We start from the raw sequence: 230,686 nt of genomic DNA on the forward strand, positions 1-230,686 counted from the left end.
GCCGCACCCTGCCCTGAAGGCCGCGGTGCCGATGAGCCCCATGGTCGACGGCTGGCGCGGCGACGACTGGTTCCACAACGGCGCCTTCCGCAACACCAACCTCGACTACATCGCCGGCCAGAACGCGGCGCGCGGCGCGGGCGAACGCATCGTCACCGGCATCCACGACGACTACGACGCGTTCCTGCGCGCCGGCTCGACCGCCGACTTTGCCCACATCTACGGCGTCGACCAGCTGAACTTCACGAAGAAGATCTTCGAACATCCTGCCTACGACAGCTACTGGCAGGAGCAGGCGCTGGACCGCATCCTGGCGAACAAGCCCTTGACGGTACCGACCATGACCGTGGTCGGCCGCTGGGACCAGGAAGACATCTACGGCGCCTATGCGACCTATGCGGCGGTCGAGCCGAAGGACAAGGACAACCGCATGAACTCGCTGGTGGTCGGCCCCTGGCGCCACAGCGGCGTGAACTACGAGGGTTCCTCGCTGGGCGCGCTGAAGTTCACCGGCGACACCGCCCAGCAGTTCCGCCGCGAGGTCATGCTGCCCTTCTTTAACCAGTACCTGAAGGATGGCGCGCCGAAGTTCGACACGCCGCCCGTGTGGTCCTACCAGACCGGCGTGAACCGCTGGCGTAGGCTGGAGCAGTGGCCGCTGGCGCCGAGCGCCACCACGCTGTACCTGAAGCCCGGCCTCGCGCTCGGTTTCGCGCTCGGTTTCGACAAAGGCGACAGCAAGGGCGCGGCTTTCGACGAATATGTGTCCGACCCGGCGAAACCGGTGCCCTTCGTGCCGCGCCCCGTGCGCATGAGCGAGGGCACGGTCTGGAAGCCCTGGCTGGTGACCGACCAGCGCTCGTATTCGGACCGCCCGGACGTGCTGACCTATGTGAGCGAACCCTTGAGCAAGCCGCTCGAACTGGCCGGCGCGCCGATGGTCAACCTGTTCGCCTCCACCAGCGGCACCGACAGCGACTGGGTCGTGAAGCTGATCGACGTCTATCCGGACGAAGTCGCGGCCCAGCCGGAACTGGGCGGCTACCAGCTGCCGATCTCGATGGACATCCTGCGCGGCCGCTACCGCCAGGGCTTCGACAAGCCGGCGGCGATCCCGGCCAACAAGGCCGAGCGCTACCGCTTCGCCCTGCCGAACGTGGATCACGTGTTCCTGCCGGGCCACCGCATCATGGTGCAGATCCAGTCGAGCTGGTTCCCGCTGTACGACCGCAATCCGCAGACCTTCGTGCCCAACATTTTCTACGCCAAGCCGGGCGACTACCGCAAGGCGACCCAGCGTATTTACCACGCGCCGGGCATGGAAAGCACGATCGAGCTGCCGGTGGTGCGCTAGCCGCAGGCTGTGGCCGGTCGGCGACAAATGTTAAAAATGGGCAGGACTTTCGACACAGACAGGTGTAGGCTGAACCCAGCATTTCATTGACCGCGGGTTCGCCCGCATCCATGCGAGGTCCACCATGAAGCACCTGTTCACCGCCACCGCGCTGCTGCTCGGCAGTGCGCTCGCCCAAGCCCAAACCGCCCACTGGACCTTCACCTACACCGGCTTCTACGATCACGAAGCCGCGGTGTTCCTGCCCGACATGCAGATCGCCGGTTCCTTCACCGGCACCGACCTGAACGCCGACGGCGTCCTCGACCTCCAGGAACTGAGCTCGCTGACCATCGGCTCGATGGACTACATCGCCTGCGCCTCGGGCAGCAACGCCTGGTACCACTGCGGCGCCGACAGCTTCATGTTCTCGGCCGACAAAGGCCTGTCGTTCAGCCTCGGCGAATACGGCAGCGACCCGGAAGGCTGGCGCGGCGGCGGCCACCTGATCGAGTCCGGCAAGCTGAGCTATGAGTACCAGTTCGACCCGCGCGCCACCACCGAGCACCACCTGTACTGGACCGAGAACACGACCCTGACCATGCTGTCGGCCTCGCCGGTGTCGCCGGTGCCGGAAGCGCCGGGCTGGGCGATGCTGGCGGTGGGGCTGGGGACGGTCGGGTTGTGGCGCAGGCGGTCCGGGAAGGCCGTGCGCTTCGCCCGTCGGTAATGGTAGCGGCAGGCGGTCCCTTCACTGCCCACGGTTCGTCAACGCACCGAGCCCTGCCCGCGCCCGGCCTACCATCACAGGCATGGGCGCAATCCACATCGGCATCTCGGGCTGGCGGTACGAACCCTGGCGCGGGGTGTTCTATCCACCGGGGCTGGTGCAGGCGCGCGAGCTGGACTATGCCTCGCGCTACCTGCCCACCATCGAAATCAACGGTTCCTTCTATGCGCTGCAGCGGCCCGCGAGCTACGCGGCCTGGTATGCCGCCACGCCGCCCGGCTTCGTCTTCGCCGTGAAGGGCAACCGCTTCATCACCCACATGCTCAAGCTGCGCAACATCGAGACGCCGCTGGCGAATGTGCTGGCCTCGGGCGTGTTCGCGCTGCGCGAGAAGCTCGGACCCATCCTGTGGCAGTTCCCGCCCCAGCTGCGCTTCGACGCGGAAAAGGTGGAACGCTTCCTTTCCCTGCTGCCGCGCGACACCGGCCAGGCGCTGGCCATCGCCCGCGGCCACGACGAGAAGATGGCGGGCAGGAGCCTGCTGGAGATCGACGCCGTGCGCCCCTTGCGGCATGCGGTGGAGGTGCGCCACGAGAGCTTCCGCGACGAGGCCTTCATCGCGATGCTAAGGCGGCACAATGTGGCGCTGGTGGTGGCCGACACCGCCGGCAAGTGGCCGGACTGGGAAGACGTGACCGCGGATTTCATCTACATCCGCCTGCACGGCGAGCATGAGCTGTACGCCAGCGGCTACGAGGACGATTCGCTGGCGCGCTGGGCGTCGCGGATCCGTTTGTGGAGCGCGGGAAAGCAGCCGGAAGATGCGCGGCTGGTGTCTGCCGTTCCGCCCTTGAAGACGAACAGCCGGGATGTGTACTGCTACTTCGACAACGACATCAAGGTGCGCGCGCCCTTCGATGCGAAGCGCCTGATGGCGCTGGTGGGACCTAACGCTTCACGTGCACCTGGATGATCTTCCTGCCCTTCTCGTCCTTCTCCGGCATCGGCTCCGGCGCGCAGGTGCCGCAGGTATCGCAGCCGCTGCCGCAGCCGGCGTCCTTGTCGAGCCAGCGCGCCAGCAGGCCCTTGCCGGAGCCGTCCGAGAATTGGTAGACGATGCGGCGGCGCCAGGCCAGCGGCAGGTATTTGCCGGCGGCGTACAGCGCCGCCAGCAGCACGATCAGGCCCACCACCAGGTACTGGATCATCTCAGCTCCCCAGCACGTAGCGCGCGACGTGGTAGGTGATGAAGGAAGCGGTATACGCCAGCGCGAACATGTAGCCGGCCATCAGGAAGGCGTAGCGGATGCTGCCGGTCTCGCGGCGCACCACCGACAGGGTCGACAGGCACTGCGGCGCGAACACGTACCAGGCCAGCAGCGACAGCGCGGTGGCCATGCTCCAGGAATGCGAGATCAGCGGCGCCAGCGAACCTGCCACGTCGTCGCCCGCGGACGACAGTGCGTACACGGTGCCGAGCGCGCCGACCGCCACTTCGCGCGCGGCCATGCCGGGCACCAGGGCGATGCAGATCTGCCAGCCGAAGCCGATCGGCTCGAACACCACCGACAGGGCGCGGCCCAGCATGCCGGCCACGCTGTAGTAGATCGGCGGGTGGGTCGCACCTTCCGGCGCGCCCGGGAAGCTCGACAGGAACCAGACCAGCACCATCAGGGTCAGGATCACGGTACCGACCCGGGTCAGGAAGATCTTCGCGCGTTCCCACAGGCCCAGCGCCAGGTTCTGCAGGTGCGGCCAGTGGTAGGCCGGCAGTTCCAGCATCAGCGGGTGCTGGCCCTTGGCGCGCGCCGCGCGCTTGAAGAACCAGGCCACGCCCATCGCGCTGACGATGCCGGCCGCGTACAGCAGGAACAGCACCAGGCCCTGCAGATTGATGCCGGCGCCGAGCTGGCGGTTCGGAATGAAGGCCGCGATCACCAGCGCGTACACCGGCAGGCGCGCCGAGCAGGTCATCAGCGGCGCGATCATGATCGTCACCAGGCGGTCGCGCGGATTCTGGATCGTGCGCGCCGCCATCACGCCGGGAATCGCGCAGGCGAACGAGGACAGCAGCGGAATGAAGGCGCGTCCGGACAGGCCGACGCTGCCCATCATGCGGTCGAGCAGGAAGGCCGCGCGCGGCAGGTAGCCGCAGTCTTCCAGCACCAGGATGAAGAAGAACAGGATCAGGATCTGCGGCAGGAATACCAGCACGCTGCCGACGCCGCCGAAGATGCCGTCGACGATCAGGCCGCGCAGCGGACCTTCGGCCATGTTCGAACCGACCCAGGTGCCCAGCCCTTCGACGCCGCTCTTGATCAGGTCCATCGGCGCCGCGGCCCAGCTGAACACGGCCTGGAATACCAGGAACATCAGCGCGGCCAGGATCAGCGGGCCCAGCACCGGGTGCAGCACGACCTGGTCGATCTGCTCGGAGAAGTTGCCGGTGTCCTTGTCGAAGCTGACGCAGGCGTCGATGATGCGGCGCACTTCGCGCTGGGTCTCCTCGACCGGCACGGCGTCGATCGCGGCAAGTTGGCGCGGCTTGGCGGCCGTGTCGAAGGACATGGCGCCGAGCTGGGCCAGCAGGGCCTTTTCGCCGCCGGACTGCACGGCGACGGTCTCGACCACCGGCATGCCCAGCTCCTGCGACAGTTTCCGGGTATCGATCTCGATGCCGCGCTTGTTGGCGACGTCGACCATGTTGAGGGCAAGCACCATCGGCAGGCCGAGGCGCTGGATCTCGAGCACCAGGCGCAGGTTCAGGCGCAGGTTGGTGGCGTTGACGACGCAGACCACGGCGTCCGGCGCCTGTTCGCCCGCGCGCAGGCCGGCCACCACGTCGCGCGTGATGGCTTCGTCAGGGGTGTGGGCCGACAGGCTGTAGGCGCCGGGCAGGTCGAGCACGCGCATGGCGCGGCCGCCCGGCAGCGTGAAGCTGCCTTCCTTGCGTTCGATGGTGACGCCGGCATAGTTCGCGACCTTCTGGCGCGCGCCGGTGAGGCGGTTGAACAGCGCAGTCTTGCCGCAGTTCGGATTGCCCAGCAGGGCGATCAGCGGCGCCTTGTTGGCCGCGGCTGCCTGCACCTGCTGTTCTACTGCACCCATATTGAGCTTCCGTTATTCCGGCTGAATCGAGATCAACGCCGCTTCGAAACGGCGCAGGGCAAACGTGGACTGGCCGACCTTGACCGCAACCGGGCCGCCCGGCAGGCCGCGCTTGAGCATGCGGATCCGTTCGCCCGGCACGAAACCGAGCTCCATCAGGCGGCGCGAGACGTCGGCGCCGTCGTCGCCATGGCCATGGCTGGGCGCAAGGTGGATCACGGTGGCGCTCTGGCCGGCCTTCAGGGATTCGAGCGTGGTGAGGGTAGTTGCAAGAGTCATGGTGTCGCTTCCAATCGAGTTCGGATGCAGCGCTGATGAGACATGTGAGCATCATAAACCTAAATGCGAATTATTTCTATTTGCGCTTTGTCTACTTCTGCCCAGTTCAGTCAAAAGGCCACAACATTGCGCAACAAAAACGCTTGCATTCAGCTGCCGACTTCTGGAGAATACAAAACTTAATGAGAATGATTCGCATTATAGACTATTTGGAAACCACATGATCGTCTGCGTCTGCAATAACATCTCCGACCGTGAAATCCGCCAGGCCGTCGACCTCGGCCTGAGCTCGATGGCCGAGCTGCACAAGGAACTCGGCGTCGGTACCTGCTGCGGCAAATGCGTCAGCTATGCGCGCCAGGTCATGCACGAACACCTCGAATCGGCCACCACGGTCACGGAGCTGCGCCGCAGCCCGCACAGCCTGGCCACCTGAGCCTGCCCCGAATCGTCCCGGCCGTCGCCGCGCCTGCGGCGCCAGCGACGCCGGTCAGTTTTATGCGCAATAGCCCTTGCGCAAACCGTGGATTGCTGCGCACATATCGATGCGCGAACCGGCCGATGCGTGGCGCGTCCTGATAACATGGAGCTTCCAAAGTAGCCATCCCGTCCGTCCTATGCCCGTCATCCCGTTCCGCCCTCCGAGGACGCCGCCGCATCCCTTCACGGTCCAACCGCCTCCCACGCCATCCCGCCGCGCCGTCGCCGTCAAGTGGCTGCGCAAGATGCATGGCTGGATCGGCCTGTGGGGCGCGGTGCTCGGCCTCCTGTTCGGCAGCACCGGCATCCTGCTGAACCACCGCGCAGTGCTCAAGATCCCGGCCGTGCAGAGCCAGGAAAGCACGGTCCAGGTCCCCCTGCCCGATCCGGCCCCGGCCGATCCACAGGCGCTCGCCGCCTGGCTGAAGCGTTCGCTGAAGCTCGAGCCCGATCCGGCGCGCGTGAAGCTCGAACCCGCCCGGCCCGTCGCCTGGGGCGACCGCGCCCTGGTCCAGCCGGCGCGCTGGAGCGCCAGCTTCACGTCGCCCTCCGGCGGGGTGCAGGCCGAGTACTGGGTCGGCAACAACTACGTGACCCTCAAGCGTAACGAGAACAATGTCTTCGCCACCCTGACCAACCTGCACAAGGGCGTCGGCATGGGCGTGGGCTGGATCCTGCTGGTGGATACACTGGCCGGTTCGATCATCCTGCTGTCGCTGTCCGGGATCGTGCTGTGGACGCTTACCAACCGCAAGCGCACGGTCGGGATCGCGATTGCCTCGGTCTCGCTGCTGCTGGTCGGGGGTGTCGCACTGGCGTCGATCTGAGTGCGAACTACGCTATGATGTCGAAGAGTTAACAATAAACAAGGGCATTCCATGAAAGGCGATCCGAACATCATCCGCGCGCTCAACGCGCAGCTGACCAACGAGCTCACCGCGGTCAACCAGTACTTCCTGCATGCGCGCATGTACAGGCACTGGGGCTTCACCCGCCTCGGCAAGAAGGAGTACGACGAGTCGATCGGCGAGATGAAGCATGCGGACCGGCTGATCGACCGCATCCTGATGCTGGACGGCCTGCCCAACCTGCAGGCGCTGCACAAGCTGCTGATCGGCGAGTCGACGCAGGAAATGCTGGAATGCGACCTCAAGCTGGAGCGCGGCGCCCAGCAGACCGTCAAGGACGGCATCGCCGCCTGCGAGGCGGCGCGCGATTACGTGTCGCGCGACCTGCTGCTGGAGATCCTCGAAGACACCGAGGAACACATCGAATGGCTGGAAACCCAGCTCGACCTGATCGTCAAGGTGGGCATCCAGAATTACCTGCAGTCCCAGATGGGGGATGTCAGCGAGATGTGAACGCTGACGGCATCGCCGGCGCCCCTTCGCGCCAGCGATTGACCCACTTGTCGTAGAAATTCAGGTCGCGCGGCACCGCGCCGGCGACCGCGCAGATCGCGCCGGCGAACTCGTTGGCGCGCGCCAGGGTCAGCTCGAGCGGCCAGCCGCGCGCGCGGCCCAGCAGGAAGATCGCCGAAAAGGCGTCGCCCGCCCCCACCGTATCGATCACGAAAGGCGGCGCCGGGTTGTCGCGGTGCGCGACCAGGCTGCCGTCGGCGCAGAACACCACCGAACCGCGATGGCCCAGGGTCACGATCAGGGTTTCCAGCGAGAAGCGATCCATCAGCGCGCGGCAGGCCGCGTGCACTTCCTCGGTGGACAGGGCCGCATCGTCGGGGCCGATCTGGAAATACCACTGGAACAGCGCCTGCAATTCTTCTTCGTTGACCTTGACGATGTCGGCCGCCGTCAGCGCGCGCGTGACCGTGCCTTCCTCGTACTGGCCGGGACGCAGGTTCAGGTCGAGATAGCGCCTGGCGTCCGGCAAGGCGTCGAGCACGGCGCCGAGCGCCCGGCGCGAGCGTTGCTCCCGCTGCGCCAGGGTGCCGAAGTAGACGACGCCGGCATCCACCTTCGCCAGGCTGGCGGTGGCGGCGCCGGCGTCGATGAAGTCGTAGGCCTGGCGCGGCAGGATCCGGAAGCGGTGCTCCTGGCCGTTGCGCTCGACCACCACGCGGCCGGTTTCTTCCATCGGGTCGAACTGCAGGCCGGCCTCGCTCATCGCGAAGCGCTCGAACTCGCCGCGCACGGCCTGGCCGTTGCGGTCCTTGCCGATGCGGGTGATCATCAGGGCGGGCGCCATGAAGGCGGCCAGGTGGCGGGCGACGTTGAAGGGCGCGCCCCCGACCACCTGCTCGGTCGGAAATTCATCGACCAGTGCTTCGCCGAACACGATGGTGGTCGACGCGGGCCTGCTCACTGTCGTGCTCACACCGGGATCACCGGCACGGTGTCCTTGAACGAGGGGCGCTCGGACAGCTTGTCGAACAGGCGCGCCAGGTTCGGGTGTGCGCCGCGCCAGTCGACATCGGGGAAGCGCAAGGACAGCCAGCCCAGCACGCAGCCGACGGCGACATCGGCCAGGGTGTAGTGGATCCCCATGCAGAACGCCTGCTCGCCGAGGTTGTCGGACATGACCTGCAGGCCGTTGCGCACCTTGCCCATCTGGCGTTCGATCCAGGCCGGGCTCTGCAGTTCGGCGGGACGCTGGGTGCGTTCCAGGTAGGCCAGCACGGCAGCGTCGCCGACGCCGTCGGCCAGCGCCTCCCAGACCTTGACGTTGGCGCGGTCGCGGCTGTTGGCCGGCAGCAGCTTGCATACCGGCGTCAGCGTATCGAGGTACTCGACGATCACGCGCGAATCGTACATCGAGCTGCCGTCTTCCATGACCAGGCAGGGCACCTTGCCGAGCGGGTTCGACGCCGAAATTCTGGTATCCGGCGACCAGACGTTTTCCAGCTCGAATACATAGTCGAGCTTCTTCTCTGCCAACACGACGCGCACCTTGCGCACATAGGGACTGGTGACAGAACCGATGAGTTTCATAAATGCTCAGATTAGGGGAGTGGCTGACAGTATAGCATCGGGTCACGGCTGCAATCGCGGCCCGGTTCGCGGCCCGGGAAAGCATGCAACGCTGTCCAAATGTGGCTTGACAAACCAGGGACGGGCAGGCTCCAGGTGGTAAAATCGCGCTTTTGCACCCATCCCCGCCTGCCATGACCTCTACTGCATCCTCTCCTACCCTGTCGGCCCTGTCCCCGCTGGACGGCCGCTATGCTGCCAAGACCGACAAGCTGCGCCCGATCCTGTCGGAAGCCGGTTTCATGCACCACCGCGTGAAGGTGGAGATCGCCTGGCTGCAGGCGCTGTCGCAGGCAGGCTTCGCCGAGCTGAAGCCATTCTCGGCCGGCGCCGGCGCCCTGCTCGACAAGCTGGCCGCCGAGTTCTCCGAGCTTGATGCCGCCCGCATCAAGGAAATCGAAGCCGTCACCAACCACGACGTCAAGGCCGTCGAATACTGGCTGAAGGAGAAGGTCAAGGACGTGCCGGAACTGGTCGCGGCCAGCGAGTTCATCCACTTCGCCTGCACCTCGGAAGACATCAACAACACCTCGCACGGCATGATGCTGAAAGCGGCGCGCGACGGCGTGATGCTGCCGGCCCTGAACGCCATCATCGCGAAGCTGACCGAAATCGCGCACGTCAACGCCGAGCTGCCGATGCTGTCGCGCACCCACGGCCAGACCGCCAGCCCGACCACCCTCGGCAAGGAATTCGCCAACGTGGTCGCGCGCCTGCAGCGCGCCGTCAAGCGCATCGAAGGCGTCGAGATCCTCGGCAAGATGAACGGCGCGGTCGGCAACTACAATGCCCACCTGTCGGCCTATCCGGGCTTCGACTGGCAGGCGTTCTCGAAGAACGTGATCGAGCAGCGCCTCGGCCTGAGCTTCAACCCCTACACCATCCAGATCGAGCCGCACGACTACATGGCCGAGCTGTTCGATGCGATTTCGCGTACCAACACCATCCTGCTGGACCTGAACCGCGACATCTGGACCTATGTCTCCCTCGGCTACTTCAAGCAGAAGCTGAAGGCCGGCGAGATCGGCTCCTCGACCATGCCGCACAAGGTCAACCCGATCGACTTCGAGAACTCGGAAGGCAACCTGGGCCTGGCCAACGCCATGCTGCGCCACATGGCGGACAAGCTGCCGGTCTCGCGCATGCAGCGCGACCTGACCGACTCCACGGTCCTGCGCAATATCGGCGTCGGCTTCGGCTACGCCCTGCTGGCCTACGACAGCTGCCTGCGCGGCCTGAACAAGCTGGAAGTGAACCCGCTGCGCCTGGAGCAGGACCTGGACGCGAACTGGGAAGTGCTGGCCGAGCCGGTGCAGACCGTGATGCGCCGCTTCGGCATCGAGAACCCGTACGAGCAGCTGAAGGAACTCACCCGCGGCAAGGGCATCACCCGCGACGCGCTGCAGGAGTTCATCGGCAAGCTGGCGATCCCGCAGGACGCGAAAGACCTGCTGCTGGCGATGACGCCGGCGAACTACACGGGCCTGGCGGCCCAGCTGGCGAAGGCGATCTGAGTCGCAAACCTACGAACGTCGCCCCCGCGCAGGCGGGGGCCCTGAATTACCTCTGCCACACCAGCTTCAGCCCGAGCGTCCTCCCGACCTCGCTGCTGAACTGCTCCACGCCATACTCCCGGTGGCCGCCGTTCAGGTTGGTCCCGATCACCGACAATTCCATGCCCGGCGTAAAACGCCAGCCGAAACGCAGGTCGAGCGCCGAGTAGCCTGGCACCGCCGGGCGTCCGGTAGCGCCGACGCGGCGCACCGCCACTTCCAGTTCGCGCGTGCTGTCGAAGGCGTAGTTGGAGCGCAGCTGGGCGGTGTAGGCCGGATCGGCGCCGGTCGTCGCCACGCTGCCGGCGTCGCTGCTGCCCGGCTTCAGGTTGAAGCGTTCCCGCAGCGCCGTCAGGCCGGCGCTCACGCGCCAGGCGTCGCTCATCTGGTAGCTGCCCCAGGCTTCGATGCCCTTGGCCTGCCCTTCCATCAGGTTGCCGAACACGATGTTGCGGCCGTCGCTGCTGAGGTCCTGGGTGCGCAGGTGGTCATACAGGTTGCGGAAGGCCGTGACGGAATACGACATCCTCTGCCCGGCCTGGCCGCGATAGCCCAGCTCGAACACGCGCGCCACTTCCGAGCGCGTGCGCGGGCCGCCAGCCAGCAGGTAAGGCGGCGCGCCGGGGATGAAGGCGTCGACGTCCAGGCGCGACGGTGCGCGCACGGTGCGCGAGTAGCCGCCCCACAGCGAGTGTTCGGGCGACACGCGCCACGACAGGCGCAGGGTCGGCAGGAACTCGGTGCCGGTATACGGATTGCGCTCGTAGCGCGCGCCGGCCGTCAGGCGCAGGTTGTCGCGCAGTGTGATCTCGTCCTGGCCGAACAGGCTGGCCCAGGCCTGGCGGTCGCTGGCCGGCAGGAAAGCGACGAAAGGGCTGTTGCTGACGTGATCCCAGCTGTAGCGGTACTCGCCGCCCCACACGATGCTGTGCGCACCGAGGCGTGGGAGCGAGTGCTGGACCTGGATGTCGGCGAGATCGACCGCGTCCGTGAAGGTCGGCGGCACCTGGCGGTAGCGGTAGTCGTAATAGGCCTGGGCGCTGACGTTGCCGCCGCCGGCCAGGGCATGTTCCCAGCGCCCGGTCAGGTTGGCGCCGCGCGTGGTGATGTCGTCGATGCCGGCGCTGGCGCCCGGCGCGGAGATGAGTCCCGGCGCCGGCTGGCCCTGGGTGCCGCGCCAGGCATTGCCGTTCACGCTGAAGCGGTCGTCGCCGCGCTCCCAGTCGGAACGGAAGCCGATCTGGTCCTGCGTCCAGGCGTCGTCGATCGGCTTGCCGGAGGCGAGTTCGCTGCGCCCCAGGCCGAACACCTTGCCGTAGACGCGCCAGCTGTGCTCCGGGCCGCCCGCGCCATGGCGGAAGGCGGCCTGGGCGCCGTCCTGGTCGCCACGCACGACCAGCATGTCGCCGTGCGTGTCGGCGCTGTGGCGGGTAATGATGTTGATGACGCCGTTGACCGCGTTCACACCCCACAGCGTACCGCCCGGGCCGCTGATTACCTCGATGCGCTCGACGTCTTCCAGCATGACGTCGGGCTCGTCCCAGAACACCCCCGAGAACAGCGGCGAATACACGGAGCGGCCGTCGATCATCACCAGCAGCTTGTTGGCCGGGCTGTTGCTGGTGCCGTTCATGCCGCGTGCGGAGATGTAGTAGCCGGTGTTGGTGGCGCGCGCCACGTCCAGGTTGGGGGCCAGGCGCAGGGCTTCGGGCAGGCTGCGGCTGCCGGAACGGCGGATGTCGTCGGCCGTGATCACGAACACCGAGGCGGGTGCATCCTGCAGGCGCTCGGGCCGCTTGGACACCGAGGTGACTTCGATGTTCGCCAGTTCTTCGATCGACAGGTCGGCGAAATCCGTCTGGCGTTCGGCGCCCGTATGCTGGTCATCCGCGTGCGCGCAGGTGGCCAGAGCCATGCCCAGCAAAAGAACGGACAGGCGGGGCGCCGGGGGGACGCGGCAGGAAACGGGCACACTCATTGGTTATTAACGGAAATCATCATGTCGGACCATTATTATTGATAAATCGACTCGGGCAGCATTTTACCTTCGACCGGATGCTACAGGTTGCTCGAACGAAGCTTCGAGGACGAGTTCGCCCTTATTATCCCGCCAGCTGAACAATGTTATCCGTTTACCGGCCTTCCTTGCATAAGGTGGAACCGTTAAAGTAGCAGAATCAATACACCAGCTATTTGTTAAGATCTTGTTCCGACAAGAATGAATTCCGGAGAGACCATGCACGACCAGCAGCGGCAGCAGCAGGAACGCTACACCACGACCGCGATCGCGCTTCACTGGCTGATCGCGGTGCTGATCGTGGGCGCTTTCACGCTCGGGCTGGTGATGACGGACATCCCCGGCTTTTCGCCGACCAAGCTGCGCTACTACTCCTGGCACAAGTGGGCCGGCGTGACCGTCATGCTGCTGGCAGTCCTGCGCCTTCTGTGGCGCCTGAAGAACCGCCCACCGGCCCTGCCCGCCGCGATGCCGGCCTGGCAGAAAAGCGCCGCCCACGGCCTGCACCACCTGCTGTACCTGCTGATCTTCGCGGTGCCGATTTCGGGTTACCTGTACACCCTGGCGGCCGGCGTGCCGGTGGTGTATTTCGGCCTGTTCCAGCTGCCGGTGTTCTACGCCAAGAATCCGGCGCTGGCCGAGATTCTGAAGCCGGTGCACTACTGGCTGAACATGCTGCTCGCCGCACTGGTGGTCCTGCACGTGCTGGCCGCCCTCAAGCACCAGCTCATCGACCGTGACGGCACCATGCGCCGCATGCTGCCCGGCCGTTCCCTCTGAAGGAGAAAAAATGAAATTTACCCGTGCCAATGTCGGCCGTTCCCTGGCGGGCGTCCTTCTCGGCGTCGCGCTGATCGCGAACGCCGCCCCGCTCAAGACCGATGTCGCCCACAGCAGCGTCTCGGCCGTGTTCAAGCAGATGAACGTGCCGGTCGAGTCGAACTTCAAGCGCTTCAATGCGCAAATCGACTACGACCCCGCGCATCCCGAAAAAGCGACGGCGCGGGTCGACATCGATACCGCCAGCTTCGACATGGGCCAGGCCGACTACAACAAGGAAATCGCGAAGAAGGAATGGTTCAACTCGGCCCAGTTCCCGAAGGCGAGTTTCGTGTCGTCGTCGATCAAGCCGGCCGGCGCGGGCAAGCTGAACGTCACCGGCAAGCTGAGCATCAAGGGCAAGACTCTAGAGGTCAGCTTCCCGCTCAGCGTCAAGCCTGAAGGCGGCAAGCAGGTATTCGAAGGCCAGCTGCCGATCAAGCGCCTGGCGTTCAACGTCGGCGAAGGCGAGTGGCAGGACACCGGCATGGTCGCCGACGAAGTCGTCATCAAATTCCGCGTTGCAGCGGGACAGTAAGCAGCATCACCTCAACCAAGGAAAGCCGTCCACATGAAACTGAAGAACCTGAGCATCGCCCTGTTCGCAGCCGTCTGCGCAAGCAGCGCCTTCGCCGCCGACACCTACGCGATCGACCCGTCGCACACCTACCCGAGCTTCGAGGCCGATCACTTCGGCGGCCTGTCGGTCTGGCGCGGCAAGTTCAACAAGACCGAAGGCAATATCGTGGTGGACCGCGCGGCCAAGAGCGGCAGCGTCGACATCACCATCGACGCCACCACCATCGACTTCGGCAACGACAAGCTGAACGAGCACGCCAAGAAGGCGGAGATGTTCGACGTCGCCAAGTTCCCCACCGCGAGCTACAAGGGCAAGCTGGTGTTCAAGGGCGATGTGCCGACCAGCGTCGACGGCCAGCTGACCCTGCACGGCGTGACCAAGCCGGTCACCCTGAACATCGACAAGTTCAAGTGCATCCAGCACCCGATGCTCAAGCGTGAAGTGTGCGGCGCCGACGCCACCGCCACCTTCAACCGCAGCGACTTCGGCGTTGCCTACGGCACCCAGATGGGCTTCAATCCGGAAGTCAAGCTGGCGATCCAGGTGGAAGCGGTCAAGCAGTAAGAACGCAGGGTGGGGCAAATCAGTCCGGGCGACTGATTTGCGCGCCCACCATTGAAAAAGCCCCGGGGCCGCAAGGCGCCGGGGCTTTTTTTACGTCACGCGGGGCACGGGGTGCCCCCTACGTCGATTAACGGCCGTCGCGATCCAGGTCGCCCGGCATCGTGCGCTCGACCTTGTCCCAGGCCGCGCGGCTGGCCGACTTGGCCTGCTCCCACGACAGGCGCGAATGGCCCTTCACGCGATCCCATTCATCGGCCATGTGCGGCTCGGCCAGGTCGTAGTTCGGGTAGCGGCGGGCATTGTTGTAGCCCAGTGCATACGCCGGCGAGTAGTCGTCGTAGGTGTAGCCCGGCGAGTAGTACGGCTGGGTCTGGTAGTTGGTGCGCCAGTAGTTGTCTTCCTCGGTCGGGTTGACCAGGTGGCCGGCGCCCTTGCCGACCATGCCGCCGGCGATGCCGCCGATCGCGGCGCCGGCAGCCATGCCGATCGGACCGCCGACCGCGCCCAGCGCCGCACCGGTGGCTGCGCCGCCGCCCGCGCCGACGCCGCCGGCCAGGTTATGCTCGTGCAGCTGGTCGCCCGGTTTCGGGTTCACGACTTCGCCCGCGCCCTTGCCGGCCATGTCGCCGGCGATGCCGCCCGCCACCGCGCCAGCGACGGCGCCGATCGGGCCGCCGACTGCACCGAGGGCCGCACCAGCCATCGCGCCGCCGGCTGCGCCGGTGCCCTGGGCCAGGTTGTGCTCATGCAGGCGGTCGTCCGAGTGCGGATTCACGACTTCGCCCGCACCGCGGCCGGCAGCGCCGCCGGCCAGGCCGCCGATCGCAGCGCCGGCAGCCATGCCGAGCGGACCGGCCACGGCGCCTGCAGCAGCGCCCATCGCAGCGCCGGTGCCTGCACCGACGCCCTTGGCCATGTAGTGTTCACCCAGGTCGTCGCCCGCTTTCGGGTTCACGACTTCGCCGGCGCCCTTGCCGGCCATGCCGCCGGCGATGCCGCCGATCGCGGCGCCCGCCAGGGTGCCGACCGGACCGGCAGCGGAGCCGATCGCGGCGCCGGTGGCGGCGCCCGCGGCGGCGCCGATGCCGGTGCCGATCACGTGCGAACCGCCGTGCTTGGTGAAGGAGCTCTGCAGGTACTCGACGTCATCGTCGGAACGCGGGTTCACGCCCATCACGATGCCGCCCTGGTTGATGCCTTCTTCGTAGTGCTTGACGCGCTCTTCCGGAATGCCGGCGCCGATCAGTGCGCCGATCAGGCCGCCGGTGATGCCGCCCGCGCCGGCGCCCGCCAGCGCTGCGGCCAGCGGACCTGCGATCACCAGGCCCGCGCCCGGGATCACCAGGCTGGTGCCCAGTGCGGCCACGCCGGCCAGCACGGCGCCGATGGTGCCGCCGATACCGGCGCCGACGCCGGCGCCTTCAGCCGCTTTGCTGCCCAGTTCGGTCTCGGTGTCACTGAAGTGGGTCTTGCGGGTCGAGTCCGACATCATCAGGTTGACGTCGTCCTTGGTGTAGCCACGCGACGAGATGTCGCTGTAGGCGCGTTCTGCGCTGGCGCGGTCCGGGAACAGGCCGGTAACCATACGATTCTGGTTGGTCTTGGTGGTGTCGAAGCTGCTCATGGTGTGTCCTCTCAAGGTCGGTGTGCAGAAGCACGTGTTGCGTTGTATTTTGAAAATCAGGCAATGCAAGTAGGACAACGGTACGCCTGCCCAACAGTGCGCTTCTGTTCGCTGACGCACCGTACCCCGGACATTCCATCGATCAAAGAACGTCGCCGGTCTTTGCGCGTCTAACGTTCGTTGCCGCACCGACCCGGGGACGTACGCATCACTAGACTTTGCCCATGGCCTCGGCAATCAATCAATTGGCCTGGAGTATGTTTTTCCAACTTGAGGAGGAATCAACATGTTATTCATTATCTGGATCGTCGTCGGTGGTATTCTCGGCTGGCTTGCCAGCATGGTCATGAAAACGGACGCTGAACAAGGCATGATCCTGAATGTCGTGGTCGGTATCGTTGGCGCCTTCCTGGGTGGCTGGCTGCTGTCGCCGCTGTTTGGCTCCGGCACCATCAACTCCGATGACTTCAGTGTTTCGTCGCTGCTGGTTTCCTTCCTGGGCGCCGTCATCCTGCTGGCCATCGTCAATCTGCTGCGTCGCGGCCGCGCCCGCTAAGCAGTGCGGTACTTTCGCTAAAACCAACGCTTTCCGGCGTTGGTTTTTTTTTGCCTGATAAACGCCCATGCGCATAAAACGTCCTATGGTTGCATTCCTCGCCTGCATCGCTACCGTGATCGTGGGCCTGCTGGCATTGAATTTCATGCCCACCGAAAAGAAAATCGAAACCCAGCTCACGCGGCTGTACGACACGGATGATCCGCAATTCCGCCGTTCCCTCGGCGTGCTGCTCGGCCCGCCATTGGTCGAAGGCAACAAGGTCGAAGTCCTGCTCAACGGCGACCAGATCTTCCCCGCCATGCTGAAGGCGATCCGCGAAGCGAAGAAGACGATCACCTTCGAAACCTATATCTACTGGTCCGGCGCGATCGGCCGCGAATTCACGGAAGCCCTGTCGGAGCGCGCGCGCGCCGGCGTCAAGGTGCACGTACTGCTCGACTGGATCGGCAGCATGAAAATCAGCGACACGGAAATGGACCAGATGCGCCAGGCCGGCGTGCAGCTGCACCGCTACCACAAGCCGGTCTGGTGGAAGCTGGCCCGGCTGAACAATCGCACCCACCGCAAGCTCCTGATCGTCGATGGCCGCATCGGCTTCACGGGCGGGGTCGGCATCGCCGACAAATGGCGCGGCCATGCCCAGGACGAAGACCACTGGCGCGACAGTCATTTCCGCGTCGAGGGCCCGGTAGTCGGCCAGATGCAGGCGGTGTTCAACGACAACTGGACCAAGGCGACCGGCAAGGTGCTCGACGGCGAGGCATACTTCCCGGCCCTGACAGCCAAGGGCGACATGCCGGCGCAGATGTTCTCGAGCTCCATCACCGGCGGCGGCGAAAGCATGCACCTGATGTACCTGATGGCGATCACCGCCGCACGCCGCACGATCCACCTGTCGAACTCCTACTTCGTGCCGGACGAACTGGCGGTGAAGGCCCTGGTCGCGGCGGCGAAACGCGGGGTCGACGTACGCATCATTACGCCCGGCAAGATCATCGATTCGGACGTGGTGCGCGCCGCCTCGCGCGAGCGCTGGGGCGAGCTGCTGGCCGCCGGCGTCAAGATGGCCGAATTCCAGCCGACCATGTACCACGTGAAGGCGCTGGTGGTCGATTCGCTGCTGGTGTCGGTCGGCTCGACCAACTTCGACAACCGCTCCTTCAGCCTGAACGATGAAGCCAACCTGAACGTCCTCGACCCGGCCTTCGCCAAGGAGCAGGAAGCAGTCTTCGAACAGGACTGGCTGCGCGCCAAACCGATCTCGCTGCAGCAGTGGGAAAACCGCCCCCTGCATGACAAGGCGGCGGGCAAGCTGGCCGACCTGATCGGCGCGCAGCTGTAATTACAGGTGGCAAATATTGGTTGACGGTGATTTTTCACCTGAGCATACTGTGACGGCTCCCAGAGCCATGAGTCCACTCAACCAACGTATCAGGGGCCGCCAAAACCGGCACGCAACAGGTTTTCGCGGCCCCCACCACAAAATGAAAAAATCCTTGATCTCGCTCGCCGTCCTGGCCAGCTTCGCGGCACAAGCCGACGAAGGCATGTGGATGCCGCAGCAGCTGCCACAAGTAGCCAAGCAACTGAAAGCCGATGGCCTCAAGCTCGACCCGGCCACCCTGACCAAGCTGACCGAATTTCCGGCCGGCGCCATCGTGAGCCTGGGCGGTTGCTCGGCTTCCTTCGTCTCGCCGCAGGGCCTGGTGATCACCAACCACCACTGCGTCTACAACAGCGTGGCGATCAATTCGACCCCGCAGCGCGACCTGCTGAACGACGGCTTCCTGGCCAAGAGCATGGCCGAGGAACTGCCGGCCGCGCCGGGCAGCCGCGTGTTCGTGACCGAGGAAGTGGCCAACGTCAGCAATCGCGTGATCACCCCGGAAGTCGCCAAGCTGACCGGCAAGGCGCGCGTCGAAGCGATCGAGAAGAACCAGAAAGCCCTGGTGGCCGAGTGCGAAAAGGACGCCGGCTACCGCTGCACGGTGCCGAGCTTCTACGGCGGCCTCGAGTTCTACCGTATCAAGCAGCTGGAAATCCGCGACGTGCGCCTGGTGCACGCCCCGCCGTCGGGCGTGGGTAAATTCGGCGGCGACACCGACAACTGGATGTGGCCGCGCCACACCGGCGACTATGGTTTCTACCGCGCCTACGTCAGCAAGGACGGCAAGGCCGCCGACTTCTCGAAGGACAACGTGCCCTACCAGCCGAAGCACTTCCTCAAGATCGCCAAGGAAGGCGTGAAGGAAGGCGACTTCATCATGGCGCTGGGCTATCCGGGCCGCACCAACCGCCACCGCCTGCCGTCGGAAGTGGCCTTCACCTTCGACTGGAACTACCCGGCCTTCGTGAAGGCATCGGGCGAGACCCTGGCCGTCATTGAGCGCGAGACCAAGAACGATCCGGCCGCCAAGCTGAAATACGCGGGCCAGATCGCCGGCGTCAACAACTACTACAAGAACCGCAAGGGCATGATCGCCAGCTACGAAGGCAGCGACATCCTGGCGCGCAAGACCGCCGAGCACAATGCGCTGAAGGCCTGGGTCAACGCCAATCCGCAGCGCAAGGCCGAATTCGGCGCCGACATCGAGGCCGTCGAGAAGCTGATCGCCGAGCGCGACGCCAACGTCAAGCGTGAATTCTTCCTGAGCTACTCGACCCCGCGCTTCCTGAACTCGGCGCGTACCCTGTACCGCCTGGCCAACGAGCGCAGCAAGCCGGACGCCGACCGCAAGTCGGGCTACCAGGAACGCGACATGCCGCGCCTGAACGCCGTCATCGCCGGCCAGGACCGCACCTACGACGAGAAGGTCGACAAGGCGCTGGTGCTGAATTTCCTGAAACAATACAACGCGCAACCGGCCAACGAGCATAAGCTCGCCTTCGACAACGCCCTCGGCATCAAGCCGGGCATGAGCGAAGCCGAGCTGAAGACCGCGCTCGACAAGCTGTACGCCGGTTCGCAGCTGCAGAACAAGGACGTCCGCAGCGCGTGGCTGAGCAAGTCGCCGGCTGAGTTCCAGGCCAGCAACGACGCCTTCATCAAGGCCGCCGTTGCCCTGTACGACGCCGACCGCAAGGACGAAGCCGACGAAGAAGAACTGGGCGGCAACATCCAGAAGGCCTACGCCAGCTACATGAAGGCCAAGATCGCCTACATGAACAGCAAGGGCCAGGCGGTCTATCCGGACGCCAACTCGACCCTGCGCGTCACCTTCGGCAACATCAAGGGCCGCAACTACGGCGCCGACGGCACCGGTTCCTGGACCGCCTTCACCACCGTGAAGGGCGTGCTCGCCAAGCACACCGGCGAAGGCGAGTTCAATGCGCCGGAGCGCCAGCTGGCCGCGATCCGCGCCAAGGACTTCGGCAAGTATGCCGATCCGAAGCTGAAGACCGTGCCGGTCGACTACCTGGCGACGCTCGACATCACCGGCGGCAATTCCGGTTCGGCCGCGCTGAACGCCAGGGGCGAGCTGATCGGCCTGGCCTTCGACGGCACCCTGGATTCGATCATCTCGGACTGGGACTTCAACAAGGAAGCCACGCGCGACATCCAAGTCGACATCCGCTACATCCTGTGGAACATGGACAAGGTCGATCACGCCGACAACCTGCTGAAGGAGATGGGCGTCAAGTAATCGCCCGCACGGGCGCCGTCCGGCCCCCGTCCCAAAAAGCCACGCTGCCTTCGGGCGCGTGGCTTTTTTTATTACAAAGAGTATTTAGTTTGATATCATTTTGCGATTAATCAGCGATCCTTCTGCCGCCCTATGAAGCTGCTCGTCAAAATCAATCTGGGTCTGGTCGCCGTGTTCGGAGTCGGCTTTCTCGCCACTGGCTTCTTTACGCGCCAGGTGCTGCAGCAGCACGCGGAGCAGGAAGTGATCGGCCATGCGCGGCTGATGATGGAGGCGGCGATGGCGGCGCGCGGCTACACCACCAGCGAAATCAAGCCCCTCCTCACCCCGCAGCTGCTCAAGACCTTCCTGCCGCAGACCGTCCCCTCGTATGCGGCGACCCAGAGCTTCGCGGCCCTGCACAAATCGAATCCCGACTACTCGTACAAGGAAGCGACGCTGAACCCGACCAATCCGCGCGACCGCGTGGTCGACTGGGAAGCGGACGTGGTGCAGCGCCTGCGCGATCATCCGGACACCAGGGAATTCATCGGCCAGCGCAACAGCGAAACCGGTCCTTCGCTGTACCTGGCGCGCCCGATCCGCATCAACGACGAGCAGTGCCTGAGCTGCCACAGCACCCCGGCCGCGGCGCCGGCCAGCATGCTGGCCCTGTACGGATCGAACAACGGCTTCGGCTGGAAGCTGGGCGAGGTGGTCGGCAGCCAGATCGTCTCGGTGCCGCTGGACGTGGCCATGCGCCAGGCCGACCGCACCGTGAAAGGAATCATGACCGGCTTCGCCCTGTCCTTCGCCGCGCTGCTGGTGTTCGTGAACGCGGTAATGTACTGGCTGGTGCTGCGCCCGATGCAGCGCATCGCGCGCATCGCCGACGCGGTGAGCGAAGGCCGCGCCGGCGTCGAACCCTTCCCGAAAGGCGGCAGCGACGAACTGGCGGTGCTCAGTACCGCCTTCACGCGCATGCGCCGCAGTATGGAAAAAGCCCTCGCGCTGCTGGATTGAACCATGCCCTACGACGTTTTCCTCAGCCACTCCCATGTCGACAAAAGCCATGCCGACGCGATCTGCCACTGCCTCGAAAACGCCGGGGTGCGCTGCTGGGTCGCGCCGCGCGACATCCGCCCCAGCGAAGACTGGGCGGAGGCCATCATCAACGGCATGGACCAGTGCCGCATCCTGCTGCTGATCTTCTCGTCCAGCTCCAACAACTCGCCGCAGGTGCGGCGCGAAGTCGAGCGCGCGGTCAACAAGGGGCTGACGATCCTGCCGTTCCGGATCGAAGCGGTGGCGCCGTCCAAGAGCCTCGAATACTTCATCAGCACCCAGCACTGGCTCGACGCCTTCGACCGCGACCTCGATCTCAGCCTGGCCGAGCTCCGGCAAAGCGTGAGCGCCGTGCTGGGAACGCGCCGGCATGCGGAACCCGCGCCGGCCTTCATCCCTGCGCCCGCGCCGCCGATCATTCCCGCGCCTTCCCTGGCGCCCGCCGACCAGGAACCGCTCGCCCTCGAACTGGCGCGCGTCCTCGGTCCGATCGCGCGCCAGCTGGTCAAGCGCGCGGCACTGCCCGGCCGCAGCCGCCAGGACGTGATCGCGGCGGTGGCGCAGGAAATCGACGACGCCGCGGAACGCAAGCAGTTCCTGAGCCGCTGCGGCGCCCAGTCCACCTGAGCCAGGCCTCCCATGTCCCGTTTCGATATCCGCTGCCGCAGCGCCGGCCGTATCCGCAATTTCTTCCGCCGGCATTTCCTGCTGGCCGGCTGGGAGGCGCACGACCTGCCCGCCGCGCCCAGCCAGGACAGCAGCCAGGCCCTGCTCGAACGGCTGACCGGTCCGGTCCTGCTGCAGCGCGTGACCGGCGCCCTGCACGAGTCGGATGCGCAGGCCCAGCGGATCGGCGGCTGCGCACGCGACGCCTACACAGTGCTCTACGGCTGCTCGGCGCTGGCGGTGCTGCTGGCCGCATGGGGCGTGGCCTCGGAATCGGACGGCCTGCGTCTTGCGCTGGCGGTGGCGGAACTGGCGACGCTGCTGGTGCTGTTCCTTACCTTCCGCAGCGCGCACAAGGTCAACTGGCACGAGCACTGGCTCGGGCTGCGCTTTCATGCGGAATTCCTGCGCTGCCTGCCGCTCGTGGTGGCGCTGGACCGGGAACGCGCGCCGCTGTGGCTGCACGGCCGCGCGCAGCACGGGATCGATGCGGAAGACGCGCCCCTGCCGCCTCACCTGGCCGCGCTGTCCGGCCATCGCCACGCCAGCCAGGATGCGCGCGCCGCCGCCCACGAGCGCGAACGGCACGAGATGCGCGCCGGCCTGCTGGCGAAACTGGGCGCCCTCTGCAGCGCCGACCAGTGGACCTACACCCGGACCGCGCTGGCCTATGCGCTCCAGCTCGCGCGCCAGCAGCTGCGCTACCACTGCCGGCGCGCGCAGGAGGAGCAGATCATCGTCCACCGCGTCCATGCGATTTCGCTGGCCAGCTTTGCGGTCACCATCGCGGCGGTGATGGCGCACCTGGTCTGGCATGAGCCGGTCCTGACCATGATCTCGACCGGGGTCCCGGCCTTCGCCGCTTCCCTGCAGGGTTTCACCGCGCAGGAAGAGTCGGAGCGCCTGACGGCATCGTACGGGGCGATGGCGCACCGGCTGGATGCCTGGCTGAACACCGCGCTGGAAGACGGCGCGGGCGTTGGCGACGTGCAGGAGCATCTGTCGACGCTGGTGGAGTTGCTGATGTCCGAAGTCCACGACTGGCACCGCCTGTTCGGCGAAAAAGGCATGTACCACCTCGGCTGACGATGACTGCGCCCGACGCTTCCACCTTCGCGATCGCGGTCAGCGGTCACCGCGCGCTGGATGCGGACGACTGCGTGCGGGCGCGTGCGCAGCTGTCCGCGCTGCTGGCCGCGCTGGTGGCCGGGACTGCGCAGGCGGCCCCGCGGACGCGGCTGGATTGCCTGTCCGCGCTGGCGGCGGGCGCGGACCAGCTGTTCGCCGAGCAGGTGCTGGCCCTGCAGGCGCAGTGCGGCGCCGGGCGGGTACGGCTGCTGGTGCCGCTGCCGATGCCCGAAGCGGACTACATCGAGAGCCAGGAGGCGCCGGGGTCGCACGCATTCCGCGACAGCTATCTTGCCCTGCGCGCCCGCGCGCAGGACGTGTTCGAGGTGCCGGCGGACGGCGGCCCGCTCACCGGCAGCGCACCCTACGAAAGGCTGGGGGATTATCTCGCGCAGAAGGCGGACCTGCTGGTCGCGCTGTGGGACGGCGACACCAATGCGGCGCGCCAGCCCGGCGGCACTTTCGACGTGGTGATGCGTTATCTCGCCACGCCGGGGCGCGCGGTGCTGCACCTGCCGGCGCGCCGTGCGGGCGCCGCCGCCGCGGGGGCGCACACGCTGCCGGCCGTGCTGACGATGGACGGCGCCGGCGGATTGCGGCGCAACGAGGACCCGGCGGCGCTCGCATCCTGCTGCCCAGCCCGGAGGAATGGATGAACAAGAGATGGATCGCATGCTGGGCCCTGGCTGGCTTGCTGGGGATGGGGACGGCCGCGGCGCAGGACGCCGGTGCGCTGGCGCTGGCGAAGGACTGGCGCGACGCGCGCGCGGCGGTGGCGGACCTGGAAAGGATCGCCGCGCCGGAAGGCGTGCAGGAGTCGTACAGGAGCAGCATCGGCGGCATCGACCAGTGGATCAATGTGCGCGGCCAGGACCGCGCCAATCCGATGATCCTGTTCGTGCATGGCGGTCCGGCCTCGCCGATCACCCCGACCATGTGGCAGTTCCAGCGTCCGATCGAGGAATACTTCACGGTCGCCAACTACGACCAGCGAGGGGCGGGCAAGACCTACGGCGAGACCGATCCGGACACGGTGGCGGGCACGATCCGCATCGACCGCTACGTCGACGACGCGATCGAGGTGGCCGAGCACCTGCGCCGGCGCTACGGCAAGCGCAAGCTCATCCTGATGGGACACAGCTGGGGCACCATCGTCGGCATGAAGGCGGCGCTCAAGCGCCCCGACCTGTTCTATGCCTACGTCGGCATCGGCCAGGTGATCAATGTGCGGGAGAACGAACGCATCAGCTTCGACTACGCGCTGGCGCAGGCGAAGGCACACGCCAACCGGGAGGCGCTGAAGGAAATGGCCACGATCGCGCCCTACCCCGGCGACCAGCCGATCACGCGCGAGCGCATCGTCGTGGCGCGCAAGTGGCCGCAGTACTACGGCGGCCTGAGCGCCTTCCGCAGCAGCTCGGGCTATTTCTTCGACGGCCCGCTGCTTTCGCCCGAATACGACCGCAAGCAGGTGCGCGACATCGACCAGGGCAGCCTGCTGACGCTGGGACGGGTGCTGCCCGAATTCGTGCAGGTCGACTTCTCAAGCGTGAAGCGCTTCCCGATCCCGGTCGTGATGTTCCTCGGCCGGCACGACTACACCACGCCCACCGCGCCGCTCGAGGCCTGGCTGGCGCAGGTGAAGGCGCCGTCCAAGCAGGCCGTCTGGTTCGAGCACTCGGCGCACATGATCCCGTGGGAAGAGCCGGGCAAGACCCTGGTCAGCCTGCTGACCTATGTGCTTCCGCTGACCCGGCCGGCGCAGTAAGGCCAGCGCGCGTCAAGCCTGCACGATGGGCCACGCGGTCTCGGGCGCGCGCAGGCACTCGGCGAGGTAATCCACCATCGATCCGATCTTGGCCGATACCGCCGAATGCCGGTAGAACACGGCGTTGATCGGCCGCGTCGTCTCGACATTCAGGTGCGGCAAGACTTCCACCAGCCGGCCGCCGGCGATGTCCGCCGCTGTCATGAAATCCGAAATGCAGGCGATGCCCATGCCTTGCAGCGCAAGCTGGCGCAGCGTCTCTCCGCTCGACCCGGTGAGCGTCGGGACGATGTTCACCGGCCTGCCGTCGGCATGGCGCAGCGGCCACTGGTTCAGGCTCTCGGGTTCGCTAAAGCCCAGCAATTCGTGGCGGAGCAGCGCCGGGACGTCTTCCGGCACGCCGTTGCTGGCCAGGTAGGCGGGGCTCGCAACCAGGCGGATACGGGTGTGGCCGAGCAACCTGCCGTGCAAGGTGGAGTCCTTCAGCTCGCCGATCCGGATCGCCAGGTCGACGCGGCGCTCCAGCAGGTCGATGAAACCCTCATTGCTGCAGAGGCTCAATTCCACACCCGGGTGGCGTGCGCGGTAACCGGGCATCAGCGGCACCACCACGTGCAGCATGAAGGGCGTGGCGGCATCCACCCGCAGCTTCCCGGCGAGCCGTCCATGGCGTTCCACCAGCCGGTCCTGCGCGGCCTGCACGGACGCCAGGATGGCGCGCGCATCGGCGACGAAGTCGTTGCCGTCATCGGTCAGGTCGAGGCGCCGGGTCGTGCGGCGCATCAGGGTCGTGTTCAGCTTCGTTTCCAGCCGGGCCAGCAGGCGGCTGATTGCCGATACCGGCTGTCGCATGCGTTCGGCGGCAGCCGTCATGGACCCGGTGTCCACGATGGCGAGGAAGATCTCCAATTCATCGAGCGTCAGCTTCATTTTTTCATCTCAAGCAAAAGTATTTTGAATATTAGCCCCTTTATCTGAGAAAGTGCCGGAGACATACTTTCTCCCTTTTCTCCAGTCGAGTTGCCCGGTCCCAGCCCATGCAAGTTTCCACAAGCTCTACAAGCAAGGCGGCATTCCCCCTGCTGGCCCTGGCCATCGGCGCCTTCGGCATCGGTACGACGGAATTCGGTCCGATGGGCATGCTGTCGACCATTGCCAAAGGCGTCGATGTCTCGATTCCGTCGGCCGGGCTGCTGGTGTCCGCCTACGCGATCGGCGTGACCGTCGGGGCACCGGTCATGACCCTGCTGCTGGCGCGCTGGCCGCGCCGCAAGGCCCTGGTCGCCCTGATGGCGCTGTTTGCACTCGGCAATACGCTGTCGGCGATCGCCCCCGACTATGCCGGCCTGATGGCGGCGCGGATCGTCACCAGCCTGACCCATGGCGCCTTCTTCGGGATCGGCTCGGTCGTCGCCGCCAGCCTGGTGCCGCGCGCGCGCCAGGCAAGCGCCGTCGCCATGATGTTCATGGGGCTGACCGTCGCCAACATCGGCGGCGTACCGGCCGCTGCCTGGCTCAGCGATCACATCGGCTGGCGCCAGTCCTTCGGCGCGATCGGCGCCCTGGGCCTGCTGGCGATGGCATCCCTGCTGATGTTCCTGCCGCAGGGAAGCCGGGGGCAGGCGCCGGACGTGCGCAGCGAGCTGAAGGTCCTGATGCGTCCGGTCGTGCTGCAGGCACTCCTGACGACCGTGCTGGCATCGGGCGCCATGTTCGCGCTGTACACCTACATTAATCCAGCGCTGCAGTCCTTTACCAGCGCATCGCCCACCTTCATCACGCTGATGCTGGCCCTGGTGGGAATCGGCTTCACGATCGGCAATTCGCTCGGCGGGAAGATGGCGGACCGTTCGATCGACAGGACCCTGATCGTGTTCCTGCTGGTGGAATCGGCAATGATGCTTGCCTTTCCCTGGCTGGCCGCGACCCGGGCCGGCGCGGCCATCGGACTGCTGGTCTGGGGCATCGCCTCGTTCGCGCTGGTGCCGCCGGTGCAGATGCGCGTGATGCGCGCCGCGGCGCAGGCCCCGGGTCTGGCGTCCTCGGTCAACATCGGCGCTTTCAACCTGGGCAACGCGATCGGCGCGATGCTCGGCGCCGTCGTCCTGAACGCCGGCCTGGGCTACGCGGCGGTCATGGTCTGCGGCGCCGGCCTGACCGTGCTTGCCCTCGTGCTGGTCGTCCGTTCCGCCCGCCGCGGCGCGCGCCAGACGGCCAAGCAGGGCGCCAGCCACGAAGCGCATTGCAGCTGAGGCTGCCGCTCACCCGTCTCATTCACTCTACCTATCTTAGCTCTAACAACAGGAAGCACATGTCAGCCTTATTCTCCCCTTTCACACTCAAGGATCTCACCCTGCGTAACCGCATCGCGGTGCCGCCGATGTGCCAGTACCGCGCCAATGACGGCTTCGTCAACGAATGGCACCAGGTCCACTATGCCGGCATCGCACGCGGCGGCGCCGGCCTGGTGATCGTCGAAGCGACGGCGGTGTCGCCGGAAGGCCGCATCACCCCGGGTTGCACCGGCCTGTGGAACGACGCCCAGGTCGAGGGCATGGCCCATGTCGCGGCGCGTATCAAGGCCGCCGGCGCGGTCGCCGGCATCCAGATCGGCCATGCCGGCCGCAAGGCCAGCGCCAACCGCCCGTGGGAAGGCGACGACCACATCCCGTCCGACGCGCCCTACGGCTGGGACACCATCGCGCCGTCCGCGATCGCGTTCGGCGGCGGCCTGCCGAAGGTGCCGAAGGAAATGAGCATCGACGACATCGCGCGCGTCAAAGCCGATTTCGTGGCGGCGGCCAAGCGTGCACTCGCCGCCGGCTTCGAATGGCTGGAACTGCACTTCGCACACGGCTACCTCGGCCAGAGCTTCTTCTCGCCGCATTCGAACCAGCGCACCGACCAGTACGGCGGCGATTTCACCGGCCGCAGCCGCTTCCTGCTCGAGACCCTGGAAGCCGTGCGCGAAGTCTGGCCGCAGAACCTGCCGCTGACCGCGCGCTTCGGCGTCATCGAGTACGACGGCAAGGACGAGCAGACCCTGGACGAGTCGATCGAACTCGTGCGCATGATGCGCGCGCGCGGCCTGGACATGCTGAGCGTCAGCGTCGGCTTCACCATCGCCGACGTGAACATCCCCTGGGGTCCGGCCTTCCTGGGACCGGTGGCCGAACGCGTGCGCCGCGAAGCCGGCCTGCCGGTGGCCTCGGCCTGGGGCTTCGACGGCCCGCAGCTGGCCGAACGCGCGGTGGCGGACGGCCAGCTGGACCTGGTGATGGTCGGCCGCGCCCACCTGGCCAACCCGCACTACCCGTTGCAGGCCGCGCAGGAACTCGGCGTCGAGCGCCCGACCTGGGTGCTGCCGGCGCCGTATGCGCACTGGCTGGAGCGTTACAGGATGCAGAAATAACCCAGCACGTCGCCCCGCGAACGCGGGGCCCATGCCGAGGTTCAGAAATCCGAATACAAAAAAGCCGCGTACCTTTATAAGTACGCGGCTTTTTGCTTTTCGCCGACTTCACGCGCTTAAGCTAGCGCATCGTTCTATTAGTGCATCAGCTCCGCCTGCCCCGCATCCGCCTTGTTCAGGCGGCTGTTCCGCAAGCCGTAGCCGAAATAGGTCAGGACCGCCACCGTCATCCACACCGCGAACACGGTATAGGTGACCCGCGACAGGCCGAACACGAGATACAGGCAGGCCAGGATCGACAGGCCCGGCACCAGGTAGGGACCGAACGGCACGCGGAATCCCTTGCGCCCCGTCTCGCCCTGCTTGCGGCGGATGACCGGCACCGCGATCGACACCACGATGAAGGCGACCAGGGTACCCATGCTGACCATGTCCCACAGGAAGGTGGCGTCGACCGAGCCCGCCACTGCTCCCACCACCACCGAGACGATCATGGTGTTCGCCACCGGCGACTGGGTGCGTGGGTTGACGGTCTGGAAGGTCTTCGGAATCAGGCCGTCGCGCGAGATCGCGTACAGGATGCGCGTCTGGCCATAGATCGTCACCAGGGTCACCGAGAACACCGAGATCACGGCGCCGGCCGACAGCACCAGCGCCGGCCAGGCCTTGCCGGTGACGTTCTGCAGGATCACGGCCAGGCCGGCCTCCTGACCTTCGAACAGATGGGCCGGCTGGGCGCCCATGGCGGCGATCGCCACCAGCATGTAGAACACGGTCACGATGATCAGGGCCGCCAGGATCCCGAGCGGCACGTCGCGGGTCGGGTTGCGGGTCTCCTCGCCGGCGGTGGCGATGGTGTCGATGCCGATAAAGGAGAAGAACACGGTGCCGGCCGCCGCCGTCACGCCGGCGAGTCCGCCTGCGCTGTGGCCATCCTTGGCGGCGAAGAAGGGGTGGAAGTTGTTGATGTCGAAGCCGGTCAGGGCGATCGCCGCGAAGAACACCAGGATGGCCAGCTTGATGACCACCATGATGGCGTTGGTGGTCGCCGATTCCTTGGTGCCGCGGATCAGCAGGACACAGCACAGCACCACCAGCAGGATCGGCGGCAGGTTGATGTGGCCCGCGTGGAATTCGACCCCGTTCTTGCCCGAGACAATCATCGGCGAACGCAGGGCGTCCGGGATCTGCCAGCCGATCGCGTTCTGCAGGAAGTTGTTCAGGTAGTCGGACCAGCCGATCGCGGTGGCGCTGGCGGCCAGGCCGTATTCCAGCAGCAGGCAGGCGGCCACGATGAAGGCGCCGAACTCGCCGACGGTGGCATACGCAAAGGAATAGGACGAGCCGGACGCCGGCACGCGGTTCGCCAGCTCGGCATAGCACAGCGCGGTCAGGCCGGCGGTAATCGCCGCCAACAGGAACGACAGCACGACCGCCGGGCCGGCCTTCGGCACCGCTTCGACCATGGTGAAGAAAATACCGGTACCGATGGTGGCGCCGACGCCGATCATGGTCAGCGGGAACAGGCCGAGGGTACGGCCGAGGCCTCCACCGTGGGCGGAGCCGTCATCGAGCTTGCGCTCCGACGTCTTGGTTCTAAAGAGCTTTTGGCCCAATGTCTGGTTCACGGCGTTTCCTCTGGTCGCACTTCCAAAGCCTGCGATTATAGGGCAGTTGCGATGCACGGAAAAAATAGTTTCCTTAAATCTGCATTTTTTATGCAGGTTTAGGTAGAATACGCCTGTAACCACGAGATCGAAGCGATGCGCCTCACCCGTTTTTCCGATATTGGCCTGCGTGTGCTCATTTACCTGGAGCGGGCCGGCGAACGTCCGCAGCCGGTGACGGTGGCCGAGATCAGCGCGCAGTTCGATATTCCGCTGAACCACCTGGTGAAGGTGGTCGGGCAACTGGCCAAGCTGGGCTGGATCACGGCGACGCGCGGACGCAACGGCGGCCTGCGCCTGGCGGCCGATCCGGCGCTGCTCACCATCGGCCAGGTGCTGCGCAAGCTGGAAGGCGAAGAAGACGAACTGGTCGATTGCGAGGGCACGGACTGCGCCCTCAAGCTCGACTGCCAGTTGCGCGGCATGCTGCGCGCCGGGATGCGCGCCTTCTACGAGGCGATGGACCGCTACACCCTGTCCATGGCGACCTCGGGCGCGACCGGCGAACAGGTCGTGCGCATGCACCGAATGTTCTGGAGCGGCGCGCAGTCCAGTGTGGAACAGAAGTAAGTACTAGCTTTAGCAAGCCCATCCGGGCATTTTTTTGAACTTTAAATCTGCATATTAAATGCATCAATAAGGAACGAATCATGATTTCCGACGCTTCCCGCCCCTACATCGACGCCAGCGTACCGGTCCTGCGCCAACACGGCCTGGCCATTACCAAGCTGTTCTACGAGAACATGCTGGGCGCGCATCCTGAACTGACCCGCATCTTCAACATGGGCAACCAGGCGAGTGGGGCGCAGCAGCAGTCGCTGGCGTCGGCGGTGTTCGCCTACGCGGCGAACATCGGCAATCCGGGCGCGTTGGGACCGGTGGTCAAGCGCATCGTCCACAAGCACGTCTCGATCGGCATCCGCGCCGAACACTATCCGATCGTCGGCCAGCACCTGCTGGGCGCGATCGCCGCCACCCTCGGCGACGCCGCCACGGTGCCGCTGCTGGACGCCTGGAAGGAAGCGTATAACGCACTGGCCAGACTGCTGATCGAAGCCGAAGCCGAGATGTACAGCACCGCCGGCATCGAGCCGGGCGAGACCCGCCCGATGCGCGTGACCGAGGTGACCCGCGAAAGCGAGAACGTGATGTCCTTCCGTTTCGTGCCGGCGGACGGGAAGCCGCTGCCGGCCTTCCAGTCGGGCCAGTACGTCAGCGTCGCGGTCGACCTGCCGGACGGCCACCACCAGCTGCGCCAGTACAGCCTGTCCGACGCGCCGGGCCTGGACAGCTGGCGCATCTCGGTCAAGCGTGAAGACGGCGTCGCCGAGACCCCGGCCGGCATGGTCTCGAACTGGCTGCACCAGAACGTGCAGGTCGGCTCGACCCTGCAGGTCTCGCATCCGTTCGGCGAGTTCACTCCGGACACCGAAGGCGAGCAGCCGATCGTGCTGCTGTCGGCCGGCGTCGGCATCACCCCGATGATCTCGGCGCTCAAGCGCATCGCCGCGGTGAACCCGCAGCGCCGCGTGATCTTCGCCCATGCCGCGCGCGACGCGACCCACCACCCGCTGCGTGCCGAAGTGGGCGCCCTGAAGGACGCGATGCCGAACCTGTCGGTGGCGACCTTCTACGAAGACGCGCAAGGCCGGATGGAGGTGACCAGGCTGCCGGCCTGGCCGCGCGAGGAAGCGGAAGTCTGGATGTGCGGCCCGCACAAGTTCATGCAGACCCAGTGGCTGGCGCTGCTGCACCTGGGCGTGCCGCCGGCGCGCCTGCACCGCGAGGTGTTCGGGCCGGAGCTGCTGGACCACCTGCTGTAAACGACAAAGCGGCCCGCGGGCCGCTTTTTTTTAATTCAGCACCTGGATGTGGTTGCCGCTCACCGAACGCTGTCCCGGATTGCCGAGCACGCGGATGCCGCCCGAGCCGCCGTTCTGCGCGATCAGCGATTGCCGGACGTTGGCGGTGATACCGCCCGAGCCCGAGGACGAGAGGTCGGCCTGGTCGCTGGACAGCCCGCCCAGGTCGAGGTGGCCGGTGCCGTTCGCGCGCGCCGTCAGCGAACGCACCGCGCCGCCGACGCGCACATGGCCCGAGCCGTTCAGGTTGACGATCGCATAGTCGCCGGCTACCCGCCCGACTTCGAGGCGGCCGGAGCCGCTCATGGCCAGCTTGGCGCTGGCGCTCTGCAGCCGGCCGGCGTCGAGGGTGCCGGAACCGTTGTTGTCGGCTTCCAGGCTGGCCACCTGGCCGGCCACGGACACCGAACCCGAACCGTTGCGGCGCAGGCTCAACGGCGAACCGGCCAGCCCTTCCACCGTGACGCGGCCGGAGCCGTTCTGGCGCAGGTCGGTCAGGCGCGGCACCGTGTAGATCACGTGCACCGGATTGCGGCTGCGGTAGGAGCGCTCGGCATAGATGTTGAGGGTGTCGCCGCGGACGTCGGTGCGGATCAGCGGCAGCAGGTTGCCGTCGGCTTCCACCACCAGCGAGGTGGCCGGGCCGACGCGCACGTCGACCACGAAGGCACCGTCGACGTCCAGGCCGTTCACGGTGCCGACCATGCGCTGGTCGCGCCCGGCGATGCCGTCGCCCTCGACCGCATTGCCGTTGAAGGGAGTCCGGACCTGGTAGTCGCCGTCGGCGCCGGGAGCGACGACGATGGCGCAGCCGCCGAGGGCGGCAAGGCAGGCGATGGCAATCAGGGTACGCATGGGAGGCCTTTCTGTTTGAGATGATTCCACTCTAACAAGAGGGCGCCTGGCCGGCCCGGCCCATGCGACAAACTGCAAAAAACGCGGAACGAACGGTTTTTACAGCGGATCAGCGCTGCCCGAGCCGGGTATCGCCGAACAGGTTCTTGTACTCGTGCGGCTGCGAACGCCAGTACTGCGGCGGCGCGCTCACGCTGGCGCCCAGCTCGGCCGCTGCATGCCATGGCCAGCGCGGGTCGTACAGCATCGCGCGCGCCAGCGCCACCATGTCGGCCTGGCCGGTCTGGACGATGGTCTCGGCCTGCTTGGCCTCGGTAATCAGGCCGACGCCGATGACCGGCATGGCGGTCTGCTGCTTGATGCGGGCCGCGAATTCGATCTGGTAGCCCGGCCCCACCGGGATCTTCTGCAGCGGCGACAGACCGCCGCTGGAGACGTGGATGAACTGGCAGCCGCGCTTTTCCAGCTCGCCGGCCAGGACGATGCTCTGCTCCAGGTCCCAGCCGCCCTCGACCCAGTCGGTGGCCGAGATGCGCATGCCGACCACCATCTCCGGCGACACCGCCGCGCGGATCGCATCGAAGACTTCCAGCGGGAAGCGCATGCGGTTCTCGAGCGAGCCGCCATAGTCGTCGGTGCGCCGGTTGGACAGCGGCGACAGGAACTGGTGCAGCAGATAGCCGTGGGCGCCGTGGATCTCGATCGCATCCAGGCCCAGGGCATCGGCGCGGCGCGCGGCGGCCACAAAGCCGTCCTTCACGCGCTGCAGCCCGGCTGCATCCAGCGCCAGCGGCACCGTTTCTCCTTCCGCATGCGGGACCGCGGACGGCGCGACGGTCTGCCAGCCGCGCTGGTGGTCCGGCGGAATGTTCGCGCCGCCCTGCCACGGCACTTCGCTGGACGCCTTGCGGCCGGCATGGCCGAGCTGGATCGCGATCTTGATGGGGGAATGCCTGCGCATGGCGTTGACGATCGGCTCCAGCGCCGCCGCATGCTCGTCGGACCACAGGCCGAGGTCCTCGGGCGAGATGCGCCCTTCCGGCGTCACCGCGGTCGCTTCGATGATCAGGAGGCCGGCCCCGGACAGCGCCAGGTGGCCCAGGTGGATCATATGCCAGTCGGTCGGCAGGCCTTCCTCGGCCGAGTACTGGCACATCGGCGCAATGGCGATGCGGTTGGCCAGTTCGAGCGGACCCAGCTTGATCGGAGAAAACAACATGCTCATGGAAAAGACTCCCCTTTCGGTCGAAAGGGGTAGTCTAGCGCGCACGATTGGATCGTGCTGGCCGCCTCACGCCGCGCGCACCACCATGATCCCGGCGCGCAGGCCCACACGCACGTCCGGGTTCGGGAACACGACGAATTCCTCGTCATGCTGGACGGTGTAGACGGTGTCGCCGTCGGTGGCGATCGTCTCGCCCTTCTTGAGGGGCGTGAAGTTCTCGGTGTCGCGCCCGAAGCTCATGCTGAAAGCGTCGGACAGCTTGGTGATCGACTGCGCGGTGTCGAACACCAGCGGCATCGTTCCGTCAGGCGCCGGCAAGCCGCGCAGCAGGGCGTGCAGGGCCGCGCTCATCGCCGCAAACTGCGACAGGTCGTTCTGCCCCAGCGTGCCGATGCGGCCCAGTTCCACCGTGCTGGCGGCGGCGCCATGCTGCTCCGCCGTCCAGTACGAATAGGTGCCGGCCGACTTCGGGTTCATGATGACCGCCTCGATGCCGCCCTGCCCCAGCCATTCGATCAGGCGCCCACGCGGCTGCGCGGCGATCAGCTCCGGCACGATCGCGAACTTCGGATAGCGCGAAGCGCGGATCGCCGTGTGCAGGTCGAGGTGCCAGCGCTGCGGGCCGGCGCCGTCGAAGAACGCGCGCGTCGCGTCGATCAGGGCGTCCGCCCTGCCCGCCTCGAAGGCGCCGGCCAGGTCGCCGCGCTCCAGGCGGAACATGCGATTCAGGTCGGCGTCGATAAAGCGCTTGCCGCTTGCGATCGCATCGATGTTCCCGACGCACAACATCAGGTCCACCCTCAGCTCGCGCGGCGCGCGCGACAGCGCATCGACCGCGTGCGCGACCATCTCGATCGGCCCGGTCTCGTCGCCGTGCACGCCTACCGACAGCAGCACGGCCGGGCGTCTCCGCTCCTGATCGGCCTCCGACTGCCCAGCCTTCACGGTCAGCACGCCCCTGGCGGGCAGGCCGACCGTGAAGCCGGCGGCACGGAACAGCGCCGCCACCTGGCCGAAATCGGCCTGGGCCAGGGCCCGTACCGATTCCGGCAGCGCTTCGAAGGAAGCTTTGCCCATCACGTCAAGCCGCCAGGCGTTCCGGGCTCGAGCCTTCCGACAGCGACCAGACGTTCAGCATCGCCTGTTCGAGGTCGGTCGGCTGGGCGAAGCCCGTCAAGCCCATGGCGCTGGTGGTTTCCTGCACCGCGGCCTGCATGTCGCCGGTCTGCTTGGCGCGTTCGAGCACGGTCAACAGCATGCGCTGCTGGGTGCGGCGCAGGGCCTGCATCGCGTAATTGCGCAGCTGTTCCTGCGACTTGCTGGTGGCCGGCAGCTTCAGGCCGCGCTCCAGCGTATCGATGCCGGAGGCTGCACGCAGCACCATGCCGACCTGCAGGAACTCGGCCAGCGACATGCCGCTCGGCCGCTGCACCGACACCGCGGCGAACAGGAAAGCCGCCAGCGATTCGACCGTGTCGACCGCCTTCCAGGCCTGCGCGAAGGACGGCGGCAGGCCGGCGTGGGCATCGGCATCCGACTTGGACGTGTTCAGCTGGAGCAGCTGCTCCGGCTCCGAGAACAGCTGCGACAGCTCGGCCATGCCGCCGGCGCCGGCCTGTTCAAGCGGCAGCGACAGCACGCCTTCGGTCACGGTGCGCAGCATCGTGCGGGTACGGGCGTCGACCGTCTGCGAGACGTCGCGCGGCACCGTCAGGGCATCGGCGTCGAGCGCCTCGAACACCGGCGCCAGGTGCAGGGCCGACCAGGCCTGGCCCCAGGCCTTGACCACTTCGGCGTCGTCGATGCGGTGTTCCAGGGCGAGGTCGCGCAGCATCAGCGGACCGCAGCGGTTGACCGACTCGTTGGCCAGCATGGTCGCCAGGATGGTGTTGGCCAGCGGATGCGCCAGCGGATCGCGGGTGGCGACCAGTTGCTGCGGGAAGTAAGGACGCAGCACGGTCTCGGCCCACGGCAGTTCCGTCAGCGGCAGGGCCGCCAGGATGCGCTTGAAGCGGTTCTTGACGGCGGCGATGACGACAGCGAGCTCCGGCGTGGTCAGGCCCTGGCCGAGCGCCTTGCGGCGCGCCAGTTCGGAATCAAGCGGCAGCTGTTCGAGCTCGCGCGAGATGGCGCCCTCAAGCTCCAGGCTTGCGATCAGGGCGGCGTAGCCGTCCACCACCGCGCTGTTCGACTGGGCCTGGGCTTCGCGCACCAGCAGGTGGGTCTGCAGGGTGTTGTTGCGCAGGACCAGATGCTCGATGTCGCCGGTCATCGCGGTCAGCAGATGGTTACGGTCGGCTTCGGGCAGCTGGCCGGCGTTGACTTCGGTGTCCAGCCAGACCTTGACGTTGACTTCGTGGTCGGAGCAGTCGACGCCGGCCGAGTTGTCGATCGCATCGGTGAAGATGCGGCCGCCGGCCAGTGCGAACTCGATGCGGCCGGCCTGGGTCGCGCCCAGGTTGCCGCCTTCGGTCACGACCTTGCAGCGCAGTTCGCTGCCATTGACGCGGATATTGTCGTTGGCGCGGTCCTTCACCTGGGCGTGGGTCTCGGTCGAGGCCTTGATGTAGGTGCCGATGCCGCCGTTGTAGAACAGGTCGACCGGCGCCAGCAGGATGCGGTGCATCAGCTCTTCCGGCGTGAGCGAGGTCTCGGCGATGTCGAGCGCGGCGCGCACCTGCGGGGTGAGTTCGATGTGGCGGGCGCTCCTCGGGAACACGCCGCCGCCTTCCGAGATCAGCTTCTTGTCGTAGTCTTCCCACGAGGAGCGCGGCAGGGCGAACATGCGCTGGCGCTCCGTGAACGAGACCGCGACGTCCGGATTCGGATCGAGGAAGATGTGGCGGTGGTCGAAGGCGGCCAGCACCTTCAGCTGGCGCGACAGCAGCACGCCGTTGCCGAACACGTCGCCCGACATGTCGCCCACGCCGACCATGGTGATCGGGGTGGTGTTCATGTCATGGCCCATCTCGTAGAAGTGGCGCTTGACGGCTTCGAAGGCGCCCTTCGCGGTGATGCCCATCTTCTTGTGGTCGTAGCCGTTCGAGCCGCCCGAGGCGAAGGCGTCGCCCAGCCAGAAGCCGCGCGAGACGGCGATGCTGTTGGCGATGTCGGAGAAGGTCGCGGTGCCCTTGTCGGCGGCGACCACCAGGTAGGGGTCGTCCTGGTCGTAGCGGACCGTATCCGCCGGCGCGACGATCTCGCCGCGCACGCGGTTGTCGGTCAGTTCCAGCAGGCTGGCGATGAACAGGCGGTAGACTGCTTCGCCCTCGGCCGCCACGACTTCACGCGCCGCGTCCTTCGGCATCTGCTTGCAGACGAAGCCGCCCTTCGAGCCGGTCGGTACGATCACGGCGTTCTTGGCGATCTGCGCCTTCACCAGGCCCAGCACTTCGGTGCGGTAGTCTTCCATGCGGTCCGACCAGCGCAGGCCGCCGCGGGCGACCGGGCCGCCGCGCAGGTGCACGCCTTCGAAGCGGCGCGAGAACACGTAGATCTCGCGGAACGGACGCGGTTCCGGCACCAGCGCCAGGCTGCTGGTGTCGAACTTGAAGATGACTTTATCGCCGCGGTTTTGCTCATCCCCCTGGAAGTAGTTGGTGCGCACGGTCGCCATCACCAGGTCGACCAGGGCCGCCAGGATTTCCTCGGTGTCGGCGTGGTTGACCTGGGCCAGGCCGGTCTTCAGCGCGGCCAGCTTGGCGTTGCCGGAGGCGCGCTCGTCCTCGCCCAGCGCCGGATCGAAGCGCAGCTTGAAGCCTTCCACCAGTTCGCGCACCAGGGCGGCGCGGTCGCGCAGGGTCTCGGCCATGTAGCGGGTGGTGAACTTGCTGCCGGCCTGGCGCCAGTAGCTGATGTAGGCGCGCACCAGCTGCACTTCACGGGTGGACAGGCCGCCTTCGATGGTCAGGCCGTTCAGGCGGCCGTCTTCTGCTTCATCGTTGAACAGGGCGGCGAACAGTTCTTCCGCCACCTCGGAGATGCCCGGCCTGGCCAGCTTGGCCGCGGACTCCTGGTCGACGATCAGGCTGGTCACGAAGTGGCGCGCGCCGTCCTTGGTGGTGATCGCGAAGGCCTGCTCGCGGTCGATCGCCACGCCGGCGTTCTGCAGGGCCGGCAGGATGCGCGACAGCGAAGGCACGCTGCCGGTCGAGTACAGCCGGATCGAAGCGCCGGTTGCGGCATCGTTCTCGATGCGCACCGAGACGTGGTTCGGCTTGCCGTTGTTCAGCAGCGCGCACAGGTCGCGGAAGGCGACTTCCGGATCGGTCGCGGCGACGTAGTTGACCGGCAGGGTCGGCATGAGCTTACGCAGCGCGTTGCGGGTCGGGACGTCGGCGATGTCCTCGGTCAGCACGGTGTAGCGGTCATGCCAGCCGTCCAGCACGGACAGCAGCGGCTTCTGGATGTCGGTTTCCAGGTCGAGCGGATAGCGCGCGGCCTGGGCGATCAGGTAGACGCGGGCCAGCGGGCCATCGGCCACCAGGGTCTGGGTACGCACGTCGACCGCGCCCGAGCTGTCCTTCAGGGCCTGGGCCAGCGAGGCCACCACGGCGGCGCTGTAGCGCTCGCGCGGCAGGTAGACCAGTACGTTCAGGTGGCGGTTGTAGACGTCGCGGCGGGCGAAGACTTTCGCGCGCGGCTGCTTGTACAGCGAGACCACGGCGCTGCAGACCTGGGCCAGCCATTCCGGATCGGCTTCCAGCGCTTCGGTGCGCGGCAGCGACTCCAGGATTTCCAGGAATTTCTCGGCACGGAAGCCTTCCTGGCGCACGCCGGCGATGCCGAGCACCTTGGCCACGCGGCCGCGTGCGAACGGCAGGCGCGCCAGCGGGGTCGAGGTGGCGGCGCGGGTGAACAGGCCGATGAAGCAGTGCTCGCCGATGGTGTTGCCCTGGGCGTCGGTGGCGCGTACGCCGATGAAGTCGAGCGGCTGGTCGCGGTGCAGGGTGCCGGCCACGTCGGCCTTCACGATCGACAGGGTCTCTTCGCGCTTGGAGAGGATCTCGAAGTCGCCCGGGATGTTCTGGATGCTGGTCGCGTAGACCGGGTGCGAGGTGTCCTGCAGCACGCCGATGCGGCTCGGGATATCGCGTTCGAGTTCGCGCACGCCCGGCTTCACGAAGTAGTAGGCATAGCCGAAGGGCTCGAAGCCTTCGTTCTTCGCCCATTCGAGGAAGGCGGCGACTTCCTGGCCGCCCGGGGTGCCCTGGGCGGCGGCGTCGGCGGCGACCGCGCTCATGCGGTCACCCATGGCGACGGCGTCGCGGTGCACGACGGCGGCGTCGCGCGCCACCATCTGCAGGCGCTCGACCAGCGCGTTCAGTTCGTCCTGCGGCAGGTCCTCGCCGAGCAGGCACAACACATACGATTCCAGCGGCGCACCGGCTGCGCCCACGTCGACCACGGCGCCATTCTCGTCACGCTGTACCGGCAGCACGGCGTTCATCACGCCCGAGGCGACCACGCGCTGGCGGCGCAGCGCCATCACGAAGGAGTCGACCAGGTAGGACATGTCTTCGTTCAGGATCAGGAGAGCTGTCGACATGCCGCAGCGCCCGTCGGTGTAACGCATCTGGGCGATCTGGCAGCCCGGTCCGGTGCGTTGCGCGACCTGGGCGAAACCGTCCTGCAGGATCGCCGCCAGGCTGTCCGGCGACACCCCCGCCAGGTCCTCGTCGTCGAGGGAGGCGAGCCAGGCGCCGATCAGCGCGTTCACTTGGCCCTTGCCCTGCTCGGCAGGCTTGTTTTCGTTCACCAGGGCCAGCGTACGGGTACGCAGGTCTTGCGGCATGTCTTTATTCATTTGCTTCTCCAAAGCTGAGTGTTGTGCCAGGTCCGCAGCGGCTTGTGGCCACGCGCTCGCCGGCTTTTATACGGACGGGGTTGTCCCATCCAGATTCTTGCTTCCTTATCCCGAAAGCTGATTCGCTATTAGAACACGCCAGATTCTTGATACGACAGGTGTTCAGTATCCAAGCGGCAACAGTCGGAGCGTTTTCATATCAGGTCAGGTCATACAGTCCGGGCAGGCCGAGGATGCGCTCCAGCGCTTCCAGCGCGGCGGCGCATTCGAGCGCCAGCTGCGGGTCGGCCAGGTCCTTCGGCTCGACGCGGTCGCGGTAGTGGCGCTCGACCCAGGGCACCAGTTTCGCGTACAGCTCTTCGGTCATGATCACGCCCTGGTGCATGGCGGAAGCCTCGATGTCGGTCAGCGCCACGCGCAGGCGCAGGCATGCCGGGCCGCCGCCATTGCGCATGCTCTGGCGCAGGTCGAATTCGATCAGCTCGTCGATCGGGCCACCGGAGCCCACCAGCGCCTCCAGGTAGCGCGACACCGCGGCGTTCTCGCGGCATTCGTGCGGCACCACCAGCGCCATGCCGCCGTCCGGTTTCGACAGGAGCTGGCTGTTGAACAGGTAGCTGGCCACCGCATCGGCGACCGGCACCATGCCGGTATCGACGCGCACCGCCTGCAGACCCGCGCCGACGCCGGCCAGCGCACGCTGCAGCGCGTCCAGGGTGGCCGCCTCGTTGGCGAAGGCCTGCTCGTGGTAGAACAGCACGTTGCCGTTGCCGACCGCGATCACGTCGTTGTGGAACACGCCCTGGTCGATCACGTCCGGATTCTGCGAAGCGAACACGGTGCGCGCGCCGTCCAGGCCGTGCAGGCGCGCGATCGCCTGCGAGGCTTCGAGCGTCTGGCGCGCCGGGTATTTCTTCGGGCTTTGCGCGGACGGATCGAACTCGACGCGGCCGTAGACGAAGAATTCGATCCCTTGCGCGCCGTGGCTGCTGGCGAAGCGCGTGTGGTTGGCCGCGCCTTCGTCGCCGAAGGCCGGGGTCGAGGGCAGCGGATCGTGCACCACGAAATGGTCCGGGTTGGCGAACAGCGCGCGCAGGGTGCGGGTCGACTGGATGTGCTCCTCGGCGCGGTGCAGCTTGTTGTTCAGGTTGGCGGCGGTGAAGTGCACGCGGCCGTCCGCGGTGTCGGCCGAGGGGCTGACGGTGGCGGCGTTCGCGGTCCACATCGGCGACGCCGACCAGGCGCAGGCCAGGATCACCGGCGCTTCCCGATAGGCCTGGGCCAGCACGTCGCCGTCGGTGCCGGAAAAGCCGAGGCGGCGCAGCAGGCGGAAGTTCGGGCGCGCCTGCGGCGGCAGCACGGCCTGCGCGAAGCCGCGCGCTGCCAGCTCGCGCATCTTGGCCAGGCCCTGCAGGGCCGCCTGGCGCGGGTTCGACGCGCTCTTCACATTGTTGAAAGAGGCGACGTTGCCGAACGAGAGGCCGGCATAGTTGTGCGACGGGCCTACCAGGCCGTCGAAGTTGAATTCACGGGCGTTATGCATGGTGGTCGCTTAAAAACTCAGGCCGGGGGACAGTTTGGCCGGCATCTCCAGCTCGGCCGTTTCGATCGAGGCGACCGGGTAGGCGCAGTAGTCGGCCGCGTAGTAGGCGCTCGGGCGATGGTTGCCCGACTTGCCCACGCCGCCGAACGGCGCCGAGCTGGCCGCGCCGGTGGTCGGGCGGTTCCAGTTGACCACCCCGGCCCGGGCCTTGATCGCGAAGCGCTTCCACAGCTCTTCGGACGGCGACAGCAGGGCCGCCGCCAGGCCGAACTCGGTGGCGTTCGCGACCTTGATGGCGGTGTCGAAGTCGGGCACGCGGATGATCTGCAACAGGGGGCCGAACCACTCCTCGTCCGGGATGCCCTGGACGCCGGTGACGTCGACGATGCCGGCGGTGACGAAGCCGGCATTCGGGTCCGGCTGGCGCATGCGCAGCAGCACCTTGCCGCCCTTCTCTTCCATCATCTCCTGGGCCTGCACCAGGCGCCTGGCGACCGGCGCCGAGACGACCGGGCCCATGAAGGGTTGCGGCTCGGCGTTCGAAGGGCCGACCACCAGCTTGCCCGCCACGTCGACCAGGCGCTCGATGAAGGCCTGGCCTTCCGGGGTATCGTGCACGATCAGGCGGCGCGCGCAGGTGCAGCGCTGGCCGGCCGAGATGAAGGCCGACATCACGGCGTGGTGGACCGCCGGATCGATGTCCTTCACGTCCCACACCACCAGCGGGTTGTTGCCGCCCATTTCCAGCGCCAGCATCTTGCCCGGCATGCCGCCGAACTGCTTGTGCAGGGCGGCGCCAGTCTGGCTGCTGCCGGTGAACAGGATGCCGTCGACGTCCGGGTTGGCGCCCAGCGCCACGCCGGTTTCGCGGCCACCGTTGACCAGGTTCAGCACGCCCTTCGGCAGGCCGGCCTGCTCCCACAACTGGACCGTGCGCAGCGCCGTGCGCGGCGCGAACTCGCTGGGCTTGAAGACCAGGGTGTTCCCGGCGATCAGGGCCGGCACGATGTGGCCGTTCGGCAGGTGGCCGGGGAAGTTGTAAGGGCCGAACACGGCGAACACGCCATGCGGACGGTGGCGCAGCACGGCGTTGCCGTCGGCGACTTTCGCGCTGGTCTCGCCGGTGCGTGCGCCGTGCGACTGTACCGAGATGTCGACCTTGTTGGCCATGGTCGTGACTTCGGTGCGGGCTTCCCACAGGGGCTTGCCGACTTCCTCGGCGATGATCGCGGCCAGTTCCTCCGTATGTTCCTTCAACAGGTCGCGGAAGCGCTGGCAGATGGCGATGCGCTGCTCGAGCGGCGCCAGGGCCCAGTCTTCGAATGCATCGCGCGCCGCCTGCACCGCGTGCGCCACGTCGTCCGCCGTGGATTCCTTGCTGGCCCAGGTCTGGCGGCCGGTGGACGGGTCGATCGTGACCAGTTCCTGGCCGCTGCCGGCGAGCCATTCGCCGTTGATGTAGTTCGACAGATTAGACATGCGAATTTTTCCTTACATTGAGTGACAGCGTGCGCACCGGGTCGCCCGCCTGGCAATGCAGCAGTTGCAGTTCGCGGACCGACAGCGCCACCTTGGCGCCCCCGTTACAAGCCTGCGTGAGAATCATGCGGAAGTCGTCGAGCCGGGTGTTCGAGACCAGCGTGGTGTCGCACTCGCCTTCCGGCACGCCTTCCTCGGCCACGGTCAGCACGCTGTCGCGCACGGCGCGCAGTTCGGACACGCGGCCCTGCAGCACCGGGCCGGCGTCGAAGATGTCGACGTAGCCTTCGTAATGCATGCCTTCCTGCTCGAGCAGCTTGCGGGCCGGGAGCGTGGAGCGGTGCACTTGGCCGATCACGGCCTGGGCGTCTTCCGGCAGGTAAGCCACATACAGCGGCTGGCGCGGCATCAGCTCGGCGATGAAGGATTTCTTGCCGATCGCGGTCAGGCCGTCGACGTGGTCGAAATCCATCTTGAAGAAGTGGCGGCCCAGGCCCTCGTAGAACGGCGAGGTGCCGTCCTCGGCCTGGTAGCCGCGCATCTCGGCGATGATCTTTTCGGTGAACAGCTGCTGGAACTGGGCGATGAACAGGAAGCGGCTCTTCGACAGCCATTTGCCGTTGGGGCCGGTGCGGTATTCCGGCATCAGGAACAGCGAGCACAGTTCGCTCGAACCGGTCAGGTCGTTCGACAGGTACAGGGTGTCCATGCGCGTGAACACGCCCAGCTCGCGGCTGGAGTGGACCAGGGTGCCGATCCGGTAGTTGTAGAAGGGCTCGGTCAGGCCGACCGCCGCCTTGATGGCGCAGACGCCGGCCAGGCGGTGGTTCGCGGTGTCCTCCATCACGAACATGTAGTCGCGCTCTTCCGGCGGGATGGCCTGGGCGAAGGAGGCGACCGCGGTGTTCACGCGTTCGCCGAGCATGGCGCGGTCGGGCTTCAGCGTGGTCATGCCGCTGCCGACCTGGCGCGCCATCTCGATCAGCGGATCGATGTCGTCCAGGGTGATTGCGCGAATCAAGAGCATGGGTCGGTTTCCTTTAAATGCGCACGCAGATGACGTTGTCGCCCGGGGCGACGCCGAGCGCTCCCTGGGCCCAGGCGGGCAGGCACAGGGCCTCGCTGCTTTCGGCCGGGGCGCAGGACACGACGATCGCACGGAACTTGCGCTCGCTGCTGGCCACCGCGTAGCTGACCATGGCGTCCGGCGCGCCGGATGGCTGGTCCTGGGTCGCCACCTTGCGCACCATCGAGCCGCGGAAGCAGCGCAGCGCGTTCTTGTGCGCCTGCAGGATCGGGCCGCCGTCGAAGATGTCGATGTACTCGTCGGCCTCGAAGCCTTCCTCGGTCAACAGGTCGAACGCCAGCTGGCCGCTCGGGTGGATCTGGCCCATCGCGGCCTGCGCCGGTCCGGGCAGCAGCGGCACATACACCGGGTAGTGCGGCATCAGCTCGACGATCAGGGTGCGGTTGCGGGCGCCGCCGATGGTGCGTTCGGCGTCCAGGAAGTCCATCTTGAAGAACTTGCGGCCCAGCGCATCCCAGAACGGCGACTGGCCGTCGTCGTCGGTGACGCCGGCCAGCGGCACGAAGAAGCGGTCGCCGAAACGATGCGGCGCCAGCACCGAATACAGCAGGCGCGCACGCGACAGCAGGGCCGCTTCATGGCCGCCCCTGTCGTCGGCCTTGCTGCGGTGGCGGACGCTCTGGCTGATGAAGAAGCCGGACAGCTGCGAATACGCGGTCAGCTCCGAGCACAGGGTCAGCGCATGCACGCTGTGGCTGATGTTCAGGTCGCGCGAGACCTGCTGGATCACGTCGTTGCGGAACGCGAAATAGGTGCCGTTCGAGCCGGCCGAAGCGTGGATCGCCGCGGTGCCGACCAGTTCATGGTGCTCGATATCCTCCAGCACGAACAGGTAGGTTTCCTCGCTGGGGATGTCGACGTGGGCCGTGAACGAAGCGCATGAGCGCTCGACCAGGGCGGCGATCTTCTCGCGCGTGCGCGGCAGGGTATGCACTCCCGGCATGGAGGCGGCCAGCAGCGTCTCGAGGGCGCCGACATCCGCGGGCTCTACCGGACGGACAACATACATGGGAACTCCCGATCAAGAGTCAGCGTACAGGACAGGGCCGGCGGCCGGCGGAGGTGCATCCCGCCGGCCGCCGAAAGGCATCGATCAGCCGGCGACGAAGGCCTCGGCGGCGTCGCGCATGATGCGGTCGGCTTCGATCAGCTGGGCGTCGGTGACGACCAGCGCCGGCGCCAGGCGCACCACGTCGGGGCCGGCGATCAGCAGCATCAGGCCCAGCTTCTCGGCGGCCTTGGTGTAGTCCTTGGCGCGGCCCTTGAAGCCTTCGGCCATCGGCAGGCCGATCAGCAGGCCCTTGCCGCGCGGTTTGCCGAACAGCTGCGGGAAGTCGCCCGAGAGTTTTTCGAGCTGGGCGAACAGCATGGCGCTGGCTTCGTTCACGCGCGCCAGGAAGGACGGCTGGTTGATCTGATCGAGCACGTTCAGGGCGACGGTCGCGGCCAGCGGGTTGCCGCCGTAGGTGGTGCCGTGCGAGCCGACGTTGAAGTGCTGGGCGATCTCCTCGGTGGTCAGCATCGCGCCGATCGGGTAGCCGTTGCCCAGGGCCTTGGCCGAGGTCAGGATGTCCGGGGTCACGCCGACGTTCATGTAGTCGTACAGGGTGCCGGTGCGGCCCACGCCCGACTGCACTTCGTCGAACACCAGCAGGGCGCCGGTCTGGTCGCACAGTTCGCGCAGGGCTTTCAGGTACGCGATGTCGCCCGGGATCACGCCGCCCTCGCCCTGGATCGGTTCGACGATCACGGCGGCGACGTCATCGGTGATCGCGGCGCGCGCCGACTCGATGTCGTTGTAGACGATGTGGTTGATTTCCTGCGGCAGCGGCTCGAAGCCTTCGGTGTACTTCGGCTGGCCGCCGACCGAGACGGTGAACAGGGTGCGGCCGTGGAAGGACGACAGGCAGGACACGATGCGCGACTTGTGCGGGCCGAACTTGGTGTGCGCGTACTTGCGCGCCAGCTTCAGGGCCGCTTCGTTGGCTTCGGCGCCCGAGTTGCAGAAGAAGGCGCGGTCGGCGAAGGTCGCTTCGGTCAGGGCGCTGCCCAGGCGCAGGACCGGCTCGTTGGTGTAGCCGTTACCGAGGTGCCACAGGGTGTTGATCTGGCGCGTGACGGCGTCGACCAGCACCGGGTTGCAGTGACCGAGGCTCGAGACGGCGATGCCGGAGGTGAAGTCGAGGTAATGCTTGCCTTCCTGGTCCCACACGTCCAGGCCGGAAGCGCGCACCGGGACCATCGCGGCCGGGGCGTAGGTCGGGACGAGGACCTCGTCGAAAGTCTGGCGTGTGACAGGCCGCGTGGTGACCGATTCGAGCTTAGCATTCATGACGTTCTTCCTCATCCAAATAAAGGGTCGCGCGAACTCCAGCAGCCGCGCCGAGCGACCCATTATAGAAAGCCCACCCTTGCAGTTCTTTTCAAACTGCGACAGGCATTTTCATTTTTGGACGAGCAACATTTGCGCAACCCCAAACCGGGGTCAGACTCCGCATTTTGGCAATGTCATTTTGGCAATTTCCAAAAACGGGAGTCTGACCCCGGTTTGAGCGAAGTCATTACTCGGCGAGCTTGCGCTGGCGCTCTTCACGCGGGGTCTTGCCGAACAGGGCGCCGAAGGCGGTGGAGAAGTGGGAGCCGGACGAGAAACCGCACATCAGGCCGACCTGCACGATCGAGTGGTTGGTGTCGCGCAGCAGCTGGCGGGCGCGCTTCAGGCGCAGTTCGAGGTAGTAGCGCGACGGCAGGCTGCCCAGGTATTGCTTGAACAGGCGCTCCAGCTGGCGCCGCGAAACGCCGGCCAGCTGGGCGATCTCGTCGGTCGAGAGCGGTTCCTCGATGTTCGCTTCCATCAGGGTCACGGCCTCGGTCAGCTTGGGCTGCAGCACGCCGAAGCGGGCCTGCAGCGCGACCCGCTGGCGCTCTTCCTGGCCGCGCACGCGGTCCACGCACAGCACTTCCTTGACCTGGGCCTGCACGGTGGCGCCGAACAGCATGTCGACCAGGTTCAGGGCGAAGTCGATGCTCGCGCCGCCGCCGCAGCAGCTCAGGCGCGGGCCGTCGATCTCGAACAGGTGGGGGCTGAGCAGCGCCTGCTCGGCGATGGCGTCGGCATCCGGGTACAGCGACCAGGGCAGCGCGGTGCGCACGCCGTTGAAGGCGCCCGTCTCGGCCAGCCACAGCACGCCGGCGCCCACCCCGCCCCAGCAGGCGGCGGCGCGGCAGCGCTGGGCCAGCAGGCGCATGTTGGCCGGGCGCAGGCCGGCTTCGGCTTCGTCGGCGACCAGCAGCACCAGATGCCAGTGGCGCTGGCTGTCGCCGGCAAACTTGTCCGGGCTGCGCACGTCGACGATCAGGCGCTGCGGCCCTACCATCTTGGCCGCCAGGCGCAGCGGCTGCACGATCCCGGACCAGGTCAGCGAATCCGGCTCGCCGGCATTCACGAGCAGGACACGCAGCGGCGCTTCCCTGGCCAGGTGGGACAGGTCAGCGTGCGACATCAAAAAGGGGCGGGAGGTGGATCAGGGTCATCACTCGGGGGCGAGCGCGGCGGCCGGCCGGCTCTCGGCATTCCATTGGCTGACAATCATACCGGAGATCAACAGGGCCGCGCCCAGCCAGCCGCGGGCCGTCATCGCCTCTCCCAGCCAGAAATAGCCGAAGAAGGCCGCCGCGCCCGGCTCGAAGGCATAGATCACGGCCGCCTCGTTGGCGCTGGTGCGCGACTGGCCCCAGGTCTGCAGCGAGATGATGGCGGCGGTGCAGACCGCGCCCAGGTAGGCGAAATTCGGCCAGTAGGCAAGCAGGTTGCCGCCGATGTAGCGCCAGTAGTTGTTGGCGTCTTCCAGCACGCCGACGCCGCGCGGGACCTCGCGCAACAGCAGCCACAGCGCGGCGCATACAGCCACGGTGCCGATCTGGGCCGCCGTCACGCTGAGCAGGCGCCTGGCGGTGCGGGTGCGGATTTCCATGATCTTGACGTAGGCGCCAAAGCAGAAAGCGCCCAGCAGCGCCAGCGTGTCGCCGGTTCCCCAGGCGCCGCCGTCCCAGCACAGCGCCGCCAGGCCGGCCAGCGCCAGCACCAGGGCGAACACAATGCGGCGCTCCGGCAGGCGTCCGCCGAGGATGCCCAGCAGCGGCACCACCAGGACGTTCAGGCCGGTAATGAAGGCGTTGCGGTTCGAGCTGGTCAGGGCCAGGCCTTCGACCTGGAACAGGTAGCAGAAGAACAGGACCAGGCCCAGCAGCACGCCGGAAGCCAGGTCGTCGCGATGGGCGCGCCACAGGAAGGGAGACAGGATCAGCACCGCCAGTGCGAAACGCGTGAAAATGATCCACACCGGCGAGAAGGTCACGGTGAGGTCTTTCATGGCCGGGAAGGTCGTGCCCCACACGAGGACGACGAGGATGAGGGCGGCGATACCGCGCAGCTGCTGGGTCATGACGCTATGGTAACCGTCCCGGCCGTAAAATGCGAATGCCCGGGCGCCGCGCCGCAGGGCGCGCGGCCCGCTATAATCGCCCCACTGGAGGAACGCCATCCGACGCGTTTCCGCCAGCGCTCAAGGAAAGGAAACCCCACTCGTGAAAACCGCCCTGCTCGAAGGTAAGAAACCCGCCCATTTCGACAAGCACATCATCGGCAACATCCTGCTCGACGTCGCGCCGCCCGACGAAGTGCTCAAGGAAAAGATGCTGATCGGTGTGCGCAACGAGGCCGGCGAGATCTATCGCCTGATCGGCGCCACCAAGGTCAACAGCTTCATGAACGCGGTCGAGGAACTGATCGACCTCGGCCTGGCCGATGAGCTGCAGGACACGGAAGAGCCGAAAGACGGCTTCGACGCCATTTTCAGCGAGCCGTGACGCCCGCCTCCCGCCATGGATAGACTCGACGCCCTCAAGAGCATCGCCGCGCAGGCCGGGCGCGGTGAACTGGCCTTCCCGACCCACGTCAACGCCACGCTCAAGCTGCAGCGCGCGCTGGGCGATCCCGACTGCCATGTCGAGGAAGCCGCGCGCCTGGTGCAGGCCGAACCGCTGCTGGCCGCGCGCACCGTCGCCATCGCCAACTCGGCCGCCTACAACCGGGCCGGCAATGACGTCACCAACGTCCGCGCCGCGGTGCAGCGGGTCGGCTTCCGCACCCTGGGCGCATTGACCGCCGCCGTCATCGTGCGCCAGCTGGCGAGCGGCGTCACCGACCCGCTGCTGCGCGCCAAGGCCGACCAGCTGTGGCAGCACTCGGCCAACGTCGCCGCACTGGCGCTGGTGATCGCGCGCCGGGTGTCCTTCGTCGATCCGGACACGGCGATGTTCGCCGGCATCGTGCATGAAGTCGGCGGCTTCTATCTGCTGTCGAGAGCAAGCGAGTTCCCCGGCCTGCTGGACGGCGGCGCCGACGAATGGATCGAACATGGACAGGTCGAGATCGGCCGCGGCGTGCTGCACAAGCTGGGCGTGCCGGCGCCGGTCATGGATGCGATCGAGGCCCTGTGGAACGGCATGCGCGCCCTGCCGCCGGAAACCCTGGGCGACACCCTGATGCTGGCCAAGGACCTGGCGCCAGTCCCCTCTCCCCTGCTCGAGCGCCCGGGCTTCAGCCCGACACAGGCCAGCGCCACCATCGACTTCGCGGTCGGCGACGGCACGCTGGCGCTGGTGCTGCAGGAATCGGAAGAGGAAGTGCGCAGCCTCGTCACCGCGCTGGACTAACCGAGCGTTTCACAAAACCCTCAGGGCAAGGCACATCGTCGAAGACAGTACGCTCGTACGGCGAGACGATGCAACGCCGTCATGAGGGTTTTTGAAATGCTAAAAAAAAACCCGCTCGGTTGGGAGCGGGTAAAGTCCAAAACTAGGGATGTCCTGAAAGAGACGAGTCCATCTTAGTTCCCTGAACATTCACACTCTGTGCGCTGACTCACATTTTTTTACATTTAATTTGACAATTTCGTAAAAAAAAGCGCCACCCCAAGGTGGCGCAAACGGGCAAGGTCATACGCGCAGAGCGACATTGCCACGAGCAGAAGCCAAGTTCCAGGACGCTCAGGGCGCCGGCAGGATCACCTTGTCAATGACATGAATCACGCCGTTGGCGGTGAAAATGTCGGCGGCGCCGATATTCGCCTTGCGCCCACGCTGGTCCGTGATGACCAGGGCCGCGCTGATGGAGAAGGTTTCACCCTCGACGGTCTTGATGGGCGTATCGACCGGCACCTCCGCCTTCAATACCCGTGCGGGCAGTACATGGTAGGTCAGCACTTTGGTCAACAAGGCCTTGTCGGCCAACAGCTGTTCCTTTGTCACGCCCAATTCGGCCAGCAAGGCAGCAAAGGCCGCGTTGGTCGGCGCGAACACCGTGAATGGCCCCGGGGCGCTGAGCGTATCGGCCAGGCCGGCGGCGCCGACTGCTTCGACCAGGATGCTGAAGTCGGGATTCGCCGCAGCGGTCTGCACGATATTCTTATCGGCAGGCAAGAGCACCTTGTCGGCTGCGTGGATGATGCCATTCGATGCGGCAATATCTACCTGAACGATCTTGCTGCTGCGGTTGCGCCCATCGTGGATCACCAGATCGTTGCCGACCTTGTCCACCTTGAAGAATCCACCGTCCAGCGGCACGATCGCTTTGCCAAGCGGCACCTCGGCGCTCGGTACCCGGCCCTGGATCACGTGGTATTTCAATACCGTCGTGAGCAGTGGCTTGTTGCCGAGCAGTTGATCCTTCGTGAGTCCGAGCTCGGCCAGCAGCGCCGCGAACGCGTCGTTCGTTGGCGCCAGCACGGTGTACGGGCCCGGACCGGACAGAGTATCCGCCAGGCCTGCCGCCTGGACCGCTTCCGCCAGGATGCTGAACCGGCTGTCGTTCTGGGCGACCTGCACGATATTGTCATTGCGGTGCTCGTCGTTACCGCCACCGCCGCAGGCAGCGACCGATGCGAGCAGCAGGATGCCGACGGCGCTTTTCATCCAACGAAACATGAGGCACCTCCGTTCCAGTTGTTCACTTCGGCATCATGACGGTGTCGATGGCGTGGATAACGCCATTGTCCGCAGGAACATCGGCGCTGACCACGGTGGCTGTTTCGACATGGACTTTTCCGCCTTTCATGGTGAAATGCAAGGAACTGCCTTCGACTGACTTGACGGCGCCCGGCTTGACGTCGGCCGCCATGATCTTGCCCGGCACCACGTGGTAGGTCAGCACCTTGGTCAGCGCCGCCTTGTCCTTGAGAAGGGCATCCAGCTTTGCTTGCGGCAGCTTCGCAAAAGCGGCGTCGGTCGGTGCGAACACGGTGAACGGCCCCGGTCCTTTCAGGGTATCGACCAGGCCGGCTGCCTCCACTGCTTTCACCAGTGTCGTGAAGTTGCCCGCGGATTTAGCGGTGTCAACGATATCGGCTGCGTGTGCCAGTCCGCAGGACAAGCTGAACATCGTGAGGACCCAGAATTTTTTCATCATCGCTTCCTTCATTGAATATCGATCGAACGGGAAGCCGGCGGCGCCGGCAACAGGTGATCCCGCCGTCGAATATAAAATCGCACGATACGCATGTCCATAATTTGAACCTGTATAATCCAAGTATCACGGTTCAAATACGGTTCATCATGACAAACCAGTCGACACAGCTTTCGGACCTGCCCGCCGACGCAGCGGGCGCCATCACCTACCGCAGCGGCGTGGCGGCGCGCCTGGCGGGCTTGCCGGTGGAAACCCTGCGCGTATGGGAACGCCGCTACGACCTGTCCGAAACGCGCCGTTCGGCGCACGGGCAGCGTCTGTATACGGCCGCCCAGGTACAGCGCCTGGGCCTGCTGAAACAGCTGGTCGACCAGGGCCATCCGATCGGCCAGCTGGCCCATCTTTCGATCGAGGAGCTGCGCCTGCTCGGCGGCGGCAACCAGGCCGGCAATGCTGCGCCGCTGAGGCCGATCGGCGTGGTCGTGATCGGCCCCGGCCTGGCGCGCCGGATCGATGCCAGCCCGCGCGACACCGCGCCGCTGCAGGTCCTGGACAGCTGCGCGCGCCTCGACACGCCAGGCTTCCCGCGTCCCGGCCTGCATGCCGACCTGCTGCTGGTGGAACTGGCGGAACTCGACGAGCGGGCCGTCCCGGCCATCGCCGCGGCCAGCGCTGCCCTGCAGGCCGCGGCCACCGTCGTGCTCTATCGCTTCTGCGCGAATGCGACCATCCGCGCCTTGCGCTCGCAGGGCTGGCTGGTGGCGCGCGTGCCCTCCGAGATGGGCGAACTGGTGCCTCTTTGCCGCCAGGCCCTGGAAGGCCAGCACCTGCCGGCGAAGCCTGCCGAGCAGAGCTTGCCGGGACCGCGTTTCGACGAAGAGTCGCTGGCCAACCTCACGGCCGCGAGCACCAAGCTGGCCTGCGAATGCCCGCGCCATATGGCGGAGCTGTTGCTCATGATCGGCAGCTTCGAGCGCTACAGCCAGCAATGCGCCTCCCGCAACAGCCTGGACGCGCAATTGCACCAGGATCTCGGCCATGCCGCCGGCCAGGCACGGGTGATCCTGGAAGCGGCGCTGGAACGGCTGGCGCGCGCCGAGGGCCTGTCGCTGCCCCGGCAAGATCCTTAAGGTAACAATGAACCCGGTTTGACCCGCGATTCGGCGCCGGCATGAACCGACTATGCCGGGCGAACGCTATACTCGTCCCGGTTCGATATCTTGTACCGCTTTTCCGGAATCAAGCACCATATGCCAAACGATCTTCTCCCTCCCTTCGATGCCGGCAACCTGGCACAGGACACGCCGCCCGTATCCCAGCGCATTCGCGCGCGACTGAAAGCCGGCGGCGCCCGCTTCTTTGCGAACGACAATATTGCGGACTTCCTTGCGCCGGGAGAGCTCGACGAGCTGGTGGAGGAAGTCAGCCGCAAGATGCAGGAGGTGCTGGACAGCCTCGTCATCGATACCTCAGCCGACCACAATACGCGCGACACCGGCCGCCGCGTTGCCAGCATGTTCGTCCGCGAGGTCTTCGCCGGCCGCTATGAAGCCATGCCGGCGGCAACCGCTTTTCCAAACGTTACCCATTCCGACGAACTGATGGTGGTCGGCCCGATCACCGTCCGCAGCGCCTGCTCGCACCACCTGTGCCCGGTGATCGGCAAGATCTGGGTCGGGCTGTTGCCGAACCCGGATGCCGAATTGATCGGCCTGTCGAAATATGCACGCCTTAGCAACTGGATCATGAGCAGGCCGCAGATCCAGGAAGAAGCGGTGATCCAGCTGGCCGATGCGTTGGAGGCCCTGATGGCGCCGCGTGGATTGGCCCTCCTGATGGAAGCCGATCACTTCTGCATGCAATGGCGTGGCGTCATGGATATGGATGCCAGCATGGGCAGCACCGTCATGCGCGGCGCCTTCCGCCAGGATCCCGCCCTGCGCGCCGAATTCCACGCCCTCCTGCGGCGCTCCCGCGGCGCATGAACCGGCGCAGCTGTTCCCGCGCCATCTACCGGGCAGGCGACTGCCGTCGTATGCCGGGAATGCAGAACCGGCATTGTCTCGCCAACATCGGCGGCAAAAAAAAACCCGCTCGGTTGGGAGCGGGTGAAGTCCAAAACTAGGGATGTCCTGAAAGAGACGAGTCCATCTTAAGGCCGGCCTGAGGGGTACTCTGTGCGTTGTTTCACACAAACGAAGAAATTGTTCGCATCCAAAGAAAAAGCCGCCGCGGCTATGCCGGGCGGCTTTTATTTTCTTGAGGAAAATCAGACGACGGCGCCGTCGGTTTCGTCACGTTCCTTGATCGGCTTGATCAGGTCTTCGCGCTTCACGCCCAGCCACATGGCGATGGCCGCCGCCACGAACACCGACGAGTAGATACCGAACAGGATACCGATGGTCAGCGCCACGGCGAAGTAATGCAGGGCCTGGCCGCCGAAGAACAGCATCGACAGGACCATCATCTCGGTACAGCCGTGGGTGATGATGGTACGCGAGATGGTGCTGGTGATCGCGTGGTCGATGACCTCGGTCACGCTCATCTTGCGCTGTTTGCGGAAGGTTTCGCGGATCCGGTCGAAGATCACGACCGACTCGTTGACGGAGTAGCCCAGCACCGCCAGCACCGCCGCCAGCACGGTCAGCGAGAATTCCCACTGGAAGAAGGCGAAGAAGCCGAGGATGATCACGACGTCGTGCAGGTTGGCGATGATCGCCGCCACCGCGAACTTCCATTCGAAGCGCACGGCCAGGTAGATCACCACGCCGATCACCACCATGACCAGCGCGTTCAGGCCGTTCTGCGCCAGCTCTTCGCCGACCGAGGGGCCGACGAACTCGACGCGCTGCAGGTGCACCGCTTCGGCCCCGGCCGCATTCACGCAGCTGGTGCGGGTGACGCTTTCGCCCTTCTCGGTGGTCTGCTGGACCTGTTTCGGCGTGCCGTTATCGGCCGCGCACAGGGCGTTGAAGACCGTGGTCGACGCGCTCGCGCCCGGCAGGTCCTTGCGCAGCGGCAGGCGCATGATGACGTCCTGGGCGGTGCCGAAGCTGGTCACTTCCGGCTGCTCGTAGCCCAGCTTTTCCAGGTTACGGCGAATCTTCTCCAGCTCGGCCGCATGGGAGTAGCGCAGCTCCATGGTGGTGCCGCCGGTGAATTCCACCGAGTAGTGCAGGTTCTTGGTCACCAGGAAGAACACCGCGGCGACGAAAGTCAGCGCCGAAATCACGTTGAAGATCAACGCGTGGCGCATGAACGGGATGTCCCGTTTAATCTTGAAAAATTCCATGTCTTTCCTCGCTGCTTATTTCTTGGCCGCGGACTTGGCGCCCGCCGCCGTGATGCCCGGTTCCCAGACGGTACCGATGGCGATCTTGCCCAGCTTCTTCTTGCGGCCGTACCACAGGTTCACGACGCCGCGCGAGAGGAACACGGCCGAGAACATCGAAGTCAGGATGCCCAGGCAGTGCACGACCGCGAAGCCGCGCACCGCGCCCGAGCCGAACACCAGCAGGGCCAGGCCGACGATCAGGGTGGTCACGTTCGAGTCCAGGATGGTGGCCCAGGCGTGGCTGAAGCCCGCCGAGATCGCCGCCTGCGGCGTATTGCCGGCACGCAGTTCCTCACGGATGCGCTCGTTGATCAGCACGTTCGCGTCGATTGCCATACCCAGCGCCAGCGCGATTGCGGCGATGCCGGGCAGGGTCAGCGTGACTTGCAGCATCGACAGCAAGCTCAGCAGGAACAGCAGGTTGCAGGCCAGTGCCACCACGCTGAAAAAGCCGAACAGCTGGTAGTAGATGATCATGAAGATCGCGATCGCCACGAAGCCCCACAGGGTCGAGTGCAGGCCCTTGGCGATGTTCTCGGCGCCCAGCTGCGGGCCGACCACGCGTTCTTCGACGAAATCCGTCGGCGCCGCCATCGCGCCGGCGCGCAGCAGCAGGGCCAGCTCGGCGGCTTCCGCCGGGCTGCGCATGCCGGTGGTCTGGAAGTTCGAACCGAATTCGCCCTGGATGGTGGCGACCTGCAGCACGGTGTACTTGCCCTTTTCCATCAGCAGCGTGGCCATGCGCTTGCCGACCCGCTCGCGGGTCATGGCGCGCATCTTGCGGCCGCCTTCGGCGTTCAGCTCGATGTTCACGGCCGGACGCTGGTTCTGGTCGAAGCCCGGCACGGCGCTGATGATCGACCCACCGGTCACCACCGCGTCCTTCGAGACCACCACCGGCACGTCGCGGCCCTGGGTGAACAGTTCCGAGTTCAGCGGAATGGCGGCGGTCAGCTCGGTGCCCGGGGTGATGCTGTCGTCGGTGATGCGGTATTCGAGCGTTGCGGTACGGCCAATGATGTCCTTCGCATGGGCAACGTCCTGCACGCCCGGCAGCTGCACCACGATGCGGTCGCGGCCCTGCTGCTGGATCACCGGCTCGCTCACGCCCAGCTCGTTGATACGCTTGCTCAGGGTGGCGATGTTCTGCTTCACGCCGTCGTCCACCGCTTTCTGCAGCGCTTCCGGCTTCAGGCTCACGTTCAGCTTCAGGTCGGTGCCGTCGGCAGTCTCGGTGAAGGCCAGGTCGGGGTTCTGGCTGGCCAGCACGGAACGTGCCTTGGCGCGGGTTTCGGCGTCGCGGAAGCGGATCTCGACGTGGTTGCCGACGCGGTCGATGCCGGCATGGCGCACGTTCTGGTCACGCAGCAGGCCGCGCGCGGAAGACACGATGCTCTTGACGCGGGTGTCCTCGACCGCCTTGGTGTCGACCTGCAGCAGGAAGTGCACGCCGCCGCGCAGGTCCAGGCCCAGGTTCATCGCCTGCGCGCCCAGCTTCTGCATCCACATCGGGGTGTTCTTCGCCAGGTTGACGGTGACGATGTAGTCCGGGTCGGCCGGGTCGCGGTTCAGGTCGCGCTCGAGGGCCAGCTTGGCCTTGAACTGGGCGTCGGTGCTGGCGAAGCGCGCACGCACGGCGCTGGTATCGCCGGAACCTTCCAGGCTCACGGCCTCGGCAGGGACGCCGTCGCGCTTGAGCGCGTCGGTGACCGTGCGGACGGTGTCGCTGTTGACCTTGACCGTCGCTTTCGAGGTCGTGACCTGCAGCGCCGGCGAATCGACGAAGTAGTTCGGCGCCGTGTACAGGAGGCCAAGCAGCACCGCCACGAGGATCAGTATGTATTTCCAGAGGGGATAGCGATTCATGATGTGCGCCGTGCGGCTGGTTACGGTTTACAGGGCCTTCAGGGTGCCCTTCGGCAGCAGGGTGGTGACGGCATTCTTCTGCACCACGATTTCGGTGCCGGCCGCCACCTCGATGGTGACGTAGGCATCGGCAACTTTCGACACGCGGCCCAGCACGCCGCCGACGGTGATCACTTCATCGCCCTTGGCCAGCGCGTCCATCATCGTCTTCATTTCTTTCTGGCGCTTCTGCTGCGGACGGATCATGATGAAATACATGACCACGAACATGATGATGATCGGGGCGAACGTCGTCAGGCTGCCCATCAGACCAGGATCGGCGGCGCCGGCGGCGGTTTGGGCGTAAGCGTTGGAAATGAACACAAGAACTCCGATTTATAAGAATGTGAAAAAACAAGCGCTGTATTCTAGCACCCGCAAACTGTCAACAACCAATTTCAGCGCATGTGGGAGCGCGATGCCTGATTGCAAGACGTTGTTTGAAAATTAATACCAAGCAGCTTATAGAGCGCCTACAAGCCCGCAGGGCAAGACGCCCCGGCGAAGGCAGTCCGCTAGTACGGCGAGCCGGGGCAACGCCGCCATGCGGGTTTTAGGCGCTCTACACCCCGCGGGCGCGGTCGGCGTTGAACTGCAGGCGGAACTCATGGAAGCGGTCGGCATCGATCGCATCGCGGATTTCCTGCATCAGGTTCAGGTAGTAATGCAGGTTGTGGATGGTGTTCAGGCGGGCGCCCAGGATCTCTTTCGAGCGGTGCAGGTGGTGCAGGTAGGCGCGCGAGAAATTCTTGCAGCAGTAGCAAGTACAGGATTCGTCGAGCGGCGCCTGCTCGTCCTTGTAGCGCGCGTTCTTGATCTTCAGGTCGCCAAAGCGGGTGAACAGCCAGCCGTTGCGCGCGTTCCGGGTCGGCATCACGCAGTCGAACATGTCGACGCCGTTGGCCACGCCGGCCACCAGGTCTTCCGGGGTGCCGACGCCCATCAGGTAGTGCGGCTTGTTCTCGGGCAGGCGCGGGCCGACGTGCTCGAGGATGCGCATCATGTCTTCCTTCGGCTCGCCCACCGACAGGCCGCCGATGGCGAGGCCCGGGAAATCGATGTCTTCCAGGCCGGCCAGCGACTCGTCGCGCAGGCGCTCGTACATACCGCCCTGCACGATACCGAACAGCGCGTTCGGGTTCTCGCCGCGATTGAACTCGTTCATCGAACGCTGGGCCCAGCGCAGCGACATGCGCATCGACTTGGCCGCTTCCTCGGCGGTGGCCGGGCGGCCGTCGATCTCGTAGGGCGTGCATTCGTCGAACTGCATCACGATGTCCGAGTTCAGCGAGCGCTGGATCTGCATCGAGATTTCCGGCGACAGGAACTGGCGCGAACCGTCGATCGGCGAGGCGAACTTCACGCCCTCTTCCGTGATCTTGCGCATCGCGCCCAGCGAGAACACCTGGAAGCCGCCGGAGTCGGTCAGGATCGGCTTGTCCCAGCCCATGAAGCCGTGCAGGCCGCCAAACTTGTCCATGACTTCCGTGCCCGGGCGCAGCCACAGGTGGAAGGTGTTACCCAGGATGATCTGGGAGCCGACTTCCTTCAGTTCGAGCGGGTCCATCGCCTTCACGGAACCATAGGTCCCGACCGGCATGAAGATCGGGGTCTCGATGGTGCCGTGGTTGAGTTTCAGGCGGCCGCGGCGCGCGTGCGACAGGCCGCTGGTGTCTTTTTTAAGAAGGGTAAATTCCAGCATGGGTCTTAATCTTTACGGGTGAGCAGCATCGCGTCGCCATAGCTGAAGAAGCGGTATTCGCTGGCGATCGCGTGCGCGTAGGCCTTGCGGATCTCGTCGTAGCCGGCAAAGGCCGAGACCAGCATCATCAGGGTCGACTTGGGCAGGTGGAAGTTGGTGATCAGGCGGGTGACCGTCTTGAACCGGTAACCCGGGGTGATGAACAGCCTGGTATCGGCGCTGCCGGCCTCCAGCTGGCCGGATTGCGAGGCCGATTCCAGCGCGCGCAGCGAGGTCGTGCCGACCGCCACCACATCGCGGCCCGCGGCCTGGGCGGCGCGCACGGCATCCACCGTCTCTTGCGGGATCGTGTACCACTCGCTGTGCATATTGTGCTCGGCCAGGTTCTCGACGCGCACCGGCTGGAAGGTGCCGGCGCCCACGTGCAGGGTCACGTAGGCGATGCCGACGCCCTTCGCGGCCAGCCTGTCCAGCAGCGGCTGGTCGAAGTGCAGGCCGGCGGTCGGCGCGGCGACGGCGCCCGGCTCCTTCGAATAGACGGTCTGGTAACGCTGCTCGTCGAAATCGTCGGCGTCGTGCTCGATGTAGGGCGGCAGCGGCAGGCGGCCGTGGGCCTCGATCAGCTCGAACACGTCGCCGCCGTTTTCAGGGAAATGCAGGGTGAAGAACTCGCCGGCGCGCTCGCCCGCGGTGACGTCGAAGGCGTCGGCCAGGCGGATGCGGGTGCCCGGCTTGGGCGACTTCGACGCGCGGACCTGCGCCAGCACGGTACGGCTGTCGAGCACGCGCTCGACCAGCACCTCGACCTGGCCGCCGGAGTCCTTCTGGCCGAAGAAGCGCGCCTTCAGCACTCGCGTATTGTTCATCACCAGCACGTCGCCGGCCTGGAGCTGGTCGACGATGTCGGCAAAGTGGCGGTCGGTGATGCGGTCGCCGTCGAGCTGCAGCAGGCGCGAAGCGCTGCGGTCCGGCAGCGGCACCTGGGCGATGCGCCCGGGCGGCAGGTCGAAATCGAAATCGGAGAGGGAGTACATTCTGCTCATGATGGGAAAACAGGGCGAGGAGCCTTACAATATAAGCTCAAGCGTATGCGGCGAACCTTCTATTTTACACCTTTATGCCCGCAACCAATGCAAACACTGCGGCCAAAGCCGCCACCAAGCCTGACGCGAAGCCGGCCCAGAAAAGCATCGAAAGCAAGCTCGCCAAGCTCGGCCTGCGCACCGACATGGACCTGGTGCTGCACCTGCCGATGCGCTACGAGGACGAAACCGAGATCGTGCCGATTCGCGAGGCCTGCCTGCGCGGCGGCCACGTGTCGCAGGTCGAAGGCGTCGTGGTCAAGAATGAAATCACCTACAAGCCGCGCAAGCAGCTGCTGGTGTCGATCGCCGACGAGACCTCCGACATCCAGCTGCGCTTCATGAACTTCTACGGCAGCCAGGTCAAGCAGCTGGCCGAGGGCACGCGCGTGCGTGCGCGCGCCGAAGTCCGGCACGGCTTCTTCGGCGCCGAGATGGTCCATCCGGTCTATAAAGTCGTCAACGAGGGCGCGCCGCTGCCGGCCTCGCTGACCCCGGTCTATCCGGCCGGCGAAGGGCTGTCGCAGACCGTGCTGCGGCGCGCGATCGCCGACGCCATGAAGCGCGTCGACTGGACCGACACGGTGCCGCGCGCGGTGCGCGAAAAACTGTCGCTGGCCGAATTCCAGCCGGCCGTGCGCCTGCTGCACTACCCGCCGCCGGACGTCGACGAGAATGCGCTGATCGAAAAAACCCACCCGGCCTGGACCCGCGTGAAATTCGACGAGCTGCTGGCGCAGCAGCTCTCGCTGAAACGCGCCCAGCAGGCGCGCCGCGAAAAAGGCGCACCGCAGCTGACCAGTGTGGGGGCGCTGTCCTCGAGCTTCCTGGAAGCGCTGCCGTTCAAGCTGACCAATGCCCAGCAGCGCGTGGTGCAGGAGATCAGCAAGGACCTGCGCGAGGGCTATCCGATGCAGCGCCTGCTGCAGGGCGACGTCGGCAGCGGCAAGACCGTGGTCGCCGCGCTGGCGGCCGCCCAGGCCATCGACAGCGGCTACCAGGCGGCCCTGATGGCGCCGACCGAGATCCTGGCCGAGCAGCACTTCCGCAAGATCGCGGCCTGGATGGAGCCGCTGGGCGTGAAAGTCGCCTGGCTGACCGGCAGCCTGAAAAAGAAGGAGAAGCAGGCCGCCAGCGAGATGGCCGAATCGGGAGAAGCGAACCTGGTGATCGGCACCCACGCGCTCATTCAGGACACCGTGCAGTTCGCGAAGCTGGGCCTGGTGCTGGTCGACGAACAGCACCGCTTCGGCGTCGGCCAGCGCCTCCTGCTCCGCAACAAGGGCAGCGACGGCCTGGTGCCGCACCAGCTCATGATGTCCGCGACGCCAATCCCGCGCACGCTGGCGATGACGTATTACGCCGACCTGGAAGTGTCGGTCATCGACGAGCTGCCGCCGGGCCGCACGCCGATTGTCACGCGTGCGATCGACCAGAACCGGCGCGACGAAGTCATCGAGCGCGTGCACGCCGCCGCGCTGGAGGGCCGCCAGGTCTACTGGGTGTGCCCGCTGATCGAAGAGTCGGAAGCGCTGCAGCTGCAGACCGCCACCGACACCTACGAGACCCTAGCCGCGTCCCTGCCCGACCTGGTCGTCGGCCTGGTGCACGGCCGCATGAAGCCGGCCGAGAAGCAGGTGGTCATGGATGCCTTCTCGGCCGGCGAGGTGCACGTGCTGGTGGCGACCACCGTGATCGAGGTCGGGGTCGACGTGCCGAACGCCTCGCTGATGGTGATCGAGCATGCGGAGCGCTTCGGCCTGTCGCAGCTGCACCAGCTGCGCGGCCGCGTGGGGCGCGGCTCGGCGGCCAGTGTGTGCCTGCTGCTGTATCAGAGCCCGCTCGGCCAGGTCGCCAAGCAGCGTTTGATGACGATGCGCGAGACCACCGACGGCTTCGAGATCGCACGCCGCGACCTCGAGATCCGCGGCCCCGGCGAATTCCTCGGCGCGCGCCAGTCCGGCGAGGCCATGCTGCGCTTCGCCAACCTGGAAACCGACCAGTGGATCGTCGAACAGGCGCGCGACGTGGCAGCCTGGCTGCTCGGCTCCGATCGTCCGGAGGCGGAGGCGATCGTGGATGCGCACCTGCTGCGCTGGCTGGGTGGGCGGGAGGAATTCCTGAAGGTGTAAACGCGTCGTCCCCGCGAAGGCGGGGACCCAAGTCTGCTTGCGCTAGCTTGACGCTGGCAAAGCTTGGATCCCCGCCTTCGCGGGGACGACGTGTACGCGGGAATTACTTGGCCGGAGTCGCCGGGGTAGCCGCGCTTGCCGGAGCGGCCGGGGTGGCAGCCGTGGCCGGCGCAGCGGCGCTTGCCGGAGTGGCAGGGGTGGCCGGGGTAGCCGGAGTAGCCGCCGCGGTCATGTTTTCCTTGCTGGCAGCGCCGGCCTCGGTCTTCGACTTGTGCGAGGACTTCTTGGCGTGCTTGGCCTTGACCGTCTTCTTGGTGCTCTTCGCAGCCTGCTTCTCATGCGTGGCCGCGGCCTTGGCGACAGCCGGCGTGGTGCTCGAATCCGGCGTGGTGGTCGGGGCCGGGGTCTGGGCGAATGCAACGGTGGCGAACAGACCGGCGATCAGGGCAGCGATGGTGTTTTTCATGATGAAGGGTCCTCAGTAGTTGTTGGGTTCAGTGCACATTCGCATGTCACTTGTCTCCTTAACGAGGCCACGCACCTGGCTGTTGACCGGCCTTACAAATGCTTACTCTGCTGACAGCTGCTTACAAGCCTGCAGCACGACCGATCATTCCGCGATTTCTGCCGCCTGTCGCAAACGGATGGCCCGCCGCATCGATGCTCCCTATAGTGCGCTCGCCAATACAACAACAGCGAGACCAGCCATGCATACCGTCGACGACACCGAGTCCCCCATCCCCTTCGCCATCGCCTGCGCCGCCGGCCAGTTCCTGCTGACGATCCTGATCCTGAAATTCGGCTTCAGTTTCGCCCCGCCTGAAGCCTACGGCAAGGTCAAGCTGCTCGCCTTCGCCTCGACCATCGTGTATCCGCTGGTGCTGGCCCATGCCTTCGGGCTGTGGAAGCGGCTGGCGCTCGGCCTGGGCCGCATCCGTCCGCAGCCGGTCTTCCTCGCCGGCCTGGCGGCCGCCGCGCTGTTCCTGCCCTGGGGCCTGCGCAGCGCCGACGGCGGCAAGCTGGCCTCCGACTTCACGCTCCAGTTCTTCAATGCCTTTGGCGAGGAACTGCTGTTCCGCGGCGTGATCTTCGCGCTGCTGCTGTCGCTGCCGGCCTGGCGCGGCATCGTGCTGAACGGCCTGCTGTTCGGCGCCATGCACCTGATCCACGGTTTCATGGATACCGACTGGAAGACTGCCTGCTCGAAGATGCTGGTGACGTCCATCGCCGGCATGATGTTCACCGCCGTGCGCTACCGCAGCGGCAGCCTGTGGCTCTGCGTGATCCTGCACATGGCGCTGAACCTCTGCATGATCTACTCGAAGGTCCAGGATGCCGCCGAATCGACGGTATTCCTGGTGGAGCGCGCCGCCAACCTCATCGAGATCGCGGTGGCGGCCTGGGTGATCTTCGGCGCGCGCCGGACGTCCGCGGCGCCCGTCGCGGCCTGAGCGTCATTCGGTCCTGGTCAACTCGACGCCGCCGACGGTCATCTTCCATTTGCCGCCTTCCTTGTGGGGCGGCTTGCTGACCACGAAGGTGGAGCGCACCAGGCTGAAACCGATGTCAAACACATATCCATATGCATGCCTGCCCGCGCCAAAAAATAAAGCCCGCATCGCGCGGGCTTCATCGGGTGCTGCAGGACCGCTTACTTGGCCTGGGTTGCGACGGCAACCGTGGTGTCCTTGTGGGCTTCGGCTTTCACGGCCGCCTTGTGCCCGGCCTTGGCGTGCTTGGCGTTCGCCTTGGCGACCTTCACCTCGGTCTTGGCGGCTTCCTTGGTGTCCTTGGCGTCGGCCTTGGCTTCCTTGACCTCGGCCTTGGCGTCGAGCTTGGCTTCCTTCACGTCGGCGTTCGCGGTTTTCTTGGCTTCCTTGACCTCGGCCTTGGCCGCAGCTTTGGTCTCTTTCACTTCAGCCTTCGCAGCCTGCTTCTCTTGCTTGGCTTCTGCCTTCGCCACTGCCGGCGTAGCGGTCGCGGTCGGGGTGGTGGCAGGCGTTTGCGCTGCGAATGCTGCGGTAGCGAACAGGCCGGCGATCAGGGTAGCGATGGTCTTTTTCATGATGTGGTCCTTAGTGTTTGACTCGGGGTTCAGTGCACGTTTGCGTGTCACTTGTCCCTAAAACGAGGAGCCCCGCTACCCTGTTGACGGCCTTTACAAAGGCTTACCGCGCTGACAAATGCTTACAACTCGGCAGTATTCGCGCAGACCTCAGAAACCGTAGCCGTGCCACGCATCCTTGAAGTCCCTGGCGCGCGCATCGACCACTTCCGGACGGGCGCGCAGCCACTGCACCACCGCCTCGCGGTCTTCTTCGCTCGGCGAGCCGCGCTCGATGTTGGCGATCACGCCCTCGGTCTCGCTGAACGGCTCCTTGCCGCCGAAGCCGCCGCCCAGCAGGCCGCGCTGCTCGAGGAAGCCGAAGAAGTCGTTGATGAAGTCGTGGTAGGGCTCACCGCGCATCGGGCTGTTGAATACCAGTTCGATGTCGAAGCAGTGCTCCTTGAATTCGCCGACGCGCATCTTCTTGCGCTGGCGGGCGTTCAGGCGGCGCGTGCGGCCGGTCGAGCGGGGATCGCGTTTCATGTCTGTTCTCCTTGTTGATTATTCGTTCGGTGCAGCCGGTTCGGCCGCGAGGTCAGCTGTATAGCGCAGGCCGATCTGGCGCCGCACCTCGTCCATCACGCCCATCAGGGCCAGCGTGTCCTCGTGGGTCATGCCCGGGCTTTCGATCAGGCCCGCCCGCCAGCAGCGCTGCGCCTCGATCGCCTCGTGCACATAGCCGTTGCCGATGTAGGGCGTGGGCACGGTGCGCGCGATGCCGTCGGCGCGCGCTACCGTCACGGTCTGGGCGCGGTGGAACATGCTGTTCATGCGCACGTGGCCCTGCTCGCCGGCGATCGTCAGCTCGCTCGGCAGGCGCGCGCGCAGCGAGCAGCTGCACACCGACATGCCGCCGTCACGGTGGCGCAGCACGAAGCCGGTCTGCTCGTCGACGCCGGTCGGGCCGAGCTCGGCCTGCGCCGCCACCGAGGCCACGGGGCCCAGCAGCGCCACCGCGATCGACAGCGGATAGATGCCCAGGTCGAGCAGCGCGCCGCCGCCCAGCACCGGGTTGAACACACGGTGCTCGTGGCCGAAGTCCGCCTTGAAGCCGAGGTCGGCGATCACCTGGGTGACCTTGCCGATCTCGCCGGACTCCACCACGCGCCGCACTTCCGCCAGCGCCGGCATGAAGCGCGTCCACATCGCCTCCATCAGGAACAGCTTTCTGGAGCGCGCCAGCGCCACCAGCTCTTCGGCCTCGGCGCGGTTCATGGTGAAGGGCTTCTCGCACAGCACACCCTTGCCGGCGTTCAGGGCCAGGCGCACGTTGTCGACGTGGGCCGGGTGCGGCGTACCGACGTAGATCAGGTCGACGTCGCCGGCCTGGGCCAGTTCTTCGTACGAGCCATAGGCCTTGGTGGCAAATTCCGCGCCGAATTCATTCGCAAACGCCTGCGCGCTCTCGATCGTGCGCGAGCCGACGCCGGCCAGCCTTGCCCCCGGCGTGTCCTTCAATGCCCTGGCGAAGGCCTTGGCGATCTTGCCGGTGCCGAAGATGCCCCATCGAACCTCATCAGTCATGCGTCCTCCTATGTCTGGTCTTTGGCCGGCCGCTTGGGCCGGAATACGGTCTGGTCGAGATAAAACGCTTCATCCTGCCCGGGCCACCAGCCCGGCACGCCCAGCACCGGCAGCGGCGTGAAGCCGGAGGTGGCAAGGCCTTCGGTGCACAGCTGGCCGGCCACCTGCATGTCGATCCAGGCGCGCCGGTCCTCCCAATCGAGGCCGAACCAGGCGTCGGGCGCGAACAGCACCCGCGTATGCGCCGTGATCGCCTTGCGCGGCGCCACCAGCTTTTCCATCAGGGCGTGGCCGAACAGCCAGACTTGGGCGTCGGCGCCGAACATGGCGCGTCGTTCGACCAGCGCGCCGTGCCACTGGTGGGCGCGCAGGCCCTCGACCAGCGCGCGCCCGGCGGCGCTGTCGCGCACCAGCAGCAGGGCGGCGTTCTCGTCGAAGATGGTGGCGGCGTCGCGCGCCGGTCCGCGCGACTGCTTGATGCCGGCTTGCGCGATCTGGGCCGCCTGCAGCGCGTTCAGCTCGCGCTTGATGAGCGGGAAGGTTTGCCACACCAGGCCATTGAAGAAATCGTGCAGGTTCTCGCGCGTCGGCACGCAGCCGGTGGCGCCGATGAATTCTTCGTAGGCGGTGTTCACAGGCAGCGCGGCCTGGGGCACGAAGCGGATCGGCTGGCCGCGGTGGTTCTGCAGCGCGAGCCGGGCCGCGTTCGCATTGAATCGATCAATGAAGCCGCCTTCCGGCGCCAGGCTGTCGAAGGCGGGACGCACCGCGTCGTACCACGGATGCGTCCACTCGATCTCTTCGAACATTCCTTTTTTACAGCATCTTCCAGTGGAGCTGCTGGCCGGCGTCGAGCGGCACCAGCTGCTGCTCGCCCATCGGCACGCTGGCCGGGATGGTCCAGGATTCGCGCTTCAGGGTAACCGTGCCCTCGTTGACCGGCAGGCCGTAGAAGTTCGGGCCGTTCAGGCTGGCGAAGGCTTCCAGTTTATCCAGCGCGCCGGCCTGTTCGAAGGCGGTGGCGTACAGCTCGAGCGCGTGCAGGGCCGTGTAGCAGCCGGCGCAGCCGCAGGCGCTCTCCTTGGCGTGCACGGCGTGCGGCGCGGAGTCGGTGCCGAGGAAGAAGCGCTCGTCGCCGCTGGTCGCCGCGGTCACCAGCGCCAGGCGGTGTTCCTCGCGCTTGAGCACCGGCAGGCAGTAGTAGTGCGGGTTGATCCCGCCCTTGAAGATCTCGTTGCGGTTGTACAGCAGGTGGTGCGCCGTGATGGTGGCGGCGATCGGGCCTTCGGCCTCGGCCACGTACTGGGCGGCGTCGCGGGTGGTGATGTGCTCGAACACGATCTTCAGTTCCGGGAAGTCGCGGCGCAGCGGGCGCATCACGCGCTCGATGAACACGGCTTCGCGGTCGAACAGGTCGATGTCGTGATTCGTGACTTCGCCGTGCACCAGCAGCGGCATGTCGACTTCCTGCATCACTTCCAGCGTCTTGTAGCACTTGCGCAGGTCGGTCACGCCGGCCGCCGAATTGGTGGTGGCGCCGGCCGGGTACAGTTTTACCGCGTGGATGAAGCCGGTGTCCTGGGCGCGGCGAATCTCGTCCGGGTCCGTGTTGTCGGTCAGGTACAGCGTCATCAGCGGCTCGAATTGCATCCCCTGCGGCAGCGCGGCCAGGATGCGGTCGCGGTAGGCGGATGCATCGGCGGCGGTGGTCACCGGCGGTTTCAGGTTCGGCATGACGATCGCGCGGGCGAACTGGCGCGCGGTGTGCGGCAGCACGCTGGCCATGGACGCGCCGTCGCGCAGGTGCAGGTGCCAGTCGTCGGGGCGGATGAGGGTAATGGTGTCGGGGGATTCGATGGTGGACATGGCGGCTCTCGGATTACGGACCCCGACATTTTACCCGCAGGGATAGAAGCCGGCACGCACAGCCACATACACACGATTCATTTCCAAAAAGAATCAAAATTGCCACAAACGTTAGAATTGCATATCAGTTCATCAGAGCGCCTGACAAAGCCTTCAGAGCAAGGCGCAGCGCTGAAGACAGTACGCGCGTACGGCGAGGCGCTGCAACGCAGCTATGAAGGTTTTGTTAGGGGCTCAAACGCATATGGTTTTCGACGTAGATACCTTCGTACCGCTGGCCTTCATCATCGCCTTTGCCTATACGGTGTTCGGCCTGACCGGCTTCGGCTCGTCGATCACCGCGATGCCGCTGCTGGTGCAGCTGATCCCGCTGCGCACGGCGGTGCCGCTGATGCTGGTGTTCGACCTGAGCGCGGGCCTGCTGCTGGGGCTGAAGAACCTGCGCCTGATCGAACGCCGTGAAGTGCTGCGCATCCTGCCCTTCATGCTGGCCGGGATGGGCATCGGCGTGTTCGCCCTGATGAAGGCGCCGGAACGCAGCCTGCTGGTCGTACTGGGCCTGTTCATCCTCGGTTTTGCGGGCTGGAGCCTGCTGCGGCGCGGTGTTCCGAAGCCGCTGGGCGCCGGCTGGGTCCTGCCTTTCGGCCTGGTCGGCGGCATGTTCACCGCCATGTTCGGCACCGGCGGGCCGTTCTACACGATCTACCTGACCCGGCGCCTGGCCGACAAGCTGGCGCTGCGCGCCACCATCAGCGGCACGATCTTCTTCAGCGGCCTGGCGCGCCTGGCGCTGTTCTCGAGCGCCGGCCTGTACCACGACCACAAGCTGCTGGTGCTGGCCGCGATGCTGCTGCCATGCGCGCTGGGCGGCCTGTGGCTGGGCAGCCGGCTGCATGCGATCCTGCCGGCGGAACGCGTGGTGCAGGCCATCTGGGGTGTGCTGATCCTCGGCGGCATCAGCCTCATCCTGCGCAATATCTGACCGGGACGCTTGCAGCGGCAAGGCCGGCCCGGTACATCGCCGCAGCCGCCGCCAGGTACCAGGCCGCGTGCACGCCGACAATCAGGACCAGGCTGTGCGGCGTCAGCACCACATCGCCGGCCAGGATGCCCGCCGCCGGCAGCAATCCTGCCGCGGCTCCCAGCACGGCGCACCAGCGCCAGCCCGGCAACACCGGGCGGTGAACGACGGCCGCGTACGCCCAGGCCAGCATGGCGGCGCATTGGCACAGCAGGCCCGCCTTGCTGAATTCCTGGATCACGATGCCGACCGCGCGCATGATCAGTTGGACGAGCGCGGCCTCGGAGGGCGGCGCATGCAGGAATGCGGTGGCCATGGCCGGCAGGAAGAAACCGTCGAACAGCATCGCGACGCCGAGCAGCACGCAGCCGAGCCGGTACAGGCCGCCCGCGCCGCCCGAGAACGGACGCGGCAAGCCGAACGCGCTGTCGAATACCGCCAGGGCGCCCGCCATCAAGGCCAGGATGGCGGTCAGCGCCCCGTGGACCAGCCGGTCTTTCGCGCCGAGCCGGACCATCTCTGCGTGGATCTCCTGCGCTCCCGCCGCACCACTTACCGTGGGATGATGGGACAACAGCACCAGGATCGAGACGACGGTGCACGCAAGCGCCAGGGCGGCGATGCGCAGGGTGCGCGCGGGGATGGATGGCGACGGATTCATGGCACTCCTTTACTTGATTATTGAAGTGACATTAATATCAGCCCGTGCGCGGCGGTTGGCGGCCTCCGGCGCCGCTTGTTCCGCTAGCGGACAAACCACCTCGATCGTCCACCAGGAGAGCCATGAGCGAAGCGCCGGACCGAAGGCAGCAAAAGACCCGCGTGGCATTGCATGCGGCGTTTCGCGACCTCCTGCTCGAGCATGGCTACGAGGGGCTCAGGATCGGCGACGTGACGGCAAGGGCGAATGTCGGACGCTCCACCTTCTACGAGCATTACCGCAGCATGGACGACCTGCTGCGCGCCAGTCTCCAGCGGCCTTTCCTGGCCTTTGCACAGCTGGTGGACAGGCCCGCCACCCCGGAGACCATGGACGCCCTGGCCGCGCAGCTGCGCCACTTCCGCGAAAACCGGCAGGTGGGGCGCGTGCTGCTGACCTGGCCGACCAGGCCGGTGATGGCATCGTCCCTGGCCGGGCAGATCGCCGACCGCCTGCGCGGCAGGTGCCTGCCGCAGGCCCTGCTTCCGGCGGACCTGATCGCGCGCCAGGTCGCCGAGATGCAGCTTGCGCTGCTGGACAGCTGGATCGCCGGCCGGCCCGCCGTCGAGCTGGACGCTGCGGTCGCCGCGCTGGACCGCGGCACCCGCGCCCTGGTCAAGGCACTGTCGGCTAGTGAATGATCCGCGCCAGGAACTCGCGCGCCCGCTCCGATTTCGGCGCCTCGAAGAACGCCTCCTTGGCGCTCTCCTCGACGATGCGGCCCTGGTCCATGAACAGGATGCGGTCGGCCACCCTGCGCGCGAAGCCCATCTCGTGGGTCACCACCATCATGGTCATGCCGTCCGCGGCCAGGCCGGTCATCACGTCCAGCACCTCCCCTACCATCTCCGGGTCGAGCGCCGAGGTCGGCTCGTCGAACAGCATCGCCACCGGATCCATGGCCAGCGCGCGCGCGATCGCCACCCGCTGCTGCTGGCCGCCCGACAGCTGGCTCGGGAACTTGTCCTGGTGCGCCAGCAGGCCGACCCGCTCCAGGTAGGTCAGGCCGTTCGCGGTCGCCTCGTCGCGCGAGCGTTTCAGGACCTTCATCTGGGCCAGGTTCAGGTTGTCGCGCACCGACAGGTGGGGGAACAGCTCGAAGTTCTGGAACACCATGCCGATCCGGGCGCGCAGCGCCGGCAGGCGGGTGGCCGGATCGCCGACCGAGGTGCCGTCGACGTGGATGCTGCCCTGCTGGAAAGGTTCGAGGCCGTTGACGGTCTTGATGAGGGTCGACTTGCCGGAACCGGAGGGCCCGCAGACCACCACCACATCGCCGCGCGCCACCTGCGTACTGCATTCGCTGAGCACCTGGAAGCTGCCGTACCACTTGCTGACCTTGTCTATTTCAATCATGTGTCTGGTATGTGATTCGAGGCATTTGAGCGTGCTTGACAGCACCACCGGCCCCTAGGATACTGCGGATCTTGTCAATATCATCAGTATCAATCCGCACGTCGGGTAAAAGCCACCTTATTTTGCCTGATAATGTTGCCGGCCTTGCGCTGCCATCACCAGAGGAAGCCCTATGAACAATCGAAACCGCCTGACCACTTACATCATCGTGGGGCTGGTGCTCGGCATCGTCGCCGGCTATATCGCGCACACCTACCTGGCCAACGCCGCCGGCTTCGCCGACACGCTGTCGCTGGTGACCACGCTGTTCCTCCGCCTGATCAAGATGATCATCGCGCCGCTGGTGTTCTCGACCCTGGTGGTCGGCATCGCCAAGATGGGCGACGCCTCGGAAGTCGGCCGCATCGGCGTCAAGGCGCTGGGCTGGTTCATCATCGCCTCGATCCTGTCGCTGACCCTGGGCCTGGTCCTGGTCAACCTGTTCCGTCCGGGCGATGCAATGGCCGCCGCCGGCCACCTGCCGGCCGTGACGGAATCCTCGGGCATCGCCGTGACCGGCCTGACGCTCAAGGAATTCATCACCCACCTGGTGCCGACCTCGATCGCGGACGGCATGGCCAAGAACGAGATCCTGCAGATCGTGATCTTCTCGATCTTCTTCGGCACCGGCGCCGCCGCCGTCGGTGCGCGCGCCACCCCGCTGATCGACGCCATCGACGGCGCCGCCCACGTGATGCTGAAAGTGACCAGCTACGTCATGAACTTCGCCCCGGTGGCGGTGTTCGCGGCGGTCGCCAGCGTGATCGCCAAGAGCGGTGTCGGCGTGCTGTCGACCTACGGCGTGTTCATGGGCGAGTTCTACCTCGGCATCGCCCTGCTCTGGATCGTGCTGATCGGGATCGGCATCCTGTTCGTCGGCCCGCGCATCCTGCAGCTGCTGCGCGAACTGCGCGAGCCGACCATCCTGGCCTTCACCTGCGCCTCGTCGGAAGCGGCGTTCCCGAAGACCCTGGAAGGCCTGGAGCGCTTCGGCGTGAAGAACCGCCTGGCCGCCTTCGTGCTGCCGATCGGCTACTCGTTCAATCTCGATGGTTCGATGATGTACTGCACCTTCGCGACCCTGTTCATCGCCCAGGCCTACGGCATCGACGTGCCGCTGTCGACCCAGCTGACCATGATGCTGGTGCTGATGCTGACCTCGAAAGGCATGGCCGGCGTGCCGCGCGCTTCGCTGGTGGTGATCGCCGCGACCCTGAACCAGTTCCATATCCCGGAAGCCGGCCTGCTGCTCCTGCTGGGCATCGACCACTTCCTGGACATGGCGCGCTCGGCCACCAACGTGATCGGCAACGGCATCGCCACCGCGGTGGTCGCGAAATGGGAAGGCGAACTGACCGACCCGAAAGCGGCCGGCAAGGACATCGCGACCGCGCCGCTGCGCTGATATTTTTAGTACCCCGTCGTCCCCGTGAAAGCGAAAAAAGCGCCAGTGGCGCTTTTTTCGCTTTCGCGGGGGTGACGTATTTATGGAGATAGCATGACCTACCTGAAACCCGTGCGCGCCCTGTTCGCGCTGTTCCTCTGCCTGTTCGTCCTGGCCGCACAAGCCCAGACCGCGCCGGCCCGACTGCCGAACGTCGTGATCCTGGCCACCGGCGGCACCATCGCCGGCACCGGCGCGACCAGCACCACCACGGTCGGCTACACCGCCGCCACGGTCGGCGTCGACGCCCTGATCAAGGCCGTGCCGGAGCTGCAGAAGGTGGCCCACGTCAGCGGCGAGCAGGTGTTCCAGATCGCCAGCGAAAACATGGGCAACGAACAGTGGCTGGTGCTGGCCAAGCGCGTCAACGCCCTGCTGGCCCAGCCGAACGTGGACGGCATCGTGATCACCCACGGCACCGACACGATCGAGGAAACCGCCTACTTCCTGGACCTGGTGGTCAAGAGCCGCAAGCCGGTGGTGGTGGTCGGTGCGATGCGTCCGTCGACCGCGATCTCGGCCGACGGCCCGATCAACCTGTACAACGCGGTGCTGACCGCCGGCAGCCAGGAAGCCGTCGGCAAGGGCGTGCTGGTGGTGATGAACGACCAGATCAACGCCGCACGCGAGGTCACCAAGACCAACACCGTCACCACCGACACCTTCAAGTCGCCGGAACTGGGCATGCTCGGCTACGTGGTCGGCAACCAGCCGCACTTCTACCGCGCCTCGACCCGTAAGCACACGCTCGACACCGAGTTCGACGTCAGCAAACTGAATGAACTGCCGGCCGTGGACATCGCCTACACCTACGCCAACGTCGGCCCGACCGCGGTCAACGCCTTGGTTGCCGCCGGCGCCAAAGGCCTGGTCCATGCCGGCGTCGGCGACGGCAGCCTGCCGGTCAAGGTGCGTCCCGCCCTCTCCGCCGCGCGCGAGAAGGGCGTGATCATCGTGCGTTCGAGCCGCGTCGGCCAGGGCATCGTGGCGCGCAACGGCGAAGCCAACGACGACCAGCTCGACTTCGTGGTGTCGGACACGCTGAACCCGCAGAAGGCGCGCATCCTGCTGATGCTGGCGCTGACCAAAACCACGAACACCAAGGAGATCCAGCGGATGTTCTACACCTACTAAATGTCGATGGTTATGGAACGTTCTTGACACCATTGACAGGATCTGTGACCATACCTGCACCACTCCTCCCTTGCGGTGTCATTTAGTTGACTCTCGTTTGGGACGAAAAAGCCGCTCTCTCGGGCGGCTTTTTCACATCTGAAGAGCGCACGACGTGACGTCGAATTCCAATACCCCAAGAAGCACCGCCGTCTATGTCGACGGCTACAACCTCTACTATGGCCGCTTGCGCGGTACGCCATTCAAATGGCTGGATCTCGTCAAGCTCTTCACAGCACCGGCACTTGCCACGTTCGCCAGCCACGGCAGTGCATCGGTCGAGGCACAGTCTGCTTATCATCGGGCACTGCAGACGAAGTATGGCGACCGCTTCGAAACGGTTTACGGCACTCATTCATTCGACAAAAGCGGTACGTTATTACCCGTTTATGTAGCGGATCAGCCATTTGACCGGACGAACCGAACGCGGGTTTGGAAGCTGGAAGAGAAGAAGACCGACGTGAATCTTGCATTGCGCATGTATCGCGATGCATGCAGGGGGCTTTACGATCGCATTATTCTGGTGTCGAACGATAGTGACGCCGAGCCCGCTCTCGAAGCATTGCGCGCCGACTTTCCACATATCATGCTGGGCGTTGTCATGCCGATTCGTCCAGTAATCTCTGGAGCCCCAGCACATCGCCGACCTAGCGGTTCATTAGCCAAGCAGGCGGATTGGACGCTTACACATTTGAGTGATGAGGTGCTTGGCGCAGCACAGTTACCGGAGATTGTCCCTACCAAGAAGAAACCGATTCGCAAGCCGGGCCACTGGTAAAGTGCGCCTGGTGCTGACGAAGACGACCAGCACCAGGGCGACATAGAAGATGTTCTACACCTGCTGATTTATTTCGCAAACAGCTGCGCCGGATCCTCGAAGGCCTTGATCTCGATGGCGTTGCCCGACGGGTCGAGGAAGAACATGGTGGCCTGTTCCCCGACCTTGCCCTTGAAGCGCACCTGGGGCTCGATGATGAATTTCATGCCCAGCGTGCGCAGGCGTTCGGCCAGCGCTTCCCATTCCCGCATCGGCAGCACGGCGCCGAAGTGCCGGACCGGCACCTGGTGCCCGTCCACCTCGCTGGTGCTGCGCGATGCGCATTCCTCCGGCGCCAGGTGGGCGACGATCTGGTGTCCGTAGAAATTGAAGTCGATCCATTCGGGGGAACTCCGTCCCTCGCTGCAGCCGAGGATCGTTCCATAGAACTTCCGCGTTTCTTCCAGTTCGCGGACCGGGAAGGCCAGGTGGAATGGGTGGAAAGCCGCTGTCATGAAAAACCCTTTCAGAACATTTTCATCAGGCCCAGCTGTACACCGCGCTGGGAAGTCTGCTTCGTCGACGGAACCAGGGCTCCATCATAATGGTTGAAGTCGACTTCCGCATACAGGTTGGTCAGTTTTGAAAAGTGGTAGGCGGCGCCCACCAGGCTCAGGTCGCGCCGGCCGCCGCCGGTGCGGCTGTCGTAGTCCGAGCGATAGAAGGCCGCGGTGACTTCGAGGGGCTTGTTGACCTGGTAGTTGACGCCGCCGAAGCGCGTCTCGACCTGGTAGGTGCCCGCGCTGGCGGTCTCCTGGCGTTCGCGCGACAGGCCTGCCTTGGCGGTGAAGGCGCTGACCTTGACGCCGCCGCCCACCACGAAGGCATGGTTGTCGAAGCCGGTCGTGGTCTGCTTGTCGATGTAAGAGCCGGCGGCCAGCACCATCCCTTTGGCATAGCTGAAGGCCACGCCTTTCGCCGTGCCCTTGCTGCTGTCGCCCGCGACTTCGCCCGGCGCATATTCGGCGCGCAGGGTCAGGCCGTCGAAGGTGCCGGTGTACTGGATGTCGTTGTTGAAGCGCGTGCCCGAGTTCGACGAGGCGCTGAGTCCGGCCGTTTTCGCCGCTGCCGGCAGGCTGGTGCCGGCGCCCGAGGACAGCGGCACGATCGGGGTGTAGTGGTGGTCGAAGGGATCGAGGAATTTCTCGGTCCGGAAGCCAACCGTGTACTGGCGGCCCACGTCGACCGAGCCCCAGGCGCCACCCAGCCCGACCGCGGCGGTACGGTTGAACAGCACGTTGTTGGTGTTGTCCAGTTCTCCGGTATCGCTCTTGAAGCCAGTCTCGAGCTGGAAGTGGGCGTTCAGGCCATTGCCGAGCTGCTCCACGCCGCGAAAGCCGAGCCGGTTCGAATAGTAATTACCGGAGGACACGCTCATTTGGCCATGGCCTTCGGCGTCGACATTGGTCTGGTAACGCACGCCGGCATCGATGGAGCCATAGACGGTCACGCTGGACTGGGCGAATGCGGCGGCCGGGAACAGGGCCGCGAGGGCCAGCATCAGGGTAGCTTGGGTTTTCATTGTCTCGTTATTTGTGGATGTTGTGAGGACGGCCGGGACGTGACGGGTCCCCGGCCAAGACCCGGTGAAAATGAACAGGGAATGACTTGGCGGCGGCCTGTCACGGCCGCCGCGGGATGCTGCCGGGATCAGGCGGCCGCTTTGGTCGCCGCGTTGCGGGTCGCCTTGTGGGCGTCGTTGCTCAGGACGAGCAGGGTGACGATGCTGGCCAGCGCCAGGATGGCGATCGGCAGCAGCGCCAGGGAGTGGCTGCCGGCGCCTTCCTTGATCCAGCCGTAGACATTGACCATCAGGCCGCCGCCGATCAGGTTCGAGGCCGCGTTGATCGCCGCCAGGCCGGCCGCGGCCGAACCGGACGCGAGCCAGCTCGAGCTCAGGGCCCAGAACGGTCCCTTGAAGGAGTAGGCGCCGATCAGCACGCAGGACAGCAGGACCACGGTCGGCGCCAGCGAGGTGATGAACAGGGAGCTCAGCATGCCGCCGGAGATCAGGGCCAGCGGGATCGCGGTATGCCAGCGGCGCTCGCCCTTGCGGTCGGAATGGCGGCCCCACCAGACCATCAGGACCGCGGCGATCACGTAGGGAATCGAGTTGACCATACCGGTCTGCATGATGGTCAGGCCGAAGGACTTCAACAACTGCGGCTGCCACACGCCGAGCACCGAGCCGGCCGCCGAGGCGGTGGAGCACACCAGCGCCATGCCCAGCACTTCCTTGCTGCGCAACAGCTGCCAGATCGAAGGACGCGGTCCTGCTTCCTTCTTCTCGTTACGCTCCTTCTCGATGCGCGCAGACAGCCAGTTGCGCTGTTCCTCGCTCAGCCATTTCGCCTGTTCCGGACGGTCGGTCAGGAAGACCAGGCAGGCAAAGCCCATCAGCACGGTGGGGATCCCCTCGAGAATGAACAGCCAGTGCCAGCCGCGCAGGCCGAACAGGCCGTCGGCCTGGAGCAGCAGCGCCGACAGCGGCGAACCGACGAAACTGGCCATCGGCACGGCCACCATGAAGATGGCGACGATGCGGGCGCGATAGGCAGCCGGGAACCAGTAGGTGAGGTAGAGCACGACGCCGGGGAAGAAGCCGGCTTCGGCCGCGCCCAGCAGGAAGCGCATCACGTACAGCGAGTTCGCGCCCTGCACCAGCGCCATGCCGGCCGAGACCAGGCCCCAGGTGATCATGATGCGGGCAATCCACTTGCGCGCGCCGAACTTCTGCAGCGCCAGATTGCTGGGCACCTCGAACAGGAAATAGGAGATGAAGAACAGGCTGCCGGCGAAGCCGAACATCTTCTTGGTGAGGCCCAGGTCGTCGTTCATCTGCAGGGCCGCCATGCCGATGTTGCCGCGGTCGATGAAGGCCAGCAGGTAGCACAGCATCAGGAAGGGGATCAGGCGCCAGGTCACCTTGCGAATGGTGTCCGCCTCCAGGCGCGCGTTGTGGTTAATGTCGCTCATTGTCGTCCTCTAATAATAGTTCTTGGAAGCGCGTCTTGGGTGCGCGCTTGTGGTTTTTGTGTGACGTCAGGCTTGTTGTTCCAGCACCGCCAGCACATTGCTCGCCGCCGCCGTGCCCATGCCGACATAGGCGTCGCCGGTCACGCCGCCGATGTGCGGCGACAGGATGGCGTTGGGGATCGCCGTGAACGGGTGGCCGGGCGTGAACGGTTCGACCTGGAAGCTGTCCAGGCCGGCCGCCAGCAGGGCGCCGCTGCGCAGGGCCTCGGCCAGCGCGGCTTCGTCGATCAGGCCGCCGCGCGCCGTGTTGACGACGATCGCGCCCGGGCGCATGGTCGCCAGGGTCTGCGCGTTGAGCATGTTGGCGTTGTCCTTGGTGAGCGGGCAATGCAGCGACAGCACGTCCGACTGCGCGATGACGTCCGCCAGCGGCAGCAGCTCGACACCTTCCGGTGCCGCCTTGGCGAACGGGTCGTGCGCGATGACGCGCATGCCCAGCGCGCTGCCGACCGTGGCGACGCGCGCGCCGATCGCGCCCAGGCCGACCAGGCCGAGCGTGCGGTCCTTCAGTTCCAGGCTCTTGTGCGTGGCCTTGTCCCAGTGGCCCTCGTGCATGCGGCGGTCGAGCGCCGGGACGCTCTTGGCGCAGGCGAAGATCAGCGCCCACGCATGTTCGGCCACGGCCGCGGCATTCGCGCCAACCGCCGCCCTGACGGCGACGCCCTGCTTTGCGGCTGCGTCCTTGTCGATGGTGTCGGTGCCGGAACCGTGCTTCGAGATCACGCGCAGGCGGGTGCAGGCGCCGATCACGCGCTCGCTGATGCGGCCGTAGCGCACGATCATCGCGACCGGCTGGTGCTGGCGGCACAGGGCGACCAGGTCGTCCTCGCTCGGCGTCTTGCCGGCGTAGACCAGCTCGTAGGCCGACAGCAGCGCGACCGCCTTGTCGGCCAGGTCGGCGCCGGTCACCAGGACCACGTCGCGCTTCGGCGCTTCCTTCAGGATGGCGCTCACAGCGTTTCTCCTTCGGCCAGCACGCCGGCTTTGCGCAGGGCAGCGTCGAGCCAGGTCGGACGCAGCTGGCTGCCGTTGCGGATGCCTTCGATACGCGCGGTTTCATCCGCCAGCTTCTTCTTGGCCGCGTCCAGGACGGCAGGCACCTTGTTCGGCTCGACGATGACCACGCCATCGCCATCGCCTACCACCAGGTCGCCCGGCCGCACGCTCACGCCGCCCACCGACACCGGCCAGTTGATCCGGCCCGGCACCTGCTTGGTCGGGCCGTTCGGGTTGGCGCCGGTGGCGTACAGCGGGAAGCCCAGCGCGCGGATCGCTTCGGTGTCGCGCACGGCGCCGTAGACGACGATGCCGGCGATGCCGATCGCCATGCACTGGCTGACCATGATCTCGCCCAGCAGGGCGCTGGTTTCGTCGCCCTTGCCGTCGATGACCAGCACGTCGCCCGGTTTCGCGATCGCCATCGCGGCGTGGATCATCAGGTTGTCGCCGGGGCGCACTTCGACGGTCACGGCCGGTCCGGCCAGGCGCATGCTCGGCGCCAGCGGGGCAATGCGGCTGCTCAGGGCGCCGCGGCGGCCGGCGACGTCGGCCAGGATCGAAGACGGGTACTGGGCGGCGCGCGCCACCAGTTCAGGGTCGATGCGCTCGATGTCGCGAATCACGTCGGGTGGGGTGGTATGGCTCATGGAAGGTCCTCGTCGTTAGTGAGAAGCAGCCACGAAAAGAGACGTGCGCAGGACGGCGCGTGGAACGCGGGCGCCATCGATGTCTCCTCCGTTGCGGCTGCTTATTTGGTCAGCAGGTTCTTGTATGAGCCGAGTATAGGAAGGACAATCTATAATGTATATTCACTTATTTTTCGAATTTCCAAACTTTTAGGAATGTATCGATGGACTTCCGCGACCTGAAATACTTCGAAGTGATCGCCGAGGAAGGCAACCTGGGGCGGGCCGCCGAGCGCCTGCACCGCACCCAGCCTGCGCTGACCAAATGCATCGACCGCCTGGAAGACGACCTGGGGGCGAAACTGTTCGAAAAGGACGGGCGCGGCATGCGCTTGACCGCTGCCGGCGAAGTGCTCGTGCGGCGCACGCGGCAGATGGCGATCATGGTGGAAGAGACGGCGCGCGAGATGCAGGAATACGCCGGCGGCCTGCAGGGCAAGGTGCGCATCGGCTGCGTGCCGACGCTGGCCGAGCACCTGATGCCCAGCGTGTTCCAGCAATTGCTGCTCGAGGCGCCTGGCATCACCGTCAACCTGGCCGTGGGGATGAACGCCAACCTGATGGCCAGCCTGCGCGATGGCGAGCTGGACCTGGTGCTGGGCCCGATGCAGGAAACCGATCCGGAGATCGTCTGGGAGCAGATTGCCGAAGATACGGTGGTCGTGATGGCGAGCGAGGACCATCCCGTGTTCGACGCGCCTTGCACGCTCGCCAGCCTGCTGGACTATAAATGGATGCTGCCGGCGACGACGGTCGCCTCGCGTCAATGGCTGGACCAGACCTTCGAACGCCATGGTCTGCCGCGTCCGCAGGTACAGATCGAATCGAACGTGCTGAACGCGATCCTGCCTATCCTCGACAAGACGCCGTTACTGGGTTTCGTTACGCGCTTCAATCTCGTCTCGGCCAGGGCCCGGGTGCGCGAAGTGGTGCTGGCCGAGACCCAGATGCAGCGCCGCCTGAGCCTGGCCTACCGGAAGAGCGGCTACCTGTCGCCGGTAGCCACGCGCGTTGCGGACATCCTGCGCGCGCGTGGCAAGGACTTGCTGCTGATTTGATGGCATGCACGTGGGCACGGGGCGCCCACGCGGCGGTTCGATTACACGAGCGCGTGCCCGCGCAGCCGCGTGAGGATCGCCAGCGGGCTGGATTCCTTGTCGTACTGCTGCATCGGCGACAGCTGCAGCGTATGCTCCAGCATGTACTGGCCCGACATCACCGAGTGCGACGCCTGGTCCGAGAAGCACACCCAGGCGCAGCCGGGCGGGAAGCCGAAGGTGACCTGCGGCGCGTTCTTCTGGTAGTCGAGGTCGGCCTTCATGCTGTCGTGCAGCTGCAGCATCAGGTGGTCGTATTCGCTGCGCAGCGACTTGGTGACGTGCAGCGCGTTGAGCAGGCTGGCCTGCCAGGCCACATAGGGTTTCACGCGCGGCAGGAAGCGCCGGGCGACGTCTTCGAAGGGTTCGCCGACGCGCCACACGCGCGGCTGGCCTTCCAGGTTCACGTTGGTGAACACGCGCAGCAGGCGCTCGCCGCGGTTCGGCCGCGAAGGAAAGGCGTCGACGTGCAGGCGGCGGTCGTCGGCGCGCCAGGACTGCACCCGGGTCTCGACCTTCGACGGACGGAAGCTGACGGAACCGCGGCGCAGGTGCTCGCTGTAGCGCGGCACCAGGTTGCCCAGCAGTCCCTCGGCCTGGGCGCGGAAGCGGCCGATCATGCCGGCCGCCAGCGCCTGGGTGGCGTCGTCGCCGATCACGCCTTTCAGCTTGCCGGTCGGGTCGAGGCTGATGTTGCGGGTCTTGGGGTCGCGGATGTCTTCGCGGAACAGCGCCAGCTCTTCCTTCTGCGGCGCGAAGCCGTGCTCGGCGAAGTTCGGGAAGTACAGCACCTTCCCCGCTTCCAGCGCGGCGATCCAGGCCGGATTGCCGTGGCCGACCTCCTTCATGTCGATCTCGACGATCTGGTTTTCCATCTTGTTCTTCCTGATTCCTAGTCTTGTTCGAGGGCCAGGGGCGGCGAGGCCAGGTCTTCGTCCTGCCTTGCCAGCTGCCGGTCCCACATCTGTTTGTACAGCCCGTTCTGCGCGATCAGTTGTCCGTGCGTGCCGCGTTCGACGATGCGCCCATGGTCGAGCACCAGGATCTGGTGGGCGTCGGCGATGGTCGACAGGCGGTGCGCGATCACCAGCGTGGTGCGCTGCTTCGCGATCTCCTTCAGCTGCGCCTGGATCGCCTGCTCCGACTTCGAATCCAGCGCCGACGTCGCTTCGTCGAAGATCAGGATCGCCGGATTCTTCAGCAGCGTGCGCGCGATCGCCACCCGCTGCTTTTCGCCGCCGGACAGTTTCAGGCCGCGCTCACCCACCATTGTCGCATAGCCGTCGGGCAGGCTTTCGATGAAATCGTGGATCGAGGCCGCGCGCGCCGCCTTCACGATATCCTCGCGGCTGGCGCCGGGACGGCCGTAGGCGATGTTGTATTCGATGGTATCGTTGAACAGCACCGTATCCTGCGGCACGATGCCGATCGCGTGGCGCAGCGAGTCCTGGGTCACGTGGCGGATGTCCTGGCCGTCGATGCAGATCGAGCCCTGCTGTACATCGTAGAAGCGGAACAGCAGGCGCGACAGCGTCGATTTGCCGGAGCCGCTGTGGCCGACCACGGCGGTGGTGGTGCCGGCCGGGATCGCGAAGTCGACGTCGAACAGGATCTGGCGCTTGGGGTCGTAATTGAACTCGACGTGCGAGAACTCGACCCGGGCGCCGCGCGTGACCAGCGGCTTCGCATCGGGCGCATCGGCCACTTCGCGGTGCTGCTCCAGCAGGCCGAACAGGCGTTCCATGTCGGCCAGGCTCTGCTTGATCTCGCGGTAGATCACGCCCAGGAAGTTGAGCGGAATGTAGAGCTGCAGCATGAAGGAATTCACCAGCACCAGGTCGCCCAGGGTCATGGTCTTGTCGATCACGCCCTGGGTCGCGCGCCACAGGATGGCGGTGACGGCGGCGGCGATGATCAGGGACTGGCCGCTGTTCAGGAAGGACAGCGAGGTCTGCGAGCGCACGGCGGCGCGCTCGTAGCTCTGCAGGCCTTCGTCGTAGCGCCTGGCTTCGTAGTCTTCGTTGCCGAAGTACTTCACGGTCTCGAAATTGATCAGCGAGTCGATGGCCTTGGTATTGGCCTTCGAGTCGAGCTCGTTCATCGTGCGCCGGAAATGGGTGCGCCATTCGGTGACGACGATGGTGAAGGTGATGTAGGTGACCAGTGCCACACCGGTGATGATCGAGAACCACTTATCGTAGTGCAGCACCAGGTAGCCCAGCACCAGCGAGATCTCGACCAGGGTCGGCAGGATCGAGAACAGCGAATACGAGACCAGGGAATTCACGCCGCGCGTGCCGCGCTCGATATCGCGCGTCATGCCGCCGGTCTGGCGGTTCAGGTGGAAGCGCAGCGACAGCGCGTGCAGGTGGCGGAATACTTTCAGCGCGATGGTGCGCACCGCGCGCTGGGTCACGCGCGCGAACATGAACTCGCGCAGCTCGGTGAACAGCGTGGTCGAAAAGCGTAGCGCACCGTAGGCGACCAGGGCGCCGAGCGGCAGCACCAGCAGCGCGTAGGGATGCGATGGCGTGATGCTGAGACTGTCGACGATCTTCTTGAGCACCAGCGGCACGCCGATGTTCGCCACCTTCGCGCCGATCAAGCACAGCAGCGCGGCCATCACGCGCCATTTGTAGACCCACAGGTAGGGCAGCAGCGTGCCGATGGTGGCCCAGTCGTTGCGGCGGGCAGCCGGATCGCCGGGCGGCGGCAGGGATGAGCTTGGAGGAGAGCGTCGCATGACAGGGATTCTTTATTTATGGTTCAATTCGGGACGATTGTAGCTTTTACCGAGATTTCAAGATGACCCAGCCAGAAAACCAGATCCCGTCGACCACCCGCCTGCCTGAAGGAAAGATGCCAGTGCTGCGGATGATGCCGGCGCCGTCCGACGCGAATGTCTACGGGGACGTGTTCGGCGGCTGGATCATGGCCCAGGTCGACGTGGCCGGTTCGCTGCCGGCCGTGCGCCGCGCGAATGGCCGCGTAGCCACTATCGCCGTGAACTCCTTCCTGTTCAAGAACCCGGTGTTCGTCGGCGACCTGCTGTCCTTCTACGCCGACATCGTCAAGGTCGGCAACACCTCGATCACCGTCTACGTCGAGGTCTACGCCGAGCGTAACCGCCTGCAGACCAATGTGGTCAAGGTGACCGAAGCCACCCTTACCTACGTCGCAACGGGGCCGGACCGCAAGCCGCGCCAGTTGCCGCCGCTCGAGTCCCTGATCGAACACTGAGCGGATGGAAGCGCGCCGCCGCCTGTTCCTGCTGGATGCGGCGCAGATTGCCACTGCGGCCGCCGCCATCACCGCCGCCGGCCCGTCCGTACTGCGGGCGGCGCCATCGAACGCGGCCGGCTATCCCTTCAGCCTGGGCGTCGCTTCCGGCTCGCCGCTGCCGGATTCCGTGGTCCTGTGGACGCGCATCCTGCCGGATCCGCTCGACGCCGGCTCCGCGCCCAGGCTGGCCGTGCCGCTGCGCTGGGAAGTCGCGCAGGACGAGGCCTTCCGCAACATCGCCGCGCGCGGCAGCGCCATTGCCACGCCGGAGCTGGCGCACAGCGTGCGCGTGAACGTGACCGGCCTGCAGCCGGGGCGCTGGTACTTCTACCGCTTCATGCTGGGCGACGCCGTCAGCCCGGTCGGACGCACCCGCACCGCACCAGCCGCGAACGCCATGCCGGGCCTGCTCAAGCTGGCCGTGGCCTCCTGCCAGCACTGGGAATTCGGCAGCTATGCGGCGCACCGCTACATCGCCCAGGCCGCGCCCGATCTGATTGCCTTCATCGGCGACTACATCTACGAATGGGGCGCCTTCCGGCTCCAGCATCCGCAGCCGGGAGAGCGTATCGTGCGCCAGAACGAGTCGTTCGACTTGCAGAGTTATCGCCAGCGCTACGCCCAGTACAAGACCGATCCGGACCTGCAGGCCGCCCACCTGGCCGCGCCCTGGATCGTGACCTGGGACGACCACGAGGTCGCCAACGACTACGCCGACGAGCGCGACGAACGGCTGTCGCCCGATTTCGCGGCGCGCCGCGCGGCCGCCTACCAGGCCTTCTACGAGCACATGCCGCTGCGCCTGCCGCCGCCGCAGAATTTCGCGAATGTGCGCATGTTCCAGCGCTACGACTGGGGCCGGCTGGCGCGCTTCCACGTGCTGGACGACCGCCAGTACCGCGCGGTGCAGGCCTGCCCGCACCCAGGCCGGGGCGGCTCGAAATCGGTGGGGCCGCGCGCCTGCCCTGCCCTGCTGGATCCGGCGCGCAGCATGCTCGGACAGGAACAGGAAGCCTGGCTGGAGGACGGCCTCGCCTCCTCGAAAGCGCGCTGGAACATCCTCGCCCAGCAGACCTTGATGGCGCAGTCGACCCAGGTGCCGACCGTCGAGCCGGACGGCGGCCGCTTCTGGACCGATGGCTGGGACGGTTATCCGATGGCGCGCAAGCGCCTGCTCGACACCCTGCTCAAGACCGGCGCCGGCAATCCGCTGGTGCTGGGCGGCGACGTCCATACCTTCTATGCGACCGAGCTGCGGGCCGACTTCGGCCGGCCGGCATCGAAGGACAATCCGGTGATCGCCAGCGAATTCGTCGGCACCTCGGTCACCTCGAGCTCGCGCCCGCAGCAACGCACAGCGCAATACGTGGCGATGAACCCGCACATCAAATATGGCCGCAGCGACAGGCGCGGCTACATGCTGATGGAAGTGACGCCGAAGGAGACTCGGACCCGCTTCATGGGCCTGGACGATGTGCGCGACCCGAAGACCGTCCAGCGCGAGCTGGCGGCCTTCAGGGTGGCGGATGGGAAGGCGGGCGTGGAGATGACGACTAGTTGACCGTCCGTACCGCGAACAAACCTGGATCCCCGCCTGCGCGGGGACGACGGTGGCAGAGCTTTACGCTGTCTGCTTCTCGTCCCGCAGCTCGCGCCGCAGGATCTTGCCGACGTTGGTCTTCGGCAGCGCGTCGCGGAATTCGATGAACTTCGGCCGCTTGTAGCCGGTCAGCTGCTCCTTGCAGTACTCGAGCAGGTCCTCCTTGCTCAGCGCCTTGTCCTTCTTCACCACGTACAGCTTCACGGCCTCGCCCGAATGCTGGTCCGGCACGCCGACGCAGGCCACTTCCAGCACGCCCGGGTGGCTCGCCACGACTTCCTCGACCTCGTTCGGATACACGTTGAAGCCCGAGACCAGGATCATGTCCTTCTTGCGGTCGACGATCTTGATGTAGCCCTGCTCGTTCATGATGCCGATGTCGCCGGTCTTGAAGAAGCCGTCCGCGGTCATGACCTTGGCGGTTTCGTCCGGGCGCTGCCAGTAGCCGGCCATCACCTGCGGGCCGCGCACCGCGATTTCGCCGGCGGTGCCGAACGGGACCTCGTTGCCGCCTTCGTCGAGGATGCGGATCTCGGTGGACGGCAGCGGCAGGCCGATGGTGCCGGTGAAGTCGGTGATGTCGCAGCGGTTGGCGGACACCACCGGCGAGGTCTCGGACAGGCCGTAGCCTTCGACGATCGGAATGCCGGTGACCGCGAGCCACTTGTCGGCCACCGGCTTCTGCACCGCCATGCCGCCGCCCGGGCAGACCAGCAGGCCGGAGAAGTCGAGGTCCTTGAATTCCGGATGGTTCAGCAGGCCGTTGTACAGGGTGTTCACGGCCGGGAACACGTTGATGCGGTAGTTGCGCAGCTCCTTGATGAAGCCGCCAATGTCGCGCGGGTTCGGGATCAGGAGATTCATGCCGCCCGTGCGCATGCCCAGCAGGGCGCAGACGGTCAGCGCATAGATGTGGTACAGCGGCAGCGCGCACACGAACTGCAGGTTGGCGCCGGCCTTGGCCAGGGTCGGCGCGAACCAGGCTTCGTTCTGCAGCACGTTGGCGAGTACCTGCTTGTGCAGCAGGACCGCGCCCTTCGACACGCCGGTGGTGCCGCCGGTGTACTGCAGGAAGGCGACGTCGTCATGGCCGGCCTGGACCGGCTTGAGGCTGAGGCGCGCGCCTTCCGCCAGCACGCGCTTGAACGGCACCGCGTTCGGGATCGACCACGCCGGCACCATCTTCTTGACGGTGCGGACCACGAAGTTGACGATCATCCCCTTGGCGCCCAGCAGGTCGCCCATGCTGCCGACGATCACGTGCTTCAGCCTGGTCTGGCCGAGCACTTCGGCGACCGTGTGCGCGAAGTTCTCCAGCACCACGATGGCTTCGGCGCCCGAGTCGTTCAGCTGGTGCTGCAGTTCGCGCGCGGTGTACAGCGGATTCACGTTGACGATGGTGTAGCCGGCGCGCAGGATGGCCGCCATCGTCACCGGATACTGCAGCACGTTCGGCAGCATGATGGCCACCCGCGCGCCCGGCTGCAGGCCGCGGCTCTGCAGCCACGCGCCCATCTGGGCGGACAGGCGATCGAGTTCGGCGAAGCTCATGGACTTGCCCATGCAGGCATAGGCCGGGCGGTCCGCGTACTTGCGGAAGGCCTCTTCCAGCAGGTGCGTGAGGGAGCGGTATTGGGTCCAGTCGATCTCCGCCGGTACGCCCGCCTGGTACGACTGCAGCCAGAATTTGTCCATGTTATTGCCTCTTTCAGTATACAAACGTCGTCCCCGCGCAGGCGGGGACCCAAGACAGAACTTGGATCCCCGCCTGCGCGGGGACGACGGGTTCATGCTTTTACGCTGCCTGCTTTTCCTCGCGCAGCGCGCGACGCAGGATCTTGCCGACGTTGGTCTTCGGCAGCTCGCTGCGGAATTCGATGTACTTCGGTTTCTTGTAGCCGGTGAACTCGCGCTTGCAGTAGTCCATCAGCTGTTCGGCCGTCAGGCTCGGGTCCTTCTTGACCACGAATACCTTGACCGCTTCGCCGGAATGCTCGTCCGGCACGCCGATCACCGCGCACTCCAGCACGCCGGGGTGCGCCGCGATCACGCCTTCCAGTTCGTTCGGGTAGACGTTGAAGCCCGAGACCAGGATCATGTCCTTCTTGCGGTCGACGATCTTCACGTAGCCCTTCTCGTCCATGATGCCGATGTCGCCCGACTTGAAGAAGCCGTCGGGCGTCATGACCTTGGCCGTTTCGTCCGGACGGTTCCAGTAGCCGGCCATCACCTGCGGTCCGCGGATCGCGATCTCGCCGACGCTGCCGATCGGCAGTTCCTTGCCGTCGTCATCCAGGATCGCTACCTCGGTCGACGGGACCGGCAGGCCGATCGTGCCGGTGAAGGACGAGATGTCGCAGCGGTTCGCGGTGGCCACCGGCGAGGTCTCCGACAGGCCGTAGCCTTCGATGATGTGCGATCCGGTGATCGCCTTCCACTGGTCGTTGACGGCCTGCTGCACCGCCATCCCGCCGCCGTTCGACAGCTTCAGGCCCGAGAAGTCGAGGTGCCGGAAATCCGGATGGTTCACCAGCGCGTTGTACAGCGTGTTCACCGCCGGCAGCGCATTGAACTTGTACTTGCCTAGCTCCTTGATGAAGCCCGGGATGTCGCGCGGGTTCGGGATCAGGATGTTCAGCCCGCCCACCCGCATGCCCCACAGCGCGCAGACCGTCAGCGCGAAGATGTGGTACAGCGGCAGCGCGCACACGATGGTCGGGTGCTCGACCACCGGCGGCCGGTTCATCGCCACCGAGGACCAGGCCTCCGATTGCAGCAGGTTGGCGATCACGTTCCGGTGCGTCAGGGTCGCGCCCTTCGACACGCCGGTGGTGCCGCCGGTGTACTGCAGGAAGGCGACGTCGGTGTTCTTCAGCTCGGCCTTCTGGAACGGCATCTTCGCGCCCTGCGTCAGCGCATCCTTGAAGCGCACGCTGCTCGGCAGCGAAAACTCCGGCACCATCTTCTTGACGCTGCGGACCACGAAGTTCACCAGCATCCCTTTGGGGCCGCCCAGCATTTCGCCCATGCTCGCCACCACCACATGGCGCACCGGGGTCTTGCCCATCACCTGCTGCAGCGTGTGCGCGAAGTTCTCGAGCACGATGATGGCCTCGCTGCCCGAGTCCTTCAGCTGGTGCTCCAGCTCGCGCGGCGTGTACAGCGGGTTCACGTTCACGACCGTGTAGCCGGCGCGCAGGATGGCGGCCAGCGCCACCGGATACTGCAGCACGTTCGGCATCATCACCGCCACGCGCGCGCCCTTGGCCATGCCGCGGCTCTGCAGCCAGGCCGCCAAGCGCTTCGACATGCTGTCCAGTTCCGCATAGGTGAGGAACTTGTCCATGCAGACGAAGGCGTTGTTCGCTGCGTACTTCTGGAACGATTCCTCCAGCAGCTGCACCAGGGACCCGTACTGGTCGGGATCGATTTCCGCCGGAACGCCGGGTGGGTACGACTTGAGCCAAATCTTGTCCATCGGGTGCCTCTGTCTCCAGTGTCATTATTCTGTGGCGGCGGCCCGACCGAAAAAAAACGCACGGTCGTGCTTACTTATTTCATGATGCTATCGGGCAGTGAGCCCGATAGCAAGCATTTTTAAAGCAATTCGAACATGAATTCTAGTGTCCGCCAACCCTGGAGACGTCGCTGCGCTGCACCATCAGCGGCGCCGCGGGAACCGGCGGCGCCAGCGCCTTCAGGATGCGGTGGCGGTCCTTGCGGTCCAGCTCGGCCAGCTGCCTGACCGACTTGTAGAAGCGCGGGAAGCTGCCGTCGCGCCGGAGCATGGCCTGGAAGGCCGGCACGAAGTCTTCGTAGGTCGCGATCGAGGCCAGGTGGGCGTTCGACAGCGGCTGCTCGAAGAAGCGGTCGTAGCCGGCATAGCCGCCCCAGTTGCCCTTCAGGACCTGGTACTCGTCCTTCAGCTCCTGGAACAGGCGCGCCTTGACCGCGCGCTTCTCGCTGTCGCTGCGGTCGACCAGGGCATAGTTCTGCTCGAGGGCCTTGCGGTACTTGAGCAGCAGCACCAGGAAATCGTGCTTGCGGCTCTTGTAGCGGGCATAGCTGTCGCGCATGGCCTGGTTGCCGAAGCGGTCCATCCAGCGTTCCACCCCCACCTCTTCCACCGTGCTGGCGAAGGATTCGTTGAACTGCGAATCGCCTTGCGCGTACACGATCTGGTGCGCCAGTTCGTGGAAGATCATGCGCGCCAGTTCGGCATCCGGGTAGTTGATGAAGGTCGAGATCAAGGGATCGCTGAACCAGCCCAGGGTCGAGTAGGCCGGCACGCCGCCCACTTCGACGTCGTCACCCTCGTTCTTCAGCTCGCGGGCATAGGATTCGGCCGCCTCCTTGCTGTAGTAGCCGCGGTAATTCACGCAGCCGGCCACCGGGAAGCACCATTGCAGCGGCTTGAGCGAGAGTTCGGGCGTGGCGACCACGTTCCACAGCACGTATTTGCGCTTGAGGGAGGTGTAGTTCTTGTAGCTGTTGTTATCTGGTAATGCCATTTCGCTAACAGCGAAGCGGCGGATCTGGCGCGCCGTTTCCAGTCGGAGGCGCAGTTTGGTACTGGTGCCGGGGTCGGCGATCCAGTCGTCGATCGGACGGGCGTCCGACAGGAGTTCAAGCTGGCCCTGGGCGGCCTGCGTGTAGTAGTTCAGCGTGGAGCAGCTGGCCAGCAGCCCCGCCGCCGCGCCCGCCAGGAGCACGGCGCGGAGCCGCGCGTTGATTCGCAAAGGTTTCATAAATAAATTTCATGGCGCTGCTTCGCGGCGTCTTGAGAAACCGTAGCGAGCGGAAGGAGTTTCGTCCGAGAAGCGCAGCCGTACATCCGGTACGGTGAGCATCGCAGGGCGAAAATCCGACGCGCAGTAGGTTTATCAAGATGCCCTCTCCACCTGCACCAGGGTGTCATAGAAAGTCGGCGCCCGGCCCATATCGGTCAGGCGCTGGCTGGTTACTTCGTTGGCGTTCTTGCCGTCGCGGGCGAGCTTTTTCCACCAGATCGACAGGCCGACCACGAGGCCGGCCCGTGCCTTGGGGGTGACCCGGGCGCGCGCGACGAACGAGCCCCGGTCATTGAAGATGCGCACCATCTCGCCGTGCTCGATGCCGCGCGAAGCGGCGTCGACGGGATGGATGTCCAGGTGCGGTTCACCCTCGGTGGCGCGAAGGCTCTGAACATTGACAAAGCTTGAGTTGAGGAAGTTCCTGGCCGGCGGAGAAATCATCGCCAACGGATATTTCTGCGCCAGTTCGGGGTTGGATGCCACGGATTCGTAATTCGCAATGTAGGCCGGCAGCGGATCGAGACCGTCGGCCAGCATCGATGCGGAATAAAACTCGCACTTGCCGGACGGGGTCGGGAAGCCGCCTTCCGCGAAGGGCGCGGCCGGCATGTTCAGCTTGCTCCAGCCGCTGCGCTTCAGCGATTCCCAGTCGAAGTGCACGGCGCGCACATCCTGCTTGTTGAAGGCCTGCGAGGCGAGCTCGTCGTCGGTTTCAATGAACGCCGGGTCGTCGAAGCCCATGGCCTTGGCCAGCAGGCGGAAGATCTCGGTGTTCGGCTTCGATGCGCCCAGCGGCGCAATCGCCGCGTTATTCGCCATCATGTACAGGTGGCCGTAGGCCAGGTGGGCGTCGACGTGCTCGAGCTGGGTCGTGGCCGGCAGCAGGATGTCCGCGTAGTCGGCGGTGTCGGTCTGGAAGTGTTCCAGCACCACGGTAAACAAGTCTTCGCGCTCGAAGCCGCGCGCTACCCGCGACGAATCGGGGGCGATCGCCACCGGGTTCGCGTTGTAGACGATGACCGCCTCGATCTTCGGGCCGAATTCCGGCGACGCCTCCTTCAGCAGGTCGTCGCCGATGGTGTTCATGTTGATGGTGCGCGGCAGGCGGCCGCGCAGCAGGTCGGGGCGCTGCAGCGCCAGCTTGTTGGCCGGGAAGGAGCCCGAGGTCGAGAGCTGGACGCCGCCGGCCGGGTGGCGCCAGGCGCCCACCAGGGCCGGCAGGCAGGCGATGTTGCGCACCGCCATGCCGCCGCCGCGCACGCGCTGCAGGCCGTAGTTCATGCGGATCGCCACCGGCTCGCCGCGCATCGCGGCCTGGCCGTATTCGCGCGCCAGGTCGAGCACTTCCTCGGCCGTGATGCCGCAGGTTTCGGCGGTGCGCTCCGGCGTCCATTCGGCCACGCGGTCCTTCAGCTGGGCGAAGCCGAGCGTGTGGCGGGCGATGTAATCGTGGTCCAGCAGGTTTTCCTTGACCAGCACATGCATCATGCCCAGCGCCAGCGCGCTGTCCGTGCCCGGCATGACGGCAATGTGCTGATGGCACTTCTCGGCCGTCAGCGAGCGGTAGGGGTCGATCGCGATCAGCTTTGCGCCGCGGCGCTTGGCTTCCTGCACGCGCATCCAGAAATGCAGGTTCGAGGCGATCGGATTGCCGCCCCAGATCAGGATCAGCTTCGCGTCCTGGAACTGTTCGATGTCGGTGCCGATCGACGCGCCGATCGTGTATTTGTAGCCGGTGAAGCCGGCCGTCGCGCACACCGTGCGGTCGAGGAAGGAAGCGCCCAGCTTGTTGAAGAAGCGCATGGCCATCGCCTCGCCCTGCACCAGGCCCATGGTGCCGCAATAGCTGTAGGGCAGGATGGCCTGCGGATCGCGTTCGGCGATCGGGGTCAATCGCGCCGCGATCTCTTCGAGGGCCTGTTCCCAGCTGATGGGCTCGAACTTCCCTTCCCCCTTCCGGCCGACCCGGCGCATGGGCGTCAACAGGCGGTCCGGATGATAGGTGCGCTCGACGTAGCGAGAGACCTTGGTGCACAGCACCCCGGCCGTCGTCGGATGATCCGGATCGCCCTTGACCTCCGTCGCGACGCCGTCCTCCACGGTGACGAGGATGGCGCAGGTATCGGGGCAGTCATGCGGGCAGGTCGCCCTGACGAGGGTCTTGGTCATCGAATCAGATCCGGGAAAAACGTCGAGAAACCAATAGTTTAGACGATTCCAGCGGCCCTGGCGCCAGTACTGGCAATGGCTGCGGCGGAAGGGCTACAATAGTTGAAAACATATATAGGGAGAATGGTATGAGACTTGTCGAACCTATCCTCGCGCACCAGGCCGAACTCGAAACGATCCGCCGCGACATCCATGCGCACCCCGAACTCTGCTACGAAGAACAGCGCACCAGCGACGTGGTGGCCAAGCGCCTGAGCGACTGGGGCATCCCGGTCGTGCGTGGCCTCGGCATCACCGGCGTGGTCGGCATCATCAAGAACGGCACGTCCGAGCGCGCGATCGGCTTGCGCGCCGACATGGATGCGCTGCCGATGCAGGAACTCAACACATTTGAGCATGCGTCGCGCCACGCGGGCAAGATGCATGCTTGCGGCCATGACGGTCATACAACGATGCTGTTGGGCGCAGCCCACTATTTGTCGCAGAACCGCAACTTCGACGGCACCGTCTACCTGATTTTCCAGCCGGCCGAGGAAGGCGGCGCCGGCGCCCGCCGCATGATCGAAGATGGCCTGTTCGAACGCTTCCCGATGGATGCGGTGTACGGCCTGCATAACTGGCCGGGTATGGCGGCCGGCAAGTTCGGCGTGGTCGCCGGGCCGATGATGGCGTCCAGTAACGAGTTCCGCGTGGTCGTGAAGGGCAAGGGCGCCCACGCCGCGCAGCCGCACCGCGGCATCGACCCGGTGATGGTGGCGGTGCAGATCGCGCAAGCCTGGCAGACCATCGTCTCGCGCGAAAAGAATCCGCTGGAAACGGCGGTGCTGTCGATTACCCAGATCCACGCCGGCAGCGCCACCAATGTGATCCCCGACGAAGCGGTGCTGGTCGGCACCGTGCGCACCTTCACCACCGAGGTGCTGGACCTGGTCGAGCGCCGCATGCAGGAAATGGCGCAGGGCGTGGCCGGCGCCTTCAATGCGGGCGTCGACTTCGCGTTCAAGCGCAATTACCCGCCGCTGGTGAACCACGCCGCGCAGACCGCGTTTGCGGTCGAGGCGATGAAGGCGGTGGTCGGCGAAGACAATGTCGACGCCAATGTCGAGCCAACCATGGGCGCCGAGGACTTCGCCTTCATGCTGCAGGCCAAGCCGGGCTGCTATGTCTTCCTCGGCAATGGCGACGGCGAACACCGCCTCGGCGGCCACGGCCTCGGCCCTTGCCAGCTGCACAATGGCAGTTACGACTTCAACGACCAGCTGCTGCCGATCGGCGCCAGCTACTGGGTGCGGCTGGCCGAGATGAGCCTGCCGAAGACCTGAGCCTCACCGCAACGCAGGAACCTCGCCCCCGACCTGGCCGGCCGCCTTGGCGGGGGTCGAGGTTTACGTAGCGGGCAAGATATCGTCGCGTTCACCGACACGCTTGCCCGGATTCATCCTCTCCAGCGCAATCAGCGCCGCCGCATGGTCGGCCGTCGGCAAATCGGCCTCGATGGTTTCGTACTGGCGCGTCACCAGTTCCGTCACCGGCAGCGTGACGCCCGCCTCCCTGGCCGTCGACAGGATATTGCGCTGGTCCTTCAGCTGAATCCTGACGTGCGCACCCGGCACGAAATTCCGCTCCAGCATGCGCTGGCCATGCACTTCCAGCACGCGACTGCCGGCAAAGCCGCCGCGGATGGCCTCGCGCACGGCGGCCGGGTCGGCGCCCGCGGCCTGGGCCAGCAGCAGGGCCTCGGCCACGACATTGATCGTCGCGCCGACGATCAATTGATTGCACAACTTGGCGACCTGGCCGCTGCCGGCCGGGCCCACCAGGGTCGGCGATCCCATCTTTTCCAGCACGGGCCGGGCGTCCTCGACGTCGGCCGCCTCGCCGCCCGCCATGATGGCCAGCTTGCCCGCCTCCGCGCCCACCACGCCGCCGGACACCGGGGCATCGACGAAGCGGCAGCCCGCCTGCGCCAGCTGCGCATGGAAGGCCAGGGCTTCGTCCTGGCGGGTGGAACTCATGTCGATCCAGAGCGCGCCCTGCTTCAAGGCCGGCAGCGCGGCGGCAATGACCTCGCCGACGGCCCGTCCATCGCCCAGGATCGAGATGACGATGTCGGCGCCGCGCACCGCGTCCTGCAGGTCGTGCCGGGGAAGCGCGCCGGCGGCGCGCAGCGCCTCGGCCTTGTCCGGCGTGCGGTTCCAGGCGCGCAGCGGATAGCCGGCCTGCGCCAGCCGGGTTGCCATCGGCTTGCCCATCAAGCCGATGCCGAGAAATGCCAGGGTTGGAAGTGTCATGGTGGTCCCGTTATCGATATCGTTCGATTCTAACAATTGATGGACCGGCCACGCCAAATCACAGACCTCGTTAAAATATCGGGATTCGTCACTCGAAAGGAACAAGATGTTCTCTATCTCCAGCAAGAAAATTGCCGCCACGCTGGCGGCAGCCGCCTCCCTGTTTGCGGTGCAGGCGGCCCAGGCCCAGAACGGCCTGGTCGATTCCTACTCCGTCGAAGCCGGCGGCGGCGAACACGTCCAGGTGCTGCGCCTGGCGGCCCAGAAGGACTGGAACAAGAACTGGTTCCCCACCAGCGGTTACCACCTGTCGGGCTACTGGGACGCCAACATCGCCTACTGGCGCGCCAACCAGTGGCTGGACGTGCTGGGCAACCACCACAACCTGGCCGTGATCGGCATCACCCCGGTGTTCCGCTGGGAAGCCGATAACAAGCTGGGCTTCTATGCCGACGCCGGCATCGGCGCCGCGCTGTTCTCGGACGTCTACCGCAACACCCACCGCCAGCTGTCGACCGCCTATGAATTCGCCGACCATGTCGGCGTCGGCTATGTGTTCGACAACAAGTGGGAACTGGGCGCGCGCCTGCAGCACTATTCGAACGGCGGCATCAAGCATCCGAACGGCGGCGTGAACCTGTTCATGGTGAAGGCCAGTTATCATTATTGATTCGCGTTTCGGCTAACACCCGGGGTCAGAGTCCAAGCAAGCAACACCGGACTCTGACCCCTCCGCTGACCCCTCCGTTAGCAAAACTTCGGCCTTGGGCGATTTGTGTAAGAATCATCCAATGACCGATACCAGCACCGCCAAACGTTATCTCCCCTGGCTGGTGGCAACTGCCCTGTTCATGGAGCAGCTCGACGCCACCATCGTCAACACCGCCGTTCCCAGCATCGCGGCCAGCCTGCAGGTCACGCCGCTGAGCCTGAAATCCGTCGTCACCTGTTATATCCTGAGCCTCGCCGTCGGCATCCCGGTGAGCGGCTGGATGGCCGACCGTTTCGGCACCAGGCGCGTGTTCTTCATTGCGATCAGTATCTTCACGGTGGCCTCGGTGCTGTGCGGCCTGTCGGTGAATCTCCAGATGATGGTGGTGGCGCGCCTGCTGCAGGGACTCGGCGGGGCGATGATGATGCCGGTCGGGCGCCTGGCCATCATCCGCACCTTCCCCAAGAACGAACTGCTGGGCGCGATGAACTTCGTGATCCTGCCGGCCCTGATCGGGCCCCTGCTCGGCCCCACGGTCGGCGGCCTGATCGTGCACTGGACTTCATGGCGCGCGATCTTCTTCGTCAACGTGCCGGTCGGCCTGCTGGCGCTGTTCCTGGTGCACCGCTACATGCCGGATTACAAGGGCGCCGAACCGCGCCCGCTGGACGTCATCGGCCTGATCCTGTTCGGCTCGGGCACGGCGCTGCTGTCCTGGCTGCTGGAGATCTTCGGCGAACACACGCTGGACATGGTCACGATGGCGCTGATGCTGGGCCTGTCGGTGGCGCTGCTGGCCGCCTATGCCTGGCATGCGAGCGAGCGCGAACATCCGCTGCTGCGCCTGTCCCTGCTGCGGGTCCGTACCTTCCGCATCTCGGTGCTGGGCGGCTTCATCACGCGCCTGGGGATCGGCGGCCTGCCCTTCCTGCTGCCGCTGCTGTACCAGCTGGGCCTGAAGCTGCCGGCCTGGCAGTCGGGCCTCCTGATGATGCCGACCGCCGCCGCGGCGATGGGCATGAAGCTGATCGCCAAGAAGGTCCTGGCGCGCTTCGGCTACCGCCAAGTGCTGGTCGTGAACACGATCTGCATCGGCGTGACGATCGCGCTGTTCGCGCTGGTGGGACCGGGGACGCCCTGGTATGCGATCGCCGGCATCGGCCTGCTGCAGGGCTTCTTCAATTCGCTGCAATTCTCCAGCATGAATACCCTGGCCTATGCCGACGTCCCGCAGAAGGACTCGAGCATGGCCAGCACCATCGCCAGCTCCTTCCAGCAGCTGTCGATGAGTTTCGGCCTGGCCAGCGGCTCGCTGGTGACGGGCTGGTTTCTCGGCCGCGTACCGCAGACCGACCAGCTGATGGTGACCTCGGCCCTGCACCACGCCTTCCTGACCCTGGCCATTACCACCGCGCTGTCCTCCTTCGTGTTCTGGCGCCTGCGCCGCAGCGACGGCGAAAGCATCAGCCGCGGCAAGCCGGCGCCGCAGGAAGCCAGTGCGCAGGATTCGGCGCCGCTGTCCCAAGCCTGATACCGCAAGCCTGAACAAGGTCGAGTGACCAGTAGTAAAACTACGATCACACAATTGACTGTACATATCTCTGAGCGTAGATTTCTCCGCAGACCCGGCCGTATATGTAGTCGGGCTACATAAATCGATAACGACATCGGAGACAAGCATGCAGTTTCAGAAATGCCTGATCGCGGCAATGCTCGCGTTCGCCTTTACCGGGGCGCCGGCCTCGGCCGCCATCAATCCCAACAAGCTCGGCGCCAGTTACGACAGCACCAAATCGAATCTCACCTTCAAGGTCTATTCGGGCCGCGCCACCCGCATCGAGCTCTACCTGTACAGCGCCGCCACCGGCACCGCCGAGAAGGCGCGCTACGTCATGACCCTGGGCTCGGGCGGGATCTGGAGCGTGAGCATCCCGGCCACCACCCTGAGCAGCCTGGGCCTCACCGGCACCATCTACTACGGCTACCGCGCCTGGGGCCCGAACTGGCCCTACAGCAGCAGCTGGACCAAGGGCTCGGCAACCGGCTTCATCAGCGACGTCGACGCCAACGGCAACCGCTTCAATCCGAATAAGCTGCTGCTCGACCCCTACGCGCTCGAGATGAGCCACGACCCGACCACGCCGACCATGAGCAACGGCACCATCTACGCCAGCGGCGCCAGCTACCGCAATATCGACAGCGGTTCCTCGGCGCCGAAAGGCATCGTCCTGAACGGCGACACGCAATCGATCGGCACCAAGCCGACCCGCGCGCTGAAGGACGACGTGGTCTACGAGACCCATGTGCGCGGCCTGACCATGAACGATACCGGCATCACGGCGGCCTACCGCGGCACCTACAAGGGCGCCGGCCTGAAGGCGGCTGCCCTCGCCAGCCTGGGGGTGACGGCGGTGGAGTTCCTGCCGGTGCAGGAAACCCAGAACGACACCAACGACGTCGATCCGAACAGCGACAGCGGCGACAACTACTGGGGCTACAGCACCCTGAACTATTTCGCCCCCGACCGCCGCTATGCCTACGACCGGACGCCGGGCGGCCCGACGCGCGAATTCAAGGAAATGATCAAGGCCTTCCACGACCAGGGCATCAAGGTGTTGATCGACGTGGTCTACAACCACACCGGCGAAGGCTACGCCTGGTCCTCGACCGACAAGACCACCTACAACATCATGGGCATGCGCGGGCTGGACAATCCGACCTATTACAGCCTGACCTCGGACTTCCAGAACTCCTGGGACAACACCGGCGTCGGCGGCAACTACAACACGCACAACCCGGTGGCCCAGAACCTGATCGTCGATTCCCTGGCCTACTGGCGCGACACGCTGGGCGTGGACGGCTACCGCTTCGACCTGGCCTCGGTGCTCGGCAACACCTGCGAGCATGGCTGCTACAACTTCGACAAGATGGATTCGGCCAATGCGCTGAACCGCATCGTGGCCGAGCTGCCGCCGCGCCCGGCCGGGGGCGGCAGCGGGGTCGACCTGATCGCCGAACCCTGGGCCATCGGCGGCAATTCCTACCAGGTCGGCGGCTTCCCGAGCGGCTGGGCGGAATGGAACGGCGCCTACCGCGACGCGGTGCGCCAGGCGCAGAACAAGCTGGGCTCGGTGACGGTCACGACCGGCACCCTGGCGACGCGCTTCTCCGGATCGAGCGACCTGTACGGCGACGATGGCCGCAAGCCCTGGCACTCCGTCAATTTCATCACGGCGCACGACGGCTTCACGCTGAAGGACCTGTACAGCTGCAACAGCAAGAACAACAGCCAGGCCTGGCCCTACGGTCCGAGCGACGGCGGCGAGGACAATAACAACAGCTGGGACCAGGGTGGCATCGCGGCCGACCAGCGCAAGGCGGCGCGCAACGGCCTGGCGCTGATGATGGTGTCCGCCGGCGTGCCGATGATGGTCGGCGGCGACGAAGCGCTGCGCAGCCTGAACTGCAACAACAATCCCTACAACCTCGATTCCAGCGCCAACTGGCTGAGCTGGACCCGCAGCACGGACCAGAGCAATTTCGAGGCCTTCGCCAAGGGCATGATCGCCTTCCGCAAGGCCCATCCGGCGCTGCGTCCGGCGAATTTCTATTCGAGCGTCGACAACAACGGCAACGTGATGGAACAGCTGCGCTGGTTCAAGCCGGACGGCAGCGTGGCCGACTCGACCTATTTTAACGACGGCAACAACCACGCGATCGCCTGGCGCATCGACGGCAGCGAATTCGGCGATACGGCCTCGGCGATCTACGTCGCCCACAATGCCTGGAGTGCGCAGGTGAACTTCGTGCTACCGTGGCCGGGTAGCGGCAAGACCTGGTATCGGGTCACCGATACCTGCGGCTGGGCCGAGGGAACGACGCAGGTGCGCTCGCCCGGATCGGAAGACCTGGTCGGCGGCGAGAACACGAGCTACGGGGTGTGCGGGCGCGGCACCCTGGTGCTGATCGCCAAGTAAGCGCAGTGTGCAACCCGGCTCGCCGGGTGCTGTCGAAGTGCCGGGGGAAGGCGTCTTCCTCCGGTATTTTTTCTGGAGGAGCTCGCCATGAGCCTGTCCCTTGTCTCGGCCGACTTCGATGCCGGCGGCAATATCCCGGCGGTACATACCTGCGATGGATCCGACACCTCGCCCGCGCTGTCCTGGTCGGGCGCGCCGCCGGGCACGAAGAGTTTTGTGCTGATCGTCGACGATCCGGACGCACCGGATCCCGCCGCTCCCAAGATGACCTGGGTACATTGGGTGCTGTACAACATCCCGCTTTCCGCGGCCAAGCTGCCCGCCAGCGTGCGCGGCACCGACCTGCCGCCGGGCACGCGCACGGGCCTGAACGACTGGAAGAAAAGCGCCTACGGTGGGCCCTGTCCGCCGGTGGGACGGCACCGTTACGTCCACAAGCTGTATGCGCTGGACGTGGTGCTGCCGGACCTCGGCCATCCGACCAAGGCCGAGCTGGAAAAGGCGATGCGCAGCCACGTTCTCGCACAGGGTGAGCTGACGGGCACCTACCAGAAGGCGCACTGACAGGCTGCGCCGTCAGCGGATGGTGGGCCGGTGCGCCATCGCTGCCGGTTCGGCCGCCACGCCAGCCTGGCGGGCGCCGCGGTACAGCGTGCACGTGGCGACCAGGCCGCACACCGCTGCAAAGGTCAGCCAGTAACCCGGCGCGGCCTTGTCGCCGGTCAGCTGGATCAGGTAGGTCGAGATCGCGGGCGTAAAGCCGCCGAACACGGCCGTGGCCAGGCTGAAGGCGAGCGAGAATCCCGCGACCCGGATATTCGCGGGCATGACTTCGGTGAGCGCCGCGACCATTGCGCCGTTGTACATGCCGAAGAAGAAGGAGAACCAGAGCAGTACGATCAGCATGCGGCCGAAGCTGGGCGCCGCAGCCAGCCACGAAAGCGCCGGGTAGGCCGTGAAGATGGCGAGCACGGTAATGGCGATCATGATGGGACGGCGGCCGGTCCGGTCCGACAGGGCGCCGCCGATCGGCAGCCAGAAGAAATTCGACAGCCCGACGCACAGGGTCACCACCAGGCTGTCCGCCGTCGACAGGTGAAGGACGGATTTACCGAAGGTCGGGGTATACACCGTGATCAGGTAAAAGGTCGTGGTGGTCATGGCGACCAGCAGCATGCCGGCCAGGACAGTCTTCCAGTGGTCGAGCATGGTCCGCACCACCTCCCCGACGGAGGGATGATGGACGCGCGCCTTGAACTCGTCCGTCTCCTGCAGCGAACGGCGCAGCAGGAAGATGAACGGCACGATCAGGCAGCCGATGAAGAAAGGAATGCGCCAGCCCCAGGCGGCGATCTCCTTGACGCTCAGCCATTCGTTCAGCCAGAAGCCGAGCGTGGCCGCGACCACGATGGCGATTTGCTGGCTGGCGGACTGCCAGCTGGTGTAGAAGCCCTTGTTGCCGGGCGTAGCCATTTCGGCGAGATAGACGGACACGCCGCCAAGCTCGGCGCCGGCCGAAAAGCCCTGCAGCAGCCGTCCCGCGAGAACCAGCAGCGGGGCCAGCAGGCCGATGGTCTGGTAGCCGGGGATGCAGGCAATCAGGATAGTGCCGCTGGCCATGATGGAGAGCGTGACGATCAGCCCCTTGCGGCGCCCGACCCTGTCGATATACGCGCCGAGCACGATCGCACCAAGTGGACGCATCAGGAAACCGGCGCCGAACACGGCGAAGGTCAGCATCAACGACGCAAATTCGCTGCCGGCGGGGAAAAACACTTTCGAGATATAAGTCGCATAAAAACCGAACAGGAAAAAGTCGAACTGTTCGAGGAAGTTCCCGCTCGTGACGCGCAGGACAGCGCCTGCGTTCGCGCCACGGCCCGCCTTGCGGTGCGTGCTTGCTGCCGATGAATGCATGTTGATGTCTCCTTGATGTTTTTGTGGAAGCGCTTAATCCGAACCGAGATGCAGTCCCTTCGCCTGCCGCTTCTCGATGGCGGCTTTGAGCAGCGATGCCGAACGGTAAATGCCATGAGCGAATTTTCCATACGGGAGGGTTGCGAACAGCGCCATCACGGCGCCGAGGTGCAGGGCCAGCAGCATCGCCATGGCAGCGCTGTCGCGCCATGCCAGCAGCGCCAGTCCGCTGATGCTTATGAGCAGCAACAGGGCGATGAAGCCGCGATCCATCGGCCGCTGCGCCGGATCGCCGTGCTTCGGATCGCGGCGCAGGTTCAGCCAGAGCAGGCCGGCCGGGCCGACCAGGAGACCGATGCCGCCTGCGGTGCCGAGCAGTACCGGCAGGCTGAAAAACGGATACGGCGCTTCCAGGCCGAACACATAGTGGTAGAGCGTGGCCACCGAGGTAGCGGCAAAACACAGCATGAAGCCGTAGAACGTGAAGTGGTGGAAGCGGCGCCGCGCCAGGGTGAAGGCATCGTCGGATTCGTTGCAACCTTCGCCGTGCCCGCCGTCCAGGTAGGTCAGCGTCAGGACATGTTTCGCCGCCTCGGCAACTGCAGGCGCACTGGCGGTGCCCGCGGAGACATCCCGCCAGAACCGGACCACGCCGATGCCGAGCGCAAGCATCGCAAAGCCGAATACCGCGCCGAACATGGCGGCGAGTTGCTTGTGCGGGAAGATCGCGTAGAAATCAGCGCCCGGGGCAGCGCGGGAGAGCGCGCCGTTGGCGGCGATCGAGAGCACCAGGAACAGGGCCAGGCTTGCAGCCAGGGCCAGGGCCACCGTCAGGCCGTTGCGTTTGTACAGGGCGCCGGCGGCGGACGGCCAGGCATACGTCGAATAGGTCTCGAGACGCAGCTCGGCCATTGCCTTGGGAACGTTCACGGCAAACTCGTGCGGAGGCGCGTACTGGCAGGAGTGGTAGCACGCGCCGCAGTTGTGGCACAGGTTGGCCAGGTAGTGCACATCGGCCTGGCCGAATTCCAGCCGGCGCGTCATCGCGGGAAACACTGCACAAAAGCCTTCGCAGTAGCGGCAGGCATTACAGATCTGCATCTGCCGCGCGACCTCGGATTCCTTGTCGGTCATGCGGGCGATGGGAATGACGCGGGAAGGCCGGCGCGCGGCCGGCGCCGGGGCTGCGCTGTCGCGCGCGTCCCGCATGAGGACTTCAAGCTTCTGCATACTGGACTCCAGATTGACCTTGTGCCGCGTGTGCGGCGTGTGCCGCCTTGGCCGCCTCGGCGCCGGCGATCCGGCCGAAAGCCGTGCCGATCGACATGCCGACGCCTGCCGTGTATCCCTTGCCGAGCACGTTCCCGGCCATCATTTCACCGGCAACGAACAGGTTCCCGCTGGGACGTCCGTCGAAGTGGACTTGCGCCTTGTCGTTGACCTTCAGGCCGAGGTAGGTGAACGTCACGCCCGGCCGCAGGGCATAGCCGTAGAAAGGCGCGGTGTCGAGCGGACGCGCCCAATGGGTTTTGGGCGGGACCAGATTCGTGGTGTGGCAGTCGTCCAGCGTCGTATGATCGAAATTGCCGGCGCTGCAGGCGGCGTTGTACGCGCTGATCGTGTCGACGAATTCCGCTTCCGGCAATCCCAGCTTGCGGGCCAGTTCGGGCAGGGTGTCCGCCTTTTCGCCGGCAAACACCGGCGGCATGAAGCGGCCCACCGCCTTGGCGTCGATGATGGAATAGGCCACCTGCCCGGGCTGTTGCGCGACCAGGCGGCCCCAGATCGCATAGCGCTTCGGCCAGAAATCCTCGCCCTCGTCATAAAAGCGGTGGCCGTCACGGTTGACGACCACGCCCAACGATACGCAGTCGATGCGCGTGCAGATGCCGCCGTCATACAGCGGCGCGCGGGCATCGATGGCGACCATGTGCGCCTGCGTCGGGTCGCCGATCTTGTCGGCCCCGGCGTCGATCATGAATTTGAGCAGCGTGCCTTCGTTGAAGCGGGTACCCCGGATCAGGAAATTATCGGCGGGCCATTCACCGCGCTCGTTCTGCCCCCATGCTTCGCGCAACCAGTCCCGGTTCGATTCGAAGCCGCCGGCAGCCAGTACGCAGGCGCGCGCCGCGAAGCGACGGCTACCGCTGCGCGCTGCGATAAACCTGTCTCCGTCGAGTTCGATTGCGTCGACCGGGGTGTCGTAAAGCACCTGTACCCCGAGCGCCTCTGCGCTGCGGTAATAGGCGTTCACCAGCGCCTTGCCGCCGCCCATGAAAAAGGCATTGGTCCGCGCAACGTGCAAGGCGCCGGACAGCGGCGGCTGAAAGCGCACACCGTGCTTCTGCATCCATGGGCGGCAGGTGGCGGATGCGCGAATGGTCATGCGCGCCAGGTGTTCGTTCGTGAGGCCGCCTGTCACCTTGAGCAGGTCTTGCCAGTATTCTTCTTCGGGATACGCGTCCACCAGCACATCCTGCGGCGCGTCATGCATGCAACGGAGGTTGCGTGTGTGCTGGGAATTACCGCCGCGCCATTCGCGCGGCGCCGACTCGAGCAGTAGTACCGAGGCGCCTGCTTCGCGCGCCATGAGGGCGGCGCACAGTGCTGCGTTTCCCCCGCCAATGACAAGAACGTCGACCATCGCCGTCGCCTCCCTGATAGTGTCCAGGAGAGTGACTATAGGGATGGGCAAGGATTGCCGCTATCACATGCGCGGCAACAGGTCTTCAGTTTTTGTGAAGGCCGGGTTCACGCAGGGTCGCGCCCGGCCAGCGGCCGTCTGCGACCAGGGTCCGGGCAACTTCTGCCAGCAGGACGCGTGCGGCGAGCCCGGCCGGCGACAATTCGTCGTCCGACACGCTGACGATCAGGTTGGGCCGCGTGGCTTCGCCGTCGGCGACCGGCACGCTGGCGAGCGCCGTATTCTCGGGCCTTGCCAGTGCCGCTCCCGGCTGGATCGTGGCGCCGATACCGCCGCGTACCGCATCCATCAGCATCGCGAGGCCATCCACTTCCACGGCAATATGCGGCGCATAGTTGGCATGCCTGAAGGCGGTATCGAGCAGCGAGCGCAAACCGTGCTTGCTGGTCGGCAGGATCAAGGGCAGCGTCCCCAACTGTCCCAACTTCGCTTCCGGCCCGGAGGGCATTCCGCTCAGGTCGGCGCGTCCGACCAGGAACAGCTTCTCGTCCAGCAGCGGCATGACGCTCCAGCGTTGGGCAGGCTCTTCATGAAACAGGATCGCCAGATCGATCTGGCGTGCGCCGAGCATCGATCCCAGATGGCCGGACAGGCTTTCCACCATTCTCAGCCGCACATGCGGATAGCGTTCGCGCATCGCCTTCATGAATGCCAGGCCCATGACACCGGCGGTGCTGGGCGCCATGCCGATGCTGACATGGCCGGAAAGACGGGCCTGGCGGGCGGCGAGCGCGGCATCGTCGATATGCCGCAATGCGAGCTGCGCCTGCCTCAGGAAGGCGATACCGGCATCGGTGGGAATGACGCCGGTGGAGGTTCGCTGCAGCAGGCGGGTCGATAATTCATTCTCCAGCCGCGTGATCTGCTGGCTCAGCGCCGAGGTGACCAGGCCAAGTTCGAGTGCGGCCTTGCCTATGCTGCCGTGTTCGACGATGCTCGCAAAATATCGTAACTGTCGTATCTCCATATGCCGCCGAGAGAGAGGTGTGAATGGAAGGCGGCCACGGTATTCCAGCGTGGCGGCGGTTTTGACTATAACAGTCGATCGCCCAAAAGCAAAAAGCCCCACCAGATCACTGGTGGGGCTTTGCTTAATAATTAGCCTGACGATAACCTACTTTCACACTGGTTGCAGCACTATCATCGGCGCAAAGTCGTTTCACGGTCCTGTTCGGGATGGGAAGGGGTGGTACCGACTTGCTATGGTCATCAGGCATGACTTGTGCGGGTTTCGTCGTCGTGTGGCGACGCTACCCTGAATCTGGAAGAAGTAGTTTTATCTGTTGTCTCAACAAGCAGCTGTCAAAACCCGGCAAAGACTGCCAAGGTTATAGGGACAAGCCGTACGGGCAATTAGTATCGGTTAGCTTAATGCATTACTGCACTTCCACACCCGACCTATCAACGTCCTGGTCTCGAACGACCCTTCAAGGAGCTCAAGGCTCCGGGAAATCTCATCTCAAGGCGAGTTTCCCGCTTAGATGCTTTCAGCGGTTATCTCTTCCGAACTTAGCTACCCGGCAATGCCACTGGCGTGACAACCGGTACACCAGAGGTTCGTCCACTCCGGTCCTCTCGTACTAGGAGCAGCCCCCTTCAAATTTCCAACGCCCACGGCAGATAGGGACCAAACTGTCTCACGACGTTTTAAACCCAGCTCACGTACCACTTTAAATGGCGAACAGCCATACCCTTGGGACCGGCTACAGCCCCAGGATGTGATGAGCCGACATCGAGGTGCCAAACTCCCCCGTCGATATGAACTCTTGGGAGGAATCAGCCTGTTATCCCCAGAGTACCTTTTATCCGTTGAGCGATGGCCCTTCCATACAGAACCACCGGATCACTATGTCCTACTTTCGTACCTGCTCGACTTGTCGGTCTCGCAGTTAAGCACGCTTATGCCATTGCACTATTAGCACGATGTCCGACCGTACCTAGCGTACCTTCGAACTCCTCCGTTACACTTTAGGAGGAGACCGCCCCAGTCAAACTGCCTACCATGCACTGTCCCCGACCCGGATAACGGGCCAAGGTTAGAACCTCAAACAAACCAGGGTGGTATTTCAAGGATGGCTCCACGAGAACTGGCGTCCCCGCTTCAAAGCCTCCCACCTATCCTACACAGATTGGTTCAAAGTCCAATGCAAAGCTACAGTAAAGGTTCATGGGGTCTTTCCGTCTAGCCGCGGGTAGATTGCATCATCACAAACATTTCAACTTCGCTGAGTCTCGGGAGGAGACAGTGTGGCCATCGTTACGCCATTCGTGCAGGTCGGAACTTACCCGACAAGGAATTTCGCTACCTTAGGACCGTTATAGTTACGGCCGCCGTTTACTGGGACTTCAATCAAGAGCTTGCACCCCATCATTTAATCTTCCAGCACCGGGCAGGCGTCACACCCTATACGTCCACTTTCGTGTTTGCAGAGTGCTGTGTTTTTATTAAACAGTCGCAGCCACCAGTTTATTGCAACCCTTTCACCCTCATGGAGTAAACCAATCAAGCTACCGGGGCGTACCTTATCCCGAAGTTACGGTACCAATTTGCCGAGTTCCTTCTCCCGAGTTCTCTCAAGCGCCTTAGAATACTCATCTCGCCCACCTGTGTCGGTTTGCGGTACGGTCTCGTATGACTGAAGCTTAGAGGCTTTTCTTGGAACCACTTCCGATTGCTTCGCAGCATAAAGCCGCTCGTCCCGATCCCTTGAATTCCGCGCCCGGATTTGCCTAAGCGCCTTCTATGAACCAGAAACTGCCTATTCCAACAGGCAGACAACCTTCCGCGATCCGTCCCCTCATCGCATCATACGACGGTGCAGGAATATTAACCTGCTTCCCATCAGCTACGCATCTCTGCCTCGCCTTAGGGGCCGACTCACCCTGCTCCGATGAACGTTGAACAGGAAACCTTGGGCTTTCGGCGAGAGGGCTTTTCACCCTCTTTATCGCTACTCATGTCAGCATTCGCACTTCTGATACCTCCAGCATCCTTTACAAGACACCTTCGCAGGCTTACAGAACGCTCTCCTACCATATGTCAAAGACATATCCGCAGCTTCGGTGACTGGCTTAGCCCCGTTACATCTTCCGCGCAGGACGACTCGATCAGTGAGCTATTACGCTTTCTTTAAATGATGGCTGCTTCTAAGCCAACATCCTGACTGTTTTAGCCTTCCCACTTCGTTTTCCACTTAGCCAATCTTTGGGACCTTAGCTGGCGGTCTGGGTTGTTTCCCTCTTGACGCCGGACGTTAGCACCCGACGTCTGTCTCCCAAGCTCGCACTCACCGGTATTCGGAGTTTGCAATGGTTTGGTAAGTCGCAATGACCCCCTAGCCATAACAGTGCTCTACCCCCGGTGGTGATACTTGAGGCACTACCTAAATAGTTTTCGGAGAGAACCAGCTATTTCCAGGTTTGTTTAGCCTTTCACCCCTACCCACAGCTCATCCCCTAATTTTTCAACATTAGTGGGTTCGGACCTCCAGGGCGTGTTACCGCACCTTCATCCTGGCCATGGGTAGATCACCTGGTTTCGGGTCTACACCCAGCGACTGTCGCCCTGTTCGGACTCGATTTCTCTACGGCTCCCCGATCTGGTTAACCTCGCCACTGAATGTAAGTCGCTGACCCATTATACAAAAGGTACGCCGTCACCCCACGAAGAGGCTCCGACTGTTTGTATGCACACGGTTTCAGGATCTATTTCACTCCCCTCCCGGGGTTCTTTTCGCCTTTCCCTCACGGTACTGGTTCACTATCGGTCGATTACGAGTATTTAGCCTTGGAGGATGGTCCCCCCATCTTCAGACAGGATTTCTCGTGTCCCGCCCTACTTGTCGTACGCTTAGTATCACCGTTCGGATTTCGTGTACGGGGCTATCACCCGCTATGGCCGCCATTTCCAGAGCGTTCCACTATCCGATCGACTATCACGTACAAGGCTCATCCCATTTCGCTCGCCACTACTTTGGGAATCTCGGTTGATTTCTTTTCCTGCAGCTACTTAGATGTTTCAGTTCGCCGCGTTCGCTTCACACACCTATGTATTCAGTGAGTGATGACCCAAAGGGCCGGGTTTCCCCATTCGGAAATCTGCGGATCAAAGTGTGTTTGCTCACTCCCCGCAGCTTATCGCAAGCTACTACGTCCTTCATCGCCTGTAATCGCCAAGGCATCCACCATGTGCACTTATTCACTTGTCCCTATAACGTTGGCCCCTGCATGAGTATCAGGGATCGTCATAGGCAAATGACAGCTTACTTTGTTTGTTGATACAACAGATTACTACCCTAAGTGTTCAATACATCTTTCGATGCGTTGAACGCTTAAAGAAAACTTTACTTCTTCCAGATTGTTAAAGAACGAGAACTACACTTATCGAAACTCAGTTTGCTCTGAACTTGGATAAATGCAGTGGTGAAGAGTGGTGGAGGATGACGGGATCGAACCGACGACCCCCTGCTTGCAAAGCAGGTGCTCTCCCAGCTGAGCTAATCCCCCGACATACATCTAACGTGGTAGGGCTGGTTGGACTCGAACCAACGACCCCCGCGTTATCAACACGGTGCTCTAACCAGCTGAGCTACAGCCCCGAAAACTCTTCTCGTTTAACTTTTGAACAGTCGATAAGCGTAGGCGCTTGATGCTGAGCTTTCGCTCCAGTGCCACTCTAGAAAGGAGGTGATCCAGCCGCACCTTCCGATACGGCTACCTTGTTACGACTTCACCCCAGTCACGAATCCTACCGTGGTAAGCGCCCTCCTTGCGGTTAAGCTACCTACTTCTGGTAAAACCCGCTCCCATGGTGTGACGGGCGGTGTGTACAAGACCCGGGAACGTATTCACCGCGACATGCTGATCCGCGATTACTAGCGATTCCAACTTCACGCAGTCGAGTTGCAGACTGCGATCCGGACTACGATACACTTTCTGGGATTAGCTCCCCCTCGCGGGTTGGCGGCCCTCTGTATGTACCATTGTATGACGTGTGAAGCCCTACCCATAAGGGCCATGAGGACTTGACGTCATCCCCACCTTCCTCCGGTTTGTCACCGGCAGTCTCATTAGAGTGCTCAACTGAATGTAGCAACTAATGACAAGGGTTGCGCTCGTTGCGGGACTTAACCCAACATCTCACGACACGAGCTGACGACAGCCATGCAGCACCTGTGTTCAGGCTCCCTTTCGGGCACTCCCCGATCTCTCGAGGATTCCTGACATGTCAAGGGTAGGTAAGGTTTTTCGCGTTGCATCGAATTAATCCACATCATCCACCGCTTGTGCGGGTCCCCGTCAATTCCTTTGAGTTTTAATCTTGCGACCGTACTCCCCAGGCGGTCTACTTCACGCGTTAGCTGCGTTACCAAGTCAATTAAGACCCGACAACTAGTAGACATCGTTTAGGGCGTGGACTACCAGGGTATCTAATCCTGTTTGCTCCCCACGCTTTCGTGCATGAGCGTCAGTCTTGACCCAGGGGGCTGCCTTCGCCATCGGTGTTCCTCCACATCTCTACGCATTTCACTGCTACACGTGGAATTCTACCCCCCTCTGCCAGACTCCAGCCTTGCAGTCTCCAACGCAATTCCCAGGTTGAGCCCGGGGATTTCACGTCAGACTTACAAAACCGCCTGCGCACGCTTTACGCCCAGTAATTCCGATTAACGCTTGCACCCTACGTATTACCGCGGCTGCTGGCACGTAGTTAGCCGGTGCTTATTCTTCAGGTACCGTCATTAGCCGAGGATATTAGCCTCAACCGTTTCTTCCCTGACAAAAGAGCTTTACAACCCGAAGGCCTTCTTCACTCACGCGGCATTGCTGGATCAGGCTTGCGCCCATTGTCCAAAATTCCCCACTGCTGCCTCCCGTAGGAGTCTGGGCCGTGTCTCAGTCCCAGTGTGGCTGGTCGTCCTCTCAGACCAGCTACTGATCGTCGCCTTGGTGAGCCTTTACCTCACCAACTAGCTAATCAGACATCGGCCGCTCCAAAAGCATGAGGCCCGAAGATCCCCCACTTTCTTCCGTAGAACGTATGCGGTATTAGCGTAACTTTCGCTACGTTATCCCCCACTTCTGGGTACGTTCCGATGTATTACTCACCCGTTCGCCACTCGCCGCCAGGTTGCCCCGCGCTGCCGTTCGACTTGCATGTGTAAAGCATGCCGCCAGCGTTCAATCTGAGCCAGGATCAAACTCTTCAGTTTAATCTCTGTTTTGTCATCCGCTTTCGCAGACAACGTGTCGCTCACTCAAAATACTGACCGTCACTCATTGCTGAGCAACGTATTTCTTTTGTGTGAACATTTGATAATTTAAGCATTCAGCAACCACTGACGCGGCTGCTGGCACTTCATCAAACGCCCACACTTATCGACTGTTGATTGTTAAAGAACTGTGTTCGGTACTGCCTTGCTGCGTTTGCGAATCGTTTTGTTCGTCAGCAGCAGAGAAGCGAGATTATGCAGTGTTTCGTTTAATCCGTCAACTCTCGTTTTCGCAGACACACAACAGATTTCAAATCTTGCCAAGATAACCATCTGATTCGCTTGGCTTTTTGTGTGCTGCAAAAGCAGGACGCGAACTATAGCAAACCTGTATGCGAACATGCAAGAGGGCCACGTCGCTTTTTCGCACACGAACGAGACAGCTATGTGTGCGGCCTAACGGAAGCAATTGCACTGGGGCAGATAATGAACTGCTAAGCCGTCTGCAATCCATCCTTGCCATCTCTTTCGAAAGCCTGCGATGCCAGACCAACCCAGCCATCCTGCCGCTGACGTGCATCTACCTGCGGACGTCGATACTTCACGCCGCGGCTTCATGCAGTCCACCCTGCTCGCGGTGGGCGCCAGCCAACTCCCCCTGGCGTCCGCGAACGCCGCGCCGGCAAGCAGCGCCACACCGCCCGTTCCCGTCGTTCCGCCACGTGCGGTCACGCTGCACATCAATGGCGCCGATCACCAGCTCTCGATCGAACCGCGTGTCACCCTGCTCGACGCCCTGCGTGAAGTCCTGCACCTGACCGGCACCAAGAAAGGCTGCGACCGCGGCCAGTGCGGCGCCTGCACCGTGCTGGTCGACGGTCGCCGCGTCAATTCCTGCCTGACGCTCGCGGTCATGCAGCAGGGAGCGAAGATCACGACCATCGAAGGCATCGCCCGCGGCCAGGAACTGGCGCCGATCCAGGCGGCCTTCATCGAGCACGATGCCTTCCAGTGCGGCTACTGCACCCCGGGCCAGATCTGCTCGGCCGTGGCCTGCATCGCCGAAATGAAAGCCGGCACGGCGAGCGCGGTCACGCCCGATGTGCGCCAGCAGACGGTCGCGTTCACCGATCCGGAGATCCGCGAGCGCATGAGCGGCAACCTGTGCCGCTGCGGCGCCTACAACAACATCGTCACCGCCATCCAGGCTGCTTCGACGCAGACCAGGGCCTAGGGGATCCGCATGCGCGCCATCGACTTCGACCAGGCCAGCGACCCTGCAAGCGCCATCCGCCTGATCCAGCAGCCGAACGCCAGGTTCATCGGCGGCGGCACCAACCTGCTCGACCTCATGAAAGGCGACGTCGAACAGCCGGCGCGGCTCATCGACATCAACCACATCGGCCTGGACCGGATCGCGGAACTGCCGGACGGCGGCCTGCGCATCGGCGCCCTGGCCCGCAACAGCGATACCGCCAACCATCCGCTGGTACGCACGCGCTACCCGCTACTGACCCAGGCCCTGCTGGCCGGCGCTTCGCCTCAGCTGCGGAACATGGCGACCATCGGCGGCAACCTGCTGCAGCGCACCCGCTGCCCCTACTTCATGGATACCGCCTTCGCGATGTGTAACAAGCGCGCGCCCGGCACCGGCTGCGGTGCGCGCGAAGGCGTGAACCGCATGCATGCGATCCTCGGCGCCAGCAGCGCCTGCATCGCAGTGAATCCGTCCGATATGAACGTCGCCCTCGCCGCTCTCGATGCGACGATCCGGGTCAGCGGTCCGAAGGGCGAACGCAGCATCCCGATCGCCGAGTTCCATCGCCTGCCGGGCACCATGCCGCAAGTCGATACGATCCTGCATGCGGATGAGCTGATCACCGCGGTCGACCTGCCGCCATCCGCCTTCGCGCGCCACGCCCACTACCTGAAGGTGCGGGAGCGGAACAGCTATGCCTTCGCGCTGGTCTCGGCCGCGGCGGCGCTGGAGATGGATGGCCAGGTGGTGCGCCAGGCCCGCATCGCCCTCGGCGGCGTCGCACACAAGCCGTGGCGGGTGCCGGCGGCGGAAGCGCTGCTGGCCGGCCAGCCGCTGGACGACACCCGCTCCCTGCAGGCGGCCAGGCTGCTGCTCGACGGCGCCCAGGCCTTGAGGGACAACGCGTACAAGATCAGGCTCGCCGAACGCGCGGTCGTACGCGCGCTGCGCGAGGCACGGGAAAACAGCGGAGAAGTGGCATGAGTGTGATCGGACAAGGCATCGACCGCCTCGACGGGCGGCTCAAGGTCACCGGCCAGGCCACCTACTCCGCCGAGCACCAGGTCCCGCGGCTGGCCCACGGGATGATGGTGCTGTCGACCGTGCCCAAGGGCCGCATTGCCGCGATCGACGTTGCCGCCGTCAGGCGCATGTCCGGCGTGCTGCTGGTGATGACGCACCAGAACGCGCCGCGCCTGCCGAAGCCGGGCAAGGCCGAAGGCAGCGCCGGCGGCAAGGAGCAATCGAAGCCCGACCAGAAAAAGCAGCCGCCGAATCCCAGGCTGTCATTGCTGCAGGACGACCGCGTCCAGTACAACGCCCAGCCGATTGCGGTGGTCGTGGCCGACACCTTCGAGCACGCGCGCGACGCCGCCCGCCGGCTGCAGGTGCGCTATGCGGCGGAGCCGGCCCAGCTCGACTTCCGGACGGCGAAGACGAAGCTGCGCCGTCCCGAGGCCCAGCCCGACCGTCCGCCCGACACGGGCCGCGGCAACGTCGCGCGCAGCATGGAGCGTGCGGCGCAGAAGCTGGACCTGGTGTACACCACGCCGATGGAGAACCACAACCCGCTCGAGCCGCATGCGACCATCGCGGCCTGGGAAGGCGACCGTCTGACCCTGTACGACGCGACCCAGAACATTTCCGGCGTGCGGCGCACGGCGGCCCAGACCTTCGGCATGGATCCGGAAAAAATCCGCGTGGTCTGCCCCTTCGTCGGCGGCGGCTTCGGCTGCAAGGGCTCGACCTGGTCGCACGTGATGCTGGCGGCGATGGCGGCGCGCCTGGCCGGCGTGCCGGTCAAGATCGTGCTCGAGCGCACCCAGATGTACGGCCCGGTCGGCGCGCGTCCGCTGACCGAGCAGCGCCTGCGGCTGGGCGCCACGAACGAGGGCAAGCTGCTGGCGGTAACGCACGACACGGTATCCAGCACCTCCTTCGTCGACGATTTCGTCGAGCCCTGCACGGCCGTGACCCGCAAGGCCTATGCGAGCGAGAGCCTGCAGACCTCGCAGCGCCTGGCGACCCTGAACGTCGGCGTGCCGACCTATATGCGGGCGCCGGGCGAGTCGAGCGGCAGCTTCGCGCTCGAGTCGGCGATGGACGAGCTGGCGTATGCCCTGAAGCTCGATCCGGTCGCGCTGCGCCTGCTGAACTATGCGGAGAAGGAGCCTGAGAAGGACATTCCCTGGTCCAGCAAATCGCTGCGCGAGTGCTACCGCATCGGCGCCGAACGCTTCGGCTGGTCGCGCCGCTCGCCCGAACCGGGATCGATGCGCATCGGCCGCACCCAGATCGGCTGGGGCATGGCGACCGCCTCCTATCCGGCCAACCGCAAGGGCTCCAAGGCCTCGGCAAGCATCGATGCGGACGGTTTTCTGCTGGTGCGCAGCGGCACCCACGATCTCGGCACCGGCACCTATACGGTCATGGCGCAGATCGCGGCGGATGCCCTGGGCGTGGAGGTGTCGCGCGTACGCGTCGAGCTCGGCGACACGCGCTTCCCGGAAGCCCCGGTGTCGGGCGGCTCGCAGACCGTCGCCAGCGTCGGCCCGGCCGTGCACCAGGCGGCGCGCGCGGCGCGCGACAAGCTGATCGCGACCGCACTGGGCGATGCCGCTTCAAGCCTGCACGGCCTGAACGCAAACGACGTCGACGCCGCCGGCGGCTGGCTGTTCGCAAAAGCGGACCGGACGCGGCGCGATGCGATGGCGGATGTGGTGAGGCGCAACGGCGGACAGCCGATCACGGCCGAAGCGAGCGCCGACCAGGGCGACGAGAAGAAGCGCTACGGCATGCAGGCCTTCGGCGCGGTTTTCGTCGAGGTGCACGTGGATCCGGACCTGGGTACGATCCGGGTGCCGCGCATCGTCGCCGCCTACGGTGTGGGGCGCGTGGTCAACCGCAAGACCACGCACAGCCAGCTGATGGGCGGGATCGTCTGGGGCCTCGGCATGGGCCTGATGGAGCAAACCGAGATGGACTGGCGCGTGGGACGGGCGGTGAACGCCAATCTGGCCGACTACCACGTTCCGGTGAATGCCGATATCGGCAGCATCGACATCAGCATGGTCGACGAACACGACGCCTACATCAACGAGCTGGGCACCAAGGGCGTCGGCGAGATCGGCATCACCGGGGTGGCGGCGGCGATCGCCAACGCGGTCTATCACGCGACCGGCAAGCGCATCCGCGACCTGCCGATCACGCCCGACAAGCTCATTTGATCAGCTGCCCGAGGATGGCGTGGGCGGCCTCGACCCGCGCCGCGTTCGGATAGTTTTTATTCGCCAGCATGACGATGCCAACCCGGCGGTCCGGCACGAACAGCACGTAGGCGCCGAAGCCCCGGGTGGCGCCGGTCTTGTTGAACAGCGTCCCGCGCGGCGAGGACTGCGGCGGTTCGAGCCGGGTCACCGGATTCGCGCCGCGACTCATCCTGTCGCCGTTCCCGGCCTGCAGGCGCGCCAGGCTCACCGGCAGGCGGTACTGCTCCCACCCGAGGCCCTGCACCGTGTCGCCGGTTTGAAAGTAACCGGTGTGGGTGCACGCCACGGCGTCCCGCATCGCTTCCGGCAGCTGGCCGGGGTCGATATTCTCCTGCACGAAGCGGATCATGTCGGCGGCGCTCGACTTGACGCCGTATGTCTCCGCATCGAAGACGCCGGGACTGACCCGCACCGGCTTGTTCGCGCTGTCGTAGCCCCAGGCGTAATCCGCCATCGCCGCCGCCGGGATCCGGATATGGCTGTGCCGCAGGCCGAGCGCGGGGAACAGGCGGCCCTCGACGGCGTCGGCAAAACCGGATTGCAGCGCCAGCGCGGTCGCATGCCCGAACAGGCCGATGCTCGGGTTCGAGTAGCGGCGCTGCGTGCCGGGCGGCGCATCCGGGATCCAGTCGCGGAAGTACGCCACCATCTGCGCCTCGTTCGTGACCTCGTCCGGCATCTGCTGGGGCAGGCCGCCGGCGGTATAGGTGCCGAGTTCGAGCAGGCTGGCGCGGTCGATCGCACTGCCCTTCAGCTGCGGCATGGCCTTGCCGGGATGGTCGTCGAAGGACAGCTTGCCGAGATTGCGGGCGTAGCAGCCCAGGGTCGCGGTGAAGGTCTTGCTGACCGAGCCCAGTTCGAACAGCGTGTGCTCGCTGACCGCGCGGCGCTGCTCTTTCGACGCCAGGCCGTAATTGAAAAACGTGGTCTGGCCGTCGACGGTCACGGCGACCGCCATCCCGGGTACGCCGTGCTGCGCCATCAGGGGCTTGATCGCACGATCGACAGCATCGCGCAGGGCTGCGGTGTCCGCGGCGGCGTGGCCCGCGAGCGGCAAAAGGCCGAGGCAGGCAAGGGCAAGGCGCGTGATGGGTTGCAGTCGGAAGCGCAAGCTGTTCTCCTTTCGTGGTGACGCATCAGTATAGGCAGGACGGCGCTGGCGGGAACAGCGCGGCCATCCCGGTGCGCCGGCGTTTCGTCACATCGCGTCACATCGCGGACCTGAGCGCGCCCAGGTAGCGTTCGCTGACCGCCACCGTGGCGCCGCAGCGCAGCGTCAGCCGGTAGCTGCTGTCGCCGGCGGTTTCAAGGCGCGCGATCTGGCTGCGCCGCACGATCGCACTGCGGTGCACGCGCAGGAAGTGGCCGGGCGCGAGCAGCGCTTCCAGGCGGTTCAAGGTGATGCGGTGCAGGACCGTGCGCCCGTCAAGGTGCAGCTCGACGTAATTGCCGGCCGATTCAACCCACAGGATGTCATCCACCCGCACCTGTTCGATGCGGCCAACCGAGCGCACATTGATGCGCTCCGGCCGCTCCGCAGACCGGCCGGCGTCGGCCTCCACGTAGTCGCGCAGCGCGGCGCCATAGGCCTCGCGCTGGCGCTGTCCCAGCATCGCGCCGATGCGCTCGACGGTCTGGGCCAGGCGCGCATCGTTCACGGGCTTGAGCAGGTAGTCGAGGGCATGCACCTCGAAGGCGTCGACCGCATGCTCGCTGTAGGCAGTCGCAAACACGATCAGTGGCGGCGCACGCAGGCGGCTGACTTCGCGCGCCAGCACGAGCCCGGACTCGATCGGCATCTGGATGTCGAGGAAGATCACGTCGACCTCGTGCGCCGCCAGCGCCGCGCGTGCGGCCGCGGCGCCGTCACATTCGGCGACCAGCAGCCAGTCGGGATGCGCGGCCAGGGCCAGGCGCAGGTTGGCGCGGCTCGGCGCCTCGTCGTCGACGATCAGGTAGCGCACGGCCATCGTTCAGTCCCGCTCCAGCGGCAGGCGCACCTCGGCCACGAAGCGGCCGTCCTGCAGGGACGTCGACAGCGACGCGCCCGGGTGCATCAGTTTCAGTCGCTCGCGCGTATTCGCCAGCCCGAGCCCGGCACCGGGATTGGGCGACGCCTGCGCGCTGGCGGGATTGGTGACACGGATGGACAGGACCTCGCTGTCCTGCACGAAGTCCAGGCGGATGTCGCTCGGTGTCGCGCCATGGCGGCAATCGAGGTCGTGGCGCAGGGCGTTCTCGATCAGCGGCTGCAGCAGCAGCGGCGGGCACTCCACTTCGTGCAGCAGATTGCCCTCCCCCTCGATGTGCACCTGCAGGCGCTCGCCGTAGCGCAGGCGCTGCAGGTCCAGGTAGTCGCGCACGAACTGCAGCTCGGCGGCGACGGTCGCCGTATTGCGCACGCTGGCCGACAACGCATAGCGCAGCAGGTCGCTCAGGCGGCCGATGCCGCCGAGAGCCATGGTGCGGTCGCCGTCGCGAACCAGGGCGCTGATCGCATTCAGGGCATTGAACAGGAAGTGCGGTTCGAACTGCGCGCGCAGGGCCAGCATGCGCTGCTCTTCCAGGGCCAGGCGCAGGTTGAGCATGTCGGTCTGGCTGCGCTGCCAGGCCAGCTCGCGCTCGCGAGCCTGGCGCCAGTAATGGATCGCGAGGATGGCGGCGAACGTGCCGGTGGTCGAGAACCAGCCGACCAGCAGCATCTTCATGAACAGCTGGCGGACGTCGTCCAGGCTGGCGATGTGCAGATAGCCGCGCAACCAGGCCATATACGTCCACTGGGCCGGCTGGAAGACCAGCACAAGGCCGACGAACAGGGCGAACACATTCGGCGGACGGGCGATCAGGGCGGGCCGGCGCGCCAGCAGCATGCTCAGCCCGGCGCTCAGGACGATCAGCGGGACCGCGTACTCGACGAACCAGGTCGCCAGCAGGGCCGGATAGTGGCTGTCGATGCCGACCCGCAGGTTGTCGCTGTAGGTCTGCAGCGCACCGAGGACGCTGATGGCCGCCCACAGCAGCACGGTCGACACGATGGTACGGAGCGCCGCGGGAGGCGCGGAAAAGAAGGCAGAGGTGTCGACGCGTTGGTTCATCGCAAAAAGTATAGCAGCGCCCATGGCGCCGGGCGCCAGCGGGCGGCGGCGGTCATCACGCCGAAGCGGCGTTTCGTCACCGGGCGGCTGCCCCGGCGCCGGCCGGGACGGAGAATGAAGCCGGCTTCATCCGACTGTAGATCACCACTTCCCATCCGACCATGAAAACACCGATCAGCCTCGCCGTCGCCATCGCGCTCGGCTTCTCTCTTGCCATCGCCAATGCGGCGGACTGGGACGCGCCCCAGGATCCCTTTCCCCTGTATGGCAACACTTATTATGTCGGCACCGGCGGCATCAGCGCCGTGCTGATCACCTCGCCGGCTGGCCACATCCTCATCGATGGCGGTCCGAGCGGGTCGTCGGAGCAGATCGCCGGACATGTCCGCCAGCTCGGCTTCCGGGTCGAGGACATCCGCTACATCCTGAACGGCCATGATCACTTCGACCATGGGGGCGGCATCGCCGAGTTGCAGAAGCTGAGCCGCGCGGTGGTGCTGGGCAGTCCGGCGTCCATCGAGGTGCTGCGCAGCGGCCAGCCGGACAAGCGCGACCCACAATATCCGAACCTGCAAGCGATGACGCCGATCCCCAGCACGCGCGCGGTGCGCGACGGTGAAGTCGTGCGCCTCGGGCCGCTGGCCGTCACCGCGCACTTCACGCCCGGGCATACCGTGGGAGCGACCAGCTGGACCTGGCGCTCGAGCGAAGGCGGCCGGATCGCGAATATGGTGTACGGGGACAGCCTGACCGCGGTGGCCGCCGAGGGCCGCAGCTTCAGCAGGAATCCGCTGTATCCGCAGGCGCAGGCAGATGTCGAGCACTCGATCGCCGCGGTCGAATCGCTCGACTGCGACGTGCTGGTCAGCGCGCATCCGGAATTCAGCGATTTGTGGGAACGGAAAGCGAAGCAGGCCGCGCTTGGGAATGCAGCCTTCATCGATCGCAACGGCTGCCGCAACTACGCAGCCAAGGCGCGAGCGTATTTGGCAAAGACGCTGGCGGCGGAGGCATCGGCAAACTAAGCCGGAAACGTAGTCCTTTGGTCCAATTGAAGAGTGGACATCTTCCGAGCATGATGAAAATCTCAAATTCTGTATCTCGGGAGGTGCCCCATGATGCTCGCTCATCGTTTTTCCCGCTCATCGCGTGTGTTGGCGGCGTGCTGCCTGCTCGGCCTGGCCGGGTGCGCCAGTGAGGCGCTCGACACCCAGCTTGCCAACAGCCGGGAGGCGGTCGATCAGGCGAGGATTGCAGGTGCTGCGGAAAAAGCTTCTGCGGACTTCGACACCGCGGTCGACAAGCTGAATCGCGCCAATATCGCTGCGAATAACCGGCACAAGGGCGACGCGATGCGCCTGGCCCAGGAAGCCCAGGTGGACGCCAACCTGGCGCGTGCGAGGACCGATTCAGCCCAGGCCAGGATTGCGGCTGCTGAAATGGCAAAGAGCAATCAGATATTGCGCGATGAGATCACTCGCGCAAATCAGAATCAATAGAGGTGAGAGATGAAACACATCATCCGAACAAGCACTGCCGTGCTGCTCGCCGGCCTGGCCGTAGCGGGATGTAAAACCTCGCCGCCGGCCTCTGAAGCGATGACAGCAGATACCGCACTCACGAATGCCGGACAAGCGATCGACCACGCAGCAGCCGATCCCCACGTCGCCAAATATGCATCGAGCGAACTGGATCGCGCCAACGATTCGCTGCAGAAGGCAAAAGAAGCATGGAGCAAAAAGCACGATCTGTCAGCCACGACGCATCTGGCTTATGTGGCCCAACAGCGCGCAGCGACAGCGCAAGAACTTGCGAATGGCCGCGCTGCGGACGACGCGGTGATGGTCGCCGCTGCAAATCGGGATCATGCGGTGCAGGTTGCGGCCGCGGAAAGGAATGCGAATCCGACTGCGCTCGTCACGACGACCCAGGTGCAGGAAGGCGCCCTTGCCGGATTCGCCTCCGGAGCGTCGAAACTGCCAACAAAGGCCCTGCCCATGATTGGCGAACTGGCTGCGGAATTGAAGCATAACCCGAACGCCAAGGTCGTGATCGAAGGGCATACGGACAATGTCGGCGATCCGAAGTTCAATCAGAATTTGGCTCTGGAACGCGCACAGGCGGTGCGTAGCGCCCTGGTACGGCAGGGGGTCGACATCAACCGCATCAGTATCCGTTCAGCCGGTGACGAGAATCCGATCGCCAACAACGATACCAGCACCGGCAGGCGGCAAAACCGGCGTGCACAGGTCATTATCGGCGATACGGAAACCCGCATGGTCGGCTCCTCGCAGGGTCAAACCTCAGCGACGTCCAGCGGTGAAGGTGAACAGAGCGGCCAGAACGTACACAGCGGACAAAATACAGAAAATGGGCAAACCGGGCAGAACGAACAAAACCAACAGAACGGCCAAGATAATCAACGCGAACCGTGATGGTCTCGCGCGTTGACGCTGTTTTTGCTGGCCCAAAGCAAAAAGCCCCACCAGATCACTGGTGGGGCTTCGCTTAATAATTAGCCTGACGATAACCTACTTTCACACTGGTTGCAGCACTATCATCGGCGCAAAGTCGTTTCACGGTCCTGTTCGGGATGGGAAGGGGTGGTACCGACTTGCTATGGTCATCAGGCATGACTTGTACGCGGACCGCTCGGGATGCAAGCGATACGCTGAATCTGGAAGAAGTGTTTTATCTGTTGTCTCAACAAGCAGCTGTCAAAACCCGGCAAGACTGCCAAGGTTATAGGGACAAGCCGTACGGGCAATTAGTATCGGTTAGCTTAATGCATTACTGCACTTCCACACCCGACCTATCAACGTCCTGGTCTCGAACGACCCTTCAAGGAGCTCAAGGCTCCGGGAAATCTCATCTCAAGGCGAGTTTCCCGCTTAGATGCTTTCAGCGGTTATCTCTTCCGAACTTAGCTACCCGGCAATGCCACTGGCGTGACAACCGGTACACCAGAGGTTCGTCCACTCCGGTCCTCTCGTACTAGGAGCAGCCCCCTTCAAATTTCCAACGCCCACGGCAGATAGGGACCAAACTGTCTCACGACGTTTTAAACCCAGCTCACGTACCACTTTAAATGGCGAACAGCCATACCCTTGGGACCGGCTACAGCCCCAGGATGTGATGAGCCGACATCGAGGTGCCAAACTCCCCCGTCGATATGAACTCTTGGGAGGAATCAGCCTGTTATCCCCAGAGTACCTTTTATCCGTTGAGCGATGGCCCTTCCATACAGAACCACCGGATCACTATGTCCTACTTTCGTACCTGCTCGACTTGTCGGTCTCGCAGTTAAGCACGCTTATGCCATTGCACTATTAGCACGATGTCCGACCGTACCTAGCGTACCTTCGAACTCCTCCGTTACACTTTAGGAGGAGACCGCCCCAGTCAAACTGCCTACCATGCACTGTCCCCGATCCGGATAACGGACCAAGGTTAGAACCTCAAACAAACCAGGGTGGTATTTCAAGGATGGCTCCACGAGAACTGGCGTCCCCGCTTCAAAGCCTCCCACCTATCCTACACAGATTGGTTCAAAGTCCAATGCAAAGCTACAGTAAAGGTTCATGGGGTCTTTCCGTCTAGCCGCGGGTAGATTGCATCATCACAAACATTTCAACTTCGCTGAGTCTCGGGAGGAGACAGTGTGGCCATCGTTACGCCATTCGTGCAGGTCGGAACTTACCCGACAAGGAATTTCGCTACCTTAGGACCGTTATAGTTACGGCCGCCGTTTACTGGGACTTCAATCAAGAGCTTGCACCCCATCATTTAATCTTCCAGCACCGGGCAGGCGTCACACCCTATACGTCCACTTTCGTGTTTGCAGAGTGCTGTGTTTTTATTAAACAGTCGCAGCCACCAGTTTATTGCAACCCTTTCACCCTCATGGAGTAAACCAATCAAGCTACCGGGGCGTACCTTATCCCGAAGTTACGGTACCAATTTGCCGAGTTCCTTCTCCCGAGTTCTCTCAAGCGCCTTAGAATACTCATCTCGCCCACCTGTGTCGGTTTGCGGTACGGTCTCGTATGACTGAAGCTTAGAGGCTTTTCTTGGAACCACTTCCGATTGCTTCGCAGCATAAAGCCGCTCGTCCCAGTCCCTTGAATCCTGCGCCCGGATTTGCCTAAGCGCCTTCTATGAACCAGAAACTGCCTATTCCAACAGGCAGACAACCTTCCGCGATCCGTCCCCCCATCGCATCATACGACGGTGCAGGAATATTAACCTGCTTCCCATCAGCTACGCATCTCTGCCTCGCCTTAGGGGCCGACTCACCCTGCTCCGATGAACGTTGAACAGGAAACCTTGGGCTTTCGGCGAGAGGGCTTTTCACCCTCTTTATCGCTACTCATGTCAGCATTCGCACTTCTGATACCTCCAGCATCCTTTACAAGACACCTTCGCAGGCTTACAGAACGCTCTCCTACCATATCCAATAAAGGATATCCGCAGCTTCGGTGACTGGCTTAGCCCCGTTACATCTTCCGCGCAGGACGACTCGATCAGTGAGCTATTACGCTTTCTTTAAATGATGGCTGCTTCTAAGCCAACATCCTGACTGTTTTAGCCTTCCCACTTCGTTTTCCACTTAGCCAATCTTTGGGACCTTAGCTGGCGGTCTGGGTTGTTTCCCTCTTGACGCCGGACGTTAGCACCCGACGTCTGTCTCCCAAGCTCGCACTCACCGGTATTCGGAGTTTGCAATGGTTTGGTAAGTCGCAATGACCCCCTAGCCATAACAGTGCTCTACCCCCGGTGGTGATACTTGAGGCACTACCTAAATAGTTTTCGGAGAGAACCAGCTATTTCCAGGTTTGTTTAGCCTTTCACCCCTACCCACAGCTCATCCCCTAATTTTTCAACATTAGTGGGTTCGGACCTCCAGGGCGTGTTACCGCACCTTCATCCTGGCCATGGGTAGATCACCTGGTTTCGGGTCTACACCCAGCGACTGTCGCCCTATTCGGACTCGATTTCTCTACGGCTCCCCGATCTGGTTAACCTCGCCACTGAATGTAAGTCGCTGACCCATTATACAAAAGGTACGCCGTCACCCCACGAAGAGGCTCCGACTGTTTGTATGCACACGGTTTCAGGATCTATTTCACTCCCCTCCCGGGGTTCTTTTCGCCTTTCCCTCACGGTACTGGTTCACTATCGGTCGATTACGAGTATTTAGCCTTGGAGGATGGTCCCCCCATCTTCAGACAGGATTTCTCGTGTCCCGCCCTACTTGTCGTACGCTTAGTATCACCGTTCGGATTTCGTGTACGGGGCTATCACCCGCTATGGCCGCCATTTCCAGAGCGTTCCACTATCCGATCGACTATCACGTACAAGGCTCATCCCATTTCGCTCGCCACTACTTTGGGAATCTCGGTTGATTTCTTTTCCTGCAGCTACTTAGATGTTTCAGTTCGCCGCGTTCGCTTCACACACCTATGTATTCAGTGAGTGATGACCCAAAGGGCCGGGTTTCCCCATTCGGAAATCTGCGGATCAAAGTGTGTTTGCTCACTCCCCGCAGCTTATCGCAAGCTACTACGTCCTTCATCGCCTGTAATCGCCAAGGCATCCACCATGTGCACTTATTCACTTGTCCCTATAACGTTGGCCTCTACATGAGTAATAGAGAACGTCATAGGCAAATGACAGCTTACTTTGTTTGTTGATACAACAGATTACTACCCTAAGTGTGCATCCAACTTTCGTTAGCTACACGCTTAAAGAAAACTTTACTTCTTCCAGATTGTTAAAGAACGAGAACTACACTTATCGAAACTCAGTTTGCTCTGAACTTGGATAAATGCAGTGGTGAAGAGTGGTGGAGGATGACGGGATCGAACCGACGACCCCCTGCTTGCAAAGCAGGTGCTCTCCCAGCTGAGCTAATCCCCCGACATACAACATAACGTGGTAGGGCTGGTTGGACTCGAACCAACGACCCCCGCGTTATCAACACGGTGCTCTAACCAGCTGAGCTACAGCCCCGAAAACTCTTCTCGTTTAACTTTTGAACAGTCGATAAGCGTAGGCGCTTGATGTTGAGCTTGCGCTCTCAGTGCCACTCTAGAAAGGAGGTGATCCAGCCGCACCTTCCGATACGGCTACCTTGTTACGACTTCACCCCAGTCACGAATCCTACCGTGGTAAGCGCCCTCCTTGCGGTTAAGCTACCTACTTCTGGTAAAACCCGCTCCCATGGTGTGACGGGCGGTGTGTACAAGACCCGGGAACGTATTCACCGCGACATGCTGATCCGCGATTACTAGCGATTCCAACTTCACGCAGTCGAGTTGCAGACTGCGATCCGGACTACGATACACTTTCTGGGATTAGCTCCCCCTCGCGGGTTGGCGGCCCTCTGTATGTACCATTGTATGACGTGTGAAGCCCTACCCATAAGGGCCATGAGGACTTGACGTCATCCCCACCTTCCTCCGGTTTGTCACCGGCAGTCTCATTAGAGTGCTCAACTGAATGTAGCAACTAATGACAAGGGTTGCGCTCGTTGCGGGACTTAACCCAACATCTCACGACACGAGCTGACGACAGCCATGCAGCACCTGTGTTCAGGCTCCCTTTCGGGCACTCCCCGATCTCTCGAGGATTCCTGACATGTCAAGGGTAGGTAAGGTTTTTCGCGTTGCATCGAATTAATCCACATCATCCACCGCTTGTGCGGGTCCCCGTCAATTCCTTTGAGTTTTAATCTTGCGACCGTACTCCCCAGGCGGTCTACTTCACGCGTTAGCTGCGTTACCAAGTCAATTAAGACCCGACAACTAGTAGACATCGTTTAGGGCGTGGACTACCAGGGTATCTAATCCTGTTTGCTCCCCACGCTTTCGTGCATGAGCGTCAGTCTTGACCCAGGGGGCTGCCTTCGCCATCGGTGTTCCTCCACATCTCTACGCATTTCACTGCTACACGTGGAATTCTACCCCCCTCTGCCAGACTCCAGCCTTGCAGTCTCCAACGCAATTCCCAGGTTGAGCCCGGGGATTTCACGTCAGACTTACAAAACCGCCTGCGCACGCTTTACGCCCAGTAATTCCGATTAACGCTTGCACCCTACGTATTACCGCGGCTGCTGGCACGTAGTTAGCCGGTGCTTATTCTTCAGGTACCGTCATTAGCCGAGGATATTAGCCTCAACCGTTTCTTCCCTGACAAAAGAGCTTTACAACCCGAAGGCCTTCTTCACTCACGCGGCATTGCTGGATCAGGCTTGCGCCCATTGTCCAAAATTCCCCACTGCTGCCTCCCGTAGGAGTCTGGGCCGTGTCTCAGTCCCAGTGTGGCTGGTCGTCCTCTCAGACCAGCTACTGATCGTCGCCTTGGTGAGCCTTTACCTCACCAACTAGCTAATCAGACATCGGCCGCTCCAAAAGCATGAGGTCCGAAGATCCCCCACTTTCTTCCGTAGAACGTATGCGGTATTAGCGTAACTTTCGCTACGTTATCCCCCACTTCTGGGTACGTTCCGATGTATTACTCACCCGTTCGCCACTCGCCGCCAGGTTGCCCCGCGCTGCCGTTCGACTTGCATGTGTAAAGCATGCCGCCAGCGTTCAATCTGAGCCAGGATCAAACTCTTCAGTTTAATCTCTGTTTTGTCATCCGCTTTCGCAGACAACGTGTCGCTCACTCAAAATACTGACCGTTACTCATTGCTGAGCAACGTATTTCTTTTGCGTGAACATTTGATAATTTAAGCATTCAGCAACCGCTGACGCGGCTGCTGGCACTTCATCAAACGCCCACACTTATCGACTGTTGATTGTTAAAGAACTGTGTTCTGATCTGCCTGCCATCGCGACGAATCGTTTTGTTCGTCAGCAGCAGAGGAATGAGATTATGCAGTGTTTCGCTTAACTCGTCAACCCCTCCGTTTTTCTTCAGCACCAGCGGTGTTATCAAAACACCCAGCTCAACTACTTGATTTCGTTCAGCTTTTCTTGCGCTGCAGAAGCAGGACGCGAACTATAGCAAACCGATGAGCCATCGCGCAAGAGGCTCCATGCATCTATTTATAAAAACCACAGGCGCGGATTCCTGAGCGCCATGACTCATGAGCAGGTCGACCGTTTCAATCGTGCGTCCGGTTGAATACGGCCGTGTTTGAGGCTACTGTCATCCCATGGACGATCAAGCTTCTCAACAACATAAAAACGAGCAGGAAATGCGCGACATCATCGAGGAAGCGCGCTGCATCCTCCCTGGTCTTCAAGCTGTGTTCGGCTTCCAGACAATTGCCGTATTCAATAAGCGGTTCACGGATCTCGCGACCTATGCTCAAGTGTGCCATCTGGTGGGACTGGGTTTGATGGTTGTCGCGATGGCGATGCTGATGACGCCGGCCGTCTACAACCGCGCGAAACGCGGTCAAGCGACCTCAAGGATGCTACGCATGTCTCGCAAGAGCATCCGTGGCGGACTCATACCGTTGGCTGTCGGTCTATCACTCGATATGTTGACGGTAATGTCGCTTGCAACCGACATGCTCTCGCTGAGCATCGCTGCCGCGGTTGCTACTCTGCTCCTCTTTATGGGACTCTGGTATTTCATCCCACGAAGCGATCCCGCCCAGGTTGCCGAGCCGCGCTCCTGAATCATGTTGCAGGACAGGGTTGTGTGAGGCTGCGAACAGATGAGGGCGCTTGCAGCGGGATAATGTCTGTATGCCCCGCGCATGCTTGCGCGGACAAGAATTGTCGAACTGGGCGACACTGGTCTACCTGAAGTTCCGATATCGGGGGGAGCACAGACGGAGACGAGTGTAAGCCCAGCCGTTCATGCGACGGCGACCGCAGAAGCGCAGCGCGAGTGGACCATGTCCCTCCCGCAATAGCGGCGGCGCCGGATTGCAAGCGGCTGGACGCGGCAGCTTCATGCGCCGCGAAGATGAGCCCGCCTACCCGGCGCCCTGTGCGCGCTCGGGAGGCGGGCTTTATGTTGTCTGTCGGATGAAATCGGCAAAGGCGCGCAAGAGCGTCGACCCCAGACGGCGTCCGGGATAGCAGAGATAGGGCTTGCCGAACCGCGGCCCTCAGGATCCAGCTACCGGTTCGAGCTTGCCTGGCTTGAGCGGGAGTCGCAGCCAATCCGCGAACAGGTAGGCAATGCCGAGACCGGCCGTCACCGCCTTGATAGGCAAGTCGGTCGCGCTGCCGAGCTGCGCGAGCAGCAGTCTCTTCGACTGGATGCGTTTGGCCCCTCCATTGGTTCGGACATACTGTCGATCCTTACGCCGCCGGCGAGGTATCCGTGCATGCAGCGACGCTGCAGTAACTCGCGCCGATGCGTCAACGGGTCATGGGCGATGCCGGCGCGGTCATACGCTGGCTGCGCGGTCCGATCGGTAGCGCGACCATGTACGCTCAAGTCCCACTTCGTGGTGGATGCCGGCGCTGCACCTGGCGGCGAGCACGTCACGACGCTCTCGCTGGCCGTCACCTCGAGCGTGCCCCCCGGCTAGGTGGCCAGAAAGCCCAGGACGATGGCCAGCAGCACGAGCGGCGCCGCGCTCATCGGAACGTTCAGGCCGGCGTTCCTGCCGGCTTGTCGCGGAAACGGTTCACGGTATCGGGTGTGCTGCCGACTTCTTGCGATGCGGGCTTCAGTTGCGCGCGGAGGCTCTTGCCAGCCGCGGTGGACGCAACGCTTAAGGTCGTACGGTGGAGAAGCCGTACACCACATCGTTGAATCGGCAGACCTTGTTCCCGGTAGCAGGCACTCAGTTACTCGTTGCCGCGGGCAAACTTGGGCGAAGCGCTCACGCTGGGCATCAAGCAGATCGAGGATGCGCCAACCGGCTGATTCGCGCAGCCCGGCAACACTACCCGGCGATCTCATCATTGTGACTTCGGTCTGCGCAGCATGTTCGACACTCGCTAGCGGAGAGGTCGCGGGACGCTGAGTGTCCTCGGAGAATTCGCCTCAGCAATGTGACGATGAAACAGGCAAAGGAAGCGAAACGAATCGCTCGGCGTGCTTGTGTCCAATGACGATCCGATGATCGACGCATTCGCGCGCGAAAACATTCTTGTGTGCGGCTTTTCGCGCTGGGCGATTCACGCCATTGCAGTCGGATGCCTGGTCGGCCGTGGCCAGGCGTTTGGGTCGGTCAAGCGCTAAAGCGGCCGCCCAAAGCAAAAAGCCCCACCAGATCACTGGTGGGGCTTCGCTTAATAATTAGCCTGACGATAACCTACTTTCACACTGGTTGCAGCACTATCATCGGCGCAAAGTCGTTTCACGGTCCTGTTCGGGATGGGAAGGGGTGGTACCGACTTGCTATGGTCATCAGGCATGACTTGTACGGGTTCCGTCGTCGTGTGGCGACGCTACCCTGAATCTGGAAGAAGTAGTTTTATCTGTTGTCTCAACAAGCAGCTGTCAAAACCCGGCAAGGACTGCCAAGGTTATAGGGACAAGCCGTACGGGCAATTAGTATCGGTTAGCTTAATGCATTACTGCACTTCCACACCCGACCTATCAACGTCCTGGTCTCGAACGACCCTTCAAGGAGCTCAAGGCTCCGGGAAATCTCATCTCAAGGCGAGTTTCCCGCTTAGATGCTTTCAGCGGTTATCTCTTCCGAACTTAGCTACCCGGCAATGCCACTGGCGTGACAACCGGTACACCAGAGGTTCGTCCACTCCGGTCCTCTCGTACTAGGAGCAGCCCCCTTCAAATTTCCAACGCCCACGGCAGATAGGGACCAAACTGTCTCACGACGTTTTAAACCCAGCTCACGTACCACTTTAAATGGCGAACAGCCATACCCTTGGGACCGGCTACAGCCCCAGGATGTGATGAGCCGACATCGAGGTGCCAAACTCCCCCGTCGATATGAACTCTTGGGAGGAATCAGCCTGTTATCCCCAGAGTACCTTTTATCCGTTGAGCGATGGCCCTTCCATACAGAACCACCGGATCACTATGTCCTACTTTCGTACCTGCTCGACTTGTCGGTCTCGCAGTTAAGCACGCTTATGCCATTGCACTATTAGCACGATGTCCGACCGTACCTAGCGTACCTTCGAACTCCTCCGTTACACTTTAGGAGGAGACCGCCCCAGTCAAACTGCCTACCATGCACTGTCCCCGACCCGGATAACGGGCCAAGGTTAGAACCTCAAACAAACCAGGGTGGTATTTCAAGGATGGCTCCACGAGAACTGGCGTCCCCGCTTCAAAGCCTCCCACCTATCCTACACAGATTGGTTCAAAGTCCAATGCAAAGCTACAGTAAAGGTTCATGGGGTCTTTCCGTCTAGCCGCGGGTAGATTGCATCATCACAAACATTTCAACTTCGCTGAGTCTCGGGAGGAGACAGTGTGGCCATCGTTACGCCATTCGTGCAGGTCGGAACTTACCCGACAAGGAATTTCGCTACCTTAGGACCGTTATAGTTACGGCCGCCGTTTACTGGGACTTCAATCAAGAGCTTGCACCCCATCATTTAATCTTCCAGCACCGGGCAGGCGTCACACCCTATACGTCCACTTTCGTGTTTGCAGAGTGCTGTGTTTTTATTAAACAGTCGCAGCCACCAGTTTATTGCAACCCTTTCACCCTCATGGAGTAAACCAATCAAGCTACCGGGGCGTACCTTATCCCGAAGTTACGGTACCAATTTGCCGAGTTCCTTCTCCCGAGTTCTCTCAAGCGCCTTAGAATACTCATCTCGCCCACCTGTGTCGGTTTGCGGTACGGTCTCGTATGACTGAAGCTTAGAGGCTTTTCTTGGAACCACTTCCGATTGCTTCGCAGCATGAAGCCGCTCGTCCCAGTCCCTTGAATTCCGCGCCCGGATTTGCCTAAGCGCCTTCTATGAACCAGAAACTGCCTATTCCAACAGGCAGACAACCTTCCGCGATCCGTCCCCCCATCGCATCATACGACGGTGCAGGAATATTAACCTGCTTCCCATCAGCTACGCATCTCTGCCTCGCCTTAGGGGCCGACTCACCCTGCTCCGATGAACGTTGAACAGGAAACCTTGGGCTTTCGGCGAGGGGGCTTTTCACCCCCTTTATCGCTACTCATGTCAGCATTCGCACTTCTGATACCTCCAGCATCCTTTACAAGACACCTTCGCAGGCTTACAGAACGCTCTCCTACCATATAGATCAAGTGATAAATCACGAGAAATATATCCGCAGCTTCGGTGACTGGCTTAGCCCCGTTACATCTTCCGCGCAGGACGACTCGATCAGTGAGCTATTACGCTTTCTTTAAATGATGGCTGCTTCTAAGCCAACATCCTGACTGTTTTAGCCTTCCCACTTCGTTTTCCACTTAGCCAATCTTTGGGACCTTAGCTGGCGGTCTGGGTTGTTTCCCTCTTGACGCCGGACGTTAGCACCCGACGTCTGTCTCCCAAGCTCGCACTCACCGGTATTCGGAGTTTGCAATGGTTTGGTAAGTCGCAATGACCCCCTAGCCATAACAGTGCTCTACCCCCGGTGGTGATACTTGAGGCACTACCTAAATAGTTTTCGGAGAGAACCAGCTATTTCCAGGTTTGTTTAGCCTTTCACCCCTACCCACAGCTCATCCCCTAATTTTTCAACATTAGTGGGTTCGGACCTCCAGGGCGTGTTACCGCACCTTCATCCTGGCCATGGGTAGATCACCTGGTTTCGGGTCTACACCCAGCGACTGTCGCCCTGTTCGGACTCGATTTCTCTACGGCTCCCCGATCTGGTTAACCTCGCCACTGAATGTAAGTCGCTGACCCATTATACAAAAGGTACGCCGTCACCCCACGAAGAGGCTCCGACTGTTTGTATGCACACGGTTTCAGGATCTATTTCACTCCCCTCCCGGGGTTCTTTTCGCCTTTCCCTCACGGTACTGGTTCACTATCGGTCGATTACGAGTATTTAGCCTTGGAGGATGGTCCCCCCATCTTCAGACAGGATTTCTCGTGTCCCGCCCTACTTGTCGTACGCTTAGTATCACCGTTCGGATTTCGTGTACGGGGCTATCACCCGCTATGGCCGCCATTTCCAGAGCGTTCCACTATCCGATCGACTATCACGTACAAGGCTCATCCCATTTCGCTCGCCACTACTTTGGGAATCTCGGTTGATTTCTTTTCCTGCAGCTACTTAGATGTTTCAGTTCGCCGCGTTCGCTTCACACACCTATGTATTCAGTGAGTGATGACCCAAAGGGCCGGGTTTCCCCATTCGGAAATCTGCGGATCAAAGTGTGTTTGCTCACTCCCCGCAGCTTATCGCAAGCTACTACGTCCTTCATCGCCTGTAATCGCCAAGGCATCCACCATGTGCACTTATTCACTTGTCCCTATAACGTTGGCCCCTGCATGAGTATCAGGGATCGTCATAGGCAAATGACAGCTTACTTTGTTTGTTGATACAACAGATTACTACCCTAAGTGTTCAATACATCTTTCGATGCGTTGAACGCTTAAAGAAAACTTTACTTCTTCCAGATTGTTAAAGAACGAGAACTACACTTATCGAAACTCAGTTTGCTCTGAACTTGGATAAATGCAGTGGTGAAGAGTGGTGGAGGATGACGGGATCGAACCGACGACCCCCTGCTTGCAAAGCAGGTGCTCTCCCAGCTGAGCTAATCCCCCGACATACATCTAACGTGGTAGGGCTGGTTGGACTCGAACCAACGACCCCCGCGTTATCAACACGGTGCTCTAACCAGCTGAGCTACAGCCCCGAAAACTCTTCTCGTTTAACTTTTGAACAGTCGATAAGCGTAGGCGCTTGATGCTGAGCTTTCGCTCCAGTGCCACTCTAGAAAGGAGGTGATCCAGCCGCACCTTCCGATACGGCTACCTTGTTACGACTTCACCCCAGTCACGAATCCTACCGTGGTAAGCGCCCTCCTTGCGGTTAAGCTACCTACTTCTGGTAAAACCCGCTCCCATGGTGTGACGGGCGGTGTGTACAAGACCCGGGAACGTATTCACCGCGACATGCTGATCCGCGATTACTAGCGATTCCAACTTCACGCAGTCGAGTTGCAGACTGCGATCCGGACTACGATACACTTTCTGGGATTAGCTCCCCCTCGCGGGTTGGCGGCCCTCTGTATGTACCATTGTATGACGTGTGAAGCCCTACCCATAAGGGCCATGAGGACTTGACGTCATCCCCACCTTCCTCCGGTTTGTCACCGGCAGTCTCATTAGAGTGCTCAACTGAATGTAGCAACTAATGACAAGGGTTGCGCTCGTTGCGGGACTTAACCCAACATCTCACGACACGAGCTGACGACAGCCATGCAGCACCTGTGTTCAGGCTCCCTTTCGGGCACTCCCCGATCTCTCGAGGATTCCTGACATGTCAAGGGTAGGTAAGGTTTTTCGCGTTGCATCGAATTAATCCACATCATCCACCGCTTGTGCGGGTCCCCGTCAATTCCTTTGAGTTTTAATCTTGCGACCGTACTCCCCAGGCGGTCTACTTCACGCGTTAGCTGCGTTACCAAGTCAATTAAGACCCGACAACTAGTAGACATCGTTTAGGGCGTGGACTACCAGGGTATCTAATCCTGTTTGCTCCCCACGCTTTCGTGCATGAGCGTCAGTCTTGACCCAGGGGGCTGCCTTCGCCATCGGTGTTCCTCCACATCTCTACGCATTTCACTGCTACACGTGGAATTCTACCCCCCTCTGCCAGACTCCAGCCTTGCAGTCTCCAACGCAATTCCCAGGTTGAGCCCGGGGATTTCACGTCAGACTTACAAAACCGCCTGCGCACGCTTTACGCCCAGTAATTCCGATTAACGCTTGCACCCTACGTATTACCGCGGCTGCTGGCACGTAGTTAGCCGGTGCTTATTCTTCAGGTACCGTCATTAGCCGAGGATATTAGCCTCAACCGTTTCTTCCCTGACAAAAGAGCTTTACAACCCGAAGGCCTTCTTCACTCACGCGGCATTGCTGGATCAGGCTTGCGCCCATTGTCCAAAATTCCCCACTGCTGCCTCCCGTAGGAGTCTGGGCCGTGTCTCAGTCCCAGTGTGGCTGGTCGTCCTCTCAGACCAGCTACTGATCGTCGCCTTGGTGAGCCTTTACCTCACCAACTAGCTAATCAGACATCGGCCGCTCCAAAAGCATGAGGTCCGAAGATCCCCCACTTTCTTCCGTAGAACGTATGCGGTATTAGCGTAACTTTCGCTACGTTATCCCCCACTTCTGGGTACGTTCCGATGTATTACTCACCCGTTCGCCACTCGCCGCCAGGTTGCCCCGCGCTGCCGTTCGACTTGCATGTGTAAAGCATGCCGCCAGCGTTCAATCTGAGCCAGGATCAAACTCTTCAGTTTAATCTCTGTTTTGTCATCCGCTTTCGCAGACAACGTGTCGCTCACTCAAAATACTGACCGTTACTCATTGCTGAGCAACGTATTTCTTTTGTGTGAACATTTGATAATTTAAGCATTCAGCAGCCACTGACGCGGCTGCTGGCACTTCATCAAACGCCCACACTTATCGACTGTTGATTGTTAAAGAACTGTGTTCGGTACTACCTTGCTGCGTTTGCGAATCGTTGTGTTCGTCAGCAGCAGAGAAGCGAGATTATGCAGTGTTTCGTTTAATCCGTCAACTCATCCTTTTCCGCAGTGTGCACTCGATGTTGAAGCTTTTTGGTGCGCTGCAGAAGCAGGGACAGAACTATAACAAAGCTGCAAAAGCCCCGCAAGGCCTGCACGCGAATTCTTCGACCCACGCGTACAATGCACGCTTTGCCGTTTCCCTTCCAGTTCCAGCCATGACCATCCTGCTCTCCACCCTCAACGCCCGCTACGCCCATGCTTCGCTGGGCCTGCGCTACCTGCTGGCCAATATGGGAGAGCTGCAGGAACACACCGTGCTGATGGAATTCGTCATCGGTGCGAAGACGACCGAAGTGGTCGAACGCCTGCTCGCGAAGAAACCGCGCATCGTCGGCTTCGGCATCTATATATGGAACGTCGAGGAGACGACCAAGGTCGTCGCCATGCTCAAGCGCGTCGCTCCCGAGGTGACGGTCGTTCTGGGCGGCCCCGAGGTTTCCTACGAAACCGACAAGCAGGAAGTCGTCCGCCTGGCCGACTACGTCGTCACCGGCTGGGGCGATATCACCTTCCCCAAGCTGTGCGGCGACATCCTGCACGGCCCGAAGCCGCTGATGAAGGTCCACGCCGGCGTCCAGCCGCCGATGGCCGAGATCGCGCTGCCCTACTCCTTGTATAGCGACGAGGACATCGCCCACCGCACCATCTATGTGGAAGCCTCGCGCGGCTGCCCCTTCAAGTGCGAGTTCTGCCTGTCTTCGCTGGACAAGACCGCCTGGCCCTTCAATCTCGAGACCTTCCTGGCCGAGATGGAAGGCCTCTACCAGCGCGGCGCCCGCCTGTTCAAGTTCGTCGACCGCACCTTCAACCTGAACGTCAAGACCAGCCAGCGCATCATGCAGTTCTTCCTCGATAAGATCGCGGCCTCCCCGGAAGATCCGGTCTACGCCCACTTCGAGCTCGTCCCCGACCACCTGCCGGAGGCGCTGAAAGCGACCATCGCCCAGTTTCCGGCGGGCGCCCTGCAGTTCGAGATCGGCATCCAGAGCTTCAATCCCGAGGTGCAGTCCCTGGTCAGCCGGCGCCAGGACAATGACAAGGCCGCGGACAACATCCGCTGGCTGCACGAACACTCGCACGCCCACCTGCACGTCGACCTGATCGCCGGCCTGCCGGGCGAAGACGTCGACAGCTTCGCGCGCGGCTTCGACAAGCTGGTGGCCCTCGGCCCGCACGAAATCCAGTTCGGGATCCTGAAGCGCCTGCGCGGCACCCCGATCATCCGCCACACCGAGCCCTTCGGGATGGTGTTCGATCCCTACCCGCCCTACACGGTGCTGGCCACCGACCGCATCGACTTCGCCACCATGCAGCGCCTGGTGCGCTTTGCCCGCTACTGGGACCTGGTGGCGAACTCCGGCCGCTTCGCGCATACCGTCAAGACGCTGATGGGGGACACACCCTTCGCCAGCTTCATGGCGTTTTCAAACTGGATGTATACCCGTACCGACGCCACCCACCGCATCGCCCTCGACCGCCTGGCCAGGCTGGTACAGGAATGGCTGCAGCTGCAGGGGATGGCCGAAGAAGCGGCAAAGGAACTGCTGGCCAGCGACTATGCCGGCAACGTCGACAAGACAGGCAAGCAAGCCAGGACCGAACAGAAGGCCGCCGCACCCGAGCGCCAGGTCCGCCACCTGGCGGCATGAAGGTAGCAGGCACACGCTACCGCAGAGCGTGTGGCAGCTACCGCGAATCTCTTTTACACTGGTGTAATGCGGATTGAAAATGCGCCAACATTAATTATCGAACATCCCACCGGCCAGGAGCAATCCGTGGTGGCGCGCGGCGTATGGCAGGTTCACGCGCTGGCCAGGCGTGGGGCGCTCAAGAGCATCAACAAGACCCTGGCCGGGCTGGCTGGCAAGCCTTCGCTGGCCTGGGACCTGTCGGAAGTAGCGAGCCTCGACCACATCGGTGCCCAGATGTTCTGGAGCGCCTGGGGCAATCAACGCCCCAGTCTGCTGAAGCTCGACCCGCGGCAGGAAGAACTGTTCGCGCGCATCGAGAAAGCCGGCCACATCGACCTGCCGCGGGTGCGCAGCAGTCCCCTGAACTGGGTAATCAAGCTGGGTTCGGGGGTGCTGTCCTTCTTCGAGCACATGAAGGCGGTGGTGATCCTGATCGGCCAGGTGGTGCAGGATGTCGGCCGCTTCATCCGCCATCCGATGGCGGGGCCGTGGAAGGAAATCTCGGCCAACATCTACCATTCCGGCTTCCAGGCGCTGGGCATTACGGCGCTGGTGGGCTTCCTGATCGGGATCGTGCTCTCTTACCTGTCGGCCCAGCAGCTGCGCATGTTCGGCGGCGACATCTACCTGGTCAACATCCTCGGCATGGCCGTCATCCGGGAGCTCGGGCCGCTGCTGGCGGCGATCCTGGTGGCGGGCCGCTCCGGTTCCTCGATCACGGCCCAGCTCGGGGTAATGCGGGTGACCGAGGAGCTCGACGCGATGCTGGTCATGGGCATCTCGCACGGCTTCCGGCTGATCATGCCGAAGGTGATCGCGCTGGCGATCGCGATGCCGCTGCTGGTGGTGTGGACCGACTCCATGGCCCTGCTGGGCGGCATGCTGGCGGCCAAGGTCGAACTGCACCTGGCGCTGCGCTACTTCATCCAGAAACTGCCGTCGGCGGTGCCGATCGTGAACTACATGATCGGCCTGGGCAAGGGCGTCGTGTTCGGCATGCTGATCGCCCTCACCGCTTGCCACTTCGGCCTGCGCATCAAGCCGAACACCGAAAGCCTGGGGCGCCTGACCACGACCTCGGTGGTCACCGCGATCACCGTCGTCATCATGGCCAACGCCGTGTTCGCGATCGTCTTTTCGGGCGTGGGGTTCGACTGATGCAGCAGGCACTCAACCGCAAACCGGACGAAAAAGTCGGACCGCCGGTGGTCCAGATCCGCAATCTCTGGACCCGTTTCGGCCGCACCGTGGTGCACCAGGACCTGAACCTCGATATTTACGCCGGCGAGATCTTGTCGATCGTCGGTGGCTCCGGCACCGGCAAGACCGTGCTGCTGCGCCAGATGCTGGGCCTGGAGCATCCTTCCAGCGGCTCGGTGACCGTGTTCGGCGAGGACGTCAGCAGCGCCAGCCCGGAACAGCTGCAGCGCATGCGCAACCACTGGGGCATGCTGTTCCAGCAGGGCGCCCTGTATTCGGCGTTGACGGTGTTCGACAACATCGCCCTGCCGCTGCGCGAGCTGCGCGCCCTGCCCGAGAACGTGATCCGCGACGCCGTGCTGCTGAAGATGGACATGGTGGGGCTGGGACCGGGCGACGCCAACAAGATGCCGTCCGACCTGTCCGGCGGGATGATCAAGCGCGCCGCCCTGGCGCGCGCCCTGGCGCTCGAACCCCAGCTGTTGTTCCTGGATGAGCCCACCGCCGGCCTGGATCCCGACCTGTCGGACACCTTCGTGGAGCTGATCCAGACCCTGCACAACGAGCTGAAGCTGACCGTGGTGATGGTCACGCACGACCTGGACACGCTGTTCGCGCTGTCTTCCCGCATCGCCGTACTGGCCGAGAAGCACGTGCTCGCAGTCGGCCCCGCATGCGACGTGCTGCGGGTGAAGCATCCCTTCATCAAACAATTTTTCCTCGGTCCGCGCGGCCAGCGCGCGCTGGAAGTGCTGGAGGAACGCTACGCAGGAAAGGAATCGGAAGACTGATATGGAAAACAGATCATATGCGCTGATGACGGGCTTCTTCACGGTCGCGCTGCTGGTGGCGGCGGTCCTGATCGGACTGTGGTTCAACCGCGACCGCACCACCATGCACCCCTACGAGATCGTCACCACCCAGACCATTCCCGGCCTGAACCCGCAGGCCGCGGTGCGCTACCGCGGCCTGGAGGTCGGGCGCGTCGACGACATCGTGTTCGACCCGCGCGTCACCGGCCAGATCCTGATCAAGCTGTCGATCGCCGATAACGCGCCGGTCACCACCACCACCTTCGCCTCGCTCGGCTACCAGGGCGTGACCGGCATCGCCTTCATCCAGCTGGACGACGACCGTACCGGCTCCCCGCTGCTGGCCAGCGACAAGAACCACGTGGCGCGTATCCCGCTGCGCCCCGGCCTGCTGGACCAGCTGGAAAAGCGCGGCTTGTCCATCCTCGAGAAGACCGAGCAGATCACGAACAGCCTGAACAACATCGTCAGCCAGGAAAACGCCGACAAGATCACGCACGCCGTCGACAACATCAGCAAGGCCGCCGAGGCCTATGCGGAGATCCCGAAACAGCTGCAGCCGACCCTGGCGCGCATGCCGGAGCTGACCGCCAAGCTGGATCGCACCATGAGCTCGGTGAACGAACTGTCCACCAGCGCCACCAGCGCGGTGCGCAACTACGACCGCCTGGCCACCAACCTGCAGGCGCCGGGCGGGCCGATCGACCGCGCAGCCGGCGCCATCGCCTCGCTCGAAGGCGTGACCTCGAACCTGGAGATGCGCACCCTGCCGCACCTGACCGAGATGACCGACGAGGCCCGCATCTCGCTGCGCGCCGTGCGCCGCACCGTGACGAATATCGGCGACCGCCCGCAGAGCATTCTGTTCGGCAGTCCCAAGGCCCAACCCGGCCCCGGCGAACCCGGCTTCGTCCCTCCGACCAAATGAATCATGAGGAAACCGTGATCTTGAAAACGCACCGTTTCATCGCCGTCCTGGCTGCCGCCGGCCTGCTCCTCGGCGGCTGCGCCTCGCAGAAGGGCGAACCGACCACCCAGTTCGATTTCGGCCCGGCCACCCCGCCCGCCGCCGCGCAGGCGGCGCAGCCTGCCGCGATGCCCGCGGCGTCGATCGGCGCGATCGTCGTCACCGACGTTACCGGCTCGAGCGCCCTCGACAGCGAGCGCATGTTCTACCGCCTCGGCTATGCCGACGCCCTGCAGGCGCGCTCGTATGCGAACAGCCGCTGGACTGCGAATCCGCTGCAGATGATGACCCAGCGCCTGAAGACCCGGATCGGCCAGTCCGGCGCCAAGGTGCTGTCGGAAACCGACGCCTCGAACGGCATCCCGATCCTGCGCGTCGACGTCGACGAATTCGTCCACAGCTTCAGCAGCGCGGCGCAGAGCGAAGGCCAGGTGGCGCTGCGCGCCTCAGTCTTCCGCGGCCACGTGCTGGTCGACCAGCGCAGCTTCACCCGCAGTACCGCCGCGAACACGCCTGATGCGGCCGGCGGCGCACGCGCGCTGGCCGCCAGCACCGACGCCATCGCCGCCGACATCGTGAGCTGGCTTGGCACCCTCGACCTGACCCGCCGATGACCGACACGCACGACCCGGCACGGCCGCGCGCGTCGCCGGTCGCGCGCGCCGCCCTGCTGGCCTACCTGCTGCTGATCGTCTACGCAAGCTGGTTTCCGTTTTCCGGCTGGCGCAGCAGCGGGCTGTCGCCGTTCGCCTTCCTGAACCTGCAGCCGCAACGTTACTGGACCGGCTTCGACGTCATGGTCAACATCGTCGGCTACATGCCGCTCGGCGTGCTGCTGGTGCTGGCCCTGCATCCGCTGGTGCGCGGCGCCTGGGCGGTGGTGGTCGCGGCCCTGTGCGGGCTGCTGGTGTCGGGCCTGATGGAGACCGTACAGAACTACCTGCCCAGCCGCGTGCCCTCGAACCTCGACCTGCTGACGAATGCCGGCGGCTGCCTGGCCGGCGCGGTGCTCGGACTGTTCTTCGCCCCGCTGCTGCTCGACCACAGCCGCCTGCAGCGCCTGCGCCAGCGCTGGTTCGCCGCCTACGCCAGCCAGGGCCTGGTGCTGATCGCGCTGTGGCCACTGGCCCAGGTCTACCCGCAGGGTTACCTGTTCGGCAATGGCCAGATCCTGCCGCTGCTGTCGGAATGGCTGTCCGAATGGCTCGACACCGACATCGACCTGGTCACCATGATCCGCGGCAGCGCCGGCATGACGGTCGAGCAGTACTGGCTGTCGGAGATCGTGATCACGGCCTGCGGCATGACCGGCGCCGCCCTCACCCTGCTGTGCCTGACGCGCCGCACCGCGCCGCGGCTCTGGCTGATGCTGGCGCTGGTCTTCACGGCCCTGCTGGTCAAGACCCTGGCCAGCTCGCTGTTCTTCTCCCCCGAAAATGCCCTCACCTGGATCACGCCCGGCGCCCAGGGCGGCTTCCTGATCGGCCTGATCATGCTGGCCGGCCTGGCCTTCGCGCCCCAGGTCGCACAGCGCCGCCTGGCCGTGGTGACCCTGGTGCTGTCCCTGATCGTCGTAAACACGATCCCGGCCAACCCGTATTTCGTCGCCACCCTGCAGGCCTGGCAGCAGGGTAAATTCCTGAACTTCAACGGCGCGGCGCAGTTCATCGGCATGGCCTGGCCCTTCCTGGCACTCTGGTTCCTGCTGCTGCCCTCGCACCGCCTGAACCGTCAATGAGCCAGAACGGCGTATCATAGCGGTCAATCACAGCCCTGATCCGGGCGCCATTCGAGAACGACATGAGCGACGACAAACCATTTTATGAACACCACGTGTTCTTCTGCATGAACGTGCGCGAAGGCGAAGGCTGCCGCCCCAGTTGCGGCAAACACGGCGCCGAAACCGCCCAGAAGCACGCCAAGAAACGCATTAAGGAACTGGGCCTGAACGGCCAGGGCAAGGTGCGCATCAACCAGTCCGGCTGCCTGGACCGCTGCGAAGAGGGGCCGGTGGTGGTGGTCTACCCGCAGGGCACCTGGTACACCTATGTCGACACCTCCGACATCGACGAGATCATCGACCGCCACCTGCTGAAGGGCGAAGTGGTCGAGCGCCTGAAAATCTGAACGACGCCGCATCAATGAACAAGCATTCGCAAAAGTTTTACCTGACCGGCCACGCCGGCAAGATGGAGTGCCTCCTGGACGAGCCGGAAGGGGAGCCGGGAAGCGCACCGCGGGGCATCGCCCTGGTGGCCCACCCGCACCCGCTGTACGGCGGCACGATGGAAAACAAGGTCGCGCAGACGCTGGCGCGCGCTTTCGTCGGCCTCGGCTACGTGACGGCCCGCTTCAATTTCCGCGGCGTCGGCGAGTCCGAAGGCACCTATGACGACGGTCGCGGCGAAGTGGACGACATGGAGATCATGCTCGACCACATGCTCAAGGAATATCCCGGCCTGCCCTTCACGCTGGCCGGCTTCTCCTTCGGCACCTTCGTGCAGGCCCAGCTGCAGCAGCGCCTGGAAGCCCAGGGCCGCCCGGCCGAGCGCCTGGTGCTGGTCGGGACCGCGGCCGGCAAATGGCCGATGCCGCCGGTGCCGGCGGACTCGATCCTGATCCACGGCGAACTTGACGATACGATCACGCTGCAGCAGGTGTTCGACTGGGCGCGCCCGCTCGACATCCCAGTCACCGTGATTCCAGGCGCCGATCATTTCTTCCACCGCAAGCTCGTTCACATTAAAAATCTTGTCGCGCAAATGTGGCGGCGTGACATTTGAGGCGATCACTGGCCTATAATGGTCTGTCTTTTTTCTAGGCAATGCTTCAGGGAACCTCGCAAACCTGCTGCGCGTTGCATTTCTGACCTGCGATGCTCGCTGTACTCTCGTACAGCTGCGCTTCTCGATCAGAACTGCTGCCGCTCGCGACGGTTTTCGAGATCCCCTTAAAGGCATTGCCAATGCGTCATCGTCCCTTCTGATTTCCTCTTGCCTCCCATGAAAAAGTTAATCGCGGCCTTCGCCGCCAGTGCCCTCCTGATGTCGGCCGCCAACGCACAGCAAGTGCCGGCCCCGCAAATCGCCGCCCGTTCCTGGACGCTGCTGGATGCCACCAGCGGCCAGATCATCGCCTCGCAGGATGCCGACATGCGCATCGAGCCGGCCTCGCTCACCAAGGTCATGACCGCCTACGTGGTGTTCGGCGCCATCCGCGACAAGAAGATCACGCTGGACCAGATGGTCAACGTGTCGAAGCGCGCCTGGAAGGTCGACGGCAGCAGTTCGAAGATGTTCATCGACCCGGCCACCCCGGTATCGATCAAGGATCTGCTGTACGGCCTGATGATCCAGTCGGGTAACGACGCCGCCGTGGCGCTGGCCGAAGCGGTCGCCGGCGACGAAGGCACCTTCGTCCACCTGATGAACGAACAGGCCCAGCAGATGGGCATGAAGAACACGAAGTTCGCCAATCCGCACGGTCTGCCCAGCCCGGACAACTATTCGACCGCACGCGACCTGTCGATCCTGGCTTCGCACGAGATCAAGGACTTCCCCGAGTTCTACAAGATCGACTCGATCAAGGAATTCACTTATAACAAGATCAAGCAGCAGAACCGCAACCGTCTGCTGTGGCTCGACCCGACCGTGGACGGTCTGAAGACCGGCCACACCGAAGCCTCGGGCTTTTCGATGATTGCCTCGGCCCACCGTCCGAACGGCCCGTCGGGCGAGCGCCGCCTGATCTCGGTGCTGTCCGGCGCCACCTCGGACGGCAACCGTACCGCCGAAAGCCAGAAGCTGCTGAACTGGGGCTTCCAGAACTTCGACACCGTCAAGCTGTACTCGAAGGGCCAGGCGATCGCCACCCCGGAAGTGTGGAAGGGCTCGAAGTCGACCGTGAAGATCGGCTTCCCCAACGACGTGCTGGTGACCGTGCCGAAGGGCGTGGCGCAGAAAATGAAGCCGGTCCTCGAGCGCAAGGACCCGCTGGTCGCCCCGCTGGCCCTGAACGGCCGCGTCGGCACGCTGAAGATGATGGTCGACGGCAAACCGCTGCTGGCGCTGCCGGTGGTGTCGCTGGAAGAGGTGTCGGAAGCGACCATCATCGGGCGCGCGTGGGACTCGATGCGTTTGTGGATGAAGTAATTCCGGCGCTGCCGGAATTACGGTAGGGTGGGCACCCCGTGCCCACGCGTGACGCCCGCATCATGTCGGCTTCTCCGCGTGGGCACCTGGTGCCCACCCTGCGTTTACGCTCCAGCTATAATCGTTCGAATCGTTCAAAGGAAAGACCCGCCATGACCCACGCCCTCCCCCGCGACCTGCACTGCCCCCGCATCACCACCCGCGCGAACGGACTCGAACTGTCCCGCATCGTCGCCGGCATGTGGCGCATGGTCGAGTGGAACATGACGGTCGAGCAGCGCATCGCCCTGATCGAACAGTGCATCGCGATGGGCGTGACCTCCTTCGACCACGCCGACATCTACGGCAACTACGGCGTCGAAGGCCTGTTCGGCGAAGCGCTGCGCGCCCAGCCCTCGCTGCGCGACCGCATCCAGCTGGTCAGCAAATGCGGTATCAAGCTGCTCTCCAACAAGCGCCCCGAACACACGATCCAGCATTACGACACCACCGCCGCCCACATCGTCGCCTCGGCCGAAGAGTCGCTGCGCCAGCTGCATACCGACCGCCTCGACCTGCTGCTGATCCACCGTCCGGATCCGCTGATGGACTTCGACGAGATCGCCGAAGCCTTCACCCGCCTGAAGCAGGCAGGCAAGGTGCTGCATGTGGGCGTGTCGAACTTCAGCCGCCATCAGTTCGACGTGCTGAACCGCCGCATCGGGCTGGCGACCAACCAGGTCGAGTTCTCGCCGCTGCACGTGGCGCCGATGTTCGACGAGACCTTCGATGGCCTGCAGGACATGGGCATCGCGCCGATGATCTGGTCGCCGCTGGCCGGCGGGCGCCTGTTCACCTCGAACGAGGCGAACGCCGAGAACCTGCGCCTGGTGGTCAAGGAGATCGCCGACCGCCTGCACCAGCCCTTCGCCAGCGTGATCTTCGCCTGGATCATGCAGCTGCCCTCGCGCCCGATCCCGCTGACCGGCAGCGGCCGCATCGAAGCGATCGCGGTGGCGGTGGCCGGCACCGGCTTCAAGCTGTCGCGCACCGACTGGTTCGCGATCCTGCGCGCGGCGCGCGGCCACGAAGTCGCCTGAGCATGCAGCCGGTCGAAGGCCGCGCCCTCAGCGCGCTGCAGAAGAAGGATTTGCTGAACCGCCTGGCGCGGGTCGAAGGCCAGCTGCGCGGCATCCAGAAGCTGGTGGCGCTGGCCGACGCGCCGGCCGACTGCGACGCCGTGGCCCAGCAGATGGCGGCGGCGCGCAAGGCGCTCGACCGCTCCTTCGTGCAGCTGCTCACGGCCAGCATCGTCAACCAGACCGGCAATGCGGCCGATCTGGAGGAAGCAAAACAAAGCGCCGCTCACTTGGCGGCGCTGTTCGATAAGTTCGCTTAGAGCGCCCATTCGTCTCGCCGTACTTGGCGTACTGCCTTCGACGATGCGCCTTGCCCTGAGGTCCCTGTTGAACGCTCTTGATCAGTCCTCGTATACGCGAGGCGGCGCGACCCCGCGCCACCCGCCCTGCCACGCAATATTCAGCAGCAGCGTCGCACTGATATAAAAGACAAAGAACAGCGCGAAAAAGCGCGTCTGCAGCAGCGCCAGCAAGACCACGCACACGCCCAGCGCAATGAAGGTCGCCTTCGACTTCGGCTGCTTGGAGCTGGGGAAGCGGATCGTCGACACCATCAGCGCCCCGACCGCCACCATCAGCAGCGCCACCAGGAAGGACTGGCCCATGCCGGCCGCCGGGTCCGGCCAGGCCACCACCACCGAGGCCACGCAGGCCGCGCCGGCGGTGATCGGCATGCCGACGAAATAGCGCGGGTCGGTCCGGCCCACCATCACGTTGAAGCGCGCCAGGCGCAGCGCGCCGCAGGCCACGAACACGAAACAGGCCAGGCCGCCCATGCGCACCAGGGTCGGATGCGAGGCGCTCATCTGGGCGAAACCGTAGCAGTACAGCAGCAGGCCGGGGGCGCAGCCGAAGTTCATCACGTCGGCGATCGAGTCGAGCTGCACGCCGAAGGCCGATTGGGTATTGGTGGCGCGCGCCACGAAGCCGTCGAGGGCGTCGAACACGCCGGCCAGCACCAGCAGGATGGCCGCCAGGCGGTAGTCGGCGGGGTTGCCCACCGGGGCGTTGTCGACCGAGATGACGATGCTGCCGAAACCGCAGGCGATCGACAGCAGGGTCACGAAACTGGGCAGGGCAAACTTGGCGCGCGCGAGGCGCTGCTGGCGGCTAGGCTTCAAATCGGGGGCTCGGCAAAGGGAAAGAATGGCTTATTTTACATGGACTTACGTACGCAACGGATTTATCGCGCCCGGCCGTCATGGATCGCCGAATTGGCCTAGAATGGCAGCTCTTTGTACCCGGTATTGACGGAAGTTGGGAGTCTTACATGATGATCAAAACGTATCCTGCGAAGAGCATCCTTGCCGCCTGCATCGCTGCACTGGCGCTGACGGCCTGCGGCGGCGGCTCGGACAAGGGCGGCGCGAATGCCGTTACCGGCCCGACGTCGACCGGGTTCTCGGGACAGGACGCTTCGGCGCCGGTCCTGACGAACAATGTGGCGACCGACGGTTTCAACTGGATCAACTACCGGCGCGCCCAGGCTGGCCTCGGCGCGCTGGTGCGGAACAACATGCTCGACCGCTCCGCCCAGGCCCACTCGGATTACCAGCGCCTGAACAACACAGTGACCCACGACGAGGATTCCGCCAAGCCCGGCTTCACCGGTGCCACCGTGGAAGCCCGCGTGCAGGCCGCCGGCTATACGCTGGTGCCCGACTATGCCTCGGGCGAGATCATCGCCGCCACCACCAGCAACACCGGCTTCTACCTGGCCGAGGAACTGGTCACGGCGATCTACCACCGTTTCGTGATGTTCGAGCCGCTGTTCAAGGACATGGGCACCGGCTCGGCCGCGACCTCGGCCAACTACATCTACTTCACCACCAATCTCGGTGCGACTCGCGGCTACGGCCCGGGACTGCCCAGCCATACCATCGCCACCTGGCCGGTGAACGGCCAGACCGGGGTGCAGCCTAACTTCATGAGCGATTACGAGGAACCGGATCCGGTCCCGGACCGCAACGAGGTCGGCTACCCGATCAGCGTGCATGCGAACCTGACCGAGGCGATCGCGGTACAACAGCAGAACTTCACGGTGCGCCCGCGGGGCGGCGCGGCGCTGGCGACGCGCCTGCTGCTGAAGAATGTGGATTCGAACACGACCATGTCATCGGTGGCGGCCATCATTCCGCTGGCCCCGCTGACGGCGAACACGACCTACGACGTGAGCTTCAGCGGCACCGTGGGCGGCGCCCCGGTCAGCAAGACCTGGTCGTTCACCACAAAGTAAGCGGCGGGCCATGACCACCAGCGCCCGCCCGCTTCCCGACCACGATTCCTCCCTGCCCGCCATCGACCATGCGAAAGGCGTCGCCCGCCTGATGGGCGACGCCGCCCTGTTCGCGCGCGTGCTGGTACGCTTCCGCAAGGAGTACCAGCACACGGCCGGCGCGCTCCGCGGCGCGCTCGCCGCCGCCGACCTCCCGCTGGCGCAGCGCCTGACCCATACCCTGAAAGGCGCGGCCGGGATGATCGAAGCGGTGCCGCTGCGGGACGCCGCGCAGGCCCTGGAACAGGTGCTGCGCCAGGGCGGCGATCCGGCGCCCCACCTCGCGCGGCTGGAGCCTGCGCTCGAGCGGGTGCTGTGCGAACTGGATGCGGCGGACAGCGCCGCGCCGGCGCAGATCCAGGCGCAAGCGGCGCTGCCGCACGACGGGTGCGGCGGCGCCACGGCGCGTCTGCGCATCCTGCTCGCGGACGGCAACGGCGACGCGGTCGACCTGGTGCAGGAAGCCGCAGCAAGCTTGGCGAGGGAATTGGGGGAAGAACGCTACCGGCACGTAGCGGCAGCGATCGAGATCTTCGACTTCGAAGCCGCGCTGGCGCTGCTGAACCGCTAACGCCAGACGATCAGCCAGCTGCTTAGCTGGGCTGGTTGAATGCCGCTTCTTCGGCGAAGGAGTCGGAGCAGGATTTGCCGCAGAAGCGGCGCACGCTGTCCAAGGGTTTTTCACAGTACCAGCACGAGCCTTTCGGCGGCAGGCTGAGACGGGCCGGCACCGGCGTGGCACTGGTGTTCATCGACGCGGCGACGAGCGGCTCGACGGCCAGACTCTTCTCCGGAAAACTTTCCTGTATCGTTTCCAAGGTCACCCCCTTACCGGCTGCACTTCAGTATCGCAGAGATTACTTCAGTGGAACACCGTGTGCATGAGAAAGCGCAAGCGCGGCTTGTCCATTGCATGCTGATGCGCTTCCGAAGCCGTACTCAGTGTGCGCCGATTGCGCTACCTCCGCAATGGCGTGCTGACGACAGTCTTGGTGGCGCAACAGTTACGGTACTCTCCGATTCATCGAAGCGAGCGATGCCGGACTTCTAGCTGCGGGAAATGATAGCAGTAATGGCAACAGGCGCACCGGTCCATTCAATCGTGCGCGCCCCGCGTGTCGGATTTGCGACGGCGCCTTCAGCGCACCGGTTCGACGGTCACGACCAGCGCGCCGGGGACGGTCTCGAGACGGGTGGGCACGAACTGGGTGCCGGCATAGCGCAGGTCGTCCATGCGGAAGCTGTAGATGGCGACGTCGCGCACCAGCTGGTTCATGAGGACGTCGGCGGCGCGCCCGAGGTCGCGCGCGCGGGCGCCGTCCATGCCCTCGATGTCGAAGCGGTCGACGTGGGCGTCGGCCAGGAACACGCCGCTGCGCGCGGCGTCGACGTACAGGTGCCCGGACAGGGTCATGGTGCCGGCCCAGGACTGGCGCAGGAAGGGCGGCGACACCGACATGTCCATCGTCAGCGCCACGCGGTCGCTCTGCGGCAGGATCGCCACCTGCGGGCGGGTGAGCTGGACGTCGAACAGTTCGAGCAGGCGGTTACGCAGCGGGAAACGGCGTTCCAGCCCCGCCTGCAGCTTGGCCTCGGACAGCTCGACGCGGCGCGGGCCGGTCAGGCTGGCGCAGGAAGCGAGCAAGGCGCCGGCCGTTACCGCTACCCCGGCCGCCGCCATCAAACCGAAACGCCGCCGCGACAACCCGCCCTTTTCCATTCCTGCCTCGCCCGTGAATTGTTCAGTAAATTATAACCCCATGCCGCCGGATGCCTCGACACGCTGTCCGGTGATCCATGCGCTGCCCTCGGCCAGCAGGCTGGCGGCGGCGCCGCCGATATCGTCGGCCACGCCGGCGCGGCCCAGCGCCGTCTGCGCAGCGACCCAGGCGTTCAGGTTCGCATCGTCGCGCACCCGGCCACCGCCGAAATCGGTGGCGATGGCGCCCGGCGCCAGCGTGTTCACCGAGATCCGGCGCTCGGCCAGTTCACGCGCCAGGTAGCGCGTCAGCACCTCGACGCCGCCCTTGGCTGCGGCATAGGCGCCGGCGCCGGCCAGCGTGAAGCGGGTCAGGCCGCTGGAGATGTTCAGGATGCGCCCGCCGTCGTTCAGGCGCGGCGCCAGCGCCTGGGTCAGGAACAGGGCCGATTTCAGGTGGATCGCGATCATGCCGTCGAACTGCTCTTCGGTCAGCTCCATCAGCGGCACGTGCAGGCCGCTGCCGGCATTGTTGACCAGGATGTCGAAGCCCGTGCGGCCCCAGTTGGCCAGGGTCGTATCGACCTGCGCGGCGAAGGCCGGGAAAGCGCGGCTGTCGGCCACGTCCAGCTGCAGCGCCGCCGCCTTGCGGCCCAGCGCCTCGATCCCGGTCACGGTGTCGCGCGCCGCCGCTTCGTTCTGCTGGTAAGTCAGGATGATGTCGGCGCCGTCGCGCGCCAGGTGTTGGGCCATGCTGCGGCCCAGGCCACGGCTGCCGCCGGTGACGATTGCAATGCGAGGGTTCATGTCGGACTCCTTTCGTAAGAGGCGTCCAGTGTATTCTTCGCCGTCCCTGCAATAAACCGACCATATTCGAATTGACTTTGCAGAATCCGCGAATAATCATGGGGACATGAATGAGCTCGATACGATCCAGATCTTCCTGAAGGTGGCCGAACTCGAAAGCTTCAGCGGCGCTGCCCGCCAGCTGGGCCTGCCCAACGCGACCGTCTCGGCGGCAGTGCGCCAGCTCGAGCAGCAGCTGGGCGCCCGCCTGCTGCAGCGAACCACGCGGCGGGTCCAGATGACGCAGGAGGGAGAAGCCTTCCATGCGCGCAGCCGTCAGGTGCTGGATGAAGTCGAGCTGTTACGCGGCATGTTCCGCAGCGGCGCCGACGTCCTCGCGGGGCGCCTGCGGGTCGACATGTCGGTGATGATGGCCACCAGGCTGGTGCTGCCGCGCCTGGGCGAATTCATGGCCAAGCATCCGCAACTGACGATCGACCTCGGCACCGCCGACCGCCGCGTCGACCTGATCCGCGAAGGCTACGACTGCGTGCTGCGCGCCGGCATGCTGACCGACTCCACCCTGGTCGCACGCCCGCTGGGCAACTACCGGCAGGTCAACTGCGCCAGCCCGGCCTACCTGGCGCAGTACGGCACGCCGCAGCGGCTCGAGGACCTCGCCCGGCATCGCCTGGTCCACTATGACGCGCAGCTGGGCGGCAGCGCCCCGGCCTGGGAATGGTTCGATGGCGGGCATACGCATGCCGCGCCGGTGGGCAGCGCGCTGACGGTGAACGGCACCGCCTCTTACGAAGCCGCCTGCCTGGCCGGCCTCGGGCTGATCCAGGTGCCGTGGGCCGGGCTGCGCGAGCATTTCGCCGCTGGCCGGCTGGTCGAGGTACTGCCGGATTACCGGCCGGCGCCGATGCCGCTGGCCTTCGTGTATCCGACCCGGCGCCATGTGCCGGCGCGGGCGGTGGCCTTCATGGACTGGGTCGCGGCCTTGCTGAAGCCGTACCTGGAATGACGCCGTCCCCGCGCAGGCGGGGATCCAGGCTATTTACCGATGCAGAACCGGCTGAAGATCACCCCCAGCAGGTCGTCCGGCGTGAACTGCCCGGTAATGCTGGACAGCTGGTCCTGCGCCAGTCGCAGCTCCTCCGCGAACAGGTCCAGCGACTGGTCGTCCTGCGCCGCGTGGGCGGCCGCCATGTCGAGGTGCTCGCGCGCGGCGCGCAGGGCGATCAGGTGGCGTTCGCGCGCCAGGTACAGCGACTCGCCGGTCTGCTGCCAGCCGGCGATGCGCAGCAGCTCCTTGCGCAGCAGCTCGATGCCGATCTTCTCGTGGGCCGACAGGTAGATGTGGGTCGCGTCCGCGCTCACGTCCACCGAGGGTTTGTGGCCCGACAGGTCGATCTTGTTCCAGATCCGGATGACGGGCACGCCTGCCGGGAAGGCGGCGACGATGTCCTCGTCGGCCTTGGCCGGGCCCAGGTTGGCATCCAGCAGGTGCAGGATCACGTCGGCCTTGCCGACCTCGCCCCAGGTGCGCTCGATGCCGATGCGCTCGACCACGTCGATGCCCTCGTCCAGCGCGCGAATGCCGGCGGTGTCGATGATGTTCAGCGGGATGCCCTCGACCTGGATGGTCTCGCTGACCTTGTCGCGCGTGGTGCCGGCGATCGGCGTGACGATCGCGACGTCGGAACCGGCCAGCGCGTTCAGCAGCGAGGACTTGCCGACGTTCGGCTGCCCCACCAGCACCACGTTCAGGCCTTCGCGCAGCAGCGCGCCCTGGGCCGCCTGGCTGAATACCTTGTCCAGGGCGTCGACGATGCCGGCCAGCTGGCCGCGCGCATTCGATTTTTCGAGGAAGTCGATCTCCTCTTCCGGGAAGTCGAGCGTGGCTTCGACCAGCATGCGCAGGTTGATGGTCTTGTCGACCAGTTCGTGCACGACCTTCGAGAAGGCGCCCGACAGCGACTGCGAAGCGGACTTTGCCGCGGCCTCGGTGGAAGCGTCGATCAGGTCCGCCACGGCCTCGGCCTGGGCCAGGTCGAGCTTGTCGTTCAGGAAGGCGCGGCGGGTGAATTCGCCCGGCTCGGCCAGGCGCAGGCCGAAGCCGCCACCCGCTTCCAGCACGCGCGCCAGCAGCATGCGCAGCACCACCGGGCCGCCGTGGCCCTGCAGTTCCAGCACGTCTTCGCCGGTATACGAGTGGGGCCCCTTGAAGTACAGGGCCAGGCCTTCGTCGATGACGGCGCCATTCGCATCCTTGAACGGGATATAGGTGGCGTGGCGCGGGGCCAGCGTCACGCCCGGGAACAGGGCGTCGATCAGCGGCGCCAGCGACTTGGCGGACGCGCGCACGACGCCGATGCCGCCGCGGCCGGGGGCGGTGGCGATGGCGGCGATGGGGGAGGTGTCTAGTTTCATGAGGGGATTGTAATAAAAAAGCCCGTGCAAGCACGGGCTCCTTTCAGCGCAGCGAAAGCCGCTTACTTCACCGGCGCATACTTCTTGGTGATCACATACTGCTGCGCCATCGAGATCAGGTTGTTCACCACCCAGTACAGCACCAGGCCGGACGGGAAGAAAATGAAGATGACCGAGAACGCCAGCGGCATGAACATCATCATCTTGGCCTGCATCGGATCGGCCGGCTGCGGGTTCAGGCGGGTCGTCACGAACATCGAGATCGCGTACAGGATCGGCAGGATGTAGAACGGGTCCGGGGCGGTCAGGTCATGAATCCACAGGACCCACGGTGCGCCGCGCATCTCGACCGATGCCTGCAGGGTCCAGTACAGGGCCAGGAACACCGGCATCTGGATCAGGATCGGCAGGCAGCCGCCCAGCGGGTTGATCTTCTCGGTCTTGTACAGCTCCATGGTGGCCTGCTGCATCTTGACCGGGTCGTTCTTGAAGCGCTCGCGCAGCGCCTGCATCTTCGGCGTCACGGTCTTCATCTTGGCCATGCTGCGGTAGCCGGCCGCCGACAGCGGGAAGAACAGCAGCTTGATCAGGATGGTGAAGGCGACGATGGTCCAGCCCCAGTTACCGATCATCTGGTGCAGCTGGTCCATGGTCCAGAAAATCGGCTTGGCGATGATGGTTGCCCAGCCGTAGTCGCGCACCAGCTCCAGGCCCGGGGTGACCTTTTCCAGCACTTTCTCTTCCTGCGGACCCGAATACAGGCGGGTCTCGTTCGACACGGTCGCGCCCGGCGCCACGGTGCCCAGCGGCAGCACGGTACCGATGGCGAACAGGTTGTTGCCCAGGCTCTTCGTGTAGATGTCGCGCTGCATGTTCTCAGGCGGGATGAAGGCCGAGACGAAGAAGTGCTGCGAGATCGCGATCCAGCCGTCGGTGGCCTTGGTCGCATGCGAGTCGCTGCCCTTGGCGATCTTGTCGAAAGTCAGCTTCTGGTACTTGTCCTGCGAGGTGTACAGGGTCGGACCGGTGTAGCTGCTGTTGAAATAGGTGTCGCCTTCCGGCTTGCTGCCGTCGTGCTGCAACTGCAGGTAGAGGCTCGGCGAGACCGGCACGGTGCCGATATTGGTCACGTCATGGCGCACGCCGATCACGTAGTCGCCGCGGCGGAAGGTGAAGGTCTTGGTCAGGCGCACGCCACCCTGCTCCGCTTCCAGCACCAGTTGGGTCTGGTCGCCGTTGGTCACCAGCGGCTTGGCCACGAAGGGGGTATTGTGGTTCGGCAGGACGCCGGTCGCGGCCGGGGTCAGGCCGGTCTGCGCCAGGTAGAGGCGGCCCTTGGCCGGATCGACGTGGAACAGCAGCTGGTTCTTGGTCGGATCGACCTTGTCGCGGTATTTCAGCAGTTCCAGGCGGCGGATCACGCCGCCGGCGGTGTCGATGTCGGCTTTATAGACATCGGTCGTGATCGTGATGAGCTTGGTCTGGATCGGCGCCGGCGCAGCGGCGGCGCCTTCAGCCGGGACGGCACCGGGCACGGAAGCGGGGGTGGCTGCCGGGGCCGGCAGGTCGTTCACCTTCGGCTGGGCAGCGGGTGCGGTCGCGACTTTGGCAGGCGGCTGCGCCGAGAACATCGACTGCTTGCCGTTGGCCACCATCCAGTCGTTCCAGAGGACGACCAGCGAGACGGCGAACACGATCCACAGGATGGTACGTTTATTGATTTCCATTGGGTCTTATTCAGGAATGCTTGCAACCGCAAGCGGTTGGTGGGGGTGGCACGGGGTCGTTGCCGCCGGCGTTCCACGGATGGCAGCGGCAGACGCGGCGCAAGGCCAGCCAGCCGCCGTGCGCGGCGCCATGCAGCCGGACCGCTTCGATCGCGTAATTGGAACAGGTCGGATAGAAACGGCAGCTCGGCCCGAGCATCGGAGACACCAGCAACTGGTAACCGCGCAACAGCCAGACGAGCAACCGGTTCATGATGGCTGCTGTCCGGGATGGTCCGGCACACCGGGGGCACCGGGCGCCGGATCGGCTGCCGGTTTGCGCGGCTTGGGCGCCTGCGACGCGAACAGGCGCGCCAGCTCGGTGCGCAGCAGCGTCTTCAGGGCCGCGTTCGTGGCCGGGCCGTCCTTGGCGTTGACCGGCCGCGCCAGGCGCACGATGCAATCGAGCGCCGGCAGCGGCGTGGTGCGGAACAGTTCGCGCGTAATGCGCTTGATGGTGTTGCGCGTGACCGCGCGCGGAGCGAAACGTTTGGCCGCGACGACGCCCAGCCGCGCATGCGGCAGGGCATTCGGTCGGGTATAGAGCACGAAATGCGCGGTTTTTTGTGCCGGGCGCAAACGAAAAACGGATGAAAACTCATCCGTTTTTACGATACGCCGAACGCGCGCGAAGTCGTGCGAACCTTCGCCTGTCATTGCTGGGCGCGGTCGACGGGGCGTTACCTGGGCTTAGACAGCCAGACGCTTGCGGCCCTTGGCGCGGCGTGCGTTCAGGACCAGGCGGCCACCACGGGTAGCCATACGTGCGCGGAAGCCGTGCGTACGCTTGCGACGAACGACGGAAGGTTGGTAAGTACGTTTCATGGTGGTCTCGCTTAAAGCAAATTAGAATGCAAAATCGGGGCTGAGCTATCAAAAGCCAGCAGTGCGCCAATGACATTTCGCAGTTGTTAAGCCAGCGTCACGCCTCAGCAAAGCTTGTTCGCCCATATGCCGCGTGCCTGAGTTGGCAATGCGTGTGGGCGGGGAACCCTGAATTAGACAGCATTTTCGGCCGAGCTGTCAAGAAAGCTGTTGCGCCGCAGCGCCGCCTTGACAGCCTGTCAAACGGTTGCGCATGTGCATCACGCTGTTGAGATTCGGTGGAAAAAACCTGCCACGCCTGTGGATAACTTCCGAGAAGACAGTTAAAATAGAGTGTTACGCTTAAATAAGTCGATGTATGGAAAACTTTTGGCAGGCCTGTTCCACGCAGTTGGAACTCGAGCTGACGCCGCAGCAATATACCGCGTGGATCAAACCACTCGTCGCCCTCGACTATGAGGACGGCAAGCTGCGCATTGCGGCGCCCAACCGCTTCAAGCTCGACTGGGTAAAGTCACAATTCGCCAACCGCATCACCGCCCTCGCCTCCGACTTCTGGGAGCGCCCGGTGGAGGTGCAGTTTGTGCTCGACCCACGAAATCTGCCGAAGAAACCAGACGCGGTGAGCAATCGCCAGCCGACCAGCTCGACCGCCGAGATGGCTGCGGGCGCGATCGGCATCAATGCCGCCGCCGACAACACGGTGCCGGCCACGCCGGTCGTCACGCCGGATAACGTCATCGCCAACAACCCGCGCCGCGAGCAGAGCCGCGTCAATCCGGAGCTCACCTTCGAGAACTTCGTCACCGGTAAAGCGAACCAGCTGGCGCGCGCCGCCGCGATCCAGGTCGCGAACAACCCGGGCGTCTCCTACAACCCGCTGTTCTTCTACGGCGGCGTGGGCCTCGGTAAGACCCACTTGATCCACGCGATCGGCAACCAGGTGATGGCCGACCAGCCGGGCGCGCGCATCCGCTACATCCACGCCGAGCAGTACGTGCGCGACGTGGTGACCGCCTACCAGCGCAAGGGTTTCGACGACTTCAAGCATTACTACCACTCGCTGGACATGCTGCTGATCGACGATATCCAGTTCTTCGGCGGCAAGAGCCGCACGCAGGAAGAGTTCTTCTATGCCTTCGAGGCGCTGATCGCGGCCAAGAAGCAGATCATCATCACCTCGGACACCTATCCGAAAGAGATCACCGGCATGGACGATCGCCTGATCTCGCGCTTCGACTCCGGCCTGACGGTCGCGATCGAACCGCCGGAACTCGAGATGCGGGTGGCGATCCTGATGAAGAAGGCGGAATCGGAAGGCGTCGTGCTGAACGACGACGTCGCCTTCTTCGTGGCCAAGCACCTGCGCTCGAACGTGCGCGAGCTGGAAGGCGCGCTGCGCAAGATCCTGGCCTACTCGCGCTTCCACGGCAAGGAAATCACCATCGACGTGGTGAAGGAAGCCTTGAAGGACCTGCTGTCGGTACAGAACCGCCAGATTTCGGTGGAAAACATCCAGAAGACGGTGGCCGACTTCTTCAACATCAAGGTTGCGGACATGTATTCGAAGCGCCGTCCGGCCAACATCGCCCGTCCGCGCCAGATCGCCATGTACCTGGCGAAGGAGCTGACGCAAAAGAGCCTGCCGGAAATCGGCGAGCTGTTCGGCGGCCGCGACCATACGACGGTATTGCACGCAGTCCGCAAGATCGCCCAGGACCGCCAGAAGAACGCCGAGTGCAACCACGAGCTGCACGTGCTGGAGCAAACGCTGAAGGGCTAAGGTTTTTCCTTAGTGATTTCTGGCAAAATATTGCACAGACAACATTTTTACCTTATAAAAACCGAGGGATATTTATGCAACTGGTCAAATCCACCCGAGACACGCTTCTCCGGCCACTGCAAATCGTGAGTGGTATTGTCGAGCGTCGGCACACTATGCCGATTCTGGCCAATATCCTCATTCGCAAGAACGGCGAAAGCGTCTCTTTCCTGTCGACCGACACCGAGGTGCAGATCACGACCCTGGCCAATATCGGCTCGGGTCCTGAAGAGACGGGCACCACGGTCGCCGCGCGCAAGCTGCTCGACATCCTGCGCGCCTTGCCGGAATCGGGCGACGTCACCATGACCCTGCTGAACAAGCGCCTGACCGTCCAGAGCGGCAAGTCGCGCTTCGCCCTGCAGACCCTGGCGGCCGAGGAATTCCCGACCGTCTCGGTGGCCGACACCTACAACGCCTCCGTCACCCTGCCGCAGAAGACGCTGAAGCACCTGTTCAACATGGTGCACTTCGCGATGGCCCAGCAGGACATCCGCTACTACCTGAACGGCCTGCTGCTGGTGCTGGACGGTAACAACGTGATCGCGGTCGCGACCGACGGTCACCGCCTGGCTTTCGCGCAGGTCGAAGCGGAACAAAGCTTCGAGCGCCAGGAAGTCATCATCCCGCGCAAGACCATCATCGAACTGCAGCGCCTGCTGGAAGAAAGCGACGAAACCGTCCGCCTGGACATCGCCGCCTCGCAGGTGAAACTCACCTTCGCCGACATCGAACTGGTGTCGAAGCTGGTCGAGGGCAAGTTCCCGGACTACACGCGCGTGATCCCGAAGGGTTACAAGAACGACTTCACGATCGGCCGCGATGAACTGCTGCGTTCGCTGCAGCGCGCCGCGATCATGACCAGCGATAAGTTCAAGGGCGTGCGCTGCCTGATCGCCCCGGGCTCGATGAAGATCAGCTCGACCAACGCCGACCAGGAAGAAGCGGTCGAAGAACTCGAGATCGACTACGGCGGCGATGCGATCGACATCGGTTTCAACGTCACCTATCTGCTGGACGTGCTGAACAACCTGAAGTGCGACCAGGTGAACATTTCGCTGGGCGATTCGAATTCCTCGGCCCTGATTTCGATTCCTGAAAATGGCGACTTCAAGTATGTCGTCATGCCGATGCGTATTTAAAAAGCGCTGAGCCGCCCATATATGTTCTTGTTGGGCGCAACCGCGGGTCACAAGTCCGCGGTCTGATTCACCCGTTATTTGAGAAAGCAGTCATGTCCGAGAACACTCAAGCAGTTTTGGAATCCTCTCCTGCCAAGGCGGAAGAGTACGGCGCCTCGTCGATTCAGATCCTCGAAGGCCTGGAAGCCGTGCGAAAGCGTCCGGGCATGTACATCGGCGATACGTCGGACGGCACCGGCCTGCACCACCTGGTGTTCGAGGTGCTGGACAACTCGATCGACGAAGCACTGGCCGGTTACTGCACCGAGATTCACGTCACGATCCACTCCGACAACTCGATCTCGATCACCGACAACGGCCGCGGCATCCCGACCGGCGTCAAGATGGACGACAAGCACGAGCCGAAGCGCTCGGCGACCGAGATCGCCCTGACGGAACTGCACGCCGGCGGCAAATTCAACCAGAACTCGTACAAGGTGTCCGGCGGCCTGCACGGCGTGGGCGTCTCGTGCGTGAACGCGCTGTCGAAGCTGCTGCGCGTGACCGTTCGCCAAAAAGGCAAGGTGCACCAGCTGGAATTCTCGCGCGGCGTGCCGATGGACCGCATCATCGAAGTCGTCGACGGCGTCGAAGTCTCGCCGATGAAGATTATCGGCGACACCGACAAGCGCGGCACCGAAGTGCACTTCTGGGCCGACGAAGAAATCTTCACGCACGTCGAGTTCCACTATGACATCCTGAGCAAGCGCATCCGTGAGCTGTCGTTCCTGAACAACGGCGTCAACATCAAGCTGAGCGACCAGCGCAACGGCAAGGAAGAAATCTTCGCCTTCGAAGGCGGTACCCGCGGCTTCGTCGAGTACATCAACAAGGCCAAGGCAGTGCTGCACCCGACCGTGTTCCAGGCCACCGGCGATCGCCAGTCGGACCAGGGCACGAATATCTCGGTGGACGTGTCGATGCAGTGGAACGACTCGTACAACGAGCAGGTGCTGTGCTTCACCAACAACATCCCGCAGCGCGACGGCGGCACCCACCTGACCGGCCTGCGTGCGGCGATGACGCGCGTGATCAACAAGTACATCGACGAGAACGAATTCGCCAAGAAGGCGAAGGTCGAGATCTCGGGCGACGACATGCGCGAAGGCCTGACCTGCGTACTGTCCGTGAAAGTGCCGGAGCCGAAGTTCTCGTCGCAGACCAAGGACAAGCTGGTGTCGTCGGAAGTGCGCGGCCCGGTCGAAGAGATCGTGGCGAAGACGCTCACCGACTTCCTGAACGAAAAGCCGAACGACGCCAAGATCATCTGCGGCAAGATCGTCGAAGCAGCGCGCGCCCGCGAAGCCGCCCGTAAAGCGCGCGACCTGACCCGTCGCAAGGGCGTGATGGACGGCCTGGGCTTATCGTCCAAGCTGGCCGACTGCCAGGAACGCGACCCGGCGCTGGCCGAACTGTACATCGTCGAGGGTGACTCCGCAGGCGGTTCCGCCAAGCAGGGCCGCGACCGCAAGTTCCAGGCCATCCTGCCGCTGCGCGGCAAGGTGCTGAACGTGGAAAAGGCGCGTTTCGAAAAGATGCTGTCGTCGGAGCAGATCACGACCCTGATCGCGACGCTCGGCACCTCGATCGGCCCGGACGAGTTCAACGTCGACAAGCTGCGCTACCACCGCATCATCATCATGACCGACGCGGACGTCGACGGCGCCCACATCCGTACCCTGCTGCTGACGCTGTTCTACCGCCAGATGCCGCAGCTAGTCGAGCGTGGCCACATCTACATCGCCCAGCCGCCGCTGTACAAGGTGAAGGCCGGCCGCGACGAGCGCTACCTGAAGGACGACGTCGAGGAAGCCAGCTACATGATGCGCGTGGCCCTGAACACCGCCGCCCTGATCCCGCAGGACGGCGCGGAGCCGATCACCGACGGCGCCCTGGGCGACCTGGTGGAGAAGTACAACAAGGCCAACGCCATCATGATGCGCCTGACGCGCGTGATCGACCGCGCCGCCCTGTCCGCCATCATGACCGGCGTGACGCTGGACCTGTCGAGCCAGGAAGCCGCCGAGAAATCGGCCCGGGCCATGATGGATGCCATCGCCGAGCCGAGCGTGAAGGTGGGCGTGCGTTCCGACGAACTGTCGGACAAGCACGCGCTGCGCATCGAGCGTATCTACCACGGCAACGTGCAGGTGACCTCGATCGACGCCGACTTCGTGGCCGGCGCCGACTACGCGACCCTGGCCAATTCGGCCGCCACCTTCCAGGGCCTGATGGGCGACGGCGCCATCATCCGCCGCGGCGAAGGCGAAAAGATGAAGGAATGCGCCGTGCGCGACTTCCAGCAGGCCATGGAATGGCTGCGCGAGGAAGCCGAACGTGGCGTGTCCAAGCAGCGCTACAAGGGTCTGGGCGAGATGAATCCGGAACAGCTGTGGGAAACCACCATGGATCCGACCGTGCGCCGCCTGCTGAAGGTGCAGATCGAGGATGCCATCGCGGCGGACCAGATCTTCACCACGCTGATGGGCGATGAAGTCGAGCCGCGTCGTCACTTCATCGAGTCGAATGCGCTGCAGGCGGGGAATATCGACGTTTGATATTTTCCTGAGCGCCGCCCGGCAAAAAGCCAGCTTTCGATAAGCTGGCTTTTTTAATGTCCGCGATCTCGATGCCCCCTTCGAACTGGTTCAGGATTTGCATGATCGTCGAATTGGCGCCGTATTTCCGCTTCAGCTGTGCAAGCTCCCTGTCCGTGCCCGTGCACAGCCTGGCCAGCTTTTCCCTGGCCTCGGGCGCTCTGCGCACCTGGTCGCAGGTTTCGCGGCGATCCACGAAGCGCTGCACGTCGCGCGGCAAATAATCCTGCGCCATGGCGGGTAACACCGACAGCAGCACAGCAAGGCACACCAGGAATCGCTTCATCGTTCACGCTCCGTTTTGACCAGTTCGGTTCATCGCGGTAAGCATGACGACAAGCGTCCGATGATGGTTTGACGAGAACTAAGCCGGATTATCGATTCAACCGACAAAGAAACCACGCTTTTTTGTTTTTCTATCAATAGGTGAAACCCTTGTGATAGTCTGTTCGCATGTTCTCGACAGTAAGCAGCGGGCGTTTTCACGGCCTTTTCATGGCGAGCGATCAACGGCGCATGAGCACAGCGCTACTGATCGCCGTGCTGTTCCACGCGCTATTGCTCAGCATTAGCCTAGGTGGCCAGACCTTCGGCCTGCCCGGCTTCAAGCTGCCATGGAAAGAACGGCGACTCGGGGCCGATGAGTTGAAGGTCATGCTCGCGCCGTTGCCGCCGCCGGCGCCGGCCAAGGAAGCCAATCCCGTGCTCGCCGTGGAGGATGTCGCTGCGATTGGCAGCACGGTGACATCCATGTCGACCTCCCCGATTGCGACGCCATTGCCGCAGCCCAGACCGGCAGCGAACTCGGCGCCGGCGTCTGTCGTCGACCCCGTCATGACGGCCAAGCGAGCCATTGCGCCGCTGCCGATAGCCCCGGTGGCACGGCGGTTCCCGGCACACGCCAGTGAAGCGCCCAGCCAGAGCGTTGCCCGCGAGGTCGCGGAGCCACCAGTTGAACAAGCGATCCAGGACCGCGCGGCGCTGGATCAGGCGGGACGCGAACAGGAGAAACAGCGTACCGAAAACCTGAAGCAAGCGGAATTAATGGCCGCCGCACAACGTGAAGCCGCACGCCAGGAATTGCTCCGCGTCGAGGCGGCGCGCGCCGAGCAAGCGGCAAGGGACGAGGCTGCCCGATTGAACGCCGAGCGCCAGGAACAGGAAAAAGCCGAGATCCTGCGACAGGAAGCTGCGCGCACCGAGGCGATCCGGCAAGAACAGGCAAAACAGGCGCAGTTGGAACTGCAGCGCCAGGAACGCGTCCGCCAGGAAGCCGCTCGGCAGGAACAGGCAAAACAGGCGCAGTTGGAAGCACAACGCCAGGAAGCACTGCGTCAAGAGCAGGCCAGGCGGCTTGAGCAGGCACGCCAGGCTGCGGAAAAACAGGAACAGGAACGCGCCGACGCCGCCCGACGGGACGCTGCGCAGCAAGAACAGGAAAAGAAAGACCAGGCCCAGCGTGACAAGGCCAGGCAAGAAGCCGAACACGAGGAACGTCTCAAGGCGATCGGCAGGCAGCTGGATCGGGAAGCGGCCCAACGCGATGCGACATCGCGCTCGGCCCTCCCTTCGGCGAGCACGCTGCGCCGCGGCTGGCTGTTCGGGCGCGCCGATACAAACCGCGATCTCGTCCTTTACGCAGAGGCGATGAGCCAGAAGATCGAAAAGAACATGACCTTCGGGATGGTGCGCGAGCTCATCAAGCAGCCTTACACCCGGCCGACGGTGACGATCGCGGTTCGGGCCGATGGTACCGTCGAAAAAGTGTGCTTCGTGACGTCGAGCGGCGTCGCCGCCATCGACGACGCGGTACGAAAAATCATTGCCAGCCAGGCGCCGTTTGGCGCTTTTCCGCCGTCCCTGGCGCACCAGTACGACGTGATCGAAATCCGCCGTACCTGGATATTCGATATTGCTGTCCGGCTGGAGTAAATCCGCCCGGATTTATCGCGAGGCCCGGAGCTTGGCAATGGCCCGGCTTTGCATACCGGTCTGGCTTATCAGGAATGGCCGCGCTGTCGCAGGCTGCGTCAGCCTTGCCAGCATGCGGCCCAAAGGCAGCTCCACCCAGCGATAAAACGCCGCCCCGGCCGCCAGGCTGGCGCCCCAGGCGACCAGCATCCCCAGGGCCTGCTCATGCGGCTGCTCCGACACGAAGCGGGTAAACGCGGCATTCACCACCAGGCACACCGGGAAGTGCACGAGGAAGACCGAAAACGAGATCGTCGCCAGGCGATTCACGAGCGCCCATGCCTGGCTGCGGACATCGGCCAGCCTGATGCGGCCGAACAGGAACAGCGTGCAGGCGACCACCAGCGCCACCGCGATCCGGCTGCGGAATTCCAGGTTCAGCGCCAGCAGCGTCGGCAATACCGTCATCGCCAGCAGCAGCGCCACCTCGCCCGGCTTGCGCGCCGGATCGCTGGCCCACCACGCCAGCATGCCGAGTCCATAGCTGCCGAAGAAATACGGCGCCCACACGTCCCAGTCGGCATCGCGGTTGAAATACAGCAGGGAGACGCTGACGCCAAGCGCGACCAGGGCCGGCATCAGCCAGGCCCGGGAGCGCGTGCCAAGCAGATGGCCTGCGCTCCAGAACAGCAGGGTCGCCAGCGCATACAGCTGGAAATCGATCGCCACATACCAGGCGCCGGCCGACAGGGCCTCGTAACCCAGCACGTCATGCAGCAACAGGAAATGGGCGCTCAGCTGGGACAGCGTCGGCGGCGCCGAGATCGAATCGTGGCTCATCCATTGGCTGGCCAGCCAGGACGCGCCGATCGCCAGCAGCATCGCCGCCATGAAGGGCAGCGCCAGCCGGATATAGCGGCGCCCGATCGTGCGAAGCGGATGGGCGATGCCGGGCCGGGCCTGCGGAGACAGCGATTTCGCGGCCAGGAAGCCGCCGACGACGAGGAAGACCTGCACGGCGATGCGGCCGTAGGCATCGAGCCAGTCGATGAGCGCCGGCATCAGCGGACGCGCCTGGTCGGCCATCGGGCCGTAGAAGGCCAGGTGGTGCAGGACGATCAGCTGCGCGGCGCCGGCCTTGAGCAGGTTGATCATCCCGAACTGGCTTCCTCCCTTCATATCCTTCATCGCTTATATCCTCAACAATTCATTGCTCGACGGAGCAAGGAGTGCTGTCGATATTGCCGAGCGGGCGCATGATAACCGCCCCATGCCAAATGCGCCCACCCGTTACATTCAGTAACTTCCGTCAATACGCATTATTTCTGCTCCATTTCCACGTTTTTTTGCTTTGGGTGGGAATGTGAGGATTTTTGGACGCCGTCCGTCGAATATAGTTTCCGACTCCAACGCGCTCGAAGGGAATACATAGCGATGTTCAGGTCTTTCATTGGCGTGATCGGCGCGTGCTCGCTGTTCATCTCGCCGGAGTTATCGGCGCAAACGCTGCATGCACCATCCCGCACGCTGTTCAAATGCCAGGACCATGGCAAGATCACTTATTCGGATTCGCCATGCCTTGGTGCCGAAAAGCTCGAGGTTGAACCTACTAGGGGTGTCAATAAACTATCGGGGAAAGAGCGCGTGGGCGCCGATGTCCGACGGGAACTCAACCAAGAGATGTTCGCGAACGCTGTGCGCCCACTTACTGGGCTGGACGCCCAACAGTTTGCAGTCCAGGTGCGTCGGTATCATTTGCCTGGTTCGGCACAACAGGAATGCCGGCGCCTGGACCAGGACATCACCACCAGCGAATACGAAGAAAAGCGCACCGCGCCGGCCGCATTACGCGATGTGCAGGCGCGTCTCTTCCTCTTGCGTCAGCGCTTCAGGGAACTGCGCTGCTGAGCCGACAAGGACACCCCGCGCCTGCTCAACAGTTGTACAAGCAGCGCCGCCCCGGCCGCCATCCCGAACGCCAGCGCGATCGACTGCGAGCGCAGCGCCATCGACAAGACCACGCAAAACGTCGCAAACGCGTAATACCCGCGCGCCATGCCGAGCAGGATATTTACGGCATATGCGCGTCCGGAGGCCTGATGCGAAAAGCCGACCAGGATCGTCCCCATCACTGGGAACATCGCGAAGAAGCCGCTCAGGCGCGGGCCGATGCCGGCGGCGGCCCAGGTGACCGTAAAGCTCAGCAGCGCACCGGCCAGCATCCGCAGCGGCAGGTCGTTCGCCTGCCCTGCACTGCGCTGGCCAGCCTCCTGCAGGCGTGGGAACAGCCGCGGCGCCAGCGCCAGCACGGCCACGACCAGCGCGAATCCCGGCAGCAGCGGCAGCTCGACCAGCTGCAGCCCCGCCACCGCCGCCGCATAGGCCGCCAGCGCCGCCAGCAGGGAGCCGGCCACGCCGCAGCGGCCCGAGGCCCAGGCATAGGCCAGGCAGAACACCAGCACCGCGATCACGGCGATGAGCGTGTGCGCGGCGGCGGTCGCCACGAAGCCTGCGCCCTGCTCGAGCGCCATGGTCAACAGGATCGGTCCGGCGACGACGGGCAGCGCCGAGACCCAGCCGGCCGCACCCGGTCCCCAGCGCCGGCCGACCAGCGTCACGAGGTAGATCAGGGCGGGAACCAGGCACAGTTTCAGGATGAGGACAGTGTTCAAGGCAGGACTTGAGATCATGTATAGTCGACAATTATCCCATGCTGCGATATCGATGAACTACCGACTCGCCATCTTCGACTTCGACGGCACCCTTGCCGATTCCTTTCCCTTCTTCCTCAGCGTCTTCAACACCATCGCCGACCGCCACGGCTTCCGGCGCATCGACTTCACGGATGCCGGCCAGCTGCGCCATTACGGCATGCGGCAGATGATGGACCACGTTGGCCTGCCGGCCTGGAAGCTGCCGGCGGCGGCGCGGACCTTCAAGGCGATGATGCGGGAGAACGCCGGCTCCATCTACCTGTTCGACGGCGTCGCCGAGGCGCTGCGCCACCTGGACGCGCAGGGCGTGACGATCGCGGTGGTGTCCTCGAACTCCGGGCACAACGTACGCACGGTGCTGGGGCAGGAGCTGGCCGCGCTGGTCAGCCAGTTCGAATGCGGCATGTCGGTGTTCGGCAAGGCCAGCCGCATCCGCGCCGTGCTGAAGCGCTGCGGCGCCGCGCCGGCCGAGGCGATCTACATCGGCGACCAGGGCACCGATGCGGAAGCCTCGCGCAAGGCAGGCGTGGCCTTCGGCGCCGTGCATTGGGGCTATGCGCCGATCGAAGCCCTGCGCGTCAGCGGCTGTGATGTCGAATTCGCCACGCCGGTCGACCTGCTCCAGATAAAGCCTCAATGAGACAAGGCGGCCGGCCCGCCAGGCGCCCGCCTTGAAAGAAATTACTTCGCATGCTAAACTTTCGCATTCAAATAGTATTTACGCGAACTTTACGCGAATTAAGCATGCGCCTATCGGACCAGACCTTGGGCAATCTCACCGCCGCCCTCACCCTTTCCTCGCGCGTCTACCGCGCCGCCGCCGACAAGGTCGCGGCCGACTACGGCCTGTCGCAGGCGACCGGCCTGCCGGTGCTGGTCATCAGCCGCTACGGCGAGAACGGCGTGCGCCCGGGCGTGCTGGCCGAGACGCTCAGCCTGGAGGCCTCGTCGCTGGTACGCGTGGTCGACCACCTGATCGAGAACGGCCTGGTCGAGCGCCACGACGATCCGCAGGACCGCCGCGCCAAGATCCTGCGCCTGACCGATGCGGGCATGGAAACCGCCAAGCGCATGGACGAAGCCCTCGTGCCCTTCCGCCGCAAGCTGTTCGGCGCCTTCGAGCCGGCCGACGTCGAAGCCTGCCTGCGGGTGCTGGCCGGGCTGCCGGACGTGGTCGCGAACCTTACCCTGGAACAGGCCACGGAGCGCAAGAGCGCATGAAGCTGGCTACCCGGGCGGAGCTGCTGTTCTCCGTCAAATCCTTCGCTGCAGCGATGCTCGCGGTGTACATCTCGATGCACATCGGACTGCCGCGCCCTTTCTGGTCGATGATGACCGCCTACATCTGCGCCGCGCCCTTCGCCGGTCCGACCCGCTCCAAGGGCCTGTACCGCGCCGGCGGCACCATCCTGGGCGGGACCATGGTGACCTTCGTGGTGCCGCAGCTGTCCAATTCGCCCGAGCTGCTGTCGCTTGTGCTGGCCTTGTGGATCGGCGGCTGCCTGTTCGTTTCCCTGCTGGACCGCACGCCGCGCTCCTACCTGCTGATGCTGGCCGGTTATACCGCCGGCCTGATCGCCTTCCCCGCCGTGAACGATCCCGGCGCCATCTTCGACATCGCGCTGGCGCGCGTGGAGGAGATCGTGCTGGGCGTGACCTGCGCGACCCTGGTTCACAGCCTGGTGCTGCCGCAGCCCTTCGGTCCCGTCCTGCTTGCGCGCCTGGACCATGCCGTGCGCGATGCCCAGCACTGGATCCGCGACGCCCTCAATCCGGCAGGCGATGCGCGCTCCGCCTCCGACCGTCGCAAGCTGGCCGGCGACATCACCGAGCTGCGCCTGATGAGCACCCACCTGCCCTTCGATACCTCGCACCTGCGCTGGACCGGGCGGGCGGTGAATGCGCTGCAGGAGCGCCTGGCGCAGTTCGTGCCCATCGTCTCCGGTATCGAGGACCGCCTGGCCGCGCTGCGCAACATGGGCGCCGCCAGCGTGTCGGAACACTGGAGCGCGCTGCTGAAGGACGTCGTCGCACTCACCGACAACCCGAAGGAAGTCGCGATCGCCCGCCAGGGCGCGCTGCTGTACGAGCGCATCGACGAGCTGGCGCCCCAGGTGCATCGCGAACTCTCCTGGAGCGGCATGATCGAGCTGAACCTGGCGGCCCGCCTGCGCCGGCTGGTCGACATCTGCGTCGAGACGCGCGCCCTGCGCCAGCACATCGATGCCGGCGTCTCCGGCCGCCTGCCGGCCGAGGTGCGCCGCCTGCCCGACCTGCTCAATAAAGTACCGGCGAGCGCCCTGCACCTGGACTACGGCATGGCAGCGCTGTCGGCTTTCGCCGCCGTCGTCGCGGTGCTGCTGTGCTGCGCATTCTGGATCCTGACCGGCTGGCCGGGCGGCGCCACCGCGCCGATGATGTGCGCGGTGCTGTGCTGCTTCTTCTCGACCCAGGACGACCCGGCCCCCTTCATCAAGAGCTTCCTGGCCTGGACGGTGTATTCGATCCCGGCGTCGGCCGTGTACCTGCTGGTGCTGCTGCCGGCCATCCACAGCTTCGAGATGCTGGTGCTGGTGTGCGCGCCGCTGTTCCTGGTGCTGGGCGTGCTGCTGGCCCGTCCGGCCACGTTTGGACGCGCCATGCCCTTCCTGTTCGGCATCTGCGGCACGCTGGCGATGATCGACACCCACAACGCGGACATGGTGACCTTCACCAACAGCATGCTGTCGCAGGTGCTGGGCCTGACCGTGGCCGCGGTGACGACCCGGGTAGTGCGCAGCGTGGGCGCAGCCTGGACCGCGCGCCGCCTGCTGAAGGCCGGCTGGAACGAACTGGCGCGCCTGGGCGGCGGCGAAAAGACCACGCTGCCGGAATTCTCGGCGCGCATGGTCGACCGCATTGGCCTGCTGACCCCGCGCCTGGCGTCGGTCGGCAGCCACCAGGACCTGCAGGCGCGGGATGCGTTACGCGACCTGCGCATCGGCCTGAACATGACCCTGCTGCAGCAGGTGCGTCCCCAGCTCGGCCGCGGCGACGCGGCGCTGAGCCCCCTCATGACGCAGCTGTCGCAGCATTTCGCACGCCTGCCGGCGGTCGACCAGACTGGCGAAACCCAGCTGCTCGGCGCCCTCGACAACGCGCTGCGCGCGACCTGCGAAGGCGCGCATGACGCCTTTCAACGCGAGGCGCTGGCGGCGCTCACCGGCATCCGCCGCGACCTGTTCCCGGCCGCCGCACCCTACGAGCCCACCGTGGCGCTCGCACACTGATACTGAAAAGGAGATCCGATGATCGGCGAAGTCAGCATCTATGGCCTCTACCTTCCTCCGCTCCTGCTGCTCACGCTGGCGGCGCTGGTGGTATCGAGACTTTTCAACCTGGTCCTGGCAAGGACCGGTTTCTACCGCCTGGTCTGGCACCCGGCGCTGTTCGATTTATCCCTGTTCGTCATCGTGCTCGGCGCACTGACGTATTTCACACGTAACTGGTCCTGACATGGCATCGAAAAATTTTCTTCCGGCGGTTGGCCGGGTAGGTATCACTCTGCTGGTGGCCGCGGGCGCTGTCTATGCTGGCGCGCAGCTGTGGCGCCACTACGAAGTCGAGCCGTGGACCCGCGACGGCCGCGTGAAGGCCTATGTGGTGCAGGTCGCGCCGGACGTCACCGGCCAGGTCACCAGGGTCTATGTGCACGATAACCAGCGCGTCGTCGCCGGCGAGCCGCTGTTCGAGATCGACCGCGCGCGCTTTGAGCTGGCCCTGCGCCAGAGCGAAGCCCAGGTGATCGCCGCCCGGGCCGCGCTGGAGCAGGCGCAGCGCGAGAACAAGCGTAACACCCAGCTCGACGACCTGGTCTCGCAGGAGACCCGCGAACAGGGCCAGACCCGCACCGACCAGGCGCGCGCCACCCTGGCCCAAGCCGAAGTCAACCGCGACACCGCGAAGCTGAACCTGGCGCGCACCCACGTGGTGTCGGCGGTGGACGGCATCGTCACCAACCTCGACCTGCGGGAAGGCGCCTACGCCACCGCCGCCCATCCGGTGATGGCGGTCGTGGACAGCAAGTCCTTCTATGTCGAAGGCTATTTCGAAGAGACCAAGCTGCCCCGCATCCAGCTCGGCGACAAGGTCGAAGTGACCCTGATGGGCACGCGCCAGGCGCTGGCGGGCCGCGTCGAGAGCTTCGCCGAAGGCATCGCCGACCGCGACCGCTCCACCAGCGCCAACATGCTGCCGAACGTGAACCCGACCTTCAACTGGGTCCGCCTGGCGCAACGCATTCCGGTACGCATCGCCCTCGACCCGCTGCCGGCCAGCGTGCGCCTGGTGGCCGGCCAGACCGCGACCGTGAAGGTGCTGCCGGGCGCCGCGCAACCTGCGCCTGCCGCACCTGTCGCTCCCGCTGCACCTGCCGCAGCCCCCGCGGCGAAAGCCGTCGCCGCCGCGCCGACCACGAATAAACGATCATGAACCGAACCCGCTCCATCGCATCCAAGACCCTCACCCTGACGGTGCTGGCCGCGGCACTCGCCGCCTGCACGACGGTCGGCCCCGACTACCACGTGCCGAAGGAGGCCGTGGTCAAGCGCGACGCCGCCAACGCCCCCTTCATGGGCGCGGCCGAGCATCCCTTCAAATCCGAACCGCTGCCGGCCGACTGGTGGCGCCTGTACCAGGATCCGGTGCTGGACAAGCTGGTGGCGAAAGCGTTCAGCGCCAACGCCGACCTGCGCGTGGCCGCCGCCAACCTCGAACGCACCCATGCCGTGCTGGAAGAAGTCGAAGAGAAGAAGCGCCCGGAAGTCGAGATGAGCGCCGCGCCGCTGTACGGCCGCATCGCCGGCGCCTCGATCGGCCTGCCCGAGCAGCTGCCGCGCACCGGCATCTATGACGGCGACATCAAGGTCGCCTACCAGCTCGACATGTTCGGCCGCATCCGCCGCGCCATCGAAGCCGCCGAAGCCGACCAGGAAGCCGCCCAGGCCGCCGCCGACCTGGCCCACGTGATGGTTGCCGCCGACACCACCCGCGCCTATGCCGAAGCCTGCTCGGCCGGCTACCAGCTGAAAGTCGCGCAGCAGTCGGTCGACCTGCAGCAGAAGTTCGCCAAGCTGACCGACGAGCGCGTGCAGCGCGGCCGCGGCATCGCCATCGACAACAGCCGCGCCCAGGCCCAGCTCGACCAGCTGCGCGCCAACCTGCCGCCGCTGGAGGCGCGCCGCCGCACCGCCCTGTACCGCCTGGCCGTGCTGACCGGCGAGGTGCCGAGCGCCTTCCCGGCCGAGGTCGCGCAGTGCACGACCCCGCCGCGCGTGACCAGCGCGGTCCCGGTGGGCGACGGCGCGGCCCTGCTGCGCCGCCGTCCGGACGTGCGCCAGGCCGAGCGCATGCTGGCCGGCGCCACCGCCCGCATCGGCGTCGCCACCGCCGAGCTGTACCCGAACATCACGCTGGGCGCTTCCTTCGGCGGCGTCGGTTTCATGAACGACTTCGGCGCGGCGAATACCTGGAAGTTCGCGCTCGGCCCGCTGATCTCGTGGAACCTGCCGTCGACCAGCTCGGCGCGCGTGCACATCGCCCAGGCCAAGGCCGGTACCGAAGGCGCGCTCGCGAGATTCGACTCGGTGGTGCTGAATGCCCTGCGCGAAACGGAATCGGCGCTGACGGTGTACGCCCGTGAACTCGACCGCAACGCGATGCTGCGTTCGGCGCGCGACCAGAGCGCGCTGGCGGCCCGCCAGACCGACAAGCTGTACCAGTTCGGCCGCACCGACTTCCTGGCCTCGCTGGACGCCGAACGCACCCTGGCCAGCGCCGAGAACATGCTGGCGGCCTCGGATGCGCAGCTGGCGGCGGACCAGGTGCAGCTGTTCCTGGCATTAGGCGGCGGCTGGGAAAATACGCATGCCAAGCATGGCGAGCATGGTGAAGGCAAGGAAGGCAAGGGTGGGCATGAAGCCGTCGCGCAGCAGGAAGCTGGCGTTCACCATTAACACATGCACGTCGTTCCCGCGAAGGCGGGAACCCAAGTTTGTGTGAGTGGCCACCGCAAACGCCGGTGGTCCGCCACGAACCTGGATCCCCGCCTGCGCGGGGACGACGTTACAAGACCTTGTCCAGCGTAATCGGCAAATCCCTCACCCGCTTGCCGGTCGCGTGGTACACCGCATTCGCGATCGCCGCTCCCACGCCGGTGATGCCGATCTCGCCGATGCCCTTCGCCCCCAGCGGGTTCACGTGCGGGTCGTCCTCGTCGACGATCTGCACGTCGATGCCCTGGATATCGGCATTGGTCGGCAGGTGGTACTCGGCCAGGTTGCCGTTCACCGCGCGGCCATTGCGCCCGTCGATGAAGGTTTCCTCGAACAGCGCCAGGCTGATGCCCCAGACGACGCCGCCCATCAGCTGGCTGTAGCCCGTCTTCTCGTTCATCAGCTTGCCGACCCCGTAGACGCCGACCACGCGCGGCACGCGGATCTCGCCCAGGTCTTCGTCCACCGTCACCTCGACGAACACGGCGCCGAAGGCATGCATCGAGTACTTCTTCTTTTCGTCGCCGGGTTCGGCCTTGGCCGTGACCGCGACCGGCTCGCCGTGGCGCGCGACGATGGCGGCCATGGTCTCGCGGCGGGAAGGATCGTCCAGCAGGTACAGCTCGCCGTTCTCGAAGCCAATCCGGTCGGCCACGCTGCCGAACAGCGGCGAGCCCTGGTCGGCCAGCGCAATCCCGGCCAGTTTCAGGCGCAGCGCATGGCCGGCCGCCTGTACCGCGGGGCCGACGCTGGCCACCGTGGTCGAACCGCCCGAGACCGGCGCTTCCGGCATCTTTGAATCGCCGAGCTCGAAGCGCACGCGTTCGACCGGCAGGCCGATGGCATCCGCCGCCACCTGGGTCATCACGGTGTAGGTGCCGGTGCCCAGGTCCTGGGTCGCCGAGCGGAACAGCGCGGTGCCGTCGGCCTGCAGCGTCGCCGAACATTCGCCCGGCGAACGGTTGGTCGGGTAGGTCGCGGTGGCCATGCCCCAGCCGACCAGCTTGTTCCCCTGCTTCATCGAGCGCGGCTGCGGCTTGCGGTCCTTCCAGCCGAAGCGCTCGGCGCCGATCTCGTAGCACTGGCGCAGCGATTTGCTCGACCACGGCAGGTCCTTGCCCGGGTCCTTCTCGGTGTAGTTCTTCAGGCGCAGCATCAGCGGGTCCATGTCCAGCTGATACGCCAGTTCGTCCATCGCCGATTCGAGCGCGAAGGTGCCGGTGGCTTCGCCCGGCGCACGCATGAAGGTCGGCGTGCCCAGGTTCATGCTGGCCAGCCGGTGCGTGGTCTGCTGGTTCGGGCTTTCGTACATCATGCGCGTGACGATGCCGCAGGGCTCGATCCAGTTTTCGATCACCGAGGTGTAGGCGATGGTGTCGTGGGCGGACGCCAGCAGGCGGCCGTCCTCGGTCGCACCCAGGCGGAAGCGCTGCTCGGTGTTGGGACGCTGGCCAACCGGGCCGAACATCTGGTTGCGGTCGACCGACAGCTTGACCGGCCGTTTCAACATCTTCGCCGCCATCGCGGTCAGGGGACCATGCGACCAGATCGATCCCTTCGAGCCGAAGCCGCCGCCGGTATAGGGGCAGATCGCCGTCACGTTCTCCGGCGGGATGCCGAAGATGCTGGCGACGATACGCTGCACGCCCTTCATGTACTGGGTCGATTCGTGGATGGTCAGTTTGTCGCCGTCCCCGCCGTTGCTCCATTCGGCGATGGTCGCATGGGTCTCGAGCGGGTTGTGGTGCTCGATCGGCGTGGTATAGGTCTCGTCGAGGCGCACGCTGGCCGCCAGCAGGCCGTCCGCCAGGTCGCCGCGCTTCGTGTCCGTTTCCTCGGTCAGCACCTTCTCGGGCGGGTGCAGCTTCTGCTTGGCCTGCTCGAAGTCGAGCACGGCCTCCTTGCGCTCGTACTCGATATGCAGGCGGGCCGCGGCCTCACGCGCATGCTCGTAGGTGTCGGCAACGACCACCGCGATCGGCTGGTTGTTGTAATAGACGTCGTCCTCCTGCAGCAGCGTGAGCCGGCGGCCGATCGGCGGCTGCAGCTTGCCGTCCCTGGTTTCCTTCGGCAGGCGCATGGCGTTCTGCGGGGTCATCACCAGCAGCAGGCCAGGCACCTCGCGTGCCGCGCTGTCGTCGATGCGGAGCACGCGGCCGCTGGGGATGGTGCTGGTGACCAGTACGGCATGGGCCAGGCCTTCGACGTGGTGCTCGGCCGTGTAATGGGCTGCGCCGCTGACCTTGGCCCAGGCGTCGGTACGGTTGATGGGTGCGCCGATGTTGTTCATACCTGGCCTCCTGCCTTGCGGATTACCGTCTGCAGCGCGCGCACGACCGCGCGCGGCGCCAGTTCGACCTTGAACGCGTTGTCCCCATACGCCCGGGCGCCGGCCACCGCGGCCGCGGCCGCGCGGGCCAGCAGCTCGGCGCTCGGCGCCTGGCCGCGCAGGAGCTTCTCGGCATCCAGCGCGCGCCACGGTTTGTGGGCCACGCCGCCCAGTGCGAGGCGCACGTCGCGGATGCTGCCGCCGTCGAGGTCGACCGCGACCGCCACCGACACCAGCGCGAACGCATAGCTGGCGCGGTCGCGCACCTTCAGGTAGTGGGAGTTTTGCGCGAACGGCATCGGCGGCAGCTCGACCGCCGTGATCAGCTCACCCGGCTGGATCACGGTGTCGATTTCCGGATGGTCTTCCGGCAGGCGATGGAAGTCCGCGGCCGGCACCTGGCGCGCGCCGCCGGGGCCCTGCAGGTGGACGACGGCATCCAGCGCGGCCAGCGCCACCGCCATGTCCGACGGGTGGGTGGCGATGCAGTGCTCGCTGGCGCCGAGGATGGCGTGGATGCGGTTGTGGCCGTCGATGGCGTCGCAGCCCGAACCCGGATCGCGCTTGTTACAGCGGGTGAAGGCGGGGTCGGTGAAGTAATAGCAGCGGGTGCGCTGCAGCAGGTTTCCGCCCACGGTGGCCATGTTCCGCAGCTGGGTGGTGGCGCCATTCAACAAGGCTTCGGACAGCACGCGGTAGCGCTGGCGCACCAGCGGGTCGGTGCCGACCGCGGTATTGGTCGCCATCGCGCCGATACGCAGGCCGCCGCTCGGCAGTTCCTCGATGGCGGACAACGCGAGACGGCTGACGTCCACCAGGCGCACCGGTTTTTCGATGCCGCTTTTATAAAGGTCGAGCAGGTTGGTGCCGCCGCCGATGAATTTCGTGCCCGGCTCGCGCGCCAGGTCGATCGCGTGGTTCACGTCGCGCGCACGTTCGTAGAAGATCGATTGCATGCAGGGTTCCTCGGTTTCTCGTTGCTCAGGCCTGGCGCAGCACGACGCTGTGGATCGCCTTGACGATGTTCGGATAGGCGCCGCAGCGGCACAGGTTGCCGCTCATGCGCTCGCGGATCTCGTCCTCGCTGAGGGTCGCCGGTTCCAGCTGCTCGCCCTCGGTGACGGCGCTGGCCTGGCGCTGCTTGACCTCGTCGAGCAGCGCCACCGCCGAGCACACCTGGCCCGGGGTGCAATAGCCGCACTGGAAGCCGTCGCAGTCCATGAAGGCCTGCTGCATCGGGTGCGGCTGCTGCTCGCTGCCCAGGCCTTCGACCGTCGTGATCTCGCGGCCGTCGTGCATGACGGCCAGGGTCAGGCAGGAATTGATGCGCTGGCCGTCCACCAGCACGGTGCAGGCGCCGCACTGGCCACGGTCGCAGCCCTTCTTGGTGCCGGTCAGGTGCAGCACTTCGCGCAGGGCATCCAGCAGGGTGACGCGCGGCTCGATCGTGAGTTGGCGTTCGGCGCCGTTGATCCGCAGCGTCAATGGCTGCGGCGGCGCATAAGGCGGAGGGGCCAGGTCATGCGCGCCCTGCTCCACCACTTTCCGTTCATCTTGTGGCATGGTTTCGCTCGCTTTCAAAAAAATGCTTGTTCAACCCTTCACGCAGACCACCTGCTTGAGCGTGTGCACGACTTCCACCAGCTCGCTCTGGGCCTGCATGACGGCTTCGATATCCTTGTAGGCCATCGGGATCTCGTCGATCACGCCTTCGTCCTTGCGGCATTCGACGCCGACGGTGGCTTCGTATGCGTCCTGCACCGTGAAGCGGCGCTTGGCCTCGGTGCGGCTCATGGTGCGACCGGCGCCGTGGCTGCAGCTATGAAAACTCTCGGGATTGCCTTTGCCGCGCACGATGTAGCTGCGCGCGCCCATCGAGCCCGGGATGATGCCGAGCTCGCCCTCGCGCGCCGACACCGCGCCCTTGCGCGTGACCAGCACGTCCTTGCCGAAGTGGCGCTCCTGCTGCACGTAGTTGTGGTGGCAGTTGACGGCTTCGACATGGGTCTCGAAGGGTTTCGGGATCACGCTGCGCACCGCGCGCACCAGGTTGTGCATCATGACTTCGCGGTTGATGCGTGCGAACTTCTGGGCCCAGCCGACCGCTTCCACGTAGTCCTCGTAGTGCCGGGTGCCTTCCTCGAGATAGGCCAGGTCCTGGTCGGGCAGGTTGATCATGTGCTTGCGCATGTCCTGCCTGGCCAGTTCGATGAAGTGGGTGCCGATCGCATTGCCGACCCCGCGCGAGCCGGAATGCAGCATCAGCCAGACGAAGCCTTCCTCGTCGAGGCAGATCTCGACGAAGTGATTGCCGCTGCCGAGGGTGCCGAGGTGCTTGTAGTTGTTCGTGTTGCGCAGCTTCGGCCATTTGCGGCAGATCTGGTCGAATGCGTCCTTCAGCCTGGCCCAGCCGGCATCGACGGGCGGCGGCGGATTGTTCCAGGAACCGACGTCGCGTCCTTTACGGCTTCGGGTCTTGGGCGACATGCCGTGCGGGATCGCTTCCTCGATGGCGCTGCGCAGCCTGGCCAGATTGTCGGGCAGGTCCGCGGCGCGCAGCGTGGTCTTGGCGGCCATCATGCCGCAGCCGATGTCGACGCCGACCGCGGCCGGGATCACCGCGCCCAGGGTCGGGATCACGCTGCCGATGGTCGAGCCCTTGCCGACGTGGACGTCGGGCATCACTGCGACGTGGCGGTAAATGAAGGGCATGCGCGCCAGCCTGGCCAGTTGCTCCTTCGCTTCCGCTTCGACCGGCACGCCCCTGGTCCACATCTTGACCGGGTGCCCGCCGGGCGGATTCATCTGCTCGTAATCTCGGGGTTCCATCGCTTGCATGATGGCCGAAATCGAAAAATCGGGGAGCGCGAGAGATGCTATTCCGCTAAGAAATAAGAAATGCGGCGGGCAGCGTTGCGGCCCTGCTTTGAAGAGTTTTATACTCTGGAAATGACTCTACGCTCCCTTGTGCTCCTGACCCCACTGCTGCTGGCCGGCTGCGTCAACGAAACGGCCAGCTACGCCATCGACGGCAGCGACCACGCCCTGACCGTGATCGTTTCGCAGGATTATTTCTGGAGCAAACAGGCCGGGCTGCGCCTGATCGCGTCGCGGCTGCCGGATTGCCAGCGCCAGTTCGACCTCGGCAAGACGCCGCTGGCCAAGCTCAACGTCGAGCTGTTCTCGACCGGCGAGGAAAGCTTCCTGCTGCGCGCCGGCGACGAGATGTGGCAGGTCGATGCCCAGAGCTGCACCCAGTTGCCGCCACCTTCCGACAATGTGCAGGCCCAGCCGATCGGCGTGTTCCACTTCGATAGTGCGAAGAAGCTGGTGTTCGAGCGTGCGGAAGGTGCTGTCGCTTCTTCGCAATAAGCTGGCCGCTTGTCCAGGCCGTGCCGCTCACGGCCGCAGCCAGCCGCGCGCGATCGGACGCGCCAGCAGGTGCCGGTACAGCGTGCCCAGCGCCGCCGTCAGCGACGCGCACAGCGCATCCACCAGGCGCGTGTGGAACAGCAGGGTCACGCCCAGCGCCACGGCCAGTGCGCCCAGCATGTCCATCGGCCAGTGCACGCCAAGGAAGACGCGCGCCCACGCCACCACGAAGGCCAGCGGCAGCAGCGAGCGGCCGAAGCGCTTCGCCGCCGGCACGCTGCTGGCGGCCAGCACCAGCGCCACGGTGAACATGATGGTCCCGTGGTCGCTCGGAAAGGAGCTGTCCGGCGCATGGTGCATGAAGCTGTGGCCGGCGCCGGCGGCGAAGGGACGCGCGTGGTACCACAGCAGGCCGATCACGGCATTGATGCCCAGCGCGCAGCCGGTCGCCGCCAGCGCCTTCACGGCCGCCTCGCGCTGTGCGCCGACGCCGCTCATCCACAGGCCGAGCAGGCCGATCGGCACCAGCAGGATCAGCCATTCGGCGCAGAACAGGGCCAGCTCCAGGCGCCAGCCATGCAGGCCGACGTTGGCGTTGACCATGGAAAACCACAGCAAATTGATGTTCTCGAGCATGATAATTGATGAGCGTATGACAAAGCTCGACTTTATCAGCTCAGCAGTGGGAACTTAAACACGCGTGCGCAAACTTAAGGCACGCCTAAATTTAGCCGAGTTCGCTGTCCAGGTGCGCCATCTGATTGGGGTTGTAGCGCGCCCCGGCCGCCGCGTCCGGCGGCACGATGGCTTCCAGGCGCGCGAGATCCTCGGGCCTGAGCTTGAGGTCGAGGGCGCCCAGGGCTTCCTGCAGGCGATCGCGGCGGCGCGCACCGACCAGCGGCACGATGTCCGCTCCCTGCGCCGCCACCCAGGCGATCGCCAGTTGCGCCACGCTCGCGCCCAGCTCCTGCGCCAGCGCGCGCAGGCGCTCGACCAGGGCCAGGTTGGCTTCCAGGTTCTCGCCCTGGAAGCGCGGACTGGCCAGGCCGCGGAAATCCTTTTCGCCCTGCCGCTCCTTCGACCAGTGTCCGCTGATCAGGCCGCGCGACAGCACGCCATAGGCCGTGATGCCGATCCCGAGTTCGCGCGCTGCCGGCAGGATCGCCCGCTCGATGCCGCGCGAGATCATCGAGTACTCGATCTGCAGGTCGCTGATCGGGTGCACGCGGCTGGCGCGGCGCAGGGTCTCGGCGCCGACTTCGGACAGGCCGATGTGGCGCACGTAACCGGCCTTGACCAGGTCGGCGATCGCACCCACGGTGTCCTCGATCGGCACGGCCGGGTCCAGGCGCGCGGGACGGTAGATGTCGATGTAGTCGGTGCCCAGGCGCTTCAGGCTGTAGGCGACGAAGTTGCGCACCGCCTGCGGCCGGCAGTCGTAGCCGCTCCAGGAACCGTCCGGGCCGCGCAGGGCGCCGAACTTGACGCTGATCTGCACGCTCTCGCGCGGCCGCCCGGCCAGCGCCTCGCGGATCAGCAGCTCGTTGTGGCCCATGCCGTAGAAATCGCCCGTGTCGAGCAGGAGAATGCCGGCGTCGAGGGCGGCGTGGATGGTGGCGATGCTCTCGGCACGGTCGGCCGGGCCATAGAGGTCCGACATGCCCATGCAGCCGAGGCCAAGGCGAGAAGTGTCCGGACCGTGATGGCCCAGCTTGGTACGCAGCATGATTTCCCCCCGTGGCCTTAAAAACCTGCTGCGCGTTGCATTTTTGTCCTGCGATGCTCGCTGTACTGTCGTACAGCTGCGCTTCTCGGGCAAAACTGCTGCCGCTCGCGACGGTTTTTTGCGGCCACTTTAACGTTGTCCGGTCAGCTGGCGCAGCCGCGCGATCTCGGTGCTGCGCCCCAGGCGTTCAAGGGCGCTTTCGAGCAGGGTGCGGTCGCCATCGCGCAGCATAGTCCATTGCGTGAAATACTCGTGCACGGTTCGCCAGGGCGGGAACTCGGGCGGCATGCTGCGCCAGGCGCTGCCGGTATGCAGGAAATACAGGACGGCGCAGAAGACATCGTACAGGTCGTGCTTGCGCGGCCGGGTCTTGCGACGGGCCGCTTCCAGCATCTCACGGACGGAGTCGAACTGCTCGCGCGTTACATCGCTAGGAAAGGTTGGCCTGTTCATGTCGTTCGCCTCAAATGACAATTGGAGACGCGTGATCCGGAACGGTTCCCGACCAGGACATGATGACTTGGTAATTCCGACCATGTGGCCGGACGGTGAATCTCCGTAAATACAGTGTAGCAGCGGATTCCGAACAATGCTGCGTTTTTTTACAACACAACGGAAGGATATTGGGCGACGCGCGGCCGCCCGGAAGGACTCGCGTTTGTCAGGCGATCAGTCGCGGGCCAGCGACAGGAACTCGGTGCGCAGCGCCAGGTTCGGCTGCAGTTCGCCCAGCATGGCCGAGGTGATGGTTTCTTCGCCGGGAGTACGGATGCCGCGGCTTTCCATGCACATGTGGCGGCACTTGATGACCACGCCGACAGCCTTCGGTTCCAGCACTTCCATCAGCGTATTCGCGATCTGGACCGTCAGGCGCTCCTGCACCTGCAGGCGCTTGGAGAACACGTCGACCAGGCGGGTCAGCTTCGACAGGCCGACGATTTTGCCGTTCGGCAGATAACCGACGGTGGCCTTGCCGAAGAACGGGGCCAGATGGTGCTCGCAGTGGCTGTAGACCGGGATGCCGCGCACCACGATCAGCTCGTTGTATTGCTCAGCGCCATCCTCGAAGGCCTTGAGGATCTCGACCGGGTCCTGCTCGTAGCCGGAAGTCCAGTGCTTCCAGGCCTTGGCGACGCGCGCCGGGGTCTCGTGCAGGCCGGGACGGTTGGGATCTTCGCCGAGGCTGGCAAGCAGGCGGCGCCAGTCGTTTTCGGTGAAGACTTCTTTGTCAGACATGGTTAACCCTAAAATTGAAGACTGCCGAGAGTATATAGAAAATGCAGTCGATCCACAGGTTGCAGACTATTTCTTTGAGCAAAATAGAGGCAGCTGCGGCATGGATGCGCTAGCGTGGTCGACGTCCTTTTCACGCTAGGAGAACAGCCATGCTCGGCAGCACTGTCCTGGAAGTCGCCCTCGGCCTGAGCTTCTGCTACGGCACCGTGGCCCTGATCGTCACCACGCTGCAGGAGGCGCTGGCGTCGATGTTCCGCCTGCGCGCCAACACCCTGCTGGCCGGCATAAAAAGCATGCTCAACGACCCGCAGTTCGACGGCCTGGCGCGCGCCGTGTATGCCCACCCGCTGGTCAATCCGCACACGGACGGCAGCGCCACGGACGAGCGCGCGCTGCGCGCCAAGCCATCCTACATCGAACCGGCGCATTTTGCGATTGCGCTGGTGGACAGCCTGTGGAAGGCGCCGGGCGACTTCCTCCAGCTGCGCAGCGCCATCGACGCGATCGCCGATCCGCAGCTGCGGGCCGCGATGCTGAGCATGATCAGCCGCGCGCGCGACCTGCAGCAGTTCCAGGACATGCTGGCTGGCTGGTTCGACAATGCGATGGCGCGCATGTCCGGCGCCTATAAACGCAGCCAGCTGCTGATCTCGCTGCTGCTGGCGCTGCTGCTGGCGATCCTGTTCAATATCGACAGCATCCACCTGTTCCGCACCCTGTGGCAGCAGCCGGCCCTGGCCGCCCACATCAAGGACGTGCCGGGCGCGCTCGACCCGGCCGTGATCGACGCCCTGATGGCGCTGCCGATCGGCTGGACCCGATTCCCGCCGGTGCTGAACGCCGACTTCGCGCTGCAGGCCGCTGGCTGGATGATCACCGCCGTCACGACGCTGTTCGGCGCCCCGTTCTGGTTCGACCTGATGCAGCGCGTGGTGCGCATGCGCGCGACCGGCGCCAAGCCCGAGGAAGTGCCGCTGGCGGTGCGGATCGAGGGAAAGGTGGCGGCGACGCCGGTGCCGCTGCCTTAACGCCCCGGGGGACGGTGCGCGTCCACCAATACGCTCGACACCGAGACGTGCGGCACGCGCTCCGGCCATTCGTCGCCTGGCCCGAACCAGCGCGCCTCCAGGATCTCGTTCGGATCGGTGCGGATCTCGCCGTCCAGGTAATCCGCCGTGAAGGCGATCATCAGCGAGTGCGGGAAGGGCCAGGACTGGCTGCCGAAATAGCGCAGGTTGTGCACCCGCAGGCCCACCTCCTCGAACACTTCGCGGTGCACCGCTTCCTCGATCGATTCGCCGGCCTCCAGGAAGCCGGCCAGCGGCACGAAGCGCTTCGCGGCCGTCTGCGTATGCAGGGCCAGCAGGAAGGAATCTCCCTTGCGGATCAGCACCATCATGGCCGGCGAGATGCGCGGATAGGCCATGTAGCCGCAGTTCGTGCATTTGAAACAGCGCTCGCCCGCCAGGCGGAAGGTAGCACTGCCACAGGCGCCGCAGAAGCGGTGCGTACGCGCCCATTCGGCGACCTGGGCCGCGCGTCCGGCCACCCCGAGCACGCTCTCGTCGAACTCACCGAACAGCGAACGCAGGCCGCGCCAGGCGTAACCCGCAGGCAGCCGCGCTTCATCGTCGACCCAGCCGGCCTGGCAATAGCGGCCGTCCAGCAGGCCGACCGGCTGCAAGGCCTGCGGATCGAGTTCCAGGCCGGCGACGGCGGCGCGGTCGGGCAGTGCCAGGTCGGCCTCGCGCACCAGCAGGCGGCCGGCATGGAAGATGAACGACAGCACGTCCTCCGCTTGCGGCAAGTCCTGCGGGGGCGCGACCAGGGGCGTGAACGAAACGGGCGTCTGGAGCATGGCGGTATCCGGTAACGAGTTAACCCGATGATACCGCGACACGCACAGCTTCGATGACCACGCCCTGATATCCCTCGCCCGCCGGCGCAGAACTAATCGCAGCTCATCGTGCTCCAAGCCTTCGCTGGACCGTCCATCGCACACGAAGAAGGAGGAAACGATGACCGATGCTCCCGTCGTGCTTGGCATTAACCGGACACAGGACGCCAGCGTCTGCCTGATGCAGGGCTCGCGGCTGCTGTGGGCGATCCAGAAGGAGCGGCTGACGCGCCATAAGCACCACGGGGGCAAGCCGGGAGACGTCCGCGATCTCTATCTCCCGTCCCTGCCCTGGCCCGAGCGTCCGATCGACGTGGTGGTGGAATGCTTTTCCTCCGACCAGGAAGAAAAGCAGCTGCCGCTGTACGAGGCAGAACTGGCTGCCAGCCTGCGTCTCGCCCCGGATTGCCGGCGCGCGCGCATCTCGCACCACCTGGCCCACCTGTACAGCGTGTTCCACCCGTCTCCCTTCCGCGACGCCGCGGTGATGGTCGTCGATGGCCAGGGCAGCGAGGTAGCCGAACTCACCGAGTACTGGGCCGGCGCCGCCTACGTGCCCGGCAGCTGGCGCGAAGTCGCCTCCTTCTACCGCGCCGACCGCGAACGCGTGCTGTGCATCGGCAAGCAGCTGTGGGACCGCGACGATGCGCACCTGGCCGGCCTGGGCATGTTCTATTTCCTGCTGACCCAGGCCATCTTTCCCGGCGAAGGCAAGGAAGGCAAGGTGATGGGCCTGGCCCCGCATGGCGACCCGCGCGCCCTCGGCCTGCCGCCGCTGACGGTCGAGGCCGGCCAGGTCAGCATGCCGGCGCCCTGGCGCGAGGTGCTGCGCGAGCGGGAACGCTTCCGCTATGGCCGGCCCGGCGCCGCCTTCGCCGACTGCGCCAACCTGGCGGCGGCGGGCCAGCGCGCCTTCGAGGATGCGCTGCTGGAAGTGGCGCGCTGGCTGCACGCCCGGACCCGGCTCGACAGCCTGTGCTTTGCCGGCGGCGCCGCCCTGAACTGCTCGGCCAACGAACGCCTGCTGCGCGAGACGCCCTTCCGCCAGATCTTCATCCCGCCGGCGCCGGGCGACGCCGGCACCGCACTCGGCTGCGCGCTGTATGGGCTGACCGAACTTGCCGGCGAGAGCTGCGCCTATCGCTGGACCCACGACTACCTCGGGCCGGCGCCGGGACGGCGGGAGATCGAAGCCGCCCTGCTCGACCGCGACGACCTGCGGATCGAAGTCCTGCCGGGCATGGACGCGCTGTCCGCCCGGATGCTCGAGCTGCTGGGCAGCCGCCGCGTGCTGGGTCTTTACCAGGGCTCCAGCGAATTCGGTCCGCGCGCCCTCGGACACCGCAGCATCCTGGCCGATCCGCGCCAGGCCGTGATGCGCGACTGGATCAATGCCAGGATCAAGCAGCGCGAGTGGTTCCGGCCGCTGGCCCCGGTGGTGCTCGAGGAGCGCGCCGCCGACTGGTTCGACCTGCCCGGCCCTTCTCCCTTCATGCAGTTCGCGGCGCCGGTACGGCCGCAGGTGGCGCCGCGGGTGGCAGCCATCACCCACGTCGACGGCACCGCGCGCCTGCAGACGGTCGGCGACGGCGGCGACCCGCTGCTGCGCCGCCTGCTGCAGGGCTTCGAGATGCTGACCGGCGTGCCGGTGCTGCTGAACACCTCGTTCAACGGCAAGGACGAACCGATCGTGGAAACGCCGCAGGAGGCGATCGTCTCGTTTCGGCGCCTGCCGCTGCACGCGCTGGCCATGCCGCCCTTCCTCGTGAGCAAACGCAGCGAGCCGGAGTTGCCTGCATGATCCGCGGCTATCCGCGCCATGCCAGCGTGCTGCCGGGCGATACGCTCACCCTGCACGTGTCGACCGACAGCCCGCGCTTCCGCGTTGCCTTCTACCGCTGGGGCGACGGCCCGTCGCTGGCATGGCGCACCGGATGGCTGCCCGGCCGCCATGCCGACGACGGCGCGCCGGACCGGGACTGGGACTGGCCCGCCTACGGCTTCGCCATCCCGGAAGACTGGCCGTCGGCCGTCTACATCGCCGAACTGGAAGAAGAGGGCCGCAAGCGCGTGTTCGACCTGGCGCGCGACCATGGCGCGGCCCTGTTCGTGGTGCGCGGACAAGGCGCAGTGCGCAGCAGCCTGCTGTATAAACTGCCGCTGGCCACTTACCACGCCTACAACTGCAGCGGCGGCGCCTGTTTTTATCACCACCCGCCGCGCTCCGGCAGCCCGCCCGGCGCACGCGTCTCGCTGCGCCGTCCCGGCGGCGGCATCGGCGGCCCGGTGTGGGGCGCGGCCGACCATTACGACGCCGGTTCGCCGCGCCAGTCCTTCGCGCACTGGGATGCGCGCTTCATCCGCTGGCTGGTGCGCAACGGCTACGATCCCGATTTCTGCACCGACCTCGACATTCACACCGATCCCGGGATCCTGGATGGCTACCGCCTTCTGTTGTCGGCCGGGCACGACGAATACTGGAGCGAAGCCACACGCGACGCGGTCGAGGATTTCGTCGCCGACGGCGGCAACATCGCCTTCTTCGCCGCCAACCTGTGCTGGTGGCGCATCCACCTGGTCGACGGCGGCGCGGCCATGGTCTGCCACCAGGGCGGGCCGCGCGGCGCATTCGACCACTGGTGGCCGCCGAGTGGCGCGGCGCGGCCGGAAGACATGCTGTGCGGGGTCAGCTATCGCCATGGCGGCGGCTGGTGGGATGGCCCGCGCGACACCGCCGGCTTCATCGTGCAGCAGCCCGAGCACTGGATCTTCGCCGGCACCGGCCTGGCGCGCGGCGATGCGTTCGGGCGCGACAGCTGGCCGCCGCTGGTCGGCTACGAATGCGACGGCGCGCCGCTGGACGCTTTCGACCCCCGCTACGGCGCCGTGCTGTCGTCCTGGGCCGACGAGGGCGGCACGCCGTCGAGCTACCAGTTGCTGGCCGCCGCACCGCTCGGACCGCACTGGCAGGAATTGCCGCCGCGCGAACGGCACGGCGCCGGCGAAGGGGTGCATGCGGCCACGCTGGGCATCTACCGGCGCAACGGCAGCGTGTTCTCGGCCGGCACGACGGACTGGACCCAGGTGCTGGGCTGCGGCCGCGACCGCCGGGTGGACAGGATCACGCGCAACGTACTCGACCGGCTCGGCTAGGGTCCAAGGAAAACATGATGATGCGCCGCCGACTCCTGCAACGCCTCGATCCCTCCTCGGTCGTGGTTTTTCGCGCGCTCCAGCTGGGCGACATGCTGTGCGCCGTACCGGCCCTGCGGGCGCTGCGCAAGGCCGCGCCGCGCGCCCACATCGCCCTGGTCGGCCTGCCCTGGGCGCAACAGTTTGCCGACCGCTTCGGCAGCTACGTCGACGAATTCGTTCCCTTTCCCGGCCATCCGCTGCTGCCCGAGCAGCCGGTGCAGCACGAAGGACTGGCGCGCTTTTATACCAGCCTGTGCGCGCGCGAATTCAAGCTGGCGATTCAGCTGCACGGCAGCGGCGACATCAGCAACGACATCGTCAACGGCTTCGGCGCCAGGGCGATGGCAGGCTACCGCCGCGGCGAACCGGTGGTGCGCGACCGCAGCGTCCTGCTGCCCTATCCGGACACGGGCACCGAACCGGAGCGCCTGCTGCGTCTCCTGGAGGAACTGGGCGCCGAGCCGGCCGGTCTGGATCTGGAGTTTCCGCTGTCGCGCGAGGACGAGGAAGAGCTCGACGCCAGCGGCATCACGGCAGGGCTGCAGGACGGCGGCTATTTCTGCATCCACCCCGGCGCGCGGCAACGCGACAAGTGCTGGCCGCCCCGCCAGTTTGCCGAAGTCGGCGACCGCCTTGCGGCGGAGTTCGGCTTACAACCCGTGCTGACCGGCTCGGCCAGCGAAGCTGACCTGACGGCCGAGGTGGCGGCCCATATGCACCACAAGCCGGTCGATGCCGCCACGCCGATCTCGATCGGAGCCATGGCCGTGCTGATGCGCAAGGCCAAGCTACTGCTGTGCAACGATACCGGCGTGTCGCAGGTCGCGGCCGGCCTGAAGCTCAAGAGCGTGGTGGTGTTCAGCAAGGCCGACATCGCGCGCTGGGCGCCGCTCGACCGCCACAGCCACCGCTGCATCTGGGATCCGGATGCCCGGCGCGCCGCGGTGGTACTGCAGCATGCACGCGCCCTGCTGTCCGGCACCGCGCCGAGCAGACAGCGCAGCGTCGGCATGTGGCCTTACTGGTGAAGCAGGGGTACGACCAATCGCTCGACCTGCGCCAGGCTGGCGTCGGCCACGAAGCTTTCGTCGTGCGGGCCGCGCGTGGCGACAGTGTCCTGGCCAGGGCCGGCAAGGCGAACACGAAGTCGCCCACGGCGTTCGGCCGCAGCACGGCGATCCCGCGGACCTCATCCGGGCGCACGCCGGCTCATTCGAAGGGCAGCAGATAAGGCGCATCGATGGCGCGCGCCGTCACCGTGGTCGGCAGCTCCATGTGGTACGCCCCCGAGGGCACGATGGCGCAACCGCCGTAGCGGGCCATGACACGCTGCTGGGCGAGCACGTCCTCGCCGCAATGCTGGGCGGGCAGGTCGGTCCAGAAATCGTAGCCGCCGGCGGCCCGCAGGCAGGCCGTGTCGAACAACACGCAGCCGCCGACCCAGGCCACCTTGTAGGTGCGCGTCGTGCTCGTGGCATCGCCGCTGCTGCCCTGCAGCCCAAGGCGCGACTGCACATGGAACAGGTTTGCCGCGCTGTGCAGGTGATGGCGCGCCCAGGCCGGGCTGCCGGGGCGCACGGTTTCGGGCGTCACCGGCCCGTTCCAGAACTCGATGTTTTCCTGGGCCGGCCGCTCCTGTCCCAGGTAGCTGAGGCCATGCAGGGCGCTGCCGACGAAGCCGCAGCCTTCAGCCTCGATCACGGCATGCAGGCGCGCCGCCAGGTCCGGCTCGAGGATGACGTCGTCGTCGACGAACAGGCAATAGTGTGCCTGTGCCTGTTCGAGCAGGAAGGCGCGCTGCTGGGCCATGCCGCGGCGCGGCAGGTTGCGCCAGGTCTCGACCTGCCGCCCGGTCGCGCGCAGGTAGCGCAGCACGGCCTGCACCTCGCCGTGGGCATAGGCGCCAGCGCCGTCGGACTGGTCGGACACCACGATGCGCAGCGAGCGCCAGGTCTGGAAACCCAGCGAGGACAAGGTCACCGCCAGCGCCGCGGGCCGGTTACAGGTGGGCACCAGGACGTCGATGGGCTGGTGCGCGAATGGAGGCGTGGTGTCGTTCACGGCGCGGCCTTCCCGGTCTCTTGCGCCTTCCCGTACAGCCAGGGATTCAGGCTCGGATCGTTGTACATCTTGAACTGGCGGTAGACCTTGAAGAAGGCCTGCCCTTCCCGCGCCTCGGCCAGCAGGCTGTCGAGGCAGAACATGAGGTCTTCACGCTGGGCGGTCAAGCGCTCGAGCTTGCAGGTGCAGGCGTGCATGTGATCGGGACCGGCTTCGTGGCGCCGGGCCTGGGCGCGCATGTGGTGGATCTTCAGCGCCAGGATCGACAGGCGGTCGATCATCGAACCCGCGGTTTCGCTGGACAGGCGCGCGCCGGGCTGGCGTCTGACGCGCTCGAGCTCGCCCAGCAGGCGCTCGTCGACGGCTTCGACCGCGTCGTTGCGTTTCTGGTTGTAGCGGTCGATCAGGCGCTTGCTGGCGGCGATTTCCGCCGGCGGCACGTCGAGCCGGCGCGCGCGGTCTTCCTCGCGCCACAGCAGGCCGTTGTAGCGGTGGTTGGCGGCGATCCAGGTCCAGATGCCGGGCAGGGCGTCGTCGAATATCGGCCAGTCCGGATTGTGCAGTTGGCGGTCGTGGAAGGCGACGACCGATACAGCGTCGATTTTGCTGTGCATGAAGGCTCCGCCCTGCTGATCAATATGGTCACAGCGCTTGGAGTTCTTCGGACTTGCTGGAGTTCGCATCGCCGCTGCCAGGCTTGGCGCGGCGCAAACGGCCGATAGTGGAATAAAAAAAGGGCGGCGCCTTTCGGCAACCGCCCCGACAAAGGAAAGCGAGCGGGGATTATTTCAGCATGCGTGCGCGGCTGGCCACGAAGGCGATCAGCGCCGCCAGGCCGCCGACGTAGGCGATGGCGATCTGCATGCCCAGGCCCTGGGCGATGGCGCCGATCACCGGCGGACCCATCAGGCTGCCGCTGTAGGCCATGCTGGCCACGCCGGCCAGGGCGACCGGGCCCTGGGCGCCGGCGGCGCTGAACACGAAGGGGAACACCAGGGCCATGCCCATGCCGGCGACGGCAAAGCCGAACAGGGCAAAGTAGGCGTCCGGCGACAGGACCGCGAAGAACAGGCCGGCCGCGCCCAGCATCGAACCGCTGGTGACCAGGGGACGGGCGCCGTAGCGGACCTTCAGCTTGTCGCCGACCAGGCGCGCCAGCAGCATCATCACCGAGAAGCAGGACAGGGCCAGCGGCGCCAGACCGTCCGACGCGCCGAAGTGCTCTTTCAGGAACACGCCGCTCCAGTCGGCAATGCTGCCTTCGGCCATCGAACCCAGGAAGCCCAGCGCGCCCAGCACCAGCAGCGGGCCGCGCGGCAGCGAGAACGACTTCTTCTCGACGGTGGCGCTGACGTCATCCGCGTCCAGCAGGGTAAAGGCGAAATACAGGACGATGGCCAGCGGGCCCGCCAGCATCATGAAGTGCGTGGCCGGGGCGATGTGCAGGCTGGCCATCAGGCTGCCCAGGGTCGCACCTGCCAGGCCGCCGGCGCAGCCGAGGCCGTGCAGCTTCGACAGTTCCGACTTGCCGCTGGCTTTTTCGCGGGCGGTCGCGGCCGAGTTGATGGCGACGTCGAAGGTGCTGGCAGTGATGCCCAGGCTCAGCACGGCCATCATCAGCAGCGGCACGGTCGGCGCGACGCCGATGGCGATCAGCACGCACAGCAGGGCCAGGCCCGAGAACAGCAGGGTCTTGCGCGCGCCAAGCGAACCCATCATGCGCGAAGAGATCGGGTAGGACAGGACGGCGCCAAGGCCGCCGCACAGCAGCACCATCGACAGCGCCGAATGCGACACGTGCACGCGTTCGGCCATCGCCGGGATACGGCCGGCCCACGAACCCATGATCACGCCGAACAGGGCAAACAGGACAGGCAGTGCATATTGCTGTGCCTGCGCGATCGGCAGGCTGCGGGCGATGGCGCGGGTGGTGCTGGTAGTGCGACGAGGAGTTTGCATTCTGCGTTGATTTTGTTGGGGTTGAAAGCAAAACGCCAACCAGAAGTAGTTGGCGGTCGGAAACTGATGGAAGGCAATTCTACGCGCCTTGCATTGATTTCGCTTTGCCACACGGAAAAAAAATTCTTTCAGTTTGTAAGCGCTTATCGAAGCGTTGCGCGATGTAGACAGAATGAAGGAATTGATAAGCAAAATTTCTTCGAAATCCTGAAATACGGCGGAGTTATATGGGAAATACGCGACAAAGACGCGTGATATCAGCCATACAGCCGACTGATATCAGCCCTTGAATGGGGTATTCCAGCCGACTTTTTTAACTGAAAAGTAAAGGCGAGATGGCAGCTAATGCCCAAGAAAATGAATTGAAGAAAGACTAGGCGCGAAGCTCGCGGGTCAGAAATTTATTCGCTCCGTTTTGTAACTGAATGCAACATCGAAATACCGATGGCCTTACGAATTCGTGCGGCGACAGGCGCACGGGTTTGCCCGCGCTTATCGTGCGGACCCGGCAGGATGGCTCCGCTAAGATGAGCGATCTGGCGGGCGGCAAGGATGGGCATGCAGAGATTCTTATTCGCGACAGGTATTGAAAGCAGTTATCCGGTCATCGCAGGCCCGGACGGCAAGCCCATGCGCATCGACGAAATGGAAAAGACCGCGCATTACACGCGCTGGCGGGACGACCTGGCCCTCGTGCGCTCGCTCGGCATCGATGCCTTGCGCTATGGCCCGCCGTGGTACCGCATTCATTCCGGTCCGGGACGCTACGACTGGGAATTCACCGACCAGGTCTTTGCCGAGATCCGGCGCCTCGGCATCGTCCCGATTGTCGACCTCTGCCATTTCGGCGTGCCCGACTGGCTCGGCAACTTCCAGAATCCGGAATTCCCCGATTTCTTTGCCGAGTACGCGCGCGCCTTCGCGCAGCGCTTTCCGTGGGTCGAGCTGTACACGCCGGTCAACGAAATGTACGTCACCGCCAAGCTCTCGGCGATCAAGGGCATGTGGAACGAGCGCCTGGCCTCGGACCAGGCTTTCGTCACCGCCGTGAAGCACCTCGCCAGGGCGAATATCCTGGCCGCGCGGGCGATCCTGGACCTGCGGCCCGACGCCCGCTTCATCCAGAGCGAGTCGTCGGAGTATTACCACCCGTCCGATCCGGATGCCATGGAATGGGCGAGGCACCTGAACGAGCTGCGCTTCCTGGCGCTGGACTTTACGTATGGCTACGACGTCTGCGGCAGGACCTATGAATTCCTGATGGATAACGGGATGACGCGCGCGGAGTACCACTTTTTCCTCGACCACAGCATCAAGGCCCACTGCATCATGGGTAACGACTACTACGCGGTCAACGAGCACACCGCCTATCCCGACGGCAGGGTCGATGTCTGCGAAATGTTCGGCTATTACGTCATCACCAGGCAGTATTACGAACGCTATCGCCTGCCGGTGATGCACACGGAGACCAACAACCGCGACGAAGGCGGCAAGGAAAAGAACGCCCGCATCTGGCTGGAAAAGCAATGGTCGAACCTGATGCGCCTGAAGGCCGACGGCGTCCCCATCCTCGGCTTTACCTGGTACAGCCTGATCGACCAGGTGGACTGGGACAGTTCGCTGGTCAAGGATGCCGGCAAGGTGAACCGCTTCGGCCTGTGCGACCTGGAGCGGCGCATCCAGCCGGTCGGCGAAGCCTACCGCGAGCTGATCCGCACCTGGCGCAGGCAGGTCGACAGCGGCTTCCTGTCGCTCTCTTAATCAGGACTTCAGGAAGTCCAGCATCAGCTTGTTGAGCAGCTCGGCATGGGTTGCGGCGAAGCCGTGCGGCGCGCCCTTCACCACCTCGAGCCGGCTGCCGGCAATCATCTCGTGCGAGCGCTGGCCGGAAACGCCGATCGGCACGATCTGGTCGGCGTCGCCATGCGCGACCAGGGTCGGGATGTCGAATTTCGCCAGGTCGGCGCGGAAGTCGGTCTCGCCGAAGGCGACGATGCATTGCTCGGTCGCCAGCGGCGACGCAGCCCAGGCCTGCCACTTGCTGAACGCCAGCAGATCCTGTCCCTGCTCGGCATTCTTGTCCAGGTTGTAGAAGCCGGGAAAGAAGCCCTGCAGGAAGGCGATACGGTCTTTCCGCACGCCCGCCAGCATGCCGTCGAACACGGCCTTGTCGACGCCCTGCGGATTGTCGTCCGTCTTCAGCAGGAAGGGCGGCACTGCGCCCAGCAGCATGGCCTTCGACAGGCGCTGCGTGCCATAGCGGCCGATATAGCGCGCGACTTCGCCGCCGCCCATCGAAAAGCCGGCCAGCGCCACGTCGCGCAGGTCCAGTTGATTGATCAGGTCGTTCAGGTCGGCGGCAAAGCTGTCGTAGTCGTAGCCCGCGGTCGGGCGGCCCGACTGGCCGAAACCGCGACGGTCGTAGGCGATGACGCGGTAGCCGGCCTCGGACAGGGCCGTGATCTGCGACTCCCACATACGGTGGCTGAGCGGCCAGCCGTGGATCAGCACCACGGGCTTGCCCTGCCCCTGTTCGTAGTAGTAGAGCTCGGTTGGATTGGCGCCGGACGTCTGGATGATAGGCATGGACTCTCCTTTGAATAAGCGTCCAAGTGTACGACCTCGCCTCTCGACGATACGCACGCTTGCCGAAGCACACTCCTGACACCTCTCAACAAGGTCTCCAGGCTTGCCAATACATCATCCCCGGTCGCCGATCCGCGCCTATGCTGTGCATATTGAATATCAAAATAACAATATTCGTGCGGATTTTTTGTCGTGTCCTGAGGAGGTGTTTCGATGAGTATCCCAAGTTCCCGCAGCAAGCCTTCCCGCATCCTGGCGGCCGTGATCCTGAGCTGTGCCGTGGCGCCGGCGTTCGCCGGCCAGCCCGACACCAGCGCCGGACGCATGACCGGCGGCGGTTCCATCATCTGCAAGGGCGCCGCCTATCGCATCACCTTCGGTTACGAGCTGCACTGCCAGCGCCCGGGCCAGCCGATTTCCGGCCCGAACAACCTTGAGGTGAATCTCTCTACCGGCCAGCATTTCCACCTGACCTCGCTGAACAGCGCCTACTGCGTCGGTCCGGACGCCAGCACCCCCACGGCGCCCTTCAACACCTTCTATGGCACCGGAACCGGCAGGCTGGACGAGACGCCGGCGTCGATCTGGTTCCGCTTCATCGACAACGGCGAGCCGGGAGCCGGGGCCGACATCGCCGGCTTCTCGCTCGATACGGCTGCAGGCAATTTACTGGAGTGCAGCAATACCCTGGAAGGCGGCAATAACCAGGCACATCGGGCGACCGGCAACAAGCCCTGAAGCATCCGGCAATAAGTTCGGCAATAAAAAACCCACTTCCCGAAGAGAAGTGGGTTTTTTCTTGAAACCGCTGAGGCTGGTTTGGCTTAGAACGGGATGTCGTCATCCATATCCGAGAAGTTCGGAGCCGGTTTCGGCTGCGGACGGGCTGCCGGCGCCGGCGGGGCCTGGCGCGGAGCCGGGCGGCTCGGCGGGGCGTCGTAGCTGCCGCCGCCGTCGTAACCGCCACTGCCGCCACCGTCGTAGCTGCCGCTGTCGCCGCCCATGCCCTGGCGACCGCCCAGCATCTGCATGTTCTCGGCGATGATGTCGGTGGCGTAGCGCTCGATGCCGTCCTTATCGGTGTACTTGCGGGTCTGCAGGCGGCCTTCCACGTAGACCGACGAACCTTTCTTCAGGTACTGGCCGACGATCTCGGCCAGGCGGCCGAAGAAGGAGATGCGGTGCCACTCGGTCAGCTCTTTCTGTTCGCCCGTGTTGCGGTCCTTCGACTTGTACGAGGTCGCCACGGCGATGTTGGCGATGGCGTCGCCGCTCGGCATGTAGCGGATTTCCGGATCGCGGCCGAGGTTGCCGACGATGATGACCTTGTTGACTGATGCCATGGTAAAGCTCCTTGGTAAATCCCTGACTCTGCGTCATGTCTAAGCGCCAGGGAACTGGTTGAAATTCGTCCGCTATTATGCTGTCGGGCTGCATCTTTTTCCACAACTTTCGAAGGGCAGCGGACAGGCTGCTACAGCACCCTCTCAGACAACGAAGATGGGGTCGAAGTGCCTGATTTGGAAGAGATTTCCATCAATGTTTGTTGCACCAACCTGGCGTAGCGCAGGCCGTTTCGTTCAAAAAATTTTGCGCTTTCTGGTGAGTCTGCCATTGAATTCGCCCGACTCCCGACCACATACCCGAAATGTGCCCTGGATCGTTCCAATGCCAGGCAAATAACGCAGCCACACTAAATTCACAGCATGTATACCACTGTGAATAAAAACAGGTAAACTAGTGAGTTCTCCTCGTCCGGCCCACAACCTTCGAAAGCCAGCCCAATCCTGATGGAAGAAATCCGTATCCGCGGCGCCCGCACGCACAACCTCAAGAACATCAACCTCGACCTGCCGCGCAACAAGCTGATCGTGATCACCGGCCTGTCGGGTTCCGGCAAGTCCTCGCTCGCCTTCGATACCCTGTACGCCGAGGGCCAGCGCCGCTATGTCGAGTCGCTGTCGGCCTACGCGCGCCAGTTCCTGCAGCTGATGGAGAAGCCGGACGTCGACCTGATCGAGGGCCTGTCGCCGGCCATCTCGATCGAGCAGAAAGCGACCTCGCACAACCCGCGCTCGACCGTCGGCACCGTCACCGAGATCCACGATTACCTGCGCCTGCTGTACGCGCGCGTCGGCACGCCCTATTGCCCGGACCACTCGCACGAGCCGCTGACCGCGCAGACCGTCTCGCAGATGGTCGATGCCGTGCTGGCCATGCCGGAGGGCACCAAGCTGATGATCCTGGCGCCCGTCGTCGCCAACCGCAAGGGCGAGCACAGCGACCTGTTCGCCTCGATGCAGGCCCAGGGCTTCGTGCGTTTCCGCGTCCAGAGCGGCACCGGCGTCGCCAAAATCTATGACGTCGACGACCTGCCGAAGCTGAAGAAGACCGAGAAGCACACCATCGACGTCGTGATCGACCGCGTGAAGGTCAACGCCGAGATCAAGCAGCGCCTGGCCGAATCCTTCGAAACCGCGCTGCGCCTGGCCGACGGCCGCGCCGTGGCCTACGAGATGGACACCGAGAAGGAACACATCTTCTCGAACAAGTTCGCCTGCAACGTCTGCGGCTATTCGCTGCAGGAGCTGGAGCCGCGCCTGTTCTCCTTCAATAACCCGATGGGCGCCTGCCAGGAATGCGACGGCCTGGGCCACATCGAGTTCTTCGATCCGAAGCGCATCGTCGCCTTCCCGAACCTGTCGCTGGCCTCCGGCGCCGTGAAGGGCTGGGATCGCCGCAACCAGTTCTATTTCCAGATGCTGAGCAGCCTGGCGCAGCACTTCGAATTCGACCTCGATAAACCCTTCGAGCAGCTGCCGAAGGCCGCGCAGGATGTCGTCCTGTTCGGCTCCGGCAAGAATACCGTGCCCTTCGCCTACGTGAACGAGCGTGGCCGCACCGTGATCCGCGAGCACACCTTCGAAGGCGTGGTCAACAACCTGCAGCGCCGCTACCGCGAAACGGACTCGATGGCGGTGAAGGAAGAGCTGGCCAAGTTCATCAACGAGAAGGAATGCCCGACCTGCGGCGGCGCGCGCCTGCGCACCGAAGCGCGCTATGTGCGCATCGGCACCGGCGACCAGGAACGCGCGATCTACGAGGTCGCCAGGACCCCGCTGCGCGACTGCCTGGCCTACTTCGACAGCCTGGAGCTGACCGGCGCCAAGAAGGACATCGCCGAGCGCGTGATCAAGGAGATCGTCGCGCGCCTGAAATTCCTGAACGACGTCGGCCTCGATTACCTGTCGCTGGACCGCAGCGCCGATACCCTGTCGGGCGGCGAAGCCCAGCGCATCCGCCTGGCCTCGCAGATCGGCTCCGGCCTGACCGGCGTGATGTACGTGCTCGACGAGCCCTCGATCGGCTTGCACCAGCGCGACAACGACCGCCTGATCGCGACCCTGAAGCACCTGCGCGACATCGGCAACAGCGTGCTGGTGGTCGAGCACGACGAGGATGCGATCCGCACCGCCGACTACATCGTCGACATGGGTCCGGGCGCGGGCGTGCATGGCGGCGCCGTGATCGCCGAGGGCACGATCAAGGACATCATGAAGAACAAGGAGTCCTTGACCGCGGCCTACCTGAGCGGCCGCAAGAAGATCGAGGTGCCGAAGAAGCGCACCGAGGCCGATCCCGAGCGCATGCTGCACATCAGCGGCGCGACCGGCAACAACCTGAAGGACGTGACCCTGGAGCTGCCGGTGGGCCTGATGACCTGCGTGACCGGCGTCTCCGGCTCGGGCAAGTCGACGCTGATCAACGACACCCTGTATCCGGCCCTGTCGCGCCACCTGTACGGCTCGCAGACGGAACCGGCGCCGCACACCGCGATCCACGGCCTGGAACACTTCGACAAGGTGATCTCGGTCGACCAGGCGCCGATCGGCCGTACCCCGCGTTCGAACCCGGCGACCTATACCGGCGTGTTCACCCCGATCCGCGACCTGTTCGCGACGGTGCCGACCGCCAAGGAGCGTGGTTACTCCGCCGGCCGCTTCTCGTTCAACGTGAAGGGCGGCCGCTGCGAAGCCTGCCAGGGTGACGGCGTGATCAAGGTCGAGATGCACTTCCTGCCGGACGTCTACGTGCCTTGCGACGTCTGCCACGGCAAGCGCTACAACCGCGAGACGCTGGAAGTCGAGTACAAGGGCAAGAACATCACCGAAGTGCTGGACATGACGGTCGAGGACGCGCACGACTTCTTCAAGGCCGTGCCGGTCATCGCCCGCAAGCTGCATACGCTGCTGGACGTGGGCCTCGGCTACATCAAGCTGGGCCAGAGCGCGACCACGCTGTCGGGCGGCGAGGCGCAACGCGTGAAGCTGTCGCTGGAGCTGTCCAAGCGCGACACCGGCCGCACCCTGTACATCCTCGACGAGCCGACCACCGGCCTGCACTTCGCCGACATCGACCTGCTGCTGAAGGTGATCCACCGCCTGCGCGACCAGGGCAACACGCTCGCCATCATCGAGCACAACCTGGACGTGATCAAGACCGCGGACTGGATCGTCGACCTCGGTCCGGAAGGCGGCGCGGGCGGCGGCACCATCGTCGCCACCGGCACGCCGGAGGATGTGGCCAAGAACAAGGCCAGCGTGACGGGCAAGTACCTGAAGCCGCTTCTGAAGCAGTAAGCAGGAATGAAAAGGACGCCTCGGCGTCCTTTTTTTATCGCTACTCCGTCGTATAAAGCGGCTGGTGCACCCGCACCGGCCGCACATCCATCCTGATCCGGTAGATCGAATACGCATCCTCGCGGTTGGTCGCGTATTCGCGCGTATCGGGCACGCGGGTGAAGGTGAACTCGAAGCCGCGTTCCGCCGTCTTGCTGCCGGGCCCTTCGAAGGCGATGCCGACGGCGCGCTGCTGGTCGCTGTCCACCAGTTTTTCCAGCAGGTTCACGACCGAGGTATTCCCCAGGATGTCGGTGGTGAAGATCGATTCGCGGTGCTCGCGGTCGATGTTCTTCAGCGGCTCCTTGTCCGGTCCCGGCGAATAGGCCCGGTTGACCAGGTTGAAGCGGTCGCCGCTGTCGAGATAGCTGATGCGCGCATTCGACAGGTTGAAGTTCGGCCGCGCCTTGTCGGTGCTGGCGCCGGCCAGGTCGAGCACCAGCGCGCCGCGGTAGCCGATGATCGTGACGTCGCGCGTCGGTCCGACCACGGCGGCGGTGTTCTCGTCGATGCCGAGTCCCAGCGTATAGCCCTTGGCCAGCATCACCGGCAGCATGCGGGCGAAGCGGCCGCGGATCAGGAAGTGCTGGTCGATGAAGACATCGTCGCCGACGAAGCCCAGGCCGGGCGCGACATCCTTGCCGTCCACAATCCCGTTCTGCAGCATCGGCAGCACTTCCAGCGGCGGATCGTAGAACATGGTGCGGCTCATGATGGCCGCGCCGGCGCTGGTGCCGGCGATGACGCCGCCGCGCCGGTACATCGCCCACAACGCGTCCAGCACGGCGGTGTTGCCGCCGTCGGCGCGCTTGAGCGAAGCGGTGATGCGGGCCTGGTCGCCGCCGGTGAAGAAGGCGCCGCCGGCCTCGCGCACCCGGGCCGCCAGGGCCGGATCGTCGGCCGCCTTGCGCGCGTCCGCGCCGGCCAGGCGCGGCGCGACCGGCACCACGAAGGCCTGCGCGCCGTAGCGCCTGAGGGCTTCCACGGTAAGCCGTCCTTCGCGCTCGGGCGTGCCGGCCGCGGTCGGGAACACCGCGATGCGCGCGCCCTTCCCGCCCGCCAGCTCGACGATCTTCTGGTACACCTCGGCGTTATTGGCGCGCAAGCCGCCGCCGATGATGACCAGCGATCCCTTCGGCGCGCCGGCATCGGCTGCCGATACGGTGGCGCAACCAAGCGCCAGCGCCACCGCAAAGCACAGTCTCTTCAACATGCGCCCCTCGTCACTTGAACGAGTAGTTCACGCTCACGAAGCCGCTGCGGCCGCGCGGGTCGGTGTAGCTCGGATCGTAGCCGGCCAGGAAGAACCAGGCCTGGTTCGAGAACGGCGGATCCTTGTCGAGCAGGTTCAGGATACCGGCGCGCAGCTTGAGGTTCTTGCCGATCGCCCAGCTGCCGGTCAGGTCCCACAGCGAATAGGCCTTCACGTGGTTCGGCGGCAGCAGCGTGTCGGTGTAGGGGTCGTAGGTCGTGTTCTGGTCGGTGTAGCTGGACGAGTACTGGTTCGCCAGCGTCAGCGTGACCGGGCCGTTGTCCCATTCGAAGTTGACGCGGTGGCGCCACTTCTGGATCACCTGGTCGTTCAGGAACACGCCCAGGTTGCTGCGGTACGGTTCCTGCGGACCGAACTGGCGGTCGTACTTCACGACCCAGGTGCCGGACAGGTTGATGCCGAAGCGCCCCCAGGCGCCGCGCTCGCTGCGCCAGTCGCCCGCGATATCGAAGCCCGAGGTCTTCAGGCGGCCCTGGTTCTCCTTCATCAGGAGGATGTTCGAGATGAAGCCGTCCTCGTCGCGCTGGATGTACTTGCCGTTGTAGGCTGCCGGGTTTTCGATGATGACTTGTTCGCCGAGGGTGCTGATCACGTCCTTCTTCTCGATGTTCCAGTAGTCGATCGAGAGGCTGGTGCGCTTGACCGGCTCCAACACCACGCCCAGCGTGAACTGGCGCGACTTCTCGGGCTTCAGGTTCGGGTTCGAGCGGCGCTCGACGTTCCACTGGTCGGTACAGGTGTCGATGCTGCCTTCCTGCTTCACGCACTGCGGGTCGGTCAGGATGCCGGCGGTGGTGCCGTAGATGGTCGGGCGCTTCAGGTCCGACAGCGAGGGCGCGCGGAAGCCGGTGCCGGCCGAGGCCCGCAGCAGCAGGGCCTCGGACGGGTGCCAGCGCAGGCCGATCTTCGGATTGGTGGTGTTGCCGACTTCGCTGTAGTGGTCGTAGCGGACCGCGAACTGCATCTCCAGTTCCTTGGTGAACGGCGCGATCACTTCGGTGAACACCGAGGCCACCTTGCGCGTATCGTCCGCGGTCTCGACCTCGATCGGCTCGCCGGCCGGGATCGTGCTGTCGCGGTCGCCGGCGATATTGTTCGACCTGAGCAGATCCGACGGCGTGAACAGCTGGTGTTCGTGGCGCAGCTCGCCGCCGATGGCGATGGCGAGATCGCCGCCGCCCAGCGCCGTCAGCGCACGCGACATCTTGCCGTCCAGCGAAGTGGACACGCCTTTCGCCTTGCGCGCTTCGTCATTGATCTTGATGCTGTTGATCAGGTCGATGCCGGCCTGGGACGAGGGGGCGAAGGGGTTGACGGTGCCGTTGCGTACGGCGGCGTCGAACTTGTCGTAGAGGACGTAGCCGTTCACGTACTTGTCCACGGCGCGGTTCTCGGCGCGCGCCAGGGCGGCGTCGTAGTCCCAGCCGCCCAGGGTGCCGGTAGCGCCCAGCACCAGGCGCTGGCCGGTACTGGTCACCTCGTTGCTGCGGTTGCCGGCTTCCGCCATGCGGTAGCGGATGCCGCTGAAGGTAGTGGGCAGGCCGGCGCCCGAGAGCGCAGTGCGGTAGGCCTCCGGCAGGATGCTGACCGGCAGGTTGCGGATCCGGACCGGGTTCGGCGACAGCACGTATTTGGTCTTCGCCTCGCTCTGCACCAGTTCCGCGAACAGCTGGTTGTCCGCGTCCAGCTGGAAGGTCGCGCGGCCGATGAAGCCGACCTTGCGCGAGTCCGGATAGATCTCGGTGTCTTCCATGTAATCGTAGCTGCAGCCGGCCTTGCCGCCCGGGCCCTTCGGCGCGTACACGGTGGCCGGCGGGTTGCAGCCCGGCGCGCTCGGATTGACCCGGCTGGAGGTGCTGCCGGCCGGCAGCAGGCCGGCGGCGATCAGGGCGGCGCGCTGCGCGCCGGAGACGTCGATATTCGCCGGGAAGGTATTGCTCGACATCTGGGCCGGCAGCGTGGTCGCCAGCTCGCGCTCCTTGATGAAGCTGCGCTGGCCCGAACGCAGGCGCTCGAGCTGCTGCACGTCGAGCACGCCGAACACATTGAAGCGGTCGGTGTTCAGGTCGCCGAAGCCGGCGCTGATGCTGGCGGTCTTCTTGCCGGCGCCGCCGTGCTGGGTGCCGGCCAGCGAGCCGGCCAGGTCGACGCCGGTGTAGTCCTTGCGCGTAATGAAGTTGATCACGCCGCCGATCGCGTCGGTGCCGTAGATCGCCGAGGCGCCGTCCTTCAGCACCTCGACGCGCTGGATCGCGCCGGCCGGGATGTTGTTCAGGTCGACGCCCGCGTTGTCGCCGGGGGAAGCGAAGTTGGCCAGGCGGCGGCCGTTCAGCAGGACCAGCGTGGACGAGGCGCCGATGCCGCGCATATTGGCGGCGTTCAGGCCGCGCTGGCCCGAGGTGCCGTCGGTGATGCTGGGGCCGTCCGTGATCGGCGCCGTGTTGGCGCTGATGTTCTTGACCAGTTCCGCCGCGGTGGTGGCACCCATCTTCTCGATCTCTTCGCGCGTGATGGTCTGCACCGGCAGGGCCGTCTCGGTGTCGATGCGCTTGATCGACGAGCCGGTGATCTCGACCCGCTGCATCTTCGGCTGTTCCTGCTGCGCGTAGGCCGCCTGCTGCGCCATCATGGCCAGTGCGGCGGCGACGCTCGATGCCAGGACGGCAGGCCGCAAAGTACTCGATATGTGCTTACCCATGCAATGCTCCCTCTCGTGTCTTGGTGAAGATTCAGGACTGCTTGTCGGTGCGGCGCTTGCGGGCGCCCTCTTTTTTCTGCGTGCTGCCAGTGCGGATCTGGTGTTCGCCATAGAGGTAGGCGGCAATCGCCTCGGTATGGCGGGCCGCCTTGGCGACGTTGGCTTTATTCGAGGTCATCAGCGACACGGCCAGCGCTTCGATCACGGCCAGCGTGCTGCTGCCGCTGCTGGGCAGCACCGGGTGCGCACTGTGCGCATACAGCACGTGGTGCCCCAGCTCGGCGAGCGGGGATGCGGGCGAATCGGTGATGGAGACGATGGTGGCGCCGCTGTCGCGTGCGAAGCGGGTCAGCGGCACCGCGGCCAGCGTATAGCGCGGCATGGAGATCACGACCAGCACGTCCCTGGCGCCGATGTTGGCCAGGTGGCTGGCCGCGACTTCGGTGCCGCCGCTGCCGGCCACCTCGACCACGTGGGCGCAGAAGGGCTGCAGGTGCATCGCCAGCGTGCCGGCCAGGAAGGTGGACAGGCCAAAGCCCATCACGTACACGGTGCGCGCCTTGGTCAGCACGGCGACGACGCGCTCGATCCGGGCGCCGTCCAGCGTGCGGCTGGTGGCCGTGATGGCCGCCTCGGCATAGCCCAGGCTTTCCAGCGCCGGCGACGCGGCCGCGGCGCGGCGCGCGATCGTGCTGCGCAGCTTCTCGACCGGCTGCAGCACCGACTGCAGGGTCTCGGCCACCGCACTGCGCATCGCCGCATAGTTCTTGAAGCCGAGGTCGCGCGAGAAGCGGCTGATGGTTGCCGTCGATACCTCGCAGGCCTCGGCCAGCTCCTCGATCCCGAGCGCGGTCACGCGCATCTGGTTGCGCAGCAGGTAATCGGCGATGGCGCGGTTCGAGGCCGAACCCTCCGCGAGTACGCGCAACAGGCGCTGGCCGAGCGAAGACTCGGCAAAGCCGATGTCGGGCGAGGCGCTGGACTGGGCAGGAGGATTCGTCGGCATGCTCTTAACAATCTCAAAATGTTTCCTGAATTTAAACCATGTAATAACATGAACTCAACAGGTTTTTGAAAATTTTCTTTCATTGATTTACCTTGTGTAAAAATTCATACATAATTTGCCGGGCAGCCGGAGCGCCGGCCAGGAGACCTGCTTATGCATGCAAAGACGCACACGATCGCGGCCGAACCGGGAGTCGCTGCCTACCAGCTCAACTCCTGCCATTACGGCCGCCCGGGCACCGGCCGGAAGGCCTATATCCAGGCTGCCCTGCATGCGGACGAGGTCCCGGCGATGCTGGTGGCGCACGTCCTGCGTCGCGAACTGGAGCGGCTCGATAGCGAGGGCCGCATCCTCGGCGAGGTGATCCTGGTGCCGGCCGCGAATCCGATCGGCCTGTCGCAGGTCGTGCAAGGCATGCCCTTCGGGCGCTTCGACCTCGGCACCGGTCTCAATTTCAACCGCGCCTTCCACCATGTGACCGACGAACTGAAGGCGGCGCTGGCGGGCCGCCTGGGGCCTGACGCGGCGGCAAACGTGTCCCTGATCCGCACGGAGGCGCGCGCCGCCATCGCCCGCTGGGAGCCGGCCGACGCCACCGCCGTTCTCAAGAAAACGCTGCTGTCGATGGCGATCGACGCCGACCTCGTGCTCGACCTCCACTGCGACAACGAAGCCCGGCTGCACCTGTACACCGGCGCCGCGCTGGCCGACCGGGTCAGGCCGCTGGCCGCGCTGCTCGGGGCGCATGCCCTGCTCCTGTCGAACGCGTCGGGCGGCGCGCCTTTCGATGAAGCCTGCGGCGACCTGTGGTGGGAGCTGGCCGCGCATTTCGGCGAAGCGACGCCGATTCCGCCGGCCTGCGCCGCGATCACGGTCGAACTGCGCGGCGAAATGGACGTGCGCTACGATCTGGCCGAGCAGGATGCAAGGGCGCTGCTGCAGTACCTGGCGCGCGAAGGGGTCCTCGACCTGCCCCTGGCGCCCCTGCCCGAGCCGTTGTGCGAGCCGACCCCGCTGGCCGGCGTCGAGCGGCTCGATGCGCCGCAGTCAGGGGTCCTGGTATTCCTGAAGCTGCTCGGCGAACGGGTCGCTGCCGGTGAAGCGGTGGCCGACGTCATCAACCCGGTGAGCGGCGCCACGGCCACCTTGCGCGCAAGCCGCGACGGCGTGCTGTTCGCCAGCACCGCCCATCGCCACCTGCTGCGCGGCATGCACATCTGTAAAATCGCGGGCGCCACGTCCTTCCGTTCCGGTTCCCTCTTGAGTCAATAAGGAGCACACGCACATGCGCCTTCGAATGCCCAATACCTTCGTGCTGCTGTTCGCGATCCTGACGCTGATCGCGCTGGCGACCTGGTTCGTCCCCGGCGGGAAGTACGAGACCCACCTCGTGAACGGCAAGCAGCTGGTCGACCCGGCCACGTTTCACTACGTGGCCAGCGCCCCGCAGGGACTGGTGGCGCTGATGAAGGCGCCCATCAAGGGCTTCGTCGAGGCGGCGCAGATCATCGGCTTCGTGCTGATCGTCGGCGGCGCCTTCGCGGTGGTGCAGCGTACCGAAGCGATCGACACCGCGATCCGCTCGATCGCGCGGGCGCACGCGCATTCGAGGCTGGTGCGCGCCACCATCATCCCGGTGTTCGTGACCCTGTTCTCGCTCGGCGGCGCGACCTTCGGCATGAACGAGGAAGTGATTCCCTTCGTGCTCATCTTCGTCCCGCTGGCGCTGGCGCTCGGCTACGACACCGTGACCGGCGTGTCGATCCCCTTCCTTGGCTCGCAGGTCGGATTCGGCGCCGCCTTCCTGAACCCGTTCAATGTCGGCATCGCGCAGGGCATCGCCGGCGTGCCGGTGTTTTCGGGCATGGGCTACCGCATGATCGTGTGGGCGGCAGCGACCTTCGTGACGATCGCCTTCCTGATGTGGTACGCGGCGCGCGTAAAACGCAACCCGGCCCTGAGCCCGACCCATGTGCTGGACCAGACCCGGCGCCAGGAGCATCCGGTGACGCTGTCGTCCGACGAGCGCATGACCGGGCGCCACGGCGCCGTGCTGGCGATCTTCGCGCTGACGCTGGGGGCGATGGTGATCGGGGTGGTGAAGTACGACTGGTTCATCGACGAGATCGCGGCCCTGTTCCTGGCGATGGCGATCGTGGTCGGCCTGGTCGGCCGCCTGGCGCCGGACGCCTGGGTTGCCTCCTTCATGCAGGGCGTGAAGGACCTGGCGCCGACGGCGCTGGTGATCGCGATCGCGCGCGCGACGATGGTGATCGCGCGCGACGCCCACATCATCGACACCATGCTGCACGCACTGATGCCGCTGGTACAGTCGAGCCACCCGGTGTTCGCGGCGCAGAAGATGTACCTGATCCAGTCGGTGATCAACTTCTTCATCCACTCGGGCAGTGGCCAGGCCGCACTGACGATGCCGATCATGGCGCCGCTGGCGGACCTGGTGGGCGTGACGCGCCAGACCGCGATCCTCGCGTTCCAGTTGGGAGAGCTGTCCACCCCGATAATCCCGACCTCCGGCATCACGGTCGGCGTGCTGGCGCTGGCGCGCGTGCCCTGGCTGACCTGGGCCAAGTGGATGATTCCGCTGCAGCTGATCTACCTGGCGCTGGCGCTGCTGCTGCTGGTGCCGCCCTGCCTGATGCAGTGGAGCTGAGCGGTCGTCAGCGCAGATGAAAAAAGGGACAGGCGCGAGCCTGTCCCTTTCTGTTTTGTGCGGCCGGTTTACGTGAACCAGTCCGTCGTCTCCCCACTAACCCGTCGTGGGCACGGCGTGCCCACCCTGCTCTTTATGATCCCAGGCGCTGCTCCAGCTGCTGCTTGGTCGCCACCAGTTCCTGCGGCAGGCGGTAGGCCAGCTTGTCGAACAGCTCGGTGTGCAGTTTCAGCTCCTCGCGCCAGGCGTCCTTGTCGATCGAGGTGATCATGGTGAACTGCTCTTCGCTGAACTCGATGCCGGTCCAGTTCAGGTCGCCGTACGAGGGGGTGGTGCCGAACATGTGCTCGACGCCGCCCTGCTTGCCTTCGGTGCGTTCGAGGATCCACTTCAGCACGCGCATATTGTCGCCGTAGCCCGGCCACACGAAGTTGCCCTTCTCATCGGTGCGGAACCAGTTGACGCAGAAAATCTTCGGCTGCACCGCAATTTTCCGGCCCAGGTCCAGCCAGTGCTGGAAGTAGTCGCTCATGTTATAGCCGATGAAAGGCAGCATCGCGTACGGGTCGCGGCGCACGATGCCCATCTGGCCGGCGGCGGCGGCAGTGGTTTCCGAGCCCATGGTCGCGGCCATGTACACGCCTTCGGTCCAGTTGCGCGCCTCGGTCACCAGCGGCACCGTGGTCGAACGGCGGCCGCCGAAGATGAAGGCCGAGATCGGCACACCGGCCGGATCGTCCCAGGCCGGGTCGATGACCGGGTTCTGGGTCGCGGCCACGGTGAAGCGTGCGTTCGGGTGCGCAGCCTTGGTGCCCGATGCCGGGGTCCAGTCCTTGCCTTGCCAGTCGATCAGGTGCGCCGGGGCTTCCTTGGTCATGCCTTCCCACCAGACGTCGCCGTCGTCGGTCAGCGCCACGTTGGTGAAGATGACGTTTTCGCGCAGCGAGGCCATGCAGTTGGGGTTGGTCTTGTCATTGGTGCCCGGGGCCACGCCGAAGTAGCCGGCTTCCGGGTTGATCGCGACCAGCTTGCCGTCCGCGCCCGGCTTGATCCAGGCGATGTCGTCGCCGATGGTGGTGACCTTCCAGCCTTCGAAGCCGGCAGGCGGGATCAGCATCGCGAAATTGGTCTTGCCGCAGGCCGAGGGGAAGGCGGCGGCCACGTATTTCTTGTCGCCCTGTGGCGATTCGACGCCCAGGATCAGCATGTGCTCGGCCAGCCAGCCGGTGCCGCCCTGCTGGGCTTCCTGGTAACCCATGTTGGAAGCGATGCGCAGCGCGAAGCACTTCTTGCCCAGCAGCGCATTGCCGCCGTAGCCCGAGCCGAAGGACCAGATCTCGCGGGTTTCCGGATAGTGGACGATGTACTTGGTGGCGTTGCACGGCCAGCGCACGTCCTGCTGGCCAGCGGCCAGCGGCATGCCGACGCTGTGCACGCAAGGCACGAAGTCGCCGTTTTCGCCCAGCACGTCGTACACGGCCTTGCCCATGCGGGTCATGATGCGCATGTTGACGGCCACGTAGGGCGAGTCGGACAGTTCGACGCCGATGTGGGCGATCGGCGAGCCCAGCGGACCCATCGAGAACGGCACCACGTACATGGTGCGGCCGGCCATGCAGCCGTCGAACAGGCCGTTCAGGGTCTGGCGCATCTCGTTCGGATCGGTCCAGTTGTTGGTCGGACCGGCCTGCTCCTTGGTAGCCGAGCAGATGAAGGTGCGGTCTTCGACGCGCGCGACGTCGCTCGGGTCCGAGCATGCCAGGTAGGAGTTCGGGCGCTTTTCCGGATTCAGGCGCTTCATCGTACCGGCCTCGACCATCAGCGCGCACAGGCGGTCGTACTCTTCCTGCGAGCCGTCGCACCAGTAGATGGCGTCCGGCTTCGTGAGGGCCGCGATCTCGGCCACCCAATTGATGAGTTTGTTGTGCTTGATGTAAGCTGGGGCGTTTAGTGCGGCGACACCGCGCATGACGGGCTGATTCATAGGTACCTCCAATGCCAATAAAGAATTCCTGGGGCCTCGGAAAACCGGCTTCGCGTCACAGGGCCGCGGCTGGCAACGGTTCGTCGAGGGTCCGTCTTGGTCTTGTCCGCTCGGCAGATCGTCTCCTTAGGCATCCCCGACTCGGGGACCCGCGCTCTGAAATCCATTTGGCAATGGTTCGGCGCCGGGGTAAGGTGATGCGGCGGTCGTGTCGGCTAATGGCTGCGATCAATGTCTCAAAAGATGACAATCAGACATCGCTCGGCCTTATTTCTGGTCGATTCTACACCTGCACCAATGCGTTTTAAATGCTTTCACAACAAAAATGTAGGAAATTTGGTTGACTAATGTAGTAGGTTATTCAGCATCTTTTGAATCTGCGTTATTTCATTACTTACACGTACGAAATTTACAAAAAACATTATGAAAATAGCCATTCTCGACGACTACCAGGATGCAGTACGCCACCTCGACTGTTTCAAATTGCTGGATGGCCATGAGGTCAAGGTCTTTACCAATTCGACCCGTGGCCTGGGCCAGCTGGCGATCCGCCTGGCGCCGTTCGACGCGCTGGTGCTGATCCGCGAGCGCACCGCTTTCCCGCGCGCCCTGCTGTCCAAGCTGCCCAACCTGAAACTGATCTCGCAGACCGGCAAGCTGGCCGGCCACGTCGACACCGCGGCCGCCACCGAGCACGGCATCGCGATCGCGGAAGGCGTCGGCTCGCCGGTCGCGCCCGCCGAACTGACCTGGGCGCTGATCATGGCCGCGAGCCGCAAGATCGTGCCCTACGCGAACAATCTCAAGCAGGGACTGTGGCAGACCGCCTCGATCAATCCGGAACTGAATGGCCTGGGCCGGACGCTGAAGGGGCGCACGTTGGCGATCTGGGGCTACGGCAAGATCGGCAAGATGGTGGCCGGCTTCGCCAAGGCCTTCGGCATGCAGGTGCTGGTGTGGGGCAGCGAAACCAGCCGCGCGGCGGCCGTGGCCGACGGTTTCCAGGCGGCGCCGACGCGCGAAGCCTTCTTCGAACAGGCGGACGTGCTGAGCCTGCACCTGCGCCTGAACGACGCGACGCGCGGCATCGTCACCGCCGATGACCTGGGCCGCATGAAGCCGGATGCGCTGTTCGTGAATACCAGCCGGGCCGAGCTGGTGGCGGAGAATGCCCTCGAGGAAGCCCTGCACCGCGGACGGCCGGGCCACGCGGCGCTGGACGTGTTCACCAGCGAACCGCTGCCGGCGGAGTCGCCGCTCCTGAAGATCCCGACGGTGCTGGCGACGCCGCACCTGGGGTATGTGGAGAAGGACAGCTACGAGCTGTACTTCCGGGTCGCGTTCGAAAACGTGGTCAATTTCGCGAACGGCAAGCCGACGAATATCCTGAATCCGTAGGGTGGGGCAATGCAGGCCAGCGGCCTGGACTGCGTGCCCACGCGTGACGCTCGCACACCGGCTGCCACCCTACCGAAGTTCCGGCTCGCCCGTGAAATTCGGCTTAGGCATCGGCATCGCATGCCGGCGCGTCCACAGGCCGGCCCAGCCCGGCGGCCATTCGATCGCCGGACCGGCATAGGCGGGCAGGCCGGCGCGCACCGGCACCACGGGCACCGGCGGCATCTCGACCAGCCCGCCACCCTTGGGCGGCGGCGCCATGTCGAAGCTGTACATATAGCCCGGCAGCAAAGCCTCGCAGACGCCGGCGAACCAGGCCGTGTGGTCTTCGTCGCGGCCCAGTGCGCGCGCCAGGCCTTCGGGATCGAACTTCGCCAGCGCGTGGATCAGCTCGTCGGTGCTGGCGCCGGGCGCATCGCCCCAGCCCATCACCGGATTGCCGTTGTAGTCGGCGCCCGAGCCGTACCAGCCTTCGCGCCAGGGCCGCTGCATCCAGTCGCGCTGGCCGGTGAACAGATGCCAGCGCCAGTGCAGGCCGGAGGGTTTTGGCCAGGAATGCAGGTACAGCTTTTCGTAGCCGGCCTGGTGCAGTTCGCGCACCATCGCCATCAGGCGCGCGTGCGGCATGCGGTCCGGCGGCGAGCGACGGAACAGGATCGACTCGCCATCGGCGTGCTGTACTTCGTCGGTGGAAAGATTGAGATCGAGGGTACGCGCTTCGTTGCCGAAGCGCGCGGAGATCCAGCCAGTCAACAGGTTGACATGGGTAATCACGCCATAGCCGCGATGGCGGTGGAAGATAACGGTGCCTGGAGCGACGGGTTTCATGTGATCAGTGTACTCATCCGATCCGGACGATTCTAGCGCAGTCACATGTGGATACACACCGTTTGCGGCTATCATTAGCACCTTATTTTTCTGCGTTTCCAAACCATCATCATGACTTTGCGGATCATCGCCACCGGCGGCACTTTCGACAAACACTACAACGAACTCAAGGGTGTCCTGGGCTTTGCGGACAGCCACTTGCCTGAGGTTATCAAGCGTGCGCGCATCACCGTTCCGGCCGAGCTCGAGGTCGTCTCCCTGCTCGATTCGCTCGACATGCAGGACAGCGATCGCCGGAAAGTCCTGGCTGCCTGCCAGGCCGCCAGCGAGAAGGCGATCGTGATCGTGCACGGCACCGACACCATGCGCGAGACGGCGGAAGTGCTGGGCGCGGCCGCGGGCACGAGCGACAAGACCATCGTCTTCACCGGCGCCATGATCCCGTACGAGATCGCGAATTCGGATGCGCTGTTCAACTTCGGCTTCGCCTGCGGCGTGGCGCAAACGCTGCCGCCTGGCGTGTACGTGGCGATGAACGGCACCATTTTTACGTGGGACAACGTCACCAAGAACCGCGCCGCCGGCGTGTTCCAGCAGCGCTGACCCGACAGGATTTCTGGACGGCTATCGAGCGCTGCGCGTTTTCGTCAATTTCTACAATGCTCCTTCACGCGAATGCAGGAGGAGCAAACAATGAACGAGCAACGCCCGCCCCTGACCACCCGCCAGGGCCATCCCGTCCGCGACAATCAATCACTGCGCTCGGTTGGCGAGCGCGGTCCGGCCACGCTGGAAAACTACCAGTTCATCGAAAAGATCACCCACTTCGACCGCGAGCGCATCCCCGAGCGCGTGGTGCATGCGCGTGGCACCGGCGCCCACGGCTATTTCGAAGCCTACGGCAAGATCGGTGACGAGCCGGCCAGCAAATACACGCGCGCCCGCGTGCTCAACGAAACAGGCGTGCAGACGCCGGTGTTCGTGCGCTTCTCGACCGTGATCGGCGCCAAGGAATCCCCGGAAACGGCGCGCGACCCGCGCGGCTTCGCCGTCAAGCTGAAGACCGTCGATGGCAACTGGGACCTGGTCGGCAATAACCTGAAGGTCTTCTTCATCCGCGACGCGATCAAGTTCCCGGACATGATCCACGCCTTCAAGCCCGACCCCGTCACCAACCAGCAGGAGCCGTGGCGCTTCTACGACTTCATCTGCAATCATCCGGAAGCCCTGCACATGGTCACCTGGGTCAAGAGCCCATGGGGCATCCCGGCCAACTACCGCGAGATGGAAGGCTCGGGCGTGAACACCTACAAGCTGGTGAACGACCAGGGCATCGCCCACCTCGTGAAATTCCACTGGCAGCCGAAACAGGGCGTGCGCAACCTGACGGCGCAACAGGCGGCCGAGATCCAGGGCCAGGACACCAGCCACGCCACCCGCGACCTGTACGAGGCGATCGAGCGCGGCGAATTCCCGGAGTGGGAATTCTGCGTGCAGCTGATGAGCGACGGCGAACACCCCGAGCTCGATTTCGACCCGCTGGACGACACCAAGCGCTGGCCGGAAGACCGGTTCCCGCTGCTGCCGGTGGGCCGCATGGTGCTCAACAAGAACCCGGACAATGTGTTCGCCGAAACCGAGCAGTCGGCCTTCGGCACCGGCGTGCTGGTCGACGGCGTCGACTTCTCGGACGACAAGATGCTGCAGGGCCGCACCCTCTCCTATTCCGACACCCAGCGCTACCGGGTCGGTCCGAACTACCTGCAGCTGCCGATCAACGCTCCCCAGGAGGGCGCGCGCGCCCGCACCAACCAGCGCGACGGCCAGATGGCGTATTACGTCGACGGCGGCGGCGAGGACAAGCACATCAACTACGAACCCAGCCTGCTGGGCGGCCTGCAGGAAGCGCCGGCGCCGCAGAAGGACTACCACCAGTACGTGCAGGGCCACCTGGGCCGCTACCAGACCACGACGACCGCGTCCGACTACAAGCAGGCCGGCGATCGCTACCGTACGTTCGAGGACTGGGAGCGCGACGAGCTGGTGAACAACGTCGGCGGCGACCTCAAGAAGTGCCCGGAAATCATCCAGCTGCGCATGGTGTGGCACCTGTGGCACTGCGACGAGGACTACGGCCGCCGCGTGGCGCAGGTGGCCGGCATCGACCTCGAGAAGGCCAGGGCCCTGCCGCCGCTGCCGGGCAAGCCGGCGCCGCACCAGAACCGCGAAGGGGCGACTTATACCGGCGGCGTGCCGGAGCACCCAGGCGGGGAGAAGGAGCCGTCGACGTCGGAGGAAGTCGCGGCGAAATGAACTCAGCCCGTCGTCCCCGCGGAGGCGGTGACGACGGGCTGGAAGCGGGAACGACGGGTAGTGCTTACGCCTTGGCTTCCCCGCCCAGCGCCTCGACCAGGTCCGCCATCATCTTCGACAGCTCACCGGTCATCAGCATGATGTCGTTATCGAAACGCTCGTCATCGCTGTAGGTGATGGTTTCGTTTTCCTTGATCACGTCGAGCGGCTTGACGCCCTTGACCGCCAGCGATTCGGTCAGCACGAAGGAGACGCGGCTGTTCCAGGTCATGGCCAGGCGGGTGCACTGCTTGCCGGCGGCGATGTGGCGGCGGATGTCTTCCGGGTCCAGCGAATGCTTCACGTAACGGACCGCGGCCTTGCTCTCGCCGGTGGCGCGCAGCTCGGTGTCCTGGTCGATCGTGAAATTGTACGGCGCCTCGTCCGATTCCAGCCAGCCGGTCATCACGGCCACCGGCGAGCTTTGTACGCGCAGCGATTCCAGCGGCAGCTTGTCGACCGCCTTCAGCAGCAGCTTGATCACGTCGTCGGCCTTGGACGGGCTGGCGGCGTCGATCACCAGCCAGCCGTTGACCGGATCGATCCAGGTCCAGACATTGCTGCGGATCGAAAATGCGCGCGGCAGCAGTTCGTCGGCCACGCGTTCCTTCAATTCCTTCATCGCTTTCTTACCCGGCGGGAAGCCCTGCTGCTCTTCCAGCTCGGCCGCACGGGCCTTGGCCACCTGGGTGATCACCGAACCCGGCAGCAGCTTCTTCTCGGTGCCGAGCATCATCAGCATCTGCTTGTTCACTTCGTGGACCAGCTTGCCGTTGCCGCGCGGCGAATCCCAGCCCTGGCGCAGCAGTTCATTGCTGCTGGCCGGCGTGAAGGCCTGCGATTGCAGCGCTTCTTCCATTTGTTCGGCGGTAAATGCCCACGGTGCGGGCAGACGGTAGATCTGAAGATTCTTGAACCACATACCTTGCTTTCGGTTATCCAGCTAATTTCGGGGGAACGACATTCTACACGCTGCCGGTCGGCAATTTTCACCCGGCAGGGCAGGCTTTTTCAATGTGTTGCTCGTTCGTCAAACAGACTGAGCTGCTCGACTTGTTCGGTGTCGGCCAGGCGCACGCCGACGCCCAGCAGGCGCACCGGGCGGCTGGCGCGCAGCCAGCCGGTTTCCATCAGGTGCGTGTAGATCGCCAGGTTCGGCGCGTAGCCGACGCACTCCACCGTCGTCTGCTGGAAATCGTTGAATTTCAGTTTCACGAACAGCTTGTTGATGAATTTTTCAGCATTGTTGCGCCTGATCCTGCCCTGCAGCTGCTCCATCAGTTCCGGCAACAGGGCCAGGCAGGCGGGCAGGTCCGGCACGTCCGGCGTATAGGTTTCCTCGGTGCTGATCGACTTGCGCTCGCGCACCGGATTCACTTCGCGAAAGTCGATGCCGCGGCACAGGTCGTGCAGGCGGGCGCCGAAGGACCCGAAATGCTCTTGCAGCTTCGCCATGCTCCAGCTGCGCAGGTCGGCGCAGGTCTGCACGCCCAGCCCGTTCATCTTGGCGGCCGTGACCTTGCCGACGCCATGCAGTTTTTTGACCGGCAGCGCCGCCACGAAGGCGTCGACTTCATCCGGGCGCACCAGGAACAGGCCGTCCGGCTTGTTCCAGTCGCTGGCGATCTTGGCCACGAACTTGCTGGGCGCCACCCCGGCCGACGCCGTGATGCCGACGGTCTCGAAGATGCGCTGCCGGATCTCCTGCGCGATCAGGGTCGCGCTGCCCTTGCAGTGCTTCGATGCCGTGACGTCCAGGTAGGCCTCGTCGAGCGACAGCGGTTCCACGAGTTCTGTGTAGTCGCGGTAGATGTCCATGATCTGGGTTGACGCGATCCGGTACTTCTCCATGTTCGGCGGGATCAGGCGCAGTTCCGGGCACAGCTTCATCGCCTGCCCGGTGGCCATCGCCGAATGGATGCCGTAGCGGCGCGCTTCGTAGTTGCAGGTGGCGATCACGCCGCGCTGGTCCGCCCGTCCCCCGACCGCCAGCGGCCGGCCGCGCAGCGACGGATCATCCCGCATCTCGACGGATGCGTAGAAACAGTCGCAATCGCAGTGGATGATCTTGCGGATAGGAGCATTCATACTGTAATTGCATACAGTATCGAGGGAAAGCAGAAATGATGCAAGACTGAAACACGCAAAAAAGGCGCGCAACTTTCGCCGCGCGCCTTGATCAGCGTATCGAAGCGCTTACCAGGTGAACTTCAGCTGGTAGGTCGCGCCATAGCCGCCCGCGTGGTAGCGCACGCGGATGTAGCGCGGCTGCGTGGTGGTCGCGGTATTGGTGACCGATACCGCGTCCGTCGTCGCCGGACCGTTGGTGCTCTGCGCCAGCTGGGTGCCGCCGCTGTTGTAGGCATACAGGTCATAGTCCGATCCGCTGCCGCTGGGGCCCATGGTCAAGGTCGCGCTCAGGGTCTTGCCGGCCGGGACCTGAACGACGAAATAATCGTTGTCGGTCGTGCCGTACAAGGTGCCGGTGACCACGGTGCCGGAAACCTTCACCGCGTTGGCAGTCGAGATGTAGTTGTTCGACTCCACCTCGCTCTGGGTCGGGGCCGTAACCGTCGCGGTGGCCATCACGGCGTTCACGGCCGCGGCCGCGTCGACGATGCCGGCGCCGCAACCCGAGCAGGCCGCCGGGAAGGCGCGTGCGGTCGCTTTCAGCTTGGCTTCGACTTCGTCCGGGGTCAGGTTCGGGTTCTTCGACAGCATCAGGGCGGCCACGCCGGCCACGTGCGGGGTCGCCATCGAGGTGCCCATCATGTAGCCGTAGTTATCGCCCGCCGGGGTGGTGGTGCCGGCGTTCCAGGTCGACAGGATCGCGCCGCCGCTGTCGCCGCCCGGCGCCGCCACGTCGACCACCGTGCCGTAGTTCGAATACGAGGCCTTGCCGCCGCTACGGTTCACCGCCGCCACCGTGATCACGCCGGCGCAATTGGCCGGGTTCGAATTGGACGCATTGGTGTTCGAGTTGCCGGCCGCGACCACGACCACGGCGCCGCGCGAACGTGCGCTGTTGATCGCGTTCTGGGTGGTGGTGTCGCAGGCGCCGCTGCCGCCCAGCGACAGGTTCAGCACGCGCGCCTTGTTCGCATTGGCCGGGGCGCCGGTGACGGCGCCGCCGGAGGCCCAGACGATGGCGTCGGCGATGTCCGAGGTATAGCCGCCGCACTTGCCCAGCACGCGCACCGGGACGATCTTGGCGCCGAAGGCGACGCCGGCCACGCCGACGCCGTTGCCGGTCCTGGCCGCGATGGTGCCGGCCACGTGGGTGCCGTGCCAGCTCGATGCCTCGTCCTGGGCCGGCATGCCGCCGCCGCACTGGCCGGCAACGGTGTTGTCGCCGACGTCGCTGGCGTCGCTGTCGCGGCCGTTGCCGTCGCCGGCAATGCTGGCGCTGGCGATGAAGTCATAGCCCGGCAGGATCTGGCCGCTCAGGTCGGCGTGCGGGCGGTAGCCGGTGTCGATCACGGCCACGTTGATGCCGGCGCCGGTCGATTTGTCCCAGGCGGCCGGCAGGTTCAGGCCGGCCTTGGCTTCGTAGTAGTGCCACTGCTGGCTGTACATGGGATCGTTCGGCACGTACAGCGGCGTCATGATGCGGTCCGGTTCCGCGTACTCGACGTCCGGATCGCGCGTCTTCAGCTCGGCGGCCAGGGTGCGGGCTTCGTCCAGCGACATCGTGCGGCTGAGCTGCATCACGTTGGCGCCGGTGGCGGTCGCGCGCAGCGCGCGCATGGTGGCGCCGAGCTGCTGGCCGGCACGGGCCTGCAGGGCCTGGCGCGCAGCCGACATGGCGCGCGGCGGCACGGCGCCCTTTGAATTGTCGACCGCATCCTTGTACTTGACGATCAGGCGGTCGGTCTGGGTAATGACCTTGCTTGGTGGCGCATCCGACGGCGCGGCATGGGCCGCCAGCGAGCCGAAGGCGACGAGGGCTGCGGCGCAGATTTTCAACACGGGAGACATCTTGTGGTGCGTCATGCTTGCTTCCTCTTTCCAATTTACTGAACAGGGAAGCGTAACGAAAAGCGGCCCGCTTGGGGCCGCTTTAGGGGTTTTCACCACAGAAAAATTTTTGATAAGTAATTGATTGATAAAGGAAATTAGTTCCTAAGAGTACTTTCCTTTACAGACAATCCACTTACCAGCTCAGCTTCAGGGTGTACTTGCCGCTGGTCGAACCGGTGCCGCCGCTGTAGTACACCACGCGCACGTAAGCGGACACGGTGGTGGTACCGTTATTGATCACGCTTGTCGAATCCACCGAGCCGGCGCCGTTGGTGCTCGATGTCACCTGGGTGCCGGCGCTGTTGTAGATGTACAGGTCGTAGTCGGAGGTCGAGTTCGGCGTCAGGGTCGAGGTCAGGGTCTTGCCGGCCGGGAGTTGCACCAGGAAGTAGTCCGTATCGGTGCTGCTGGACATGGTGCCGTTGACCGTGGTGCCCGAGGTCGACACCGTGTTGGCGGTGCTGATCGTGTTGTTCGACTCGGTTTCCGAGATCGTCGTGCCGGTGCCGCCGGTGCCGGTGCCGGCGGCGGCATCGACCGCCGCCGAGGCGTCGACGATACCGGCGCCGCAGCCGCTGCACGTTGCCGGGAAGGCGCGCGCACTCGACTTCAGGCGGGCGGCGACGTCGTCCGGAGTGAGGGCCGGGTTCTTCGCCAGCATCAGCGCGACCACGCCGGCCACGTGCGGGGTGGCCATCGAGGTGCCCATGTAGCCGACGTAGTTGTCGGCGCCCGGGGTGGTGGTGCCGGCGTTCAGGGTCGACAGGATCGCCGCGCCGCTGTCGCCGCCCGGCGCCGCCACGCTGACGATGCTGCCGTAGTTCGAGTACGAGGCCTTGCCGCCCGATTTATTGGTGGCCGCCACCGCGATCACGCCCGAGCAGTTGGCCGGGCTGCTGTTGCTGGCATTCTGGTTCTCGTTGCCGGCCGCGACCACGACCACGGTGCCGCGCGAGCGCGCGCCGTTGATCGCGTTCTGGGTGGTGGTGTCGCAGGCGCCGCCGCCGCCCAGCGACATATTGATCACCTGGGCGCGGGCCGCGATATTGGTCACGCCCGCGACGGTGCCGCCGGAGGCCCAGATGATGCCGTCGGCGATGTCCGAGGTGTAGCCGCCGCACTGGCCCAGCACGCGCACCGGCACGACCTTGGCGCCGTAGGCGACGCCGGCCACGCCGATGCCGTTGTTGGTGAGCGCCGCGATGGTGCCGGCCACGTGGGTGCCGTGCCAGCTCGAGTTGCTGGCCGCCGAGCCGGTGCCGCACTGGCCCGCGGCGGTCCAGTCGCCCGGGTCGCTGGCGTCGCTGTCGCGGCCGTTGCCATCGTTCGAGATGGTGGTATCGGCGATGAAGTCATAGCCGGCCAGGATCTGGCCCTGCAGGTCGACGTGCGGACGGTAGCCGGTGTCGATCACGGCCACGCGGATGCCGGCGCCGGTCGATTTGTCCCAGGCTGCCGGCAGGCGCATGCCGCCGGTCACGTCGGTGTAGTCCCACTGCTGGGCAAACAGCGGGTCGTTCGGCGTGAACATCGGCTTCATGATGCGGTCCGGCTCGGCGTACTCGACCGAGGAATCGCTGGCCATCAGGTCGGCGGCGAGCTTGGCGGCCTCGGCCACGGCGAGCTTGCGGTTCATCTGGATCACGCGGGCGCCGGTACCGATGGTGTGCAGTTCCTTCATCGTCAGGCCGCGCTTGCGGCCGACCTGGTCGACCATGGCCTTGCGCGAGGCTGCCATCGGCGACGAGGCGGCGGCGCGGGTCAGGCCCTTGGCGGTGCTCTTGGCGCCCGGTCCGGCCTCGTCCTTGTACTTGACGATCAGGCGGTCGGTCTGGTCGCTCACGCCCGCAGCCTGTGCGGAGGCTGCACTTGCCGCACCAGCGGGCGCGCCCGCGAATACTGCGCCGGCGCCGAGGCCGAGGACGGTCGCTGCGCACAGTTTCAAGACTGCCGGGTACATCGATTTCCGAGACTTCATGTTTCTTCCTTTTTATAGAAAAACACAAAAGTTTGATTTTCCGCAAGCACGTCAATGCAGCCGAGTGCCTGAGATCTTTTGTATCGACGCTGTTTCTGTACGTCGATTTCCCGTCTGAAAGCGGGACACGGAAGAGTAGCGCGAAGGCGGAAATAGTGTAGATATTTCACAATTGATTTCGGCATATTTACAACGAAAAACCGGATCAAGTAGCAAAAACCTACTTTATTTGGCAGAAAAACAGCTCAGCAGAATAAGATCTTGCTAAAAATGGCCAAAAACAAGCTCAGCCATCATTCTCGGTCAACCACAATATTTAACACATTGTCTTGAGATATATCAGATATAACTAAAAAATTTTCACCAGGCGGCCAATGCCGGCCAAACGAAAAAAGGCCGCGATCGCTCGCGGCCTTTTCCTCCTGCGGACAGCAGTTCAAGGCTTAGAAATTGCCCTTGAACTGAACGCCGTAGGTGCGTGGCTCATTGGTGAAACCAGTCAGGTTGTTGAAGTCGATGGCGCCGGTGATGCGACGCTGGTCGAGGATGTTGCGGCCGAAGGCTGCCACTTCATACTTGCCGCCCGCCCAGTTGTAGCCGACGCGCAGGCCGCCTTCGGTCAGCGGCTTGCCGGTGAACTCGGCTGCTTCGTACAGGAAGAAGTTGATCTTCGTACGGTAGGACCAGTCGGTGTAGACGAAGAACTCGCCGTCGCCCATCGGGATGCCATAGCGTGCGGTCGCGTTCAGGGTCCACTTCGGCGCCTGCGGCAGCGGGTTGCCGTTGATCTCGACGCGGCCGGCCGCATTGATCGGGTCGGTGATCGTGCACTGGGCGCACTTGTTCACCGACAGGCTCGGATCGCGGATCTCGGTGAAGTTGTAGCTGGCGCCGGCGGTCACGCGCAGCGACGGGCTGACGATGCCTTCGAAGTCGAACTCGGCGCCCTGGGCCTTGGTCTTGGCCGCGTTGATCAGCTTGGTAACGTTCGAGTTGCCGCCGACCACGGTCAGCTGCTGGTTCTTCACCTCGAAGTCGTACAGCGAGAAGTTCAGGCGCGCGCGGCGCTGGAACAGGTCGGCCTTGACGCCGCCTTCGACCGAAGTGACGGTCTCGGCGTCGGCCACGGTCACCGGCACCGATGCCGAAGCGGCGGCGATACTCGGGGCGCGGAAGCCGGTCGCCACGCGGGCATACAGGTTCACCTCACGGTTCAGCTTGTAGGTACCCGACAGGTCCCAGTTGACCTTGCTCTTGCTTTCGCTGATGCCGGCCGGGCCGATCAGGGTCACGTTGGTGTGTTCCAGCGTGGCGAAGTCCTTCTTGTCGTCGGTGTAGCGCAGGCCGCCGCGCAGGGAAAGGGCGTCGTTGACGGCATAGGTCACGGAACCGAAGGCGGCCCAGGCCTTGTTCTTCTGGTTCGAGACCACGCGCGAGGTTTGCGCCTGGGTCACGCTGTCGAAGTTGTCGCTGCCGCCGGTCGCATCTTCATCGAAGTAGTACAGGCCGGCCTGCCAGTTCAGCGGACCCGCGTTCTTCGACTCGACGCGGAATTCCTGCGAATACTGGCTCAGGTCGGTCAGGCGGCTGGCGGTCTGCACCTGGAAGGGGATGAAGCCCGGGCCGGCCGGGGTGCCGCCGTCGATGTCGCCGCGGCTGTTGTAATGGGCCACGCCTTCGTAGCCGGTGATCGAGTACAGCTTGACGGCGCCCAGGTCCCACGACAGGCGCAGGTTGGCGCCGTTGGTTTTCAGGTCCTGGTAGTTCAGGGCGTTGGTGACGATGCTGTTCAGGTCGTAGCCGTCGACGATGTCGGCGCTGCCCTTCTTGATCAGGTTCGCGCGGAACAGGCGGGCGCTGCCATTGGTGGTGCGCTGGTGCACGTTGAACAGCGCGCTGAAGCTCGCGTCCGGGGTGTACAGGAACTGCACGCGCTCGGCGTGTTCGTTGTAGCCGTCCAGGTCGCCGGTCTTGTTGGTCTTGGCGACGTCGCTGTAGTTGCTGACGTAATCGTCGCGGTGCTGGCGCAGGGTCGACACGCGCATCGCCCACTTGTCCGACAGCGGCACGTTGACGGCGCCTTCCAGGTTGACGGTGTTATGCGTGCCCCACGAGGCGTTGTAATAGCCTTCGACCTTCTTCAGGTTCGGCTTTTCGGATTCGAGCTTGACCACGCCGGCCGGGGTATTGCGGCCGAACAGGGTGCCCTGCGGACCGCGCAGCACTTCCACGCCGGTCACGTCGAAGATCGGGAAGCCTTTCAGGATCGGGTTTTCCTGGACGATGTCGTCATAGATCAGCGACACCGGCTGCGAGGCGAACAGCGAGAAGTCGGTGTTGCCGTAGCCGCGGATGTAGAAGCGCGGGAAGGTACGGCCGTTCGACGATTCGATGTTCAGGCTCGGCACCTTGCCGGCCAGCACGCGGATGTCTTCGCCACCGGAGACGATGACGTCCAGTTTCTCACCCTTGACGGCGCTGACGGAAACCGGCACCTCCCGGATGTTTTCGGTGCGGCGCTGCGCCGTCACGGTGACGGTCTGCAGCTCGTTGGACGATGTAGCTTGGGCCTGTGCCAGGGCCGAGGCGGCCGGCAAGGCGGACAGCGCCAGCATCGCACCGTGGGTGGCGATGACGCGCTTGTGCATCTTGGACATCTTGATCATTGCAATTTCCTAGGAAGAGTGAAAAAAACTGCCGCGTGTCTCCGCCATTCCAGAGCTCAGCACTGCGCACCGTTGGCGATGTCTAAATATTGCCGGCTTGAAAGCGCGCAATTGTCAGCCATGTGTATAAGCTTAGGCAAGAAATAAGCGCAGGACCGGGCGGACATACAACACATTTTTTTCAGTAAAACCCTTGCGTGCTGCGGAAGGGATACGCTATGATTCGGGCCTCTTCGGACGCGGTGACAAACGTCGGAAGACATCTCTGGTAGAGAGCGCGGGCGCTTAGCTCAGTTGGTAGAGCGGATCCCTTACAAGGATTAGGTCGGGAGTTCGAGCCTCTCAGCGCCCACCACGCCTTCAGGATGATGTCGGCAAAGCGAAGAACCGGTCAGTAGTAACGGAGCGGTAGTTCAGTTGGTTAGAATACCGGCCTGTCACGCCGGGGGTCGCGGGTTCGAGCCCCGTCCGCTCCGCCAGCATTAAAGAAAAAAGGTCCGATTTATCGGGCCTTTTTTCTTTTCAGGCAGAAGAGGGTCTCCCCTGCGGGAGACCCGGTTTCGGGCTCGAAGGGATTCGCTTGCAAGCGAGTCCGCGGCCCGCGGAACGTGGGCGAGCCCCGTCCGCTCCGCCAGCATTAGAGAAAAAAGGTCCGATTTATCGGGCCTTTTTTCTTTTTCTCTTTCCGTATCAAGCCCGCTTCAGCATGGGCGCGCCGGCTTCGATCCGGTTGCGCCCGCCCGTCTTGGCCGTGTACAGCGCATGGTCGGCGCGCGCCAGCGCCGCCGCCAGCGCTTCACCGGCATCGATCATCACTACCCCGATACTGACCGTCATGCGGCAGCCGTCCGCGCAGCCGGGCACCGGCGCCGCGGTCACCGCCGTGCGCAGGCGCTCGGCCGCTTCGATCGCGCCATCGAGCGTGGTGCCGGGCATGGCCAGCGCGAATTCCTCGCCGCCGAGGCGGCCGATCACGTTATGCTCGCGCAGCACGCCGCGTGCCGTGTCGGCGAACACCTTCAGGGCCTCGTCGCCGCAGGCATGGCCGAAGCTGTCGTTGAGCTGCTTGAAGTGGTCGATGTCGAGCATCAGCAGCGCGATCGGCTTGCGCAGGCGCAGCGCCAGCAGGCGCGCGGCCTCGGCGCGCTCGAAGAAGGCGCGCCGGTTGAGCACACCGGTGAGGCCGTCGACGGTGGCCAGGTTGCGCATCAGTTCATCGTCCTTCTGCTTGCACAGCAACAGGAAGCCGAAGCCGTTCACGATCATCAAGAGGTAGCTCGCCAGGTAAGCCGGGCCGCCCAGCGGCGTCATGGCCGCGCCGCTGCTGTCGCCGTCGAAGCCCAGCCAGGCCAGGATCGCCAGGGCGAAGAGGATATTGTTGACGCCGATGATCCGCTGCAGCAGCGGCGCCGTGCGCGGACGCAGCAGGACCACGGCCGCGCCGAACACGGCCAGGGCGATGATGAAAGAGATCAGTTCCGTCAGCTGCCGCCGCGACACGCCGGTAGCGACCGCATAGCCGACCGCAGCCCAGCCGGGCAGCGTGAGCAGGCACAGCGGTCGGCGCCAGCGCGCAAAGCCGAAGAACAGGCAGTTGGCGCCCACTTCCAGCGCCACTCCGCCCACCCAGGCGAAGGCGGACAGCGCCTCGACCACCCGCAACTCGAATTGCGGCGCGATCCACCAGCAGAGCTGGGCGAGGCCGATCGACAGGCGGCCCCACATCCAGTAGCCCAGCGCCGGGCTGTTTTCCGCACCGCGCATATAGCCCGCCATCAGCAGCGCAAACGCGATATTGCCGACACCGAGCGCCAGCATGAAGGTTTGAATATCGATCACATGTGTTCCTCAGGGAGCGCCGCCGGCACTGGTGCAATTATTCTAACAAATGTTGCCTTATGGAATTATATTACACGCTTTGATCATGGAGGCACGCACAATTCGTGCGTGGAAAGCGGTTTGCTGTCCGATACCGGCGCACGCGTTATGCAATTGCTGCGATGCATGGACGCATCGTGCATAATTGACAATAACCTTGACGAACCTGGCTGCTGCTCTCCTGGAGTTTTCGTGATCTTTCGCTTCCTCAAATCCCAGACCCTGTCCCCGCGCCAGCGCAGGCTGCAGAACACGCCTCTGTTCCGCTCGCTCAAGCCGCTCGAGGTCAAGTTCGTGGATGGCCTGATGCACGAACGGCGCTACCTGCCGGAAGAGATCGTGTTCGACGAAAACGAGGAAGGCCAGGCGCTCTACCTGGTGATGGCGGGCCGGGTCGAGATCAGCCGCATGCACGGCGGCAGCCGCCAGCTGGTGAGCGAACTCGGGCCGGGCGGCTTCTTCGGCGACCTCGCCCTGCTCGACAACTCGCCGCGCAGCGCCCGCGCACGCGCCATCGAACACTGCGAGCTGGCGGTGTTCTTCCGTGACGACTTCCTGGCGCTGATGGATACCGACGCCGTGATCGGCTACAAGATCTCGCTGGCGCTGGCGCGCCACATCGGCCAGCGCCTGCGCGAGGGCCTCGGCGGCCAGCCCCAGCTGGAAGCGCTATGACCGCCGGCCCCGTGGTCCACCAGGAGCGCGCCGGACCGGTGGTCTGGACCGCGATCGTCGGCGTCACCTGCCTGCTGCTGGTGCTGCTCGAACACATGCTGTGGCTGGTGCTGCCCTTTATCTTCGGCACCGTGATGTATTACACCCTGCTCGGGCCGATGCGGCGCCTGCTGCGCCTGGGCTTTTCGCGCAGCGTGTCGTCGATGCTGGTATGCGCCGTGTTCTTCGGCGCCGCCACCCTTGCCGTGGCGGCCGCGCTGGCGTGGGGCTCCGGACCGGCCGACGAGACCAGTTCCTGGCACGACACGCTGGCGCTGTACGCGAACGGCGGCGTGGCGTTCGTGCGCAACACGATGGCGCTGCTGGAAGCGAAATTCCCGATCCTGGCCGAGATGCACCTGAGCTCGCTGGTCAACAAGCGCTTCAAGGTCTTCACCGACACCTTCGCCCAGCGCTATTTGACGACCATCCTGGTCACGGCGGCCGGCTGGCTGCCTTCCCTGCTGCTGGCGCCCTTCCTCGCCTTCTTCTTCCTGCGCGACGGCTTGCGCTTCAAGAAATTCCTGGCGCGCGCGGTGCCGAACGCCTACTTCGAGCGCACCCTGTTCCTGCTGCGGCAGGTCGACCAGACCGCGCGCCGCTATTTCGAGGGTCTGCTCAAGCTGACTGTGCTCGACACCATCGTGCTGGGCTTCGGCCTGTGGGTGATCGGGGTCTCGTCGCCGCTGCTGCTGGGTTTCATTTCCGCGCTGCTGGCCTGGGTGCCTTTCGTCGGCTCGGTGGTCGGCTGCGTGATGGTGGTGATCGTGGCCTCCACCGACGCTCCCGGCAACCCGCTGGTCGCCTACGGCGCAATCGTCGTCTTCATCCTGGCGCGCCTGCTGGACGATTTCGTGTTCATGCCGATCACGCTCGGGCGCAGCCTGAAGATCCACCCCTTGATCACGGTGCTGATGATCTTCATCGGCGGCGCGCTGTCCGGCGTGGCCGGCCTGATGCTGGTGCTGCCGCTGCTGGGCGTGGTGATGGTGATCGGCGAGACCTTGGGAAAACTGATGACCAACCCAAGGCTGCGGGCAAGGCATCGCTATGCGCGGCAGTTGCGGGAAAAGCAGGCCAGCGCAGACCTGCAGGCCTGAGGAGCGATAAAAAACCGGGGTCGCGCCCCGGTTTCTGTTACTTCCGCCCCGCCGCTTTTTGCTTGGGCTTGGCCTTGATGGTCGACAGGATGCCCGGCTTCGCCTTCCCCGGCGGCGCCGCGAAAGGCGCCGGTTCGCTGCGGCCGTTGGCGCCGCCCCGGCCATTCCTGCGGGTCGCGACCTCGATCACGCGGCCCTTCGGCGCGGTGCTGCGCGCCTCGGCCACCAGCGGCATATTCTTGCGCTCGCTGCGCGGCGTCATTTCCTGTTCGCTGCCGGCCGGCGGCACCAGATGGCGCTCGCCATTGCCGATCAGGTCACCGCGGCCCATGCGCTTCAGGCCTTCGCGCAGCACCGGCCAGTTCTCCGGATCGTAGTAGCGCAGGAAGGCCTTGTGCAGCTTGCGGGTCTTGCCGCTCTTGGCTGTAAGGACCTCTTCCGAATCCTCGGTCACCTTGGCCAGCGGGTTCTTCGCCGTATGGTACATGGTGGTCGCCATCGCCATCGGGGTCGGCGTGAAGGTCTGCACCTGGTCGAGGTGGAAGTTGTTCTTCTTCAGCCACAAGGCGAGATTCAGCATGTCCTCGTCGGTCGAACCCGGGTGGGCCGCGATGAAGTAGGGGATCAGGTACTGCTTCTTGCCCGCCTCCTTCGAGTACTTGTCGAACAGCGCCTTGAACTCGTCGTAGGCGCCGATACCCGGCTTCATCATCTTCGACAGCGTGCCCTCTTCCGTGTGCTCCGGCGCGATCTTCAGCAGGCCGCCCACGTGGTGCGTGACGAGTTCCTTCACGTACTCGGGCGAACGCACGGCCAGGTCGTAGCGCAGGCCGGAACCGATCAGGATCTTCTTGATGCCGGGGATCGCGCGCGCCTTGCGGTACAGCGAGATCAGCTTGCTGTGGTCCGTGCCCAGGTTGCTGCAGATGGTCGGGTACACGCAGGACAGGCGGCGGCAGGTTTCCTCGACCTTCTTGTCCTTGCAGGCCAGGCGGTACATGTTGGCCGTCGGGCCGCCCAGGTCGGTGATGGTGCCGGCGAAGTTCTTGGTCGTATCGCGGATCAGCTCGATCTCGCGCAGGATCGACGGTTCCGAGCGGCTCTGGATAATGCGGCCTTCGTGCTCGGTGATCGAGCAGAAGGTGCAGCCGCCGAAGCAGCCGCGCATGATGTTCACGGAGTAGCGGATCATCTCCCAGGCCGGGATATGCGCCTTGCCGTAGCTCGGGTGCGGCGCACGCGCGTACGCCAGGTCGTAGACGCCGTCCATCTCGTCCATCGCCAGCGGCAGCGGCGGCGGGTTCAGCCAGACATCGCGGTCGCCGTGCTGCTGCACCAGCGCGCGCGCATTGCCCGGGTTCGACTCCAGGTGGAACACGCGCGAGGCGTGCGCGTACATCACCGGATTCTCGCTGACGGTCTCGAACGACGGCAGGCGCACCACGGTCTTCGCCGCCTTGGCGCGCGCGGCAGCCTGGCGCTCCTCGCGCGTCATGATGACGACCGGTTTCACGACCGGCTCCGGCTGCGCATTCTCGGTGGCGCAGGCCTTGGTGTCTTCCTGCGCCATCGCGTAGGGATTCGGATGCGGATCGACGCGGCCCGGCACGTCCACGCGGGTGGAGTTGTGCACCGACCACTCTTCGTCCGGCAGCCAGCCGTGCGGCACCAGGAAGGCGGTGCCGCGCAGGTCGCGGATGTTCTTGATGTTCTCGCCCGCGGCGATGCGGCGGGTCACGTCGACCAGCGCACGCTCGGCATTGCCGAAGATGACCAGGTCTGCCTTCGATTCGAACAGCACCGAGCGGCGCACCTTGTCCGACCAGTAGTCGTAGTGCGCGATGCGGCGCAGCGAGGCCTCGATCGAACCGGCGATCACCGGCACGCCCGGGAAGGCTTCGCGGGCGCGCTGGCAGTACACGGTCACGGCGCGGTCCGGACGCTTGTTCGGCTCGGCGTTCGGGGTGTAGGCGTCGTCGGAGCGGATCTTGCGGTCGGCCGTGTAGCGGTTGACCATCGAATCCATATTGCCGGCGGTAATGCCCCAGTACAGATTGGGCTTGCCGAGCGCGCGGAAGGGTTCCACGGAGGTCCAGTCCGGCTGGCTGATGATGCCGACCCGATAACCCTGCGCTTCCAGCAGGCGGCCGACCAGCGCCATCCCGAAGCTCGGGTGGTCGATGTAGGCGTCGCCCGTGATCAGGATGATGTCGCACGAATCCCAGCCCAGCTTGTCCATCTCGGCGCGGGACATGGGCAGGAAGGGAGCGGCGGGAGCACGGCTGGAGCGCTTGGGGACGCTCGCGAACAGATTGGATGGGGAGTTCATTGGGCGGCATTTTACAGGAAAAGCCTGCGGCCAGCTCACTCCCCTTCCAAAATTGGCTTAGTTTTCAACAACTTAATCAGATACCCATGTTGTTGAGGATATTGCCGAGCTGGCGCAGGGCCGGCTCCAGGGTCGGGTGGCGCGCCGCGAAGCGCGCCGTGATTTCCTGGCTGCGCGAGGCCAGGCCGTAGGTGTTGGCGTCCGGGTCGTCGGCGCGCTTCTCGAGCACGCGCTTGATGTCGCCGTCGAGCTGGCGCAACAGGATTTCCAGTTCGTCATCGACCTGGCCTGCATCCTCGAGGTGGCGGTGCAGGGTTTTGAGGTGCGCTTTCAGGGTGTCTTCGTTGTCGGGCAGCATATCGTCCCTCATGATGTGAACTTTGTCTCAAGATACAGCTTCTCGACCCGTTCGCGGGCCCAGGGCGTCTTGCGCAGGAACTTCAGGCTCGATTTGATGCTCGGGTCCTTGATGAAGCAGTTGATATCGATGCGGCGGCCGAGCTCATCCCAGCCATAGTGCTCGACCAGGCGCGTTAGCAAGGATTCTAAAGTAATACCGTGTAATGCCTGAACACTCATAGTTGCAAGTTTATATCTGACTGCGAAGGATGGGCGCGCGCGCCTCGTCACCCCCGCCTGCGCGGGGACGACGAGGAGAGCCTCGGGAACGACGGTATGGGACTGCTTACTCGCCGGTCAGGCCGCGGCGCTCCAGCAGCGGCTCGATCTTCGCATCGCGGCCGCGGAAATTGCGGTACATCTCCATCGCATCCATGGTGCCGCCGCGCGACAGCAGCATCTGGCGGAAGCGGTCGCCGTTCTTGCGCAGCAGGCCACCGTTTTCCTTGAACCACTCGACGGTGTCGGCGTCCAGCTTCTCGGCCCACAGGTAGCCATAGTAGCCGGCCGAGTAGCCGCCCGAGAACACGTGCGAGAAGTAGGTCGTGCGGTAGCGCGGCGGGACCAGCGGGAAGTCGACGCCGGCGTCATGCAGGGCCTTGGCTTCGAAGCCCAGCACGTCGCTCGGGACCTGGTCCGGGGCCAGCTGGTGCCAGCTCTGGTCCAGGATCGATGCCGCCAGGTACTCGGTGGTGCGGTAGCCTTCATTGAACTTGCTTGACGCCTGCACCTTGTCCAGCAGCGCCTGCGGCATCGGGGCGCCGGTCTGGTAGTGCCTGGCGTAATGCGCGAGCACCTCCGGCCAGGCCATCCACATCTCGTTGACCTGCGACGGGAACTCGACGTAGTCGCGCGGCACGCGCGAGCCCGAGAAGCGCGGGTATGTCACGTTCGAGAACATGCCGTGCAGGGCATGGCCGAACTCGTGGAACATGGTGCGCACTTCGTCATAGGTCAGCAGGGTCGGCTCGCCGGCCGCCGGCTTCGGGATGTTCAGGTGGTTCGCCACCACCGGGTGGGTGCCCAGCAGCGTGTTCTGGCCCACGTAGGCGTTCATCCAGGCGCCGCCGCGCTTGTTCGAACGCGCATACGGGTCGTGCAGGAAGATCGCCAGCTGCTTGCCGTCGGTGTCGAACACGTCGAACACGCGCACGTCCGGGTCGTACACCGGCAGGTCGTGGCGCTCCTTGAAAGTGATGCCGAATTCCTTGTTGGCGGCGTAGAACACGCCGTTCAGCAGCACGTTGTTGTACTCGAAATAGGGACGCAGCTGGTTCTCGTCGAAGGCGTAGCGCTGGGCGCGCACCTTGTCGCTGTAGTAGTTCCAGTCGTAGGCGGCGGCCTGGAATTGTCCGCCCTCGGCGTCGATGACCTTCTGCAGGTCGGCCGCTTCCTTCTTCGCGTTGTTCACGGCCGGCTTGGCGAATTCGGCCAGCAGCTGGTTGACGGCGCCGGTCGTCTTCGCAGTCTGGTCTTCCAGCATATAGGCCGCGTGGCTCGGATAGCCCAGCAGCGCGGCGCGTTCGGCACGCGCCTTGACCAGCTCCAGCACCACCTGGCGGTTGTCGAAATCGCCGCCATGGCTGCCGCGCGCCAGCGACGTCGCCATCAGCTTCTCGCGGGTCGCACGCCTGGTCAGCACCGACAAAGGCGCCTGCTGGGTGGTGTTCACGACCGGGATCACGAACTTGCCGTCCAGGCCGCGCTTCCTGGCCTCGGCGGCGGCGACGTCGATCGCCTTGTCCGACATGCCGGCCAGCTCGTCGCGGCTGTCGACCACCAGGGCCGAGGCGTTCGCTTCCTTCAGCACGTTCTGGCTGAACTGGGTCTGCAGGGCCGCGATCCTGGCGTTGTAGGCCTTCAGCTTGATCTTGTCCGCGGCGGACAGCTTGGCGCCGGCGCGCACGAAGTCGGTGTGGTAGCGCTCCAGCAGATAGGCCGACTCGGCGTCCAGGTGCAGTTTGTCGCGCTTGTCGTACAGCGATTGAATCCGTTTATACAGTTTCTCGTTCAGGCGGATCTTGTCGCTGTGGGCGGCCAGCTTCGGCGCCAGTTCCTTGTCCAGCGCGTTCAGGGTGTCGTTGGTGTTGGCGCCGACCAGGCTGTAGAACACGGTCGAGACGCGGTTCAGCAACTGGCCGGAACGCTCCATCGCGACGATGGTGTTCTGGAAGGTCGGCGCCGTCTTGCTGTTGGCGATCGCGTCGATCTCGGCCGACTGCTGGCGCATGCCCTCTTCGAACGCCGGCGCGAAGTCGTCGTTCTTGATCTTGTCGAAGGGCGGATAGTTGAACGGCAGGGTGCTCGGCCTGGCGAACGGGTTCGAGGCCGGCAGCTGGGATGGCGCGGCCTGGGCGAAGGTGGCGACAGCCGCGGTAACGGCGAAGGCCAGGATGTGGGAACGGTTCATTCTCTCTCCGATGTGATTGTTGTTGTGCTCAATTACCCGTCAGGCCGCGGCGTTCCAGCAGCGGCTCGATCCGTGCGTCGCGACCGCGGAAATTGCGGAACAGGTCCATGGCATCAAGCGAACCGCCGCGCGACAGCAGGGTCTGGCGGAAGTGGTCGCCATTCTTGCGCAGCAGGCCGCCGTTTTCCTTGAACCACTCGACCGTGTCGGCGTCCAGCTTTTCGCTCCACAGGTAGGCGTAGTAGCCGGCCGAATAGCCGAGCGAGAAGCTGTGCGAGAAATAGGTCGTGCGGTAGCGCGGCGGCACCGGCGCGAAGTCGACGCCGGCGTCATGCAGGGCCCTGGCTTCGAAGCCCAGCACGTCGCTCGGGATCTGGCTCGGGGCAAGCTGGTGCCAGCGCTGGTCGAGCAGCGAGGCGGCCAGGTACTCGGTCGTGATGTAGCCCATGTTGAACTTCTTCGATGCCTGCACCTTGTCGAGCAGCGCCTGCGGCATCGGCTCGCCGGTCTGGTAGTGCCTGGCGTAGTTGGCCAGCACCTCGGGCCAGGTGGCCCACATCTCGTTGACCTGCGACGGGTACTCGACGAAATCGCGCGGCGTATTGGCGCCCCCAAAAGTCGGGTACTTCACGTTCGAGAACATGCCGTGCAGCGCGTGGCCGAATTCATGGAAGGCGGTACGCACTTCGTCGTAGGTCAGCAGGGTCGGCTGGCCGGCTGGCGGCTTCGGAATGTTCAGGTGGTTCGCCACCACCGGGTGGTTGCCGAGCAGCGCGGACTGCGTCACGTACTCGTTCATCCAGGCGCCGCCCTGCTTGTTCGGGCGCGCGTAGTAATCCATGATGAAGATCGCCAGCTGCTTGCCGTCGGCGTCGAAGACGTCGAACACGCGTACGTCCGGGTCGTACACCGGCAGGTCGTGGCGCTCCCTGAAGCTGATGCCGAACTCCTTGTTCGCCGCGAAGAACACGCCGTTCTGCACCACGTTGTTCAGTTCGAAATAGGGCTTCAGCTGGCTCTCGTCGAAGGCATACCTGGCCTGGCGCACCTTGTCGGTGTAGAAGGCCCAGTCATGCGCCGCGACCTGGAAGCCGCCCTCGGGTTTGCCGGCCTCGGCATCGATCACCGACTGGATTTCCGCCGCCTCCTTCCTGGCGTTGTTCACCGCCGGCAGCGCCAGCTCGCCCAGCAGCTTGTTGACGGCTTCCGGGGTCTTCGCGGTTTCCACTTCCAGCGAGTAGGCGGCATAGTTCGGGTAGCCCAGCAGGACCGCCTTTTCGGCGCGCAGCCTGGTCAGGCGCTGCACCAGTTGGCGGCTGTCGAATTCGCCGCCGCGGCTGCCGCGCGCCAGCGACACCGCCATCAGGCGCTCGCGCGTCGTGCGATTGCTCAGCGAGGACAGCAGCGGCTGGCCGGTGGTGTTGGCCAGCGCGATCACGAACTTGCCGTCCATGCCGCGCTTCTTCGCTTCGGCGGCGGCGGCGTCGATTTCGGCATCGGACAGGCCGGCCAGTTCGGCGCGGGTGTCGACCATCAGGCTCGATGCGTTCGCTTCCTTCAGCACGTTCTGGGCGAAGGTCGACTGCAGGCTGGCGATCTCGCCGTTATACGCCTTCAGCTTGGCCTTGTTCGCCGCCGACAGCCTGGCGCCGGCGCGCACGAAGTCGCGGTGGTAGCGCTCCAGCAGGTGCTTCGATTCGGCGTCCAGCTTCAGGGAATCGCGCTTGTCGTACAAGGCCTTCACGCGCTTCCACAGCTTGTCGTTCATGTAGATCGCGTCCGCGTGGGCCGCCAGCTTCGGCGACATCTCGCGGTCGATCGCGTCCAGGTTGTCGTTGGTGTTCGCGCCCTGCAGGTTCGAGAAGGTGGTCGACACGCGCGCCAGCAGCTGGCCCGAACGTTCCATCGCGACGATCGTGTTCTCGAAGCTCGGCGCGGAGCGGTTGTTGGCGATCGCCTCGATCTCGAGCAGGTGGACACGCATGCCCACTTCGAAAGCCGGCCTGAAGTGCTCGTCCTTGATCTTGTCGAACGCCGGATAGTGGAACGGCAGCGCACTCACCCTGGCGAAGGGATTCGAGGCGTCGAGGACGGCTGGGGAAGCGGAGGTGGCGGTGGCTGCGGTGGCGGGAATGGCGGTCGAGGCAAAGGCAAGCGCGATGCTTGCCGCAACGATGAAGCTGTGTGGCTGTTTCATGCAATCTTTCACGGACACTGATGGGGCGCTGCCGGAGCGGGCCCGGCAGCAGGTGCGCGAAAGATCATAGCAGGCTTATTGCCGCATCGTCACATTGAAGTGTTGCAATCCATCGTACCGACAGCGGTCTTCAGGACGCGCCCTTGCGGGCCTCTTCGGCCTCTTCTTCCTCGATTTCCTCAACCACTTTTTTCTCGATGCGCCGGTCCGGAATCAGCCACATCACGGCCACGCCCGCATAGACCAGGAAGCCCAACCAGGCTGCGAACCAGGCCAGCGCCACGCCGGTCAGGTAGAGCACGACCGAGATCTTGCCCTTGCGGTCGCTGCCGATGGCTTCGGCCAGGGTCGAGTTCTTGTCATGATTGCGGGTCAGACCGCGCGCCAGCAGCGAGTACGCAGCCGCGCACATGAACAGCACGAAGCATAGGCGGCGGTCGGTCCGGTCTCGAAATGGTTCTCGCCCATCCAGGCGGTCACGAAGGGAATCAGGGACAGCCAGAACAGCAGGTGCAGGTTGGCCCACAGCACGCCGCCGCTGACTTCCTTCACGGCGTGCAGCATGTGGTGGTGGTTGTTCCAGTAGATGCCGACGTAGATGAAGCTGAGCACGTAGCTCATGAACACCGGCCACAGCGGCAGCAGCGCGCGGAAACTGGCATCGTGTGGAACCTTGAGTTCCAGCACCATGATGGTGATGATGATGGCGATGACGCCATCGCTGAAGGCTTCGAGCCTGTTCTTGCCCATCTGTTCCCCGATTAGATTCGCATGCCGATACGGATGACCGCTTCCGTGGCGGCGGAGATCACGGAAGCGATCGCCCGGTCGATAAGGCCAGCATGGCGAATACGCGCTGCGGACTGGTCATGATGTTGCTGTTCTTCGCTCAATATAGCCGAGATGGCGGCAGTGGCTTCGGGATCGGCAACACCGATTTCAAGGAGTTGCTGCCGCAGATGACGAAGGACGACGCGTTCGACGGCCACGGTTGCGCTTGCGATGGACCGAGCGCCCATCAAGCCGGTCAGCAAGCCGAGCACGTATCCTCCGGCACCGCACAGCCAGAAGCTGCGGCACCGTGGCAGCCCCCTTCGCGTCAGTTCCCCGGCAAAGATGGCGCGATGCCGCTCTTCATGTGCTTTGAATTCGGCCAATTCGGGCAGCAAGGAAGGTGCTCGCAGCCGCGCCATTGCGATCTGCCCAGCGTATATCTTCACGGCGCCATGCTCACCTGCATGATTCACCTTGATGATCCGCCCCGGATCGATAGCTGGAGGCCGTATGCTGTCCATTGCAATCATCAAGCCCCACAATGGATTGAGAAATCAGGCTGATTGCTAAGCCGCCGGTCCGATATATTGATCGAGGTTCGCCGCGAAATCATCGAAGTTTTCCTCCATCATCTTGCGGAACTGCTCGGTGAAATATTCCAGCGCCCGCTCCTTTTCGGCCTTCATGTTTTCCGAGTTGCCGGTGCTGCGCGCGACGATGAAGGCGTTGAAGCGCGTCGTGGCGTACATGGTCGACGCGGCGACCGCGCTTGGCTCGGCCTTGTCGCACTGGTCGTTCGACAGGTTGATGATCGCGTTCACGCGATTCCAGAATTCCGCATCGGGGGTATTGTTGCTCATGATTGATAGGTGATTGATCGTTGGATGGGCAATGACGTTACCGGTGCAGGCGCCGACCGTCATCGGGAAGCCAGCGACGCACTGTAGCACACGCGGGATTCAATCAAATATCGCCCGGCGAAACCACGCCGGCAATGACCAGCCCCCACAAGACGCCACCCATGATCACCCAGGCCCAGTTCGCCTTCGACAGCCGTGCATTGCCCTTCCCTCCCGGGTCGCCGCAGGCGAGGTTGATCTTCTCCTGCGCCATCAGGAAGGGCGGCAGCAGGACGAACATGCTGGCGAACGAGGCGATATCGCCGGCCGTGCCGCCGACCAGGACGTCGATGAAGTTCGCCAGCAGCATCAGCGCGACCAGCACGGTGGCGTGCCAGCCGCTGTGCCAGCGTGCGATCGCCGGCTGTCCATAGCCAGATGCTTTGATCTTGCGGAACAGCGCATGCGTGAAAAACATCCAGAACACGGCGCGCGGCACCGGAGAAATGGTGCTGCCGAAGCGCGATGCCTCCGGATGCCTGTCCTTGTAACGGTCCCAGTTCCTGTAATACCAGTACAGGATGTAGAGCGTGAAGGTCGACAGGAACAGGATCGCCAGCTTGCGCTTCGAGACGACGTAGAACTCGGGCTCGGCGTTCAATTACCTGGATGCCTGCCTGCGCTGCCTCAGCTGTTTGCGGACCGCCTTGATGCGGCCGATCAGGGCTTCGTTCATCCGGTCCTGGATGCCGTGCAGGCCGAGCAGCAGATTGCTCACGCTGCGCCGCCGGCACAGCAGCAGCTTGCCGCGCCGCTGCAGTACATGGGTCGAGCGGAACTCCTGGTTCGGCGTACCGTAGCCGAAGTCGGCATGGCTGAAGTCGAAATGGGCGATCGCATCCTGCAGGGCCAGGTGGGTGATGCTGGTGCCGACGGAGAAATTCATGTACTCCGGCTTGCAGTAGATGTTATGCACGTGCCATACATCAGGAGAACGGGTACCCAATATGAGGGCCACCGTCTGGCCGCCGCACTGCAGCAGGTAGGAATGCAGCAAGCCATGACGCGCCAGGCTTTCCAGCTTCTCCCGCGATGGCAGCGCAGCGGGATCGCCGGCTCCCTGCAGCGCATGCATATCGCTCACCAGGGCCGCGACCTGGTCCGCCTGCTCGACCCGCACCAGGCTGGCCTCGCCTGCTTCCTTGCCCAACAGGCGCACCTGGCGCGACAGGTTGTAACGCTTCTTGGAGCTGAGCTTCTGCAGGTAGGTATCGACATCCTCGGGCAAAGGCATGGTATGGCAATGCTGCCAGCCGTTCAGGATGTGGCCGGACAGGCCGTCGCCGCCGACGGTATGCGCCAGCTCTTCAGGCATCGCCTGCATCAGCAGGGCGCGGCAATCGGTATGGCGCTGCAGCAGGCTTTTCAGGACGAAGCCGGACAGGCCCTCTTCGCCGGCGTCGAGCAGCGGCACACTGCCGAGCACTTGATAGACAGGGACGTCACGCTCGAACAGGGTCCATGGGCCGAGGCGCACGCTGAGCTTCTGCGTAAGCCGGCGTCCCGGGACAATGCCGACGATCCGGGCATCACTGCGGCGGCGCACGAGGTGGAGTTCGCAGGCTGCGTCGCCGGTTGGCGCCGTGTCCATCAGGTAGCGAAAGAATGCCGGCAGCTGGTACAGCATTTCCGGACTGCGGCGCGCCCCCAGCAGCCGGCTCCATGCCGCTTGTACATCGGAGCGGTCGTGGTCCGTGGTGGCGTCTATGAACTCGAACTGCTGCGCCGTCTCGGCACGACGCACGCGTGCAGGCGCCGGTGCAGTCCAGGCAGTCAACTGGGAATTTTCCTTGGTATGTGGCACAGATGCTTTCACATTGACCTCGCGTGAACCGGTACGGCGTCCAAATTGACGGATCTGAT

At 64.6% G+C, this 230,686-nt stretch carries 188 protein-coding genes, 8 tRNA genes, 9 rRNA genes and 2 pseudogenes (1 of these 207 running past the window's edge); 91 read left to right on the top strand and 116 right to left on the bottom strand.

The annotated features are described in order from the left end of the window. The 3 genes from AM586_RS13435 to AM586_RS13445 all read left to right on the top strand — a co-directional run. A protein-coding gene (locus tag AM586_RS13435; RefSeq protein ID WP_047826762.1) for a CocE/NonD family hydrolase crosses the window boundary here: on the top strand, positions 1-1,354 show its 3' portion. Its footprint begins 566 nt before the window's first position; the window shows 1,354 of its 1,920 coding nt (coding positions 567-1,920); its start codon lies beyond the left edge, outside the window; the stop codon is at positions 1,352-1,354. 124 nt (positions 1,355-1,478) lie between these two features. Next, positions 1,479-2,063: a hypothetical protein gene (locus tag AM586_RS13440; protein WP_047826761.1), complete on the top strand. Its 585-nt coding sequence runs from the start codon at positions 1,479-1,481 to the stop codon at positions 2,061-2,063. Between the two features lie 82 nt (positions 2,064-2,145). Beyond that, complete coding sequence (locus tag AM586_RS13445; RefSeq protein WP_047826760.1) at positions 2,146-3,036, top strand: DUF72 domain-containing protein; 891 nt, start codon at positions 2,146-2,148, stop codon at positions 3,034-3,036. Here AM586_RS13445 and AM586_RS13450 read toward each other — a convergent pair. From AM586_RS13450 to AM586_RS13460, 3 genes are read right to left on the bottom strand one after another with little or no spacing between them, the layout of a single operon-like run. After that, positions 3,011-3,271, bottom strand: a complete 261-nt coding sequence (locus AM586_RS13450) for a DUF6587 family protein (protein WP_047826759.1) — start codon at positions 3,269-3,271, stop codon at positions 3,011-3,013. The genes AM586_RS13445 and AM586_RS13450 overlap by 26 nt on opposite strands. Before the next feature lies 1 nt (position 3,272). Continuing rightward, positions 3,273-5,171 carry a ferrous iron transporter B gene (locus tag AM586_RS13455; protein WP_047826758.1) on the bottom strand — a complete coding sequence of 633 codons (1,899 nt, stop codon included), beginning with the start codon at positions 5,169-5,171 and terminating at the stop codon, positions 3,273-3,275. Between the two features lie 12 nt (positions 5,172-5,183). Next, a complete protein-coding gene (locus tag AM586_RS13460) occupies positions 5,184-5,450 on the bottom strand; it encodes a FeoA family protein (RefSeq protein WP_052234488.1) in 267 nt (88 codons plus the stop codon). 220 nt (positions 5,451-5,670) lie between these two features. Here AM586_RS13460 and AM586_RS13465 point away from each other — a divergent pair, with 220 nt between their 5' ends. The 3 genes from AM586_RS13465 to bfr all read left to right on the top strand — a co-directional run bounded on the left by AM586_RS13465 (position 5,671) and on the right by bfr (position 7,291). Further along, a complete protein-coding gene (locus AM586_RS13465) occupies positions 5,671-5,886 on the top strand; it encodes a bacterioferritin-associated ferredoxin (protein WP_047826756.1) in 216 nt (71 codons plus the stop codon). A gap of 181 nt (positions 5,887-6,067) precedes the next feature. Further along, complete coding sequence (locus AM586_RS13470) at positions 6,068-6,757, top strand: PepSY-associated TM helix domain-containing protein (protein WP_052234487.1); 690 nt, start codon at positions 6,068-6,070, stop codon at positions 6,755-6,757. Between the two features lie 51 nt (positions 6,758-6,808). After that, positions 6,809-7,291 (top strand): bacterioferritin, encoded by a 483-nt coding sequence (bfr, locus tag AM586_RS13475; RefSeq protein WP_047826755.1) that lies wholly within the window; start codon positions 6,809-6,811, stop codon positions 7,289-7,291. Here bfr and AM586_RS13480 read toward each other — a convergent pair. Both AM586_RS13480 and AM586_RS13485 read right to left on the bottom strand, forming a co-directional pair. Then, positions 7,278-8,252, bottom strand: coding sequence for a PfkB family carbohydrate kinase (locus tag AM586_RS13480; protein WP_052234486.1), 975 nt, complete (start codon positions 8,250-8,252; stop codon positions 7,278-7,280). The genes bfr and AM586_RS13480 overlap by 14 nt on opposite strands. An 8-nt stretch (positions 8,253-8,260) precedes the next feature. Further along, the gene (locus tag AM586_RS13485) at positions 8,261-8,878 is read right to left on the bottom strand and encodes a glutathione S-transferase family protein (RefSeq protein WP_047826754.1); all 618 of its coding nucleotides are present in this window, start codon (positions 8,876-8,878) and stop codon (positions 8,261-8,263) included. A gap of 173 nt (positions 8,879-9,051) precedes the next feature. Here AM586_RS13485 and purB point away from each other — a divergent pair, with 173 nt between their 5' ends. Further along, complete coding sequence (gene purB / locus AM586_RS13490; protein WP_047826753.1) at positions 9,052-10,431, top strand: adenylosuccinate lyase; 1,380 nt, start codon at positions 9,052-9,054, stop codon at positions 10,429-10,431. 46 nt (positions 10,432-10,477) lie between these two features. Here purB and AM586_RS13495 read toward each other — a convergent pair whose 3' ends face one another. Then, the gene (locus tag AM586_RS13495) at positions 10,478-12,385 is read right to left on the bottom strand and encodes a TonB-dependent siderophore receptor (protein WP_052234491.1); all 1,908 of its coding nucleotides are present in this window, start codon (positions 12,383-12,385) and stop codon (positions 10,478-10,480) included. Positions 12,386-12,706: 321 nt separating this feature from the next. Here AM586_RS13495 and AM586_RS13500 point away from each other — a divergent pair, with 321 nt between their 5' ends. From AM586_RS13500 to AM586_RS13510, 3 genes are read left to right on the top strand one after another with little or no spacing between them, the layout of a single operon-like run. After that, positions 12,707-13,267, top strand: coding sequence for a cytochrome b (locus AM586_RS13500; RefSeq protein WP_047826751.1), 561 nt, complete (start codon positions 12,707-12,709; stop codon positions 13,265-13,267). Positions 13,268-13,277: 10 nt separating this feature from the next. Next, positions 13,278-13,844 (top strand): YceI family protein, encoded by a 567-nt coding sequence (locus AM586_RS13505; protein WP_047826750.1) that lies wholly within the window; start codon positions 13,278-13,280, stop codon positions 13,842-13,844. A gap of 33 nt (positions 13,845-13,877) precedes the next feature. Further along, positions 13,878-14,450 (top strand): YceI family protein, encoded by a 573-nt coding sequence (locus AM586_RS13510; RefSeq protein WP_047826749.1) that lies wholly within the window; start codon positions 13,878-13,880, stop codon positions 14,448-14,450. Positions 14,451-14,577: 127 nt separating this feature from the next. Here the strand turns inward: AM586_RS13510 and AM586_RS13515 are convergent, their stop codons facing one another. Beyond that, on the bottom strand, positions 14,578-16,074 hold the full coding sequence (locus AM586_RS13515) for a hypothetical protein (RefSeq protein WP_047826748.1): 1,497 nt from the start codon (positions 16,072-16,074) through the stop codon (positions 14,578-14,580). A 286-nt stretch (positions 16,075-16,360) separates the two neighbouring features. Between AM586_RS13515 and AM586_RS13520 the strand changes: the two genes are divergently transcribed. From AM586_RS13520 to AM586_RS13555, 8 genes are all read left to right on the top strand, one after another. Then, positions 16,361-16,630: a GlsB/YeaQ/YmgE family stress response membrane protein gene (locus AM586_RS13520; protein ID WP_047826747.1), complete on the top strand. Its 270-nt coding sequence runs from the start codon at positions 16,361-16,363 to the stop codon at positions 16,628-16,630. A gap of 85 nt (positions 16,631-16,715) precedes the next feature. Then, positions 16,716-17,975 carry a phosphatidylserine/phosphatidylglycerophosphate/cardiolipin synthase family protein gene (locus tag AM586_RS13525; protein WP_047826746.1) on the top strand — a complete coding sequence of 420 codons (1,260 nt, stop codon included), beginning with the start codon at positions 16,716-16,718 and terminating at the stop codon, positions 17,973-17,975. Between the two features lie 142 nt (positions 17,976-18,117). Then, positions 18,118-20,277: a S46 family peptidase gene (locus tag AM586_RS13530; protein ID WP_047826745.1), complete on the top strand. Its 2,160-nt coding sequence runs from the start codon at positions 18,118-18,120 to the stop codon at positions 20,275-20,277. A gap of 132 nt (positions 20,278-20,409) precedes the next feature. Continuing rightward, positions 20,410-21,279 (top strand): DUF3365 domain-containing protein, encoded by an 870-nt coding sequence (locus AM586_RS13535; RefSeq protein ID WP_047826744.1) that lies wholly within the window; start codon positions 20,410-20,412, stop codon positions 21,277-21,279. Between the two features lie 3 nt (positions 21,280-21,282). Further along, a complete protein-coding gene (locus AM586_RS13540; RefSeq protein ID WP_052234485.1) occupies positions 21,283-21,948 on the top strand; it encodes a toll/interleukin-1 receptor domain-containing protein in 666 nt (221 codons plus the stop codon). A 12-nt stretch (positions 21,949-21,960) separates the two neighbouring features. Further along, a complete protein-coding gene (locus AM586_RS29140) occupies positions 21,961-23,073 on the top strand; it encodes a hypothetical protein (protein WP_047826743.1) in 1,113 nt (370 codons plus the stop codon). Between the two features lie 2 nt (positions 23,074-23,075). Further along, positions 23,076-23,771: a hypothetical protein gene (locus AM586_RS13550; protein ID WP_047826742.1), complete on the top strand. Its 696-nt coding sequence runs from the start codon at positions 23,076-23,078 to the stop codon at positions 23,769-23,771. Beyond that, the gene (locus tag AM586_RS13555) at positions 23,768-24,883 is read left to right on the top strand and encodes an alpha/beta fold hydrolase (protein WP_047826741.1); all 1,116 of its coding nucleotides are present in this window, start codon (positions 23,768-23,770) and stop codon (positions 24,881-24,883) included. Before AM586_RS13550 ends, AM586_RS13555 begins: the two co-directional genes overlap by 4 nt. 12 nt (positions 24,884-24,895) lie before the next feature. On the opposite strand, the gene AM586_RS13560 is transcribed toward AM586_RS13555, so the two are convergent. After that, complete coding sequence (locus tag AM586_RS13560; protein ID WP_047826740.1) at positions 24,896-25,813, bottom strand: LysR family transcriptional regulator; 918 nt, start codon at positions 25,811-25,813, stop codon at positions 24,896-24,898. 107 nt (positions 25,814-25,920) lie between these two features. Here AM586_RS13560 and AM586_RS13565 point away from each other — a divergent pair, with 107 nt between their 5' ends. Both AM586_RS13565 and AM586_RS13570 read left to right on the top strand, forming a co-directional pair. Beyond that, positions 25,921-27,135, top strand: coding sequence for an MFS transporter (locus tag AM586_RS13565; protein WP_047826739.1), 1,215 nt, complete (start codon positions 25,921-25,923; stop codon positions 27,133-27,135). 59 nt (positions 27,136-27,194) lie between these two features. Continuing rightward, positions 27,195-28,295 carry an NADH:flavin oxidoreductase/NADH oxidase gene (locus AM586_RS13570; RefSeq protein ID WP_047826738.1) on the top strand — a complete coding sequence of 367 codons (1,101 nt, stop codon included), beginning with the start codon at positions 27,195-27,197 and terminating at the stop codon, positions 28,293-28,295. Positions 28,296-28,432: 137 nt separating this feature from the next. Here the strand turns inward: AM586_RS13570 and AM586_RS13575 are convergent, their stop codons facing one another. Next, positions 28,433-29,923 (bottom strand): APC family permease, encoded by a 1,491-nt coding sequence (locus AM586_RS13575; RefSeq protein ID WP_047826737.1) that lies wholly within the window; start codon positions 29,921-29,923, stop codon positions 28,433-28,435. Positions 29,924-30,058: 135 nt separating this feature from the next. Between AM586_RS13575 and AM586_RS13580 the strand changes: the two genes are divergently transcribed. Together AM586_RS13580 and AM586_RS13585 are read left to right on the top strand one after the other, a co-directional pair. Then, entirely contained in the window at positions 30,059-30,532 is a 474-nt protein-coding gene (locus tag AM586_RS13580) for an Rrf2 family transcriptional regulator (RefSeq protein ID WP_047826736.1), read from the top strand. 80 nt (positions 30,533-30,612) lie between these two features. After that, positions 30,613-31,785, top strand: a complete 1,173-nt coding sequence (locus AM586_RS13585) for a globin domain-containing protein (protein ID WP_047826735.1) — start codon at positions 30,613-30,615, stop codon at positions 31,783-31,785. A 30-nt stretch (positions 31,786-31,815) separates the two neighbouring features. Here AM586_RS13585 and AM586_RS13590 read toward each other — a convergent pair whose 3' ends face one another. The 11 genes from AM586_RS13590 to AM586_RS13640 form a co-directional block, all read right to left on the bottom strand. Then, the gene (locus AM586_RS13590) at positions 31,816-32,679 is read right to left on the bottom strand and encodes a head GIN domain-containing protein (RefSeq protein WP_047826734.1); all 864 of its coding nucleotides are present in this window, start codon (positions 32,677-32,679) and stop codon (positions 31,816-31,818) included. A 109-nt stretch (positions 32,680-32,788) separates the two neighbouring features. After that, complete coding sequence (locus AM586_RS13595; protein ID WP_047826733.1) at positions 32,789-33,904, bottom strand: NADH:flavin oxidoreductase/NADH oxidase; 1,116 nt, start codon at positions 33,902-33,904, stop codon at positions 32,789-32,791. A 66-nt stretch (positions 33,905-33,970) separates the two neighbouring features. After that, complete coding sequence (locus AM586_RS13600; protein ID WP_047826732.1) at positions 33,971-34,981, bottom strand: succinylglutamate desuccinylase; 1,011 nt, start codon at positions 34,979-34,981, stop codon at positions 33,971-33,973. Positions 34,982-34,985: 4 nt separating this feature from the next. Continuing rightward, complete coding sequence (locus tag AM586_RS13605) at positions 34,986-39,710, bottom strand: NAD-glutamate dehydrogenase domain-containing protein (RefSeq protein WP_047826731.1); 4,725 nt, start codon at positions 39,708-39,710, stop codon at positions 34,986-34,988. 199 nt (positions 39,711-39,909) lie between these two features. Next, entirely contained in the window at positions 39,910-41,253 is a 1,344-nt protein-coding gene (astB, locus tag AM586_RS13610) for an N-succinylarginine dihydrolase (protein ID WP_047826730.1), read from the bottom strand. 9 nt (positions 41,254-41,262) lie between these two features. Further along, positions 41,263-42,732: a succinylglutamate-semialdehyde dehydrogenase gene (gene astD, locus AM586_RS13615; protein ID WP_082439799.1), complete on the bottom strand. Its 1,470-nt coding sequence runs from the start codon at positions 42,730-42,732 to the stop codon at positions 41,263-41,265. Continuing rightward, positions 42,725-43,759: an arginine N-succinyltransferase gene (astA, locus tag AM586_RS13620; RefSeq protein WP_047826728.1), complete on the bottom strand. Its 1,035-nt coding sequence runs from the start codon at positions 43,757-43,759 to the stop codon at positions 42,725-42,727. The genes astD and astA overlap by 8 nt, the downstream gene beginning before the upstream one ends. 13 nt (positions 43,760-43,772) lie before the next feature. Next, a complete protein-coding gene (locus AM586_RS13625) occupies positions 43,773-44,828 on the bottom strand; it encodes an arginine N-succinyltransferase (protein ID WP_047826727.1) in 1,056 nt (351 codons plus the stop codon). 84 nt (positions 44,829-44,912) lie between these two features. Further along, positions 44,913-46,151: an acetylornithine/succinyldiaminopimelate transaminase gene (locus AM586_RS13630; protein WP_047826726.1), complete on the bottom strand. Its 1,239-nt coding sequence runs from the start codon at positions 46,149-46,151 to the stop codon at positions 44,913-44,915. A gap of 229 nt (positions 46,152-46,380) precedes the next feature. Continuing rightward, positions 46,381-47,322: a GlxA family transcriptional regulator gene (locus tag AM586_RS13635; RefSeq protein ID WP_047826725.1), complete on the bottom strand. Its 942-nt coding sequence runs from the start codon at positions 47,320-47,322 to the stop codon at positions 46,381-46,383. Positions 47,323-47,352: 30 nt separating this feature from the next. Continuing rightward, positions 47,353-48,264, bottom strand: coding sequence for a DMT family transporter (locus tag AM586_RS13640; RefSeq protein ID WP_047826808.1), 912 nt, complete (start codon positions 48,262-48,264; stop codon positions 47,353-47,355). Between the two features lie 142 nt (positions 48,265-48,406). Between AM586_RS13640 and AM586_RS13645 the strand changes: the two genes are divergently transcribed. Together AM586_RS13645 and AM586_RS13650 are read left to right on the top strand one after the other, a co-directional pair. Next, positions 48,407-48,688, top strand: a complete 282-nt coding sequence (locus tag AM586_RS13645) for a hypothetical protein (protein WP_047826724.1) — start codon at positions 48,407-48,409, stop codon at positions 48,686-48,688. 15 nt (positions 48,689-48,703) lie between these two features. Further along, on the top strand, positions 48,704-49,537 hold the full coding sequence (locus AM586_RS13650) for an HDOD domain-containing protein (protein WP_047826723.1): 834 nt from the start codon (positions 48,704-48,706) through the stop codon (positions 49,535-49,537). A gap of 333 nt (positions 49,538-49,870) precedes the next feature. Here the strand turns inward: AM586_RS13650 and AM586_RS13655 are convergent, their stop codons facing one another. After that, positions 49,871-50,806: a fasciclin domain-containing protein gene (locus AM586_RS13655; RefSeq protein ID WP_047826722.1), complete on the bottom strand. Its 936-nt coding sequence runs from the start codon at positions 50,804-50,806 to the stop codon at positions 49,871-49,873. Positions 50,807-50,828: 22 nt separating this feature from the next. Beyond that, positions 50,829-51,284: a fasciclin domain-containing protein gene (locus tag AM586_RS13660; protein ID WP_047826807.1), complete on the bottom strand. Its 456-nt coding sequence runs from the start codon at positions 51,282-51,284 to the stop codon at positions 50,829-50,831. A 149-nt stretch (positions 51,285-51,433) separates the two neighbouring features. Here AM586_RS13660 and AM586_RS13665 point away from each other — a divergent pair, with 149 nt between their 5' ends. Both AM586_RS13665 and folE (AM586_RS13670) read left to right on the top strand, forming a co-directional pair. After that, a complete protein-coding gene (locus AM586_RS13665; protein ID WP_047826721.1) occupies positions 51,434-52,417 on the top strand; it encodes a MerR family transcriptional regulator in 984 nt (327 codons plus the stop codon). A gap of 120 nt (positions 52,418-52,537) precedes the next feature. Next, positions 52,538-53,272 carry a GTP cyclohydrolase I gene (gene folE, locus AM586_RS13670; RefSeq protein WP_047826720.1) on the top strand — a complete coding sequence of 245 codons (735 nt, stop codon included), beginning with the start codon at positions 52,538-52,540 and terminating at the stop codon, positions 53,270-53,272. A gap of 284 nt (positions 53,273-53,556) precedes the next feature. Here the strand turns inward: folE (AM586_RS13670) and secF are convergent, their stop codons facing one another. The 5 genes from secF to queA form a co-directional block, all read right to left on the bottom strand. Continuing rightward, entirely contained in the window at positions 53,557-54,579 is a 1,023-nt protein-coding gene (secF, locus tag AM586_RS13675; protein ID WP_047826719.1) for a protein translocase subunit SecF, read from the bottom strand. 15 nt (positions 54,580-54,594) lie between these two features. Beyond that, positions 54,595-56,487, bottom strand: coding sequence for a protein translocase subunit SecD (gene secD / locus AM586_RS13680; protein ID WP_047826718.1), 1,893 nt, complete (start codon positions 56,485-56,487; stop codon positions 54,595-54,597). Positions 56,488-56,514: 27 nt separating this feature from the next. After that, on the bottom strand, positions 56,515-56,850 hold the full coding sequence (gene yajC / locus AM586_RS13685) for a preprotein translocase subunit YajC (RefSeq protein WP_047826717.1): 336 nt from the start codon (positions 56,848-56,850) through the stop codon (positions 56,515-56,517). A gap of 238 nt (positions 56,851-57,088) precedes the next feature. Further along, positions 57,089-58,228, bottom strand: a complete 1,140-nt coding sequence (gene tgt, locus AM586_RS13690) for a tRNA guanosine(34) transglycosylase Tgt (protein WP_047826716.1) — start codon at positions 58,226-58,228, stop codon at positions 57,089-57,091. Between the two features lie 5 nt (positions 58,229-58,233). Further along, a complete protein-coding gene (queA, locus tag AM586_RS13695) occupies positions 58,234-59,262 on the bottom strand; it encodes a tRNA preQ1(34) S-adenosylmethionine ribosyltransferase-isomerase QueA (RefSeq protein WP_047826715.1) in 1,029 nt (342 codons plus the stop codon). An 83-nt stretch (positions 59,263-59,345) separates the two neighbouring features. Between queA and recG the strand changes: the two genes are divergently transcribed. Next, a complete protein-coding gene (gene recG, locus AM586_RS13700) occupies positions 59,346-61,442 on the top strand; it encodes an ATP-dependent DNA helicase RecG (protein WP_047826714.1) in 2,097 nt (698 codons plus the stop codon). 103 nt (positions 61,443-61,545) lie between these two features. Here recG and AM586_RS28600 read toward each other — a convergent pair whose 3' ends face one another. Continuing rightward, complete coding sequence (locus tag AM586_RS28600; protein WP_052234484.1) at positions 61,546-61,908, bottom strand: hypothetical protein; 363 nt, start codon at positions 61,906-61,908, stop codon at positions 61,546-61,548. A gap of 241 nt (positions 61,909-62,149) precedes the next feature. Between AM586_RS28600 and AM586_RS13710 the strand changes: the two genes are divergently transcribed. Continuing rightward, the gene (locus AM586_RS13710) at positions 62,150-62,893 is read left to right on the top strand and encodes a CPBP family intramembrane glutamic endopeptidase (RefSeq protein ID WP_047826713.1); all 744 of its coding nucleotides are present in this window, start codon (positions 62,150-62,152) and stop codon (positions 62,891-62,893) included. Positions 62,894-63,093: 200 nt separating this feature from the next. Here AM586_RS13710 and AM586_RS13715 read toward each other — a convergent pair whose 3' ends face one another. The 5 genes from AM586_RS13715 to pyrC form a co-directional block, all read right to left on the bottom strand. After that, positions 63,094-63,507, bottom strand: a complete 414-nt coding sequence (locus tag AM586_RS13715) for a hypothetical protein (RefSeq protein ID WP_047826712.1) — start codon at positions 63,505-63,507, stop codon at positions 63,094-63,096. A 150-nt stretch (positions 63,508-63,657) separates the two neighbouring features. Further along, complete coding sequence (locus AM586_RS13720) at positions 63,658-64,032, bottom strand: 50S ribosome-binding protein YggL (protein WP_047826711.1); 375 nt, start codon at positions 64,030-64,032, stop codon at positions 63,658-63,660. 18 nt (positions 64,033-64,050) lie between these two features. Continuing rightward, positions 64,051-65,073, bottom strand: coding sequence for a Gfo/Idh/MocA family protein (locus tag AM586_RS13725; RefSeq protein WP_047826710.1), 1,023 nt, complete (start codon positions 65,071-65,073; stop codon positions 64,051-64,053). An 8-nt stretch (positions 65,074-65,081) separates the two neighbouring features. Beyond that, a complete protein-coding gene (locus tag AM586_RS13730; protein ID WP_047826709.1) occupies positions 65,082-65,882 on the bottom strand; it encodes a DUF3025 domain-containing protein in 801 nt (266 codons plus the stop codon). A gap of 7 nt (positions 65,883-65,889) precedes the next feature. Next, positions 65,890-66,939: a dihydroorotase gene (gene pyrC / locus AM586_RS13735; RefSeq protein ID WP_047826708.1), complete on the bottom strand. Its 1,050-nt coding sequence runs from the start codon at positions 66,937-66,939 to the stop codon at positions 65,890-65,892. Positions 66,940-67,183: 244 nt separating this feature from the next. Between pyrC and AM586_RS13740 the strand changes: the two genes are divergently transcribed. Beyond that, positions 67,184-67,921 carry a sulfite exporter TauE/SafE family protein gene (locus AM586_RS13740; protein WP_047826707.1) on the top strand — a complete coding sequence of 246 codons (738 nt, stop codon included), beginning with the start codon at positions 67,184-67,186 and terminating at the stop codon, positions 67,919-67,921. Here the strand turns inward: AM586_RS13740 and AM586_RS13745 are convergent. Beyond that, positions 67,902-68,621: a hypothetical protein gene (locus AM586_RS13745; RefSeq protein WP_047826706.1), complete on the bottom strand. Its 720-nt coding sequence runs from the start codon at positions 68,619-68,621 to the stop codon at positions 67,902-67,904. The two genes, AM586_RS13740 and AM586_RS13745, sit on opposite strands and share 20 nt — an antisense overlap. Before the next feature lie 122 nt (positions 68,622-68,743). Between AM586_RS13745 and AM586_RS13750 the strand changes: the two genes are divergently transcribed. Then, positions 68,744-69,301, top strand: coding sequence for a TetR/AcrR family transcriptional regulator (locus tag AM586_RS13750; RefSeq protein WP_047826705.1), 558 nt, complete (start codon positions 68,744-68,746; stop codon positions 69,299-69,301). On the opposite strand, the gene AM586_RS13755 is transcribed toward AM586_RS13750, so the two are convergent. Beyond that, positions 69,291-70,016: an amino acid ABC transporter ATP-binding protein gene (locus AM586_RS13755; protein ID WP_047826704.1), complete on the bottom strand. Its 726-nt coding sequence runs from the start codon at positions 70,014-70,016 to the stop codon at positions 69,291-69,293. The two genes, AM586_RS13750 and AM586_RS13755, sit on opposite strands and share 11 nt — an antisense overlap. Positions 70,017-70,188: 172 nt before the next feature. Between AM586_RS13755 and AM586_RS13760 the strand changes: the two genes are divergently transcribed. From AM586_RS13760 to AM586_RS13770, 3 genes are all read left to right on the top strand, one after another. After that, complete coding sequence (locus AM586_RS13760; RefSeq protein WP_047826703.1) at positions 70,189-71,460, top strand: dicarboxylate/amino acid:cation symporter; 1,272 nt, start codon at positions 70,189-70,191, stop codon at positions 71,458-71,460. Between the two features lie 93 nt (positions 71,461-71,553). Continuing rightward, positions 71,554-72,633: a type II asparaginase gene (locus AM586_RS13765; RefSeq protein WP_047826702.1), complete on the top strand. Its 1,080-nt coding sequence runs from the start codon at positions 71,554-71,556 to the stop codon at positions 72,631-72,633. A gap of 154 nt (positions 72,634-72,787) precedes the next feature. After that, positions 72,788-73,450, top strand: a complete 663-nt coding sequence (locus AM586_RS13770) for an NYN domain-containing protein (protein ID WP_082439802.1) — start codon at positions 72,788-72,790, stop codon at positions 73,448-73,450. 68 nt (positions 73,451-73,518) lie between these two features. Here AM586_RS13770 and AM586_RS13775 read toward each other — a convergent pair whose 3' ends face one another. The 5 genes from AM586_RS13775 to AM586_RS13795 all read right to left on the bottom strand — a co-directional run bounded on the left by AM586_RS13775 (position 73,519) and on the right by AM586_RS13795 (position 78,171). Continuing rightward, complete coding sequence (locus AM586_RS13775) at positions 73,519-73,944, bottom strand: VOC family protein (protein WP_047826701.1); 426 nt, start codon at positions 73,942-73,944, stop codon at positions 73,519-73,521. A gap of 11 nt (positions 73,945-73,955) precedes the next feature. Next, positions 73,956-75,011 carry a porin gene (locus AM586_RS13780; RefSeq protein ID WP_082439803.1) on the bottom strand — a complete coding sequence of 352 codons (1,056 nt, stop codon included), beginning with the start codon at positions 75,009-75,011 and terminating at the stop codon, positions 73,956-73,958. Positions 75,012-75,139: 128 nt separating this feature from the next. Then, positions 75,140-76,465, bottom strand: a complete 1,326-nt coding sequence (locus tag AM586_RS13785) for an MFS transporter (protein ID WP_047826699.1) — start codon at positions 76,463-76,465, stop codon at positions 75,140-75,142. Between the two features lie 66 nt (positions 76,466-76,531). Further along, positions 76,532-77,479: an NAD(P)-dependent oxidoreductase gene (locus tag AM586_RS13790; protein WP_373887956.1), complete on the bottom strand. Its 948-nt coding sequence runs from the start codon at positions 77,477-77,479 to the stop codon at positions 76,532-76,534. After that, entirely contained in the window at positions 77,476-78,171 is a 696-nt protein-coding gene (locus AM586_RS13795) for an RraA family protein (RefSeq protein ID WP_047826698.1), read from the bottom strand. Before AM586_RS13795 ends, AM586_RS13790 begins: the two co-directional genes overlap by 4 nt. Before the next feature lie 203 nt (positions 78,172-78,374). On the opposite strand from AM586_RS13795, the gene AM586_RS13800 reads away from it, so the two are divergent. Next, on the top strand, positions 78,375-79,268 hold the full coding sequence (locus AM586_RS13800; protein WP_047826697.1) for a LysR family transcriptional regulator: 894 nt from the start codon (positions 78,375-78,377) through the stop codon (positions 79,266-79,268). 41 nt (positions 79,269-79,309) lie between these two features. Here AM586_RS13800 and AM586_RS13805 read toward each other — a convergent pair whose 3' ends face one another. Both AM586_RS13805 and AM586_RS13810 read right to left on the bottom strand, forming a co-directional pair. Beyond that, positions 79,310-80,182 (bottom strand): Kdo hydroxylase family protein, encoded by an 873-nt coding sequence (locus tag AM586_RS13805; RefSeq protein WP_047826696.1) that lies wholly within the window; start codon positions 80,180-80,182, stop codon positions 79,310-79,312. A gap of 17 nt (positions 80,183-80,199) precedes the next feature. After that, positions 80,200-82,050 (bottom strand): ABC transporter ATP-binding protein/permease, encoded by a 1,851-nt coding sequence (locus AM586_RS13810; RefSeq protein WP_047826695.1) that lies wholly within the window; start codon positions 82,048-82,050, stop codon positions 80,200-80,202. A 62-nt stretch (positions 82,051-82,112) separates the two neighbouring features. Between AM586_RS13810 and AM586_RS13815 the strand changes: the two genes are divergently transcribed. Next, entirely contained in the window at positions 82,113-82,547 is a 435-nt protein-coding gene (locus AM586_RS13815) for an acyl-CoA thioesterase (RefSeq protein ID WP_047826694.1), read from the top strand. Positions 82,548-82,551: 4 nt separating this feature from the next. Beyond that, positions 82,552-84,150 (top strand): alkaline phosphatase, encoded by a 1,599-nt coding sequence (locus AM586_RS13820; protein WP_052234483.1) that lies wholly within the window; start codon positions 82,552-82,554, stop codon positions 84,148-84,150. Positions 84,151-84,210: 60 nt separating this feature from the next. Here the strand turns inward: AM586_RS13820 and AM586_RS13825 are convergent, their stop codons facing one another. From AM586_RS13825 to AM586_RS13840, 4 genes are all read right to left on the bottom strand, one after another. Continuing rightward, complete coding sequence (locus tag AM586_RS13825) at positions 84,211-85,884, bottom strand: long-chain-fatty-acid--CoA ligase (protein ID WP_047826693.1); 1,674 nt, start codon at positions 85,882-85,884, stop codon at positions 84,211-84,213. A 100-nt stretch (positions 85,885-85,984) separates the two neighbouring features. Beyond that, positions 85,985-87,667, bottom strand: coding sequence for a long-chain fatty acid--CoA ligase (locus AM586_RS13830; protein WP_047826692.1), 1,683 nt, complete (start codon positions 87,665-87,667; stop codon positions 85,985-85,987). Positions 87,668-87,809: 142 nt separating this feature from the next. Continuing rightward, a complete protein-coding gene (locus tag AM586_RS13835; protein WP_047826691.1) occupies positions 87,810-88,937 on the bottom strand; it encodes an aminopeptidase in 1,128 nt (375 codons plus the stop codon). A 135-nt stretch (positions 88,938-89,072) separates the two neighbouring features. Continuing rightward, on the bottom strand, positions 89,073-91,151 hold the full coding sequence (locus tag AM586_RS13840; protein ID WP_047826690.1) for a molybdopterin-dependent oxidoreductase: 2,079 nt from the start codon (positions 91,149-91,151) through the stop codon (positions 89,073-89,075). 128 nt (positions 91,152-91,279) lie between these two features. On the opposite strand from AM586_RS13840, the gene AM586_RS13845 reads away from it, so the two are divergent. Then, positions 91,280-92,473, top strand: a complete 1,194-nt coding sequence (locus AM586_RS13845) for a M20 aminoacylase family protein (protein WP_047826689.1) — start codon at positions 91,280-91,282, stop codon at positions 92,471-92,473. Between the two features lie 63 nt (positions 92,474-92,536). On the opposite strand, the gene AM586_RS13850 is transcribed toward AM586_RS13845, so the two are convergent. Next, positions 92,537-93,442, bottom strand: a complete 906-nt coding sequence (locus AM586_RS13850; RefSeq protein WP_082439804.1) for an NAD(P)-dependent oxidoreductase — start codon at positions 93,440-93,442, stop codon at positions 92,537-92,539. 106 nt (positions 93,443-93,548) lie between these two features. Here AM586_RS13850 and AM586_RS13855 point away from each other — a divergent pair, with 106 nt between their 5' ends. The 4 genes from AM586_RS13855 to AM586_RS13870 all read left to right on the top strand — a co-directional run bounded on the left by AM586_RS13855 (position 93,549) and on the right by AM586_RS13870 (position 98,695). Beyond that, positions 93,549-94,112 (top strand): acyloxyacyl hydrolase, encoded by a 564-nt coding sequence (locus AM586_RS13855; RefSeq protein WP_052234482.1) that lies wholly within the window; start codon positions 93,549-93,551, stop codon positions 94,110-94,112. A gap of 121 nt (positions 94,113-94,233) precedes the next feature. Further along, entirely contained in the window at positions 94,234-95,685 is a 1,452-nt protein-coding gene (locus AM586_RS13860) for a DHA2 family efflux MFS transporter permease subunit (protein WP_047826688.1), read from the top strand. Positions 95,686-95,833: 148 nt separating this feature from the next. Then, a complete protein-coding gene (locus AM586_RS13865) occupies positions 95,834-98,131 on the top strand; it encodes an isoamylase (RefSeq protein ID WP_047826687.1) in 2,298 nt (765 codons plus the stop codon). Positions 98,132-98,218: 87 nt separating this feature from the next. Beyond that, positions 98,219-98,695 carry a YbhB/YbcL family Raf kinase inhibitor-like protein gene (locus AM586_RS13870; RefSeq protein ID WP_047826686.1) on the top strand — a complete coding sequence of 159 codons (477 nt, stop codon included), beginning with the start codon at positions 98,219-98,221 and terminating at the stop codon, positions 98,693-98,695. 12 nt (positions 98,696-98,707) lie between these two features. On the opposite strand, the gene AM586_RS13875 is transcribed toward AM586_RS13870, so the two are convergent. The 9 genes from AM586_RS13875 to AM586_RS13915 all read right to left on the bottom strand — a co-directional run bounded on the left by AM586_RS13875 (position 98,708) and on the right by AM586_RS13915 (position 108,964). Continuing rightward, positions 98,708-100,048 carry an MFS transporter gene (locus AM586_RS13875; RefSeq protein ID WP_047826685.1) on the bottom strand — a complete coding sequence of 447 codons (1,341 nt, stop codon included), beginning with the start codon at positions 100,046-100,048 and terminating at the stop codon, positions 98,708-98,710. 33 nt (positions 100,049-100,081) lie between these two features. Next, positions 100,082-101,278, bottom strand: a complete 1,197-nt coding sequence (gene tcuB / locus AM586_RS13880) for a tricarballylate utilization 4Fe-4S protein TcuB (RefSeq protein WP_047826684.1) — start codon at positions 101,276-101,278, stop codon at positions 100,082-100,084. Next, positions 101,265-102,692 (bottom strand): FAD-dependent tricarballylate dehydrogenase TcuA, encoded by a 1,428-nt coding sequence (tcuA, locus tag AM586_RS13885; protein WP_047826683.1) that lies wholly within the window; start codon positions 102,690-102,692, stop codon positions 101,265-101,267. Before tcuA ends, tcuB begins: the two co-directional genes overlap by 14 nt. Positions 102,693-102,777: 85 nt before the next feature. Continuing rightward, a complete protein-coding gene (locus AM586_RS13890) occupies positions 102,778-103,719 on the bottom strand; it encodes a LysR family transcriptional regulator (RefSeq protein WP_047826682.1) in 942 nt (313 codons plus the stop codon). A 134-nt stretch (positions 103,720-103,853) separates the two neighbouring features. Continuing rightward, positions 103,854-103,966, bottom strand: a 5S ribosomal RNA gene (gene rrf, locus AM586_RS13895). Between the two features lie 118 nt (positions 103,967-104,084). Beyond that, a 23S ribosomal RNA gene (locus AM586_RS13900) occupies positions 104,085-106,960 on the bottom strand. Between the two features lie 222 nt (positions 106,961-107,182). Then, a tRNA-Ala gene (locus tag AM586_RS13905) sits at positions 107,183-107,258 on the bottom strand. 15 nt (positions 107,259-107,273) lie between these two features. Further along, positions 107,274-107,350 (bottom strand) — tRNA-Ile (locus tag AM586_RS13910). A gap of 81 nt (positions 107,351-107,431) precedes the next feature. Further along, positions 107,432-108,964, bottom strand: a 16S ribosomal RNA gene (locus AM586_RS13915). The 16S, 23S and 5S rRNA genes sit together here with 2 tRNA genes alongside, the layout of an rRNA operon. Positions 108,965-109,505: 541 nt before the next feature. Between AM586_RS13915 and AM586_RS13920 the strand changes: the two genes are divergently transcribed. The 3 genes from AM586_RS13920 to AM586_RS13930 are packed head-to-tail and all read left to right on the top strand — an operon-like array spanning position 109,506 to position 113,449. Further along, positions 109,506-110,198, top strand: coding sequence for a (2Fe-2S)-binding protein (locus AM586_RS13920; RefSeq protein WP_047826681.1), 693 nt, complete (start codon positions 109,506-109,508; stop codon positions 110,196-110,198). 9 nt (positions 110,199-110,207) lie between these two features. Next, positions 110,208-111,206 carry a xanthine dehydrogenase family protein subunit M gene (locus tag AM586_RS13925; protein WP_047826680.1) on the top strand — a complete coding sequence of 333 codons (999 nt, stop codon included), beginning with the start codon at positions 110,208-110,210 and terminating at the stop codon, positions 111,204-111,206. Then, positions 111,203-113,449: a xanthine dehydrogenase family protein molybdopterin-binding subunit gene (locus tag AM586_RS13930; RefSeq protein ID WP_047826679.1), complete on the top strand. Its 2,247-nt coding sequence runs from the start codon at positions 111,203-111,205 to the stop codon at positions 113,447-113,449. Before AM586_RS13925 ends, AM586_RS13930 begins: the two co-directional genes overlap by 4 nt. Here the strand turns inward: AM586_RS13930 and ampC are convergent. From ampC to AM586_RS13945, 3 genes are all read right to left on the bottom strand, one after another. Further along, the gene (gene ampC / locus AM586_RS13935; RefSeq protein ID WP_373887958.1) at positions 113,442-114,590 is read right to left on the bottom strand and encodes a class C beta-lactamase; all 1,149 of its coding nucleotides are present in this window, start codon (positions 114,588-114,590) and stop codon (positions 113,442-113,444) included. The genes AM586_RS13930 and ampC overlap by 8 nt on opposite strands. Positions 114,591-114,699: 109 nt before the next feature. After that, a complete protein-coding gene (locus AM586_RS13940) occupies positions 114,700-115,461 on the bottom strand; it encodes a LytTR family DNA-binding domain-containing protein (RefSeq protein WP_047826678.1) in 762 nt (253 codons plus the stop codon). A gap of 3 nt (positions 115,462-115,464) precedes the next feature. Beyond that, the gene (locus AM586_RS13945; RefSeq protein ID WP_047826677.1) at positions 115,465-116,586 is read right to left on the bottom strand and encodes a sensor histidine kinase; all 1,122 of its coding nucleotides are present in this window, start codon (positions 116,584-116,586) and stop codon (positions 115,465-115,467) included. 161 nt (positions 116,587-116,747) lie between these two features. Between AM586_RS13945 and bla the strand changes: the two genes are divergently transcribed. From bla to AM586_RS13960, 3 genes are all read left to right on the top strand, one after another. Continuing rightward, a complete protein-coding gene (gene bla, locus AM586_RS13950) occupies positions 116,748-117,611 on the top strand; it encodes a subclass B3 metallo-beta-lactamase (protein ID WP_047826676.1) in 864 nt (287 codons plus the stop codon). Positions 117,612-117,701: 90 nt separating this feature from the next. Next, positions 117,702-118,085: a DUF4398 domain-containing protein gene (locus tag AM586_RS13955; RefSeq protein ID WP_052234481.1), complete on the top strand. Its 384-nt coding sequence runs from the start codon at positions 117,702-117,704 to the stop codon at positions 118,083-118,085. A 9-nt stretch (positions 118,086-118,094) separates the two neighbouring features. Next, the gene (locus AM586_RS13960) at positions 118,095-119,021 is read left to right on the top strand and encodes an OmpA family protein (RefSeq protein ID WP_082439806.1); all 927 of its coding nucleotides are present in this window, start codon (positions 118,095-118,097) and stop codon (positions 119,019-119,021) included. An 83-nt stretch (positions 119,022-119,104) separates the two neighbouring features. Here AM586_RS13960 and rrf (AM586_RS13965) read toward each other — a convergent pair. From rrf (AM586_RS13965) to AM586_RS13985, 5 genes are all read right to left on the bottom strand, one after another. Next, positions 119,105-119,217, bottom strand: a 5S ribosomal RNA gene (rrf, locus tag AM586_RS13965). Between the two features lie 115 nt (positions 119,218-119,332). Continuing rightward, positions 119,333-122,209: ribosomal RNA gene (locus tag AM586_RS13970) — 23S ribosomal RNA — on the bottom strand. Between the two features lie 220 nt (positions 122,210-122,429). Beyond that, positions 122,430-122,505, bottom strand: a tRNA-Ala gene (locus AM586_RS13975). A gap of 16 nt (positions 122,506-122,521) precedes the next feature. Then, positions 122,522-122,598, bottom strand: a tRNA-Ile gene (locus tag AM586_RS13980). A gap of 82 nt (positions 122,599-122,680) precedes the next feature. Beyond that, a 16S ribosomal RNA gene (locus AM586_RS13985) occupies positions 122,681-124,213 on the bottom strand. Positions 124,214-124,750: 537 nt separating this feature from the next. On the opposite strand from AM586_RS13985, the gene AM586_RS13990 reads away from it, so the two are divergent. Both AM586_RS13990 and AM586_RS29075 read left to right on the top strand, forming a co-directional pair. Further along, positions 124,751-125,221: a DUF6328 family protein gene (locus tag AM586_RS13990; protein WP_047826674.1), complete on the top strand. Its 471-nt coding sequence runs from the start codon at positions 124,751-124,753 to the stop codon at positions 125,219-125,221. A 1,403-nt stretch (positions 125,222-126,624) separates the two neighbouring features. After that, positions 126,625-126,747: a hypothetical protein gene (locus tag AM586_RS29075; protein ID WP_257791517.1), complete on the top strand. Its 123-nt coding sequence runs from the start codon at positions 126,625-126,627 to the stop codon at positions 126,745-126,747. Positions 126,748-126,807: 60 nt separating this feature from the next. Here AM586_RS29075 and rrf (AM586_RS13995) read toward each other — a convergent pair. The 5 genes from rrf (AM586_RS13995) to AM586_RS14015 form a co-directional block, all read right to left on the bottom strand. Continuing rightward, positions 126,808-126,920, bottom strand: a 5S ribosomal RNA gene (gene rrf, locus AM586_RS13995). Positions 126,921-127,038: 118 nt separating this feature from the next. Continuing rightward, a 23S ribosomal RNA gene (locus tag AM586_RS14000) occupies positions 127,039-129,931 on the bottom strand. Between the two features lie 222 nt (positions 129,932-130,153). Continuing rightward, positions 130,154-130,229 (bottom strand) — tRNA-Ala (locus AM586_RS14005). A 15-nt stretch (positions 130,230-130,244) separates the two neighbouring features. Next, positions 130,245-130,321 (bottom strand) — tRNA-Ile (locus tag AM586_RS14010). 81 nt (positions 130,322-130,402) lie between these two features. After that, positions 130,403-131,935, bottom strand: a 16S ribosomal RNA gene (locus AM586_RS14015). A gap of 446 nt (positions 131,936-132,381) precedes the next feature. Between AM586_RS14015 and AM586_RS14020 the strand changes: the two genes are divergently transcribed. The 11 genes from AM586_RS14020 to AM586_RS14070 all read left to right on the top strand — a co-directional run bounded on the left by AM586_RS14020 (position 132,382) and on the right by AM586_RS14070 (position 142,425). Beyond that, the gene (locus tag AM586_RS14020; RefSeq protein WP_047821129.1) at positions 132,382-133,875 is read left to right on the top strand and encodes a B12-binding domain-containing radical SAM protein; all 1,494 of its coding nucleotides are present in this window, start codon (positions 132,382-132,384) and stop codon (positions 133,873-133,875) included. A gap of 66 nt (positions 133,876-133,941) precedes the next feature. After that, positions 133,942-135,075, top strand: coding sequence for an ABC transporter permease (locus AM586_RS14025; protein ID WP_047821133.1), 1,134 nt, complete (start codon positions 133,942-133,944; stop codon positions 135,073-135,075). Then, positions 135,075-135,908: an ABC transporter ATP-binding protein gene (locus tag AM586_RS14030; protein WP_047821134.1), complete on the top strand. Its 834-nt coding sequence runs from the start codon at positions 135,075-135,077 to the stop codon at positions 135,906-135,908. Before AM586_RS14025 ends, AM586_RS14030 begins: the two co-directional genes overlap by 1 nt. A gap of 1 nt (position 135,909) precedes the next feature. Further along, entirely contained in the window at positions 135,910-136,857 is a 948-nt protein-coding gene (locus AM586_RS14035) for an MlaD family protein (protein ID WP_047821136.1), read from the top strand. A gap of 14 nt (positions 136,858-136,871) precedes the next feature. Next, positions 136,872-137,510: an ABC-type transport auxiliary lipoprotein family protein gene (locus AM586_RS14040; RefSeq protein WP_307162333.1), complete on the top strand. Its 639-nt coding sequence runs from the start codon at positions 136,872-136,874 to the stop codon at positions 137,508-137,510. Further along, positions 137,507-138,634: a VanZ family protein gene (locus tag AM586_RS14045; RefSeq protein ID WP_047821140.1), complete on the top strand. Its 1,128-nt coding sequence runs from the start codon at positions 137,507-137,509 to the stop codon at positions 138,632-138,634. Before AM586_RS14040 ends, AM586_RS14045 begins: the two co-directional genes overlap by 4 nt. A 62-nt stretch (positions 138,635-138,696) precedes the next feature. Beyond that, positions 138,697-139,023, top strand: coding sequence for a ferredoxin (locus AM586_RS14050; protein ID WP_047821142.1), 327 nt, complete (start codon positions 138,697-138,699; stop codon positions 139,021-139,023). A gap of 14 nt (positions 139,024-139,037) precedes the next feature. Then, positions 139,038-139,679: an alpha/beta hydrolase gene (locus tag AM586_RS14055; protein ID WP_047821144.1), complete on the top strand. Its 642-nt coding sequence runs from the start codon at positions 139,038-139,040 to the stop codon at positions 139,677-139,679. 219 nt (positions 139,680-139,898) lie between these two features. After that, positions 139,899-141,047 (top strand): D-alanyl-D-alanine carboxypeptidase family protein, encoded by a 1,149-nt coding sequence (locus AM586_RS14060; protein ID WP_047821146.1) that lies wholly within the window; start codon positions 139,899-139,901, stop codon positions 141,045-141,047. A 152-nt stretch (positions 141,048-141,199) separates the two neighbouring features. Next, positions 141,200-142,126, top strand: coding sequence for an aldo/keto reductase family oxidoreductase (locus tag AM586_RS14065; protein ID WP_047821148.1), 927 nt, complete (start codon positions 141,200-141,202; stop codon positions 142,124-142,126). A 2-nt stretch (positions 142,127-142,128) separates the two neighbouring features. Next, entirely contained in the window at positions 142,129-142,425 is a 297-nt protein-coding gene (locus AM586_RS14070; RefSeq protein WP_047821149.1) for a metal-sensitive transcriptional regulator, read from the top strand. An 81-nt stretch (positions 142,426-142,506) separates the two neighbouring features. On the opposite strand, the gene pssA is transcribed toward AM586_RS14070, so the two are convergent. Then, complete coding sequence (gene pssA, locus AM586_RS14075; protein WP_047821151.1) at positions 142,507-143,286, bottom strand: CDP-diacylglycerol--serine O-phosphatidyltransferase; 780 nt, start codon at positions 143,284-143,286, stop codon at positions 142,507-142,509. 149 nt (positions 143,287-143,435) lie between these two features. Between pssA and AM586_RS14080 the strand changes: the two genes are divergently transcribed. Beyond that, positions 143,436-144,401, top strand: a complete 966-nt coding sequence (locus tag AM586_RS14080) for a CAP domain-containing protein (protein WP_047821153.1) — start codon at positions 143,436-143,438, stop codon at positions 144,399-144,401. Between the two features lie 10 nt (positions 144,402-144,411). Then, a complete protein-coding gene (locus tag AM586_RS14085; RefSeq protein ID WP_047821155.1) occupies positions 144,412-145,011 on the top strand; it encodes an Hpt domain-containing protein in 600 nt (199 codons plus the stop codon). Positions 145,012-145,033: 22 nt separating this feature from the next. Here AM586_RS14085 and AM586_RS14090 read toward each other — a convergent pair whose 3' ends face one another. The 3 genes from AM586_RS14090 to AM586_RS14100 form a co-directional block, all read right to left on the bottom strand. Continuing rightward, positions 145,034-145,258 carry a hypothetical protein gene (locus AM586_RS14090; protein ID WP_047821157.1) on the bottom strand — a complete coding sequence of 75 codons (225 nt, stop codon included), beginning with the start codon at positions 145,256-145,258 and terminating at the stop codon, positions 145,034-145,036. 320 nt (positions 145,259-145,578) lie between these two features. Further along, on the bottom strand, positions 145,579-146,160 hold the full coding sequence (locus AM586_RS14095) for a DUF1439 domain-containing protein (RefSeq protein WP_229411014.1): 582 nt from the start codon (positions 146,158-146,160) through the stop codon (positions 145,579-145,581). Between the two features lie 30 nt (positions 146,161-146,190). After that, on the bottom strand, positions 146,191-146,946 hold the full coding sequence (locus AM586_RS14100; RefSeq protein ID WP_047821161.1) for an SDR family NAD(P)-dependent oxidoreductase: 756 nt from the start codon (positions 146,944-146,946) through the stop codon (positions 146,191-146,193). A 106-nt stretch (positions 146,947-147,052) separates the two neighbouring features. Here AM586_RS14100 and AM586_RS14105 point away from each other — a divergent pair, with 106 nt between their 5' ends. Then, positions 147,053-147,952 (top strand): LysR family transcriptional regulator, encoded by a 900-nt coding sequence (locus AM586_RS14105; RefSeq protein WP_047821163.1) that lies wholly within the window; start codon positions 147,053-147,055, stop codon positions 147,950-147,952. Positions 147,953-147,981: 29 nt separating this feature from the next. On the opposite strand, the gene mnmE is transcribed toward AM586_RS14105, so the two are convergent. From mnmE to rpmH, 5 genes are all read right to left on the bottom strand, one after another. Then, entirely contained in the window at positions 147,982-149,361 is a 1,380-nt protein-coding gene (gene mnmE / locus AM586_RS14110; RefSeq protein ID WP_047821165.1) for a tRNA uridine-5-carboxymethylaminomethyl(34) synthesis GTPase MnmE, read from the bottom strand. A gap of 62 nt (positions 149,362-149,423) precedes the next feature. After that, positions 149,424-151,088 carry a membrane protein insertase YidC gene (yidC, locus tag AM586_RS14115; RefSeq protein ID WP_047821167.1) on the bottom strand — a complete coding sequence of 555 codons (1,665 nt, stop codon included), beginning with the start codon at positions 151,086-151,088 and terminating at the stop codon, positions 149,424-149,426. 10 nt (positions 151,089-151,098) lie between these two features. Beyond that, on the bottom strand, positions 151,099-151,341 hold the full coding sequence (gene yidD / locus AM586_RS14120) for a membrane protein insertion efficiency factor YidD (protein ID WP_047821169.1): 243 nt from the start codon (positions 151,339-151,341) through the stop codon (positions 151,099-151,101). After that, a complete protein-coding gene (gene rnpA, locus AM586_RS14125) occupies positions 151,338-151,784 on the bottom strand; it encodes a ribonuclease P protein component (protein WP_082439807.1) in 447 nt (148 codons plus the stop codon). The genes yidD and rnpA overlap by 4 nt, the downstream gene beginning before the upstream one ends. Positions 151,785-151,817: 33 nt before the next feature. Further along, on the bottom strand, positions 151,818-151,952 hold the full coding sequence (gene rpmH / locus AM586_RS14130) for a 50S ribosomal protein L34 (RefSeq protein ID WP_075796440.1): 135 nt from the start codon (positions 151,950-151,952) through the stop codon (positions 151,818-151,820). Between the two features lie 358 nt (positions 151,953-152,310). On the opposite strand from rpmH, the gene dnaA reads away from it, so the two are divergent. From dnaA to gyrB, 3 genes are all read left to right on the top strand, one after another. After that, positions 152,311-153,735 carry a chromosomal replication initiator protein DnaA gene (gene dnaA / locus AM586_RS14135; RefSeq protein WP_047821174.1) on the top strand — a complete coding sequence of 475 codons (1,425 nt, stop codon included), beginning with the start codon at positions 152,311-152,313 and terminating at the stop codon, positions 153,733-153,735. 74 nt (positions 153,736-153,809) lie between these two features. Next, positions 153,810-154,916 (top strand): DNA polymerase III subunit beta, encoded by a 1,107-nt coding sequence (gene dnaN / locus AM586_RS14140; RefSeq protein ID WP_047821177.1) that lies wholly within the window; start codon positions 153,810-153,812, stop codon positions 154,914-154,916. Positions 154,917-155,008: 92 nt separating this feature from the next. Next, positions 155,009-157,513, top strand: a complete 2,505-nt coding sequence (gyrB, locus tag AM586_RS14145; protein ID WP_047821178.1) for a DNA topoisomerase (ATP-hydrolyzing) subunit B — start codon at positions 155,009-155,011, stop codon at positions 157,511-157,513. Here the strand turns inward: gyrB and AM586_RS28145 are convergent. After that, positions 157,470-157,838 carry a hypothetical protein gene (locus AM586_RS28145; RefSeq protein WP_156328068.1) on the bottom strand — a complete coding sequence of 123 codons (369 nt, stop codon included), beginning with the start codon at positions 157,836-157,838 and terminating at the stop codon, positions 157,470-157,472. The genes gyrB and AM586_RS28145 overlap by 44 nt on opposite strands. 209 nt (positions 157,839-158,047) lie before the next feature. Between AM586_RS28145 and AM586_RS14150 the strand changes: the two genes are divergently transcribed. Then, complete coding sequence (locus tag AM586_RS14150) at positions 158,048-159,484, top strand: TonB C-terminal domain-containing protein (protein WP_162600548.1); 1,437 nt, start codon at positions 158,048-158,050, stop codon at positions 159,482-159,484. Between the two features lie 12 nt (positions 159,485-159,496). On the opposite strand, the gene AM586_RS14155 is transcribed toward AM586_RS14150, so the two are convergent. Then, positions 159,497-160,651, bottom strand: a complete 1,155-nt coding sequence (locus AM586_RS14155) for an acyltransferase (RefSeq protein WP_082439341.1) — start codon at positions 160,649-160,651, stop codon at positions 159,497-159,499. Positions 160,652-160,897: 246 nt separating this feature from the next. On the opposite strand from AM586_RS14155, the gene AM586_RS14160 reads away from it, so the two are divergent. Beyond that, the gene (locus AM586_RS14160; RefSeq protein ID WP_052233186.1) at positions 160,898-161,371 is read left to right on the top strand and encodes a hypothetical protein; all 474 of its coding nucleotides are present in this window, start codon (positions 160,898-160,900) and stop codon (positions 161,369-161,371) included. Here the strand turns inward: AM586_RS14160 and AM586_RS14165 are convergent. Further along, positions 161,344-162,135, bottom strand: coding sequence for a hypothetical protein (locus tag AM586_RS14165; protein WP_052233187.1), 792 nt, complete (start codon positions 162,133-162,135; stop codon positions 161,344-161,346). The genes AM586_RS14160 and AM586_RS14165 overlap by 28 nt on opposite strands. 52 nt (positions 162,136-162,187) lie before the next feature. On the opposite strand from AM586_RS14165, the gene AM586_RS14170 reads away from it, so the two are divergent. The 6 genes from AM586_RS14170 to AM586_RS14195 all read left to right on the top strand — a co-directional run bounded on the left by AM586_RS14170 (position 162,188) and on the right by AM586_RS14195 (position 168,170). Then, on the top strand, positions 162,188-162,817 hold the full coding sequence (locus AM586_RS14170; protein ID WP_047821182.1) for an HAD hydrolase-like protein: 630 nt from the start codon (positions 162,188-162,190) through the stop codon (positions 162,815-162,817). Between the two features lie 104 nt (positions 162,818-162,921). Then, on the top strand, positions 162,922-163,398 hold the full coding sequence (locus AM586_RS14175) for a MarR family winged helix-turn-helix transcriptional regulator (protein WP_047821184.1): 477 nt from the start codon (positions 162,922-162,924) through the stop codon (positions 163,396-163,398). After that, on the top strand, positions 163,395-165,446 hold the full coding sequence (locus AM586_RS14180) for an FUSC family protein (RefSeq protein WP_047821185.1): 2,052 nt from the start codon (positions 163,395-163,397) through the stop codon (positions 165,444-165,446). Before AM586_RS14175 ends, AM586_RS14180 begins: the two co-directional genes overlap by 4 nt. A gap of 18 nt (positions 165,447-165,464) precedes the next feature. Then, entirely contained in the window at positions 165,465-165,671 is a 207-nt protein-coding gene (locus AM586_RS14185) for a DUF1656 domain-containing protein (RefSeq protein ID WP_047821187.1), read from the top strand. 1 nt (position 165,672) lies between these two features. After that, a complete protein-coding gene (locus tag AM586_RS14190; RefSeq protein WP_047821189.1) occupies positions 165,673-166,647 on the top strand; it encodes an HlyD family secretion protein in 975 nt (324 codons plus the stop codon). Further along, positions 166,644-168,170: an efflux transporter outer membrane subunit gene (locus tag AM586_RS14195; protein WP_082439342.1), complete on the top strand. Its 1,527-nt coding sequence runs from the start codon at positions 166,644-166,646 to the stop codon at positions 168,168-168,170. The genes AM586_RS14190 and AM586_RS14195 overlap by 4 nt, the downstream gene beginning before the upstream one ends. Before the next feature lie 109 nt (positions 168,171-168,279). Here the strand turns inward: AM586_RS14195 and AM586_RS14200 are convergent, their stop codons facing one another. Genes AM586_RS14200 through AM586_RS14215 form a run of 4 tightly spaced genes read right to left on the bottom strand, consistent with a single transcriptional unit; the run spans position 168,280 to position 173,376 of the window. Further along, complete coding sequence (locus tag AM586_RS14200; RefSeq protein WP_047821192.1) at positions 168,280-170,499, bottom strand: xanthine dehydrogenase family protein molybdopterin-binding subunit; 2,220 nt, start codon at positions 170,497-170,499, stop codon at positions 168,280-168,282. Then, on the bottom strand, positions 170,496-171,494 hold the full coding sequence (locus tag AM586_RS14205) for a xanthine dehydrogenase family protein subunit M (RefSeq protein ID WP_047821194.1): 999 nt from the start codon (positions 171,492-171,494) through the stop codon (positions 170,496-170,498). The genes AM586_RS14200 and AM586_RS14205 overlap by 4 nt, the downstream gene beginning before the upstream one ends. 25 nt (positions 171,495-171,519) lie before the next feature. Then, positions 171,520-172,101, bottom strand: a complete 582-nt coding sequence (locus AM586_RS14210; RefSeq protein ID WP_082439808.1) for a (2Fe-2S)-binding protein — start codon at positions 172,099-172,101, stop codon at positions 171,520-171,522. Positions 172,102-172,131: 30 nt separating this feature from the next. Then, positions 172,132-173,376 (bottom strand): RtcB family protein, encoded by a 1,245-nt coding sequence (locus AM586_RS14215; RefSeq protein WP_373887908.1) that lies wholly within the window; start codon positions 173,374-173,376, stop codon positions 172,132-172,134. 129 nt (positions 173,377-173,505) lie between these two features. Between AM586_RS14215 and AM586_RS14220 the strand changes: the two genes are divergently transcribed. Continuing rightward, a complete protein-coding gene (locus AM586_RS14220; RefSeq protein ID WP_229411016.1) occupies positions 173,506-173,910 on the top strand; it encodes a hypothetical protein in 405 nt (134 codons plus the stop codon). Positions 173,911-173,937: 27 nt separating this feature from the next. Here AM586_RS14220 and AM586_RS14225 read toward each other — a convergent pair whose 3' ends face one another. The 4 genes and pseudogenes from AM586_RS14225 to folE (AM586_RS14240) all read right to left on the bottom strand — a co-directional run bounded on the left by AM586_RS14225 (position 173,938) and on the right by folE (AM586_RS14240) (position 176,872). Continuing rightward, positions 173,938-174,546: a phosphatase PAP2 family protein gene (locus AM586_RS14225; protein WP_052233188.1), complete on the bottom strand. Its 609-nt coding sequence runs from the start codon at positions 174,544-174,546 to the stop codon at positions 173,938-173,940. 91 nt (positions 174,547-174,637) lie between these two features. After that, positions 174,638-175,636, bottom strand: coding sequence for an aldo/keto reductase (locus AM586_RS14230; RefSeq protein ID WP_047821200.1), 999 nt, complete (start codon positions 175,634-175,636; stop codon positions 174,638-174,640). A 177-nt stretch (positions 175,637-175,813) separates the two neighbouring features. Next, positions 175,814-176,089, bottom strand: a pseudogene (locus tag AM586_RS14235) (transposase); the annotation flags it as partial. A gap of 216 nt (positions 176,090-176,305) precedes the next feature. Further along, on the bottom strand, positions 176,306-176,872 hold the full coding sequence (folE, locus tag AM586_RS14240) for a GTP cyclohydrolase I FolE (RefSeq protein WP_047821204.1): 567 nt from the start codon (positions 176,870-176,872) through the stop codon (positions 176,306-176,308). Positions 176,873-177,021: 149 nt separating this feature from the next. On the opposite strand from folE (AM586_RS14240), the gene AM586_RS14245 reads away from it, so the two are divergent. Further along, positions 177,022-177,900 (top strand): hypothetical protein, encoded by an 879-nt coding sequence (locus AM586_RS14245; protein WP_047821205.1) that lies wholly within the window; start codon positions 177,022-177,024, stop codon positions 177,898-177,900. Here the strand turns inward: AM586_RS14245 and nudC are convergent. Next, on the bottom strand, positions 177,897-178,730 hold the full coding sequence (gene nudC, locus AM586_RS14250) for an NAD(+) diphosphatase (protein WP_082439344.1): 834 nt from the start codon (positions 178,728-178,730) through the stop codon (positions 177,897-177,899). The genes AM586_RS14245 and nudC overlap by 4 nt on opposite strands. Before the next feature lie 160 nt (positions 178,731-178,890). Between nudC and AM586_RS14255 the strand changes: the two genes are divergently transcribed. The 3 genes from AM586_RS14255 to AM586_RS14265 are packed head-to-tail and all read left to right on the top strand — an operon-like array spanning position 178,891 to position 182,992. Next, positions 178,891-180,570 carry a carbamoyltransferase C-terminal domain-containing protein gene (locus tag AM586_RS14255; RefSeq protein ID WP_047821207.1) on the top strand — a complete coding sequence of 560 codons (1,680 nt, stop codon included), beginning with the start codon at positions 178,891-178,893 and terminating at the stop codon, positions 180,568-180,570. After that, entirely contained in the window at positions 180,567-181,922 is a 1,356-nt protein-coding gene (locus AM586_RS14260; protein ID WP_047821210.1) for a N,N-dimethylformamidase beta subunit family domain-containing protein, read from the top strand. Before AM586_RS14255 ends, AM586_RS14260 begins: the two co-directional genes overlap by 4 nt. Before the next feature lie 20 nt (positions 181,923-181,942). After that, positions 181,943-182,992: a glycosyltransferase family 9 protein gene (locus tag AM586_RS14265; RefSeq protein ID WP_229411017.1), complete on the top strand. Its 1,050-nt coding sequence runs from the start codon at positions 181,943-181,945 to the stop codon at positions 182,990-182,992. A gap of 181 nt (positions 182,993-183,173) precedes the next feature. On the opposite strand, the gene AM586_RS28850 is transcribed toward AM586_RS14265, so the two are convergent. The 3 genes from AM586_RS28850 to AM586_RS14280 form a co-directional block, all read right to left on the bottom strand. Beyond that, a complete protein-coding gene (locus AM586_RS28850) occupies positions 183,174-184,025 on the bottom strand; it encodes a glycosyltransferase family 2 protein (RefSeq protein ID WP_229411018.1) in 852 nt (283 codons plus the stop codon). Then, positions 184,022-184,639 carry a DUF4254 domain-containing protein gene (locus tag AM586_RS28855; protein WP_047821214.1) on the bottom strand — a complete coding sequence of 206 codons (618 nt, stop codon included), beginning with the start codon at positions 184,637-184,639 and terminating at the stop codon, positions 184,022-184,024. The genes AM586_RS28850 and AM586_RS28855 overlap by 4 nt, the downstream gene beginning before the upstream one ends. Before the next feature lie 169 nt (positions 184,640-184,808). Next, on the bottom strand, positions 184,809-185,984 hold the full coding sequence (locus tag AM586_RS14280; RefSeq protein WP_047821216.1) for an MFS transporter: 1,176 nt from the start codon (positions 185,982-185,984) through the stop codon (positions 184,809-184,811). A 558-nt stretch (positions 185,985-186,542) separates the two neighbouring features. Between AM586_RS14280 and AM586_RS14285 the strand changes: the two genes are divergently transcribed. Continuing rightward, positions 186,543-187,745 (top strand): family 1 glycosylhydrolase, encoded by a 1,203-nt coding sequence (locus AM586_RS14285; protein ID WP_047821218.1) that lies wholly within the window; start codon positions 186,543-186,545, stop codon positions 187,743-187,745. On the opposite strand, the gene AM586_RS14290 is transcribed toward AM586_RS14285, so the two are convergent. Further along, positions 187,746-188,570 carry an alpha/beta fold hydrolase gene (locus tag AM586_RS14290; RefSeq protein WP_047821219.1) on the bottom strand — a complete coding sequence of 275 codons (825 nt, stop codon included), beginning with the start codon at positions 188,568-188,570 and terminating at the stop codon, positions 187,746-187,748. It abuts the gene before it with no gap. A gap of 213 nt (positions 188,571-188,783) precedes the next feature. Between AM586_RS14290 and AM586_RS14295 the strand changes: the two genes are divergently transcribed. Then, complete coding sequence (locus tag AM586_RS14295; protein WP_047821221.1) at positions 188,784-189,308, top strand: hypothetical protein; 525 nt, start codon at positions 188,784-188,786, stop codon at positions 189,306-189,308. An 86-nt stretch (positions 189,309-189,394) separates the two neighbouring features. Here the strand turns inward: AM586_RS14295 and ssb are convergent, their stop codons facing one another. Next, positions 189,395-189,913, bottom strand: coding sequence for a single-stranded DNA-binding protein (gene ssb / locus AM586_RS14300; RefSeq protein WP_047821223.1), 519 nt, complete (start codon positions 189,911-189,913; stop codon positions 189,395-189,397). Positions 189,914-190,360: 447 nt separating this feature from the next. Between ssb and uvrA the strand changes: the two genes are divergently transcribed. Beyond that, the gene (gene uvrA, locus AM586_RS14305) at positions 190,361-193,210 is read left to right on the top strand and encodes an excinuclease ABC subunit UvrA (protein ID WP_047821226.1); all 2,850 of its coding nucleotides are present in this window, start codon (positions 190,361-190,363) and stop codon (positions 193,208-193,210) included. Between the two features lie 40 nt (positions 193,211-193,250). Here the strand turns inward: uvrA and AM586_RS14310 are convergent, their stop codons facing one another. The 3 genes from AM586_RS14310 to AM586_RS14320 are packed head-to-tail and all read right to left on the bottom strand — an operon-like array spanning position 193,251 to position 198,226. After that, complete coding sequence (locus AM586_RS14310; RefSeq protein WP_047821228.1) at positions 193,251-194,462, bottom strand: cyanophycinase; 1,212 nt, start codon at positions 194,460-194,462, stop codon at positions 193,251-193,253. A gap of 10 nt (positions 194,463-194,472) precedes the next feature. After that, on the bottom strand, positions 194,473-197,220 hold the full coding sequence (locus AM586_RS14315; RefSeq protein ID WP_047821230.1) for a TonB-dependent receptor: 2,748 nt from the start codon (positions 197,218-197,220) through the stop codon (positions 194,473-194,475). Positions 197,221-197,251: 31 nt separating this feature from the next. After that, positions 197,252-198,226, bottom strand: a complete 975-nt coding sequence (locus AM586_RS14320) for a MurR/RpiR family transcriptional regulator (RefSeq protein WP_047821231.1) — start codon at positions 198,224-198,226, stop codon at positions 197,252-197,254. 153 nt (positions 198,227-198,379) lie between these two features. On the opposite strand from AM586_RS14320, the gene AM586_RS14325 reads away from it, so the two are divergent. Together AM586_RS14325 and AM586_RS14330 are read left to right on the top strand one after the other, a co-directional pair. Continuing rightward, positions 198,380-199,498, top strand: coding sequence for a succinylglutamate desuccinylase/aspartoacylase family protein (locus AM586_RS14325; protein WP_047821233.1), 1,119 nt, complete (start codon positions 198,380-198,382; stop codon positions 199,496-199,498). Between the two features lie 13 nt (positions 199,499-199,511). Beyond that, a complete protein-coding gene (locus AM586_RS14330) occupies positions 199,512-200,897 on the top strand; it encodes a YfcC family protein (RefSeq protein WP_047821235.1) in 1,386 nt (461 codons plus the stop codon). Between the two features lie 133 nt (positions 200,898-201,030). Here the strand turns inward: AM586_RS14330 and AM586_RS14335 are convergent, their stop codons facing one another. Next, positions 201,031-202,881 (bottom strand): phosphoenolpyruvate carboxykinase (GTP), encoded by a 1,851-nt coding sequence (locus tag AM586_RS14335; protein WP_047821237.1) that lies wholly within the window; start codon positions 202,879-202,881, stop codon positions 201,031-201,033. Between the two features lie 423 nt (positions 202,882-203,304). On the opposite strand from AM586_RS14335, the gene AM586_RS14340 reads away from it, so the two are divergent. Further along, on the top strand, positions 203,305-204,279 hold the full coding sequence (locus AM586_RS14340) for a D-2-hydroxyacid dehydrogenase family protein (protein WP_047821239.1): 975 nt from the start codon (positions 203,305-203,307) through the stop codon (positions 204,277-204,279). Between the two features lie 69 nt (positions 204,280-204,348). On the opposite strand, the gene AM586_RS14345 is transcribed toward AM586_RS14340, so the two are convergent. After that, on the bottom strand, positions 204,349-205,107 hold the full coding sequence (locus AM586_RS14345) for a hypothetical protein (RefSeq protein WP_047821241.1): 759 nt from the start codon (positions 205,105-205,107) through the stop codon (positions 204,349-204,351). A gap of 111 nt (positions 205,108-205,218) precedes the next feature. Here AM586_RS14345 and AM586_RS14350 point away from each other — a divergent pair, with 111 nt between their 5' ends. Together AM586_RS14350 and AM586_RS14355 are read left to right on the top strand one after the other, a co-directional pair. Continuing rightward, positions 205,219-205,710, top strand: a complete 492-nt coding sequence (locus tag AM586_RS14350) for an asparaginase domain-containing protein (protein WP_047821243.1) — start codon at positions 205,219-205,221, stop codon at positions 205,708-205,710. A gap of 90 nt (positions 205,711-205,800) precedes the next feature. Continuing rightward, the gene (locus tag AM586_RS14355) at positions 205,801-207,420 is read left to right on the top strand and encodes a catalase (RefSeq protein WP_047821245.1); all 1,620 of its coding nucleotides are present in this window, start codon (positions 205,801-205,803) and stop codon (positions 207,418-207,420) included. A 64-nt stretch (positions 207,421-207,484) separates the two neighbouring features. Here AM586_RS14355 and AM586_RS14360 read toward each other — a convergent pair whose 3' ends face one another. The 5 genes from AM586_RS14360 to AM586_RS14380 all read right to left on the bottom strand — a co-directional run bounded on the left by AM586_RS14360 (position 207,485) and on the right by AM586_RS14380 (position 216,123). After that, the gene (locus tag AM586_RS14360) at positions 207,485-208,381 is read right to left on the bottom strand and encodes a recombination-associated protein RdgC (RefSeq protein WP_047821247.1); all 897 of its coding nucleotides are present in this window, start codon (positions 208,379-208,381) and stop codon (positions 207,485-207,487) included. Positions 208,382-208,470: 89 nt separating this feature from the next. Next, a complete protein-coding gene (dinB, locus tag AM586_RS14365; protein WP_047821249.1) occupies positions 208,471-209,547 on the bottom strand; it encodes a DNA polymerase IV in 1,077 nt (358 codons plus the stop codon). 108 nt (positions 209,548-209,655) lie between these two features. Beyond that, entirely contained in the window at positions 209,656-211,452 is a 1,797-nt protein-coding gene (locus AM586_RS14370) for a S8 family serine peptidase (RefSeq protein WP_229411019.1), read from the bottom strand. Between the two features lie 160 nt (positions 211,453-211,612). Further along, complete coding sequence (locus AM586_RS14375) at positions 211,613-213,457, bottom strand: S8 family peptidase (protein ID WP_047821251.1); 1,845 nt, start codon at positions 213,455-213,457, stop codon at positions 211,613-211,615. 443 nt (positions 213,458-213,900) lie between these two features. Then, entirely contained in the window at positions 213,901-216,123 is a 2,223-nt protein-coding gene (locus AM586_RS14380) for a TonB-dependent receptor (RefSeq protein ID WP_082439345.1), read from the bottom strand. A 279-nt stretch (positions 216,124-216,402) separates the two neighbouring features. Between AM586_RS14380 and AM586_RS14385 the strand changes: the two genes are divergently transcribed. Together AM586_RS14385 and AM586_RS14390 are read left to right on the top strand one after the other, a co-directional pair. Next, positions 216,403-216,478: transfer RNA gene (locus AM586_RS14385), tRNA-Val, on the top strand. A 47-nt stretch (positions 216,479-216,525) separates the two neighbouring features. Continuing rightward, positions 216,526-216,602 (top strand) — tRNA-Asp (locus AM586_RS14390). A 211-nt stretch (positions 216,603-216,813) separates the two neighbouring features. On the opposite strand, the gene AM586_RS14395 is transcribed toward AM586_RS14390, so the two are convergent. After that, positions 216,814-217,962, bottom strand: a complete 1,149-nt coding sequence (locus tag AM586_RS14395; protein WP_047821253.1) for a GGDEF domain-containing protein — start codon at positions 217,960-217,962, stop codon at positions 216,814-216,816. Between the two features lie 231 nt (positions 217,963-218,193). Between AM586_RS14395 and AM586_RS14400 the strand changes: the two genes are divergently transcribed. Both AM586_RS14400 and AM586_RS14405 read left to right on the top strand, forming a co-directional pair. After that, on the top strand, positions 218,194-218,676 hold the full coding sequence (locus AM586_RS14400; protein ID WP_047821255.1) for a cyclic nucleotide-binding domain-containing protein: 483 nt from the start codon (positions 218,194-218,196) through the stop codon (positions 218,674-218,676). After that, the gene (locus AM586_RS14405) at positions 218,673-219,815 is read left to right on the top strand and encodes an AI-2E family transporter (RefSeq protein ID WP_047821257.1); all 1,143 of its coding nucleotides are present in this window, start codon (positions 218,673-218,675) and stop codon (positions 219,813-219,815) included. The genes AM586_RS14400 and AM586_RS14405 overlap by 4 nt, the downstream gene beginning before the upstream one ends. A gap of 37 nt (positions 219,816-219,852) precedes the next feature. On the opposite strand, the gene AM586_RS14410 is transcribed toward AM586_RS14405, so the two are convergent. From AM586_RS14410 to AM586_RS14455, 10 genes and pseudogenes are all read right to left on the bottom strand, one after another. Further along, positions 219,853-222,069: a YgiQ family radical SAM protein gene (locus AM586_RS14410; protein WP_047821260.1), complete on the bottom strand. Its 2,217-nt coding sequence runs from the start codon at positions 222,067-222,069 to the stop codon at positions 219,853-219,855. A gap of 151 nt (positions 222,070-222,220) precedes the next feature. Next, entirely contained in the window at positions 222,221-222,514 is a 294-nt protein-coding gene (locus AM586_RS14415) for a DUF4404 family protein (RefSeq protein WP_047821262.1), read from the bottom strand. Beyond that, positions 222,511-222,723, bottom strand: a complete 213-nt coding sequence (locus AM586_RS14420; protein WP_047821263.1) for a VF530 family DNA-binding protein — start codon at positions 222,721-222,723, stop codon at positions 222,511-222,513. Before AM586_RS14420 ends, AM586_RS14415 begins: the two co-directional genes overlap by 4 nt. Positions 222,724-222,829: 106 nt before the next feature. Further along, positions 222,830-224,953 carry a M3 family metallopeptidase gene (locus AM586_RS14425; protein WP_047821265.1) on the bottom strand — a complete coding sequence of 708 codons (2,124 nt, stop codon included), beginning with the start codon at positions 224,951-224,953 and terminating at the stop codon, positions 222,830-222,832. 28 nt (positions 224,954-224,981) lie between these two features. Then, on the bottom strand, positions 224,982-227,150 hold the full coding sequence (locus AM586_RS14430) for a M3 family metallopeptidase (RefSeq protein WP_047821267.1): 2,169 nt from the start codon (positions 227,148-227,150) through the stop codon (positions 224,982-224,984). Between the two features lie 130 nt (positions 227,151-227,280). Beyond that, a pseudogene (locus AM586_RS14435) lies at positions 227,281-227,900 on the bottom strand (TMEM175 family protein). Positions 227,901-227,911: 11 nt separating this feature from the next. After that, positions 227,912-228,454 carry a demethoxyubiquinone hydroxylase family protein gene (locus AM586_RS14440; protein ID WP_047821269.1) on the bottom strand — a complete coding sequence of 181 codons (543 nt, stop codon included), beginning with the start codon at positions 228,452-228,454 and terminating at the stop codon, positions 227,912-227,914. Positions 228,455-228,490: 36 nt separating this feature from the next. Beyond that, positions 228,491-228,847, bottom strand: coding sequence for a DUF3144 domain-containing protein (locus AM586_RS14445; RefSeq protein WP_197416357.1), 357 nt, complete (start codon positions 228,845-228,847; stop codon positions 228,491-228,493). Between the two features lie 40 nt (positions 228,848-228,887). Further along, on the bottom strand, positions 228,888-229,424 hold the full coding sequence (locus tag AM586_RS14450) for a hypothetical protein (RefSeq protein WP_047821273.1): 537 nt from the start codon (positions 229,422-229,424) through the stop codon (positions 228,888-228,890). Continuing rightward, positions 229,425-230,600 (bottom strand): GNAT family N-acetyltransferase, encoded by a 1,176-nt coding sequence (locus AM586_RS14455; RefSeq protein ID WP_162600549.1) that lies wholly within the window; start codon positions 230,598-230,600, stop codon positions 229,425-229,427. It abuts the gene before it with no gap. Positions 230,601-230,686: the final 86 nt, after the last annotated feature.

Origin of the sequence: Massilia sp. WG5 (genome assembly GCF_001412595.2) — a bacterium.
Taxonomy (GTDB): Bacteria; Pseudomonadota; Gammaproteobacteria; order Burkholderiales; family Burkholderiaceae_D; genus Telluria.

What these genes read in the sequence shown, in the direction of transcription:
- AM586_RS13440 (WP_047826761.1), top strand. Translation starts at nt 1,479, where the DNA reads ATGAAGCACCTGTTCACCGCCACCGCGCTGCTGCTCGGCAGTGCGCTC.
- AM586_RS13445 (WP_047826760.1), top strand. Translation starts at nt 2,146, where the DNA reads ATGGGCGCAATCCACATCGGCATCTCGGGCTGGCGGTACGAACCCTGG.
- AM586_RS13450 (WP_047826759.1), bottom strand. Translation starts at nt 3,271, where the DNA reads ATGATCCAGTACCTGGTGGTGGGCCTGATCGTGCTGCTGGCGGCGCTG.
- AM586_RS13455 (WP_047826758.1), bottom strand. Translation starts at nt 5,171, where the DNA reads ATGGGTGCAGTAGAACAGCAGGTGCAGGCAGCCGCGGCCAACAAGGCG.
- AM586_RS13460 (WP_052234488.1), bottom strand. Translation starts at nt 5,450, where the DNA reads ATGACTCTTGCAACTACCCTCACCACGCTCGAATCCCTGAAGGCCGGC.
- AM586_RS13465 (WP_047826756.1), top strand. Translation starts at nt 5,671, where the DNA reads ATGATCGTCTGCGTCTGCAATAACATCTCCGACCGTGAAATCCGCCAG.
- AM586_RS13470 (WP_052234487.1), top strand. Translation starts at nt 6,068, where the DNA reads ATGCCCGTCATCCCGTTCCGCCCTCCGAGGACGCCGCCGCATCCCTTC.
- bfr (WP_047826755.1), top strand. Translation starts at nt 6,809, where the DNA reads ATGAAAGGCGATCCGAACATCATCCGCGCGCTCAACGCGCAGCTGACC.
- AM586_RS13485 (WP_047826754.1), bottom strand. Translation starts at nt 8,878, where the DNA reads ATGAAACTCATCGGTTCTGTCACCAGTCCCTATGTGCGCAAGGTGCGC.
- purB (WP_047826753.1), top strand. Translation starts at nt 9,052, where the DNA reads ATGACCTCTACTGCATCCTCTCCTACCCTGTCGGCCCTGTCCCCGCTG.
- AM586_RS13495 (WP_052234491.1), bottom strand. Translation starts at nt 12,385, where the DNA reads ATGGCTCTGGCCACCTGCGCGCACGCGGATGACCAGCATACGGGCGCC.
- AM586_RS13500 (WP_047826751.1), top strand. Translation starts at nt 12,707, where the DNA reads ATGCACGACCAGCAGCGGCAGCAGCAGGAACGCTACACCACGACCGCG.
- AM586_RS13505 (WP_047826750.1), top strand. Translation starts at nt 13,278, where the DNA reads ATGAAATTTACCCGTGCCAATGTCGGCCGTTCCCTGGCGGGCGTCCTT.
- AM586_RS13510 (WP_047826749.1), top strand. Translation starts at nt 13,878, where the DNA reads ATGAAACTGAAGAACCTGAGCATCGCCCTGTTCGCAGCCGTCTGCGCA.
- AM586_RS13515 (WP_047826748.1), bottom strand. Translation starts at nt 16,074, where the DNA reads ATGAGCAGCTTCGACACCACCAAGACCAACCAGAATCGTATGGTTACC.
- AM586_RS13520 (WP_047826747.1), top strand. Translation starts at nt 16,361, where the DNA reads ATGTTATTCATTATCTGGATCGTCGTCGGTGGTATTCTCGGCTGGCTT.
- AM586_RS13525 (WP_047826746.1), top strand. Translation starts at nt 16,716, where the DNA reads ATGGTTGCATTCCTCGCCTGCATCGCTACCGTGATCGTGGGCCTGCTG.
- AM586_RS13530 (WP_047826745.1), top strand. Translation starts at nt 18,118, where the DNA reads ATGAAAAAATCCTTGATCTCGCTCGCCGTCCTGGCCAGCTTCGCGGCA.
- AM586_RS13535 (WP_047826744.1), top strand. Translation starts at nt 20,410, where the DNA reads ATGAAGCTGCTCGTCAAAATCAATCTGGGTCTGGTCGCCGTGTTCGGA.
- AM586_RS13540 (WP_052234485.1), top strand. Translation starts at nt 21,283, where the DNA reads ATGCCCTACGACGTTTTCCTCAGCCACTCCCATGTCGACAAAAGCCAT.
- AM586_RS29140 (WP_047826743.1), top strand. Translation starts at nt 21,961, where the DNA reads ATGTCCCGTTTCGATATCCGCTGCCGCAGCGCCGGCCGTATCCGCAAT.
- AM586_RS13550 (WP_047826742.1), top strand. Translation starts at nt 23,076, where the DNA reads ATGACTGCGCCCGACGCTTCCACCTTCGCGATCGCGGTCAGCGGTCAC.
- AM586_RS13555 (WP_047826741.1), top strand. Translation starts at nt 23,768, where the DNA reads ATGAACAAGAGATGGATCGCATGCTGGGCCCTGGCTGGCTTGCTGGGG.
- AM586_RS13560 (WP_047826740.1), bottom strand. Translation starts at nt 25,813, where the DNA reads ATGAAGCTGACGCTCGATGAATTGGAGATCTTCCTCGCCATCGTGGAC.
- AM586_RS13565 (WP_047826739.1), top strand. Translation starts at nt 25,921, where the DNA reads ATGCAAGTTTCCACAAGCTCTACAAGCAAGGCGGCATTCCCCCTGCTG.
- AM586_RS13570 (WP_047826738.1), top strand. Translation starts at nt 27,195, where the DNA reads ATGTCAGCCTTATTCTCCCCTTTCACACTCAAGGATCTCACCCTGCGT.
- AM586_RS13580 (WP_047826736.1), top strand. Translation starts at nt 30,059, where the DNA reads ATGCGCCTCACCCGTTTTTCCGATATTGGCCTGCGTGTGCTCATTTAC.
- AM586_RS13585 (WP_047826735.1), top strand. Translation starts at nt 30,613, where the DNA reads ATGATTTCCGACGCTTCCCGCCCCTACATCGACGCCAGCGTACCGGTC.
- AM586_RS13590 (WP_047826734.1), bottom strand. Translation starts at nt 32,679, where the DNA reads ATGCGTACCCTGATTGCCATCGCCTGCCTTGCCGCCCTCGGCGGCTGC.
- AM586_RS13595 (WP_047826733.1), bottom strand. Translation starts at nt 33,904, where the DNA reads ATGAGCATGTTGTTTTCTCCGATCAAGCTGGGTCCGCTCGAACTGGCC.
- AM586_RS13600 (WP_047826732.1), bottom strand. Translation starts at nt 34,981, where the DNA reads ATGGGCAAAGCTTCCTTCGAAGCGCTGCCGGAATCGGTACGGGCCCTG.
- AM586_RS13605 (WP_047826731.1), bottom strand. Translation starts at nt 39,710, where the DNA reads ATGAATAAAGACATGCCGCAAGACCTGCGTACCCGTACGCTGGCCCTG.
- astB (WP_047826730.1), bottom strand. Translation starts at nt 41,253, where the DNA reads ATGCATAACGCCCGTGAATTCAACTTCGACGGCCTGGTAGGCCCGTCG.
- astD (WP_082439799.1), bottom strand. Translation starts at nt 42,732, where the DNA reads ATGTCTAATCTGTCGAACTACATCAACGGCGAATGGCTCGCCGGCAGC.
- astA (WP_047826728.1), bottom strand. Translation starts at nt 43,759, where the DNA reads ATGCTCTTGATTCGCGCAATCACCCTGGACGACATCGATCCGCTGATC.
- AM586_RS13625 (WP_047826727.1), bottom strand. Translation starts at nt 44,828, where the DNA reads ATGTATGTTGTCCGTCCGGTAGAGCCCGCGGATGTCGGCGCCCTCGAG.
- AM586_RS13630 (WP_047826726.1), bottom strand. Translation starts at nt 46,151, where the DNA reads ATGAATGCTAAGCTCGAATCGGTCACCACGCGGCCTGTCACACGCCAG.
- AM586_RS13635 (WP_047826725.1), bottom strand. Translation starts at nt 47,322, where the DNA reads ATGTCGCACGCTGACCTGTCCCACCTGGCCAGGGAAGCGCCGCTGCGT.
- AM586_RS13640 (WP_047826808.1), bottom strand. Translation starts at nt 48,264, where the DNA reads ATGACCCAGCAGCTGCGCGGTATCGCCGCCCTCATCCTCGTCGTCCTC.
- AM586_RS13650 (WP_047826723.1), top strand. Translation starts at nt 48,704, where the DNA reads ATGGATAGACTCGACGCCCTCAAGAGCATCGCCGCGCAGGCCGGGCGC.
- AM586_RS13655 (WP_047826722.1), bottom strand. Translation starts at nt 50,806, where the DNA reads ATGTTTCGTTGGATGAAAAGCGCCGTCGGCATCCTGCTGCTCGCATCG.
- AM586_RS13660 (WP_047826807.1), bottom strand. Translation starts at nt 51,284, where the DNA reads ATGAAAAAATTCTGGGTCCTCACGATGTTCAGCTTGTCCTGCGGACTG.
- AM586_RS13665 (WP_047826721.1), top strand. Translation starts at nt 51,434, where the DNA reads ATGACAAACCAGTCGACACAGCTTTCGGACCTGCCCGCCGACGCAGCG.
- folE (WP_047826720.1), top strand. Translation starts at nt 52,538, where the DNA reads ATGCCAAACGATCTTCTCCCTCCCTTCGATGCCGGCAACCTGGCACAG.
- secF (WP_047826719.1), bottom strand. Translation starts at nt 54,579, where the DNA reads ATGGAATTTTTCAAGATTAAACGGGACATCCCGTTCATGCGCCACGCG.
- secD (WP_047826718.1), bottom strand. Translation starts at nt 56,487, where the DNA reads ATGAATCGCTATCCCCTCTGGAAATACATACTGATCCTCGTGGCGGTG.
- tgt (WP_047826716.1), bottom strand. Translation starts at nt 58,228, where the DNA reads ATGCTGGAATTTACCCTTCTTAAAAAAGACACCAGCGGCCTGTCGCAC.
- queA (WP_047826715.1), bottom strand. Translation starts at nt 59,262, where the DNA reads ATGTACTCCCTCTCCGATTTCGATTTCGACCTGCCGCCCGGGCGCATC.
- recG (WP_047826714.1), top strand. Translation starts at nt 59,346, where the DNA reads ATGCCCGCAACCAATGCAAACACTGCGGCCAAAGCCGCCACCAAGCCT.
- AM586_RS28600 (WP_052234484.1), bottom strand. Translation starts at nt 61,908, where the DNA reads ATGAAAAACACCATCGCTGCCCTGATCGCCGGTCTGTTCGCCACCGTT.
- AM586_RS13710 (WP_047826713.1), top strand. Translation starts at nt 62,150, where the DNA reads ATGCATACCGTCGACGACACCGAGTCCCCCATCCCCTTCGCCATCGCC.
- AM586_RS13715 (WP_047826712.1), bottom strand. Translation starts at nt 63,507, where the DNA reads ATGAAAAAGACCATCGCTACCCTGATCGCCGGCCTGTTCGCTACCGCA.
- AM586_RS13720 (WP_047826711.1), bottom strand. Translation starts at nt 64,032, where the DNA reads ATGAAACGCGATCCCCGCTCGACCGGCCGCACGCGCCGCCTGAACGCC.
- AM586_RS13725 (WP_047826710.1), bottom strand. Translation starts at nt 65,073, where the DNA reads ATGACTGATGAGGTTCGATGGGGCATCTTCGGCACCGGCAAGATCGCC.
- AM586_RS13730 (WP_047826709.1), bottom strand. Translation starts at nt 65,882, where the DNA reads ATGTTCGAAGAGATCGAGTGGACGCATCCGTGGTACGACGCGGTGCGT.
- pyrC (WP_047826708.1), bottom strand. Translation starts at nt 66,939, where the DNA reads ATGTCCACCATCGAATCCCCCGACACCATTACCCTCATCCGCCCCGAC.
- AM586_RS13740 (WP_047826707.1), top strand. Translation starts at nt 67,184, where the DNA reads ATGGTTTTCGACGTAGATACCTTCGTACCGCTGGCCTTCATCATCGCC.
- AM586_RS13745 (WP_047826706.1), bottom strand. Translation starts at nt 68,621, where the DNA reads ATGAATCCGTCGCCATCCATCCCCGCGCGCACCCTGCGCATCGCCGCC.
- AM586_RS13750 (WP_047826705.1), top strand. Translation starts at nt 68,744, where the DNA reads ATGAGCGAAGCGCCGGACCGAAGGCAGCAAAAGACCCGCGTGGCATTG.
- AM586_RS13755 (WP_047826704.1), bottom strand. Translation starts at nt 70,016, where the DNA reads ATGATTGAAATAGACAAGGTCAGCAAGTGGTACGGCAGCTTCCAGGTG.
- AM586_RS13760 (WP_047826703.1), top strand. Translation starts at nt 70,189, where the DNA reads ATGAACAATCGAAACCGCCTGACCACTTACATCATCGTGGGGCTGGTG.
- AM586_RS13765 (WP_047826702.1), top strand. Translation starts at nt 71,554, where the DNA reads ATGACCTACCTGAAACCCGTGCGCGCCCTGTTCGCGCTGTTCCTCTGC.
- AM586_RS13775 (WP_047826701.1), bottom strand. Translation starts at nt 73,944, where the DNA reads ATGACAGCGGCTTTCCACCCATTCCACCTGGCCTTCCCGGTCCGCGAA.
- AM586_RS13780 (WP_082439803.1), bottom strand. Translation starts at nt 75,011, where the DNA reads ATGAAAACCCAAGCTACCCTGATGCTGGCCCTCGCGGCCCTGTTCCCG.
- AM586_RS13785 (WP_047826699.1), bottom strand. Translation starts at nt 76,465, where the DNA reads ATGAGCGACATTAACCACAACGCGCGCCTGGAGGCGGACACCATTCGC.
- AM586_RS13795 (WP_047826698.1), bottom strand. Translation starts at nt 78,171, where the DNA reads ATGAGCCATACCACCCCACCCGACGTGATTCGCGACATCGAGCGCATC.
- AM586_RS13800 (WP_047826697.1), top strand. Translation starts at nt 78,375, where the DNA reads ATGGACTTCCGCGACCTGAAATACTTCGAAGTGATCGCCGAGGAAGGC.
- AM586_RS13805 (WP_047826696.1), bottom strand. Translation starts at nt 80,182, where the DNA reads ATGGAAAACCAGATCGTCGAGATCGACATGAAGGAGGTCGGCCACGGC.
- AM586_RS13810 (WP_047826695.1), bottom strand. Translation starts at nt 82,050, where the DNA reads ATGCGACGCTCTCCTCCAAGCTCATCCCTGCCGCCGCCCGGCGATCCG.
- AM586_RS13815 (WP_047826694.1), top strand. Translation starts at nt 82,113, where the DNA reads ATGACCCAGCCAGAAAACCAGATCCCGTCGACCACCCGCCTGCCTGAA.
- AM586_RS13820 (WP_052234483.1), top strand. Translation starts at nt 82,552, where the DNA reads ATGGAAGCGCGCCGCCGCCTGTTCCTGCTGGATGCGGCGCAGATTGCC.
- AM586_RS13825 (WP_047826693.1), bottom strand. Translation starts at nt 85,884, where the DNA reads ATGGACAAATTCTGGCTGCAGTCGTACCAGGCGGGCGTACCGGCGGAG.
- AM586_RS13830 (WP_047826692.1), bottom strand. Translation starts at nt 87,667, where the DNA reads ATGGACAAGATTTGGCTCAAGTCGTACCCACCCGGCGTTCCGGCGGAA.
- AM586_RS13835 (WP_047826691.1), bottom strand. Translation starts at nt 88,937, where the DNA reads ATGAAACCTTTGCGAATCAACGCGCGGCTCCGCGCCGTGCTCCTGGCG.
- AM586_RS13840 (WP_047826690.1), bottom strand. Translation starts at nt 91,151, where the DNA reads ATGACCAAGACCCTCGTCAGGGCGACCTGCCCGCATGACTGCCCCGAT.
- AM586_RS13845 (WP_047826689.1), top strand. Translation starts at nt 91,280, where the DNA reads ATGAGACTTGTCGAACCTATCCTCGCGCACCAGGCCGAACTCGAAACG.
- AM586_RS13850 (WP_082439804.1), bottom strand. Translation starts at nt 93,442, where the DNA reads ATGACACTTCCAACCCTGGCATTTCTCGGCATCGGCTTGATGGGCAAG.
- AM586_RS13855 (WP_052234482.1), top strand. Translation starts at nt 93,549, where the DNA reads ATGTTCTCTATCTCCAGCAAGAAAATTGCCGCCACGCTGGCGGCAGCC.
- AM586_RS13860 (WP_047826688.1), top strand. Translation starts at nt 94,234, where the DNA reads ATGACCGATACCAGCACCGCCAAACGTTATCTCCCCTGGCTGGTGGCA.
- AM586_RS13865 (WP_047826687.1), top strand. Translation starts at nt 95,834, where the DNA reads ATGCAGTTTCAGAAATGCCTGATCGCGGCAATGCTCGCGTTCGCCTTT.
- AM586_RS13870 (WP_047826686.1), top strand. Translation starts at nt 98,219, where the DNA reads ATGAGCCTGTCCCTTGTCTCGGCCGACTTCGATGCCGGCGGCAATATC.
- AM586_RS13875 (WP_047826685.1), bottom strand. Translation starts at nt 100,048, where the DNA reads ATGCATTCATCGGCAGCAAGCACGCACCGCAAGGCGGGCCGTGGCGCG.
- tcuB (WP_047826684.1), bottom strand. Translation starts at nt 101,278, where the DNA reads ATGCAGAAGCTTGAAGTCCTCATGCGGGACGCGCGCGACAGCGCAGCC.
- tcuA (WP_047826683.1), bottom strand. Translation starts at nt 102,692, where the DNA reads ATGGTCGACGTTCTTGTCATTGGCGGGGGAAACGCAGCACTGTGCGCC.
- AM586_RS13890 (WP_047826682.1), bottom strand. Translation starts at nt 103,719, where the DNA reads ATGGAGATACGACAGTTACGATATTTTGCGAGCATCGTCGAACACGGC.
- AM586_RS13920 (WP_047826681.1), top strand. Translation starts at nt 109,506, where the DNA reads ATGCCAGACCAACCCAGCCATCCTGCCGCTGACGTGCATCTACCTGCG.
- AM586_RS13925 (WP_047826680.1), top strand. Translation starts at nt 110,208, where the DNA reads ATGCGCGCCATCGACTTCGACCAGGCCAGCGACCCTGCAAGCGCCATC.
- AM586_RS13930 (WP_047826679.1), top strand. Translation starts at nt 111,203, where the DNA reads ATGAGTGTGATCGGACAAGGCATCGACCGCCTCGACGGGCGGCTCAAG.
- AM586_RS13940 (WP_047826678.1), bottom strand. Translation starts at nt 115,461, where the DNA reads ATGGCCGTGCGCTACCTGATCGTCGACGACGAGGCGCCGAGCCGCGCC.
- AM586_RS13945 (WP_047826677.1), bottom strand. Translation starts at nt 116,586, where the DNA reads ATGAACCAACGCGTCGACACCTCTGCCTTCTTTTCCGCGCCTCCCGCG.
- bla (WP_047826676.1), top strand. Translation starts at nt 116,748, where the DNA reads ATGAAAACACCGATCAGCCTCGCCGTCGCCATCGCGCTCGGCTTCTCT.
- AM586_RS13955 (WP_052234481.1), top strand. Translation starts at nt 117,702, where the DNA reads ATGATGCTCGCTCATCGTTTTTCCCGCTCATCGCGTGTGTTGGCGGCG.
- AM586_RS13960 (WP_082439806.1), top strand. Translation starts at nt 118,095, where the DNA reads ATGAAACACATCATCCGAACAAGCACTGCCGTGCTGCTCGCCGGCCTG.
- AM586_RS13990 (WP_047826674.1), top strand. Translation starts at nt 124,751, where the DNA reads ATGGACGATCAAGCTTCTCAACAACATAAAAACGAGCAGGAAATGCGC.
- AM586_RS29075 (WP_257791517.1), top strand. Translation starts at nt 126,625, where the DNA reads ATGATCGACGCATTCGCGCGCGAAAACATTCTTGTGTGCGGCTTTTCG.
- AM586_RS14020 (WP_047821129.1), top strand. Translation starts at nt 132,382, where the DNA reads ATGACCATCCTGCTCTCCACCCTCAACGCCCGCTACGCCCATGCTTCG.
- AM586_RS14025 (WP_047821133.1), top strand. Translation starts at nt 133,942, where the DNA reads ATGCGGATTGAAAATGCGCCAACATTAATTATCGAACATCCCACCGGC.
- AM586_RS14030 (WP_047821134.1), top strand. Translation starts at nt 135,075, where the DNA reads ATGCAGCAGGCACTCAACCGCAAACCGGACGAAAAAGTCGGACCGCCG.
- AM586_RS14035 (WP_047821136.1), top strand. Translation starts at nt 135,910, where the DNA reads ATGGAAAACAGATCATATGCGCTGATGACGGGCTTCTTCACGGTCGCG.
- AM586_RS14045 (WP_047821140.1), top strand. Translation starts at nt 137,507, where the DNA reads ATGACCGACACGCACGACCCGGCACGGCCGCGCGCGTCGCCGGTCGCG.
- AM586_RS14050 (WP_047821142.1), top strand. Translation starts at nt 138,697, where the DNA reads ATGAGCGACGACAAACCATTTTATGAACACCACGTGTTCTTCTGCATG.
- AM586_RS14055 (WP_047821144.1), top strand. Translation starts at nt 139,038, where the DNA reads ATGAACAAGCATTCGCAAAAGTTTTACCTGACCGGCCACGCCGGCAAG.
- AM586_RS14060 (WP_047821146.1), top strand. Translation starts at nt 139,899, where the DNA reads ATGAAAAAGTTAATCGCGGCCTTCGCCGCCAGTGCCCTCCTGATGTCG.
- AM586_RS14065 (WP_047821148.1), top strand. Translation starts at nt 141,200, where the DNA reads ATGACCCACGCCCTCCCCCGCGACCTGCACTGCCCCCGCATCACCACC.
- AM586_RS14070 (WP_047821149.1), top strand. Translation starts at nt 142,129, where the DNA reads ATGCAGCCGGTCGAAGGCCGCGCCCTCAGCGCGCTGCAGAAGAAGGAT.
- AM586_RS14080 (WP_047821153.1), top strand. Translation starts at nt 143,436, where the DNA reads ATGATGATCAAAACGTATCCTGCGAAGAGCATCCTTGCCGCCTGCATC.
- AM586_RS14085 (WP_047821155.1), top strand. Translation starts at nt 144,412, where the DNA reads ATGACCACCAGCGCCCGCCCGCTTCCCGACCACGATTCCTCCCTGCCC.
- AM586_RS14095 (WP_229411014.1), bottom strand. Translation starts at nt 146,160, where the DNA reads ATGGAAAAGGGCGGGTTGTCGCGGCGGCGTTTCGGTTTGATGGCGGCG.
- AM586_RS14100 (WP_047821161.1), bottom strand. Translation starts at nt 146,946, where the DNA reads ATGAACCCTCGCATTGCAATCGTCACCGGCGGCAGCCGTGGCCTGGGC.
- AM586_RS14105 (WP_047821163.1), top strand. Translation starts at nt 147,053, where the DNA reads ATGAATGAGCTCGATACGATCCAGATCTTCCTGAAGGTGGCCGAACTC.
- mnmE (WP_047821165.1), bottom strand. Translation starts at nt 149,361, where the DNA reads ATGAAACTAGACACCTCCCCCATCGCCGCCATCGCCACCGCCCCCGGC.
- yidC (WP_047821167.1), bottom strand. Translation starts at nt 151,088, where the DNA reads ATGGAAATCAATAAACGTACCATCCTGTGGATCGTGTTCGCCGTCTCG.
- yidD (WP_047821169.1), bottom strand. Translation starts at nt 151,341, where the DNA reads ATGAACCGGTTGCTCGTCTGGCTGTTGCGCGGTTACCAGTTGCTGGTG.
- rnpA (WP_082439807.1), bottom strand. Translation starts at nt 151,784, where the DNA reads ATGACAGGCGAAGGTTCGCACGACTTCGCGCGCGTTCGGCGTATCGTA.
- rpmH (WP_075796440.1), bottom strand. Translation starts at nt 151,952, where the DNA reads ATGAAACGTACTTACCAACCTTCCGTCGTTCGTCGCAAGCGTACGCAC.
- dnaA (WP_047821174.1), top strand. Translation starts at nt 152,311, where the DNA reads ATGGAAAACTTTTGGCAGGCCTGTTCCACGCAGTTGGAACTCGAGCTG.
- dnaN (WP_047821177.1), top strand. Translation starts at nt 153,810, where the DNA reads ATGCAACTGGTCAAATCCACCCGAGACACGCTTCTCCGGCCACTGCAA.
- gyrB (WP_047821178.1), top strand. Translation starts at nt 155,009, where the DNA reads ATGTCCGAGAACACTCAAGCAGTTTTGGAATCCTCTCCTGCCAAGGCG.
- AM586_RS28145 (WP_156328068.1), bottom strand. Translation starts at nt 157,838, where the DNA reads ATGAAGCGATTCCTGGTGTGCCTTGCTGTGCTGCTGTCGGTGTTACCC.
- AM586_RS14150 (WP_162600548.1), top strand. Translation starts at nt 158,048, where the DNA reads ATGGCGAGCGATCAACGGCGCATGAGCACAGCGCTACTGATCGCCGTG.
- AM586_RS14155 (WP_082439341.1), bottom strand. Translation starts at nt 160,651, where the DNA reads ATGAAGGATATGAAGGGAGGAAGCCAGTTCGGGATGATCAACCTGCTC.
- AM586_RS14160 (WP_052233186.1), top strand. Translation starts at nt 160,898, where the DNA reads ATGTTCAGGTCTTTCATTGGCGTGATCGGCGCGTGCTCGCTGTTCATC.
- AM586_RS14170 (WP_047821182.1), top strand. Translation starts at nt 162,188, where the DNA reads ATGAACTACCGACTCGCCATCTTCGACTTCGACGGCACCCTTGCCGAT.
- AM586_RS14175 (WP_047821184.1), top strand. Translation starts at nt 162,922, where the DNA reads ATGCGCCTATCGGACCAGACCTTGGGCAATCTCACCGCCGCCCTCACC.
- AM586_RS14180 (WP_047821185.1), top strand. Translation starts at nt 163,395, where the DNA reads ATGAAGCTGGCTACCCGGGCGGAGCTGCTGTTCTCCGTCAAATCCTTC.
- AM586_RS14185 (WP_047821187.1), top strand. Translation starts at nt 165,465, where the DNA reads ATGATCGGCGAAGTCAGCATCTATGGCCTCTACCTTCCTCCGCTCCTG.
- AM586_RS14190 (WP_047821189.1), top strand. Translation starts at nt 165,673, where the DNA reads ATGGCATCGAAAAATTTTCTTCCGGCGGTTGGCCGGGTAGGTATCACT.
- AM586_RS14195 (WP_082439342.1), top strand. Translation starts at nt 166,644, where the DNA reads ATGAACCGAACCCGCTCCATCGCATCCAAGACCCTCACCCTGACGGTG.
- AM586_RS14200 (WP_047821192.1), bottom strand. Translation starts at nt 170,499, where the DNA reads ATGAACAACATCGGCGCACCCATCAACCGTACCGACGCCTGGGCCAAG.
- AM586_RS14205 (WP_047821194.1), bottom strand. Translation starts at nt 171,494, where the DNA reads ATGCAATCGATCTTCTACGAACGTGCGCGCGACGTGAACCACGCGATC.
- AM586_RS14210 (WP_082439808.1), bottom strand. Translation starts at nt 172,101, where the DNA reads ATGCCACAAGATGAACGGAAAGTGGTGGAGCAGGGCGCGCATGACCTG.
- AM586_RS14215 (WP_373887908.1), bottom strand. Translation starts at nt 173,376, where the DNA reads ATGCAAGCGATGGAACCCCGAGATTACGAGCAGATGAATCCGCCCGGC.
- AM586_RS14225 (WP_052233188.1), bottom strand. Translation starts at nt 174,546, where the DNA reads ATGCTCGAGAACATCAATTTGCTGTGGTTTTCCATGGTCAACGCCAAC.
- AM586_RS14230 (WP_047821200.1), bottom strand. Translation starts at nt 175,636, where the DNA reads ATGCTGCGTACCAAGCTGGGCCATCACGGTCCGGACACTTCTCGCCTT.
- folE (WP_047821204.1), bottom strand. Translation starts at nt 176,872, where the DNA reads ATGTCTGACAAAGAAGTCTTCACCGAAAACGACTGGCGCCGCCTGCTT.
- AM586_RS14245 (WP_047821205.1), top strand. Translation starts at nt 177,022, where the DNA reads ATGCTCGGCAGCACTGTCCTGGAAGTCGCCCTCGGCCTGAGCTTCTGC.
- nudC (WP_082439344.1), bottom strand. Translation starts at nt 178,730, where the DNA reads ATGCTCCAGACGCCCGTTTCGTTCACGCCCCTGGTCGCGCCCCCGCAG.
- AM586_RS14255 (WP_047821207.1), top strand. Translation starts at nt 178,891, where the DNA reads ATGACCGATGCTCCCGTCGTGCTTGGCATTAACCGGACACAGGACGCC.
- AM586_RS14260 (WP_047821210.1), top strand. Translation starts at nt 180,567, where the DNA reads ATGATCCGCGGCTATCCGCGCCATGCCAGCGTGCTGCCGGGCGATACG.
- AM586_RS14265 (WP_229411017.1), top strand. Translation starts at nt 181,943, where the DNA reads ATGCGCCGCCGACTCCTGCAACGCCTCGATCCCTCCTCGGTCGTGGTT.
- AM586_RS28855 (WP_047821214.1), bottom strand. Translation starts at nt 184,639, where the DNA reads ATGCACAGCAAAATCGACGCTGTATCGGTCGTCGCCTTCCACGACCGC.
- AM586_RS14280 (WP_047821216.1), bottom strand. Translation starts at nt 185,984, where the DNA reads ATGCAAACTCCTCGTCGCACTACCAGCACCACCCGCGCCATCGCCCGC.
- AM586_RS14285 (WP_047821218.1), top strand. Translation starts at nt 186,543, where the DNA reads ATGCAGAGATTCTTATTCGCGACAGGTATTGAAAGCAGTTATCCGGTC.
- AM586_RS14290 (WP_047821219.1), bottom strand. Translation starts at nt 188,570, where the DNA reads ATGCCTATCATCCAGACGTCCGGCGCCAATCCAACCGAGCTCTACTAC.
- AM586_RS14295 (WP_047821221.1), top strand. Translation starts at nt 188,784, where the DNA reads ATGAGTATCCCAAGTTCCCGCAGCAAGCCTTCCCGCATCCTGGCGGCC.
- ssb (WP_047821223.1), bottom strand. Translation starts at nt 189,913, where the DNA reads ATGGCATCAGTCAACAAGGTCATCATCGTCGGCAACCTCGGCCGCGAT.
- uvrA (WP_047821226.1), top strand. Translation starts at nt 190,361, where the DNA reads ATGGAAGAAATCCGTATCCGCGGCGCCCGCACGCACAACCTCAAGAAC.
- AM586_RS14310 (WP_047821228.1), bottom strand. Translation starts at nt 194,462, where the DNA reads ATGTTGAAGAGACTGTGCTTTGCGGTGGCGCTGGCGCTTGGTTGCGCC.
- AM586_RS14315 (WP_047821230.1), bottom strand. Translation starts at nt 197,220, where the DNA reads ATGGGTAAGCACATATCGAGTACTTTGCGGCCTGCCGTCCTGGCATCG.
- AM586_RS14320 (WP_047821231.1), bottom strand. Translation starts at nt 198,226, where the DNA reads ATGCCGACGAATCCTCCTGCCCAGTCCAGCGCCTCGCCCGACATCGGC.
- AM586_RS14325 (WP_047821233.1), top strand. Translation starts at nt 198,380, where the DNA reads ATGCATGCAAAGACGCACACGATCGCGGCCGAACCGGGAGTCGCTGCC.
- AM586_RS14330 (WP_047821235.1), top strand. Translation starts at nt 199,512, where the DNA reads ATGCGCCTTCGAATGCCCAATACCTTCGTGCTGCTGTTCGCGATCCTG.
- AM586_RS14335 (WP_047821237.1), bottom strand. Translation starts at nt 202,881, where the DNA reads ATGAATCAGCCCGTCATGCGCGGTGTCGCCGCACTAAACGCCCCAGCT.
- AM586_RS14340 (WP_047821239.1), top strand. Translation starts at nt 203,305, where the DNA reads ATGAAAATAGCCATTCTCGACGACTACCAGGATGCAGTACGCCACCTC.
- AM586_RS14345 (WP_047821241.1), bottom strand. Translation starts at nt 205,107, where the DNA reads ATGAAACCCGTCGCTCCAGGCACCGTTATCTTCCACCGCCATCGCGGC.
- AM586_RS14350 (WP_047821243.1), top strand. Translation starts at nt 205,219, where the DNA reads ATGACTTTGCGGATCATCGCCACCGGCGGCACTTTCGACAAACACTAC.
- AM586_RS14355 (WP_047821245.1), top strand. Translation starts at nt 205,801, where the DNA reads ATGAACGAGCAACGCCCGCCCCTGACCACCCGCCAGGGCCATCCCGTC.
- AM586_RS14360 (WP_047821247.1), bottom strand. Translation starts at nt 208,381, where the DNA reads ATGTGGTTCAAGAATCTTCAGATCTACCGTCTGCCCGCACCGTGGGCA.
- dinB (WP_047821249.1), bottom strand. Translation starts at nt 209,547, where the DNA reads ATGAATGCTCCTATCCGCAAGATCATCCACTGCGATTGCGACTGTTTC.
- AM586_RS14370 (WP_229411019.1), bottom strand. Translation starts at nt 211,452, where the DNA reads ATGACGCACCACAAGATGTCTCCCGTGTTGAAAATCTGCGCCGCAGCC.
- AM586_RS14375 (WP_047821251.1), bottom strand. Translation starts at nt 213,457, where the DNA reads ATGAAGTCTCGGAAATCGATGTACCCGGCAGTCTTGAAACTGTGCGCA.
- AM586_RS14380 (WP_082439345.1), bottom strand. Translation starts at nt 216,123, where the DNA reads ATGATCAAGATGTCCAAGATGCACAAGCGCGTCATCGCCACCCACGGT.
- AM586_RS14405 (WP_047821257.1), top strand. Translation starts at nt 218,673, where the DNA reads ATGACCGCCGGCCCCGTGGTCCACCAGGAGCGCGCCGGACCGGTGGTC.
- AM586_RS14410 (WP_047821260.1), bottom strand. Translation starts at nt 222,069, where the DNA reads ATGTCCCGCGCCGAGATGGACAAGCTGGGCTGGGATTCGTGCGACATC.
- AM586_RS14415 (WP_047821262.1), bottom strand. Translation starts at nt 222,514, where the DNA reads ATGAGGGACGATATGCTGCCCGACAACGAAGACACCCTGAAAGCGCAC.
- AM586_RS14420 (WP_047821263.1), bottom strand. Translation starts at nt 222,723, where the DNA reads ATGAGTGTTCAGGCATTACACGGTATTACTTTAGAATCCTTGCTAACG.
- AM586_RS14425 (WP_047821265.1), bottom strand. Translation starts at nt 224,953, where the DNA reads ATGAACCGTTCCCACATCCTGGCCTTCGCCGTTACCGCGGCTGTCGCC.
- AM586_RS14430 (WP_047821267.1), bottom strand. Translation starts at nt 227,150, where the DNA reads ATGAAACAGCCACACAGCTTCATCGTTGCGGCAAGCATCGCGCTTGCC.
- AM586_RS14440 (WP_047821269.1), bottom strand. Translation starts at nt 228,454, where the DNA reads ATGATTGCAATGGACAGCATACGGCCTCCAGCTATCGATCCGGGGCGG.
- AM586_RS14445 (WP_197416357.1), bottom strand. Translation starts at nt 228,847, where the DNA reads ATGACGGTCGGCGCCTGCACCGGTAACGTCATTGCCCATCCAACGATC.